206 protein-coding genes, 1 tRNA gene, 1 pseudogene and 3 riboswitches (1 of these 211 cut by a window edge) are annotated in these 230686 nt (G+C 73.7%); of the genes and pseudogenes, 61 read left to right on the forward strand and 147 right to left on the reverse strand.

Annotated elements, in window-relative coordinates; translation table 11 throughout:
- Positions 1-54: 54 nt before the first annotated feature.
- Entirely contained in the window at positions 55-990 is a 936-nt protein-coding gene (locus JQN70_RS07300; RefSeq protein WP_204130669.1) for an MMPL family transporter, read from the reverse strand.
- A gap of 70 nt (positions 991-1060) precedes the next feature.
- On the opposite strand from JQN70_RS07300, the gene lipB reads away from it, so the two are divergent.
- Genes lipB through JQN70_RS07315 form a run of 3 tightly spaced genes read left to right on the forward strand, consistent with a single transcriptional unit; the run spans position 1061 to position 3556 of the window.
- Positions 1061-1699 carry a lipoyl(octanoyl) transferase LipB gene (gene lipB / locus JQN70_RS07305; protein ID WP_204130670.1) on the forward strand — a complete coding sequence of 213 codons (639 nt, stop codon included), beginning with the start codon at positions 1061-1063 and terminating at the stop codon, positions 1697-1699.
- 46 nt (positions 1700-1745) lie between these two features.
- Entirely contained in the window at positions 1746-2771 is a 1026-nt protein-coding gene (lipA, locus tag JQN70_RS07310; RefSeq protein ID WP_204130671.1) for a lipoyl synthase, read from the forward strand.
- A 59-nt stretch (positions 2772-2830) separates the two neighbouring features.
- Positions 2831-3556: a DUF4191 domain-containing protein gene (locus JQN70_RS07315; RefSeq protein ID WP_204130672.1), complete on the forward strand. Its 726-nt coding sequence runs from the start codon at positions 2831-2833 to the stop codon at positions 3554-3556.
- Between the two features lie 11 nt (positions 3557-3567).
- Here the strand turns inward: JQN70_RS07315 and JQN70_RS07320 are convergent, their stop codons facing one another.
- The gene (locus tag JQN70_RS07320) at positions 3568-4017 is read right to left on the reverse strand and encodes an RDD family protein (RefSeq protein ID WP_204130673.1); all 450 of its coding nucleotides are present in this window, start codon (positions 4015-4017) and stop codon (positions 3568-3570) included.
- Positions 4018-4290: 273 nt separating this feature from the next.
- On the opposite strand from JQN70_RS07320, the gene glnA reads away from it, so the two are divergent.
- Entirely contained in the window at positions 4291-5715 is a 1425-nt protein-coding gene (gene glnA / locus JQN70_RS07325) for a type I glutamate--ammonia ligase (RefSeq protein ID WP_204130674.1), read from the forward strand.
- Between the two features lie 302 nt (positions 5716-6017).
- On the opposite strand, the gene JQN70_RS07330 is transcribed toward glnA, so the two are convergent.
- The 3 genes from JQN70_RS07330 to JQN70_RS07340 all read right to left on the reverse strand — a co-directional run bounded on the left by JQN70_RS07330 (position 6018) and on the right by JQN70_RS07340 (position 7786).
- Positions 6018-6632: a hypothetical protein gene (locus tag JQN70_RS07330; protein ID WP_204130675.1), complete on the reverse strand. Its 615-nt coding sequence runs from the start codon at positions 6630-6632 to the stop codon at positions 6018-6020.
- A 94-nt stretch (positions 6633-6726) separates the two neighbouring features.
- Positions 6727-6933 carry a hypothetical protein gene (locus tag JQN70_RS07335; protein ID WP_204130676.1) on the reverse strand — a complete coding sequence of 69 codons (207 nt, stop codon included), beginning with the start codon at positions 6931-6933 and terminating at the stop codon, positions 6727-6729.
- A gap of 76 nt (positions 6934-7009) precedes the next feature.
- The gene (locus JQN70_RS07340) at positions 7010-7786 is read right to left on the reverse strand and encodes a thioesterase family protein (protein ID WP_239111239.1); all 777 of its coding nucleotides are present in this window, start codon (positions 7784-7786) and stop codon (positions 7010-7012) included.
- A gap of 126 nt (positions 7787-7912) precedes the next feature.
- Between JQN70_RS07340 and JQN70_RS07345 the strand changes: the two genes are divergently transcribed.
- Positions 7913-8479: a dihydrofolate reductase family protein gene (locus tag JQN70_RS07345; protein WP_204130678.1), complete on the forward strand. Its 567-nt coding sequence runs from the start codon at positions 7913-7915 to the stop codon at positions 8477-8479.
- Positions 8480-8487: 8 nt separating this feature from the next.
- On the opposite strand, the gene JQN70_RS07350 is transcribed toward JQN70_RS07345, so the two are convergent.
- Positions 8488-9192 (reverse strand): hypothetical protein, encoded by a 705-nt coding sequence (locus tag JQN70_RS07350; RefSeq protein WP_204130679.1) that lies wholly within the window; start codon positions 9190-9192, stop codon positions 8488-8490.
- A gap of 131 nt (positions 9193-9323) precedes the next feature.
- On the opposite strand from JQN70_RS07350, the gene JQN70_RS07355 reads away from it, so the two are divergent.
- A complete protein-coding gene (locus tag JQN70_RS07355; protein ID WP_204130680.1) occupies positions 9324-9953 on the forward strand; it encodes a class II aldolase/adducin family protein in 630 nt (209 codons plus the stop codon).
- 18 nt (positions 9954-9971) lie between these two features.
- Here the strand turns inward: JQN70_RS07355 and JQN70_RS07360 are convergent, their stop codons facing one another.
- The 3 genes from JQN70_RS07360 to mtnA are packed head-to-tail and all read right to left on the reverse strand — an operon-like array spanning position 9972 to position 12479.
- The gene (locus tag JQN70_RS07360) at positions 9972-10739 is read right to left on the reverse strand and encodes a hypothetical protein (protein ID WP_204130681.1); all 768 of its coding nucleotides are present in this window, start codon (positions 10737-10739) and stop codon (positions 9972-9974) included.
- Positions 10736-11389 carry a SatD family protein gene (locus JQN70_RS07365; RefSeq protein ID WP_239111240.1) on the reverse strand — a complete coding sequence of 218 codons (654 nt, stop codon included), beginning with the start codon at positions 11387-11389 and terminating at the stop codon, positions 10736-10738. Before JQN70_RS07365 ends, JQN70_RS07360 begins: the two co-directional genes overlap by 4 nt.
- A 43-nt stretch (positions 11390-11432) precedes the next feature.
- Positions 11433-12479, reverse strand: coding sequence for an S-methyl-5-thioribose-1-phosphate isomerase (mtnA, locus tag JQN70_RS07370; protein ID WP_204130682.1), 1047 nt, complete (start codon positions 12477-12479; stop codon positions 11433-11435).
- 74 nt (positions 12480-12553) lie between these two features.
- Here mtnA and JQN70_RS07375 point away from each other — a divergent pair, with 74 nt between their 5' ends.
- Positions 12554-14398: a cyanophycinase gene (locus tag JQN70_RS07375; protein ID WP_204130683.1), complete on the forward strand. Its 1845-nt coding sequence runs from the start codon at positions 12554-12556 to the stop codon at positions 14396-14398.
- 85 nt (positions 14399-14483) lie between these two features.
- Positions 14484-15344: a universal stress protein gene (locus tag JQN70_RS07380; protein ID WP_204130684.1), complete on the forward strand. Its 861-nt coding sequence runs from the start codon at positions 14484-14486 to the stop codon at positions 15342-15344.
- On the opposite strand, the gene JQN70_RS07385 is transcribed toward JQN70_RS07380, so the two are convergent.
- The 24 genes from JQN70_RS07385 to mraZ form a co-directional block, all read right to left on the reverse strand.
- On the reverse strand, positions 15334-17481 hold the full coding sequence (locus JQN70_RS07385; protein WP_204130685.1) for a S9 family peptidase: 2148 nt from the start codon (positions 17479-17481) through the stop codon (positions 15334-15336). The genes JQN70_RS07380 and JQN70_RS07385 overlap by 11 nt on opposite strands.
- A gap of 86 nt (positions 17482-17567) precedes the next feature.
- Positions 17568-19352, reverse strand: coding sequence for a bifunctional metallophosphatase/5'-nucleotidase (locus tag JQN70_RS07390; protein WP_204130686.1), 1785 nt, complete (start codon positions 19350-19352; stop codon positions 17568-17570).
- A gap of 153 nt (positions 19353-19505) precedes the next feature.
- Positions 19506-23126 (reverse strand): DNA polymerase III subunit alpha, encoded by a 3621-nt coding sequence (gene dnaE / locus JQN70_RS07395; protein WP_204130687.1) that lies wholly within the window; start codon positions 23124-23126, stop codon positions 19506-19508.
- A gap of 79 nt (positions 23127-23205) precedes the next feature.
- Positions 23206-24129: an RluA family pseudouridine synthase gene (locus tag JQN70_RS07400; protein WP_204130688.1), complete on the reverse strand. Its 924-nt coding sequence runs from the start codon at positions 24127-24129 to the stop codon at positions 23206-23208.
- Positions 24122-24709: a signal peptidase II gene (gene lspA / locus JQN70_RS07405; protein WP_204130689.1), complete on the reverse strand. Its 588-nt coding sequence runs from the start codon at positions 24707-24709 to the stop codon at positions 24122-24124. Before lspA ends, JQN70_RS07400 begins: the two co-directional genes overlap by 8 nt.
- The gene (locus JQN70_RS07410; RefSeq protein WP_204130690.1) at positions 24682-25716 is read right to left on the reverse strand and encodes a TraR/DksA family transcriptional regulator; all 1035 of its coding nucleotides are present in this window, start codon (positions 25714-25716) and stop codon (positions 24682-24684) included. The genes lspA and JQN70_RS07410 overlap by 28 nt, the downstream gene beginning before the upstream one ends.
- Positions 25717-25884: 168 nt before the next feature.
- Positions 25885-27339, reverse strand: a complete 1455-nt coding sequence (locus JQN70_RS07415) for a DivIVA domain-containing protein (RefSeq protein ID WP_204130691.1) — start codon at positions 27337-27339, stop codon at positions 25885-25887.
- Between the two features lie 140 nt (positions 27340-27479).
- Positions 27480-27770 (reverse strand): YggT family protein, encoded by a 291-nt coding sequence (locus tag JQN70_RS07420; protein WP_204130692.1) that lies wholly within the window; start codon positions 27768-27770, stop codon positions 27480-27482.
- A 58-nt stretch (positions 27771-27828) separates the two neighbouring features.
- Entirely contained in the window at positions 27829-28305 is a 477-nt protein-coding gene (locus tag JQN70_RS07425) for a cell division protein SepF (protein WP_204130693.1), read from the reverse strand.
- 56 nt (positions 28306-28361) lie between these two features.
- Positions 28362-29057 (reverse strand): YggS family pyridoxal phosphate-dependent enzyme, encoded by a 696-nt coding sequence (locus JQN70_RS07430; RefSeq protein WP_204130694.1) that lies wholly within the window; start codon positions 29055-29057, stop codon positions 28362-28364.
- Positions 29054-29758, reverse strand: coding sequence for a peptidoglycan editing factor PgeF (pgeF, locus tag JQN70_RS07435; RefSeq protein ID WP_204130695.1), 705 nt, complete (start codon positions 29756-29758; stop codon positions 29054-29056). Before pgeF ends, JQN70_RS07430 begins: the two co-directional genes overlap by 4 nt.
- 75 nt (positions 29759-29833) lie before the next feature.
- The gene (ftsZ, locus tag JQN70_RS07440; protein WP_204130696.1) at positions 29834-31132 is read right to left on the reverse strand and encodes a cell division protein FtsZ; all 1299 of its coding nucleotides are present in this window, start codon (positions 31130-31132) and stop codon (positions 29834-29836) included.
- Positions 31133-31359: 227 nt separating this feature from the next.
- Positions 31360-32115 carry a cell division protein FtsQ/DivIB gene (locus JQN70_RS07445; RefSeq protein WP_204130697.1) on the reverse strand — a complete coding sequence of 252 codons (756 nt, stop codon included), beginning with the start codon at positions 32113-32115 and terminating at the stop codon, positions 31360-31362.
- Positions 32112-33563 (reverse strand): UDP-N-acetylmuramate--L-alanine ligase, encoded by a 1452-nt coding sequence (gene murC, locus JQN70_RS07450; RefSeq protein ID WP_307835854.1) that lies wholly within the window; start codon positions 33561-33563, stop codon positions 32112-32114. Before murC ends, JQN70_RS07445 begins: the two co-directional genes overlap by 4 nt.
- Positions 33564-33565: 2 nt before the next feature.
- Positions 33566-34660, reverse strand: a complete 1095-nt coding sequence (gene murG / locus JQN70_RS07455) for an undecaprenyldiphospho-muramoylpentapeptide beta-N-acetylglucosaminyltransferase (protein WP_204130698.1) — start codon at positions 34658-34660, stop codon at positions 33566-33568.
- The gene (ftsW, locus tag JQN70_RS07460; protein WP_204130699.1) at positions 34657-35919 is read right to left on the reverse strand and encodes a putative lipid II flippase FtsW; all 1263 of its coding nucleotides are present in this window, start codon (positions 35917-35919) and stop codon (positions 34657-34659) included. The genes murG and ftsW overlap by 4 nt, the downstream gene beginning before the upstream one ends.
- A 3-nt stretch (positions 35920-35922) precedes the next feature.
- Positions 35923-37413 carry a UDP-N-acetylmuramoyl-L-alanine--D-glutamate ligase gene (murD, locus tag JQN70_RS07465; protein ID WP_204130700.1) on the reverse strand — a complete coding sequence of 497 codons (1491 nt, stop codon included), beginning with the start codon at positions 37411-37413 and terminating at the stop codon, positions 35923-35925.
- Entirely contained in the window at positions 37410-38492 is a 1083-nt protein-coding gene (mraY, locus tag JQN70_RS07470; protein ID WP_204130701.1) for a phospho-N-acetylmuramoyl-pentapeptide-transferase, read from the reverse strand. The genes murD and mraY overlap by 4 nt, the downstream gene beginning before the upstream one ends.
- The gene (locus JQN70_RS07475; protein WP_204130702.1) at positions 38489-39886 is read right to left on the reverse strand and encodes a UDP-N-acetylmuramoyl-tripeptide--D-alanyl-D-alanine ligase; all 1398 of its coding nucleotides are present in this window, start codon (positions 39884-39886) and stop codon (positions 38489-38491) included. The genes mraY and JQN70_RS07475 overlap by 4 nt, the downstream gene beginning before the upstream one ends.
- Complete coding sequence (locus JQN70_RS07480; RefSeq protein WP_204130703.1) at positions 39883-41430, reverse strand: UDP-N-acetylmuramoyl-L-alanyl-D-glutamate--2,6-diaminopimelate ligase; 1548 nt, start codon at positions 41428-41430, stop codon at positions 39883-39885. The genes JQN70_RS07475 and JQN70_RS07480 overlap by 4 nt, the downstream gene beginning before the upstream one ends.
- A 10-nt stretch (positions 41431-41440) precedes the next feature.
- Positions 41441-43573 (reverse strand): penicillin-binding transpeptidase domain-containing protein, encoded by a 2133-nt coding sequence (locus JQN70_RS07485; protein ID WP_307835855.1) that lies wholly within the window; start codon positions 43571-43573, stop codon positions 41441-41443.
- Positions 43574-43596: 23 nt separating this feature from the next.
- Entirely contained in the window at positions 43597-44082 is a 486-nt protein-coding gene (gene ftsL / locus JQN70_RS07490) for a cell division protein FtsL (protein ID WP_204130704.1), read from the reverse strand.
- Positions 44079-45059, reverse strand: a complete 981-nt coding sequence (rsmH, locus tag JQN70_RS07495) for a 16S rRNA (cytosine(1402)-N(4))-methyltransferase RsmH (protein ID WP_204130705.1) — start codon at positions 45057-45059, stop codon at positions 44079-44081. The genes ftsL and rsmH overlap by 4 nt, the downstream gene beginning before the upstream one ends.
- Positions 45060-45243: 184 nt before the next feature.
- The gene (gene mraZ, locus JQN70_RS07500) at positions 45244-45687 is read right to left on the reverse strand and encodes a division/cell wall cluster transcriptional repressor MraZ (RefSeq protein WP_204130706.1); all 444 of its coding nucleotides are present in this window, start codon (positions 45685-45687) and stop codon (positions 45244-45246) included.
- 387 nt (positions 45688-46074) lie between these two features.
- Here mraZ and JQN70_RS07505 point away from each other — a divergent pair, with 387 nt between their 5' ends.
- From JQN70_RS07505 to JQN70_RS20850, 3 genes are read left to right on the forward strand one after another with little or no spacing between them, the layout of a single operon-like run.
- Positions 46075-47079, forward strand: coding sequence for an AAA family ATPase (locus JQN70_RS07505; protein WP_307835856.1), 1005 nt, complete (start codon positions 46075-46077; stop codon positions 47077-47079).
- A 7-nt stretch (positions 47080-47086) separates the two neighbouring features.
- The gene (locus JQN70_RS07510; protein ID WP_204130708.1) at positions 47087-48355 is read left to right on the forward strand and encodes a DUF58 domain-containing protein; all 1269 of its coding nucleotides are present in this window, start codon (positions 47087-47089) and stop codon (positions 48353-48355) included.
- Complete coding sequence (locus JQN70_RS20850) at positions 48352-50661, forward strand: transglutaminase TgpA family protein (RefSeq protein WP_204130709.1); 2310 nt, start codon at positions 48352-48354, stop codon at positions 50659-50661. The genes JQN70_RS07510 and JQN70_RS20850 overlap by 4 nt, the downstream gene beginning before the upstream one ends.
- Before the next feature lie 86 nt (positions 50662-50747).
- On the opposite strand, the gene JQN70_RS07520 is transcribed toward JQN70_RS20850, so the two are convergent.
- The 6 genes from JQN70_RS07520 to JQN70_RS07545 all read right to left on the reverse strand — a co-directional run bounded on the left by JQN70_RS07520 (position 50748) and on the right by JQN70_RS07545 (position 56779).
- Positions 50748-52292: an RNA polymerase sigma factor gene (locus JQN70_RS07520; protein ID WP_204130710.1), complete on the reverse strand. Its 1545-nt coding sequence runs from the start codon at positions 52290-52292 to the stop codon at positions 50748-50750.
- A 247-nt stretch (positions 52293-52539) separates the two neighbouring features.
- The gene (locus JQN70_RS07525) at positions 52540-52929 is read right to left on the reverse strand and encodes a universal stress protein (RefSeq protein ID WP_204130711.1); all 390 of its coding nucleotides are present in this window, start codon (positions 52927-52929) and stop codon (positions 52540-52542) included.
- Positions 52930-53061: 132 nt separating this feature from the next.
- Positions 53062-54195, reverse strand: a complete 1134-nt coding sequence (gene metX, locus JQN70_RS07530) for a homoserine O-acetyltransferase MetX (protein ID WP_204130712.1) — start codon at positions 54193-54195, stop codon at positions 53062-53064.
- Positions 54196-54213: 18 nt separating this feature from the next.
- A riboswitch (SAM riboswitch) is annotated at positions 54214-54323 on the reverse strand.
- Positions 54324-54390: 67 nt separating this feature from the next.
- The gene (locus JQN70_RS07535) at positions 54391-55476 is read right to left on the reverse strand and encodes a DUF4192 family protein (protein ID WP_204130713.1); all 1086 of its coding nucleotides are present in this window, start codon (positions 55474-55476) and stop codon (positions 54391-54393) included.
- 105 nt (positions 55477-55581) lie between these two features.
- Positions 55582-55962 carry a YkvA family protein gene (locus JQN70_RS07540; RefSeq protein WP_307835858.1) on the reverse strand — a complete coding sequence of 127 codons (381 nt, stop codon included), beginning with the start codon at positions 55960-55962 and terminating at the stop codon, positions 55582-55584.
- Between the two features lie 76 nt (positions 55963-56038).
- On the reverse strand, positions 56039-56779 hold the full coding sequence (locus tag JQN70_RS07545; protein ID WP_307835859.1) for an EcsC family protein: 741 nt from the start codon (positions 56777-56779) through the stop codon (positions 56039-56041).
- 138 nt (positions 56780-56917) lie between these two features.
- On the opposite strand from JQN70_RS07545, the gene JQN70_RS07550 reads away from it, so the two are divergent.
- Positions 56918-58609 (forward strand): DNA polymerase, encoded by a 1692-nt coding sequence (locus JQN70_RS07550; protein WP_204130714.1) that lies wholly within the window; start codon positions 56918-56920, stop codon positions 58607-58609.
- 13 nt (positions 58610-58622) lie between these two features.
- Here JQN70_RS07550 and JQN70_RS07555 read toward each other — a convergent pair whose 3' ends face one another.
- The 5 genes from JQN70_RS07555 to JQN70_RS07575 all read right to left on the reverse strand — a co-directional run bounded on the left by JQN70_RS07555 (position 58623) and on the right by JQN70_RS07575 (position 66471).
- Positions 58623-59543, reverse strand: coding sequence for a proteasome assembly chaperone family protein (locus JQN70_RS07555; RefSeq protein WP_204130715.1), 921 nt, complete (start codon positions 59541-59543; stop codon positions 58623-58625).
- 93 nt (positions 59544-59636) lie between these two features.
- Positions 59637-63482: an ATP-dependent RNA helicase HrpA gene (gene hrpA / locus JQN70_RS07560; RefSeq protein ID WP_204130716.1), complete on the reverse strand. Its 3846-nt coding sequence runs from the start codon at positions 63480-63482 to the stop codon at positions 59637-59639.
- 21 nt (positions 63483-63503) lie between these two features.
- Complete coding sequence (locus JQN70_RS07565) at positions 63504-64715, reverse strand: hypothetical protein (RefSeq protein WP_204130717.1); 1212 nt, start codon at positions 64713-64715, stop codon at positions 63504-63506.
- On the reverse strand, positions 64712-65002 hold the full coding sequence (locus JQN70_RS07570) for a hypothetical protein (RefSeq protein ID WP_204130718.1): 291 nt from the start codon (positions 65000-65002) through the stop codon (positions 64712-64714). The genes JQN70_RS07565 and JQN70_RS07570 overlap by 4 nt, the downstream gene beginning before the upstream one ends.
- Positions 65003-65103: 101 nt before the next feature.
- The gene (locus JQN70_RS07575; protein ID WP_204130719.1) at positions 65104-66471 is read right to left on the reverse strand and encodes a bifunctional o-acetylhomoserine/o-acetylserine sulfhydrylase; all 1368 of its coding nucleotides are present in this window, start codon (positions 66469-66471) and stop codon (positions 65104-65106) included.
- Positions 66472-66551: 80 nt separating this feature from the next.
- A riboswitch (SAM riboswitch) is annotated at positions 66552-66664 on the reverse strand.
- A gap of 85 nt (positions 66665-66749) precedes the next feature.
- Here JQN70_RS07575 and mgrA point away from each other — a divergent pair.
- Both mgrA and JQN70_RS07585 read left to right on the forward strand, forming a co-directional pair.
- Positions 66750-67799: an L-glyceraldehyde 3-phosphate reductase gene (gene mgrA, locus JQN70_RS07580; protein WP_204130720.1), complete on the forward strand. Its 1050-nt coding sequence runs from the start codon at positions 66750-66752 to the stop codon at positions 67797-67799.
- Between the two features lie 13 nt (positions 67800-67812).
- Positions 67813-68247, forward strand: a complete 435-nt coding sequence (locus JQN70_RS07585; protein ID WP_204130721.1) for a nitroreductase family deazaflavin-dependent oxidoreductase — start codon at positions 67813-67815, stop codon at positions 68245-68247.
- Positions 68248-68260: 13 nt separating this feature from the next.
- Here the strand turns inward: JQN70_RS07585 and JQN70_RS07590 are convergent, their stop codons facing one another.
- Together JQN70_RS07590 and JQN70_RS07595 are read right to left on the reverse strand one after the other, a co-directional pair.
- The gene (locus tag JQN70_RS07590) at positions 68261-68725 is read right to left on the reverse strand and encodes a hypothetical protein (protein ID WP_204130722.1); all 465 of its coding nucleotides are present in this window, start codon (positions 68723-68725) and stop codon (positions 68261-68263) included.
- Positions 68718-69080 carry a hypothetical protein gene (locus JQN70_RS07595; RefSeq protein ID WP_204130723.1) on the reverse strand — a complete coding sequence of 121 codons (363 nt, stop codon included), beginning with the start codon at positions 69078-69080 and terminating at the stop codon, positions 68718-68720. The genes JQN70_RS07590 and JQN70_RS07595 overlap by 8 nt, the downstream gene beginning before the upstream one ends.
- A 79-nt stretch (positions 69081-69159) precedes the next feature.
- On the opposite strand from JQN70_RS07595, the gene JQN70_RS07600 reads away from it, so the two are divergent.
- Positions 69160-70065, forward strand: coding sequence for an alpha/beta fold hydrolase (locus JQN70_RS07600; RefSeq protein WP_204130724.1), 906 nt, complete (start codon positions 69160-69162; stop codon positions 70063-70065).
- Positions 70066-70075: 10 nt separating this feature from the next.
- On the opposite strand, the gene rocD is transcribed toward JQN70_RS07600, so the two are convergent.
- The 5 genes from rocD to JQN70_RS07625 form a co-directional block, all read right to left on the reverse strand.
- A complete protein-coding gene (gene rocD, locus JQN70_RS07605; protein ID WP_204130725.1) occupies positions 70076-71290 on the reverse strand; it encodes an ornithine--oxo-acid transaminase in 1215 nt (404 codons plus the stop codon).
- Positions 71291-71355: 65 nt separating this feature from the next.
- Positions 71356-71739: a hypothetical protein gene (locus JQN70_RS07610; protein ID WP_204130726.1), complete on the reverse strand. Its 384-nt coding sequence runs from the start codon at positions 71737-71739 to the stop codon at positions 71356-71358.
- Positions 71740-71831: 92 nt separating this feature from the next.
- Positions 71832-72758, reverse strand: coding sequence for a patatin-like phospholipase family protein (locus tag JQN70_RS07615; RefSeq protein ID WP_204130727.1), 927 nt, complete (start codon positions 72756-72758; stop codon positions 71832-71834).
- A gap of 79 nt (positions 72759-72837) precedes the next feature.
- The gene (locus JQN70_RS07620) at positions 72838-73623 is read right to left on the reverse strand and encodes a glycerophosphodiester phosphodiesterase (RefSeq protein WP_204130982.1); all 786 of its coding nucleotides are present in this window, start codon (positions 73621-73623) and stop codon (positions 72838-72840) included.
- Positions 73620-74360 (reverse strand): SprT-like domain-containing protein, encoded by a 741-nt coding sequence (locus JQN70_RS07625; RefSeq protein WP_204130728.1) that lies wholly within the window; start codon positions 74358-74360, stop codon positions 73620-73622. The genes JQN70_RS07620 and JQN70_RS07625 overlap by 4 nt, the downstream gene beginning before the upstream one ends.
- A 294-nt stretch (positions 74361-74654) precedes the next feature.
- On the opposite strand from JQN70_RS07625, the gene JQN70_RS07630 reads away from it, so the two are divergent.
- Positions 74655-76226, forward strand: coding sequence for an OFA family MFS transporter (locus tag JQN70_RS07630; RefSeq protein ID WP_239111242.1), 1572 nt, complete (start codon positions 74655-74657; stop codon positions 76224-76226).
- A gap of 185 nt (positions 76227-76411) precedes the next feature.
- On the opposite strand, the gene JQN70_RS07635 is transcribed toward JQN70_RS07630, so the two are convergent.
- From JQN70_RS07635 to JQN70_RS07645, 3 genes are all read right to left on the reverse strand, one after another.
- Entirely contained in the window at positions 76412-76870 is a 459-nt protein-coding gene (locus tag JQN70_RS07635; RefSeq protein WP_204130729.1) for a hypothetical protein, read from the reverse strand.
- A gap of 434 nt (positions 76871-77304) precedes the next feature.
- On the reverse strand, positions 77305-77889 hold the full coding sequence (locus tag JQN70_RS07640) for a DUF6318 family protein (protein WP_204130730.1): 585 nt from the start codon (positions 77887-77889) through the stop codon (positions 77305-77307).
- 146 nt (positions 77890-78035) lie between these two features.
- Positions 78036-78413 (reverse strand): winged helix-turn-helix transcriptional regulator, encoded by a 378-nt coding sequence (locus JQN70_RS07645; RefSeq protein ID WP_204130731.1) that lies wholly within the window; start codon positions 78411-78413, stop codon positions 78036-78038.
- Between the two features lie 112 nt (positions 78414-78525).
- Between JQN70_RS07645 and JQN70_RS07650 the strand changes: the two genes are divergently transcribed.
- Positions 78526-79401, forward strand: coding sequence for an SDR family oxidoreductase (locus JQN70_RS07650; protein ID WP_204130732.1), 876 nt, complete (start codon positions 78526-78528; stop codon positions 79399-79401).
- Positions 79402-79426: 25 nt separating this feature from the next.
- Positions 79427-80275, forward strand: a complete 849-nt coding sequence (locus JQN70_RS07655; protein WP_204130733.1) for an SDR family oxidoreductase — start codon at positions 79427-79429, stop codon at positions 80273-80275.
- A gap of 2 nt (positions 80276-80277) precedes the next feature.
- On the opposite strand, the gene JQN70_RS07660 is transcribed toward JQN70_RS07655, so the two are convergent.
- The 3 genes from JQN70_RS07660 to JQN70_RS07670 are packed head-to-tail and all read right to left on the reverse strand — an operon-like array spanning position 80278 to position 82740.
- On the reverse strand, positions 80278-81288 hold the full coding sequence (locus tag JQN70_RS07660; RefSeq protein ID WP_204130734.1) for an aldo/keto reductase family protein: 1011 nt from the start codon (positions 81286-81288) through the stop codon (positions 80278-80280).
- 58 nt (positions 81289-81346) lie between these two features.
- Positions 81347-81679, reverse strand: a complete 333-nt coding sequence (locus tag JQN70_RS07665) for a hypothetical protein (protein WP_204130735.1) — start codon at positions 81677-81679, stop codon at positions 81347-81349.
- A gap of 38 nt (positions 81680-81717) precedes the next feature.
- The gene (locus JQN70_RS07670; RefSeq protein ID WP_204130736.1) at positions 81718-82740 is read right to left on the reverse strand and encodes a hypothetical protein; all 1023 of its coding nucleotides are present in this window, start codon (positions 82738-82740) and stop codon (positions 81718-81720) included.
- Positions 82741-82978: 238 nt separating this feature from the next.
- On the opposite strand from JQN70_RS07670, the gene JQN70_RS07675 reads away from it, so the two are divergent.
- On the forward strand, positions 82979-84715 hold the full coding sequence (locus JQN70_RS07675; protein WP_204130737.1) for a SulP family inorganic anion transporter: 1737 nt from the start codon (positions 82979-82981) through the stop codon (positions 84713-84715).
- A gap of 15 nt (positions 84716-84730) precedes the next feature.
- Here JQN70_RS07675 and JQN70_RS07680 read toward each other — a convergent pair whose 3' ends face one another.
- On the reverse strand, positions 84731-85675 hold the full coding sequence (locus JQN70_RS07680; protein WP_204130738.1) for a nuclease-related domain-containing protein: 945 nt from the start codon (positions 85673-85675) through the stop codon (positions 84731-84733).
- Between the two features lie 395 nt (positions 85676-86070).
- Here JQN70_RS07680 and JQN70_RS07685 point away from each other — a divergent pair, with 395 nt between their 5' ends.
- The 5 genes from JQN70_RS07685 to JQN70_RS07705 all read left to right on the forward strand — a co-directional run bounded on the left by JQN70_RS07685 (position 86071) and on the right by JQN70_RS07705 (position 98329).
- Entirely contained in the window at positions 86071-89985 is a 3915-nt protein-coding gene (locus JQN70_RS07685) for a hypothetical protein (protein WP_204130739.1), read from the forward strand.
- A complete protein-coding gene (locus tag JQN70_RS07690; RefSeq protein ID WP_204130740.1) occupies positions 89982-94946 on the forward strand; it encodes a hypothetical protein in 4965 nt (1654 codons plus the stop codon). Before JQN70_RS07685 ends, JQN70_RS07690 begins: the two co-directional genes overlap by 4 nt.
- 205 nt (positions 94947-95151) lie before the next feature.
- Positions 95152-96135: a glycosyl hydrolase gene (locus tag JQN70_RS07695; RefSeq protein ID WP_204130741.1), complete on the forward strand. Its 984-nt coding sequence runs from the start codon at positions 95152-95154 to the stop codon at positions 96133-96135.
- Positions 96136-96339: 204 nt separating this feature from the next.
- Complete coding sequence (locus JQN70_RS07700) at positions 96340-96927, forward strand: hypothetical protein (RefSeq protein WP_204130742.1); 588 nt, start codon at positions 96340-96342, stop codon at positions 96925-96927.
- A 319-nt stretch (positions 96928-97246) separates the two neighbouring features.
- Positions 97247-98329: a hypothetical protein gene (locus JQN70_RS07705; RefSeq protein ID WP_204130743.1), complete on the forward strand. Its 1083-nt coding sequence runs from the start codon at positions 97247-97249 to the stop codon at positions 98327-98329.
- Between the two features lie 99 nt (positions 98330-98428).
- On the opposite strand, the gene JQN70_RS07710 is transcribed toward JQN70_RS07705, so the two are convergent.
- A complete protein-coding gene (locus JQN70_RS07710) occupies positions 98429-99133 on the reverse strand; it encodes an Ltp family lipoprotein (protein WP_204130744.1) in 705 nt (234 codons plus the stop codon).
- Between the two features lie 276 nt (positions 99134-99409).
- On the opposite strand from JQN70_RS07710, the gene JQN70_RS07715 reads away from it, so the two are divergent.
- The 4 genes from JQN70_RS07715 (at position 99410) to JQN70_RS07725 (ending at position 103553) form a co-directional block, all read left to right on the forward strand.
- Positions 99410-100783 (forward strand): HNH endonuclease, encoded by a 1374-nt coding sequence (locus JQN70_RS07715; RefSeq protein WP_204130745.1) that lies wholly within the window; start codon positions 99410-99412, stop codon positions 100781-100783.
- A 103-nt stretch (positions 100784-100886) separates the two neighbouring features.
- The gene (locus tag JQN70_RS07720) at positions 100887-101474 is read left to right on the forward strand and encodes an RNA polymerase sigma factor (RefSeq protein WP_204130746.1); all 588 of its coding nucleotides are present in this window, start codon (positions 100887-100889) and stop codon (positions 101472-101474) included.
- Positions 101471-102469: a hypothetical protein gene (locus tag JQN70_RS19920; RefSeq protein ID WP_239111243.1), complete on the forward strand. Its 999-nt coding sequence runs from the start codon at positions 101471-101473 to the stop codon at positions 102467-102469. Before JQN70_RS07720 ends, JQN70_RS19920 begins: the two co-directional genes overlap by 4 nt.
- A gap of 40 nt (positions 102470-102509) precedes the next feature.
- The gene (locus tag JQN70_RS07725) at positions 102510-103553 is read left to right on the forward strand and encodes a LacI family DNA-binding transcriptional regulator (protein WP_307835860.1); all 1044 of its coding nucleotides are present in this window, start codon (positions 102510-102512) and stop codon (positions 103551-103553) included.
- A gap of 55 nt (positions 103554-103608) precedes the next feature.
- Here the strand turns inward: JQN70_RS07725 and JQN70_RS07730 are convergent, their stop codons facing one another.
- Positions 103609-105519 carry a pectate lyase-like domain-containing protein gene (locus JQN70_RS07730; protein WP_204130748.1) on the reverse strand — a complete coding sequence of 637 codons (1911 nt, stop codon included), beginning with the start codon at positions 105517-105519 and terminating at the stop codon, positions 103609-103611.
- Between the two features lie 225 nt (positions 105520-105744).
- On the opposite strand from JQN70_RS07730, the pseudogene JQN70_RS19925 reads away from it, so the two are divergent.
- A pseudogene (locus JQN70_RS19925) lies at positions 105745-106880 on the forward strand (YibE/F family protein).
- Between the two features lie 12 nt (positions 106881-106892).
- Here JQN70_RS19925 and JQN70_RS07745 read toward each other — a convergent pair.
- Entirely contained in the window at positions 106893-107291 is a 399-nt protein-coding gene (locus JQN70_RS07745) for a type II toxin-antitoxin system VapC family toxin (RefSeq protein ID WP_204130751.1), read from the reverse strand.
- Entirely contained in the window at positions 107288-107545 is a 258-nt protein-coding gene (locus JQN70_RS07750) for a type II toxin-antitoxin system VapB family antitoxin (RefSeq protein WP_204130752.1), read from the reverse strand. Before JQN70_RS07750 ends, JQN70_RS07745 begins: the two co-directional genes overlap by 4 nt.
- 104 nt (positions 107546-107649) lie before the next feature.
- On the opposite strand from JQN70_RS07750, the gene JQN70_RS07755 reads away from it, so the two are divergent.
- Entirely contained in the window at positions 107650-108627 is a 978-nt protein-coding gene (locus JQN70_RS07755) for a hypothetical protein (RefSeq protein WP_204130753.1), read from the forward strand.
- A gap of 16 nt (positions 108628-108643) precedes the next feature.
- Here the strand turns inward: JQN70_RS07755 and JQN70_RS07760 are convergent, their stop codons facing one another.
- The 15 genes from JQN70_RS07760 to JQN70_RS07830 all read right to left on the reverse strand — a co-directional run bounded on the left by JQN70_RS07760 (position 108644) and on the right by JQN70_RS07830 (position 125564).
- Positions 108644-109120, reverse strand: coding sequence for a hypothetical protein (locus tag JQN70_RS07760; protein WP_204130754.1), 477 nt, complete (start codon positions 109118-109120; stop codon positions 108644-108646).
- Between the two features lie 560 nt (positions 109121-109680).
- The gene (locus JQN70_RS07765) at positions 109681-110007 is read right to left on the reverse strand and encodes a hypothetical protein (RefSeq protein ID WP_204130755.1); all 327 of its coding nucleotides are present in this window, start codon (positions 110005-110007) and stop codon (positions 109681-109683) included.
- A 483-nt stretch (positions 110008-110490) separates the two neighbouring features.
- Positions 110491-111372, reverse strand: coding sequence for an HNH endonuclease (locus JQN70_RS07770; protein WP_204130756.1), 882 nt, complete (start codon positions 111370-111372; stop codon positions 110491-110493).
- Entirely contained in the window at positions 111362-113020 is a 1659-nt protein-coding gene (locus JQN70_RS07775; RefSeq protein ID WP_204130757.1) for an ATP-binding protein, read from the reverse strand. The genes JQN70_RS07770 and JQN70_RS07775 overlap by 11 nt, the downstream gene beginning before the upstream one ends.
- Positions 113021-113038: 18 nt before the next feature.
- A complete protein-coding gene (locus JQN70_RS21145; protein WP_204130758.1) occupies positions 113039-113482 on the reverse strand; it encodes an EcoRII N-terminal effector-binding domain-containing protein in 444 nt (147 codons plus the stop codon).
- Positions 113482-115086 (reverse strand): DEAD/DEAH box helicase, encoded by a 1605-nt coding sequence (locus JQN70_RS07785; RefSeq protein WP_204130759.1) that lies wholly within the window; start codon positions 115084-115086, stop codon positions 113482-113484. Before JQN70_RS07785 ends, JQN70_RS21145 begins: the two co-directional genes overlap by 1 nt.
- Positions 115087-115247: 161 nt before the next feature.
- Positions 115248-115721, reverse strand: a complete 474-nt coding sequence (locus JQN70_RS07790; RefSeq protein WP_204130760.1) for a very short patch repair endonuclease — start codon at positions 115719-115721, stop codon at positions 115248-115250.
- 9 nt (positions 115722-115730) lie between these two features.
- On the reverse strand, positions 115731-116786 hold the full coding sequence (gene dcm, locus JQN70_RS07795) for a DNA (cytosine-5-)-methyltransferase (protein ID WP_307835861.1): 1056 nt from the start codon (positions 116784-116786) through the stop codon (positions 115731-115733).
- Between the two features lie 183 nt (positions 116787-116969).
- Positions 116970-119936 carry a vitamin B12-dependent ribonucleotide reductase gene (locus tag JQN70_RS07800; protein ID WP_204130761.1) on the reverse strand — a complete coding sequence of 989 codons (2967 nt, stop codon included), beginning with the start codon at positions 119934-119936 and terminating at the stop codon, positions 116970-116972.
- Positions 119937-119993: 57 nt separating this feature from the next.
- On the reverse strand, positions 119994-120491 hold the full coding sequence (gene nrdR / locus JQN70_RS07805) for a transcriptional regulator NrdR (RefSeq protein ID WP_204130762.1): 498 nt from the start codon (positions 120489-120491) through the stop codon (positions 119994-119996).
- A gap of 391 nt (positions 120492-120882) precedes the next feature.
- Positions 120883-121068: a hypothetical protein gene (locus tag JQN70_RS07810; protein ID WP_204130763.1), complete on the reverse strand. Its 186-nt coding sequence runs from the start codon at positions 121066-121068 to the stop codon at positions 120883-120885.
- A 324-nt stretch (positions 121069-121392) separates the two neighbouring features.
- On the reverse strand, positions 121393-122370 hold the full coding sequence (locus JQN70_RS07815; protein WP_204130764.1) for a cobalamin-binding protein: 978 nt from the start codon (positions 122368-122370) through the stop codon (positions 121393-121395).
- 34 nt (positions 122371-122404) lie between these two features.
- Entirely contained in the window at positions 122405-123976 is a 1572-nt protein-coding gene (locus JQN70_RS07820; RefSeq protein ID WP_204130765.1) for an ABC transporter permease, read from the reverse strand.
- On the reverse strand, positions 123973-124890 hold the full coding sequence (locus tag JQN70_RS07825; RefSeq protein ID WP_204130766.1) for an ABC transporter ATP-binding protein: 918 nt from the start codon (positions 124888-124890) through the stop codon (positions 123973-123975). Before JQN70_RS07825 ends, JQN70_RS07820 begins: the two co-directional genes overlap by 4 nt.
- Positions 124887-125564, reverse strand: coding sequence for a TetR/AcrR family transcriptional regulator (locus JQN70_RS07830; protein ID WP_204130767.1), 678 nt, complete (start codon positions 125562-125564; stop codon positions 124887-124889). The genes JQN70_RS07825 and JQN70_RS07830 overlap by 4 nt, the downstream gene beginning before the upstream one ends.
- Before the next feature lie 71 nt (positions 125565-125635).
- On the opposite strand from JQN70_RS07830, the gene JQN70_RS07835 reads away from it, so the two are divergent.
- The gene (locus tag JQN70_RS07835) at positions 125636-126223 is read left to right on the forward strand and encodes a GNAT family N-acetyltransferase (protein WP_204130768.1); all 588 of its coding nucleotides are present in this window, start codon (positions 125636-125638) and stop codon (positions 126221-126223) included.
- 25 nt (positions 126224-126248) lie between these two features.
- On the opposite strand, the gene JQN70_RS07840 is transcribed toward JQN70_RS07835, so the two are convergent.
- The 3 genes from JQN70_RS07840 to JQN70_RS07850 all read right to left on the reverse strand — a co-directional run bounded on the left by JQN70_RS07840 (position 126249) and on the right by JQN70_RS07850 (position 129272).
- On the reverse strand, positions 126249-127220 hold the full coding sequence (locus JQN70_RS07840; protein WP_204130769.1) for a quinone oxidoreductase family protein: 972 nt from the start codon (positions 127218-127220) through the stop codon (positions 126249-126251).
- Between the two features lie 62 nt (positions 127221-127282).
- Complete coding sequence (gene abmR / locus JQN70_RS07845) at positions 127283-127948, reverse strand: ATP-binding transcription factor AbmR (protein ID WP_304622399.1); 666 nt, start codon at positions 127946-127948, stop codon at positions 127283-127285.
- 943 nt (positions 127949-128891) lie between these two features.
- The gene (locus tag JQN70_RS07850) at positions 128892-129272 is read right to left on the reverse strand and encodes a LysM peptidoglycan-binding domain-containing protein (RefSeq protein WP_204130770.1); all 381 of its coding nucleotides are present in this window, start codon (positions 129270-129272) and stop codon (positions 128892-128894) included.
- A 249-nt stretch (positions 129273-129521) separates the two neighbouring features.
- On the opposite strand from JQN70_RS07850, the gene lexA reads away from it, so the two are divergent.
- Positions 129522-130235 (forward strand): transcriptional repressor LexA, encoded by a 714-nt coding sequence (lexA, locus tag JQN70_RS07855; RefSeq protein ID WP_239111244.1) that lies wholly within the window; start codon positions 129522-129524, stop codon positions 130233-130235.
- Between the two features lie 12 nt (positions 130236-130247).
- On the opposite strand, the gene JQN70_RS07860 is transcribed toward lexA, so the two are convergent.
- On the reverse strand, positions 130248-131210 hold the full coding sequence (locus JQN70_RS07860) for a succinylglutamate desuccinylase/aspartoacylase family protein (RefSeq protein WP_204130771.1): 963 nt from the start codon (positions 131208-131210) through the stop codon (positions 130248-130250).
- Positions 131210-131686, reverse strand: coding sequence for an ATP-dependent zinc protease family protein (locus JQN70_RS07865; protein WP_204130772.1), 477 nt, complete (start codon positions 131684-131686; stop codon positions 131210-131212). Before JQN70_RS07865 ends, JQN70_RS07860 begins: the two co-directional genes overlap by 1 nt.
- Before the next feature lie 26 nt (positions 131687-131712).
- Here JQN70_RS07865 and JQN70_RS07870 point away from each other — a divergent pair, with 26 nt between their 5' ends.
- Positions 131713-132912 (forward strand): RimK family alpha-L-glutamate ligase, encoded by a 1200-nt coding sequence (locus tag JQN70_RS07870; protein ID WP_204130773.1) that lies wholly within the window; start codon positions 131713-131715, stop codon positions 132910-132912.
- 3 nt (positions 132913-132915) lie between these two features.
- Here JQN70_RS07870 and JQN70_RS07875 read toward each other — a convergent pair whose 3' ends face one another.
- Both JQN70_RS07875 and JQN70_RS07880 read right to left on the reverse strand, forming a co-directional pair.
- On the reverse strand, positions 132916-133422 hold the full coding sequence (locus JQN70_RS07875; protein WP_204130774.1) for a GNAT family N-acetyltransferase: 507 nt from the start codon (positions 133420-133422) through the stop codon (positions 132916-132918).
- Positions 133419-134381: an NAD-dependent protein deacetylase gene (locus JQN70_RS07880; protein WP_204130775.1), complete on the reverse strand. Its 963-nt coding sequence runs from the start codon at positions 134379-134381 to the stop codon at positions 133419-133421. Before JQN70_RS07880 ends, JQN70_RS07875 begins: the two co-directional genes overlap by 4 nt.
- Before the next feature lie 82 nt (positions 134382-134463).
- Between JQN70_RS07880 and JQN70_RS07885 the strand changes: the two genes are divergently transcribed.
- The gene (locus tag JQN70_RS07885; protein ID WP_204130776.1) at positions 134464-135417 is read left to right on the forward strand and encodes a LysR family transcriptional regulator; all 954 of its coding nucleotides are present in this window, start codon (positions 134464-134466) and stop codon (positions 135415-135417) included.
- 10 nt (positions 135418-135427) lie between these two features.
- Here JQN70_RS07885 and JQN70_RS07890 read toward each other — a convergent pair whose 3' ends face one another.
- From JQN70_RS07890 to JQN70_RS07910, 5 genes are all read right to left on the reverse strand, one after another.
- Positions 135428-137818, reverse strand: coding sequence for a ComEC/Rec2 family competence protein (locus tag JQN70_RS07890; RefSeq protein ID WP_204130777.1), 2391 nt, complete (start codon positions 137816-137818; stop codon positions 135428-135430).
- The gene (locus JQN70_RS07895; RefSeq protein ID WP_204130778.1) at positions 137815-138729 is read right to left on the reverse strand and encodes a ComEA family DNA-binding protein; all 915 of its coding nucleotides are present in this window, start codon (positions 138727-138729) and stop codon (positions 137815-137817) included. Before JQN70_RS07895 ends, JQN70_RS07890 begins: the two co-directional genes overlap by 4 nt.
- Positions 138730-138846: 117 nt before the next feature.
- A complete protein-coding gene (locus tag JQN70_RS07900; RefSeq protein ID WP_204130779.1) occupies positions 138847-139449 on the reverse strand; it encodes a glycerol-3-phosphate acyltransferase in 603 nt (200 codons plus the stop codon).
- A gap of 4 nt (positions 139450-139453) precedes the next feature.
- Entirely contained in the window at positions 139454-140317 is an 864-nt protein-coding gene (locus tag JQN70_RS07905) for a DegV family protein (protein ID WP_204130780.1), read from the reverse strand.
- 38 nt (positions 140318-140355) lie between these two features.
- Positions 140356-140985, reverse strand: a complete 630-nt coding sequence (locus tag JQN70_RS07910) for a superantigen-like protein SSL4 (RefSeq protein WP_204130781.1) — start codon at positions 140983-140985, stop codon at positions 140356-140358.
- Between the two features lie 35 nt (positions 140986-141020).
- Between JQN70_RS07910 and JQN70_RS20855 the strand changes: the two genes are divergently transcribed.
- Positions 141021-141728: a response regulator transcription factor gene (locus JQN70_RS20855; RefSeq protein ID WP_204130782.1), complete on the forward strand. Its 708-nt coding sequence runs from the start codon at positions 141021-141023 to the stop codon at positions 141726-141728.
- On the forward strand, positions 141725-143014 hold the full coding sequence (locus tag JQN70_RS07920; protein WP_204130783.1) for a sensor histidine kinase: 1290 nt from the start codon (positions 141725-141727) through the stop codon (positions 143012-143014). The genes JQN70_RS20855 and JQN70_RS07920 overlap by 4 nt, the downstream gene beginning before the upstream one ends.
- A gap of 31 nt (positions 143015-143045) precedes the next feature.
- Here the strand turns inward: JQN70_RS07920 and JQN70_RS07925 are convergent, their stop codons facing one another.
- Positions 143046-143474: a hypothetical protein gene (locus tag JQN70_RS07925; RefSeq protein ID WP_204130784.1), complete on the reverse strand. Its 429-nt coding sequence runs from the start codon at positions 143472-143474 to the stop codon at positions 143046-143048.
- A gap of 217 nt (positions 143475-143691) precedes the next feature.
- On the opposite strand from JQN70_RS07925, the gene JQN70_RS07930 reads away from it, so the two are divergent.
- Genes JQN70_RS07930 through JQN70_RS07950 form a run of 5 tightly spaced genes read left to right on the forward strand, consistent with a single transcriptional unit; the run spans position 143692 to position 147206 of the window.
- On the forward strand, positions 143692-144156 hold the full coding sequence (locus tag JQN70_RS07930) for a hypothetical protein (RefSeq protein WP_204130785.1): 465 nt from the start codon (positions 143692-143694) through the stop codon (positions 144154-144156).
- Positions 144153-145124 carry an FAD:protein FMN transferase gene (locus tag JQN70_RS07935; protein WP_204130786.1) on the forward strand — a complete coding sequence of 324 codons (972 nt, stop codon included), beginning with the start codon at positions 144153-144155 and terminating at the stop codon, positions 145122-145124. Before JQN70_RS07930 ends, JQN70_RS07935 begins: the two co-directional genes overlap by 4 nt.
- Entirely contained in the window at positions 145121-145729 is a 609-nt protein-coding gene (locus JQN70_RS07940; RefSeq protein WP_204130787.1) for a DUF8596 domain-containing protein, read from the forward strand. Before JQN70_RS07935 ends, JQN70_RS07940 begins: the two co-directional genes overlap by 4 nt.
- Positions 145726-146988, forward strand: a complete 1263-nt coding sequence (locus tag JQN70_RS07945) for an NADH-ubiquinone oxidoreductase-F iron-sulfur binding region domain-containing protein (RefSeq protein WP_204130788.1) — start codon at positions 145726-145728, stop codon at positions 146986-146988. The genes JQN70_RS07940 and JQN70_RS07945 overlap by 4 nt, the downstream gene beginning before the upstream one ends.
- Entirely contained in the window at positions 146985-147206 is a 222-nt protein-coding gene (locus tag JQN70_RS07950; protein WP_204130789.1) for a ferredoxin, read from the forward strand. The genes JQN70_RS07945 and JQN70_RS07950 overlap by 4 nt, the downstream gene beginning before the upstream one ends.
- A gap of 19 nt (positions 147207-147225) precedes the next feature.
- On the opposite strand, the gene JQN70_RS07955 is transcribed toward JQN70_RS07950, so the two are convergent.
- The 9 genes from JQN70_RS07955 to JQN70_RS07995 form a co-directional block, all read right to left on the reverse strand.
- Positions 147226-148578: an aminotransferase class V-fold PLP-dependent enzyme gene (locus JQN70_RS07955; protein ID WP_204130790.1), complete on the reverse strand. Its 1353-nt coding sequence runs from the start codon at positions 148576-148578 to the stop codon at positions 147226-147228.
- Between the two features lie 41 nt (positions 148579-148619).
- Positions 148620-148733: riboswitch (SAM riboswitch) on the reverse strand.
- 70 nt (positions 148734-148803) lie between these two features.
- Positions 148804-150456: an amidohydrolase gene (locus JQN70_RS07960; RefSeq protein WP_204130791.1), complete on the reverse strand. Its 1653-nt coding sequence runs from the start codon at positions 150454-150456 to the stop codon at positions 148804-148806.
- Positions 150456-151367, reverse strand: a complete 912-nt coding sequence (locus JQN70_RS07965) for an ABC transporter permease (RefSeq protein WP_307835862.1) — start codon at positions 151365-151367, stop codon at positions 150456-150458. Before JQN70_RS07965 ends, JQN70_RS07960 begins: the two co-directional genes overlap by 1 nt.
- Positions 151364-152284, reverse strand: a complete 921-nt coding sequence (locus JQN70_RS07970) for an ABC transporter permease (protein ID WP_307835863.1) — start codon at positions 152282-152284, stop codon at positions 151364-151366. The genes JQN70_RS07965 and JQN70_RS07970 overlap by 4 nt, the downstream gene beginning before the upstream one ends.
- Positions 152277-153497 carry a polyamine ABC transporter substrate-binding protein gene (locus tag JQN70_RS07975; protein ID WP_204130792.1) on the reverse strand — a complete coding sequence of 407 codons (1221 nt, stop codon included), beginning with the start codon at positions 153495-153497 and terminating at the stop codon, positions 152277-152279. Before JQN70_RS07975 ends, JQN70_RS07970 begins: the two co-directional genes overlap by 8 nt.
- A gap of 22 nt (positions 153498-153519) precedes the next feature.
- Positions 153520-154677 (reverse strand): ABC transporter ATP-binding protein, encoded by a 1158-nt coding sequence (locus JQN70_RS07980; protein ID WP_204130793.1) that lies wholly within the window; start codon positions 154675-154677, stop codon positions 153520-153522.
- Between the two features lie 140 nt (positions 154678-154817).
- Positions 154818-157745 (reverse strand): leucine--tRNA ligase, encoded by a 2928-nt coding sequence (leuS, locus tag JQN70_RS07985; RefSeq protein WP_204130989.1) that lies wholly within the window; start codon positions 157743-157745, stop codon positions 154818-154820.
- Between the two features lie 160 nt (positions 157746-157905).
- Positions 157906-158370, reverse strand: a complete 465-nt coding sequence (locus JQN70_RS07990) for a DUF4396 domain-containing protein (protein ID WP_204130794.1) — start codon at positions 158368-158370, stop codon at positions 157906-157908.
- 43 nt (positions 158371-158413) lie between these two features.
- Entirely contained in the window at positions 158414-159055 is a 642-nt protein-coding gene (locus JQN70_RS07995; protein WP_204130795.1) for a lysoplasmalogenase, read from the reverse strand.
- 335 nt (positions 159056-159390) lie between these two features.
- Between JQN70_RS07995 and JQN70_RS08000 the strand changes: the two genes are divergently transcribed.
- Positions 159391-160125, forward strand: a complete 735-nt coding sequence (locus JQN70_RS08000; protein WP_204130796.1) for a MarR family winged helix-turn-helix transcriptional regulator — start codon at positions 159391-159393, stop codon at positions 160123-160125.
- On the opposite strand, the gene JQN70_RS08005 is transcribed toward JQN70_RS08000, so the two are convergent.
- Positions 160030-161502, reverse strand: a complete 1473-nt coding sequence (locus JQN70_RS08005; protein ID WP_307835864.1) for a flavin-containing monooxygenase — start codon at positions 161500-161502, stop codon at positions 160030-160032. The genes JQN70_RS08000 and JQN70_RS08005 overlap by 96 nt on opposite strands.
- A 78-nt stretch (positions 161503-161580) precedes the next feature.
- Here JQN70_RS08005 and JQN70_RS08010 point away from each other — a divergent pair, with 78 nt between their 5' ends.
- From JQN70_RS08010 to JQN70_RS08020, 3 genes are read left to right on the forward strand one after another with little or no spacing between them, the layout of a single operon-like run.
- Positions 161581-162081 (forward strand): glutathione peroxidase, encoded by a 501-nt coding sequence (locus tag JQN70_RS08010; protein WP_204130797.1) that lies wholly within the window; start codon positions 161581-161583, stop codon positions 162079-162081.
- Positions 162078-163223: a metallophosphoesterase gene (locus JQN70_RS08015; RefSeq protein ID WP_204130798.1), complete on the forward strand. Its 1146-nt coding sequence runs from the start codon at positions 162078-162080 to the stop codon at positions 163221-163223. Before JQN70_RS08010 ends, JQN70_RS08015 begins: the two co-directional genes overlap by 4 nt.
- A gap of 7 nt (positions 163224-163230) precedes the next feature.
- Entirely contained in the window at positions 163231-163836 is a 606-nt protein-coding gene (locus JQN70_RS08020) for a DNA-3-methyladenine glycosylase I (protein WP_307835865.1), read from the forward strand.
- 73 nt (positions 163837-163909) lie between these two features.
- On the opposite strand, the gene katG is transcribed toward JQN70_RS08020, so the two are convergent.
- From katG to JQN70_RS08055, 7 genes are all read right to left on the reverse strand, one after another.
- Entirely contained in the window at positions 163910-166108 is a 2199-nt protein-coding gene (gene katG / locus JQN70_RS08025; protein ID WP_204130799.1) for a catalase/peroxidase HPI, read from the reverse strand.
- A gap of 50 nt (positions 166109-166158) precedes the next feature.
- On the reverse strand, positions 166159-166590 hold the full coding sequence (locus JQN70_RS08030; protein WP_204130800.1) for a Fur family transcriptional regulator: 432 nt from the start codon (positions 166588-166590) through the stop codon (positions 166159-166161).
- A 215-nt stretch (positions 166591-166805) separates the two neighbouring features.
- A tRNA-Ala gene (locus tag JQN70_RS08035) sits at positions 166806-166878 on the reverse strand.
- Between the two features lie 66 nt (positions 166879-166944).
- Positions 166945-167601 (reverse strand): histidine phosphatase family protein, encoded by a 657-nt coding sequence (locus tag JQN70_RS08040; RefSeq protein WP_204130801.1) that lies wholly within the window; start codon positions 167599-167601, stop codon positions 166945-166947.
- The gene (rsfS, locus tag JQN70_RS08045) at positions 167598-167978 is read right to left on the reverse strand and encodes a ribosome silencing factor (protein WP_204130802.1); all 381 of its coding nucleotides are present in this window, start codon (positions 167976-167978) and stop codon (positions 167598-167600) included. Before rsfS ends, JQN70_RS08040 begins: the two co-directional genes overlap by 4 nt.
- Entirely contained in the window at positions 167975-168544 is a 570-nt protein-coding gene (nadD, locus tag JQN70_RS08050) for a nicotinate-nucleotide adenylyltransferase (RefSeq protein ID WP_239111245.1), read from the reverse strand. Before nadD ends, rsfS begins: the two co-directional genes overlap by 4 nt.
- 26 nt (positions 168545-168570) lie before the next feature.
- Positions 168571-168795: a hypothetical protein gene (locus JQN70_RS08055; RefSeq protein ID WP_204130804.1), complete on the reverse strand. Its 225-nt coding sequence runs from the start codon at positions 168793-168795 to the stop codon at positions 168571-168573.
- Positions 168796-169367: 572 nt separating this feature from the next.
- On the opposite strand from JQN70_RS08055, the gene JQN70_RS08060 reads away from it, so the two are divergent.
- Complete coding sequence (locus tag JQN70_RS08060; protein WP_204130805.1) at positions 169368-170381, forward strand: glycosyltransferase family 2 protein; 1014 nt, start codon at positions 169368-169370, stop codon at positions 170379-170381.
- Here the strand turns inward: JQN70_RS08060 and JQN70_RS08065 are convergent.
- Positions 170366-171658, reverse strand: a complete 1293-nt coding sequence (locus JQN70_RS08065; RefSeq protein WP_204130806.1) for a glutamate-5-semialdehyde dehydrogenase — start codon at positions 171656-171658, stop codon at positions 170366-170368. The two genes, JQN70_RS08060 and JQN70_RS08065, sit on opposite strands and share 16 nt — an antisense overlap.
- A 74-nt stretch (positions 171659-171732) precedes the next feature.
- Between JQN70_RS08065 and pdxY the strand changes: the two genes are divergently transcribed.
- Positions 171733-172587, forward strand: coding sequence for a pyridoxal kinase PdxY (gene pdxY, locus JQN70_RS08070; protein WP_204130807.1), 855 nt, complete (start codon positions 171733-171735; stop codon positions 172585-172587).
- A 125-nt stretch (positions 172588-172712) separates the two neighbouring features.
- Here the strand turns inward: pdxY and proB are convergent, their stop codons facing one another.
- The 8 genes from proB to JQN70_RS08110 all read right to left on the reverse strand — a co-directional run bounded on the left by proB (position 172713) and on the right by JQN70_RS08110 (position 181876).
- The gene (gene proB / locus JQN70_RS08075) at positions 172713-173855 is read right to left on the reverse strand and encodes a glutamate 5-kinase (protein ID WP_204130808.1); all 1143 of its coding nucleotides are present in this window, start codon (positions 173853-173855) and stop codon (positions 172713-172715) included.
- A 5-nt stretch (positions 173856-173860) separates the two neighbouring features.
- Positions 173861-175384 carry a GTPase ObgE gene (gene obgE, locus JQN70_RS08080; RefSeq protein WP_204130809.1) on the reverse strand — a complete coding sequence of 508 codons (1524 nt, stop codon included), beginning with the start codon at positions 175382-175384 and terminating at the stop codon, positions 173861-173863.
- A 106-nt stretch (positions 175385-175490) separates the two neighbouring features.
- Complete coding sequence (gene rpmA, locus JQN70_RS08085; protein WP_204130810.1) at positions 175491-175757, reverse strand: 50S ribosomal protein L27; 267 nt, start codon at positions 175755-175757, stop codon at positions 175491-175493.
- A gap of 33 nt (positions 175758-175790) precedes the next feature.
- Complete coding sequence (gene rplU, locus JQN70_RS08090; protein ID WP_204130811.1) at positions 175791-176099, reverse strand: 50S ribosomal protein L21; 309 nt, start codon at positions 176097-176099, stop codon at positions 175791-175793.
- Between the two features lie 157 nt (positions 176100-176256).
- The gene (locus JQN70_RS08095) at positions 176257-179094 is read right to left on the reverse strand and encodes an Rne/Rng family ribonuclease (protein WP_204130812.1); all 2838 of its coding nucleotides are present in this window, start codon (positions 179092-179094) and stop codon (positions 176257-176259) included.
- A gap of 154 nt (positions 179095-179248) precedes the next feature.
- Positions 179249-180007: a TIGR03936 family radical SAM-associated protein gene (locus tag JQN70_RS08100; RefSeq protein ID WP_204130813.1), complete on the reverse strand. Its 759-nt coding sequence runs from the start codon at positions 180005-180007 to the stop codon at positions 179249-179251.
- Between the two features lie 76 nt (positions 180008-180083).
- Positions 180084-180947 carry a hypothetical protein gene (locus JQN70_RS08105; RefSeq protein ID WP_204130814.1) on the reverse strand — a complete coding sequence of 288 codons (864 nt, stop codon included), beginning with the start codon at positions 180945-180947 and terminating at the stop codon, positions 180084-180086.
- The gene (locus JQN70_RS08110) at positions 180944-181876 is read right to left on the reverse strand and encodes a hypothetical protein (RefSeq protein ID WP_204130815.1); all 933 of its coding nucleotides are present in this window, start codon (positions 181874-181876) and stop codon (positions 180944-180946) included. Before JQN70_RS08110 ends, JQN70_RS08105 begins: the two co-directional genes overlap by 4 nt.
- Before the next feature lie 196 nt (positions 181877-182072).
- Between JQN70_RS08110 and JQN70_RS08115 the strand changes: the two genes are divergently transcribed.
- Positions 182073-183440 (forward strand): transaminase, encoded by a 1368-nt coding sequence (locus JQN70_RS08115; protein WP_204130816.1) that lies wholly within the window; start codon positions 182073-182075, stop codon positions 183438-183440.
- Positions 183441-183514: 74 nt separating this feature from the next.
- Here the strand turns inward: JQN70_RS08115 and JQN70_RS08120 are convergent, their stop codons facing one another.
- The 7 genes from JQN70_RS08120 to JQN70_RS08150 all read right to left on the reverse strand — a co-directional run bounded on the left by JQN70_RS08120 (position 183515) and on the right by JQN70_RS08150 (position 191748).
- The gene (locus tag JQN70_RS08120; RefSeq protein ID WP_204130817.1) at positions 183515-185506 is read right to left on the reverse strand and encodes a S53 family peptidase; all 1992 of its coding nucleotides are present in this window, start codon (positions 185504-185506) and stop codon (positions 183515-183517) included.
- Positions 185507-185659: 153 nt separating this feature from the next.
- Entirely contained in the window at positions 185660-186622 is a 963-nt protein-coding gene (locus tag JQN70_RS08125) for a permease prefix domain 1-containing protein (protein WP_204130818.1), read from the reverse strand.
- A gap of 22 nt (positions 186623-186644) precedes the next feature.
- Entirely contained in the window at positions 186645-186974 is a 330-nt protein-coding gene (locus tag JQN70_RS08130; protein WP_204130819.1) for a PadR family transcriptional regulator, read from the reverse strand.
- Between the two features lie 82 nt (positions 186975-187056).
- Complete coding sequence (locus JQN70_RS08135; protein ID WP_204130820.1) at positions 187057-188016, reverse strand: acyl-CoA thioesterase; 960 nt, start codon at positions 188014-188016, stop codon at positions 187057-187059.
- Between the two features lie 24 nt (positions 188017-188040).
- Positions 188041-188598: a VOC family protein gene (locus JQN70_RS08140; RefSeq protein ID WP_204130821.1), complete on the reverse strand. Its 558-nt coding sequence runs from the start codon at positions 188596-188598 to the stop codon at positions 188041-188043.
- Entirely contained in the window at positions 188595-189683 is a 1089-nt protein-coding gene (locus JQN70_RS08145) for a potassium channel family protein (RefSeq protein ID WP_204130822.1), read from the reverse strand. Before JQN70_RS08145 ends, JQN70_RS08140 begins: the two co-directional genes overlap by 4 nt.
- Positions 189684-189774: 91 nt before the next feature.
- Entirely contained in the window at positions 189775-191748 is a 1974-nt protein-coding gene (locus JQN70_RS08150; RefSeq protein ID WP_204130823.1) for a TIGR03960 family B12-binding radical SAM protein, read from the reverse strand.
- A gap of 174 nt (positions 191749-191922) precedes the next feature.
- On the opposite strand from JQN70_RS08150, the gene JQN70_RS08155 reads away from it, so the two are divergent.
- Positions 191923-193302, forward strand: a complete 1380-nt coding sequence (locus tag JQN70_RS08155) for a dihydrolipoyl dehydrogenase family protein (RefSeq protein WP_204130824.1) — start codon at positions 191923-191925, stop codon at positions 193300-193302.
- A gap of 2 nt (positions 193303-193304) precedes the next feature.
- Positions 193305-193883, forward strand: a complete 579-nt coding sequence (locus JQN70_RS08160; RefSeq protein ID WP_204130825.1) for a protein-L-isoaspartate O-methyltransferase family protein — start codon at positions 193305-193307, stop codon at positions 193881-193883.
- A gap of 19 nt (positions 193884-193902) precedes the next feature.
- Here the strand turns inward: JQN70_RS08160 and JQN70_RS08165 are convergent, their stop codons facing one another.
- The 5 genes from JQN70_RS08165 to rbfA all read right to left on the reverse strand — a co-directional run bounded on the left by JQN70_RS08165 (position 193903) and on the right by rbfA (position 199328).
- Positions 193903-195774 (reverse strand): AMP-dependent synthetase/ligase, encoded by a 1872-nt coding sequence (locus tag JQN70_RS08165; protein ID WP_204130826.1) that lies wholly within the window; start codon positions 195772-195774, stop codon positions 193903-193905.
- A gap of 97 nt (positions 195775-195871) precedes the next feature.
- Positions 195872-197002 carry a rod shape-determining protein RodA gene (gene rodA / locus JQN70_RS08170; RefSeq protein WP_204130827.1) on the reverse strand — a complete coding sequence of 377 codons (1131 nt, stop codon included), beginning with the start codon at positions 197000-197002 and terminating at the stop codon, positions 195872-195874.
- On the reverse strand, positions 196966-197928 hold the full coding sequence (locus JQN70_RS08175) for a bifunctional riboflavin kinase/FAD synthetase (protein WP_204130828.1): 963 nt from the start codon (positions 197926-197928) through the stop codon (positions 196966-196968). The genes rodA and JQN70_RS08175 overlap by 37 nt, the downstream gene beginning before the upstream one ends.
- Before the next feature lie 10 nt (positions 197929-197938).
- Positions 197939-198874 carry a tRNA pseudouridine(55) synthase TruB gene (truB, locus tag JQN70_RS08180; protein WP_204130829.1) on the reverse strand — a complete coding sequence of 312 codons (936 nt, stop codon included), beginning with the start codon at positions 198872-198874 and terminating at the stop codon, positions 197939-197941.
- Entirely contained in the window at positions 198858-199328 is a 471-nt protein-coding gene (rbfA, locus tag JQN70_RS08185; RefSeq protein WP_204130830.1) for a 30S ribosome-binding factor RbfA, read from the reverse strand. The genes truB and rbfA overlap by 17 nt, the downstream gene beginning before the upstream one ends.
- Positions 199329-199437: 109 nt before the next feature.
- On the opposite strand from rbfA, the gene JQN70_RS08190 reads away from it, so the two are divergent.
- The 3 genes from JQN70_RS08190 to JQN70_RS08200 all read left to right on the forward strand — a co-directional run bounded on the left by JQN70_RS08190 (position 199438) and on the right by JQN70_RS08200 (position 202000).
- Positions 199438-200028, forward strand: a complete 591-nt coding sequence (locus tag JQN70_RS08190; protein WP_204130831.1) for a hypothetical protein — start codon at positions 199438-199440, stop codon at positions 200026-200028.
- A 125-nt stretch (positions 200029-200153) separates the two neighbouring features.
- Positions 200154-200777, forward strand: coding sequence for a copper chaperone PCu(A)C (locus JQN70_RS08195; RefSeq protein ID WP_204130832.1), 624 nt, complete (start codon positions 200154-200156; stop codon positions 200775-200777).
- Positions 200774-202000 carry a Dyp-type peroxidase gene (locus JQN70_RS08200; protein WP_204130833.1) on the forward strand — a complete coding sequence of 409 codons (1227 nt, stop codon included), beginning with the start codon at positions 200774-200776 and terminating at the stop codon, positions 201998-202000. Before JQN70_RS08195 ends, JQN70_RS08200 begins: the two co-directional genes overlap by 4 nt.
- On the opposite strand, the gene JQN70_RS08205 is transcribed toward JQN70_RS08200, so the two are convergent.
- The 5 genes from JQN70_RS08205 to rimP form a co-directional block, all read right to left on the reverse strand.
- The gene (locus JQN70_RS08205) at positions 202001-202900 is read right to left on the reverse strand and encodes a DUF4262 domain-containing protein (protein WP_204130834.1); all 900 of its coding nucleotides are present in this window, start codon (positions 202898-202900) and stop codon (positions 202001-202003) included.
- A 163-nt stretch (positions 202901-203063) separates the two neighbouring features.
- Entirely contained in the window at positions 203064-205844 is a 2781-nt protein-coding gene (gene infB / locus JQN70_RS08210; protein WP_204130835.1) for a translation initiation factor IF-2, read from the reverse strand.
- Positions 205845-205903: 59 nt separating this feature from the next.
- The gene (locus tag JQN70_RS08215) at positions 205904-206272 is read right to left on the reverse strand and encodes a YlxR family protein (RefSeq protein ID WP_307835866.1); all 369 of its coding nucleotides are present in this window, start codon (positions 206270-206272) and stop codon (positions 205904-205906) included.
- 11 nt (positions 206273-206283) lie between these two features.
- Positions 206284-207348, reverse strand: coding sequence for a transcription termination factor NusA (gene nusA, locus JQN70_RS08220; protein ID WP_204130836.1), 1065 nt, complete (start codon positions 207346-207348; stop codon positions 206284-206286).
- A gap of 5 nt (positions 207349-207353) precedes the next feature.
- Positions 207354-207872, reverse strand: coding sequence for a ribosome maturation factor RimP (gene rimP / locus JQN70_RS08225; RefSeq protein WP_204130837.1), 519 nt, complete (start codon positions 207870-207872; stop codon positions 207354-207356).
- Positions 207873-207965: 93 nt separating this feature from the next.
- Between rimP and JQN70_RS08230 the strand changes: the two genes are divergently transcribed.
- Together JQN70_RS08230 and JQN70_RS08235 are read left to right on the forward strand one after the other, a co-directional pair.
- Positions 207966-208928 carry a ferritin family protein gene (locus JQN70_RS08230; RefSeq protein ID WP_204130838.1) on the forward strand — a complete coding sequence of 321 codons (963 nt, stop codon included), beginning with the start codon at positions 207966-207968 and terminating at the stop codon, positions 208926-208928.
- Positions 208925-209824 carry an aminoglycoside phosphotransferase family protein gene (locus JQN70_RS08235; protein WP_204130839.1) on the forward strand — a complete coding sequence of 300 codons (900 nt, stop codon included), beginning with the start codon at positions 208925-208927 and terminating at the stop codon, positions 209822-209824. Before JQN70_RS08230 ends, JQN70_RS08235 begins: the two co-directional genes overlap by 4 nt.
- Before the next feature lies 1 nt (position 209825).
- Here the strand turns inward: JQN70_RS08235 and JQN70_RS08240 are convergent, their stop codons facing one another.
- Both JQN70_RS08240 and JQN70_RS08245 read right to left on the reverse strand, forming a co-directional pair.
- Positions 209826-210302 (reverse strand): (2Fe-2S)-binding protein, encoded by a 477-nt coding sequence (locus tag JQN70_RS08240; protein ID WP_204130840.1) that lies wholly within the window; start codon positions 210300-210302, stop codon positions 209826-209828.
- 10 nt (positions 210303-210312) lie between these two features.
- Positions 210313-212661, reverse strand: a complete 2349-nt coding sequence (locus JQN70_RS08245) for a molybdopterin cofactor-binding domain-containing protein (protein ID WP_204130841.1) — start codon at positions 212659-212661, stop codon at positions 210313-210315.
- Positions 212662-212911: 250 nt separating this feature from the next.
- On the opposite strand from JQN70_RS08245, the gene JQN70_RS08250 reads away from it, so the two are divergent.
- From JQN70_RS08250 to JQN70_RS08260, 3 genes are read left to right on the forward strand one after another with little or no spacing between them, the layout of a single operon-like run.
- Positions 212912-213406, forward strand: coding sequence for a SigE family RNA polymerase sigma factor (locus JQN70_RS08250; protein WP_204130842.1), 495 nt, complete (start codon positions 212912-212914; stop codon positions 213404-213406).
- Positions 213396-214175: a hypothetical protein gene (locus JQN70_RS08255; protein WP_204130843.1), complete on the forward strand. Its 780-nt coding sequence runs from the start codon at positions 213396-213398 to the stop codon at positions 214173-214175. Before JQN70_RS08250 ends, JQN70_RS08255 begins: the two co-directional genes overlap by 11 nt.
- A gap of 34 nt (positions 214176-214209) precedes the next feature.
- Entirely contained in the window at positions 214210-216201 is a 1992-nt protein-coding gene (locus JQN70_RS08260) for a thioredoxin domain-containing protein (RefSeq protein WP_204130844.1), read from the forward strand.
- Positions 216202-216668: 467 nt separating this feature from the next.
- Here the strand turns inward: JQN70_RS08260 and JQN70_RS08265 are convergent, their stop codons facing one another.
- The 3 genes from JQN70_RS08265 to JQN70_RS08275 are packed head-to-tail and all read right to left on the reverse strand — an operon-like array spanning position 216669 to position 219490.
- Positions 216669-217448, reverse strand: coding sequence for an FAD:protein FMN transferase (locus JQN70_RS08265; RefSeq protein ID WP_307835867.1), 780 nt, complete (start codon positions 217446-217448; stop codon positions 216669-216671).
- Complete coding sequence (locus JQN70_RS08270) at positions 217445-218035, reverse strand: FMN-binding protein (RefSeq protein ID WP_204130845.1); 591 nt, start codon at positions 218033-218035, stop codon at positions 217445-217447. Before JQN70_RS08270 ends, JQN70_RS08265 begins: the two co-directional genes overlap by 4 nt.
- 24 nt (positions 218036-218059) lie before the next feature.
- Entirely contained in the window at positions 218060-219490 is a 1431-nt protein-coding gene (locus JQN70_RS08275; RefSeq protein WP_204130846.1) for a ferredoxin reductase family protein, read from the reverse strand.
- A gap of 124 nt (positions 219491-219614) precedes the next feature.
- On the opposite strand from JQN70_RS08275, the gene JQN70_RS08280 reads away from it, so the two are divergent.
- Positions 219615-221534: an alpha-amylase family protein gene (locus JQN70_RS08280; protein WP_307835868.1), complete on the forward strand. Its 1920-nt coding sequence runs from the start codon at positions 219615-219617 to the stop codon at positions 221532-221534.
- Between the two features lie 114 nt (positions 221535-221648).
- On the opposite strand, the gene JQN70_RS08285 is transcribed toward JQN70_RS08280, so the two are convergent.
- The 7 genes from JQN70_RS08285 to JQN70_RS08315 all read right to left on the reverse strand — a co-directional run bounded on the left by JQN70_RS08285 (position 221649) and on the right by JQN70_RS08315 (position 227813).
- The gene (locus JQN70_RS08285) at positions 221649-222428 is read right to left on the reverse strand and encodes a TSUP family transporter (RefSeq protein WP_204130848.1); all 780 of its coding nucleotides are present in this window, start codon (positions 222426-222428) and stop codon (positions 221649-221651) included.
- The gene (locus tag JQN70_RS08290; RefSeq protein WP_204130849.1) at positions 222421-223185 is read right to left on the reverse strand and encodes an HAD family hydrolase; all 765 of its coding nucleotides are present in this window, start codon (positions 223183-223185) and stop codon (positions 222421-222423) included. The genes JQN70_RS08285 and JQN70_RS08290 overlap by 8 nt, the downstream gene beginning before the upstream one ends.
- Entirely contained in the window at positions 223182-224951 is a 1770-nt protein-coding gene (locus JQN70_RS08295) for a proline--tRNA ligase (protein ID WP_204130850.1), read from the reverse strand. The genes JQN70_RS08290 and JQN70_RS08295 overlap by 4 nt, the downstream gene beginning before the upstream one ends.
- Positions 224952-225055: 104 nt before the next feature.
- Entirely contained in the window at positions 225056-225919 is an 864-nt protein-coding gene (locus tag JQN70_RS20860) for a GNAT family N-acetyltransferase (RefSeq protein WP_204130851.1), read from the reverse strand.
- A gap of 18 nt (positions 225920-225937) precedes the next feature.
- Positions 225938-226783 (reverse strand): GNAT family N-acetyltransferase, encoded by an 846-nt coding sequence (locus tag JQN70_RS08305; RefSeq protein WP_204130852.1) that lies wholly within the window; start codon positions 226781-226783, stop codon positions 225938-225940.
- Between the two features lie 80 nt (positions 226784-226863).
- Positions 226864-227424, reverse strand: a complete 561-nt coding sequence (locus tag JQN70_RS08310) for a hypothetical protein (protein ID WP_204130853.1) — start codon at positions 227422-227424, stop codon at positions 226864-226866.
- A complete protein-coding gene (locus JQN70_RS08315) occupies positions 227424-227813 on the reverse strand; it encodes a hypothetical protein (protein WP_204130854.1) in 390 nt (129 codons plus the stop codon). The genes JQN70_RS08310 and JQN70_RS08315 overlap by 1 nt, the downstream gene beginning before the upstream one ends.
- Positions 227814-227988: 175 nt before the next feature.
- Between JQN70_RS08315 and JQN70_RS08320 the strand changes: the two genes are divergently transcribed.
- Both JQN70_RS08320 and JQN70_RS08325 read left to right on the forward strand, forming a co-directional pair.
- Positions 227989-228516, forward strand: coding sequence for an RNA polymerase sigma factor (locus JQN70_RS08320; RefSeq protein ID WP_307835869.1), 528 nt, complete (start codon positions 227989-227991; stop codon positions 228514-228516).
- Positions 228513-229142 (forward strand): hypothetical protein, encoded by a 630-nt coding sequence (locus tag JQN70_RS08325; RefSeq protein WP_204130856.1) that lies wholly within the window; start codon positions 228513-228515, stop codon positions 229140-229142. Before JQN70_RS08320 ends, JQN70_RS08325 begins: the two co-directional genes overlap by 4 nt.
- Here JQN70_RS08325 and JQN70_RS08330 read toward each other — a convergent pair.
- Both JQN70_RS08330 and ispG read right to left on the reverse strand, forming a co-directional pair.
- Complete coding sequence (locus JQN70_RS08330; RefSeq protein WP_204130857.1) at positions 229093-229824, reverse strand: nucleoside/nucleotide kinase family protein; 732 nt, start codon at positions 229822-229824, stop codon at positions 229093-229095. The two genes, JQN70_RS08325 and JQN70_RS08330, sit on opposite strands and share 50 nt — an antisense overlap.
- 4 nt (positions 229825-229828) lie before the next feature.
- Positions 229829-230686: the 3' portion of a flavodoxin-dependent (E)-4-hydroxy-3-methylbut-2-enyl-diphosphate synthase gene (ispG, locus tag JQN70_RS08335; protein WP_204130858.1), read on the reverse strand. It continues 303 nt past the right edge of the window; the window shows 858 of its 1161 coding nt (coding positions 304-1161); the start codon falls outside the window, past its right edge; it ends in the stop codon at positions 229829-229831.

Raw genomic sequence — 230686 nt, forward strand, 5'->3', positions numbered from 1 at the left:
ACGCCGCACCACCCAGGGAAGAACCCCCCGCGAGATCCGCCGCTGCCTCAAGCGCTACATCGCCCGCGACCTGTACCGACTCCTCGAACACGGCCCCACGCGGGCTTGACGAACCATAGGAGCGTCGAGGAGCAGGGCGTAGTCGGTGGCGGCCCCGACGACGAGGATGAAGAGGATGCCCTGGCTCTGGCCCGACAGCGTGATGACGTCGTTCGTCGCGAGCCGGTAGACGACGAGCGAGGCGGCCGAGAGCCCGAGCACCGCGCTGACGAGCACCGCGAACGGGAGGATCGGGCTGCGGTAGACGACGAGGAGGATGACGAGGACGACGACGAGCGCGACCCCGAGGAGGATCCCGTCGATGCCGCCAAAGGCCTCGGCGAAGTCGGCGATGAGGCCTCCCGGACCGCCGACCCAGGCCTGCAGGCCGGCGTCGGGGAACGTCGCCGCGATCTCGTCGCGCAACGCGGTCGCCCCCTCGGCGAGGGCGGTGGTGTCACCGCTCGCGGCGGTGCCGGTCGTGCCGTCGAGCGGCACCGACAGCAGCACCGCCTTCCCGTCCTGGGCGGGGATCGGGGTGATGGGTGTGCCGGCGACGAGGTAGTCGCCGAGGGTCTTCCCGGACCCCATCCCGGGCAGCGCCAGGTCGGGCACCTCCTGCGCGAGGGCGGTGACGGCCGCCAGGTCGTCGGCGTCGAGGGTGCCGCTGTCGCGGCGCTCGACGACGACGAGGTAGGGCAGCTCGGTGCTCTCGCTGAACCGCGCGACGGCGTCGGTGACGAGGGTCGACTCCGCCTTCTCGGGCAGGAACGTCGAGTTGTCGTTGGACTGCACGCCCGACAGCTGGCCCTGTGCCTGCCCCCCGACCGCCCCTACGCCGAGCCACAGGAGGATGACGACGACGGCGCCGAGGAGGGCCCACCGGGGGCGGCGGGCCGCGGCCCGGGCGTCCGTGGGGTCGGGTCCGGGGTCCTGCGGGGCCGCGCTCATGCGTCCAGCCTATTGAGGGGCGTGCGGGCGGCGCACCACCCTCGACACCGCCGGGGTTACCGTGGGGTCCATGCGCTTCGTCCACCTCGGCTTCGCCCCGGACCTCGTCGACTACGAGGAGGGCTGGGCCACCCAGCGCGAGGTGCACGCCCAGGTCGTCGACGGCACCCTCGAGGACACCACGCTGCTCCTCGAGCACGCGGCGGTCTACACGGCCGGCAAGCGCACCGAACCGCACGAGCGCCCCACCGACGGCACGCCGGTCGTCGACGTCGACCGCGGCGGGAAGATCACCTGGCACGGCCCGGGCCAGCTCGTCGGCTACCCGATCGTCCGGCTGCCCGAGGTGCCCATCGACGTCGTCGCGCACGTCCGTCGCCTCGAGGAGGTGATGATCCGGGTCTGCACCGACTTCGGGGTGTCCACGGTCCGGGTCGAGGGCCGCAGCGGCGTCTGGGTGCCGGCCGACTGGCGCGGCCCGGAGCGCAAGCTCGGCGCCATCGGGGTGCGCGTCAGCCGGCGGGTGACGATGCACGGCTTCGCCCTCAACTGCGACGCCGACCTCGGCTGGGCCGACGCGATCATCCCCTGCGGCATCGCCGACGCCGGGGTCTCCTCGCTGACGCAGGAGGCCGGCCGGGTCATCACCGTCCAGGACGTCCTGCCCTACGCCGAGAAGCACCTGGCCGACGTCCTCGGCCGATCCTGACGCCCGAGGTCCGGAAGCGTCGGACCCGGAGCGTAGGCTGGAACGCGTGACTGTCGCACCCGAGGGACGCCGCCTGCTGCGGGTCGAGGCACGCAACGCCGAGACCCCCATCGAGCGCAAGCCGGAGTGGATCCGCACCACCGCGAAGATGGGTCCGGAGTACACCCAGATCCACTCGATGGTGAAGGGCCAGGGCCTGCACACCGTGTGCCAGGAGGCCGGCTGTCCCAACATCTTCGAGTGCTGGGAGGACCGCGAGGCCACCTTCCTCATCGGCGGTGACACCTGCACCCGCCGCTGCGACTTCTGCGACATCGCCACCGGTCGCCCGATGCCGCTCGACCCCGACGAGCCGCGCAAGGTCGCCGAGTCGGTGCGCACCATGGGGCTGCGCTACGCCACCGTCACCGGCGTCGCCCGCGACGACCGCCCCGACGGCGCCGCCGGCCTCTACGCCGAGACGATCCGCCAGATCCACGCGCTCAACCCGAACACCGGCGTCGAGATCCTGCCCCCCGACTTCGGCGCCCGGCCCGAGCTCGTCGGCCAGGTCTTCGACGCCCGCCCCGAGGTCTTCGCCCACAACCTCGAGACCGTCCCGCGCATCTTCAAGCGGATCCGCCCCGCCTTCACGTACGAGAAGTCGCTCAAGGTCCTGTCGATGGCGCGCGAGGCCGGGCTGGTCACCAAGTCCAACCTCATCCTCGGGATGGGCGAGGAGGACCACGAGGTCGACGAGGCGATCCGCGACCTGCACGAGGCCGGCTGCGACATCCTCACCATCACCCAGTACCTGCGGCCCTCCCCGATGCACCACCCCATCGACCGGTGGGTCAAGCCCGAGGAGTTCGTCCACTGGTCCGAGGTCGCCACCGACGTCGGGTTCAAGGGCGTCATGGCCGGCCCCCTCGTGCGCTCGTCCTACCGGGCGGGCCGCCTGTGGGCGACCGCGATGCGCCGCTGGGGCCGGGAGGTCCCGGCCCACCTCGCCCACCTCGCCGAGGCCGCGAACGACCCCGCCCGCCAGGAGGCGGCGGCGTTGGTCGCCCGGGCGCAGCGCCCCGTATCCTGAGGGACGCGCCCGCGCACCCGCGGGCCGCAGCACACTTCCCGACGAGGAGCTCCTCCCCCGTGTCCGACGCACCCGAGAAGAAGCAGGGCCGCATCGCCGAGATCCGGCAGGCCTACCGCGCCATCAAGTCCCTCGACCCGAGGCTCGGGTGGTGGATGCTCGGGGGCGCGCTGCTCGTCGCCGCGGTCGTCATCGGCATCGGTGCGGTGTTCGGCGGCGGCTGGCTCATCTACTCGGTGATCATCGCGATCCCCGCGGCCTTCCTCGCCGCGGTCGTCGTCATGAACCGGCGGGGCAACACCGCGATGTACAAGGCCCTCGACGGCCAGGTCGGCGCAGCCGGTGCCGCGCTCACCGGCCTCGGCCGCCGGGGCTGGTACGCCGCCCAGGAGCCGGTGGCCCTCGAGGGGGCGCGCGGCACGCGTGCGCAGGACATGGCCGGTGCGGCGATGGTCTTCCGGGCCCTCGGCCGTCCGGGCGTCGTCCTCATCGGCGAGGGGCCCGCGGGCCGGGTCGCCAAGCTGCTCAAGCAGGAGGAGAAGAAGGTCGCCCGCGTCGCGCCCGGCGTGCCGATCCACCTGTGGACCGTCGGTGACGGCGAGGACCAGGTCCCCGTCAAGAAGATCTCCGGCAAGCTGACCCGGATGCGTCCGGTGCTCACCAAGGCCGAGGTGTCGGTCGTCAACAAGCGGCTGAGGTCCCTCGGCGGGCTGCGGCCGCCGGTGCCCAAGGGCGTCGACCCGACGAAGGCCCGGATGGACCGCCGCGCGATGCGCGGCAAGTAGCCCCGGGCGTTTCAGGAGCCGGCGGCCCCCGGTGCGTCCGCAGCGCCCGGGCGCACGATGCGGGTGCCCGCGGCGAGGTCGTGCAGCCCCCGGCCCCGCACGGTGACCGCCGCGGGGAGCACGAGCGCGGCGAGGGCTGAGCGCACGAGCACCTGCAGCGGGAACGGCCCGGGCCTGACCTGCCAGACCTGGAGCCCGAGCAGCCGGTGCCCCACCGTCGAGCCGGTGAGCGAGACGAGCACCGCGTTGAGCAGGAAGAACACCCCGAGCACCGCCCACGAGCTCTCGGGGACACCGAGGAGGAGCGGCGGCTGCTCGCCGGGGGCGGCGAGGTCGTAGGGCAGGAGCAGGAACGTCACGAGCGCGCTGAGCACCCAGTCGACGACGAAGCCCGCGAGGCGCCGCAGGAGCGAGGCGTCGCCCGCGGTGGGCGCGTCGGGGCGGGTCGGGGTGGGCGGCACGGCACCAGCCTAGGTGGCCGCCCTCGTGGTTGATCAGCCGGGGAAACCGGTGCGGGGACACCGGTTTCCCCGGTCGTCGGCCCCGGTCCAGCGCCGGCGTCTCAGCGCGGTCCACGACTCGGGCGCATCGTCCCACCCCTTGATACGGTGGCTGGCGTTACGTCGGCGAAACATCCGGGTCACCGGTGGGAAACCGCCCCGCCCTAGCGTCGTCGGCAACGCCATCAGGGCTGGCTCCCATAGCCCCTGCACCGAACCAGGAGGTTCAACACAGTGTTCAGCTCCGCTGACGAGGTCCTCGCCTACATCAAGGACGAGGACGTCAAGTTCGTCGACATCCGGTTCTGCGACCTTCCCGGCATCATGCAGCACTTCAACGTGCCCGCCGAGACCGTCGACGAGGACTTCTTCACCAACGGCCAGATGTTCGACGGGTCCTCGATCCGCGGCTTCCAGGCCATCCACGAGTCCGACATGAAGCTCATCCCGGACCCCACGACCGCCTTCGTCGACCCGTTCCGGGTGGAGAAGACGCTCGTCATGAACTTCAGCATCGTCGACCCGTTCACGGGTGAGGCCTACGCCCGCGACCCGCGCAACATCGCGGCCAAGGCCGAGGCGTACCTCAAGTCCACCGGCATCGCCGACACGGCGTTCTTCGGCGCCGAGGCCGAGTTCTACGTCTTCGACGACGTCCGGTTCGAGACCAAGCAGAGCGCGAGCTACTACTTCATCGACTCGGTCGAGGCGGCCTGGAACACCGGCCGCGCCGAGGAGGGCGGCAACCGCGGCTACAAGACCCGCTACAAGGGTGGCTACTTCCCCGTTCCCCCGGTCGACCACTTCGCCGACACCCGCGACAAGATCTGCCTCAACCTCGCCAAGGTCGGCATCGCCGTCGAGCGCAGCCACCACGAGGTCGGCACCGCGGGCCAGCAGGAGATCAACTACCGGTTCAACACCCTGCTCCAGTCCGGCGACGACATGATGAAGTTCAAGTACGTCGTCAAGAACACCGTCTGGGAGCTCGGCAAGACCGCCACGTTCATGCCGAAGCCGATCTTCGGCGACAACGGCTCGGGCATGCACACCCACCAGTCGCTCTGGAAGGACGGCGAGCCGCTCTTCTACGACGAGCGCGGCTACGGCGGCCTCTCCGACATCGCCCGCTGGTACATCGGCGGCCTGCTCAAGCACGCCCCGGCGCTGCTCGCCTTCACGAACCCGACGGTCAACAGCTACCACCGCCTCGTGCCCGGCTACGAGGCCCCCGTCAACCTCGTGTACTCGGCCCGCAACCGCTCGGCGTGCGTGCGCATCCCGATCACCGGTGACAGCCCGAAGGCCAAGCGCATCGAGTTCCGCGTGCCCGACCCGTCGTCCAACCCGTACCTGTGCTTCGCGGCGCAGCTGATGGCCGGCCTCGACGGCATCAAGAACCGCATCGAGCCGCCGGAGCCGGTCGACAAGGACCTCTACGAGCTGCCGCCGGAGGAGCACGAGTCCATCGCGCAGGTGCCGGGTTCGCTGCCGGCCGTCCTCGACTCCCTCGAGGCCGACCACGAGTTCCTCCTCGAGGGCGACGTCTTCACCGAGGACCTCATCGCGGCCTGGATCGACTACAAGCGCAAGAACGAGGTCGACCCGATCCGCTTCCGTCCGCACCCGCACGAGTTCGAGATGTACTTCGACATCTGAGCCACGGCCCGATCCACGGCTCACGTACGGCTTCGCGACGCCCTCGCCGGCGGACTCCCCCAGGAGTCCTCGGCGGGGGCGTCGTGGCGTCCGTGGCCGACCGCGCACCCGGGGCCGCCCCTGCAGCGGCATCCATCCTCCACGGATTCGATCGCCCGCTTAGCGGCCCATTGACTGAGGTGTCGTCTGGTCGGGTCAGCGCAACCCATGACGCGGTTCATGGCTAGAACCTGGCCCACCTGCCCATCCCGGTGGGGTCGTCCCAGATGGACTGTCACCATCCCTGCCCACTCACGCACGGCTCAGGGCGCCGACCGAGCCTCCGGGAAGGCCTTCAGGTACTCCTTGGCCTGGCTGGGCTTCAACTTCCCTGACACGCGCAACAGGAGATTCCCGCGCACGTAGTCGTACTCCGCTCCGAGGCCGTACTCCTTCAGCTTCTTCTGAATGTCGGCGGCGCGGGCCGTGGCGTCGTCCTCCGACGCCCACCGTTCGATCTTGGCGCCGCAGTCGATGCCGAGCTCATCGAACTGGTCGGTCTTGGAGCAACCGAGACGCTTGTCGGCCATGAAGGTCGCGGCGTCGTACTGGCCGGGGCGGCCGATGAGGTTGTTGGTGTCGTTGTCCTCGGTGAGCTGGATGACCGCGACAACTGCAGAGACCTCCGACTCGATGTCCTTGGCCGCCTCCGACGGGCTTGTCGGCAGTTCCGGAGACGGTGTGGAGGTGGGGGTCGGAGTGGCGGAAGGGGCACTGGGTGAAGCGGTGGGCACGGCGGACGTCGCCGCCGTCGCTGACGTGGTGGGCTGCGCCTCGGCGCCGCACCCCGCGAGGAGGACAGCGGCGGTGGCGGACAGCAGGCATGCGGCCGTGAACATGGACCCTCGGGTCCCCCCGGCCTTGAGAATCAAGGTCATGCGTGCATCCTGCCCCAACGGGGCGCACCGGCGTGCCTCTTGCCGCGAGCCCCCTCCCCGCCACGGCGGGGCGCCCTCCGGCGTATGGAGGCGCCTAGCGACGGGTCCCGGAGTTGATCCCGTTGATGAACTGGGCCCCGGTGCGGAACGGGTTCTCGTCCGGGTCGTGCTCGTCGGCCCAGCGCTCCTCGGGCGTGCGCTTGTCACGAACCGTGTGGACGATCGCGACGGTGATCCCGACGACGGCCGCGAGCACCCCCACCCCGAACACGGCCCACAGCATGACGGCGAAGACGTTCATCACCCCACCTCCTCGGTCAGGACCAGCGTAGCCGCGGGCGGGGTCCGTGACGAGGAGTTCCGGTGTCCACGAGAGGTCAGCGCGGGCGGACGGTGAGGCTCTGCGCGAGCGACCCGAGGGGCCCGGACGTGTCGTGCAGCACGCTCGACGTGACACCGACGCCGGTGTCGCCGAACGAGATCGACACGTCGACACCGAGCCACTCCCCCACGGGTTCGCGGAGCAGGTGGGCCGTGAGGTCGACGTTCGGGAAGTGCACCAGCGCCGGGTCGGCGCGCACCGTCATCCCGTTGGCCAGGTCGAGCAGGCCGGCGAACCGGGCCGTCGGTCCGACCGGCTCGTCGGCCAGCAGCGGCACGCCGGTGCGCACCCAGAACCAGCCGCGCCCGGGCTCCTCGAGGTGGCGGCGCAGCTCGACGGACCCGATGAAGCCGCCGGGCCAGGTGTCGCTGGGCGTCCACGGCTCGAGCTCGTCGGGCCCCGGGATGGCGCGCAGGGCCGTGCCGGCCACCGCCCGGGTGTCGCGCGGCTCGAGGAGCCAGGCCCGCAGCACGAGGACGACCCGTCCGGCGTGCGCCATCGTCGCCTCGACGAGCTCGATGGTGCGCCCCGGCCGCACGACCCGCACGTCGGTCGTGACGTCGTCGACGGGCACCGTGCCGAGGATGTCGTAGGACAGGCGCGCGAGGACCAGGTCGTCGTCGCGACGCGCAGCGCGGTCGCGCTCGACGAGGTGCGCGAGGAGGCCGATCGCCGGCGAGATGTGCTGCTCGTCCTCGCGCCAGGCCCCGCTCGTGTGCGCGGTGGCCCGGAAGCGGGTGGCGTCGAGGCGCTCGAAGTAGGCCACGGACATCCTCTCGGTCGACGACGGACCCCACGACCCTATGCCGGTACCCGTGGCCCCGGACACCCGTGCACGCCGGGCTCGGGGGGGTCACGTACGGTGTGCGGCACCGCAGTCCACCGACCCGGGAGCACCGTGCGCCGCCTCGTCTACTACGTCGCCACCTCGATCGACGGCTTCATCGCCGCCGAGGGCGGCGACGCCTCCGTCTTCCCCACCGACCCCACGACCCTGACGGCGTTGTTCGCCGAGTACCCGGAGACCTGCCCGACGCACGTCCGGGCCGCTCTGGGGGTCGACGCCCCGCCGCGGCACTTCGACACCGTGGTCATGGGACGCACCACCCACCAGCCGGCGCTCGACGCGGGCCTGACCAGCGCGTACCCCCACCTGCGCCAGTACGTCGTCACCCACCGCGACGACCTGCCCGAGGACCCGACGGTCACCGTCGTCACCGACCCGGTGGCCGTGGTCCGCGACCTCAAGGCCGAGGACGGGCTCGACGTGTGGCTGTGCGGCGGGGGCCACCTCGCGGCCCAGCTCGCCGACGAGGTCGACGAGCTGCACCTCAAGGTCAACCCCGTGGTGCTCGGTACGGGCGTCCCGCTCTTCCGCGGACTCGACGCGCCGCGGTCGTGGGCGCTCGGCGAGGTCACCCCGCTGCCGGGCGGCGTGCTGCTCCAGCGGTGGACCCGGGCCTGACGCCCGCGTCAGAACCCGCCGAAGTCGCCACCCCCGAAGTCGCCCCCGCCGCCGAAGTCACCGCCGCCACCGGCGTCCCAGGCGCTCCCGGCGTCCCAGCCCCCGGCGTCACCGGCGCCGAGGTCGCCGCCGCCGTCGGCCGCACCGGCGTCCCCGGCGTCGGTCCCGGCGGTGTCACCGGTCTCACCACCGGCGACCTCCCGGGCCTCGGGGCTGTCCCCGAACCCGCCGAGCAGGGCGTCCGCCACCACCGAGGCGACGACGAAGCCGGCGACGGTCCCCATCATCGAGCCCACGAACATCCCGCCCGCGCCACCGGCGAACGAACCGCGCGAGAAGGTGTTCTGCAGCGTGCCCGGCGCACGCATCTCGGCGCGGGTCGCGGCCCGGGCCAGGTCGGCCGGCTCCGCGGAGGCCGGCTGCTCACCCGCCGGCGCGGACCGGCCGAGCTCGGCGAGGAGCTGCTGTCGCTGCTCGGGCGTGAGCGCCGCGAAGGCCTCGGCGTGCATGGCCTCGAGCTGCTCCGGCGGGGCGGTGCGCAGGAGGTAGCGGTACCGGGCGACGGCTCGCTCGTCCTCGGAGGCCCCGGGGCGAGGTGGCGCCGGCGGGGCGCCGCGGGTCGGGGCGCCACCTCCCGACCATCCGCCGGTGGACGCCCCCTGGCGCTGCTGCTCGCTCGGCACCCGGCCGAGGATGCGGTCGAGAAGTCCCATGCCCGTTCCCTCCGTCACGACGACCCGTCCGGGCCGCTCACCGGACGAACGCCCGGCCCCGCGACCGGGGTTCCCCGCCCACGCACCGGCGTCGCGTCCGCAGGCCCGAGCCGATGCGCGATGATCGGGCCATGACCGACGCCCGCGCCGAGACCATCGCCTCCCTGATCGACGCCGGGCGGCACGTCGTCGAGCGCGGTCTGGTGCAGGCGAGCGGGGGCAACCTCTCGGCCCGCGTCCCCGGCACCGACCACGTCGTCGTCACCGCCACGGGGACCTGGCTGGACCGGCTCAGCCCCGACGACTTCACCGAGCTGACGCCGGACGGCGAGCGCGTCGGCGGGGCCGCGCGACCCTCGGTGGAGTGGAGGCTGCACCAGCGCACCTACGCGGTGCGCCCCGACGTCGCGGCGATCGTGCACCTGCACCCACAGCACGTGCTCCTCGTCGACCTGCTCGGCGAGCCGATCCGCTTCACGACCCTCGACCACCAGTACTACCTCGGGAGCGCCGGGCGCGTCCCGTTCATCCCGTCCGGGAGCACCGAGCTGGCCGACGCGGCGGCCGAGGCGGCCCGCGACCACGACGCGGTCGTCCTCGCCCACCACGGGTGCTCGGCCCTCGGCGACACGGTCGCGATGGCCCTGCGCCGGGCGCTGAACCTCGAGGAGGCCGCGACGATGACCTACCGGCTGCTCGTGGCCGGCGACACGACCGCCGACTTCCCCCCGGAGTGGCGCGGACGGATCATCGACGTCTGAGGCGGGGCCGCCACCGGCTCAGCGGGCGAGGAACAGGCTCCCGAGCGCGAGCAGCCACGAGACGAACGAGCCGACGAGGAAGTACTCGGTGACCTCGTCGATGCCGGCGCCCTCGACCGACTCGCGGTCCGAGCGCTTGCTCTGCAGCTCGGGGAAGCGGATGAGCCCCTTGGCCGCGATGACCAGCCCGGCGGCCGTCAGCTGACCGGCGAGGCCGAGCCCGACGATGACGACGCGCTCCATCGGCCCGAGGAGGCGACCGCCGCGCAGCTGCTCGGCGGGCTCGGCGCCGGGGTCGCTCGTGCGGTCGACCGGGCGCAGCGCCCCGACGCTGACGAGGACGAGGCGCACGATGATGTTGCCGGTGGCAAGGTTGGCGAGCAGCAGACCGGCGACGAGCAGCACCCGGCCCACCCCCGCGTCGGCACCGAGCATCGGCAGGTCGGCCCAGGCGAGCCAGCGCCCGAGCAGGCCGCCGGGGTCCGAGGCCCAGCCGGAGAGCGCGACGAGCCACACCGCCCCGCCGGCGAGCGCGGCGAGCGCCGGCGCGTGCCCGGTGCCGGTGAGCAGGGCCTGGGTCGACCAGCGCACCCAGAGCACGAGGGCGAGCGCCGCCCCGAGGCCGACGACGAGGTCGGTGGGGCCGAGCAGGCCGCCGAGCGCGCCGAGCCCGGCCGTCGCGGCCAGCCCGACCCACGGGGCCCAGCGGGTGACCCCCGGGCGCGGGCCGGAGCGCACGAGGTCGCAGAGGCCCACGCCGACGAGCCACACCCCGAGCCAGGTCACGGCAGGGCCCGGAGCAGCTCGTGGGCGGCGAGCACCGCACCGATGCCGTCGGCCCGCACCCGCTGCGAGACGGCGGACGCGCTGACGCCCTCGCGCTCGGCGAGCTCGGCCTGGGTGGTGTCGGGGTGCATGAGTCCTTCCAGCAGTCGCAGCGACCGGTCCGAGAGGGAGCCAACCAGATGGTCCCGACAGAGCAGCGCCGCGTTGACCGCGTCGACGCGCGGGTCGTCGGGGTCCTCGGCGCGGTGGCCGGTGCGCAGGGTGCGGGTCGGTGACCGCTCCGCGGCGGCCTCGACGTGCTCGACGGCCGCCCGGGCCGCCCACCACCCCGGACCGTCCTCGATCCCCCGCGCGGGGTCGAGCACCGTCACGGCCCCCCGGCCGACGCCGATGCGCACGTCGACGTCGGGCAGGAGCGCGAGCCGCACCCGGAGCGCGGCGTCGAGGGCCGCGCCGAGGGTGGCGTAGGCCCCCTGGAACTCGTCGCCGACCGTGATCCGCAGCCCGCGGAGCGAGGGCACCACGGTCTCGGTGGTCTCGAGCGCACCGACGACGGCGTCGTGCACCACCTGGCGGTCGTGCGAGACCCGGGAGGCGACGATGTCCCCGATGAGGACACACGGTGAAGACGTGGACTTCATCTCAGCCATCTGAAGATCATACCTTCAGATGGTACGAATGAAGCCATCGTCTTCAGATCTGGTCGACGAGCCGGTCGGGGCCTGCGCCCGCGGCCGGCTCGACCACTCCCCGCTCGGTGGCCACGGCCGCGACGAACCGGGCCGGCGTGACGTCGAAGGCGGGGTTGAGGCCCCGGCTGCCCATCGGCGCGGTGCGCCGGCCGGCCAGCTCGGTGACCTCCTCGCCGGGCCGCTCCTCGATCTCGATGCCCGTGCCGTCGGGCATCGACAGGTCGACCGTCGACCAGGGTGCGGCGACGAGCAGCGGGATGCCCGCCTCGCGGCAGGCCAGACCGACGCCGAGCGTGCCGACCTTGTTCGCGACGTCCCCGTTCGCGGCGATGCGGTCGGCCCCGACGACGGCGCAGTCGACGAGCCCGCGCAGGATCGTCGAGGCGGCCGCGCTGTCGACCTGGACGACGTGCGGGATCCCCTCCTCGGCCAGCTCGTAGGCGGTGAGCCGCGACCCCTGGAGCAGCGGCCGCGTCTCGTCGGCGACGACGAGCTCGAGGGCGTCCCGGGCGTGCAGCTCGCGGACCACCCCGAGCGCGGTCCCCCAGGCCGAGGTGGCCAGCGCGCCGGCGTTGCAGTGGGTGAGCACCCGCAGGCGCGGCCGTCCGACCCGGGCGAGCAGCCAGTCGGCACCGAGCCGCGACAGCTCGTGGTTGGCCGCCTCGTCCTCGGCGGCGACCTCGCGGGCGGCCGCGAGCACCGCGTCCCTCCCCCGTGCCACGAGCGGCCGGACCCGGTCGACGCCCCACGCGAGGTTGACCGCCGTCGGGCGGGCGTGCCGCACCCGGTCGACCTCGGCCTCGAGGCGCGCGGCGTCCCAGCCCTCCCGCTCGGCCTGGTCCATCGCGACGACGACCCCCATCGCCCCGGCGACGCCGAGGGCCGGGGCTCCCCGCACCGCGAGCGCGACGATGGCGTCGACGAGCTCGTCGACGGTGCGCACGACGAGGTGCTCGGTGCGCTCGGGGAGGACGGTCTGGTCGAGGAGGGTGAGGGCGCCGTGGCCGTCGGCGGCCGCGTCGTCCCACTCGACGGCGAGGAGGCTCATGCCGGCCACCCTAGGCGGCGACCGGTGCGGCACGAACGCCCGACACGGGGCGCCGGCTCGCTAGCGTGCCCGCCATGGCCCTCGACGACACCCGACGCACCGCCCGCCGGCTCGGCTCCTGCCTCGCGACCACCGCCCTCCTCGCCGCACCGTTCGCCGCCGCCCCCGCGGCGGCCTCCGGCAGCGGTGGCGGGCACGGGTCGCGGAGCCCGGAAGTGCTCGTCCCGGTCGGCGGTGGCTACGAGACCGACACCCTCGAGGCGTTCGCCCGCACCGCCGCCGCCCACGCCTCCGGACCGACCGTCGACCTCGTCGTCGTGCCCTCGGCCTACGGCGACGCCCCCGAGGACCGCGCCGAGAACCTCGAGCTGGCGGGCGAGCGCGCCGAGCAGCTGCGGCTCGCCTGCGAGGACGCGGCGCCGACCCGCTTCACGGGGTGCACGGCCCGGCTGGCCGTACTCCTCGACCGCTCCGACGCCCTCGACCCCGCGAACGCCGCAGCCCTCGCCGACCCCGCCACCGACGGCGTCTTCGTGCTCGGCGGCGACCAGGGGCTCGCGATGCAGGTGCTCGCCGACAGCCCGGCGGAACGGGCGATGACCCGCGCCGCCGCACGAGGGGTCGTCGTCGGCGGCACGAGCGCCGGAGCGGCCGTCGAGTCGCGCTCGATGATCAACGGCTACGTCGGCGACCTCGGCCCGGCCGACGGCCTGCGCCGCGACTCCACGCTCGTGTGGTGGGGCGACGACGCCGACCTCGAGCGCGGCCTGGCCTTCGGCTCGACCCGCGCGATCTACGACCAGCACTTCCACCAGCGAGGCCGGCTCGGCCGCACCCTCTCGACGCTCGCCACCGCCGACGAGCACCTCGGCGGCCGCAGCCCGGTCGGGGTCGGCGTCGACTACGGCACGGGCGTGCGGGCCACGGGCGACCGGACGCTCTCCGGCGTGTTCGGCCAGGGCTCGGTGTCGCTCGTCGACCTCGAGACCCTCCGCTCCCCCCACTCCTGGCGCGGTGCGCCGCAGACCCTCTCGGCCCGACGCGTCCTCACCCACCTGATGACCGAGGACCAGCGCTACGACCTGCGCACCCGCACCCTGACCCGCGGGTCGAGCACCCTCGCGCCCCCGAAGGGCACCCCGTGGCGCGTGCCGACCGCCCCGGGCCGCGGCACCCTCGTCCTCGGTGGCGGGGTGCTCGGCTCCCCCGTCCTCGACGACGTCGTCGACCGCGCGCGGGCCGTCGACGGCTCGTCCCGCGGCCGGCTCGTCGTCCTCGCCCTCGGTGGGGACGCCACGGCCGTCGGCGCCCGGTACGCCGACGCCGCCCGCGCCGCGGGGTGGACCGGCTCGGTCCGCGTCGTCACCGGCGACGCGGTCCGCGAGGACGCCCTGCGCGGTGCCACGGCGGCCTTCGTCGTCGGCGACGACCCCACGACCCTCGCCCCGGCCCTCGCCGACCGCCGGGTCCGGGCCGCCCTCGCCGCGGCCGTGTGCCACACCCCGGTCGTCCTCGCCGACGGCGCCGCCGTGTCCGTCCTCGGCGAGCGCTGGTCGCCGGTGGCCCGGCCCACCGAGGACGACCTCGAGGACGCCGGCATCGCCGCGTTCCGGGCCGACGACGCCCGGTGGCTGCCCGGTCTCGGGCTGGTCCGCGCGACCCTCGTGCCGTACCTCGCCTCCGAGAACCGGTGGGGTCGGCTGTACGGGTCGGTGGCCGTCGACCGCCGCACGCCGGCCATCGGGCTCCTCGACCGCTCGGCCGTCGTCCTCGACCGGGCCGGGGCGCGGACGACGGGCGAGTCGGTCGTCGTCGCCGACGGCGACGAGGCCCGGACGTGGACCTCGGCGAACGGCTCGATCGGTGCCGCGAACGTGCTCCTCGACGTCTTCGCCGACGGGGAGCGCCTGCGCCGCTGATCCGTGACATCCGTCCTTGCGCCCACGCACGGGCGGTGGGACGGTCGTCCTGAGGGCGCCCCATCCCTCGGAAGGACGGACGATCATGAGCCAGCCCCGCGTCGTCGTGGGAGTCGACGGGTCACCGCTGTCCCGGGCCGCCGTGGTCCAGGCCGCGCACGTCGCGAGCACCCGCGGGATGACGCTCCACGTGCTCCACGCCTTCGCCCCCGACCTGCCGATGCTCGGCTTCGGCGAGCTCGCGGACCGCGGGGCCGTCACCCGGCACGGCGAGCAGCTGCTGCGCGACGCCGTGGCCGCGGCGCACGCCGCGCACCCGGACCTCACCGTGACCAGCGCCCTGCACGACGGCTACGCCAGCCGGTCGCTCATCGCCTCCTCGCACACCGCGGCGCTCGTCGTCGTCGGGGTGGCGGGCTTCGGCGTGCTCAGCCGGACGAGCCTCGGGGCGGTGGCGATGCAGGTGCTCACGCACGCCCGCTGCCCGGTGCTCGTCGTCGGGCACACGTCCTCGGGGGCGCCGCAGCCGGGTGGGCGCGTCGTCGTCGGTGTCGACGGCTCGACGGCCTCCCTCGAGGCGCTGCGGGCGGCCGTGCGCGAGGCGGGCGTCCTCGGCGGGTCGGTCGACGCCGTGCACGCCTGGCAGGCCACCGGCGCCACCGACCCGACGCTCGCCGCGGCCTCGAGCTGGGAGGAGTACGTGGCCGGGGTCGAGCGGGTGGTCGACGACGTCGTCGCCGCGCTGCGCCCCGAGCACCCGGACGCCAAGGTCGAGGTGCACGTCGTGCGCGACGACCCCCTCCACGCCCTCGTCGAGGCGGCCGAGGGCGCCGCGCTCGTGGTGGTCGGCAGCCGCGGGGTCGGCGGGTTCGAGGGCCTGCACGTCGGGGCGACGGCCCTGCGCCTCGTCGGCCGCAGCGCCTGCCCCGTGCTCGTCACCCGCTGACGGTCGCGCCGTCGACCCGCTCGGTGGCCCCGAGCCGGTCGAGGACGAAGGCCCACTCCCACGCGACCTGCTCCCAGGCCGCGTAGCGCCCGCTGCGCCCGCCGTGGCCGGCGGACATCTCGGTGCGCATCAGCACCGGCCGGGTGTGCGGGTCGTTCGTCACCGTCTCGCGCAGCCGGGCCACCCACTTCGCGGGCTCGGTGACGTAGACGCGGGTGTCCTGCAGGCTGCTCGTCGCGAGGACCGCCGGGTACTCCGTGGCCCGGACGTTCTCGTACGGGGTGTAGGCGCGCATCGCGGCGTAGACCTCGCGGTCCTCGAGCGGGTTGCCCCACTCCTCCCACTCGCCCACGGTCAGCGGCAGCTCGGGCTGGAGGATGGTGTTGAGGGCGTCGACGAACGGCACGGCGGCGTGCGCCACGCGGAACCGCCCGGGAGCCAGGTTGAGCACCGCCCCGACGAGCAGCCCGCCCGCCGAGCCGCCCTCGAGCCCGAGCCGGTCGGGCGCGACCCACCCGGTGGCCACGAGGTGGTCGGCGGCGGCGACGGTGTCGGAGAACGTGGTCGGCTTGGCCAGCAGCTTGCCGTCGTCGTACCAGCGACGGCCCATCTCGCCACCACCACGGACGTGGGCGATGGCGAAGACGACCCCGCGGTCGAGCAGCCCGAGGCGCGCGACCGAGAAGTACGGGTCCGAGGAGATCTCGTAGGCACCGTACGCGGTGAGCAGCCCGGGGTTCGTGCCGTCGGGCTCGACCCCGCGCCGGCGGACGACCGAGAGGGGTACCGACGCACCGTCGGACGCCGTGACCCACTCGCGCGACTCGACGTAGTCGGCGGGGTCGAAGCCGCCGAGCACGGGCTGGCGCTTGAGCTCGGTGCGGGCCCCGGTGGCGAGGTCGACGTCGAGCACCGTGCGCGGCGTGGTCCACGACTCGACGACCACCTGCACCGCGACCTGGTCGGGTTCCGGGTTGTCCCCCAACCCGATCGAGTGCACCGGCTGGTCGACCGACACGTCCCACGGGGTGCCGTGCCCGGACACCGAGCTGACGTCGCGGGGCAGCACCCGCAGGGCCGTGAGGCCCCCCGTGCGCAGCGACAGCACGGTGGCCGAGTCGAAGGCGTCGACCCCGACGAACCGCTCGCCCTCGCCCGACGCGAGCAGCGGCACCCACTGCTCGTGGCTCGTGGCCTCGAGGGGTGCCCACGCGAGGTCGGAGTCCGGGGTGTCGGTGTTGTGCACGACGAGCAGCCGGTCGCCGGCCGGCTCGACGTCGTACTCGATGCCGTCGCGGCGCGGGGCGACGACGCGCCACTCCCCCTCCGGCTCGTCGGACGGGAGCATCCACACCTCGGAGGTCGTCTTCGACCCGAGGCCGAGGAGCAGCCAGCGCTCGTCGCGGCTGGCGCTGACCCCCATCCAGAAGCGCTCGTCGTCCTCCTGGTGGACGAGCACGTCGTCCGCCGGGTCGCCCCCGACGCGGTGCCGCCACAGCTGGTGGGGTCGCCAGGCGTCGTCGACGCGGGTGTAGAACACGAACGACCCGTCCCGGCTCAGCTCGCAGCCGTAGCCGATGCCGGTGAGCGAGGTGTCGAGGACCTCGCCGGAGTCGATGTCGCGCACGGTGAGGTCGAAGCGCTCGTCGCCGGCGGTGTCGACGGCGAAGGCGACGAGCCGGTGGTCGGCGCCGACGGTCAGCGCCCCGAGCGAGAAGAACTCGGAGTCACCGGCCTCGACGTTGCCGTCGAGGACGACCTGCTCCCCCGGTGCCGCGTCCGCGTCGGGGTCCGGACGGGGGTCGCCCTCGGCCCGGGGGACGCGCACGTGCGTGGCGTACTGCTTCCCCTCCGCGGTGCGGCTGAGGTACCACCAGGGCCCGCTGGCCACGGGCACCGAGAGGTCGTCCTCCTTGACCCGGGCCTTGATCTCCCCGAAGAGGGTCGCCCGCAGCCCGGTGAGGTGCTCGGTGCGGGCCTCGGCATACGCGTTCTCGGCCTCGAGGTGGGCGAGCAGCTCGGGGTCCTCGAGGTCGCGCATCCACCAGTAGGGGTCCTCGACCGCCTCACCGTGCTGCTCGCGCACGTGCGGGCGCCGGGGCGCGGTGGGTGGGGTCGGGAGGGACGGGCTCGGCACGGGCCCACCCTATGCGCGGGCGCCGTCCGGACGGCGGCGAGGGCCGCCCCCCGGGTGGGGGACGGCCCTCGTCGGTGCCCTGCGGGTCAGAGACCCGCGACGCGGTCGGCCGGGGCCCGCAGGCCCGGGTTGGCGCCGAAGTAGGCGACCATGTTGGCCAGGTCCTCGTTGCCGCCGAGGACGTTGCGCCCGGCGGAGAAGGCGGTGAACGAGTCACCACCGTTGGCGAGGAAGTTGATCGTGCCGACGCGGTACGTGGCGTTCATGTCCATGACCGTGCCGCCGAGCTTCATCGACCCCGCCACGACCCGGCTGCCGGCCGGCTGCGTGGCGTCCCAGGTGTAGGTGAACCCGTCGGAGACACCGAGGCCGAGTGCGTCACGGCCACCGGCACGACCCGGCACGTACTGCTGCTCGAGCACGGCCTTGAGCTCGGCGCCGGTGAGGTCGAGCGTCGTGAGGATGTTGCCGAACGGGGCGACGTCGTAGGTCTCGGCGTAGGTGATCTCGCCGGGTCCCTCCGCGTACTTCGGCGCGACCCGCAGGCTGGCCCGCACGCCGCCGACGTTCATCAGGGCGAGCTGGGCGCCGCCGTTCTCGGGGGCCCTGGTGCCCCAGAGGATGCTGTCGGCGACGAGGTCGGCCATCGGGGTCTCGATGCCGCGGTTGCCGCCGGAGTCACCGGTGATGTCCTCGGCGACCGAGCCGACGACCCGGGCCGCGAGCGGTGCCGAGATGGTCTTCCACTTGTCGATGATCGCCGTCTGCTCCGGGTCCTTGGCGAACTCGGCGCGGCTCACGAGGTGGTTGACCGAGGTGGAGCGGCCACGGTCGACCTCGCCGGTGCGACGGTCGATGACGAGGTCGGTCTCGGAGACCACCTGGCCGTAGGACGCCGCGCTCGTCACGAGGCGGGGGTTGCCCTTCGGGTCCGGGATCGAGCAGGTGTACGGCTGGTGCGTGTGCCCGGTGATGATCGCGTCGACGTCGGCGGTCATCGTCTTCGCGATCGTCGCGATCGGGTCGGAGATGCCGACGCACTCCTCGTAGGTGCCCGACTGCACGCCGCCCTCGTGGAGCAGGACGACGATGGCGTTGACGCCCTTGCGCCGCAGCTGGACGGCCTGCTGGTTCGCGGTCTCGACCTCGTCCTTGAACTCGACGTTCGCGACGCCGGCCGGGTCGACGAGGCTGGGCGTGCCCTCGAGGGTCATCCCGATGAAGCCGATCTTGACGCCGTTGACCTTCTTGATCGAGGTCGCCGGCAGGAGCGTGCGCTCCTTGCCGTGGTCGTGGCCGCGGGAGGTCGTGGAGGTCTTCGGCTTGACGACGACGTTGGCCGCCAGCCACTGGAAGTCGGCGCCGGCGTACGGGTCGTCCGGGAAGTAGCAGCCGTCCTTCGGGTGGCAGCCGCCCTTCTGCATGCGCAGCAGCTCGGTGGTGCCCTCGTCGAACTCGTGGTTGCCGACGCTGCTGACGTCGAGGTCCATCGCGTTGAGGGTCTCGACCGACGGCTCGTCGTGGAAGAGGCCGGAGAGGAAGGTCGAGCCGCCGATGAGGTCGCCCGCGGCGACCGTGAGCGACGTGCCGCGCGGGGCCTGGGCGCGCAGCGTCTTCAGGGCCGTCGCGAGGTGCTCGGCGCCGCCGGCCGCGGTCTGGCTCGGGTCGAGGGCCTTGCTGAGCGGCGGGTCGGTGGCCTCGAGGTGGCCGTGGTAGTCGTTGAAGGACAGCAGCTGCACCGTCTGGGCGTACGGCCTCGGGTGGTGGCGGTCCCGGTCGTGCGCGGTCGCCGAGGGCGTACCGGCGACGAAGGCCGCCAGGCCGACGGCGGCGACACCGGCGCCGAGGGCGCGTCGTCGAGTGGTTCTCATCGTGGAGGATCTCCTGGGTTCTCCGAGCGCCGCCCCCTGTCCGGGCGTGCGCGTGCCTAGACCCTAGGGGGAAGTCCGGCCGGTGGCACCCCCTGGCGACCGGCGGATCGCCGGTGTCGCCGACCGTTCACCGCAGGGTCGCCCGCCGGCGGGTCAGGAGAGGCAGCGGGGACCGAGGAGGACCTTGAGGTCACCGAAGAGCGCCGCGTCGGCGTTGACCCGGTAGGCGGGGTCGAGCCGGATCTCGACCGACCGCCCCGGCTTGAGCAGCTTGAGGTGCACCTCGGTGGTGCCCGGGTGGTTGGTGAGGACGCCCTTGAGCTCCTCGATGCGCTGCGCCGTGGCCCGGGCGGTCTCCATCGTCACGACGACCGGACCGCGCGGGCCCTCGCTGACGTCGGGGAGGGTGAGCTCCTGGGCGTAGATCGAGACCGAGTCGTCGCGCCGGTTGAGCTTGCCGCGCACGACGGCGATCTGGTCCTGCTGGAGCATCGAGGAGACCGTCATGTAGGTGCTCGGGAAGAAGAGGCACTCGATCGAGCCGGCGAGGTCCTCGACGGTGGCGATGGCCCAGAGGTCGCCCTTCTTGGTCCGCTTGATCTGCAGGCCGGTGATGAGGCCGGCGACGGTGACCATCGCGCCCTCGGGGCGGCCGCCCTCGTCGGCGGTCAGCGAGGCGATCTGGGTGTCGGCGTGGGCGCTGAGCACGTGCTCGACGCCGAAGAGCGGGTGGTCGGAGACGTAGAGCCCGAGCATCTCGCGCTCGAAGGAGAGCAGCGTCTGCTTGTCCCACTCGACGCCCGGCACCGGGGCGAGCCCCATGAGGTCGCCGCCCCCGCCGCCGGAACCGCCGTCGTCGCCGAAGGCCCCGAAGAGGCTGTCCTGCCCGATCGCCTCCTGGCGCTTGACCGCGACGAAGGCGTCGACGTACTCCTCGTGGATGCGGACCAGGCCCATCCGGGTCTCGGCGAGGCCGTCGAAGGCGCCGCCCTTGATGAGCGACTCGATGGTGCGCTTGTTGCACACGACCGCGGGCACCTTGGACATGAAGTCGCGGAACGAGGTGAACCGGCCCTTCTCCTCGCGCGCCTGGATGATCGCCTCGACGACGTTGTGGCCGACGTTGCGGATGGCGTGCAGGCCGAAGCGGATGTCGGTGCCGACGGCGGCGAACTGGCCGACCGAGTCGTTGACGTCCGGCGGGAGCACCTTGATGCCCATCCGGCGGCACTCGCCGAGGTAGAGGGCCGACTTGTCCTTGTCGTCGCCGACGCTCGTGAGCAGCGCGGCCATGTACTCGGCCGGGTAGTTGGCCTTGAGGTAGCCGGTCCAGTACGAGACGAGGCCGTAGGCGGCGGTGTGCGCCTTGTTGAACGCGTAGTCGGAGAACGGGACGAGGACGCCCCACAGCGCCGCGACCGAGGCCTCGGTGTAGCCGTTCTTCTTCATGCCGTCGGAGAACGGCACGTACTCCTTGTCGAGGACCTCCTTCTTCTTCTTGCCCATCGCGCGCCGGAGGAGGTCGGCGTTGCCGAGCGTGTACCCGGCGAGCTTCTGGGCGATCTCCATGACCTGCTCCTGGTAGATCACCAGGCCGTAGGTGGTGCCGAGGATGGGCTCGAGGGCCTGCACCATCTCCGGCTGGAGCTTGCCCTTCAGCTGCGGGTCGAGCGGGATGAGCTCCTGCTTGCCGTTCTTGCGCAGCGCGAAGTTCGTGTGAGCGTTGACGCCCATCGGGCCCGGCCGGTAGAGCGCGAGGGCCGCGGAGATGTCCTCGAAGTTGTCCGGCTGCATGAGCTTGAGCAGGGTGCGCATGCCGCCACCGTCGAGCTGGAAGACCCCGAGGGTGTCGCCGCGGGCCAGCAGGTCGTAGGTGGGCTTGTCGGTCATGTCCTTGGACAGGGCGTCGAGGTCGATCTCCTCGCCCCGGTTGGCGCGCACGTTGGCGATGGCGTCGTCGAGGATGGTGAGGTTGCGCAGCCCGAGGAAGTCCATCTTGACCAGGCCGAGGTTCTCGCAGCTCGGGTAGTCGAACTGGGTGATGACCTGCCCGTCCTGGAGGCGCCGCATGATCGGGATGACGTCGATGAGCGGCTCGCTGGACATGATGACGCCGGCGGCGTGCACGCCCCACTGGCGCTTCAGGCCCTCGAGGCCCTTGGCGGTCTCGACGACCTCCTGGAGGTGCTGCTCGGTCTGGACGAGCTCGCGGAACTCCTTGCCCTCGCCGTAGCGCGGGTGCTCGGGGTCGTAGATGCCCGAGAGCGGCACGCCCTTGCCCATGACGTCCGGCGGCATCGCCTTGGTCAGCTGCTCGCCGACCGCGAACGGGTGGCCCATGACCCGGGCGGAGTCCTTGACCGCCTGCTTGGCCTTGATCGTGCCGTAGGTGACGATCTGCGCGACCCGCTCGGCCCCGTACTTCTCGGTGACGTACTTGATGACCTCGCCCCGCCGGCGCTCGTCGAAGTCGACGTCGAAGTCGGGCATCGAGGCGCGCTCGGGGTTGAGGAAGCGCTCGAAGATCAGGCCGTGGGGGATGGGGTCGAGGTCGGTGATCTTCATCGCGTACGCGCACATCGACCCCGCACCCGAGCCACGGCCCGGGCCCACCCGGATGCCGTTCTCCTTGGCCCAGGTGATGAAGTCGGCGACGACGAGGAAGTACCCCGGGTAGCCCTTGGAGATGATGACGTCGGCCTCGTACTCGGCCTGCTTGCGCGCGTACTCGGGGACGCCCTCGGGGAAGCGCTCGCGCAACCCCTTCTCGACCTCCTTGACGAACCAGCTCTGCTCGTTCTCGCCCGGGGGGCACGGGAAGCGCGGCATGTACCGCCCCTCGCCCTCGGTGAAGGAGATGTCGCACATCTCGGCGATGAGGAGGGTGTTGTCGCAGGCCTCGGGGAGCTCGCGCCAGGTGTGGCGCATCTCGGCGGGGCTCTTGAGGTAGAAGTCGTCGGCGTCGAACTTGAACCGGCCCGGGTCCATCATCGTCGAGCCGGACTGGACGCACAGGAGCGCGCCGTGCGCCTTGGCGTCCTCGGGGCTCGTGTAGTGCAGGTCGTTGGTGGCCACGAGCGGCAGGCCGAGCTCGCGGGCCAGGCGCAGGAGGTCCTGCTGGACACGGCGCTCGATGTCGAGGCCGTGGTCCATCAGCTCGCAGAAGAAGTTCTCGGCGCCGAAGATGTCGCGGAAGTCGGAGGCCGCCTGCTTCGCGAGGTCGTACTGGCCGAGGCGGATGCGGGTCTGGATCTCGCCGGACGGGCAGCCGGTGGTGGCGATGATGCCCTTGCCGTAGCGGTCGAGGAGCTCGCGGTCGACGCGCGGCCACTTGGCGTAGACCTGGTCGAGGGAGGCCTGGCTGTCCATCCGGAAGAGGTTGTGCAGGCCGGTGTTGTCGCGGGCCAGCAGCGTCATGTGCGTGTAGGCGCCCGACCCGGAGACGTCGTCACCGGGACGGGTGCGCTCGTCGCCCCACTTGACGCGGGTCTTGTCGGTGCGGTGGGTACCGGGCGTGACGTAGGCCTCGACGCCGATGATCGGCTTGACGCCGGTGCCCTGGGCCTTCTTCCAGAACTCGTAGGCCCCGAAGACGTAGCCGTGGTCGGTGGTGGCCAGGGCCGGCATGCCCATCTCGGCGGCCCGGGTGAAGAGGTCGCCGATGCGCGCCGCGCCGTCGAGCATCGAGTACTCGGTGTGGACGTGCAGGTGCACGAACGAGTCGCCCGTCGAGGACGACGTGGGGCTCGGGGTCGGGGCGGCGGGGGTGGACATCGCGGACCATCCTAGGTCGCCCCGGGGACACCCTCGGCGTGTCGTCGGCCGTGTCGCGGGACCGCCCGCGATCGGCCGCTCAGAGTCGGTCGAGGGCGTCCTGGAGGTCCTGCGGGTAGCCGCTCTCGAAGGTGACCCACTCCCCCGACCCGGGGTGCTCGAACCCGAGCCCGACGGCGTGCAGCCACTGCCGCTCCAGGCCGAGCCGCTTCGCGAGCGTCGGGTCCGCGCCGTAGGTCTGGTCGCCGACGCAGGGGTGGCGCACGGCGGCCATGTGCACGCGGATCTGGTGGGTGCGACCGGTCTCGAGGTGGATCTCGAGCAGGCTCGCGTGCCGGAACGCCTCGAGCAGCTCGTAGTGGGTCACGGCGTGCTTGCCGGAGTCCATGACCGCGAACCGGTAGTCGTGGCCCGGGTGGCGGCCGATCGGGGCGTCGATGGTGCCGACGAGCGGGTCCGGGAGGCCCTGGACGAGCGTGTGGTAGGTCTTGTCGACCCGGCGCTCCTTGAAGGCCCGCTTGAGGACGCTGTAGCCGCGCTCGCTCTTGCAGACGACCATGAGGCCGCTGGTGCCGACGTCGAGGCGCGAGACGATGCCCTGGCGCTCGCTCGCCCCGCTCGTCGAGATGCGGTAGCCGGCGGCCTTGAGGCCGGCGAGCACGTTGGGCCCGGTCCAGCCGACGCTCGGGTGCGCGGCGACACCCACGGGCTTGTCGACGACGACGATGTCGTCGTCGTCGTGGACGACCCGCATCCCGGGCACCGGCTCGGCGACGACCTCGAGGGTCGGGCTCGTGGGACCGCTCGGGATCGAGACCTCGAGCATGTCGCCGGCGCTGACCCGGTGGCTCTTCCCGACGCTCGTCGCGTTGACGCTCACCTCGCCGGCGGCCGCGAGGTCGGCGGCCCGGGTGCGCGAGAGGCCGAAGAGCCGGGCGATGGCGGCGTCGACCCGCTCGCCCTCGAGCCCGTCCGGCACGAGGACGGTGCGCTGGTCAGCCATCCGCGGGCTCCGCCCCGTGCTCGGCGTCGCGCCGCGACCCCAGGGGGACCCCGCGGTAGGCGAGGACCATGACCACCCCGGCCGCGACGACGATGGCGATGTCCGCGACGTTGCCGACGAACCAGCCGAAGTAGTCGATGAAGTCGACGACGTGGCCCCGCCCCGGCCCGGGCTCGCGGACCAGCCGGTCGACGAGGTTGCCGACGGCACCACCGAGCAGGAGCCCGAGCGGGATGGCCCAGCCCCGGTTGTCGACCCGGCGGACGGCGACGAGCACCCACCCGAGGATGACGAGCGAGACGAGGGTGAGCACCCACGTCGAGCCGTCGCCGAGGGAGAACGCGGCCCCGGGGTTGCGGATGAGGTTGAGGCGGATCGCCGATCCCACGAGGTCGACCGGCTCGCCCGGGGTCAGGCGCGCGAGGGCCCACGCCTTGGTGCCCTGGTCGAGCACGAGGACGACCGCGGCGATCGTCAGGAGGAGCGCGCGCAGCCGGCTTCGTCCCTCGGGCGAGGGGTCGGGTGCGGGGCTCGGGGTGGGGTCGGCGCCCGTCAGCGGCGCTCCTGCTTCGTCTTGCATGGCATGCACAGGGTCGCACGAGGTGCGGCCTGGAGCCGCATCTTGCCGATCGGGTTGCCGCAGGACTCGCAGGTGCCGTAGGTGCCGTCGTCGAGGCGGGCGAGGGCGTGCTCGGTCTGCTCGAGCATCTCGCGGGCGTTGTTGGCCAGCGAGATCTCCTGCTCGCGCTCGTAGGTCTTCGCCCCGGCGTCGGCCTGGTCGTCACCCGCGCCGTCGCCGGAGTCGCGCATGAGGTCGACGAGGTCGGACTGGGCGTGGGCGAGCTCGTCACGCAGCTGGGCGACGTCGGCCTCGAGCTCGGCACGGACCTCGCGCAGCTCGGCCGCGGTCCACGGCGACTCGTCCTCCCGGACCGGCAGCGAGCCGGGCGTGACCCGACGCGCCGTCTTCTTCGCCGGCGCAGCCTTCGTCGCCGCCGTCTTGGCGGGCGCGGCCTTCTTCGCCGGCGCAGCCTTCTTCGCCGGCGCGGCCTTGGTCACCGCCTTCTTGGCGGGCGCGGCCTTGGTCACCGCCTTCTTGGCGGGCGCGGCCTTGGTCACCGCCTTCTTGGCGGGCGCGGCCTTGGTCACCGCCTTCTTGGCGGGCGCGGCCTTGGTGGCCGCCTTCTTGGCGGGCGCAGCCTTCTTGGCGGGCGCGGCCTTCTTGGCGGGCGCGGCCTTCGTCGCCGCCTTCTTCGCCGGCGCAGCCTTCTTCGCGGGCGCGGCCTTGGTGGCCGCCTTCTTCGCCGGCGCAGCCTTCTTCGCGGGCGCGGCCTTCGTCGCCGCCTTCTTGGCAGGCGCGGCCTTCTTCGCCGGCGCCGCCTTCTTCGCCGGCGCAGCCTTCTTCGCCGGCGCAGCCTTCTTCGCGGGCGCGGCCTTCGTCGCCGCCTTCTTCGCCGGCGTCGCCTTCGTGGCCGGCGCGGCCTTCCCGTTCCCGCCGCCCGAGGCCCCCCGGACCGCCGAGCGCGCGCGCGCCGCAGCGGTGGAGGTGGTCTTCTTCGCGGCCGACAGCGCCCGCTTCACAACCATGACACGAACCTCTTCAGGGTGAGGACGGGCCCGTGCGGCCCGCCCGGTGCTCGGAGGATACGGCGTGTCGCGGGTGTCTCGCTCGCGCGAAACGCCGCGACGACCAGTGCTCTTGCCCCAACGACGAAGGGCCCGGGAAGTTCCCGGGCCCTTCGTGTGTCGTGCCGGTCAGCTCTGCGGCTCGTGCTGCGGCTGCGCCGCCTCCTCGGCCGGAGCCGCCGCCTCGTCGCCGCCGACGTTCTTGAGGTCGGCGAGCTGGGCCTGGATGTAGTCGTGCAGGCGGGCGCGGTAGTCGCGCTCGAAGCCCCGCAGCTCCTCGATCTTGCGCTCGAGCAGGCTGCGCTCGCGGCCCAGCTCCTCGAGGATCGAGGCCTTCTTCTGCTGCGCCTCGGCGACCATCCCCGTCGAGCGCTCCCGGGCCTCGGTGAGCATCTCGTCGCGCTGGGTCGTCGCGGTGCCGATCATCTCGTCCCGCTGGGCCGTCGCCGTCGAGACGAGCTCGTCGTGCTGCGACTGACCCGTCGACACGAGCTCGTCGTGGCGGGCCTGGCCGGTGGTGATGAGCTCCTCGTGCTTGCGCTGGGCGGTGCCGAGCAGCTCGTCGTGCTTGCGCTGGCCCTCGGAGATCAGCTCGTCGCGCTTGCTCTCACCGGCGGCGACGTGCTCGTCGTGGAGGCGCTGCGCGAGGGCGATGACCCCCGCCGCGCTGGCGCCGCCACCGGCGCCCGCGAGGGCGGCCGCACCGAGACCGGCGTCGCCTTGAGCCGGAGCGGCCTGGGCGGCGGAGGCGCGCTGCTCGGCCTCCTGGAGCTGGGACTCGAGCTGCTGGACCCGCTGCTCGGCCGCCGCCACGCGCTCGTCGGCGTCGCGGCGCGACTCCTCGAGCCGGGTCTCGAGGAGCGAGACCTGCTCGTCGACGGCCGCACCCTGCTGCTCGCGGTGCGAGGCGAGGGCGGCGACGTGCTCGTCGCGCTCGCCGGCCGCCGCCGCGGCCTGCTGGCGCGCCTCGTCGAGCTGGGTCTCGAGCTCACCGATGCGGGTCTCGAGCCCGGCGGCGTGCCGCTCGAGCTGCGAGGCGTGGTTCTCGAACTCCCCGGCGCGACGCTCGGCGTCGGCGACGCGGGCGTCGACGTCGCCGCTGGCCCCGCGCAGGGCCTCGATCTCGGTGTCGCGCTGCTGGAGCAGCTGCTCGAGCTCGGCGGTGCGGTCGGTGAGCTGGGTGACGGTGCCCTGGAGCTGGCTCACCGTGCCCTGGAGCTCGGCCGCGCGGGCCTCGCCGTCACCGCTCTGGCCCTCGAACTCGCCGAGCTTGGCGGTGAGCTCGCTGCGGGTGCCCTCGAGCTCGGAGACGCGGGAGGCCAGCGTGGCGTTCTTGGAGCGCAGCTCCTCGAGCTCGCGGCTGCTGTCGGCGTCCGGGCGGGCGAAGGCGGTCGTCGGGGCCATCCCCTTGCCCTCGCGGCAGCTCGAGAGCTCGCCGCGGAGGTCCTCGCCCTCCTTGGACATCCGCCGCATCTCGGCGACGATGTCGTCGAGGAAGTCGTCGACCTCGCGCTCGTCGTAGCCACGACGGAACTGGGTCTGGGTGAACGTCTTGTTGAGGACGTCCTCGGGCGAGAGAGCCATGGTCAACTCCTGGTGGCCGGTGGGGTCACGGGACGGGACCTCCGGACGCGCGACGTCGCGGGACCGGGGGTCCGTGCCGACACCCTACCCGGTGACGGGGCTGGCGTGACGGATGTGGCGTGACGTGACCGTGGACGTGCTCAGCGGCCGAGGCTGGAGAGGACCGAGTAGAGGATGATCACGCCGAGGAAGAGGACCATGAACGACAGGTCGACCGACACCGCTCCGAGGCGCAGCGGCGGGATCACCTTGCGCAGCGCCCGCAGCGGGGGCTCGGTGAGCGTGTAGACCGGCTCGGCGACGAGCAGCACCGGACCGCGGGGACGCCACTCGCGGGCGAAGATGCGGATCCAGTCGAAGACCACCCGGCCGATGAGCACGACGAGGTACAGGAAGACCACGAAGGCGAGGACGGCGAAGGCGGCACGCATGGAGGCAGTGTGACCCATCGACCCGTGCGGGTCGTGGTCGGGTCCTGGGACGTCGCTGTCAGCTCTGGTTGAAGACGCCCCGGCCGGTGACGGCCACCGGGCCCTCCTCGGCGGTGACCTCGACGGTCTCCGGCGAGAGGAGGAAGACCTTGGAGGTCACCCGCTCGATCGAGCCGTGGAGGCCGAACACGAGGCCGGCCGCGAAGTCGACGAGCCGCTTGGCGTCGGAGTCGCCCATGTCCGTGAGGTTCATGATGACCGGCACGCCGTCGCGGAAGTTCTCGCCGATGGTCTTGGCCTCGTTGTACGTCCGCGGGTGGATCGTCGTGATCCGCGAGACGCTGCCGGCGTCGTGGGTGCGGACGACCTCGGCGACGGGACGGCGCGTCGGCAGCGGCGTCACCTCGGCACCGCGGTGCTCGGTGCGCTCGTCGACCTCGGGCTCGTCGTAGCCGTCGTAGTACTCGTCGTCGTAGTGGCCCTGGTCCTCGGCGAGGCCCAGGTAGACCATCGTCTTGCGCAGCGCGCCAGCCATCACGTGCTCCTCGGTCGTCGGGCCCCGTCGGTCAGGACCGTGCGTCGTGACCGAAGTTACCGGTGTGACTCACGAGATCCGAGGATTGCCGAGCCGACACGCAGGTGTGTCGCGCCCTCGGCGACGGCGTCCTCGAGGTCGGCGCTCATCCCCGCCGAGACCCAGCGAGCCCCGGGATGCTGTGCACGCAGCGTCTCCGAGAGCTCGCGCAGCCGGGCGAAGGCCGGTCGGGGCGGCTGGCCGAGCGGTGCCACGGCCATGAGCCCGCGCAGCCGCAGGTGCGCGCTCCCGGCGACGGCGTCGGCGAGGGCGGCGACCTCGTCGGGGCGCGCTCCCCCGCGCCCGGCGCCGTCGTCGAGCCCGACCTGGACGAGGACGTCGAGGGTGCGCCCGTGCCGCTCCGCGCCGCGGTCGAGGGCGCCGACGAGCTTGGCCCGGTCGAGCGAGTGCACGACGTCGGCGTAGCCCGCGACCGAGCCGGCCTTGTTGCTCTGGAGCTGGCCGACGAAGTGGACGGTGAGCCGGTCGCGGTGGGCCAGCTCGGCGACCTTGGCCGCGGCCTCCTGGTCGCGGTTCTCGCCGACGTCGGTGACGCCGAGGTCGGCGAGCAGGTCGACGTCGCTCGCCGGGAAGAACTTCGTGACGGCGACGAGGGTCGGCTCGTCGGTGCGACCGGCGGCGGCGCAGGCGGCCGCGACCCGGTCGCGGACCGCGGCGAGCCGGTCGGCGAGCTCGTCGCGCCGCGTCGTCACGACGCCCTCGCGACGACGCCGGCGAACCGGCCCGTCGTGCGGGACGCCCTGTAGGAGAACAGGTCCGGGCTCTCGCGCGTGCAGCCCGGGACCCACGTGACGCCGACCCCGAGGTCGCGCAGCTGCGACACGACCCCCGCGGCGACGTCGACGGCCGGCGTGCCGGTCCACGACACGGTCGCGCTGACGGGGGCGACCGCGGCGGCCGCGTCACGCATCTCGGCGGGCACCTCGTAGCAGCGTCCGCACACCGAGGGGCCGACGACGGCGTCGAGCTCCTGCGCCCCGAGGTCGCGCATCGCCGCGACGGCGGCGGGCACGACCCCGGCCACCATCCCTGGGCGGCCGGCGTGGACGGCCGCGACGACCCCGCCGGGACTCGCGAGGAGGACGGGCACGCAGTCGGCGACGAGCACCGCGAGGGCGAGGTCCGTGGCGGTCGTGACGAGCGCGTCGCAACGCGGGGCGACCTCGGGGACGTGGTCGACGACGGTTACGTCGGCGCCGTGGCACTGCTCCATCCAGACGACCGGGTGACCGACGGCGGCCCCGAACCGGCGACGGTTCTCGGCGACGTCGGCCGGGTCGTCCTCGACGTGGAGTCCGAGGTTGAGGCCCTGCCACGGACCGCGGCTCACTCCCCCGGGCCGGCCGGTCAGCGCGCGCCGCGCACCGTTGCTCGTCTCGTCCCAGGTGAACACGGACCCACCGTAGACGGCGGCGGGGGCGGGCCGGTGTCCCGGTCCGCCCCCGCCGAAGGTGCTGCGGTCGTGCTCCTACTTGAGGAAGTCGGGCACGTCGAGGTCGTCGTTCTCGTCGAAGGTCACCGTGCGCGGCGGCTGGCTGCGCGCCGGCTCCGGCGTGGTCGACTCGCGCTCGGTGCGCACGGCCGGCTCGTCGTCGGTGCGCGGCTCGGAGCGGGTCGGGGTCGTGTCGTGCACCGGGGTCGGGAACGGCGCGGGCGGGACCGGCGCCGGCGTCGCGGCGGGGACCGCCGGCGCGGCACCCGGGCTCGGCGGGGCCGCCGGGGTGGACGGCACGGACGGCGGCGGCACGGCCGGGGTCGCCGGCGCGGCCGGGCGGCCCTGGATGGTGCCGAGGGCCCGGTCGTCGGCCCGGCGCACCGGGGCGCCCCCGTCGAAGCCGGCCGCGATGACGGTGACGCGCACCTCGTCGCCGAGGGCGTCGTCGATGACCGCGCCGAAGATGATGTTCGCCTCGGGGTGCGCGGCCTCCTGGACGAGGCGCGCGGCCTCGTTGATCTCGAAGAGGCCGAGGTCGCTGCCGCCCTGGATGGAGAGCAGCACGCCGTGCGCGCCGTCGATGCTCGCCTCGAGGAGCGGGCTGGAGATGGCGAGCTCGGCGGCCTGCACCGCGCGGTCCTCGCCGCGCGCCGAGCCGATGCCCATGAGGGCCGAGCCGGCGCCCTGCATCACCGACTTGACGTCGGCGAAGTCGAGGTTGATCAGGCCCGGCGTCGTGATGAGGTCGGTGATGCCCTGGACACCGGAGAGGAGCACCTGGTCGGCGGAGCGGAACGCGTCGAGCATCGAGACGCCGCGGTCGCTGATCGAGAGCAGCCGGTCGTTCGGGATGACGATGAGGGTGTCGACCTCCTCGCGCAGCGCGGCGATGCCGGTCTCGGCCTGGTTCGCGCGACGCCGGCCCTCGAAGGTGAACGGGCGCGTGACGACGCCGATGGTCAGCGCGCCGAGGCCCTTGGCGATGCGCGCGACGACCGGTGCGCCACCGGTGCCCGTGCCACCGCCCTCGCCGGCGGTGACGAAGACCATGTCGGCCCCCTTGAGGACCTCCTCGATCTCCTCGGCGTGGTCCTCGGCGGCCTTCTTGCCGACCTCGGGGTCGGCGCCGGCGCCGAGGCCGCGCGTCAGCTCGCGACCGACGTCGAGCTTGACGTCGGCGTCGCTCATGAGGAGGGCCTGCGCATCGGTGTTGACCGCGATGAACTCGACGCCCTTGAGGCCGACCTCGATCATCCGGTTGATGGCGTTGACACCGCCGCCGCCGATGCCGACGACCTTGATGACGGCGAGGTAGTTCTGGGGTGATGCCACGGGTACGGCCTTCCACTGTCGGTCACGGCGTGCAGGAGACCGGGGTAACCCTCAACCTCTGGTGGAGGGTTACGGTTCGGTCACGGTTCTCGATGGGGTGACGCTACGTCCCACCGGGGGCTCCTGCACCCTCCCGCGTGGCGTGTCGCGACATCCCGCGCGGCAAATCCTGTCACGCCTCTCAGGCCGGGTCACACCCGCCCCACCAGCCCCATCGGGCGCAGGGGTCAGCGGGTCACCGGGGTGTCGGGGGCACTGACGTCGATGACCTTGGCCTTGGTCGTCAGCAGGGCGCGCAGGACGCGGATCTTCAGGGCGCTCTCGTCCTCGCCACCCCAGACGACGGTGTGCCCGCGGGCCGTGAACGTCACGAGGTTCGCGCTGCTCACCGTGACCGCCGAGACGTCGGCGGCGAGGTCGTCCGGGAGGTCGCGCAGCAGGGCGAGCGCCGCCTGCAGTGCCTCCGTGGTCATCGCCCGGCTGCCCGTGGCGGTGACGACCGGCACGCCCTTCGGCGCCTTCTTCACCCGGCCGAACGAGACACCGGTGGCGTCGACGACGTCGAGGGTCCCCGAGGGGCCCTTGACGACGAGCGACGGCACCCGGGGCACGACGTCGACGACGAGGGTGCGCGGCCAGGACCGGTGCACCGACGCCTCGGCGACGGTGACCCGGCCGCGGACCGAGCGCTCGACGGCGGCGGTGTCGACGCGGACGAGCGGCGTGCCCTCCGGCACCCGGACGAGCTCCTCGACCGCCGCGGCCTCGGCCCCGGACACGCCGACGACGTCGACGTCGTGGACCCCGAGCAGCCCGGTCCAGCCGACGACCCACCCCGCTCCCCCGAGCAGGGCGAGGACGAGGAGGGCCGAGAGCGCGCGACGCCACGGCCGGCGGCGACGGGCGATGGCCCGCTCGCGGAAGCGGGTGGCGGAGGACTCCAGGCCGCGGGGGCGTGGCCCTCGGGTCGCGTTGTGGCTCACCGGGACTCCTCCTCACGGGTTGCGAGGGCCGCGAGGAGCGGCGCACCGAGCGCGGTGACGTCGCCGGCGCCGACCGTGAGGACGAGATCGCCGGGGCGCGCGGCGGCGACGAGGGTCGCGACGGCGGCGTCGCGACCGGTGCCGACGTCGACCCGGCGGCGGCCGGGCAGCTCGACGAGGGGGTCGCCGATGAGTGCGGAGGTGACCCCCGGTACCGGTGCCTCACGGGCGCCGTAGACGTCGAGGAGGACGACGTGGTCGGCCGGGGCGAGGGCGGCCGCGAACTCCTCGGCGAAGTCGCGGGTGCGGCTGTAGAGGTGCGGCTGGAAGACGACGAGGACGCGCCCGCGCCCGGCCCGGGCGACCACCCCGGCCGCGGTGCCGACGACGGCGGCGACCTTGGCGGGGTTGTGCGCGTAGTCGTCGACGACGGTGACGCCCCCGACCTCGCCGCGGACCTCGAAGCGGCGGCGGGCGCCGGTGAAGCCGGCCAGCCCGCGCAGGACGGCGTGCGGGTCGGCACCGAGCCCGTCGACGGCGGCGAGGAACGCGGCCGCGGCGTTGGCGACGTTGTGCGCTCCCGGGACGGCGAGGACGAACTCGTGGGAGGTGCCGCGGTGCAGCACGGGCGTGCGCGTGCCGAGGCCGTCGGCGACGGTCTCCCCCAGCCGCAGGTCGCTGCCCCCGGCCGCCCCGAAGGTGACGACCCGCCGGCCCCGCGCCCGCTCGGCCTCGGCGAGGGCCCGCGCGCCGGGGTCGTCGGCGCTCACGACGAGCAGCCCGCCGACGGTCGCCGCGAACTCGGTGTAGGCGTCGGCGACGGCCTCGGCGGTGCCGTAGAAGTCGAGGTGGTCCGGCTGCACCGTCGTGACGACCCCGACCTCGGGGCGGTAGACGACGAAGGTGCCGTCGCTCTCGTCGGCCTCGACGACGAACGCCTCCCCGCCCCCGAGCGTGGCGTTCGTCCCGAGCTGCGCGACCTCTCCCCCGCAGGCGAACGACGGGTCGGCCCCGGCCTCGGTGAGCGCGACGACGAGCATCGCCGTGGTCGAGGTCTTGCCGTTGGCCCCGGCGACGGCCACGGCCCGCGAGCCGGCGAGCAGGGCCGCGAGGGCCTGGGACCGGTGCAGCACCCGCAGGCCGGCGTCGCGCGCGGCGGCGAGCTCGGGGTTGTCCTCGCGCACGGCCGACGAGACGACGACGGTGTCGACGCCCTCGAGGTGGCCCGCGTCGTGCCCGACCCACACGGTGGCACCGGCCTCGCGCAGGGCCCCGAGGACCGGTCCGTCGGCGGCGTCGGACCCACTGACCCGCACCCCGCGGGCCAGGAGCAGGCGGGCGACCGCGGACATCCCGGCGCCGCCGATGGCGACGAGGTGCACGGCACCGAGCTCGTCCCACGCGGGGACCGGTGCTGCGAGGTCGAACCGGGGGTTGGTGACGGCCACGGTCAGCGCCCCCCGCCTGCGCGGGCGACGAGGTCGGCGAGCTGCTCGTCGCCGTCGCGCTGCCCCACCGACGCGGCCGCGGCGGCCATCGACCCGAGCCGAGCGGCGTCGAGGGCGAGCGGGACGACGGTGTCGCGCACCCAGGCCGCGTCGACGGCGGCGTCGTCGACGAGGAGCCCGCCGCCGGCCTCGACGACGTGCGCCGCGTTGAGCCGCTGCTCCCCGTTGCCGACCGGGAGGGGGACGTAGACGGCCGGCAGCCCGACGGCCGACAGCTCGCAGACGGTGCCCGCTCCGGAGCGGCACACGACGAGGTCGGCCGCGGCGTAGGCGAGGTCCATCCTGTCGCAGTACGGGAGCACCACGTACGGCGCCCCGGGGACCTCGCCGGGGTCGAACTCCTTGCCCGCGCCGGTGACGTGCAGGACCTGCACCCCGGCGGCCGAGAGCGCCGCAACCGAGGACGCGAAGGCGGCGTTGAGCCGGGCCGCGCCGAGCGAGCCGCCGGTGACGAGCAGGGTGGGGGCGTCGGTGAGCCCGAACCGTTCCCGCGCCTCGGCGCGGTGGGCGGAGCGGTCGAGGGTGGCGATCTCGCGGCGCAGCGGCATGCCGGTGACCGTGGCCCCGCGCAGCGGCGTGCCCGGGAAGGTCACCGCGACCTCGGCCGCGATGCGGGCCCCGAGCCGGTTGGCCAGGCCCGGCCGCGCGTTCTGCTCGTGGACGACGACGGGCACCCGGCGCCGACGGGCCGCGAGGTAGGCCGGCGACGCGACGAAGCCGCCGAAGCCGACGACGACCTCGGCCCCGCTGGTCTCGAGGGCCGCCTCGGCCGCGACCACGGCTCGCCGGAGGTTGCCCGGCAGCCGGAGCGCCGCGGCGTCCGGCCGCCGCGGGAACGGCACGCGCGGCACCTCGAGGAGCGGGTAGCCGCGCTCGGGGACGAGGCGCGACTCCAGACCCTCGGCCGTCCCGAGGGCGGTGACGCGCACCGACGGGTCGCGGCGGCGCAGGCAGTCGGCGAGCGCCAGGAGCGGCGAGACGTGCCCGGCGGTGCCTCCGCCGGCGAGCAGCACGGACGACGGGACGGCTGCGCTCACGAGCTGCTCCGGCGGCTGCGGACCGCCCCGGAGACGACCGCCAGCGACCGCCGCAGGGATGACGGACGCGCGGACAGGGCCTCGCGGCAGCCGGGTTCGCTGCGGGCGAAGGACAGGAGGATCCCGAGCGCGCCCATCGTCGTGATGAGCGAGGAACCGCCGGAGGACACGAGCGGCAGGGGCACGCCGATGACGGGCAGCAGCCCGATGACCGCGCCGATGTTGATGAGGGCCTGGACGACGACCCACGTCATCACCCCGGCCGTGACGACGCGGACGAAGAAGTCGTCGGAGCGGCTGACGAGCCGGTAGCAGGCGAAGGCGAAGGCACCGAAGAGGGCGAGGATGGCGAGCGTGCCGGGCAGCCCGAGCTCCTCGCCGATGATCGCGAAGATGAAGTCGTTGTGCGGCTCGGAGAGCAGCCCCCACTTCTCGCGGCTCTGCCCGAGGCCGAGGCCGAGCCAGCCGCCGTCGGCGAGGGCGTACCGGCCGTGGATGGGCTGGCGCGCGGCACCGTGCGGATCGACGTCGCGGCCGAGCCAGACGTCGAAGCGGCCGAGCCGGTTGGGGCTGGTGACGACGAAGGCGACGACGGCGCCGAGGAACGGCACCCCGGCGATCGCGAACCAGCGCAACGGGATCCCGGCGGCGAAGAGCACCCCGGCGACGACCGCCCCGAGGACCATGACCGTGCCGAGGTCGTGGCCGAGGGCGACCGACGCCACGGCCACCGCCACGAGGGGCACGAGGTAGGGCACGACGACGTGGCCCAGCCGGTCGAGGTGCTTGCGCTTCCGGGCGAGCACCGCACCGCCGGCGAGCGCCAGGCCCACCTTGATGGCCTCGGAGGGCTGGACGCTGACCGGGCCGAGGAAGATCCAGTTGCGGTTGCCCTGGAACCCGTTGCCACCGAGGGGGGTGAAGACGAGCATCTGCAGCGCGGTGCCGGCCACGAGCACGGGCACGGCCAGCCGCTTCCACGCGCCCGGCCGGATCCGCGAGGTGACGGCCAGCGCCACCGCGCCGATCGCCGCGAAGACCGCCTGCGTCGTGAAGATCGTGTACGCCGACCGGGTCTCGTCGAGCGAGGTGATGGCGCTCGCCGAGAGGACCATGATCAGCCCGAAGACGACGAGCGCGACGGTGAGGAACAGGAGCAGGTAGTAGGTGGTCACCGGGGAGTCGAAGCGCTCGGCCCACGACCGCACCCTCGAGGACCCGCGGCCGGTCTCCCGGGCCGGGGCGGTGGCGCTCGTCACGGGCTACCCCTGACCGGTGAGCCGCCGCACCGCCGCAGAGAAGGCGTCGCCGCGCGCACCGTAGTTCGCGAACATGTCCATCGACGCGGCGGCGGGGGCGAGCAGCACGACGTCGCCCTCGTGGGCGAGGTCGAGGGCGTGCGCCACCACAGCGTCCATGGCCCCAGTGTCCGTTTGCGCGACGTCGACGACCGGGACATCCGGCGCGTGTCGGGCGAGCGCCTCGGAAATGGCCGAACGGTCACGCCCGAGGAGGACGACGCCGCGCAGCCGCGGCGCCGCGGCGGCGACGAGGTCGTCCACGTCGGCCCCCTTGAGCAGCCCGCCCGCGACCCAGACGACGTGCTCGAACGCGAGGAGGCTGGCCTGCGCGGCGTGCGGGTTGGTGGCCTTGGAGTCGTCGACCCAGCGCACGCCGCGCACGGTGCCGAGGTCGGTGATGCGGTGCGGCTCGGGGACGAAGTCGCGCATCCCCTGGCGCACCGCGGCCGGCGGCACGCCGTGGGCCCGGGCGAGCGCCGCCGCGGCGAGGGCGTTGGCGACGAGGTGCGGCGCGGGCGGCGGGGCGTCGGGACCGGCACGCAGGTCGTCGAGCGTGCCGAGCTCGGCGGCCGAGGTGCGGCGCTCGGCGACGAAGGCGCGGTCGGCGAGGACGTCGTCGACGAGGCCCAGCTCGGAGAGGCCCGGGGTGCCGAGGGTGAACCCGACCGCGCGGCACCCCTCCTGCACGTCGGCCTCCTCGACGAGGTGGAGCGTCCGCTCGTCCTGGGCGTTGTAGACGCAGGCGACCTGGGTGTTCTCGTAGACCCTTCCCTTGGCGCGGGCGTACTCCTCGAGCGACCCGTGCCAGTCGACGTGGTCGGGAGCGACGTTGAGGCACACCGACGCCCGCGGGGCGATGGAGTGCGACCAGTGCAGCTGGAAGCTCGAGAGCTCGACGGCGATGACGTCGTAGGGCTGCGGGTCCATGACCGCCTCGAGGATGGGCCGGCCGACGTTGCCGGCGCTGCACGCGCGCAGGCCGGCCGCCTGCAGCATCGCCGTGAGCAGCTGCACGGTCGTCGTCTTGCCGTTGGTGCCGGTGACGGTGAGCCAGGGGGCCGCGCCCTCGAGCGGGCGCATCCGCCAGGCGAGCTCGACCTCGCCCCAGACCGGCAGCCCGGCGGCGGCCGCCGCGGCGAGCAGCGGCTGGTCGGGGCGCCAGCCCGGCGAGGTGACGACGAGGTCGAGCGGCTCCTCGGGCAGGGTGCCGACCGCGTCGCCGCCGTACCGCAGGGCCGCGCCGAGGATGTCGAGGATGCGCGCCCGCTCGGACATCGCCGAGCCGTCGTCGGGCTCGTGGGCGTCGACGACGGTGACGACCGCTCCGCGCTCGAGGAGGGCGTCGGCGGCGGCGAACCCGCTGACCCCGAGGCCGGCGACGAGCACGCGCAGGCCCGACCAGTCGGCGTCGCGGTGGGTCAGCGCGCCGGTGCGGGCGGACCCGGCGCTCATCCGGCGCCCACCACCCACTCGGCGTAGAACAGCCCGAGGCCGAGCGCGACGAAGAGGCCGGCGACGATCCAGAACCGGATGACGATCGTGACCTCCTGCCAGCCGAGGAGCTCGAAGTGGTGCTGCAGCGGCGCCATCTTGAACACCCGTTTCCCGGTGGTCTTGAACGACGCGACCTGGATGATCACCGAGAGGGTGATCGTGACGAAGAGGCCGCCGAGGACGACGACGAGCAGCTCGGTGCGGGTGAGGATGGCCAGCCCCGCGAGCCCGCCGCCGAGGGCGAGCGAGCCGGTGTCGCCCATGAAGATCTTGGCCGGCGAGGCGTTCCACCAGAGGAAGCCGAAGCAGGCGCCCATCCCGCAGGCGGCGACGATGGCGAGGTCGTGCGGGTCGCGGACCTCGTAGCACTTGGTGCCGGGGTTCCACTGGCAGTTCTGGTTGAACTGCCAGATGCCGATGAGCACGTACGACGCGAAGACCATCACCGAGGCGCCGGTGGCCAGGCCGTCGAGGCCGTCGGTGAGGTTCACGCCGTTCGAGGTGCCGGCGACGATGACGTTGGCCCAGATGACGAAGAGGATGACGCCGACGACGGTGCCGGCGAAGGCGAGGTTGACCGGGGTGTCGCGGACGAACGAGACGGCGGTCGAGGCCGGCGTGCGGAAGGACTCGTTGGGGAACTGCAGCGCCGCGATGGCGAAGAGCACGGCGACGAGGGTCTGCCCGGCGAGCTTCTGGCCCGAGCGCAGGCCGAGGCTGCGCTGCTTGCTGATCTTGATGTAGTCGTCGAGGAAGCCGACGAGGCCCATCCCGGCCATGAGGAAGAGGACGAGCACGCCGCTGACCGAGGGCAGCTGCCCGGTGACGAGGTGCGCGACGGCGTAGGCGGCGAGCGAGGACAGGACGATGACCGCCCCGCCCATCGTGGGGGTGCCGCGCTTGGTGTGGTGCGAGGTGGGCCCGTCGTCCCGGATGAACTGGCCGTAGCCCTTCTTCACGAGGAAGCGGATGAAGGTGGGGGTGCCGAAGAGCGCGAGGACGAGCGACACGACGGCGGCGATGAGCACGGCCTTCACGTCTGCTGCTCCTCGGGGGTCGTCGCCAGTCGGTCTCCGAGCAACCGTAGTCCGGCGTCGCGGCTGGACTTGAACAGGGCCACGTCGCCGCGCCGGAGCTCCGCGCGCAGCAGCGCCTCGGCGGCGTCGGCGTCCGGGACCTCGCGCACGCGGGTGCCGCCGGCGGCCGCCCGGGCCCCCTCGGCGAGCGGTGCGGCGGCCGCGCCGACGACGACGAGCTCGTCGACGGCGTGGGCGACGGCGTCGGCCCCGACCCCGGCGTGCAGCGCGTCGGACTCCGCCCCGAGCTCGAGCATCGTGCCGAGGACGGCCCAGGTGCGCCGGCCCTCCCCCATCCGGGCCAGCGCCTCGAGGGCCGCGTGCATCGAGTCGGGGTTGGCGTTGTAGGCGTCGTTGACGAGGGTCACGCCGTCGGGGCGCTCGGTAACCTCCATCCGCCAGCGGCTCAGTGCGCGGGCGGCCTCGAGGGCGTCGCAGGCGGCGTCGAGGGTGAGGCCGAGCTCGAGGGCCACCGCGAGGACGGCGAGGGCGTTGCCGACGTGATGGCGCCCGACGAGCCCGAGGGCGACGGCGCGCGTGCCGGCCGACGTGTGCACGGTGAAGGACGGCCGGCCCGCGGCGTCGAGCGCGACGTCGGTGGCCCGCACCCCGGCGTCCGGGGCCTCGCCGACGAGGACGACCCGCGCGCGGGTGACCTCGGCCATGGCCCGGACGGCGGGGTCGTCGGCGTTGAGCACCGCGAGCCCGTGCTCGGGCAGGGCGGCCGGCAGCTCGGACTTCGCGCGGGCGATGGCCTCGCGCGACCCGAACTCCCCGACGTGGGCGGTGCCGACGTTGAGCACCACCCCGACCCGCGGCGGCGCCATCCGCGCGAGGTAGGCGATGTGGCCGACGCCGCGCGCCCCCATCTCGACGACGAGGAACCGGGTGTCGGGCTCGGTGCGGCAGACGGTGAGCGGCACCCCGACCTCAGAGTTGTACGAGCCGACGGGCGCCACGGTGGGGCCGGCCGCCCCGAGCACCGACCCGAGGACGTCCTTGGTGCTCGTCTTGCCGGAGGAGCCGGTGATGCCCACGACGGCCAGGTCGGGCAGCGCGTCCACGACCGCGCGGGCCAGCCGGGCGAACCCCTCCTGGGTGTCGTCGACGACGACGCACGGCACGCCGGCCAGCGCCCGGGTCGTCAGGGCGGCGACGCAGCCGGCGGCGAGGGCCCCGGCGGCGAAGTCGTGGCCGTCGGCGTGCTCGCCGACCCGGGCGACGTACAGCCCGCCGGGCCCGGCCTCGCGCGAGTCGGTGACGACGGGTCCGTCGACGACCGCGGAGGCGTCGTCGACCCCCTCGAGCCGCCCGCCGGTGGCCGCGGCCACCTCGGCGAGGGTCATCGGGATCACGGGGCCACCACCCCGAGGGCGAGGGCCAGCGCCTCGCGCAGCTCGTCGCGGTCGTCGAAGGGGTGCACGACGCCGGCGACGTCCTGGCCGCGCTCGTGGCCCTTGCCGACGACCGCCACGGTGGCCGACGAGCCCTCGGCGGCGACCGCCGAGACCGCTTCCCGGACGGCCTCCCGGCGGTCCCCCACCTCGACGACGCGCACCGCGCGCCCGCCGGACCGCACCGACTCGACGCCCTCGAGGACCGCGGCGCGGATGACCGCGGGGTCCTCGGAGCGCGGGTTGTCGTCGGTGACGACGACGAGGTCGGCGACCTCGGCGGCCGCGGCGCCCATGGCCGCGCGCTTGTCACGGTCGCGGTCGCCGCCGGCCCCGGTGACGCAGACGAGCGTGCCGGGCGTGCTCGGGCGCAGGGCGTGGAGGGCGGCCGCGATGGCGTCCGGGGTGTGCGCGTAGTCGACGACGGCCAGCGGCTGGTCGCCCGCCGGGACGCCGTCCAGGACGACCCGCTCCATCCGCCCCGGGACGTGCGGGTCGGCGAGCACCGCGTCGCCGGCCCGGGCCGGGTCCTCGCCGGCGAGGACGAGCGCGGCGGCGGCCATCGCGGTGTTCGTGACGTTGAAGTCGCCGGGCAGGCTCGACCTCAGGTGGAGGTCGACCCCGTCCGGGCCGGTGAGCCGGAAGGCCGCCGGGTCGGCTCCGTCGACCGCGACCCGCCAGTCGACGCCCTCGGTGTGACCGATGGTCCGGACGGGGACGCCGGCCTCCCGGGCGAGCCGCCCGCCCCAGTCGTCGTCGGTGCAGACGAGGCCGAGGCGCGCGCGCTCGGGCGTGAAGAGCGAGGCCTTGGCCGCGAAGTAGTCGTCCATGTCGGCGTGGAAGTCGAGGTGGTCGCGGCTGAGGTTCGTGAAGAGCGCGACGTCGTAGACGACGCCGTCGACCCGATGCTGGGCCAGGGCGTGGCTCGAGACCTCCATGACGCAGGTGTCGAGGCCCCGCTCGGCCATGACGGCGAGCAGCGCATGGAGCTCGGGGGCCTCGGGGGTGGTGCGGACGCTCCCGACCCGCTCGTCACCGATGCGCGTCTCGACGGTGCCGATGAGCCCGACGGAGTGCCCGAGGGCGGTCAGCGCCGAGTGCACGAGGTAGGCGGTGGTCGTCTTGCCGTTGGTCCCGGTGATGCCGACCATCCGCACCGGCAGGTCCTCGGTGCCGTAGACGCGCGCGGCGACCGCCCCGAGCACTGCGCGCGGAGCCTCGACGACGACGACCGGCAGGTCGACACCGGCGGCGGTGAGCCGCTCGGCGCCGGCCGGGTCGGTGAGCACGGCCGCGGCCCCGGCCTCGGCCACCTGGGCCCCGAAGTCGGCACCGTGGGCGCGGGCGCCGGGCAGGGCCGCGTAGAGGTCGCCCGGACGCACCGCGCGCGAGTCGAGCGTGACGCCGGTGACGGCGACGTCGGAGGCGGGGCCGGGGGCACCGAGGAGCGTCGAGACCTCGCGGAGCGGGGTGGGGCGCAGCGAGGTCGGCCGGGGGGAAGCCATCCGGACGACCCTACCGCTTGGGCTGCTTCTTGCCGTCACGCAGCACGTCGGGGTCGGCCAGCGCCTCCTTCGGGTCGACCTCGAGGGTGAGGTGCTGCGCCTTCTTCCCCGTCGGCGGGATCTTCAGCTCCTGGAGGGCGTAGGTCATGACGTCCTTGAAGACCGGTCCGGCGACGTAGCCGCCGAAGAACGGGTAGGTCGGCTTCTGGACGATGACGGCGACGACGATCTGCGGGTCGTCGGCCGGCGCGTACCCGATGAAGCTGGCCGTCTTGCCGCTGTACTTCTTGACCCGGTCGTCGTAGAACTCGGCGGTGCCGGTCTTGCCCGCGATCCGGTAGCCCGGGATCTGGGCCTCCTCGGCCGTGCCGTCGGGGCTGACGACGCCCTCGAGCATCTTGCCGACGTCGGCCGCCGTCTTCTCCGAGACCACCCGGGTGCCCTTGGCCTCCGGCATCTCGGTGCGCGTGCCGTCGGCCGCGGTGACGCTGTCGACGAGGCGGGGCGAGACCCGCACGCCGCCGTTGGCGATGGTCTGGAACACCGACGCGGCCTGGATGGCGGTGACCGAGATGCCCTGCCCGAAGGCGACGGTGGCGCGCTGGGTGCCGCTCCACGTCGACGACTTCGGGAGCAGGCCGCCGGACTCGCCGGGGTAGCCGACCCCCGAGCGCGCGCCCAGCCCGAACTTGTGGAAGTAGCGCTCGAGCGTCGCGGGCTTGAGGGTCTCGGAGACGAGGATCGTCCCGATGTTGCTGGACTCGGCGAGGGTGCCCGCGACCGTGCGGTACTGGGTGGGGTGCTCGTGGGAGTCCTTGAACCGCTGGTCGTACCGGGGCAGGCGGTTGGGGATGACGACCGGGGTCGACGGCGTGACCGTCTTCTCCTCGAGCGCCGCGGCCATCGTCATGATCTTCGCCGTGGAGCCGGGTTCGAAGACGTCGGAGAAGGCCTTGTTGTCGAGCTGGGCCCCCTTCTTGCCGACGTCGGTGTCGGGGTCGAAGGTCGGGTACGAGGCGACGCTCAGCAGGTCACCCTTCTTGGCGTCCATGATGACGACCGTGCCGGCCGTCGCCTTGGTCTCCTTGATCCGCTGCGCGAGGGCGTTCTGGGCGTACCACTGGAGGCTGGAGTTGACGGTGAGCCGCACGTCGCGCCCGTCGACCGCCGGCGTCGTGCTGCTCTGCCCGGCGGGGATGGCGGTGCCGTCCTGGCCGCGCTCGTAGGTCATCGTGCCGGGCGTGCCCTGGAGCTCGTCGTCGACCATCAGCTCGACGCCCCCGCCGGGCTTGCCGTCGTCGGTGACGTACCCGACGAGGGCGGCGCTGGTCGTGCCCTGCGGGTAGGTGCGCTCCGAGCGGGTCTCCCGGCGGTCGCGCGCGATGCCCGGGATGCCGAGCGCGGCGATCTTGTTCCACGTCAGCGGCGTGACGTCCTTGCTGAGGATGCGGTACCTCGAGGTGCCGGTCAGCTCGGTGACGAGCTCGCTCACCGGGGTGCCGAGCAGCGGCGAGAGCTTCTCGGCGGCCTGCTGCACGGCGGCCGGTGCGGTCTCCGGGGCGCAGGTCGACTTCTTCGTCCGGAAGGTGCACACGGCCGTCTGGTCGGCGACGACGACCTCGCGCACGACGCTCGAGGCGAGGACGGTGCCGTCGGCCGAGAGGATCTGGCCGCGCATGGCGGGGATGATCTGCGCGGTCACGCGCTGGCTCTCGGCCTCGGCGGCGACGGCGCTGGCGTCGAGCCCCTGGATGCGGACCAGCTGGGCGCCGAAGATGCTGAGGACGAAGATCGTCGCGACCGTGAGGGCGCGCATCCGGCGCCGCGGGCTCGGGCCCGGGCCGCGGGTGGCGCTGCGCGCGGTGCGACGTCCGCCGCCCGAGCCGGCACGCGAGGTCGAGGCGGTGGCGGGGCGCCGACGCGGCGTGGGCCGGCCCTTGCCCGCGGCCGGCCGGCTCGAGGTCGACGCCCGCCCCGACGCGGCTGCGGTGGCGGGACGCCGGGGGGACGCCGGGCGGGCGCTCCCCCGGGCGGGCGCGGTACGCGGGGTCGTCGTGCCCGGGCGGCGGCCGCGCTCGGTCACCGGACGACCCGACGGCTGGCCCGCGCGGCTGCGCTGCGGCGGCTTCTTCGGTGGGGTCACGGGTGCGGCGTCCTCGCGGGTCGTCAGCGGCTGGGTGCGGTCGAGGCGGGGGCCTTCGCCGTGGGGCGCGCCCCGGACGAGGACTCGGTGACCACGCTAAACGTGTCGTCCTTGCGCGCCTTCTTCGCCACGCCGATGACCTTGCCGTCGGCGAGCCGGAGGAAGGCCGGGGTCTCGGCGGGGACCATCCCGAGGTCGCGCGCCTCCTGCGCGAGCGGCCCCGGGCCGGAGACGGCGTCGAGGGCGTGGCGCAGGTCGTCCTGGGTGTCGGTCAGCTCGTCGGAGCGGTGCTGCAGGTCGCGCATCGTGAACGAGCCCTTGGCCATCGCGGTGTTGAGCACGAGCACGCCGACGAAGCCGGCGAGCACGAGCGCCACGCAGAGCGCGAGGAAGAACCCGTTGCCCTCGGCAGCGGGCGGGGCGACGACGCGCAGGCGGCGCGGCGTCGGGGTCGTGGCGCGGCGCGCCGACGGGCGGACCTGCGGCCGTGCCGTCGCGTGCTGGCTCATGCGGGGGCTCCGTTCGGCGAGAGACGTTCCGCGGCCCGGAGGCGGGCCGAGGCGGACCTGGGGTTGGCGTGCTGCTCGGACTCGGAGGGGACCTCCGCGCCGCGGGTGAGCAGCCGCAGGTAGGGCGCGTGCTCGGGCAGCTCGACGGGCATGCCCGCCGGGGTCCGGCTGCGCGCCCCGCGCGCGAGGGCCTGCTTGGTGATGCGGTCCTCGAGCGAGTGGTAGGAGAGGACGACGAGCCGCCCGCCGGGCGCGAGGGCGCCGACGGCGGCGTCGACGGCGCGCTCCCACACGGCGAGCTCGGCGTTGACCTCGATGCGCAGCGCCTGGAAGGTGCGCTTCGCCGGGTGGCCGCCGGTGCGCTGCGACGCGGCGGGGACCGCGGCGCGCAGCACCTCGACGAGCCGGGCCGAGGTGGTGAAGGGCTCCTTCTCGCGCTCGCGGAGGACCGCGGAGGCGATCCGGCCGGCGAATCGCTCCTCCCCGTAGGCCTTGAGGACGTGGGCGAGCTCGCCGTGCGAGTAGGTGTTGAGGACGTCGGCGGCGGTCATCCCCCGCGACTGGTCCATCCGCATGTCGAGCGGGGCGTCGTGGCGGTAGGCGAAGCCGCGGTCCTCCTCGTCGAGCTGGAGCGAGGAGACGCCGAGGTCGAAGAAGATGCCGTTCGCGGTGCCGGGGGCCTCACGGGCGAGGACGTCGGCCACCTCGTCGTAGACGGCGTGGACGGCGGTGAAGCGCTCGCCGAACGGGGCGAGCCGCTCGCTCGCGAGGGCGATCGCCTCCGGGTCGCGGTCGAGGCCGATGACGCGGGCCTGCGGGCACCGGGTGAGGATCGCCTCGGTGTGCCCGCCCATGCCGAGGGTGGCGTCGACGCAGACGCTGCCCGGGGCCTGCAGAGCCGGGGCGAGGAGGTCGACGCAGCGCTCGAGGAGCACGGGGACGTGGCGGTCGCCGGCGTCGCCTCGGGTGCTGGTCATCTCACTCCTTCACGGTCGTCGGTGGGGCGGTGTGGTGCGGGTGCGGGTCGACCCGGCGGCTGGTCCCCATCCGATCCGCGCCCGGCGCGGGGGAAGACGCGTCGGGTGTCGGGTCGGCTGGAGGCCGGCGGTCGGGTCGGTCGGTCGTGCGGGGTGGGGTCCGGGATGTTGGGGTGCTCGGGGCTCAGAGGCCGGGGACCACCTCCTCGGTCCCGGCCGAGTAGGCCGAGTACGCCGGCATGACGGCGTCGAGGTACTCGCTCCAGCGGGCGGTGTCCCAGACCTCGAGGCGGGAGCCGTTGCCGATGACCGTGCACTCCTTGTCGAGCCCGGCGTAGGCGCGCAGCGCGGCGGGGACGGTGACCCGCCCCTGCTTGTCCGGGGTGTCGGGGTGGGCGCTGGCGCGGAAGACGCGGATGAAGTCGCGGACCCCCTTCGTCGAGCCCGACACCGACTGCATCTCCTGGGAGATCCGGTGGAACTCCGAGGTCGGGAAGACGTAGAGGCAGCCCTCCTGGCCGCGGGTGACGACGAGGCCTTCGGCGAGCGCGCCGCGGAACCGGGCCGGGAGGAAGAGCCGCCCCTTGTCGTCGAGCCGGGGCGTGTGGGTGCCGAGGAACTCGTCCACGACGCCACCTCCTCGACCCGTCCGGGGTTCCCTCGACCTCCGGTGCGCTCCACTTTACTCCACCTATGCTCCCCCGAACCACGATTTCGGGAGAATCGTCGTCTGTTTTCCCCTGTTGCTGCAGGTCAGCGCCCGTGGAGCGAAGTGGGGAGAATTGCGCGGTGGGACACTCGCCCGGGAGCTCAGGCCGTCCCCCTCCCGCCGGCGGGGTCACGAGTCCGCGCGGGTGGGGCGCGGTGGGGGCCGGGTGGAGCGACGGCCCCGGGGTGGACGGCGGCGCGATCGTCTCGGCCGTACCCCTCCCCGCGGGCCCCGACGTGATGCACGATGAGGGCACCACTCCGCCCCGCCGCGCGTTGGGGGGGACGAGCCGACGAAGGGACCCCCGTGAGCGACCTCGAGCACGACCCCCGCACGACGACCGACCCGAGCGCGCGCGGAGCCGGCCTCGACCAGGTGCTCCAGGTGTCGAGCCGGCTGGCGACCGCGATGAACTCGGTCATCGAGGGCAAGCAGCCGGTCGTGCGGACGGCCATCACCGTCCTCCTCGCCGAGGGGCACCTGCTCCTCGAGGACGTGCCGGGGGTCGGCAAGACGCTGCTCGCCAAGACCCTGGCCCGCTGCATCGACGCCTCGGTCCGGCGGGTGCAGTTCACCCCCGACCTGCTGCCGAGCGACATCACCGGCGTCTCGGTGTTCAACCAGGACGTCCGCGACTTCGAGTTCCGGCCGGGTGCGATCTTCGCCAACGTCGTCGTCGGCGACGAGATCAACCGCGCCTCGCCGAAGACCCAGTCCGCGCTCCTCGAGTCGATGGAGGAGGGTCAGGTCACGGTCGACGGCACCACGTACGTCCTCCCGCGCCCCTTCCTCGTCATGGCGACGCAGAACCCCATCGAGATGGAGGGCACCTACCCCCTCCCCGAGGCGCAGCGCGACCGCTTCATGGCCCGCATCTCGATGGGCTACCCCTCCGCGCGCTCCGAGCTCGACATGCTCGAGCTGCACGGTGGCGCCTCACCGCTGGAGTCGCTGCAGCCGGTCACCGACGCGGCCACCGTCCAGCAGATGATCGAGGCCGTGCGCACGGTCCACGCCTCCCCCGCGGTGCGCCAGTACATCGTCGACCTCGTCGGCTCGACCCGCTCGAGCTCGGCGCTCCGGCTCGGGGCCTCACCGCGGGCCACGCTGCACCTCCTGCGCGCCAGCCGGGCGCACGCCGCCCTCTCGGGCCGCGACCACGTCCTCCCCGACGACGTGCAGCAGGTCGCGGTCGCCGTCCTCGCCCACCGGCTCATCCCCACGGGCGAGACGCAGATGGCCCGGCGCAGCACGGCCGACGTCCTCGCCGACCTCCTCCAGCGGGTCCGCGTTCCCGCGCCCACCCGCTGAGCCGCTCGTGCAGGTCCTGCGCCGCACGCTGACCACCCGGGGAGCCTCGTTCGCCGGCAGCGGTGTCGTGCTCGTCCTCGCCGGGGTGCTCCTCGGGCAGCACGACGTCACCCGCGTCGGGGTGCTGCTCCTCGCCCTCACCGCGGTCTCGCTCGTCGTCGTCCGCCGGCACGGCCTGCACCTCGAGGTGAGCCGCTCGGTGCTGCCCGGCCGGGTGGCCATCGACCAGCGCTCGGTCGTCACCGTGCGCGTCCGCAACGCCGAGGCGGCGCCGACCCCCGTGCTCATGGCCGAGGAGTCGATCGACTACGCCCTCGGCGACCGCCCCCGCTTCGTCCTGCCCTCGTTGCGCGGCGGGGTGAGCCAGGAGGTGCAGTACACCGTCCGCTCGCACACCCGCGGGGTGCACCACATCGGCCCGCTCCACGTGCGGGTCCGCGACCCGTTCGGGCTCACGCTGCGCACCGCGGCCGTCAGCGGGCACGCCGAGGTGGTCGTCCTCCCCCGTGTCGTGCCGCTCACCGCCGGGCGCTCGCTCGGCAGCGGCATCGGCAGCGAGGGGTCGATCCCGCACATGGTCGCCCTGCACGGCGAGGACGACCAGACGGTGCGCGAGTACCGCGACGGTGACGACCTGCGCCGCATCCACTGGCCCGCCACCGCCCGCACCGGCGACCTCATGGTCCGCCAGGAGGACCGACCGGCCAAGCGCCGGGCCGTCGTCCTCCTCGACACGCGCGCGGAGGGGCACGGCGGGTCCGGCCGCTCGAGCTCGCTCGAGTGGTGCGTCACGACCGCCGCCTCGGTGACGGCGCACCTCGTCGAGGGGGCGCACGCGGTCCACCTGCTCACCGCCGACCCCGCCACCGACACCGGCACCCGTCACGACTCGACGGTCGAGCGGGCCCTCGACACCCTCGCCCGCGTGCGCCTCGGCAGCACCGACGACATGCGCTCGGTGCTCCACGACGCCAGCGCCCTCACCGGTCAGGGCGGCCTCGTCGTCTACGTCGGCGGCCCGCTCGGCGACGACGACGCGCACACGCTCGCGGCGCTGCGCCAGCCGGGGTCGAGCGGGGTGGCGCTCGTCGTCGAGCCGGGGACCTTCGGCGGGTCCCGTTCGAGGCGCCGCGACCCGGGCGCGTCCGACGCCGCCGAGGCCACCACCGCGACCCTGCGGGCCTCCGGGTGGCTCACCACCGTCGTCGACGCCGCCACCGGTCCCGCCGAGGCGTGGAGCGCCGTGGTCTCGAGCGCGCTCGTGGGGGCCCGGTGACCGGCACCCGCCCCGCCGACGCCGCGCTCGCCGCGGTGGCGACCCTCGCCGTCACCCTGCCGCTCACCGAGCTCTTCACCCCCGCCGGGGCCTGGTTCCGGCCCAGCGTGTTCTTCGTCGCCCTCATCGCGGTCTCCGGGGCCGTGCTGCGGACCATGACGACGACGCGCCCCCTCGTCGTCCTCGGGCAGGCCGTCGTCGCGTTCGAGGGCGTCTGCCTCGTCCACGGCTGGGGCCACCTGTGGAAGGGGTTCGTGCCGACCGTCGACACCGTGCACACCCTCGGCATCCTCCTCACCGACGCCTACCGCACGACCACGACCTACACGGCGCCCGCGCCCGCCGACCGCGGCACGACGCTCGCGGTCAGCCTGCTCATCGCGATCACGGCCCTGGCCGTCGACGCCCTCGCCGTCACCTACCGCAGCCCGGCCGTCGCCGGCCTCCCGCTGCTCGCGGCCTTCCTCGCGTCGGCGACGAACACGAGCACGGGCCTCGCGGCCTGGCTCGTCGTCCCGCCCGCGCTCGCCTGGCTGGCGATGGTCGGTCGGCAGGGGGTCGGCTCGCTGCGCACGTGGGGCGGGACGGCGGCCCCCGGCGGGCGCACCGACACCGACCCCGCCGGCTCCTTCGCCACCGTCGGGCGCGTGGTCGGCGTGCTCGCGCTCGCCGCGGCCGTCGTCGTCCCGGGTCTGGTCCCCCACTTCCCGACCACCTTCATCGCCGACGGGCTGGCCCGCAGCGACGACGCGCGCGGCAACGGTGGCACGGTCCGGCTCTCGACGAGCATCGACATCGCCCGCGACCTCTCCGACCGCTCCAGCGACCCCGTCCTCGTCTACCGGACGACCTCCGAGGACCCCGAGCCGCTGCGCGTCGGACTGCTCGACACCTACCGGCGCGGGCGGTGGCAGGCCTCCTCCGACGTCACGTTCGTCCCGCTCGACGGCCGGCTGCCCGGGTCGTCGGCGAGCCCGGACGTCGAGCGGACCACCGAGAAGATCACGGTGTCGTCCTCGTCGGTCGGCCTGCCGCAGGTGGCGATGCCCGCCAACCCGGTCGGCTCACCGTTCCCCACGGGGTCGTGGCGGGTCACCGGGGACGGCCTCGTCGAGCTGACCTCCCGGGTCCCCGAGTACACGGTCGAGTACGAGCAGCTCGCCCCGACGGCGGACCAGTTCGGCCCCACCCCGGGTGGTGCGGCGCCCGACTCGGAGGACCTCGCGCTCGAACCCCGCTCCGAGGAGCGGGTCCGCTCGCTGCTCGACGAGGTCACGGCCGGCGACGACTCGCCGCTCGAGGTCGCCCGCAAGATCCAGGACTACCTGCGCGGGCCGACCTTCACGTACTCGGAGGACCTCGCCGACCAGACCGCCGGCGGCCAGCGCGCCGAGGAACCGCTCGTGCGCTTCCTCGACACCAAGCGGGGCTACTGCGTCCAGTTCGCGAGCGCGATGATCATGCTCTCCCGGGCGGCCGGCATCCCGGCCCGCATGGCCGTGGGCTTCCTGCCCGGCGCCATCGACGGCGACGACCGGGTCGTGCGGGTCAGCGACGCGCACGCCTGGCCAGAGCTGTGGTTCCCCGACCTCGGCTGGATGCGCTTCGAGCCGACCCCGGGCGTCCGCAGCGGCATCGCCCCGGGCTGGACGCGGGAGACCAGCGCCCCCGAGAACAGCGCGGTGCCCGCACCGTCCTCCTCGGCCTCCCCGTCGGCCTCGGCCTCGACCCGCCCCGAGCGCGACGTCACCGCCGACCCGCAGCAGGACGCCGGGGGCGGCAGCACCGGGAGCGGGCTCGTCGACCTCGTCCGCGCGCACGCGGCGACCATCGGCGGCGTCCTCGCCGTGCTGCTGCTCGCGGCGGTCACGCCGTTCGGGGCCTGGCTCGCACGCCGGCGGGCGCGCCGGCGCGCGCGCGACGACGCCGAGCGCATCGAGGCCGAGTGGCAGTCGCTGCTGCTGCGGCTCGGGGACATCGGGATCGTGCCGGGTGACGGGTCCACGCCGCGGCAGGCGTCCCACGAGCTGGGCCGGGCGGCCTACCTCACCCCGGACGAGGACGCCGCGCTCGGGAGGGTCGTCGCGACCCTCGAGCGGGCCCGGTACGCCCGGCCCGGCGCCGACCTGCCCGACGTCGAGGGCGACGCACGCACGGTCTGGCGCGCCGCGCTCGGCCGGCGGCAGCGCCTCGACCGGGTGCGCGCCCTGCTCCTCCCCGAGGAGGGCCGCCGGCACTGGCGCTCGCTCCTGCGGCTGCCGGGTCGCGGTGCGGCGGAGCGCCGCTCCCCCGACGACGAGGACTGACCGGACCAGGTGCTCGGGCACCGGAGACCGACGAGGGGCCCCGGGCGGTGTGCCCGGGGCCCCTCGTCGGTGGTGCGGCGTCGACCTCAGTCGAGGTAGTCGCGCAGCGCCTGGCTGCGGCTCGGGTGGCGCAGCTTGGACATCGTCTTGGACTCGATCTGGCGGATCCGCTCGCGGGTGACGCCGTAGACCTTGCCGATCTCGTCGAGGGTCTTCGGCTGACCGTCGGTGAGGCCGAAGCGCATCGAGACGACACCGGCCTCGCGCTCGGAGAGCGTGTCGAGGACGCTGTGCAGCTGCTCCTGGAGGAGCGTGAAGCTCACGGCGTCGGCCGGGACGACGGCCTCGGAGTCCTCGATGAGGTCACCGAACTCGCTGTCGCCGTCCTCGCCGAGCGGGGTGTGCAGCGAGATCGGCTCGCGGCCGTACTTCTGGACCTCGACGACCTTCTCGGGCGTCATGTCGAGCTCCTTGGCCAGCTCCTCCGGCGTGGGCTCGCGGCCCAGGTCCTGGAGCATCTGGCGCTGGACGCGGGCCAGCTTGTTGATGACCTCGACCATGTGCACCGGGATGCGGATGGTGCGGGCCTGGTCGGCCATCGCGCGGGTGATCGCCTGGCGGATCCACCACGTGGCGTACGTCGAGAACTTGTAGCCCTTGGTGTAGTCGAACTTCTCGACCGCGCGGATGAGGCCGAGGTTGCCCTCCTGGATGAGGTCGAGGAAGAGCATGCCGCGGCCGGTGTAGCGCTTGGCGAGCGAGACGACGAGGCGCAGGTTGGCCTCGAGGAGGTGGTTCTTGGCCTTCTTGCCGTCCTGGGCGATCCACCACAGCTCGCGCTTGAGCTTCATGTCGAGCTTGTCACCGGAGTTGAGCTTCTCCTCGGCGAACAGGCCGGCCTCGATGCGCTTGGCGAGCTCGACCTCCTGCTCGGCGTTGAGGAGGGCGACCTTGCCGATCTGCTTGAGGTAGTCCTTGACCGGGTCCGCGGTGGCGCCGGCGGTGACGACCTGCTGGGCGGGGGCGTCCTCGTCGTCGTTGCTCATGACGAAGCCGCTGTCCTCGCCCTCGCCCTCCTTGGCGGGCGTGGTGCCGGCGGCGTCGTCGGCGACGTCCTCGAGCTCCTCGAGGTCGACGACCTCGGCCGACTCCTCGTCGGACCCGGCGCCGGCGGCCGTCTTCTTCGCCGCGGTCTTGGTCGCGGTCTTGGCGGGCGCGGCCTTCTTCGGGGCGGGCGCGGCCGCCGCGGAGGCGGTCTTGCGGGTGGTGCCACCGGCAGCGGCCTTCTTCGCGGCGGGCGCCGCCGCCTTCTTCGTCGCCGACGTGCTCTTGGTGGCCGCCTTCTTGGCGGGGGCCTTCGTCGCGGTGGCGGTCGCCGACCCCTTCTTGGCCGTGCGCGTGGCGGCCGCGGCGACACCGGTGGTCTCGTCGTGGCGGACCTCGATCCCCTGCTCGCCGAGGGCGCGGAGCACGATGCGACCCCGGCTCGGGCGCACGTCGGCAGCGCGCAGCGCCTCGGCGACCTGCTCGCCGGTGACCGAGCCTCCGGTCCGTCCCTGCCGCACGAGGGTCTGCAGGGCCTGGTGGGAGAACTCGGGGGGCAGAGCGCTCGGTTCGGGGGTCTTGGACACAGGCGACACCGACTACCTTTCGTCGCGGATGACCGCCGGCCGGGGACACGGAAGGTCCGTCGGCTTGCGGTGGTGAGGGTCCGGGGTGGCGTCCCGGCTGATCGGTTCGACCCCGTCCGGCCAGGTGCGCCCTACCATTATAACTTTTCCCAGCGCGATCGAGCACATCAGGAGGCCCGGGGGCCTCCCCACCGGTGCGTCGGTGAGCCGCTCACCGCGGTGCGGGGAGAGCGGAACCGGCTGTGGCTCAGCCCTTGACGGCGAGCACGGCGCACGGCGCGTCGAGGAGGATCCGCTGGGCGTTGGAGCCCAGGATCAGCTTCCCGACGGGGGTGCGACGCCGCAGCCCGATGACGATGAGGTCGGCCGAGGTCTCGTTGGCGACGGCGATGAGGTCCTCGGCGGGCTCGTTGCCGCGGACCAGCTGACGGACCTCGACCTCGGTGCCGTTGGCCTGCATCTCGTCGGTGACGCGCTGGAGCTCCTGCTCGGCGGCCCGGGCCTGCTCGTCGTCGAGGCTGCCGCGGTGCGAGTTGATCACGACGAGCCGACTCTGCCGGCCCTTCGCCTCCTCGACGGCGCGGGCGAGGGCCGCGCGGCCCTCCTTCGTCGGGACGAAGCCAACGACGATCGTCACGGTGTCCTCCTCGGCGGTGCTCGGTCTCGCTCGACCGTACCGCAGTCGGGCCCCCGTTCCGGGGCGAGCACCTCGCGGATCACACGGGGCGTGGCGCGTCCGCGGCCCGCGGGCGACCGGGGCCGGCGGAGCTCACGGTGTCGCCGCGAGGACCTGCTCGACGACCCGTCCCACCCGGTCGGTCTCGACGAGGAAGCCGTCGTGCCCGTGCGGCGAGTCGAGCACCGTGAGACCGGTTCCCGGCCGGACCCGCGCGATCTCCTCGGACAGCCGCAGCGGGTAGAGCCGGTCGGTCGTCACGCCGACGACGTGCAGGAGACCGGGATAGGCCCGCAGCGCCGCGGCCACCCCGCCGCGGTCGCGCCCGACGTCGTGGCTGTTCATCGCCTCGGACAGGACGAGGTAGCTGTTGGGGTCGAAGCGCCGGGCCAGCTTCGTCGCGTGGTGGTCGAGGTAGCTCTCGACGTCGTAGCGGCCGCCACCGCCGAGCGGGTCCTCCCCGTCGCGCGGTCGGCGCCCGAACCGGTCGTCGAGCTCGCCCTCGTGCCGGTAGGTGGTGTGCGCGATCCGGCGGGCGATGCCGAGCCCGGTGAGCGGCGCACGCCCGGTGTCGTAGTAGTCGCCGTCCCGGAAGTCGGGGTCGTGCCGGATGGCGAGGAGCTGAGGCTGGCACCACGCGACCTGGTCGGCCGTCGCCGCCGCGGTGGACGCGAGGACGAGGGCCCGCTCGACCCGGGCCGGGTGGGCCACCGCCCACTCGAGGGCGCGCATCCCCCCCATCGAGCCGCCGAGCACGAGGGCCCAGCGGTCGATGCCGAGGGCGTCCGCGAGCGCGGCCTCCGCGGCGACCTGGTCGCGGATCGTCACGAACGGGAAGCGCCCACCCCAGGGCCGACCGTCGGGGCCCGCGGACGACGGGCCGGTGCTGCCCTGGCAGCCGCCGAGGACGTTCGCGGCGACGACGAACCACCGGTCGGTGTCGAGCGGCGCGCCGGGGCCGACCAGCCCCGGCCACCAGCCGGACGTCGGGTGTCCCGGACCCGCCTCGCCGACGACGTGGCTGTCACCGGTCAGCGCGTGCTCGACGAGGACGGCGTTGTCGCCGGACGGCGAGAGGGTTCCCCACGTCTCGTAGGCGAGCGTGACGTCGGGCAGCACCCCGCCCCGCTCGAGGGGCAGCGGCCCCAGCGTGGCGAACCGGCGGTCACCGACGGGGTCGCCCGGGCGCCACACGGCACCGGTCGACCGGGTCGGGGTGGCAGTCATCGCAGATGGCTCCTCGGGAACTCGCGCTTGCCGGGGCGGGTGCCGCGGCCGGGTCATCACCCGGGGCACCCCACCGCGAGGAGGGTTGCCGCCCAGCAAACCGGGGTTTGGCGCTGGGACTCATGACCTGCCCCGATGGTACCCGCCACCTCGTCGGCGCGGAGGTGCTCGTCCGGTCCTCGAACGCCCCACGGCCTACCCGGCCCGCCGGTCGAGGTCGCCCGCACCGTCGGCCGCCCGCACCGGCCGGACACCGCGCTCGACGAGGGCGGCGAGGAGACGGGCCAGCCGGTACCCGGGTTCGACCCGGAGCGCCCGGTCGAGGGCGGCCCGGGCGAGGGCGCCGTCGCCGTGCGCCCACGCCACCTGGGCGGCGGCGGTGCACACGGCCGCCGCGTCGTCCGGACACGAGTCGGGGACGTCGCGGCAGAGCGCGAGGAGCCGGGCGAGGACCGCGTCCGGGTCGCCCGCACCCGCGCCGCCCGGCTCCCAGGCACCGAGGCCACCCCACCGCGGGAGCCACCGCTCGAGGCGGGCGAGGACGATCGGGTCGAGGACCTCCCGGGGGATGACCCCCGGCGCGAGCCACCCGATGAGGGCGTCGCGGACGTGGACGTCGCGCAGGGCGGCCACCGCCGCGGCGACCGCGGGCGCCGGCACGGGGGCACCCCGGTCGACCGCGTCCCGCCCGAGCACCTGCGCCCAGGCCCGGAGCCCGTCTCGACCGCGGCGACGCGACGCGCCCGGCCCGTCGGCGGCGAGCAGGGCCCCGACGACGGCCGACCGCGCCGGGTCGGGGTGGACCGCCCGGTCGACCGCCGCCCGGTCGGCGAGCGGCGCACGGCCGAGGGCGACGAGGGCCGCGACGGCCGGCACGGCCTCGGGAGAGGGCAGCGGCACCCCGCCCTCCGGGCAGCACGGGCCCGAGCAGGTGGGTGAGTACCGGCGGCCGTCGCGCACGACGAGCACCTCGACCACCTCGACGCCGTCGGACTCGACGTCCTCGAGGAGCGCGAGCAGGAGGGCGGTGGACTCGCCCTCGACGTCCTCGTAGCCGACGAGGTGGACCGGCCCGCGGACCTCGCGCCGCAGCGGACCGGCGAGGGCGGCGACCGTGTCGGGGACGTGCCGCTCGGGCGGGATGTCGACGCGCGCCACGAAGTGGACGCGCCGACCGTCGAGGGCGACCGCGACGACGCTGCGCCGCGGGTGGTAGCCCAGCTGGTAGGGCAGGACCGCGAGGAGCTCCTCGGGGCCGTGGACGCTGACTGTCTCGCTCATCCCCCCACGGTGCGGGCGCCGGGCGACGAGGACCAGTGCCGGCCCGGGCCCTGTGGACGACGGCGCGGACGGGCCCGCCTGTGGACGACGGGGCCGCGCGCCGGGTCAGCGCACGACGTCGGAGGGCACGGTGGGCGGGGCCTGCGGGCCGCGCCCCTGCGCGGTCTCCCACTCGAGGAACTTCTCGGTCTCCTCGACGAGGGTGGTCGCGACCCAGCCGAGGACCATCGCGTCGTCGGCGAGACCGAAGACGCCGAGGGCCGCCTCCGGGAGGAGGTCGACGGGCGAGACGACGTAGGCCGTGCCCGCGGCGATGAGCGCGAGCTTGCCGACCGAGATGCCGGTGTACTCCCCCGAGCGCACCGCCTTGACCATCCGGGGCACGGCGACGGCGCGGTCGCCGAGCGACGGGCCGCCGGCCCGGGTGGCGAGGCGCACGGCCCGGCCGAGCGCTCCGACGTAGGCGAGGGTGCGGGCTCTGGCCACGGTTCTTCCTCCTGGCTCGCGGGGGACTCCCGCTGACTCGACGGACGGGGCGCACGGGAGGTTCCCGCGCCGGGGGTCAGGCGGGGCCGATCTCCCCCGAGACGGCGGGGAACTCGCGCTTGGCGTCGACGGCCACCCGGCGGAGCAGCACGGCGTCGACACCCGCGCCGACGACACCGCCGACGACCGGCACGCCGCGCCCGAAGCGCGACAGCACGCCCTTGCCGGTGCTCGCGACGAGCTTGAAGAAGACGCCCTTCTTGACGACCATCGAGGCGGGTCCGGGCAGGCGCTGCGCGGCGAGGTTGGTCAGCCGGCCGCCCATCGGCGCCGCCAGCTTGGCCTTCTCGAGGAGGTCGTCGGCGTCGGCACCGACGAGGGTGAGCAGGACCGCCGCGCGGATCTGCGGCTGGTCGATGTCGTGGCCGCGGACCCGGGCGATGGCCGCGGTCATCCGGGTGGCGAGCGCGTAGAACGCGACGACGTTGGCGGGCAGCGCGATCGGGAGGGTGACGAACCCGCCGAGGCCGGTGACGAAACCCTCGGCGCCGGCGAGCCGGGTGTGCGAGGCGACGATCGCGGCGACGGCCTTCTCACGGTCACCACCGCTCGCCCGCAGCGCCTTGTCGGCGACCTCGGCGGCCGGGTCGAAGGGACCCTTGCCGTCGATGCCGATGTCGAGGATCTGGTCGACGACCCGCACGGCCTGGCGCCCGAGGACGCCGTCGTCCTCCGGGGCGTCGCCGGCCCGCTCGAGCGCGGTCCGGGTGTCCTGCACGGCGTCCTTGCTGGCGCGGCCTCGGTCGAGCAGTCCCACGGTGTCCTCCCGGTCGGCCGGGGCGGCGCAGGTCGCGACGCTCGTGCTCCGGCTCGAACCATCCTGCCACGCACGGCGGCTGACCTGCGGCGGGGTGCCCGACCACCGCGTGACGGGGGGCGGCCGTACGCTGCGGCCATGCTGTCGGGCGAGGTGGCGGTGCTCGTCGCGGGCACCGGGGGCGTGCGTTCCGCGCTCCTGCACCGCGGCCGCCTCGTCCAGGGGCACGCCGCCGAGGTGGCCGAGCAGGTGGCGGCGGTCGAGGCGGAGCACCGGCCGCGCTGGGTGTGGTGGTCGGCCGGGGACGCCGCCCGGCCGCTGGTCGAGGCCCGCGTCCACCTGGCCCGGGCCTGGGACGTCGCCGAGGCGCACCGGCTCCTGCACGGCGGGTTCGAGGCCTCCCCCGCGCTCTGCTGGGCCGCGGTCCACGGGCTCGCCCGCGACTCGGTCCCCGCACCGCCCGGTGACGACCTCTTCGACCTCGTGGGCGCCGAGGACCTGCCGCCGGACGACGTGCTCGTCGACGCGCGCGGTCACCTCCGGGCCGACCACCTCCGCTGGCTCGAGGACCCCGCCCACCTCGGGGCGTGGGCCGAGGCCGCCCTCACCGTCGCCCACCGTCAGCTGGCGCAGGCCGAGGCGGTCTCGCCCCGGCTCGCGAGCACCGTGACGTCCGAGTCGGCAGCCGCGCTGCTCTGCCTCGAGCTCGAGCGCGACGGCCTGCCTCTCGACCGCGCCCGCACCGAGCAGCTCGTGGCCGAGGCCGCCGGGCCGCGAACCGTCGGCGACGTCGAGACCACCGCCGCCCGACGCGCCCGCGACGAGACCGTCCTGCGCCACGTGCCGGGCCGCGAGTCGACCGACCTGCGGAACCCCGCCCAGGTCAAGGAGATGCTCGCCGCCGTCGGGGTCGACGTGCCGACCACCCGCAAGTGGGTCCTCGAGGCGTACCGCGAGGTGCATCCGGTCGTCGACGCCCTCCTGGCCTGGCGCCGGGACGAGCGGATCGCCACGACCTACGGGTACCGCTGGCTCGACGCCCACGTCGGACCCGACGACCGGTTGCGCGGCCGGTGGACGGCCTGCGACGGGGCGGCCGGACGGATGACCGCCGAGAACGGCCTGCACAACCTCCCGGCGGCCCTGCGCCCCGGCGTGGCCGCCCATCCGGGCCACGTCCTCGTCCGGGCCGACCTCGGGCAGGTCGAGCCGCGGGTCCTCGCGGTCGTCAGCGGCGACACCGCGTTCGCCGCCGCCACCCGCGCCGACGACCTCTACGCGCCGGTCGCGCAGCGGCTGGGCTCGGACCGCGCGGTCGCGAAGATCGCCGTCCTCGCGGCGATGTACGGCCAGCGCAGCGGGGCGGCCGGCGAGGCGCTCAAGGGGCTCGAGGCGGCCTACCCCGTCGCGATGGGCCTGCTCGAGCGCGCGGCCGCGTCGGGGCGGCGCGGCGAGCCGCTGCGCACGTACGGCGGGCGGCTCGTGCCGACGGGGCGCTTCCTCGCCGCGCGGCCGCCCGGCACCGACCCGCAGCTCGACGCGGCCCGAGGACGGTTCGCGCGCAACGCGGTCATCCAGGGCTCGGCCGCCGAGCTGTTCAAGGCCTGGGCGGCCACGGTTCGGGCGTCGGTGCGCGAGCTCGGCGCCTCCGTCGTCCTGTGCTTGCACGACGAGCTGCTGGTCCACGTGCCGGAGGAGGCGGCCGCCGAGGCGGTCCGGCGGGTCGACGGCTCGCTCGAGGCGGCGGCGCGCCGCTGGTCCGGCGGGGCGCCGGTGCGGTTCGTCGCCGACACGTCGGTGGTGCGGCGCTGGTCCGAGGCCAAGGACTGACCCCGCGGGGGGTTCAGGCCTGCGGGTCGTCCTCGTCGTCGGACACCGAGCGCAGGAAGGTCTCGAACTCGGCCCCGAGCTCGTCGGCCGACGGGATCTGCGAGGTCTCGGTGGCGAGCAGGCTCGGCCGCTCCTGACCCTCGACGAAGGCGTCGTACTGCTGCTCGAGGGCGGTGATGACCTGGCGCGCCTCGTCGCTGTTCGCGACCTCGGCGGCGATCGCCTGCTGGTTGACCCGGGCCCGCTCGACGAGCTCGTCGTTCGGCAGGTTGAGGCCGGTGGCGTCGGTGACCGCGTTGAGCGCGGCGAGCGACCCCTCGGCCCACTCGGCGGTGGCGAGGTAGTGGGGAACGTGGACGGCGAAGCCGAGGGCCTGCCGGCCGAGCTCGCCGAGCCGCAGCTCGAGGAGTGCGCCGATCGAGGCCGGGACCTGCACGCGCCCGAACGGCGAGCGGGCCTCGCCGATGAGGGTGTCGTCGGTGGCGTGCGCCGTCATGCCCACGGGACGGGTGTGCGGGACGCCCATCGGGATGCCGTGCGCCGAGACGACGAGCGTGACGCCCAGCCGGTCGGCGAGCTCGCGGACCGCCTCGACGGTGCGCTCCCACTGGTAGTCGGGCTCGGGACCGGTGAGCAGGTAGTACGTCTGCCCGTCGCGGTCGGTGAGCCGGTGCAGGAGCATCGCCGGGTCGTCGTACTCGACCCAGCGGCTGGTGTCGAAGACCATCGCCGGACGACGGCCGCGGTAGTCGAGGAGCTGGTCGACGTCGAAGGACGCGACGACCTCGGGGTCGCCGGTCTCGAGGAGGTGGCTGCCGAGGGTCTCCTGGATCTGCCCGGCGTCGACGAAACCCCCGAGCAGCACGAGGAGCACGCCGGGACGCGAGGCGTCGACGTCGGTCTCGAGGCGGTAGAGGTCTGAGGGGTTCTGCACGGGACAAGCCTTTCACGCTGGTGCTCGTAGGGGGTGAACGTCCCGGCCGCACCCCGGATTCCCGGGCGGACCCGCTCGTCCGTCCCGGCTCCGTCAGGCCCTGGCGACCTCGGCGATGGCCCGGCGCACGCGCTTCTCCGACACCGACCCCTTGGTCCCGAGGGTCTGGGCGAAGAGGCTGACGCGCAGCTCCTCGACCATCCAGCCGATGTCGGTGACCTCGGGCGCGGCCCGCCGCGTGGGGGGCAGCGCCTCGAGGAGGTCGGCGTAGGCGGTCTCGACGGCGTCGACCTGCTCCTGGAGCACGGGCTCGCGGGCGTTGGTCGCGGCCCGCTCGAGGCGGTGCTGCATGGCGCGCAGGTAGCGCTCGAGGTCGGCGAGGCGCGGGACCCCGGTGGCGGCGACGAACCCCGGCCGCACGAGCCCGTCGAGCTGCGCGCGCACGTCGGCGCGGGCGGCGGAGGTCGCGCGGGCGGCCGCACCGCCGGCGAGCGTGTCGAGGGTCCGCCGGACCCCGGCCGCCAGCACGAGCACCCGCTCGACCGCCTCGACGACGCGCAGGACCCGGGCAGCGGCGTGCGCCCGGACGGCGGCGAGGGCGGCCTCGAACGCCTCGGGCGTCCGGACCGGGCCACGCACGTGCTCGCCGACGAGGTCGTCGACGGCGGCGTCGAGGCAGTCCTGGAGCAGCGCGGGCACCGACCCGTGCGGGTTGTCGGCGAGCGCCAGCTTCTGGGTGTTGGTGAGCCGGGCCAGCACCCGCTTCCACGGCGCGGTGGTGTTGAGCAGCAGGAGGCGTCGCACGCCGGCCCGGTGGGCCGCCGCGGCGGACCCGGCGTCCGGGAGCACGCGCAGCGCCACGGTGGTGCCCTCGTCGACGAGGGCGGGGTACCCGAGGACCATCTGCCCGCCGGCGCGACCCTCGAAGGTCTCGGGCACCGTGCCGACCGTCCACGCCGTGAGCCCGGAGCGCTCGAGCGAGGCCCCGGCGCGCGACACGCCCTCGCGCACCGCTCCCCCGGCCCGCTCGCGCAGCGCCTCGAGGTCCTTCCCCGCCGCGACGACCTGCGGGCCCCGCCGCCCCGGCCGCTCGACGGAGAAGGTGACGCGCAGGTGGTCGGGCACCCGTGACCAGTCGAACTCCGACGGCTCGACACGGACACCGGTGCGGGCGAACAGGACCCGGGCGAGCTCGGCCGTGATGGGACCGCGGCCGGGGTCGGCCTCGCGCAGGGCCGCGACGGCGTGGTCGGGCGCCGGGACGAAGTGGCGCCGGGTGGCCTTGGGCAGCGAGCGCAGCAGGGCGACGGCGAGCTCCTCGCGCAGACCCGGCACCTGCCAGTCGAAGCCGTCGGGAGTGAGCCGGTTGAGGACGGCGACGGGGACGTGCACCGTGACGCCGTCGGCGGCCTGACCCGGGGCGAACTGGTACGTCACGTCGAGGTCGAGGTCGCCCTGGTGCCACGAGCGCGGGTAGTCGTCGGCCGAGACCGCCTCGCCGCTCGCGGTCGTGAGGTCGTCCTCGGTGAGGGTGAGCAGGTCGGGCGTGCGCCGTCGCTCACCGCGCCACCAGCGGTCGAAGTGCCGCTCGGTGAGGACGTCGGCCGGGATCCGCTTGTCGTAGAACGCGAACAGCACGTCGTCGTCGACGACGATGTCGCGCCGCCGGGCCCGCTCCTCGAGCTCGGCGACCCGTTCGAGCGTGCGCAGGTTGTCCTTCCAGAACCGGTGCTGCGGGTCCCAGTCGCCCTCGACGAGCGCCGACCGGACGAAGATCTCGCGGGCCGCATCGGGGTCGGTGCGGGCGTACTGGACGGTGCGGTCGGTGACGAGCGGCACCCCGTAGAGGGTGACCCGCTCGGTCGCCACGGCGGCCCCCGCGCTGCGGCTCCACCGCGGCTCGCTGAGGGTCCGGGCGACGACGTGCGCCCCGGCCGCCTCGGCCCACTCGGGCTCGATGGTCGCGACCGTCCGGGCCCAGAGCCGGGAGGTCTCGACGAGCTCGGCGGCCATGACGAACTCCGGCCGCCGGCGGAAGAGGGTCGACCCGGGGGCGATGCCGAACCGTGCCCCGCGGGCGCCGAGGTACTCCCGCTTCACCTCGTCGCGGACCCCGACGTGGGACAGGAGGCCGGCGAGCAGGGCCCGGTGGATCGTGTCCCAGTCGGGGTCGGCGTCGCGCGCGGCCGTCGCCGTGTCGGGGTCGAGGCGGGCCTGCTTCGCGGCCCGGCGCAGCTGGGCGTGCAGGTCCTGCCACTCGCGGATGCGCAGGTAGTGCAGGTACTCGTTCTTGCACATCCGTCGGAACGCGCTGTGCGACAGCTCCTTCTGCTGCCTCTTGAGGTACGTCCAGAGGTTGAGGAGGGCGGCGAAGTCGGAACGCTCGTCCGTGAAGCGGGCGTGCTGCTGGTCGGCCTGGGCCTCCTTGTCGACGGGTCGCTCTCGGGGGTCCTGGATGGACAGTGCCGCGACGAGCACGAGCACCTCGCGCATGCACCCGAGCCGGCCGGCCTCCACGACCATCCGGCCGAGCCGCGGGTCGAGCGGCATCCGGGCGAGCGTGCGCCCGGTGCGGGTCAGCCGGCGCTCCCGCCCCCGGTGCCGACCCGGTCCGCGCTCGTCGGTGGAGAAGGCCCCGAGCTCCTCGAGGAGCCGCACGCCGTCGGCCACCTGGCGGGCGTCCGGCGGGTCGACGAACGGGAAGCGGGTGACGTCGCCGAGCCCGAGCGAGGTCATCTGGAGGATGACCGAGGCGAGCGAGGTGCGCTGGATCTCGGGCTCGGTGAACTCGTCGCGGGCCTCGTGGTCCTCCTCCGAGTACAGCCGGATGCAGACGCCGGGTGCGACGCGGCCGCAGCGGCCGGCACGCTGGGCCGCGCTGGCCCGGCTGACCGGCTCGATGGGCAGCCGCTGGACCTTGGTGCGCTGGCTGTACCGAGAGATGCGCGCGGTGCCGGTGTCGACGACGTAGCCGATGCCGGGCACGGTGAGCGAGGTCTCGGCGACGTTGGTCGCGAGGACGATGCGCCGGCCGCCGGAGCGGCGGAAGACCCGGTGCTGCTCCGCGGCCGAGAGCCGCGCGAAGAGCGGCAGGACCTCGGTACCGGGCAGCTTGCGGGCCGTGAGCGCCTCGGCGGCGTCGCGGATCTCCCGCTCGCCGGAGAAGAAGACGAGGATGTCGGTGGCGTCCGGGCTCGGCGGGGCCTCGGTCCAGAGCTCCTCGACCGCCTCGACGACGCCGGTGACCTGGTCGCGCTCCCCGACGACGTGCTTGCCGTCGGGGTCGAGCTCGACGAGCGGCCGGTAGCGGACCTCGACGGGGAAGGTGCGCCCCGACACCTCGAGCACCGGCACCTCGCGCACCACCTCGCCGCGCTCGTCGGTGGCGAAGTGTCGGGCGAAGCGGTCGGGGTCGATGGTCGCCGAGGTGATGACGACCTTGAGGTCCGGGCGGCGGGGCACGAGCTGCTTGAGGTAGCCGAGGATGAAGTCGATGTTCAGCGACCGCTCGTGCGCCTCGTCGATGATGATCGTGTCGTAGCGCCGCAGCTCGCGGTCGCGCTGCATCTCGTTAAGCAGGATGCCGTCGGTCATCACCTTGACCCGGGTGCGGTCGCTGCTGTGGTCGGAGAAGCGCACCTGGTAGCCGACGAGCCCGCCGAGCTCGTCCTGCACCTCCTCGGCGATCCGCTCGGCGACCGACCGCGCCGCGATGCGCCGGGGCTGGGTGTGCCCGACCTGGCCGGCCACCCCGCGCCCCAGCTCGAGGCACATCTTGGGCAGCTGGGTGGTCTTCCCCGACCCGGTCTCCCCCGCGATGACGACGACCTGGTGGTCGCGGATCGCGGCGAGGATGTCGTCACGCCGCTCGACGACCGGCAGGTGCTCCGGGTAGTGCAGCTCCGCCGCGTCGATCGCGTCGAGGGGGCGGACGGGCATGTCCGACAGGATAGGTCGCGCTCACCACGAGCTCCTCCGAGTTCCCGGCCCGTCGCCGCCCGGCAGGCTGACCGGTGACGCGGGCTCGGGACGCGGGGCCTCGGGGACCACCCGCGGCAGCACCTTCGAGGCGGCCTCGAGCGCGACCCCTCCGGCGTACATCCGCTCGGTGGTCCGCCCTCCGGCCGTCACCAGCTGGAGCTCGGTGTCCACCCGGTGCAGCCGGTGGCGCACCGCCCGCCGGACGGCGTTCCGGACCCCCGTGCCCTGCACCGGGGCCGCCCAGCGGCTCGCGGCCAGCCGCTCGGGGGCGTGCGCGACCGGCCGCCCGAAGCGCTCGGCGGCCGCCGCCACCCGGGCGCGGGCCATCGCGACGACCCCCTGCCGCAACCGTTCCTCGACGGTGAGCGAGCGCGCCACGACCGCGCCGTTCGGGAGGACCGTCGCACCGGACTTCGACGCGAGCCTGAGGCTCTCCCCACTCGCACCGAGCGCCGTGGTCGCGGCGCCGATGCCGACGTCGGTCCAGCTGCCCTCCCCGTAGCCCACGAGGAGCACGCCATCGGCCACGGTGCCCACGCCCTCGCCGACCGTCCCCGCGACCGCGAGCGGACGACAGACCTTGACGGGGGTCATCGCGAGGTACCCGGCGCCGTGACCCACCTCGCTCGCCAGCCGCAGGCCCCGGTAGACCACCGGGTCGCCGATGCCGTCGCGGGCGAGGGCCTCGAGGACCGCGGCGCACCGCGCGTCGGACGCCCGGAGGGCCTCGAGCGCCCCGGCGTGCGCGGCCTCGGCCCGGCCGGCCGACGCGACCTCCTCCTGCTGGGCCTGCCGCACGACGAGCAGCGCCTGCGCCGACTCGTCGAGCCCGGAGTCGAGGAGGGTGACGGCCCGGGTCTCGAGGTGGTCGTACACCTCCCAGGCCTCGCGGTGCACGAGCACGGCCCGCTGCGCCACGGCCTGCTGCTCCTCGAGGACCCCGGCGTGGGCGCGGAGGGGCGCCACCGCCCCGAGGAAGCGCCGGGCGGCGGCGTCGAGGACCCCGGGTGCGGCCCCGATGCGGGCACCGAACGCCTCGCCGGCCGGGCCGTCCCACACCGCGCCGTCGCGCATCCGACCGAGGGTCGCGGCCGTCGCCGCGAGCCGGCGACCGGTGGAGCCGACCGCGTCGGCCACCGCGAGGACGCCGGCCGCCGACCCCGGGACCGGCTCGAGGAGCATCCGGGTCACCACGACGACCCCCCGTCGAGGGCCCGCGAGACCCCGGCCTCGGTGTCGAGGTAGGCCCCACCGGCCTCCGCCGCCGCCACCCCGAGCTCGGCGAGCGACGCGGCCAGCTGCAGCCGGGCGTGCCGCCACCCGCCGAGCAGCTCCTCGACGGCCGGGCCGCTGCGCCCGGGCCCGAGCGCCCACCGGTCGGCCTGCGGGTCACCCATCGCCGCGAGGCCGTCGGCGAGGTCGACGAGGGCCGCCCCCACCTCGAGGACGGTCCGCGCATCGACCCGGAACGACGTCATCCGGCCACGCTAGGCCGATCCGCCGGAGCGCCCTGCGGGTTATCCACAGGGAGCCCGGCGGAGGTCAGCCGGGCCCGGCGAGGGCGTCCCGGTCGGTCCTCTCAGGCCGACGAGCCGACGAGCTCGGGCGAGGTGTCGCCCGCCCCACCGGGCCCCTGCGCCGCGGCGAACCCGGCGTCGAGGTCGGCGAGGATGTCCTCGACGGTCTCGATGCCGACGGCGAGGCGCACGAGCCCCGGCGTGACACCGGCCGCGGCGCGGTCCTCGTCGCCACCCTGGCTGTGGGTGGTCGACGCCGGGTGGATGGCCAGCGAGCGCACGTCGCCGATGTTGGCGACGTGGCTGTGCAGCGACAGCCCCTCGACGAACCGCCGCCCGGCCTCGATGCCCCCGGCGATCTCGAAGGCCAGCACCGCCCCGGCCCCACCGGGCGCGTACTTGTCGGCGAGCGCCTTGCCCGGGCTGCCGTCGAGCGAGGCCCAGCGCACCGACTCGACCTGCGGGTGCGCCTCCAGGTACGCCGCGACCGCGCGGGCGTTGGCCACGTGCCGCTCGACGCGCAGGCTGAGCGTCTCGAGGCCCTGCGCGATGAGGAAGGCGTTGAACGGGCTGATCGCGGCCCCGATGTCGCGGAGCAGCTGGACGCGCGCCTTGAGGACGTAGGACAGGTTGGCGCCGAACGGGCTGCCGACGCCGAGGTCCGGGCCGTAGCGCAGCCCGTGGTAGCTCTCGTCGGGGGTGTTGTAGTTCGGCCACCGCTCCGGGTCGGCCGCGAAGTCGAAGCGCCCGCCGTCGACGATGACGCCGGCGATCGACGTCCCGTGCCCGCCGAGGTACTTCGTCGCCGAGTGGATGACGACGTCGGCGCCCCACTCCAGGGGCCGGATGAGGTACGGCGTCGCGATGGTGTTGTCGACGACGAGCGGCACCCCCACCTCGTGGGCCACCGAGGCGACCCCCTCGATGTCGAGCACCTCGGCCTTCGGGTTGGCGATCGTCTCGCCGAAGAAGGCCTTGGTGTTCGGGCGCACCGCGGCCCGCCAGGCGTCGAGGTCGGTGTGGTCCTCGACGAAGGTGACGTCGACCCCGAGCTTCCTGAAGGTGAACTTCAGCAGGTTCACCGTGCCGCCGTAGAGCGCGGCGCTGGAGACGATGTGGTCGCCGGCCTCGGCGAGGTTGAGCAGCCCGAGCGTCGTCGCGGCCTGCCCGGACGAGACGAGCAGCGCCCCGACGCCGCCCTCGAGCGCCGCGATGCGCTGCTCGACCGCGTCCTGCGTCGGGTTCATGATGCGCGTGTAGATGTTGCCGAACTCCCTGAGCGCGAACAGGTTCTCGGCGTGCGCGGTGTCGTTGAAGACGTAGGACGTCGTCTGGTAGATCGGCAGGGCCCGGGCGCCGGTGGCGCTGTCGGGCGTCTGGCCGGCGTGCACCTGGCGGGTCTCGAAGCCCCACTGGGACGGGTCGGACATGGTCGCTCCTCGCGTGTGGTGCGTCCGACGCAGAGGCCGGGCGCACGCGGACGTGTGCTCGGCGGGGGTACCGGTGGGGTCTCCCGCGCTTGCGCACGGCGGGTGCCGTGCGCCAGGTCCTCACCCGGGGCACCCCACCGCGGAGGAGGGTTGCCGGCCAGCGAGCCGGGGCTTGGCGCTGGCACTCATGACCTGCGCTCAGGATACGCACCCGCCCCCGGCGAGGTCAGCCCCCACCCCGGACCCGTCTCAGCCCGCGAACGCGGCAGGATGGCGCCATGACCTTCCACGCCGACGAGTACAAGGCCGCCGCGAACCGCTACCGCGCCGGGATGCCCTACCGCCGGGTCGGCCGCTCCGGCCTCGACCTGCCCGCCATCTCGCTGGGCCTCTGGCACAACTTCGGCGACGACGTGCCGCTGGAGCGCCAGCAGGCCATCCTCCGCCGCGCCTTCGACCGCGGTGTCACGCACTTCGACCTCGCGAACAACTACGGCCCGCCCTACGGCTCGGCCGAGCGGAACTTCGGCACGCTCTTCGCCCGCGACTTCCGCCCCTACCGCGACGAGCTCGTCATCAGCTCCAAGGCCGGCTACGACATGTGGCCCGGCCCCTACGGGCAGGGCGGCGGCTCGCGGAAGTACGTCACCGCCTCGGCCGACCAGTCGCTGCAGCGCACCGGGCTCGACTACTTCGACATCTTCTACAGCCACCGCTTCGACGAGACGACCCCGCTGGAGGAGACCTGCGGGGCCCTCGACTCCCTCGTGCGCGCCGGCAAGGCGCTGTACGTCGGCATCTCGTCGTACTCCTCGCAGCGCACCCGCGAGGCCGTCGACATCCTCCGCTCGATGGGCACACCGCTGCTCATCCACCAGCCGTCCTACTCGATGCTCAACCGGTGGATCGAGGAGGAGGGGCTGCTCGACGCGCTCGGCGAGACCGGCGTCGGGTGCATCGCCTTCTCACCGCTCGCCCAGGGCATGCTGACCAACAAGTACCTCAAGGGCATTCCCGAGGGTTCGCGTGCGGCACAGGGGAAGTCGCTGGACCCGGCGCTCCTCACCGACTCCGCGCTCAAGCACGTGCGCGCCCTCGACCGGATGGCCAAGCAGCGCAACCAGTCCCTCGCGCAGATGGCCCTCGCCTGGGCGCTGCGCGACCCGCGCGTCACCTCGGTGCTCATCGGCGCGAGCTCGGTCGCGCAGCTCGACGACAGCCTCGACGCGGTGAAGAAGCTGCGCTTCACCAAGGACGAGCTGGCCACGATCGACAAGCACGCGCGCGACGCCGGCATCAACCTGTGGAAGACCTCGAGCGACAAGTGAGTTGGACCGTGGCATGAGCGAGAACTACATCCCCTCCCCCACCGGCTGGGTCCGCGACCAGGTCGAGAAGATCGAGGCCACCGGCGACACCCGCTCGGTGCAGGTCATGGACCGACCGGTCGTCATGCTGACGATGCGCGGCCGGAAGACCGGCGCGACGCGCAAGGTGCCGCTGATGCGCGTCGAGCACGACGGCACCTACGCGGCGGTCGCCAGCAAGGGCGGCGCGCCCGAGCATCCGGTCTGGTACGGCAACCTGCAGGCCGACCCGACCATCACCCTCCAGGACGGCACCGAGTCGTGGACGGCCGTGGCCCGCGAGATCACCGGCGAGGAGCGGGAGCAGTGGTGGGAGCGGTGCGTCGCCGCCTACCCGCCCTACGCGGAGTACCAGGAGAAGACCGACCGGCTCATCCCGGTGCTCCTCCTCGAGCGCGCCGGGGGCTGAGCCCCGGGGTCGGTCAGTCCGCGGTCGGGGCGGTGGTCTCCACCGTCGCCCCGGCCGCGGCCCGCTCGACCCGGCGGAACCACAGGAGGCCGAGCACCGGCAGGACGAGCGGGACGAAGCCGTAGCCCTGCCCGAAGTGCGACCACACCGTCTTGTCCGGGAAGGCCGACGGCACGAGCAGCGAGGCGAGCCCGACGACGACGACCCCGACGAGCTCGACCGCGCACGCGACGATGCCGACCCGCACCCAGGGTCCGCCGCGCGCGAGGCACCACGTCGCGAGGACGTAGACGACGGCGGCGACCGCTGACAGCACGTAGGCGAGCGGTGCCCTCGAGAAGTACTCGCCGATCTGGAGGACCGAGCGACCCGTGGCGGCCAGGGCGAGGACCCCGTAGACGACGACGAGCAGGACCCCGGGGCCACCGAGGGCGCGCCGGTCCGCCGGGGACGACGGGGTGGGGCGGGGCTCAGGCATAGGACATCCAGATCTGGAGCAGGCGGGCGCTCATGACGCCGACGGCGAAGGCCCCCACCGCGATCGACCCCATGGCCCAGCGCGACTTCTCCTTGATCGCGAGGAACGCGGTGCCGGGCGGGATGACGGGCAGGCTGACGAGGTAGGCGACGAAGGTCGCGCGCTCGGCGGAGTCGGTGATGTGCCCCAGCCCGACGAGACCGGTGACGAGCAGGACCACTAGGGCGAGCTCGAGGAGGCCGGCGACGACGAGCAGGCGATCGTCGATGAGCCGGTCGCGGACCGCGTACCAGACCGCGGCGAGGCACAGGAGCACCGAGAGCCCCACGACGACGTACGTCAGCCACGCGATCACCTCGCCATGCTAGACGCGGCCGACGAGCACCTCGTGCGCGGTGGCGGCGCCGCCGAGGGAGGGGTGCCAGACTGCCTCCATGGCAACGGTGCAGCTCGGTGACGTGGAGATCGCCTACGAGGTCGACGGACCGGACGACGGCGTGCCGCTGCTCCTCGTCATGGGCCTCGGCACCCAGCTCGTCGGCTGGCCGGCCGACCTCGTCGAGGGGCTCGTCGAGCGCGGGTTCCGCGTCATCCGGCACGACAACCGCGACGTCGGGCTGTCGAGCTTCACCGACGCCCCGCCCCCGGCCCGCTCGGCCGTCGTCCGCTCCTTCCTCCGACCCGGCTCGGGGGGCGCCGACTACCTGCTCTCGGACATGGCCGAGGACGCCCGCGCCCTGCTCGACCACCTCGACGTCCCCGCGGCCCACGTCGTCGGCGCCTCGATGGGCGGGATGATCGCCCAGCAGCTGACCATCGACCACCCCGAGCGGGTCCTCAGCCTCACCTCGATCATGTCGAACACGGGGTCCCGGCGGCACGGCGGCGTCCACCCGAAGCTCCTGCCGACGATGGCCCTCTCGCTCACCCAGGCCCGCCCCACCGACGAGCAGGAGGCCGTCCGGCTCGGCGTGGAGGGCTGGCGGCTCATCGCCGGACCGCTCTTCGACGAGACCGAGATGACCGAGATGGTGCGGACCGCGGTGCGGCGCAGCGTCAGCCCCATCGGCACCGTGCGCCAGCTGCTCGCCATCCTCGACAGCCCGGACCGGACGCCGGCGCTGCGGCGCGTGGCGGTCCCCACCCTCGTCGTCCACGGCCTCGCCGACCGCCTCGTCGCGCCGAGCGGCGGCATCGCGACGGCCCGGGCCGTGCCGGGGTCGCGGCTGCTGATGTTCCCCGACATGGGGCACGACCTCCCGCGGGCCCGCCGCGGCGAGATCGTCGAGGCCATCGCGCAGAACGCGGCCCGGGCGGCGACCGCCGACATCGCCGGCTGAGCCCCCGGCGTCAGCCGATCGAGGCGGCGACGGCGTCGACGAGCCGGCCGACCTCGTCGTCGGTGACGACGAGCGGTGGGGCGAGCCGGATGGTCGAGCCGTGCGTGTCCTTGGCGAGGACGCCGCGCGCGAGAAGACGTTCGCAGAGCTCGCGACCGGTCGGGCCACCGGGCGAGACGTCGAGCCCGGCCCACAGCCCGCGGACGCGGATCGCGTCGAGCCCGGCGCCGACGAGCGGGCGCAGGCCTTCCTCGAGCACCCGGCCGAGACGCGCGGCGTCGGCCTGGAAGGTGCCCTCCTCGAGCATCGCGACGACCTCGTGGCCGATGGCGGCGGCGAGCGGGTTGCCGCCGAACGTCGAGCCGTGGGAGCCCGGGCTGATGACGCCGAGCACGGCCTGGTCGGCGGCGATCGCGGAGACCGGGTAGAGGCCACCGCCGAGCGCCTTGCCGAGGACGTAGACGTCGGGCACGACGTCCTCGTGGTCGCAGGCGAAGGTGCGCCCGGTGCGGGCGAGCCCGGACTGGATCTCGTCGGCGACCATCAGGGCACCGGCCTCGTCGCAGATGGCCCGGACCTCGCGGAGGTAGCCCTCGGGCGGGATGACGACACCGCCCTCGCCCTGGACCGGCTCGAGGAGCACGGCGACCGTCGTGTCGTCGACCGCGCGGCGCAGCGCGTCGGCGTCGCCGTAGGTGACGGTGCGGAATCCCGGTGTGTAGGGCCCGTACTCGTCGCGCGCGACCTTGTCGTCGGAGAAGCTGACGATCGTCGTGGTGCGTCCGTGGAAGTTGCCCTCCATGACGACGATGCTCGCCTCGCCCTCGGGCACGCCCTTGACCCGGTACCCCCACTTGCGGGCGACCTTGATGGCGGTCTCGACGGCCTCGGCGCCGGTGTTCATCGGCAGGACCATCTCCTTGCCGGTGAGCCGGCAGAGCGACTCGGCGAACGGGCCGAGCTGGTCGTTGAGGAAGGCCCGGCTCGTGAGGGTCAGCCGGTCGAGCTGGGCGTGGGCCCGGGCCAGCAGCCGTGGATGGCCGTGGCCGAAGTTCAGCGCCGAGTAGCCGGCGAGGCAGTCGAGGTAGCGCCGTCCCTCGACGTCGGTGACCCAGGCCCCCTCCCCGTGCTCGAGCACCACCGGCAGCGGGTGGTAGTTGTGGGCGGCGTAGCGCTCGGTGAGGGCGATGTGGGCGCCGGTGTCGAGCACGGTCGGGTCGGGCATCCTCGGGCCTCCTTCTGCCCGCGACCCTACCCAGCGGGTGGGCCGCGGCGTGGGAGGCCCGGGGGTCAGGAGCCGGACGGTCCGAGCAGGAGGTAGCCCTGGGCCGCGAGCGCGATGACGACGGCGACCAGCTTGCCGGTGGGCAGCGTCGTCTCGTAGTGCAGCCGGTCGATGAGGAGGATGCCGACCTGGAGCAGGACGATCCAGCCCATCGTCACGACGGCCAGCTCGGCGTAGCGCAGCGACGAGGCGTAGACCCAGAAGAGGACGACGAACGAGGTGACGCCGCCGGCGAGCGCGACGCCGCTCCCCCGCTCGGCCCACTCCTTGGCGGCGACGGCGCCGAGCAGGTCGAGCCCGGCGAGCGCGCCCATGGCGAGCAGGGCGACGAGCGGCAGCGGCCAGGACTCGGGGACCGACAGCAGCGGCAGCGAGCGGAAGGTGGACACGGCGGGCCTCCCGGGGTGGGCGGGGACGGCGGAGGGGAGCCGTCTCCCGAGGGGAGGCGCGAGGGGTCGGTCCTGATACGTCCGCGCGCGGGTCAGTCGCCGGTCCACACCTCCGCGACCCGCGGGGCGATGCGCCGGCCGTGGGCCCGGGCGGCCTCGAAGGTGGCCGCTCCCCGCGTCATGTCGAGCGGGTTCGCGCCCATGGCCCAGAGGTCCTTGGCGTCGGGGACGACGAGGTGGGTGCGGCTCTGCGGGCGCAGGGCGCGCAGCTGCATCCGGGGCAGGTCGCGCAGGTGCGGCCCGACCGGGTAGGGCGAGAGGACGAGGATTCGGCGGTGGCCGGCCGCGAGGTCGGCGTTGGCGATGCTCCGCAGGCCGCCGTCGACGTACCGGCGGCCGGCCACCTCGACCGCGGGGAAGACACCGGGCACCGCGCAGCTGGCCGCGACGGCCCGCTCGAGCGGGACCTCGCCGCTGCCGTCGAAGACGACGGAGGTGCCGGTCTCGGCGTCGACCGCCGTGACGAGGAGTCGGCCGTGCGGCCACTGCCGGCCGATGAGGCCGAGCCCGACGGTGTCGAGCCACTCCTCCTCGGTGGGGGTCGCGGCCGAGAGCGCGGCCCGCGAGACGAGGGCCCGTCCCTCGCGGGGGTCGCGGGTGCGGGCGACCTGGGCGCGCACGTACCGCCCGGCGTCGGCGGCGCCGAGCCGCCCGTAGCTGGCGAGCGGGGCTCCCTCGCGGATCCGGGCGAAGGCGTCGCCCTCGTCGGTGCCGAGGCGCAGGTGGGCGGCGACCATCGAGCCCGCGGACGTGCCGATCATCGTGTCGGCGTCGCGCACGTCGACGCCCTCGTCGCGCAGGCCGAGGATGATGCCCGCCTCCCACGCGATGCCCGTCGCGCCGCCGCCGGCGAGCACGAGGGCGCGCTCGAGGCCCTCGGCGGGCGGCTGCCAGTCGGCGAATCCGGTGCTCGTCGGGTCGGCGACGCGGCTGCTGCCCTCGATCTCCTGCTCGTCCACGAGCGACATTGTCGGGGGCGCGGGCCCCTCCGGTCACGTCCGGGCGGGGTGAGGGTGCTCACCGGATGGGCGGCGGAGGTCAGCCCCGGGCCGCGAGCGCCGTCCGGACTAGGCGCGGGTGGTCGGTGATGACGCCGTCGACCCCCCAGCCGAGGGCCCGCTCGACGTCGTCGGGGTCGTTGACCGTCCAGACGTTCGTGGCCAGCCCGAGGTCGTGCACGCGCGAGACGAGCTCGGGGGTGATGTTGCCGAGCGCGGGGTTGAGGGCGTCGAGCCAGGTGCTGTCGGCGGCGACCCGCTCCTCGTCGGGCACGCCGTGGTGGACGAGGGCGAGCGGGACCTCGGGCGCGAGGTCGTGGAAGGCCCTCAGCCAGTCGCGGTCGCTCGACTGGACGACGAGCCGGCCGGCGGTCAGGGCCTCGACGAGTCCGGGCAGGGCGCGCAGCGCGGCGGCGAGGTCGTGCTCGATGCCGGGGTGCAGCTGCGGGTCCTTGGCCTCGACGAGCATCCCCGTGTCTACGACCGCCTCCGCCCACTCCTCGAGGGTGGGCACCGGCTCACCCACGAACTCCGGACCGAACCACGACCCGGCGTCGAGGCGGCGGACCTCCTCGAGGGTGAGGTCTCGGACCCACCACGGCTCCCGGTCGGGGAAGTGCTCGCGGACGTCGGTGGTGCGGGCGAGCGACTCGTCGTGCAGCACGACGAGCACGCCGTCGCGCGTGCGTTTGACGTCGGTCTCGACGACGTCGGCTCCGTGCGCCCGCGCGAGCCGGACCGCGGCCAGCGTGTTCTCCGGGGCGTCACCCGCCGAGCCCCGGTGCGCGACGACCGTGACCCGGTGCGCTCGTGGTGTCGCGCTCAGGCGGCATCACCCGCCCCGGACGACACCGCGGCGCCATCCGCCGACGTCCCCACCGCGGCGGATGGCGCCGGGCGGACGGCCTCGATCGGCAGGCTGACCAGCTCGTCGTCGACCCGCACCTGGCAGCGCACCGACCCGACGAGCTCGACCTCGCCGGTCATCCCCGCCCACGGACCCATCGCCACCTCGACGAGGTCGCCGAGCCCGGGCGGCTCGACGGCGGTGACCGGGACCGCGGCCCGCCGCACCTCCGCGAGCTCGGCAGCGTACGAGGGCGGCAGGGTGGCCGGCCCTCCCCGGAAGCTCCAGGTGAACAGGTGCGCGGTGTCGAAGCGGCGCGAGCAGCGCCCGCACGACATCAGCCGGGTGGGCGCCCGGTGCCGCGTGCGCTCGTGACCGGCCGGGCAGCGTCCCACCCAGTCGCCCGGGACCCGCGGCGCGTCGGCGGGGACGCACCGCTCCCCCGTGCAGCCGATGCGGACGGCCGTGGCGCGCCACACCGCGTCGTGCCCGTGCTCGGGACCGACGAGCGCGTGCGCGATCTCGTGGAGCACGGTGTCGCGGACGTCCTCCTCGGAGTGCAGCGCCGTGAGCGGCCCGCTGATGCCGATCTGCCGACGGGCGAACCGGCACACCCCGGCCCGGGTCTTGGCACGGTCGGCGACGAGGGTCCAGCCGTCGAGGCCGTGCTCGCGCATCAGGCGCCGCCCCATCGCCAGGGCCTGCTGCACCTCCACGCCACGCACCTCCTCGCCGTGCCGCCACCGGGACGGGCGACCTGCCGGTCACCCTGTGCGACAACCCTAGGCACGGGGACCGACACGGCGTCCGCGGCACACCGTGCACGCGGCCATGCCTGTGGACGACGACGTCCCGGCCCGCGCCTGTGGACGAGGCACCGACAACCACCGAAGTCGTCCGTCGCTATCGGTCCGATCGGCGCGGAGCGTGCCTACCCTCGGTCGAGGTGCCTGCCGGGAGACGCGCACCCGAGGCGCAACGGAGCGCCGGGACGACGGAAGGGGAAGGGCATGGCCGCCACCACCGACGAGCAGAGGGCACCGGCCGGAGGCCTGCTGTCCCTCCTCGACCGCCACCACACGGTGGCCCCGCAGAGCTACAACCGGTGGCTCATCCCGCCGGCCGCGCTCGCCATCCACCTCTGCATCGGGCAGGCCTACGCGACGAGCGTCTACAAGACCTCGATGGTCGCCCACTTCGACAGCTCGCTGACGGCGGTCGGCATCGTCTTCTCGATCGCCATCGTCATGCTCGGGCTCTCGGCCGCGGTGCTCGGGACGTGGGTCGACCGGGTCGGGCCGCGCAAGGCGATGTTCACGGCGGCGTGCGCGTGGGCCCTCGGCTTCTTCGTCGGGGCGATCGGCATGGCGACGACGCAGCTGTGGCTCGTCTACCTCGGGTACGGAGTCATCGGCGGCATCGGCCTGGGCATCGGCTACATCTCGCCCGTGTCGACGCTCATCAAGTGGTTCCCGGACCGTCCGGGTCTCGCGACCGGCCTGGCCATCATGGGCTTCGGCGGTGGGGCGATGGTCGCCTCGCCCCTCTCGCGCCAGCTGCTGAAGTTCTACGACCCCGAGTACGACCCGTCGGTCGCGTCCTCGCTCGCCAACGGCCACGCCCTGACGATGCTCTTCGTCAGCCTCGGCGTCATCTACTTCCTCATCATGATGATCGGCGTGACGAACGTCCGCGTGCCGGCGCCCGGCTGGACCCCGGCCGGCTTCGACCCGTCGACGCTCTCGGACAAGAGCGAGCTGATCACGGACCGCAGCGTCTCGGCGGCCAACGCCATCAAGACGCCGCAGTTCTGGATGCTGTGGATCGTCCTCTTCTGCAACGTGACTGCGGGCATCGGCATCCTCGAGCAGGCGGCACCGATGATCCAGGACTTCTTCCGCGGCTCCGACGGCAAGTCGTCGGTGGCGGTCGCGGCGGCCGGTGGGTTCGTCGGGCTGCTGTCGCTCTTCAACATGGCCGGTCGGTTCGTGTGGTCGTCGACGTCGGACAAGATCGGGCGCAAGCCGATCTATATGGTCTACCTCGGCGTGGGCATCGTGCTCTACCTGCTTCTCGCGCTTGCCGGTTCGACGGCGACGGCGATCTTCGTGCTCGTCGCGGCGATCATCATCAGCTTCTACGGTGGCGGCTTCGCCACCGTGCCGGCCTACCTGCGCGACCTGTTCGGCACCTTCCAGGTCGGCGCCATCCACGGCCGGCTGCTCACGGCGTGGTCGGCGGCCGGGGTCGCCGGGCCGCTCATCATCAACGGCTTCCTCGACGCCGCCGGTACGCCCGGCAAGCTGACCGCGGCCGACTACCGGCCGGCGTTGTTCACGATGGTCGGGGTGCTGGCGGTGGGCTTCGTCGCGAACCTGCTCGTCAAGCCGGTGGACGCGCGCTTCCACGAGCCCGAGGGCGCGGCGGCGGCTGCGGCGGCCGACTTCGCCGAGGGCGAGTCCGAGGGGTCGGTGGCCCGCGGTGGGTCGGTGCGGGTGTACCTGTCGTGGGGGGTCGTGCTCCTGCTGCTGGCCTACGGCGTGTGGCAGACGCTCGTGACGGCGGCCAAGCTCTTCGCCTGACGCGCGGCTCGTGCGTCCGCCGCGGGCGCGGTTGTCGGTCTCGGACGGGGTTGTTGCCGCGTCCGACGCCGACAACCCCGTCCGCGTCGCGGGTGCACGCCGCCGGCGTCCGAAGAATCCGGGGTGATGGCACCGGTTTCTCCGGTCGGTGGCGGCCCCGGCCGGTCGCACTCGGCCTGACGGCGTCAGCTGGTGTAGAGCCGGGACTTCGCCTCGCGGATGGTCAGGGTGACCGGGGTGCCCTGGAGGTCGACCTCGCCGGGGATGTCGATCCAGCCGCTGCCGCCCACCCGGAACTGTCCGGTGTAGACGATGTCGACCCGCACCTGCTGCTTCCCGGGCTGCGTGTAGGTCTGCACGACGGTGCCGCTCGGGTACGGGCCGCCGAGGTCGGTGGTCGGCCCGATGGTCCGCTCGCCCAGGTGGTAGGTCACCGACTTCAGCCGTGGACGCACCTCGATGCGGTGGCCCAGCAGGCGGGCGGGGTCCGGGTGGTCGACCTCGTCGGGGCCGAAGCCGGAGTCGGGGAAGGTGACCTGGAAGAACGTCGGGAGGTTGACCAGCGTGACGTCCCCCTCGGGCTGGATGTTCACCGTCGGCACCGTGAAGTCGGTGTGGTGAAATGCATCTCGAATCATCGCCATCGTCAGCACGTTCGTTGCCCCGGGAACCAGTTCGGGAAAGCACGTCACGCCTCGGGCACGCCATTGTCCATCGGCACCATCAACGGGGGCGCCCGCCTTGGTCGTCTGCCGCGAGTAGATCGCGACAGCCGGGCCATCTCCAGGGGGCGCGATGCACATGATGGCCGCGCGCCCACAAAGCTCATCTGACCCGGCTCGACCTGGATAGCCGTTGCACGGTGAGACGCTTGCGTACTGGAACCACGGCCCGGTATCGGCACGGCTGAGTCGCTGCGTGTCCCAGGCTCGGAGTGTGCTGGCCGAGACGAAGGAGAGGTCTGTTCCGCTGTCGGTGGCTGTCGAGTCGACGTCGACGGGTGGTGGCTCGGTGGGGTCGGCGTGCGCGGCAACGGTTCCTGCCAGCCAGAGCAGAAGCACGGTCACGAGCAGCCGCTTCACGATGTCCTCTCCACCGCGAACATGAGCCACACGCCCTCTTGCCACTTCAGGCCGATGTTCCTGGGCAGCGTCTTCTCAGGGTCAGTGCGGGTGACAGCCCCGGACTCGTCGAGGATGCGCGTCTGGTTCTGACGCAGGGTCCCCGTGAGGTAGATCTGGCCCTCCGGTGCCCCGGAAATGGCCTGGATGTCAAGCAGTGTGACCGGCGCCTTGTCGTACCGCTGCTTGTTGTCGACTAACCACTTGGCCTGCGTCTCGACGGTCGCGCAGAACTTACAGTCCTTGGCGCTGAACTTTGCGACTAGTCCTGCCTCCGGCTTCGTCCATGCCACGTTGAACTGCTCCATGTAGAACTTCACGAAAGCTTCGGCGCCGGCGTCGGTCTGCTCACGCGCAGCGGCGGGGATCTGCGGACCCGACTCCGTGACCGACGGTGACGGCGACGGACTGGGCGTCGGGCTGGCCGACGAGCTCGACGCCGACGGCGTGGACGTGACGACCGGGTCGTCGGCGGAGTCGCACCCCGCCAGCACCCCGGCGGCGAGCATCGCCACCACCGCCCACCGCACCGTGCCCGCCACGCGTCCCTCTCCCGGGCCACCCCCTCGGCGACCCTGCACGCCCCAAGGTAGCCAAAACCCCCACATCCGCCACCGGGGTTGTCCACAGGCGGCCACCGACGCCCGCCGGTGACACCGACCGGCCACGCACCACCGCGTCCGGCGCGTCAGGCGCGCCCGGCCACCACCGCGTCGGCGTGACGGGCCACCCATCCCATGAGCGGCACGAGGTGGGCACCCAGCTCCTCCCCGAGCGGCGTGAGGCTGTACTCGACGCGCGGCGGGATGACCGGGAAGGCCTCGCGGTGCACGAACCCGTCGGCCTCGAGCGTCCGCAGCGTCTGCGCGAGCATCTTCTCGCTGACCCCCTCCGCCCGCCGCCGCAGCTCGCTCCACCGCTGCGGCCCGTCGGTGAGCGACAGGAGGACGAGCAAGCCCCACTTGCTCGTCACGTGGTCGATGACCACCCGACTCGGGCAGGCCGCCGGGAAGATCCCGTCGGGAAACGCCTGCCGCACCGCGCTGACCTCGTCACTCACCGTCACGTCAGTACCTTACCCAAAAGTGCGTACTACCTCTCGGGAAGCACCACCCCGCCTGCGCGGTTGCCCCGCACGGACACACCGACCACCCCGGACACCCCCGAGAGGAACCACCATGACCATCGTCGTCACCGGAGCCACCGGCCACCTCGGCCACCTCGTCGTCGAGGCGCTGCTGCGTCGCGGCGCCGACCCCGCCCAGGTCGTCGCCACCGGTCGCGACCTCGCGAAGGTCGCCGACCTCGCAGCACGTGGCGTCCGCACCGTCGCCTCCGACTACACCGACCCCGAGTCGCTGCGCGCGGCGTTCGCCGGCGCCGACCGCGTGCTCCTGGTCTCCGGCAACGAGATCGGCCAGCGCCTTCCCCAGCACACCAACGCCGTCGAGGCCGCGAAGGACGCCGGCGTCGACCTCCTCGCGTACACGAGCATCCCGCAGGCCGACACCTCCGGCATGCAGCTGGCCGCCGAGCACCTGGCGACCGAGCAGGTCATCCGCGACTCCGGCCTGCCGTGGGTCTTCCTCCGCAACTCCTGGTACCTCGAGAACTACCTCCCGCAGCTGCCGACCTGGCTCGAGCACGGTGCGATCCTCGGCGCCGCCGGGGACGGACGCGTCAGCGCCGCCACCCGCGCCGACTACGCCGACGCCGCCGCAGCCGTCCTCCTCGACCCCGCCACCACCGGCGGCACGGTCCACGAGCTGGGCGGCAGCAGCGCCTTCACGCTCGCCGAGCTGGCGGCCGCCGTCACGGAGGCCACCGGCACCGACGTCGCCTACCGCGACCTGTCCGAGGCCGACCTCACCGACGCCCTCGCCGACGCCGGCCTCCCGCGCCCGTACGCCGCCGTGCTCGCCGACTCCGACCGCGGCATCGCGCGCGGCGCGCTGGAGGTGACGAGCGGCGACCTCGAGCGCCTCATCGGCCGCCCCCCGACGACGATGGCGCACGCCCTCGCCGACGCCGTCGCGGCAACCCGCGCGGCCTGACCCGACCGAGGAGGAGGATGGCCCGATGACCACGAGCACCCCCCGCATCGCCGTCACGGGAGCGACCGGCGCGGTCGGCGGGATGGTCGCCCGCGACCTCGCCGACCGCGGTGTGCCGCAACGACTCGTCGTGCGCGACCCGTCGCGCGCCCCGCAGCTGCCCGGCGCCGAGGTGGTCGCGGCGACCTACGGCGACGCGGACGCGATGCGCGCCGCGCTCGAGGGGGTCGACGTCCTCCTCCTCGTCTCGGCCTCGGAGTCCGCCGACAGGATGGCCGAGCACCGCTCGGCCGTCGAGGCGGCCTCGGCGGCCGGAGTCGGGCACGTCGTCTACACCTCGTTCCTCGGTGCCGCGGCCGACTGCACCTTCACCCTCGGCCGCGACCACTGGGCGACGGAGGGCCTCGTCCGCGACGCCGGGCTGTCGCACACCTTCCTGCGTGACAGCCTCTACCTCGACTTCCTGCCGCTCATGGTCGGCGAGGACGGCGTCGTGCGCGGGCCCGCCGGGGACGGCCGGCTCGGCGCCGTCGCGCGCGAGGACGTCGCCCGCACGGCCGTTGCCGCGCTCCTCGACCCCGACGCCCACCGGAACCTGACCTACGACCTCACGGGCCCGGAAGCGTTGTCGTTCACCGAGATCGCGGCCACGATCGCCGAGATCACCGGACGACCCGCCACCTTCCACGACGAGACGGTCGAGGAGGCGTACGCGTCCCGCGCGGGCTACGGCGCTCCACCGTGGCAGCTCGACGCCTGGGTGTCGACGTACACGGCGGTGCGCGCCGGGGAACTCGACGTCGTCACCGGCGACGTCGAGCGGGTCACCGGCCGCGCACCGATCTCGTTGCGCGAGCTGCTCGCCCGCACCTGACGTCAGGCCACGCGACCCTTCGGGGCGTTGGCGGCGGTCTGCGCGGGGTCGCGGACGACGACGTCGCCGAGGGCCTCGTCGATGGCCGTCATCGCCGACGCCTCGAGCTTCACCCCGGCGGCCTTGACGTTGCTCTCGACCTGCTCGGGGCGCGAGGCGCCGACGAGCGCCGCCGCCACGTTGTCGTTCTGCAGGACCCAGGCGATGGCCAGCTGCGCCATCGTCAGGCCCGCCTCGTCGGCGATCGGCTGCAGCTTTTGCACCCGCGCGAGGAGGTCGTCGTCCATGAACCGCTTGATCATGTCGGCGCCCCCCTTGTCGTCGGTGGCGCGCGACCCGGCCGGGGGGGCCTCGCCCGGCTTGTACTTGCCGGTGAGGATGCCCTGCGCGATGGGGCTCCAGACGATCTGGCTGACGCCGAGCTCCTCGCACGCCGGCACGACCTCGTCCTCGATGACGCGCCAGAGCATCGAGTACTGCGGCTGGCTCGAGATCAGCTGGATGCCGAGGTCCTTCGCGAGCGCGTGCCCGGCGCGGATCTGGTCGGCGGTCCACTCGGACACCCCGATGTAGAGCGCCTTGCCCTGCCGGACGACGTCGGCGAAGGCCTGCATCGTCTCCTCGAGCGGGGTCTCGGTGTCGTAGCGGTGCGCCTGGTAGAGGTCGACGTAGTCGGTGCGCAGCCGGCCGAGCGAGCCGTGGATGGACTCCATGATGTGCTTGCGGGACAGGCCGGTGTCGTTCTTCCCGCCCGGTCCGGTGGGCCAGTAGACCTTCGTGAAGATCTCGAGGCTCTCGCGCCGCTCGCTGACGAGGGCCTCGCCGAGCACCGACTCGGCCCGGGTGTTGGCGTACACGTCCGCCGTGTCGAAGGTGCTGATGCCCGCGTCGAGCGCGGCCCGCACGCAGGCGGTGGCCGCGTCGTTCTCGACCTGCGAGCCGTGGGTCAGCCAGTTGCCGTAGGTGATCTCGGAGATCTTGAGACCGCTGTTGCCGAGGTATCGGAAGTCCATCCCGCCACCGTAGGCCGGGACCCCGCGCCGACGGTGGCCGGGGTGCGCCCCGACGCGGCTACTTCGACGACGGGGAGACGGTGGTGCCCGCCCCCGATGCCGGGTCGGTCGGCGCCGTCGCGGGCACCGACACGACGGTCCGCACGGGCACGGGGTCCTGGGCCCGCGCGTCCGCGCCCCCACCCGCGCCGACGTACAGGCCCAGGAGGCCGGTGGCGAGCGCGAGCATGATGCCGTGCCCGGTCAGCAGCTGCGGCTTGCTGCCGTAGAAGCCGGCGGGCCCGGGGACGGCCACGCCGTAGTCGTTGCGCCAGAAGCTCCATCCGCGCGGCGCGGCGGGCCAGTCCGGCTCCGGGGTCCAGCCGGGGTCGGGGAACCACCCCTCCGGCATGGGTGGCCAGGTCGGCGGCGCGGTGAACCGCATCGCGGCTACGCGGAGGCGCGGTGGCGAACGGCGCAGACCTCTTCGAGGCGCTCGGCCAGCCCGGGCACGGTGTCGAGCGCCAGCGGGATCATCACCGGGCTGTCGACGCCCTCGGCGCCGAGGCGCACCCCCCGCCCGAAGCGCTCGAGCAGCGAGACGGCGTCCATCGCGAAGTCGGCGCGCAGGATGTCGTCGCGGGTCAGCTCGGCGACCGCGAGGAGGTTGAGGTCGTCCCACGGGCCCGAGCAGGTGGCGCGCAGGGCGTGCACCTTGACCGAGTCCGCGCCGGGCGACGCGGCGAGGGCGCGGCGGGCGGTGGCGACGACGACGGCCGCGACGTGCTGGCGGTAGAGCCGGGCCCGGTGGGCGACCGACGCGCGGCGGATGGTCAGCGACCCGTCCGCGGCGAGGCGCACCTCCTCGGCCGGCAGCACGTGCTCGCCGGAGACGACGACCGCGACCTCGACGCACGCGCCGTGCGTGCCGAGCGCCGTGGCGCGCGACCCGCGGTCGGCGGCGAAGACGCCGTTGACGTACTCGGTGACCGTGCGGGGGTCGTTGGCGCACAGGGCGCTCCACCACTGGTCGATGCGGTGCTCCTCGGCCTGCACGCGCTCCTCGGCGGCCCGGCGGGCGGCGCCGATGTCGGTGAGGGCGCGGCGCTGGGCGACCTTCGCGGCGCGACGACGGTTCGCCATGTCGAACCACGGGACCCCGCGGACGGCGGCCTCGGCGTGCCGGGTGCGGATCGTCGACTCGTCGATCCGCTCGGGGGCCGGGGCGCTCGGGCGCTGGGCCGGCGCGAACCAGGAACGGTGCACGGAGGTGAGGGCGTCCTCGGCGTCGAGGATGGACTCCGCGAGCGCCGCCTTGGCCGCCGACGCGTGGTCGGAGGTCAGTCGGGGCGTCCGCTCGACCGCCGCGAGCTGGGCGCCCGACGACGCGACCCGGGGCGTGAACGTCGCCCGGAACGCGGGGCTCGAAACGCGAATGCTGACACTCGTTGCGGTGTCGACCGTGATGCTCACCTGACTCCTCCGGCTCCTCCCTGCTGCACTACGGAAGTTAGTGACGCGCAACGGCGCTCACGGGTGACTTGACCAACCCTTTACGAAGGTCGGCAACGGCCTTTACCGACACCGTTGTCCCCCTCGTCCGAACGGTCGACGGGCGGTGTCCGGACACCCGATCGCCCGCTCCCGCGGGGTGTGCCGCGACGCGGCGGACCCCTGTCGCCGGGTGCGCCCGACGCGGCACACTGGCCTCGTGCAGGTGCCGTGGGCCGTGGTGCCGGAGAACGTCCGGACGCTGCGCCACTACCCCCGCCGCCAGCTGCCCGGCGACCTGCTCGCCGGCCTGCTCGTCGCGGCCCTCGCAGTGCCCCAGGCCCTCGGGTACGCCGCGGTCGCGGGAGTGCCCGTGCAGGTCGGTCTGTACACGCTGCCGCCGGCCCTGCTCGCCTACGCGCTCTTCGGCACCTCGCGGGTGCTGTTCGTCGGACCGGTCTCGACGGTGTCGGTGCTGTCGGGGTCCATCGTGCGGGCCCTGGCCGGTGGCGACCCCGAGCTCGCCGTGCGGCTCACCTCGGCGCTGGCCCTCACCGCCGGGGTCGTGCTCGTCGTCGCAGGCCTGCTGCGGCTCGGCTGGGTGGCGCAGTTCCTCAGCCAGCCGATCGTCACCGGGTTCGTCGCGGGGCTCGTCGTGCTCATCGTCGTCGGGGAGCTGCCGGCCCTGGCCGGGTTGCCATCGCCCGCCGGCAACCTCGCCGAGCGCCTGCTCACCCTGGTCGGCGGGGTGGCGGACTTCGACGGGTTGACGCTGTCGGTCGGCGCGGGGGCGCTCGTCGTGCTCTTCGGGGGGCAGCGGCTGCTCCCCCGCGTGCCGTGGTCGCTCGTCGTGCTCGTCGCCGGCATCGTCCTGTCGTCCCGCGCCTCGCTCGCCGAGCACAGCGTCCTCGTCGTGGGCGCGGTGCCGGGCGGGCTGCCCGTGCCGTCGCTGCCGCTCGTCGACGTGCGGCTGCTCGGCGGGGTCGTCACCGGGGCGCTGGCCATCGCAGCGGTCGGCATCGCCGAGGGGCTGGCCGCGGTGCGCACCTTCTCGGCCGAGGAGGTCGATGCGCGCACCGACGACCGCGAGCTCGTCGCCCACGGCGCCGCCGACCTCGCCTCCGGGCTGTTCGGGGGGATGGGCGTCGGCGGGTCGCTGTCGAAGACGGCCGCCAACGCGAGCGCCGGCGCGCACACGCAGCTGAGCGGCATCACCTCGGCCGTCGTGACCCTCGCCGTGCTCGTCGCGGCCACCGGGGCGCTGGCCGAGCTGCCGCGCACCGTCCTGTCGGCGATCGTCGTCCACGCGGTGTGGGGCCTGGTGCGCCCGCGGGAGTTCACCCGGTACGCGCGGCTGCGGCGCAACGACGCGGTCGCGGCGCTCGTGGCGCTCGGCGGGGTGCTGGCCCTCGGGCCGCTGGGCGGGCTGCTCCTCGCGGTGGCCCAGTCGGTGCTCGGGCTCGTCTACCGGTCGGTGCAGGTCGACGTCGACGAGATGGGCCGGGTCGCGACGGAGAAGGCGGCGTGGGGGTCGCTGAGGTCGGACCCGACCCGGCGCACGTACCGCGGCGTCCTCGTCCTCCGGCCGAGCGGCCCGTTGTTCTGGGCCAACGCCTCGACCGTGCTCGCCCAGGTCGAACGGGTCGCCCTGGCCCGGGCCGCGGAGGGTGGGCTGCGCGCCGTCGTGCTCGACCTCGAGGCGACGAACCAGATGGACTCGACGACGAGCGACCGGCTCACCCACCTCGTCCACGTGCTGCGGCGGCACGGCGTCGACGTCCACCTCGTGCGGGTGTTCGGTGAGGTCCGCCGGGTGCTCCGGCGGGCCGGCCTGCTCGACGACCTCGGGCCGGGGCACCTGTGGCACTCGATCGCCGCCGGGGTGAAGGCGGCGCGCGCGGCGCCGGAGGGCGAGGACGAGCCCGAGGACGGTGCCGACCCCGACGACGGGAGCTAGCCGGGGGACGAGTCGTCAGCCCGGCGGAGCCGTCGTCGAGGAGGTTCGGGTGAGCTCCGCGGTCGGTGACGGCTGCGGTGCGACGTGCTGCCCCCACTGCGCGCCGGCGGTGCGCGCCCAGTCCTCCCAGGCGCCGGACGACACCGACAGCCATGCCGAGGCCAGCAGGACGAGGGCGGCCGCCCGACGGCGCAGGCGGCGGTGCCGACGCCTGCGTTCGGCCGCGCGACGGGCATCACCGAGCTGGCGGCGGGTGGGTGGCGGAGCGGTGGTCACGGGCCGTCGAGCGGTGGTCACGGGCCGTCGAGTCGGCGGTCGTCGGTGGGGGGCAGATCGGCTCGCGCCGAGGTCGCGACCGATGGCGGCGAGCAGAAGGGGGTCGGTCGTCGTCGACGGGAACTCTGTCCGCACCTGCACCTTGAGCGCCTGGAGCTCGGCCTCCGGGGCGCGGCGCAGGCCGGTGACCCACCGGGCGAGGTGGGGCAGCGGGACGATCCACACACCGCGGACGACGCGCGGTTCACCGAAGCGCCGCGCGTCGCGGCCGACCAGGCAGATGGCTTGGGTCACGCCGTGCCGCAGGCGACCTGCGACGACCCCGGCCATCCACTCCACCCGGGCGAGCTCGCGGGTGCGAGGGCGGTGCGTGCGCTCACCGGTCGCCGACCAGTAGTGCTGGAAGAGGGTTCCGCCGTACTCGGTGACCTGCCCGCTCCAGTTCTTGGCGTCGACGAGGAGGATGCCGGTCGGGCCGACGACGAGGTGGTCGAGGTTCGACTCGGTGACCCCTGGCATGAGCAGTCGGTCGTGGAGGACGAGGTAGTCCGCCGGCAGCGTCGCGAGGGCGGCCGCCACCCGGCGTTCGCCCTCGGCACCGGCCGCCCACGCGGCCGCGGAGTCGTCACCGCGGGCCGCGAGCAGCTGCGCCATCCGCTCGGCGCTGCCCCCCGACTCCCCCATCCGTCCCTCCCGTCGCGTCCACCCCGCGGCGTGACCGTAGCCGGATGCCGTCCTGGTGTCCGGGGAACGAGGAAGTTCGGGACAGCGCGGGGCGAGGTGGGGTGTTCGAGTGCTCTCGGTTGAGTCACATGCTGAAGCAACCGAGAGCACTCCACACACACCCCCTTCGCACCCGGCCGACCCCCTCGCGGGCACGCGCGCGGGCGCCGGCAATGGCCCGGTCGGGCCATTCCCGCCGACCGGAGCGCCGCAGTAGGTTCGGACGTCTCCACGCGCGGGCCGGGGCTCTATGGCCGGCGAATCACCCGGCGCCGTCCGGGCTCCTCGGGTACAGGTCGTCGGCTCCGCGATCCGGCCGGTGACCCCGATGCCGGATCGCGGACACGGAGCCACCGATGAGCGATCGGAGCGTCCCGGGCCTCCCCGACGCCGGCAAGCTGCACCCCTACGACCACCGCGCCGGCGAGGACGACCTCGTCGTCGACGTCATCCGCCCCGGCGACCTCGTCGCCCTCACCGTCACCGTCCGCGGCGCCACGCTCGAGCCGCCGAAGAACCCCCGGGCCAAGGGCGCCCACTCCGTGCTCGTCGCCAGACCGGCCGCCACCCTCGTCGTCGACCTCCCCTTCCAGCACGGTCACGAGGAGGCGTCCTACGAGGCGGCCTCCGCGCCCCAGGTCGACCCGATGCACCCCGACGAGACGTCGACCGAGCCCGTCCCGCAGGTCGTCCTGCCGGCCCACGAGCCGGCGCAGTACCGGCCGGCCCGCGGCAGCCGCCTCGTCTTCGCGCTCCCCGAGGGCGGACGCATCGACTGGACGAGCGCCGGCATCCTCGGCGCCCTCCCCTGGCTCGAGGCCGTCCTGCACCCCCGTGGAGCCGCGCCGGGCAAGCGCCCCCCGCCCTACCAGCTGCCCTCCGGCAAGGTCTTCCTCGACCCGTTCCTCGAGGTCCCGCTGCTCAATGGCCTCTTCGCGGTCCTCAGGGGCGACGACGTCCTCATCACCCGCCGCGGCAGCGCCGGCACCGTCGTCCCCGACGCCGGCACCGTGCGGGGCCTGGCCGCGCTCGCAGCCAACGAGCGGCTCGTCTCCGACTACGCCCGCACCCACTCCGTCCGCCTGGGGCGGGGGATCGACATCGCCGCGGTCGACGGCCGGCTCGTCGGCCTCGTCGGCCGCCGGGACCTCGGCACCGTCTTCCGACGGGGCACCTACAGCCGCCGGGCGACCGGCGACGAGACCGCCATCGAGGCGCCCTTCCGGCTGCAGGTCTCCCCGACGAGCGAGGGCCACTGGGTGCACGCCGCCGAGCCGGTGCCGGCCGAGGACGCCCCCGGCAACGTCGAGCTCTGGCACACCCGGCTCGACACCGGCCACCGCACGCCCGAGGACCTCCTGCGCCCGGGACGCCCGCAGGACAGGGAGTCCCGGGTCGTCCGCGCCGTCTGGGCCCGCGACCGCGACGACCACCCGACCTCGGTGTGGCGCGACCCGTTCGCCGACGACGCCGACACCAAGCCGCTCGGCCCCGACACCATCTCGAGCACGGTCACCCCGACCCGGCCGTTCCTCGGGTCGCTCGACCAGGCCGACCGCCACCGCCTCGTCCGCCAGACCGCGGAGGTCTGGCCGGGCGCGGGCCGCTCGCGCATCGACCCGGTCCCGGTCGGCGCGGACAAGCTGTGGCTCACCGCCCTCGGCGCGTGGCTCGACCTGCACGGCCACTGGGACACCAAGCCCTACTCGGTCGAGGGCATCGCCTCGGTCCTCGCGTGGGACCACATCGCGACGGCCGGCCGCGACCAGTACGTGCGGGTCGTCTACCCCGGCTACCTCTTCCCGCTCGGCCAGCCGACCGTGCGGGTCAAGCTGACGCAGCGCAGCATCCGGCCCCAGGACGACCCGCGCGCCGGCCTCGTCCAGCGCCAGTTCCTCGTCGTCATCGACCCCCACCGTGACCACACGCCGGTGTTCGGGTTCCCGTTCACGAGCTCGCGGCTCTCCCCCGGCGCCACGCCGGCGCTCGACCCGCCCGGCGACGACCCGGTCCCCGGTCTCACCTCCTCGCAGGCGTTCTGGCCGCGTGTCGGCGGCCAGACCTTCGTCTGGAAGGTCGACACCGTCGACCGCGACGGCCGCCCCGGCACCGTCCCCGTCCCGCTCGTCTGGGTCGCCGAGCACGTCAAGGCCTCCGCCGACCTCAAGGCCCTCGAGAAGGGCTACCGCGAGGACTCGCGCCGCGTCATCGACCTCGGTGGTCAGCACGTCGCCTTCGCCCCGGCCGGTGAGGAGGGCGACTCGCGACTCGAGACCCGCTCCCTCCGGATGCTCGGCGCGGCCCGCCAGGGTGGTAGCACGCCCCGGATGTCGACCGCCGACGTCGTCCTGCCCGCGGCGCAGGCCGTCGCCGGCACGGGCGCCACCCGCGTCACGTACTTCCCCGAGTACCGCGCCAAGGGGTTCACGCCGGGCAACGCCGGGCGGGTGTGGGCCTCGACGCTGCTGCCCGGGATGGACACCGCCGCGGAGTACGAGGACGACCTCGGCACCACCGGCGCGACGACCGCGCGCGACGTCCCCCAGGACCTGCCGCGCATCGGGTTCGGCGGGAACCCCGGGGACGTCGGGTCCGACCAGGCGGGCGGCTTCGTCCAGCCGAACCTCACCGTCGCCGGCCTCTCGCAGAGCCGCGGCCCCGTGGGCGACCTCGCGTCGGTGGCGAGCGGGTCGTTCGACCCTGCCGCCTTCCTCGGCGACGCCCTGCCGAAGCTCTTCGGGCTCGTCGAGCTGCTCGACCTGCTGCCCGACGACGGGCCGCTCGCCGAGGCACCGGCCCTGGTTACCGAGGCCCTCGACACGTTCTCGGCCATCGAGAGCGAGGTCCAGCGGGCCGTCGCCACGGCACAGGACGCCGCGAACCAGGCTGCGGCAGTGCGCGACCGAGTACAAGCGGCCGGCGGTGCGGCCCTCGCCGACGCGCAGGCGCTGCTCGACGACGCCGAGGACCTCGCGACCGCCTTCGCCGACCTCCTGGCCTTCGTCGGTGGGCTGCCCGCGGCCCTCGCCGGTCTCGGGTCCGGTGACGTCGACGCCGCCCTCGCGGCCCCGAACGGCCTGAAGGACCGGCTGACCACCGCCTCAGGCGCGGCCCGCGCCCTCGTCCGCGCGCCGCTGCCGCTCTTCGCCCGCAACCGGCTCACCCAGGCCGCCGACGCCCTCGACCGCCTCGCCGCGTCGGCCGACCTGCTCGGCGACGTCCTCGCCGTGCTCCAGGGCATCGACCCCGAGCGCAAGGAGATCAGCTTCCGCTACGAGTGGGGTCCGAAGCTGTCGTCGTGGCCGAAGGGCAGCGCCCCGCTCGTCAAGCTCGAGGAGGACTCGCTCGTCATCGCCCTCGCCGGCACGCTGCGGGCCTCCGGGCCGCCGAGCGTCGAGGTGCTCGCCGAGCTGCGGAACTTCTCGCTCATCCTCTTCGCGTCCGAGCCGCTCGTGACGATCCCGTTCGAGCGGTTGGCCTTCCACGGCGGGACGTCGGGCAAGGCCGAGGTCGACGTCGTCATGGGCGACATCGTCTTCGGCGGCTTCCTGTCCTTCGTCGAGACCATCAAGGACCTCATCCCGCTCGACGGCTTCTCCGACCCGCCGAGCGTCGAGGTCACGCCGGCCGGGCTGACCGCGGGCTTCTCACTGACCCTCCCGAACCTCGCCGTCGGCGTCTTCAACCTGTCGAACATGTCGCTCGGGGCCGACGTCAAGGTGCCGTTCCTCGGCGAGACGATCAGCTTCGGGTTCAACTTCTGCACCCGCGAGCGTCCGTTCGTGCTGTCCGTCGTCTTCCTCGGCGGGGGTGGATGGTTCCTCATCCGCCTCTCCCCCAAGGGTCTCGAGGTGCTCGAGCTCGGGCTGGAGGCCGGCGCCTACCTCGCCGTCGACTTCGGCGTGGCGTCCGGGTCGATCTCCGCGGCCATCGGCATCTACATCCGGCTCGAGGGCGAGAAGGGTTCTCTCACAGGCTACTTCCGGCTGCGGGGCGAGGTCGACGTGCTCGGTCTGATCTCCGCGTCGATCGAGCTCTACATGGAGCTCGTCTACAGCTTCGACACGGGGAAGATGATCGGCCGCGCGCGGATCACCGTCGAGGTCGAGGTCCTCTGCTTCTCGGCGAGCGTGAGCATCGAGGCCGAACGCCAGCTGGCCGGCTCCAACGGCGACCCGAGCCTAAGGGAGGTCGTCATGGAGGACGACGGCAGTGCGCCCGCCTGGGACGACTACCTGCTCGCCTTCGCCACCGAGGAGGTCCCGGCATGAACGCCGAGTGGTTCACCGCCGTCGCGCTGCCGGTGTCCGTCGCCGACGACGCCCCAGCCCACGTTACCGTCTTCGTCGCACCCACCCTGCGACCCGACCACGCGGACGCCGTCCTCGGCGAGTTCGACCTGTTCCGCGACTGGGCCGGGGTCCTCGCGGCAGGCGTCGAGGTCACCCTCGTCGACCAGTCCGGCGAGTTCGCGGCTTCCGTCGACCTCTCCGGCGTCGACCTCACGCTGTGGGAGAGGGCGTTCGGCGACGACGTCCCGGTGCGGGCCAACCACGTGCCCGAGTGGCAGGCTCGCGACTGGCGCACCTTCGCCGCGAAGGACTGCGCCGACATCGCCAAGGCCGTCCACCTGTCGACGCTCGCCGCCGACCCCGTGACGCCGGTCCCCCCGAGCGCCCACCCGCTGCTCCAGGGCGTCGTGGGGATGGCCAACGAGGCGCACGCCATCACCTACGGCGGCCGCGGGACGCACGGCGACCGCGGCAGGCGCTGGCCGACCTACGACGAGTCGAAGCTCACCGACTACCTCGACGAGCGGATGCGGCGTGGGCCACGCGGGGCGTGGACGACCCCGGCCGCCGGCTCGATGCCCACCGACCCCGCCGACTCGGTCGGCACGGTCCTCGAGGCGCTGCACTACGCGCGCCGGTTCTACGAGCGCCCCGAGAGCCAGGCCGAGCACCAGGTGCTGGCCGACCCGCCCGCCAAGGTCGAGCCGCTGGAGCCGCCGACGCCCGAGTTCCACGAGCGCGTGGGCTCGGCCGGCGACCACCCGGCGTTCCTCCGCCGGCTCGGGCTGCTGCTGCCGGTGCGCTCGGATCCTGTGCGCCTCCGTCGCAGCCGGTGGCTCGCGGCGGTCGCCCGGACGCGTGGAGGCGAGGAAGCCTGCCGCTCACCCCGGCTCGCCGTGCGGGCCCTGCGCGACGGCTCCTTCGTGTCGCAGCCCAACCCCGACGACCCGGCCATCTGGTCCGACGGTGCGCTGGTCCTCGGCGACACCGACGTCTTCGACGTGGTCGACGTCGACCCGGACGGCTCCGCCATCAAGGCCGAGCGTTTCCTCACGACCATCCCGCGGCTGGCGCTCACCCAGCTGCAGGAGATGCCGGTGGATGCCGCGTCGCCGGCGCTGCGGGCCACCGGCTTCACGCTGACCCGGCGCCAGCAGGCCGGGCGCAGCCAGGACCAGCTCGATCGGCAGGAGGGCTACCAGTCCGCGCTCGAGGCTCCGACGCCGCCGCAGGACATGCCGCTGCTGCACACCCAGGACGTCACGCGTGGCATGCGGGTCGAGGTGTGGGACAGCGTCTCCCGGGTGTGGCACTCGTTGCACTCCCGACGCTCGACGCTCCTCGTGTCGGGCGAGGAGGTGTACCGCGACGACCCCGGGGAGGGGTTCATCCAGGGGACGAGCGCGACCGAGACTCGCGGCGTCGAGGGCGGGGCCGTGCACGTCCACGAGGCGATGTTCGGCTGGGAGGGCTGGAGCCTGTCGGTGCCCCGGCCCGGCAAGCGGGTCACGCCCGTGTACTCGGACGCGCCCGGCGGCGGCACCCACATCGAGGAGACGGCCGAGCCGACCTCCACCGACCCCACCGGGAAGGAGCCGCACCCCTTCGCCTTCACCCACGAGTACGCACCGGGCACCCTTCCCCGGCTGCGGTACGGCCGCGACTACGCCTTCCGCGCGTGGGGCGTCGACCTCGGCGGCAACGTGCGCCCGCACCACGTCGGCCCGCGGCCGCCGGCCCTCGTCGAGGTGGCCGACGCCGTGGCCCGCATGTCGCCGCTCTCCGACACCGCCCTGTCGCGCCGCCTCAAGGCCGCCGGGGGTGCCGACCTCCCGCGGCTGACCGCGACGCTGGCCACCGCGGTCGAGCCCGCCTCCGCCACAGGGCTGGCCGACCTGCGGGCGCTGCTCCCGGAGGACCCCGAGGCCTCGGTCGTCGGGGAGGTCGTGGCCGGTGGCGCCACGCGCGCACCGGCGGCCGACGAGCTGCTCCTCGACGCCGCCTCCCCCACGCTGCTGCGGACCGTCGTGGCGGGCGCCGCGCTGGGACGTCCGGCGGCCGAGGCCGTCGCCGCGGCCGAGGCCGTCGCCGCGGCCGAGTCCGACGCAGCCCCGCTGCGGGACATCGGCATCCGCGGTGTGGCGACCCGTCGGCTGCTCGCCGAGCCTCCCCCGCCCCCGGCCGGGATGGTCTCCCGGACCGCCGCGGTGGGGGCCGCCTTCCGGCAGGCCGCGGCCGCCGGTGCGGTGGCGCGCAGCACCGTCAGCGACGACCTGCTCGTCAACCGCGACCTGTTCGCCGGCCACCTCGCGGACGTCCTCGGCGTCGGGGCGCCGGGGCTCACCGTCCCCGGTGTGCGCCTGGGCGTCTCGACCGCCACGGCGGCCCGCCCGTTCCTCCGGTGGGACCCCGTCCCGCCGCCGGTCGTCGTGCCCCTCGCGCAGTTCACCGAGGGCGAGTCGCTGCGGGTCGTCGTCGTGCGCTCCGGCGTCGGCCAGGACCCCGACACCCTCGAGGTGACCGTGCAGCCTCCGGATGAGTACGCCGCGTCCGTGGCCGGCACCGCCCCGCTGTACGCCGGGAGCGCGCGGCGGCACCTCGCCCCGCCGAAGACCAGCCAGGTGCAGGCCGAGCTGCACGGCGCCTTCGACGCCGGCATCGACGAGGGGACGCCCGCGGCCCGGCGCCGGATGCTCGCCTGGGCGCTGCGCGAGGGCGGCACCTGGTACGACCGCGAGGTCCCGCACCCCACCGACCCCACCGGAGCCCCGTCGACCCAGGAGGGCGTGCACCTGCTGCCCGAGCCGGTCGGCACCGACCACTACAACCCGCACGACCCGCAGCGCCCGCTCAAGGTGCTGCCCCCGGCCGCGCCCACGGTCCCGGACGAGCTGGTGCTCCAGCCCGGCGACGCCCCCGCACCGGGCCAGTACGTCGTGCACGCCACCGAGGACCTCGACCTGCCGTACCTGCCGGACCCGCTGGCCTCCGGTGTCTCGCTGGCCTTCACGCAGGCCGGGTCCGGGCGGCACGTGGTGTTCCCGTGGGGCGCCGAGCAGGTCACCGCCGGGTACCCCGGCGAGTGGCCCGAGCGCGAGCCGTTCCTGCTCACCCTGTCCGGCGCCCCGCAGCTCGGGGCCTCCATCGACGGGCGGGCGCTCGACGTGCAGCTGCCGGCCGGCGACGTGCAGACCTTCCGGCTCGCGAGCACCCTCCCGGCCGACCGCCTGCCGTGGATGGGCGTCTGGCGCAGCCTCGACGACGCACTGACCGGCAACCCGGACGTGCGCGAGGCGGCATCCGACGGCCTGCTCTGGGCGCTGACGCCCGGCGAGGACGTGCGGCTCGTGCACGCGGTGCCGCGTCCGGTCACCGCACCGCGCCCCACCGTCGTCGCGCCGTTCCGGGCGGCTGGGTCCGTGCTGGCCTCGCTCGTCGGCGGGGTCGAGGTGCACGGCCCGAGCACCGAGAAGCTGACGACCTCCCTCGCCTGGACCGACCTCGTCGACGACGTCACACTCGACGCGCCGGTCGAACGTTCCTCCACCGCAGCGGGTTTCGAGGTCGCTGTCCGGCCGGAGGACCGCATCGTGCCGCTCTGGCTGGCCGACCAGACGCTCCCGTTCCCGGGGTTCGAGGGCGTCGTGCTGCGCAGCACCGTCCATCCGCTGCCGGACACCAGGCACCACGTCGTGCGGTACCGGTTCCGGGCCTCGACCCGGTTCCGCGAGTACTTCCCGGCGGCCCTCCTCGCCGGCGACCCGGCCGACCCGCTCGACGACGGTCAGAGCACGGTGAGCGCCGAGCTCGTCGTGTCCATGCCGTCGACGGTGCGCCCCGACCCGCCGGCCGTGCACTCGGTCCTGCCGCTGTTCCGGTGGGAGGAGACCGAGGAGCCGGAGCAGCCGTTCGGTCGTCGCCGGGTGCGGCGGCCGGGCGTGCGCATCTACCTCGAGCGGCCCTGGAACTCCAGCGGCGACGACGAGCTGCTCGCGGTGCTGCTGGCGGTCGGCGGTGACGACGAGAAGGCGCCGTACCCCCTCCCGGCCCCGAGCGACCCCGAGGCCGACCCGGCCGGCGGCTTCCCGTTCGTGAGCCAGTGGGGGGCGGACCCGATCTGGACGGCGCCCGGGGTGCCGAAGCGACCGGTGACGCTGGCCGAGCTCGACGACGCGCTGTCGGTGCTCGGGTGGGACGACCGGGTCGAGGCCGCCCGACCGGTGCACGCGCCGGTCACCCTGCCGCTCCCGTTGGAGCCCAAGGGTTTTGCGAGCCCGCCGGCCACGGTGCCCGTGGTCGTCGCGGCGTACCGTCCGCAGTACTCGCACGACCGGCACCAGTGGTACGTCGACGTCGCGTTCGACGCGCGGGCGACGTTCTGGCCGTTCGTGCGACTGGCCGTCTCGCGCTACCAGCCGGACTCGGTGGCCGGCGCCCACCTGTCGACGCCGGTGCGGCTCGACCAGGTGCAGCTGGCGCCGGAGCGCACGGTGTCGGTGGCCCGCACCGACTCCACGCACGCCCGGGTCGTCGTCTCCGGTCTGGCTGGGCACCGCGAGTCGGCGTCACGCCAGTACGCGGTCTCGGTGTCGCGCAACCGGACCCTCGTCGCTCGCCTGCAGCGGTACGTGCCGAAGGTCGGCGGCGACCTCGCGTGGTCGAGCGTCGACACGGTCGAGCTCGTCCCCCGTGGGTACGCGAGCCGGGTCGAGGACCTCGTGTGGGTCGGCGAGCTCGAGGCGGACGCGGTGATGGACGTCCGCACACCGGTCGGTGGCGTGAGCGCCGACGGGGCACCGGCCGGCTCGCGGTGGCGCGTCCGGGTCGAGGAGTGGGAGCGCTTCCCCGGCGACCCGCCGCCCCGCGCGGAGATGGCGCGCTTCGGCGAGGGACCGGTGTGGGAGAAGCGGCTCGTCTACGCCGACGACGTCTACCTCTGAGGTCGTTCGCGCCGCTTCTGGTACAGGTGGTGGACGTCACCTCGGCCGAACGGCCAGTTGATCCGGATTCGGTCGTGCGCACCGGAGCCCGCGCGTAACTTCGGAATCGGATCGCGCCCCCCTGCAACCGTGGCGCCGTGCGCGATCACCGTGACTGGCGTGCTGGGGAGTCGTAGGCGCGGTGGCGCCGTGAAAGAAGTCAGCCATGGGCATCTCCATGTCCCCGTGCCGCCGTGCGACCCAGTCCCTCGGCGTGCTCGCTCTCGTCACCTCGCTCGGTCTCGCGACGGCCGGAAGCGCCGCCGCCCGACCCGTGCCCGACCCCTCCTCCTCCATCCGCGTCACCTCGGTGACCGGCACCGTGGTGCGCAAGGCGGTGTCGACGCGGAACACCATCTACTTCGGGGCGGCCGGCGACGTCGACGCCCTCTCCGCCGTGTCCGGGGAGACCGTCAGCCGACACAGCTACGGCAACTTCCAGGGCTCGGTGCCCACCGGCCGGATGATCACGGTCAACGCCTCCGGCATCCCGTGGACCAGCGTCACCGACGCCGTGCCCGGAACCCCGATGTACACCAACATCGTGCGCTGGGCGCAGACCATCAAGGCCCGTCCGGACCGCATCCTCCTCTCGTTCGGGCACGAGCCCGAGGTCGTCAAGAAGGCCGGCCTCGGCACCGCGGCCGAGTACCGCGCCGCCTACCAGCACGTGGTGAGCATCTTCCGCCAGCAGGGCGTCACCAACGTCACGTGGGTCTTCCAGGCGACGGCCTGGGCCTTCCGGGTCGACCCGGCGTCCGCGGGCTCGGCGGCGACGTGGTACCCCGGCGACGCCTACGTCGACGTCGTCGGCGGAGACGCGTACAACTGGAACACCTGCGGGCTCCCGGGCCAGGGCAAGGACGTGCCGCTGAGCACGATCGCGGGCGGCATCCTCGCCTTCGCCAAGGCACACGGCAAGAAGGCATCCCTGCCGGAGTTCGCCGCCACCTCCTCGCCCGGTCGGGCCGCCTGGCTCACCAACGGGTACGCGTGGCTGAAGTCGAACAGCTCGTACTTCGTCGCGTCGTACTACTTCAACCGTCCCCCGACCAACCCGGACAACGCCGACTGCGTGTGGTGGCTCAACACCCCCGCGGAGTACGCGTCGTACACGGCGATCGTCAAGGACACCTGGACCGTGCAGTAGCCGGCTCGGTCAGCGCACCGGCCCACGAGGACCTCGTCGTCCTCGTGGGCCGGTCCGTCGTCGGGGGTTGTGGTGCAGGTCATACGTCGTTGAGCGTTCTACTACTACCAGTCGTACTACGCGTCGTAGTAGTTTGTCCTCGTCAGACCACCACGCCAGCAACCGGGCCGACCACCTCCCGGCCCGCGGAAGGACACGAGACCAATGCGCAGCTCATTCGACAAGCTCATCTCCTGGACCGGCCTCATCGTCGCCGCCGTCCTCCTCGTCGCCGGTGCCCTGCTCACCTGGGCCTCGACGTTCGCCACCTCCACCGTCCACGACCAGCTCGCGGCGCAGCAGATCACGATGCCGGCGGCCGCGGCGCTCACCACGCCCGACATGAAGGCCCACCTCACGCAGTACGCCGGCCAGCCGATGACCACGGGCGACCAGGCCAAGGCCTACGCCGACTACTACATCCAGGCCCACATGGACGAGTCGGCCGAGGGCAAGACCTACTCGCAGGTCTCCGGCGAGTACATGGCCGCCCTCAAGACCGACCCCACCGCGCAGGCCACGCAGGACCTCGGCCAGCTCCGCCAGACGCTGTTCATGGGCACCACGCTGCGCGGCATGCTGCTCAACGCCTACGCCTTCGGCACCATCGGCGCGATCGCGATGTGGGCGGCGATCGCGGCCTTCGTCGGCTCCGCCGTGATGTTCGTCCTCGGCGCCCTCGGCCTGGCCCACGCCCGGCGCGTCACCCCGGTCGAGGCCCCGGCCCTCGAGAAGATCCCCGCGACTGCCTGACCCCTGCGAACCCCTGCACGCAGGATCTCAGGACAGAGGCCCCGGTCGGCACCCGCCGACCGGGGCTCCTTCGTGCCGGTGCCGGCGGGTTGTCCACAGGGCGAGGATGCCGGGGCGCGCCGGCCGCCCCGGTCGGGCAGGCTGGTGCTCCGGGCGAGGGGCGCCCGGACGGGGAGGGGTGGACATGCGAGGTCACGGGTCATTCGCGGCGCTGATGTCGGTGCTGGTCGCGGCTGGATGCGCGAGCGGAGGGGACGGCGCTGCCGGACGGGACGGCTCGGCGTCCCCGACCCCGACCCCCACGCGTGCACCGGTCGTCATGTCGCACGCCGACGCGTTCCAGACGGCCCTGGCCGCGGTGCCTGCCCTCCGCAAGGACTGGACGGGCGCCTCCACCGGCACGGTCAACCGCGTGACGATCTGCGGCGACGACGAGCTGGAGGTACCGGGACTCACCGACGGCATCTACGTCGTCGCCGGCGACGAGCGGACCGAGGACTCCCCCATCACCCGCGACGTCGAACGCCTGCGCTCCGTCGTGGCTGCGATCCCGAAGGGCGCACGCGAGAGGGCGGTTGCCGCGGTCCACGGGCTGGCGTCGTGCACGGACGCAGCCGACGACGAGGTGCCGTCACCCGCCACGATCCTTGACGAGGACGGCGTCGAGGTGGTCGTGCTGCCCATGACCCACCAGCAGGAGAAGAAGCCGCGCACCGTTCACCGGGTGTACGTGGCCGAGGTGGTCGACGGCCTCGCGGTGCTCTGCGTGGCGGAGGGTACGTCGGTCGCGAAGTCGTCGGAGGTGGCCACCGGATGCACCACCCGGGCTCGCGAGTCGGTCGCCGTCATCCGCGGCGACGCCACCGACCGGGGGTCGATCGCCTCGGCGGCTGCCCTGGCGGCTCGCCTCCGACCGGCCAAGGACCAACCAGTGCAGGCGAACTGGTTGCCCGTCGTGACCCCGTGCGTCGGCCTCGAACCCGAGCCGCCGAGGTTCGGCGTCGTCGCGACCAAGCTCGAGACCGGCGAGATGGGGTCGGTGCCGGCGCAGGTACTCGTGCAACCGTTCGAGGACGCCGCGGCAGCGCAGCGCGAGCTGGCTCGCTACCGCGCCCTCGTCGCCACGTGCACCGGCGAGTACGTCTTGTACGAGGCGACGGTGAACACCCCCGAGTACCGCGTCACCCGCCTGCCCCCGGAGGTCACCTCGACGGGCGATGGCGGCGTGCGGTTCCCGAGCTTCTTCGGCGCGGCGAAGAAGCGGACCGGGACCTCCCAGGTCACCGAGGTCTTCGCCGTCGGGCCACACCTCGTCTTCGCCGGCGGTGAGGCCGATGACCTCGAAGCCGCTGCGGACCTCGTGGACAAGGCCGTCGCCGACGTCATCGACCCACGACGTTGACCCGCGTCCTCACCCTCGTCGGTCGCGGCTGACCGGCGACTCGGGAGGAAGCGAGGCCCCGGTCGGCAACCGCCGACCGGGGCTCCTCCATGAGGTCGGTCAGAGCCCAACCTTCTGTGCCGCGTACGTCGCCTGCTTGACCGTGAACTGGTCGCCGTACTCGCTGCTGAGCTGCTCGATGAGACCGTTTCGCGAGAAGCCCTTGAGCTCGAGATAGCTCTGCGCCGCTCGGACGGCCTGCTCGTTCCAGTTGACGTCGAGGTGCTCGACCGCCCAGGTGGCGTCGGCCTTCTTGAAGCCGTCCCCGTACTCCGACGAGAGCTGCTGGATCAGGCCCTTCTTGCTGAAGCCCTTGAGGTCGATGTAGTTCTCAGCACTCCGGAGCGCGTTCGCCTGGCCTGCCGTGGCCTTCGGCTTGGCAGGGGCCGGCTTGACCGTCGCGGTCGCCGAGGGAGCAACCGTCTCGGCCGCCGGTGACGCCTTGGTGGCGGGAGTCGGCTGCGCACTGCTCGTCGTGGCGCTCTTGAGCGCGGACTCCTGGCTCGGTGTCTGGTCGCCACCCGCAGTCAGCGCGGACCCGAGGATGACGAAGCCCGCCAGGCCCGCGGGGATGAGGACCCGCTTCTTCCTGAACCAGGGGCGGGTGGTGCTGACGGCGCCGGCCGCCACGGCAGCGCTTGCGGGCGCGGTGGCCTGCGGCTGCTGGCCCGCGCCGGGAGCGAAGTGCTCCGTCCACGTCTGGCCGTCCCAGTAGCGCTGCTGGCCGTCGGGCTGCGGGTACCAACCGGCGGGGGTGTTCGACATCGATCGTGCTCCTTGGGTGAGAGGTCCCGGAAGCACAGAGGGCACCCCCGGACGCCCGCGACGTGATCCCCCACACGCGAGCAGCCCGACCGTAAGCGCCTGGTCAAGGCGGGCCAAGGTCCGGGACCGAAGGAGGGCCGAACGACCGATGCCCTTCGGTCGAAGGTGCTGGTGGTAGAGGCACTGCCGATGAGTGTGGCTGACGCGCAATGCCTTCCGGCGCAGGCCTGTCAGTGGTCGGCTCTACAGTGGGGTCAGCAGAGGGAGGCAGTGGCGATGTCCACGACGACGGTGCGGGAGCGGGTCGACGCAGGCGCGCCCTGCTCGCCCGCCGCTCGGGTCACGGGCTTCCGGTCCTCGCTGGCCGAGGTCGACGTGGCGGGCCTCACCGACTCCGAGCGGGTCGATCTGATCAGCGAGCTCGAGCGACTCAAGGGTGCTGCGACCGCGGCGCAGGCGCGGGCCACCGAGGCCTTCCGGGTCTCCCGGGAGGAGACCGCACCGCAGGACGCCGCCCGCTCGGTCGGGTCGCAGGTCGCCCTGGCCCGGCGCGAGTCCCCAACCCTGGGTGACCGGTTCGTGGGGCTGTCCCGCGCGCTGGTCCACGAGCTGCCCGCCACCATGGCCGCCCTCACCGACGGCGCGATCGGTGAGCGCCACGCCGTCGAGGTCGCCCGCGAGAGCGCCACCCTCACCCTCGAGCACCGCGCCGAGGTCGACCGGCGCGTCGGCGCCGTCATCGGCCGCCTCTCCCCCAAGGCCGCCGGGCGCGCCGCACGCCGGGTCGCCGCCGAGCTCGACGCCGCCTCCGTCGTGCGCCGGATGGAGACAGCGGTCGCCTCCCGCCGCGTCACCGTCCGTCCGGCCCCGGACGGGATGGCCTGGCTCACCGTGCTGGGGCCGCTGCGCGACGTCGTCGGCGCCTACGCCGCGCTGCGCACTCGCGCCCAGAGCGTCGTCGGCGGGCAGTGTGACGACGAACCGGCCGACGGTCGCGGCCTCGGTGCCGTCGCCGCCGACACCGCGCTGCGGTCGATGGCCGGCCTGGCCCCCGGGCAGGTCCAGCCCGTCGAGGTCCAGCTCGTCATCACCGACCGCGCGCTCCTCGGCACCGGCGACCCCGCCGCCTCGCTCCTGGCACCCGCGCGCATCCCCGGCCACGGGCCGGTCCCGGCACCGGTGGCCCGCGCCTGGGTCCGCGGCGCCGGCGAGGCATCGGTCTGGCTCCGACGGCTCTACACCAGCCCCGACGGGCGCGACCTCGTGGCGATGGACGCCCGCCGCCGCCTCTTCACCGGCCTGCTGCGCCGGATGCTCGTGCTGCGCGACGACACCTGCACCACCCCGTGGTGCGACGCCCCCATCGTCCACGCCGACCACGCCCACCCGGCCCGCGACGGCGGCCCCACCAGCTACCTCAACGGCTCAGGCACCTGCGCCCGCTGCAACCACGCCAAGGAGTCACCCGGCTGGGCCGCCACCGTCGTGCGCGGCTCACCCCGCCAGGTCGAGCTCCACACACCCACCGGCCACACCTACCGGTCGCTCGCCCCACCCCTGCTCGGCTGGGGCACCGACCCGCCACCCGACGACCTCACCCCCGCCTCACCCCTCGAACGACACCTCGCGGCGCTGCTCCACGCCGCCTGACCATCGCCGGGCCCTCGACACACCCGCTCAAGAACCCTGTAACGCTCGGTCCCGGTCCGGACATGGGGGTGGTGTCAGACTCACCCGCGTGGAGGGGGATCCATTGAGCACGCCCGAGGACCGGTTCTCGGCGCTCTTCGACACCACGCACGTCGCCCTGCTCGGGTACGCCGTGCGCCGGGTCGCCGATCCCGCGGACGCCGCGGACGTCGTCGCCGAGACCTACCTCGTCGCATGGCGCCGGCTCGACGACGTGCCCGTTGGCGCCGAGGCCCGGCCGTGGCTGTTCGGCGTCGCCCGACGGGTTCTGGCCAACCACTACCGCGGCGAGCGGCGCCGGATGGCCCTCGCCGACCGGCTGCGCGACTCGCTCCACCAGGTCGTGCCGCCGCCCGAGGTCCGCGAGCCGAGCGTCGTCGAGCGGGCCGTCGAGCGGCTCGGCGCCGACGACCGCGAGCTGCTGCGCCTCCTCGCCTGGGAGGAGCTCGCCCGCGAGGAGATCGCCCTCGCAATGGGACTGTCGCGCGCCACCGTCCGGGTCCGGCTGCACCGGGCTCGTGCACGCCTTCGCCAGGCCATGGTCGAGATCGAGTCCGAGACGGATGCACCTGCCCTGCAACGCATCCCGACATCCGGACATGACTCCCCCAGATGGGCGACCGCCCGTCCCGGCACCGAGGAGAACTCGTGAACGACCTGGAGCTGATGGACGCCCTGCGCACCACGCGCCGGGTCGACGACCCGACGATCGCCACGGTGACCGACCGGCACGCGCTCAGCGCGCTGCGAGAGGGGATCACCATGACCGACCGCCACGCTCCCCCGACCGTCGAGACGCCGCGGAGGGGCCGGCGTCTCGGCCGTCGGGGGCTCACCGCCGGCGCGCTGGGGCTGGTCCTCGCCGGCACCGGGACCGCCTGGGCCGTCACCCACTGGGACCGCGGCCCGACCCTCGACGGGCTCACCTGCGCCCAGTCCGTCACCGTCACCGGAGGATGGGTCGAGGTGTCGGGGTCGGCCACAGGGCGGCCGGTCAGCGGGGACGACGTCGCCGACTGCGCAGCCATCCGGCGCGATGCCGGGCTGCCGGCGCTCGTCGACCCGGTGGGCTTCCAGCTCCTGGGCAGCCGGTTCGTCGTCTCGCGCACCGGGGTACCGGCCGACGTGATGGCCTCGGCGAGCGCGTCCGGGCCGAATGCCGACCGCGCCGCCCGGCTCGCGCTCGACGCGGCCCTGGGTGACTGGGTGGATGGCCCGCGCGGCGGCTGCTTCTCCGCCGCCGACGCCGAGCAATACGCCGACGCGTCGCTGGCCCGGGCCGGGCTGTCGGAGTGGCCGGTCCGGGTCGTCCAGACGCCGAGTGGCGGGGGCGACTCAGGACCGTGCGCCCTGGCCGAGGTCGCGGCGGACGGTCGGTCGGTCGAGGTGACCCCGGATGCCCGCCCGCCGCTGGGGCGCGGCCCGGCCGAGGTCGACGACTCGGTCTTCGACGTCGCCGATGCCCTGCGGACGGGGCTGGACGGCCGGTGCCTCTCGCTCACCGAGGCCGAGGACCTGGCCCGGTCGAGCGTCGGGACGAACGGCCGGGTATCGACCGTGCCCGACGAGCTGCTCGACTGCGCGGACGTCGACCTGGTCGTCGGCGGGTCCATCGAGGTCACCGTCCGCGGCCCGCGGAGCCGCTGACCTGCGGGCCGCGAGGGCACGGCCTCGCTACGGTGAGGCCGTGCCCCCCGCCCGCCGTCGCCCGACCCTCGAGCAGGTCGCCGAGCGCGCCGGCGTGTCGCGGGCCACCGTGTCCCGCGTGGTCAACGGAGCCGCCACGGTGGAGCCGGGGCTGGCCGACCGGGTCCGGCAGGCCGTCGACGAGCTGGGGTACGCCCCCAACCTCGCCGCCCGCTCGCTGATGACCCGCCGCACCGACGCGGTCGCCCTCGTGGCCGTCGAGTCGCCGAACCGGGTCTTCGGCGACCCGTTCTTCGCGGCCGTCACCCGGGGCGCCAGCCAGGAGCTCGGCCGCTCGGGCGTGCACATGGTGCTGTCGATGGTGCAGACCGACGCCGACCTCGAGCGGTTCGCCGGCTTCCTGCGCGGCGGGCACGTCGACGGTGCCCTCGTCATCTCCGAGCACGGCGACCACGACGTCGTCGGGCTCGTCGAGCGGTGCGGCATCGCCGTGGTCGCCGGCGGCCGACCGGTGGCCACTCACCCCGATGCGGCCCACGTCGACCACGACAACCGCGAGGGCGGCCGGCTGGCGGCGCGTCACCTGCTGGCCCGAGGGTGCCGGCACATCGGCACGGTCGCCGGTCCGCAGGACATGACGGCCGGGGTGGACCGGCTCGTGGGGTTCCGCGAGGAGCTGGGATCGGCGTTCGACGGCTCGCTCGTCGAGGTCGGCGACTTCACGACGACCGGTGGCGCGCGGGCGACATCCGCTCTGCTGCAACGTCGCCCAAACCTCGACGGCCTCTTCGTCGCGAACGACCTGATGGCCCTCGGCGCCCTGACCGCGCTGCGCGAGGCCGGACGCCAGGTGCCCGAGGACGTCGCGGTCATCGGGTTCGACGACGCCGACGTCGCGGCGGTGGCCGCTCCCCCGCTGACGACCGTCCGCCAGCGCACCGAGACCCAGGGCCGGCTGATGGCCCAGCTGCTGCTGCACCGGCTCGGCCGGCGGTCGGCCGACCCGCTGCCCGAGCTCGACGCCGCGGAGGCGTCCGGCGCGGTGGTGCTCGGCGTCCAGCTGGTCGTCCGCGACAGCGCCTGAGCGGGAGCCGTGCTCGGCGCTGCCGCGGACCGGTGCAGAGGTCAGGCGCCGTGCGTCACGGGTACTCGCTGACGTAGGCCGGCGTGCCGGTGTTGCTGTTGTCGACCTGGCTGCCGACGTCGTTGACGACGTGTCGGGTCGTGCCGGCGCCGAGGTTGACGGTCAGCAGGTGGTGCAGCCGCACCCCCGGCCGGGTCGGCACCTGGAAGCCGTGCTCGGTGACGATCGACGGGTCGTTCCGGTTGTAGACGTACGACCCGCCGCCCCAGAGCTCGTGGGTGCGCACCTTCGGGGAGACGACGTAGCCGGCGTAGCCGAGGGTGCCGTCGGGCTGGGTCCAGTCGGCCTGCGTGGGCGGGTCGTAGGGAAGCTCGTTCTGGTAGAGGACCGTTCGTCCCCGCTCGCCGTTCCAGATCGTGTTGTGCTGCTGGAAGTGCTCGACGAACAGGCCGGTGGCGGTGACGTCGTCACCGTTGACGACCAGGCCGTTGGTGCCGGTGTTGACGGCCCAGCGCTCGTCGTCGCCGAGGACGCCGCCGGTGAAGTCCTCGACGCCGTGGTCGGCGCGCCAGACCCAGGTGTGGTCGATGAGGACGTGGTCGGCGTCGATCTGCATCGCGACCTTGACCTTGCCGATGTGCGGGCCGCCGACGCGGAAGTAGACGTCGCTGAGGGTCAGCGGGTCCTTCGCGCTCGAGCCGCGACCCGAATGGTGGCCGCCCTTGCCCTTGTCGTGGTCATCGACGTGGAGCAGGTTGCGCGACAGCTTCGTTCCCGCATCGATGGTGACGCCGGCGATGATCGTGCCTGCACCGTCGGCCACCTCGAGCGGCGTCGCACCGCGCACGGCGGTGAGGGTCGCCTGCCCCATCCCGAGGACGACGGTGCCGGGGCGCTTGACCTCGATGCTGCGGTCGACGTCGTAGACGCCCGGCGTCAGGAGGAGATGCTGGCCCTTGGCCAAGGCCTTGTTGATGTCCTTGACCGACTCACCGGGCTTGGCGATGTGGAAGGCGCTGAGCGGCAGCGTCTTCCCGGCGGTCATGCCGTTGGCCCAGCTGCGGCCGCGGGTGTTCGTCTGCGCCGAGGGAACGCGCACGGCCCAGCGGTTGCCGTCCATGAACAAGAATGGCTTCTCGCGGCTGACCGGAGTCGTCTCGAGCGTCGTGTACGGCGGGTGGGGGAAGGTGCTGTCGTCGGGGGCTCCCTCGACACCGGCGAACACCTGGTTCCAGACGCCGTTGCTCCAGCTGCCGACCGTGCTGTTGCGGGTCAGCCACTGCTGCTGCGAGCCGTTGACGACCGTCTCGGCGGAGGTGTCGGCGATGAACCCGCCGCTGGCGTACTGCGGCCCGGCGGTGCAGTAGTCCATCAGGCTGAGCGTGCCGCCCTTGACGGCGACGCGGCGCATCGAGACGGCCTGGCTGACCGCCCAGAAGTTGGCGCTCTGGCGGCAGCCGTCCTGGCCGGTGCCGTTGACGTCGATCGTCAGGTTGCTCAGGGTGCGCCAGAAGTTGTTGAGCGCGATGCAGTTGCTCGTCCCACCGTCCTCGAGGCAGCGGTTGTAGACCTCGATCTTGCCGACGACGTGCACGTCGTCCGGGCTCGCGCCGAGGCCGGCGACCTCGGTGTTGTAGCCGACCTTGATCTGCAGCGGCTCGGTCGCCGTGCCGTAGGTGCCCGGCTTGAAGAGGATGCTCCAGCGGTCGGTGCCCATCTCGGCGTCGGTCTGGGCGCTGCTGATCCGGTCGACGGCGGCCTTGATGTCGGCGGTCGGCATGCTCGGGTCGAGGACGAGGACCCTGCTGCCGAGGTCGATGCCGGCCGGCGGCTTCGGGTGCGCCGGTGCCGCGGCGGCCGGTGCCAGCTGGGCGGCCATCCCGGTGAGGGCGAGCAGCGCGGTCACGGCGCCGGCGACGGCGCGTCGGGTGGCTCGGGTGAGTGTCGCGGTCGGGGGTGAGGTCATGTCGCAGTCCAATCGCGCCGGGGCTCGCTCGCCGGTGAGAGAGCGCTCTCTGCGACGACCCAACCACGGCCCCGCCGCCCCGGCAACCGGAGCCGCGCGGCCTCCGACCGGGGCACCTGCCCGGACCGGCCCGGCCGCGGGCGTGCGAGGCTTTCTCCTCACCATCGAGCGAGAGCGAGGAGCACCGTGGGCGCGCACGGACACCCCGAGGGGCCGACCCTGCCGATGAACCGGATCGCCTGGGCGGTGCTCGTCCCGCTCGCCGTGGCCACCCTCGTCGGCCTCGTCCTGCTGTGGCCGTCGGCCACCCCGCCCACGGCGCAGCCTCCGGCGCCCGAGTTCAAGGGCGTCGTCCTCGCGCTGCAGGGCGAGGAGTGCACCGGCGAGCAGACCGGACCGCCGTCCAGCTGCGGCACCGTCACGGCCCGCATCACGACGCCCGAGGGCGACCGCGAGATCGAGGCGCCACTGTCGAGGAGCCCGTCGGCGCCGGACCTGTCGGTCGGTGACGAGGTGGTCGTCGCGGCATCGGAGAGCCCGGACGGCCCGATCTACGGGGTGGTCGACCACCAGCGCGGGTCCGAGCTCGTCGTCGTGCTCGTGGCCCTCGCGCTCGCCCTCGTGGCCTTCGGGCGCTGGCGCGGGTTCACAGCGCTCGTCGGGCTGGCCATCACGTTCGGCGTGCTGTTCGCGTTCATCGTGCCCGCCGTCATCGCGGGCAGCAGCCCCGTCCTCGTCGCGCTCGTCGGCGCCTCGCTCATCACCCTTACCGTGCTCTACCTGACCCACGGGGTGTCCCTGCCGACGACCGTCGCCGTGCTCGGGACGATGACCGCGCTGGCCTCACGGCGGGCCTGTCCGAGCTGACGGTGGGCCTGTTGCGGCTCACCGGGACCACCGACGACGTCTCGACCGCCGTGGCGACCACCTACGGCATCGACACCCGCGGGCTGCTCGTCGCGAGCATCATCATCGGCTCGGTCGGCGTGCTCGACGACGTCACCGTCACCCAGGCCGCCACCGTCACCGAGATCAGCCGCGCCAACCCGTCATACGGCGTCGGGCAGCTGTTCGGCGGCGCCGCCCGCGTCGGCCGCTCGCACATCGCGTCTGTCGTGAACACGGTCGTCCTCGCTTACGCGGGATCGTCGCTGCCGCTGCTCGTCCTGGTGGTCGCGAACAACGACTCCGTCGTCCAGGTGGCCACGACGCAGCTCATCGCGCAGGAGGTCGTCCGCAGCGCGGTGGCCACCCTCGGCCTCATCGCGGCGGTCCCCCTCACGACGGCGCTGGCCGCCCTCGCGACCCGCCGGGCGGAGTCGGGTGAGAGCCGCCAGCACGCGCCGGCTCCGGCCGCCTGAGCGGTTCCTCCGTCAGCCGATGACGGCGGGGCGCAGGTCCGTGTGGATGAAGTCATCGCCCTTGAAGAGCAGCGTGTCGTCGCTCTCTCGCGCCAGGGCGTAGGCGAAGCAGTCGCCGAAGTTCAGCCGCGCCGGGTGCCCGCTCCCCCTGCCGTAGTCGCGGTAGGTCGCGCGCGCGATGGCGCACTGCTCGGCAGTGACCGGCTCGACGACCAGCCCGAGGCGGGCGACCAGGTCATCCATCCTGCGGGTCGCGACGGGTGACCGGCGGCTGTCGATGACGATGCACGTCTCCAGGAGCGTGGCCGCGGAGATGCGCGGGTGCGCATCTCCGACGAGAGCCGCGACGAAGGCGTCGCGCTCCGGCTCGTCCGTGACGATGGCCACGAGCGCCGAGGTGTCGACGATCACGCGGGCAGCCCGCGCTCGTCGTAGAGATCGAGGTTCCGGATGGCCTCGCGGTCCTCGTCCGTCAACGACCGGTCGATGTCCGCGAGGATCGCGTCGATCCGCCCGCGCCGCGCCGCGTCATCGTCCGGACTCGTCAACATCTCGAGGTAGTGCTCGAGCGCTGCCTCGATGACGCTCGTCTGGGACAGGCCCGTGCGGGATGCCGCCTCGCGCGCGAGCTCGTGCACCCGCGGCTTCTTGATGTTCAGGCTCATGAACCCATTCTACCGTCGGTGGGTAGATGTCTACCCACCTGTGGATAACCTCGCTGGCCGAGCCGGCCGTCCGTGCACTGTGACGAGCGACGAAAGGACTCCTCATGACCGAACCGGTCGAGCTCAACCCCACCGACGACGACCTCGAGAGCACCGCCCTGCTCGCTCTGGCCGACGGCCCGTTGTCGGCCGGCGCCCTGGCCACCCGGATGCGACGTCGCTTCCGCAGCCGCACCATGGATGCCCGTCTCGTCGAGATGCTCGTCCAGCGCAGCCTCCTCCTCGTCGGCCGTCCGGACGGCTCGGTCATCCGGCTCATCGACCTGCTCGAGGGCTCGACGTTCACGGTGCGCGTGGCGCAGGCCGACGGGACACGGCGCGACCTGTGGGTCTCCCTGGCCCTGGCGCCCCTCATCACTTGGATGGACCGCGAGGGCCTCTGCCTCACCTCGGGCGACCCGCTCTCGAGGGGCGCGTTCGGGCACAACACGATCGTCGGGCCCGACGGGTGGCTGCCCTCGATGGCCCCGGGGTCGCTCGTCTCGCTCACCGTGACGCGCGGGCGCATCGAGGTGGCGCCGGTGGAGGACGACGCGCTGCTGCGCTCCGAGGAGGAAGGAGCGGTCCGCCGTGCCCCGAGCCACCACTACCGGACGACGACGTGGTGGACGGAGGACGACCTCGCCGAGCGGCCGTACGACCTGACGGCAGCAGTCGCGAACGCGCTCGTCGAGGATCCCCTCCTGCTCCGGCGACCCACCCGGCCGCTCGACGAGCTCCTGTACATCGCCGTGCGCCAGTGCGAGCAGGACCACCACCTGCGGGACGCCTCCGCGTGGGGTGCCGGCGACTGCGTCAGCTTCGAGATCTCCGGGATGCCCGAGGCGCTGGCCGGCGAGATCGCTCGGCGCGCCCGGCACTACGGGATGTCTGACGACCAGTATCTGATCCTCGCCTTGGGTCACCTCTGCTGGCGCACCCCCTTCGCGGAAGACCTCGGCGACAACGGGTTCGGGTGGGAGCCGGCACCCCATCCTGGCGAGGACGGGCCGGACGAGCCCCGCCGCCTCCGCCCGGTCTGAGCGGGCCGGCCGGCCCTCAGCTGAGGATGCCGTGCCGCGCGTTCCAGGCCTGGGCGCTGGAGTAGGCGTCGACCATCGACCAGATCCACACCACGGGGATGACGACGATCCCGACGAGCACGAACAGCAGGAGGAACCCCACGAAGTAGCTGAGCAGGAACGCCACGCCCTTGCCCGCCTGCCCGTTGATGAACTGACCGAGTCCGGGGAGGAAGAACGACGCGATGACGGCGATGCCGGCGCTCTTGGGCGCCACGCGCGTCGCCGGGGCGTAGCCGTAGGTGCCGGCCACGAGGGGTGCGGGCTGCCCGGGTGGCAGTGGGTAGCTGGTCGGGACCTGCTGCGGCGGTGGGGTCGGCTGGGCCCGCACCACCTCGCCGTGCACGACGGCGCCGCTGCTCGGAGCGGCCGGCTCGGCCCACGCCGCTCCCGTCCACCAACGCTGGGTACCGTCGGGCTGCGGGTACCACCCCGCAGGTGCGCTCTGGCTCATGGCGCTGTCTCCCTCTCCCGGGTCGCGACCCACTGGTCGTGACGCTCGACCCAGGGGGCACGCACCGCGGGATGGACCAGAGCGTGCCCCTCTAGCTCTCGTCCGTCGATGACGACCCCCCGCGAGCGTCCACTTCATCCACCTCAGTCATCCGTTTGGCTGTCGCCACGCGGGCGATTCTTCGTACGCACGGTCCACTCGCAGTGCATCGACCCCTGCCGCGAAGACAACGCCAGATTCCGGGTCTCCTTTCGTGTAGTCAGGCCGCCGTACGAGCAGGCGATTTGGTCGACGAGCGCCCGCGCCGAGGAGGAGCGCGGAGCGCCGACGCCCTCGCTTTGAGCCCGTCGGCAAACGTGGCCGGTGTCACGGACCGCCCGTGAGCGGTCATCCACATCGGTGCGGTCGGGCGGCCCACATCGCCGACGCAGTAATCCGCCGGCTTGCCCGGGTTGCGCTCGCACCCGCGCCCCGGACGCACCCGAATTTCCGCCTGCCCCCACCCGTGAACCACGTGAACTCACCACCGAGAATCGGTCACTGAGCGGGCCGTCCGGGCACTAATAGAGGTCGCGCTGCACAGGATCCCCGAGCGATCGCACTTCAGGGCGGACCGAAATCATTTGCTCACGCAGCGCTAGGAGTTCGTCGGTGCCGATTGTGCCCCGGATTTCAACAACGTTCGTCGACGCGACGCGCGGCCACACCAACACGAACTTGGAAGGGCGCATTTGAGAATCCACCACATGCTGGGTGCAATCGATCAAGCCAACATGCATCTCGAACACAAGACCCCCGATAATCGTCAGAGCGAAGAACGCGCAGCCCCGGGGGCGAGGCAACGCAATGCTACTCGGCGACATCAGGGCTGGATCGAACTTGGCCACGCGCATCATCGTATTAGGTGGCACATACCGTGGAAACTGGGCCAGTCTCGAAATCATTCGCACGGCTAGCTCATCTCCCCACGTGCCCGAATTGTCCGCCAAGGATGAGAAGATAACAACCTTCGCGAACCACCTAGTCAGCGCCAGAAGCGATTCCCCGCAGGGGTCCAAGGTTCCGCTTCTTAGAAGTTCAGTCACGACCGGCCGAGCTGGCTCTTCGATCGCTCTACCCAACCTCGAGTTGCAGACGTGACAAATGCGCATTCTGAATCGGGGCGCCGGGTCCGACAGATGAGGCTTCAGCTCCGACAGAAGCCGGCGGAGCCACATGGGAGTGATGTCTTCAAACGTAAGGTCCTGGGGCAGGCCGCACAATCGACATGGCTTCCGCTCAGTCACAGGGCATCTCCCGCCGCCGCCGTCATACGCACGTCCCTACTAAGCCAGCGAGAAGCAGGTCGGGCCGAACTCGCGCTACGTTACTCACTGCGGAGGACTGACCGCCGGGAGGGGCGGCTTGCTCGGGAGACCCAAGATTCCCCTAAGCGCTGCGGGCTCGAGTGGGGGGTTTCGACGGTGGATCATCATATGGCAGTTCGGGCAGAGCGGAACGAGGTCTCGGATAGGGTCAACTACATACGATGCGCCGGCGAAGCTCGACACCAAGACTCTGTGATGCACATGAATGTAGCCATCCCCAATCTCACCATACTTAGCGAAAGAAACGTCGCACACCCAGCAGCTGCTGCCATAGTGGGCAATGCATTGCATCCGAGCGACAGGGTTTCTTTCGTATTTATTGACAGCAACCCGAACGGACGCTCCTTCAGTGAGAATCTCGCCGCTGTCCTGCGCCTGAAGGTCAAGTCCGACGAGAAATAGAGACAAGGCCGCTCGGGAAGCGATCAGAGTCGCCAGCTTCCGCTCTAGTACCGAGGTACCCGAAGACTTGGCCACACATTCGATCTCGACCGTACGAAACTCAATAGAAGGCAACCTCTCAGGCGCCAAGATCATTTCATCATCCGCATATACCGTGGCGGAAATCGATCCTTGCATGGCGAGTGCCCATTGCTGCTTCCACGCTTGAGGATCGGCACTCACTCCGGTGGCAAAGGAACGCACCAAACGCCCGCTAAAGCGCCCTGGGCGAAGCGTCGCCTCGGACGATCGGTAACCCACCGCCAACAACAAGTCGAACGCATAACCGTCCTCGACTTGGGCGCTGTACCCGATTGCCCAGCCGTGGAAGCCATCGGCGTCCATCATAGCGGGGTTGAGTTCCAGACCGGTTTCGAGTGCGAGATCCCGCGCTACTTCCGCGGCAATCCACGCACTGTCCTCTTGGGCAGGGTCAGTCGTCATCAGGCTCTGCCAAGTCCTTCACCAACTTCTTGAGGTTCCTGCTAACTTCGATCCGAAACTCTTCGAAAGTCTCGTGCGCCTTGACATCCGTGTTATTCATTTCCGCCTGCGCTAGCGCATAGAACAGGTACTCGATCGCCTGAACCATATTGTTGTCGCCGGCATAAGGAAGATAGGCCTTGCGGTACCACTGATGGCCAGTGTTAATGGCCACTTGAATATTCGAACGAGCGAGCCGAGCTTCCCACAGGGCGCCATCGTCGAGACTCGCGTCACGAACCACGTTCAAACCGAGGTCGTCGGCATCCACGGCGATGGCCACGATCCCCGACGCCTTACCCGTGCCGTCGCGCAGGACAACTTGACCTGAATTGTTGACCAGGCTAACCGCGCCATTTGAGTCTGATTCAACCTTCGGCACCGTCAGGTTGCCTTTGAGACGAGCAATCGTCCTTTCTGTTGGCCTCGATGAGTTGGGGGACACGGACGACTCTGCGGTCGTGGCCCTCCCCTTCCTCGACAGACGATCGGCCTCTCGCCGAACAGGGGCGAGCAAATCCTTCAGCAGCGCAATCAGCTGGGGGTCAATGTGCACCCCTGACTTCTTGATTCCAACCCCCATCACTTCGTCGAGCTGCGCGGGGAACGACAGTTCCACCCGGAGGGTGTTCAAGTGCGTCTCTGTGGCCCCTGTTCCGAGCCAGTCGGGCCCCTCAATCATTCGCTCCTCGCGGTACAGGTATATGCCCTGTCGGTCCAAGCCAATGTTTGCGTAATCGCGGGTCTCGTCTGAGGAGTACTCGTCCTTTCGAGGGAGGATGAAGGCCCTAAGCGAGATGTTGTACTCCTCCATCTCCGCACCTGAGTAGGCGGGGCGCATCTTCAGCGTCTTCTCCAACACGCAGTTCCCGCCGCGACCCTCCAAGAATGGGTCCCACGCTTCAAGGACAACCCCATTAACTGCGATGGACACGTTCCGCGCGCGCTTGTCGTTGGGGTTGAGGTACCTTTGGAACACGAGGCGCAGGTGGTCGCGCAGCTTATCCTCCGTCTTGGAAAGAGCTAGGTCCAAGTTCTTGGCAGGTGCACCCGATGCCGTCTTGAGAAGCTTGTCTACCTTTTGCCATAGCACGACAGTTCCAGCACCGACCTCCTCGTCGGCGATTGCGTGCAACTCTGCCACCGAGTCCTCCCATAGGGCCTCCTCGCCCTCGTCCGCCGGACCCAGGTCAAGGTTCCACTCGCCGGCGCGCACGAGGTCATCCAGATCCCATACGGCAGCGCTCAAGGGTGACGACCCGGCGTTCCGAGACATCACGGTTAGTCGGCGACAGAACCCAGTCGAAGCTGTCTTCAGACCAAGACCGAAGCGCCCAAGGCTCGACCTCGAGGGTCGTTCTGGGGCGCCGTAGCGCATCGCGTCCTTTAGACCGTTCGTAGTCATACCGTGGCCGTCGTCTGCGACTGTCAGGATGATGTCGCGGTCCGTGGTCCAGCCGAGGTAGACGCTGACCCGTGTCGCGTCTGCCGCGATCGAATTGTCAATGAGATCGGCGAGAGCCGCATTGAATGTGTATCCCGTGTCGCGGAGCCCTTCAACCATTCGTCGTGTGTCCGGCGCCACGACGACGTGCTGACGAGAACTCATTTGATAACCTCCACGGCGTTAGTCGACGGCAATGGTCCAGCCACCTCTCAGTACGAGTTTGTCCACGTCGGGAACCACTATCGAGGCATCTTCGGCCCCAACGTCAAGACTTAGATCGCCCGCGTTGTCGCGGGAGAGCTTGAGCTGATCGCCCGGCACCGCTCCCAGTTCTCGCAAGAGACGCGCGATCTGTGTGAGCCGATACTCGGACCTTGTCCCTATCCCCAAGTCCTTGGTGTTATAGAACACAAACCTCGCTGGTCGGAACACCCCGAGCCGCGGCACGCGGATATGCATGTTCGCATCGGGATTGACGGCAGTTGGATTCAGACGAGGAAAGAGTCGGAGAATTCGCGCGTCCTTGGGAATCAGGATCCCCGACTGATGAGTTCGAGAGTGCCCAGTGTCCGTAGCACTCAGCGTCTTGAAGGCACTGACTGATCTGTTCTCTCTGTTCTCCATCAATTCTCCTTTGTTGCCTCTGCAGCAGCGTCCTCAACTGCCCCCGCCACCTCCCGTTTCTCCGAAGAGACTTCCAAAGCCCCCTCCTCGACACTATCTGCATACAAGAGATGCGTCACGAAGACAGTTTGTCGCTGCCCCGTTCGATGCGCCCGCGCCGTGGCTTGGTCGGTTGCCGCCGGGTTCCATTCGGGATTAAAGTGATAGACGTAATTGGCTGCGGTGATATTCAACCCGACTCCCGCAGCGCGCGGATTCATGACCAGCACCGCCGATCCGACAACTGACTCAAAGTGATCAATGACAGCTTGCCGCTCAACCGGGCCCGTCCTTCCGTCCACAGGGGCACACAATTGCACGTGTGGCAGGCCGGCAATCCGCTCGACAAGGCGATCAACCGTCCTTGTGAACGAAGTGAAAATGAGAATCTTCTTTCCCTGTTCTGCGAGACCCCTCACGGTGGACAGGATGTATTCCATTTTGGATGAGGCGTCCACAAGTTCCGGTGCGCGGCTCTCATCACCAACGGCGCAGAATTGTCGCCTCGCCTGTATCGCTGCCAAGCCACCTCCGACGGAGCTAATGGATTCATACATTGCACGCTCCGCTTCGCTCATGTCGAGCGCGACGTGCTCCTCTACCTTGGGTGGCAACTGAGATCCCACGTCAACCACCCTGCGTCGCAACATGACGGGGGCCACCGCCCGGCCCGTGATCACTGCCTCTTGAAGGTCTCGATCCCTCCCTACTACGGCTTCCTGATGCTGTTTCGCAAGTTCTGGGACTACGAACTCGACGATTGACCAGATGTCCGAGAGACCGTTCTCAACCGGCGTACCGGTAATAGCTATGCCGACCCTCTTCGGCAAGGATTTGAGGATCCTCGCCCGACGGCTTTCCGGATTCTTTATTGCCTGAGCCTCGTCAACTATTACCAGGTTCCAGTGGACGTCGACCATGAATATCGAATCGTTGGCCACCACATCGTAGGAGGCGACAACGACATCAAAGTTCTCAAGCGTCCCGCTAACGCCGGCCCTAAGCGGGCCCGCATGCACAAGGACCTTCAATTGTGGCGCAAACCTCGTGAGTTCGCGAAACCAGTTTGTTGTCAGACTAGATGGGCAGACAACCAGAGAAGTCCCATCGCCTTGGCAATCGGCGATCAGGGTAATTGCTTGCAGGGTCTTGCCAAGGCCCATCTCGTCGGCCAGCAGACTGCCTACGCCCATCCTCGCGAGGGTTCGAAGGAAGCCGGATCCCTGTTCTTGGTAGGGAAATAGGGTCGCATTCGCGATCTTCGGGGGGCCAATCTTGGACGCAGCTCGCTCCGCCTCCCGCTGAACATCGATCCTCACCAGATCAACAAAGGCGGGATCGTGGTTAAAGGCGATTGCGGCCCTCTGATACGTCGCGAGGTTCACCGCCCCCAAGGTGACGCCGACTTGTTCGGTCATTTCGAAGAGGCGAGTCACCTCGAGGCCAGGCAGCTCGTGCCAAGCGCTGGCAAGCACGACATGGCTTTGCCCATCCTTGATGGGGGTCGCGCGGCCGCCGAAACTCGCTACAACCTCGAGGGTAAGCGCATCCAGAGAGTCACCCATGGCCCTAATTCGAGGCAGGGCGAGTTTGGCTGAGAGACGTCGTATGGGCGAGGCCGCAAGCTCGTCCGCCGCGAAGGCGGTTCGTACGACGTCAGCAGGCACGCGGTCCACCCGTCGTCCGTCGACGGCAACAAGCTCCGAGCCGGATATGGCCCACCCCATCAGGATCCCATCTGGTCCACTACTAGGTCTGTCTCACCCACAATGAGCTCATCCGCCCTTGGAGTGAGCAGAAACTGCTCCACCGCGACGCAGGTCGCCGCAGTATCCCGCCGAACAGCACACTCCCAGATCGTGACGACTCTCCAGCCGGCGAGCTTCAGGCTAGCAACCTGGCGTACGTCTCGCTCTCGATTGGCAGCAATCTTTCTCTCCCAGAACACGGCTCGCGTCTGGGGCAATCGAAAGAACCTGCAGCCGTCGTGGCCGTGCCAAAAGCATCCATGGACGAATACAACTGCTCGCCACTTGGGCAGCACGATGTCGGGCCGCCCGGGCAGGCTGCTGACGTGAACCCGAAACCGATAGCCGCGCCGATGGAGTGCGCTCCTGACAGCGAGCTCGGGTCTCGTGTCCGTCGACCTGATGCTCGCCATCATTCGACTTCGAGTCGCCGAGTCGACCACATCTGCCATCTGGACAGACTACGGGCGCACGGCCAGCGCCTCGCTAGCTGGCGCGACCCAAGGGGCCATCGCTCTTGCTACCGATTCGATAACCGGCACGACCACACTGTTTCCGAACTGCTTATAGGCACGAGTGTCGCTCACCGGAATTCGGAACGAGTCAGGGAAACCCATGATGCGCGCACATTCCCGCGGGGTCAGCCTTCTGGGGTTGAGACCCGCTCCACGATTCACGAGGATCTCAGAACCATCCTTATAGTACCTTGCCGAGAGCGTTCTAGACACATCATTCGGACCAACGATCCCGTATCCGAACCCGTTGCCTGCGCCCCTGTGTTTCGCGCGATAGTCCTGCAAGTAGGTCCAGAGCCTATCGCTAAGAACATACTTCTCGGCGGCGTTGCCGCGACTATCCGTATATGGCAATTCGACGCCGTCAGTTACCGCGCCGTGTAGGACCTCTCCCATTCGGGGGTATTTCCCATCTAAGTCAACGGCGTTGAGGTCAAAGCGTGTACCTTGCGGAAACGTGTCCTTGTCGAAGCCGACCATCACAATCCGCTTCCGCCCTTGCGGCACGACTTCGCGGGAGTCAAAGACGCGGCTGTGGAACTCGTATCCTAGCTCGCTCTCCAGCCGCTCGCGGATGACCTCGAACGTCCTTCCCTTATCGTGCGACATCAGGTTGCGCACATTCTCGAGCAGGAACGCTCGGGGCCGCTTCTTGTCAATGATGCGGGCAACGTCGAAGAAGAGGGTGCCTTGAGTTGGATCATTAAAGCCGTGGGGTCGACCAAGTGCGTTCTTCTTGGAAACGCCCGCAATACTGAACGGCTGGCAGGGAAAACCTGCCACAAGGACGTCGTGGTCGGGAATATCCGCGGCATCAACCTGGGTGATGTCACCATCAAAGGGATGCTGATCCTGTAGGTCAAAATTCGCTTCATACGTCTTGCGAGCGTACGCATCCCACTCAGATGTGTACAGACACTCCCCACCTGCGCGCTCAAAACCGAGTCGGCACCCGCCGATTCCGGCGAAGAGGTCGATGAAGGTGAACCTTGCGGCCTTCACAATTGGTCCTCAGATCGTTGCAGCGTGGTTGCGGAGCGGATGGGTCGCGTCATAGCGAGCGCAATCAGCGCCCTCTCAGAGAGACACTTCTAAAACACGGGGGCAGTCGCCTTCGTGCCGGCCAAAGCCGAGCCCTAGACACAGTCGACGGTGGGTTAACCGCCCCCCACAGCCTCGATGACGTCAGCTGCAGCCGCTGGTGGAGCCGCAGCCCTCGCAGACGTAGCAGGAGCCGGCAGGACGCATCTTGGTCCCGCAGGTCATGCACATCGGGGCGTCGGCGGCCTTGGAGTTGCCGAACGCCGCCAGGAGGTCGGCCGAGCTGTGGATCTCCGAGGAGACCTCACGAGCCGAGGCCGCACCCGAGCCGGAGGCGACGGTCGCCGCGGAGTCCGCGTCGGCCGAGTGCGTCTCCGCCGCGGCCGGAGCAGAAGCAGCAGCCGGCTCCTCGTGCTTCTTGGACGAGGCGCCGATGCCGACCGAGAGCGACTCGATCTCCTCCTCGAGCTCCTCGTCGGACTCCGCGGACTCCGGCGCGTACGAGCCGGTCTCGAGCTGGCGCGCCCGCTCCTCCGCGGTGTGGATGCCCATGTAGGAGCGCGTGTCGAAGTCGAGGTGGTCCAGGGCCAGCCGGCGGAACACGTAGTCCATGAGCGACTGCGCCATCCGCACGTCCGGGTCGTCGGTCATGCCGGCCGGCTCGAAGCGCATGTTCGTGAACTTCTCGACGAACGTCTCGAGCGGCACGCCGTACTGCAGCGCGACCGAGGTGACGATCGAGAAGGCGTCCATGACGCCGGCGAGCGTGGAGCCCTGCTTGCCGAACTTGAGGAAGACCTCGCCGAGGCGGCCATCGTCGTAGGTGCCGGCCGTGAGGTAGCCCTCGGCCCCGCCCACGGCGAACGACGTGGTCTGGCTCGTACGGCGCTTCGGGAGACGCTCGCGGGTCGGCCGGTAGACGACCTTCTCGACGATCTCCGTCGTGGCAGCAGCCACCGCGGCAGAGGCCTTGTCCGCCGCAGCGTCCTTGGCGGTCGAGCCGCCGTCGGAGAGCGGCTGCCCGACCTTGCAGTTGTCGCGGTAGACCGCGAGCGCCTTGAGGCCGAGCTTCCAGCCCTGGACGTAGACGTCCTGGATCTCCTCGACGGTCGCCGTCTCCGGCAGGTTCACCGTCTTCGAGATGGCACCGGAGAGGAACGGCTGCGTCGCGGCCATCATCCGGACGTGGCCCATCGGGGAGATGGCGCGCGCACCCATCGCGGTGTCGAAGACCTCGTAGTGCTCGGTCTTCAGGCCCGGCGCGTCGATGACGTGGCCCTTGTCGGCGATGTACTCGACGATCGCCTCGACGGTCTCCTCGGTGTAGCCGAGCTTGCGCAGGGCCCGCGGGATCGTGAGGTTGACGATCTGCATCGAGCCGCCACCGACGAGCTTCTTGAACTTCACGAGCGAGAAGTCGGGCTCGATGCCGGTGGTGTCGCAGTCCATCATGAAGCCGATGGTCCCGGTGGGGGCGAGCACCGACGCCTGGGCGTTGCGGTAGCCGTTCTTCTCCCCCAGCTTGACGACGTCGTCCCACGCCTTGGTGGCGACGCGGTGGATGTCCTTGTCCATCGTGCCGAGCGTGCGGACGTCGTCGTTGGCGGCGGCGTGCTTGCGCATGACCCGCTTGTGGGCGTCGGCGTTGCGGGCGTACCCGGCGTACGGGCCGACGACGGCAGCCATCTCGGCGGAGCGCTTGTAGGCGGCACCGGTGAGCAGCGAGGTGATCGACGCGGCCAGCGCCCGGCCACCCTCGGAGTCGTACCCGTGGCCGGTGGCCATGAGCAGCGCGCCGAGGTTGGCGTAGCCGATGCCGAGCTGGCGGTAGTCGCGGGTGGTGATGCCGATCGACTCGGTCGGGAAGTCGGCGAAGCAGATCGAGATGTCCATCGCCGTGATGACGAGCTCGACGACCTTCTGGAAGGTGACGGCGTCGAAGGTGTCGTCGTCCTTGAGGAACTTCAGGAGGTTGAGCGAGGCCAGGTTGCACGAGGAGTTGTCGAGCGACATGTACTCCGAGCACGGGTTGGACGCGGTGATGCGGCCGCTCTCGGGGTTGGTGTGCCAGTCGTTGATCGTGCCGTCGTACTGGATGCCCGGGTCGGCGCACTCCCACGCGGCCTTGGCGATCTTGCCCATGAGCTCGCGGGCGTCGACGGTCTCGATGACCGAGCCGTCCTTGCGCGAGGTGAGCCCGAACTCGGTGCCTTCCTCGACGGCGCGCATGAACGCGTCGTTGACGCGGACCGAGTTGTTGGCGTTCTGGTACTGGACGGAGGTGATGTCCTTGCCGCCGAGGTCCATGTCGAAGCCGGCGTCGCGCAGCGCGCGGATCTTGTCCTCCTCGCGCGCCTTGGTCTCGACGAACTCCTCGATGTCCGGGTGGTCGACGTCGAGGACGACCATCTTCGCCGCGCGGCGGGTGGCGCCACCGGACTTGATGGTGCCCGCGGAGGCGTCGGCGCCGCGCATGAACGAGACCGGGCCGGAGGCGGTGCCGCCGGAGGACAGCAGCTCCTTGGAGGAGCGGATGCGCGAGAGGTTGAGGCCCGCGCCCGAGCCGCCCTTGAAGATGAAGCCCTCCTCCTTGTACCAGTTGAGGATGGAGTCCATGGAGTCGTCGACCGAGAGGATGAAGCAGGCGCTGACCTGCTGCGGGCTCGCGGTGCCGACGTTGAACCAGACCGGCGAGTTGAAGCTGAACACCTGGTGCAGCAGGGCGTAGCTCAGCTCGTGCTCGAAGATCTCGGCGTCCTCGGGGCTGCCGAAGTACCCGTGGTCCTTGCCGGCCTTGACGTAGGTGAGGACGACGCGGTCGATGAGCTGCTTGAGCCCGGTCTCGCGCGCCTCGGTGCCGACGGCCCCGCGGAAGTACTTCGTCGTGACGATGGTGGAGGCGTTGACGCTCCAGAAGTCGGGGAACTCGACCCCGCGCTGCTCGAAGATCGTCTCGCCCGTCTTCCAGTTCTGCTGGACGACGTCGCGCTTCTCCCAGGTCACCTCGTCGTACGGGTGGACGCCCGGCGTGGTGTAGATCCGCTCGATCTTCACCCCCTTGCCCTTGGCGGCCTTGCGGGCACCTGCACGTGCTCCGGCGACATCGGTCATGCCTATCCCTTCCTTCTGCCCCGCTCGTGGGGGCCGTGGTGACCTGGTGGTGCTGTTCTACTGCTGGGGTCCGACAGGCGCTCCGGCCTGCGGTTCCTCCGCGGTCGCCTCTCGTTCGGCGCGCAGGAGGGTGATGGCCGACTCGAAGTCCTCGAGGGAGTCGAAGGCCTGGTAGACCGACGCGAACCGCAGGTACGCGACCTCGTCGAGCTCGCGCAGCGGCTCGAGGACGGCCAGGCCGACCTCGTGGGCGTCGATCTCTGCGGAACCCGCACTGCGGATGGTCTCCTCGACCTTCTGGGCGAGGAGGGCGAGGTCGTCCTCGGTGACCGGGCGGCCCTGGCAGGCCTTGCGGACGCCGACGAGGACCTTGGGCCGGCTGAACGGCTCGGTGGCGCCGGAGCGCTTGACGACGCTCAGGCTCGCGGTCTCGACGGTGGTGAACCGGCGGCCGCACTCCGGGCACTGGCGGCGGCGGCGGATGGCCGCGCCGTCGTCGGTGGTGCGGGAGTCCATGACCCGGGAGTCGGTGTGCCGGCAGAACGGGCAGTGCATGTCCTCGGCACCCTCTCCTGTGGACGAACTGGTGGACTCTCGTGTGAACAACCTGTGGATGACGCTGATTTCGTGTGCACAAGATGTGGACGAACTACAGCGGTGTAACCACTAGATGTTGTGCCCATCATGCATCGCGTGTGACCTGCGACGCAAGAAGGCGCGGCCAAAGATCGTCCGTTCGGCTGTTTGCGCAGGTCAGAGGGGGTGCGGGCGGCCGTGGGTCGGGGCGGCTCGGCGTGTCGCAACACCATTGGTGGGACTCGTGTGACGGGTGAGGCACCAGATCTGGGGGTCGCGGCCGGTCCGTCGTCCCCAGCTGTGGGGACGGGTCGCTCGACGAGCTCGACCCGGCGCCGGGGGGATGCTCCGCTCCCGGCGCCGGGGACGCTCACTCCCCCGGGCAGGCGCTCTGGTGGACCAGGGCGGCGGTGACCATCCAGTGCCAGTCGGTGGCACCCGAGCCGCCGCGCGCGCCGGCCCCGCAGCCGCACTCCCAGTGCCACCGGCCGAGGACGTCGCACGTGACGGCCGGGTGGTGGGTGCGGCGGGCGGTCCGCCGGCGGTTGGTCCTCATGGGCGTCAAGAGGGCCGAACGCGCCTGCTGATACCGAAGGACCTGCGGCCGGATGTCCAAGGTCCCGGATGGGAGCGCTTTCCACGCCTGTGGACTGCACGGATGCCCGCATCGGCCGTTCGGCCATCGGGGGTCCTCCGACCATCCGCACCTTCGGAATCAGTAGTGGCTTTACCGTTCCTTGGTGGCACCGTTGACAACGTCATACCGAAGCAGGGGACACGCTTCTGGGAGGACAGCGTCATGGGATACCACCTCGAGGGGCCGCTCGGCCGCTACACCGTGTGCTCGGCTTCGCCGCGCCGCGACGGCGAGCACGCCCCGTCACCCCTGGTCGACCTCATCCGCGTCGGCGTCAGCGCTCTCTCGCGCCTGCCGCACACGCAGCACACCGGCGGCTCCGGCCGTCGGCACGGCTGAGGTCACGGACGACCCACGCCGCGGGTCCCGTCGGGCGTGGGGGTGCAGGAGCCGAGCCAGCTCCTCGACCCCCTCGACCAGGCGGGGCCCCGGCCGGGCCCACTGCCCGTCGGCGTCCACCGCGTGGGTCGCCACCCTCGCCGGCAGCACCCCCTGCGCGATCAGCGCGTCCGCCTGCTCCCGGGCCCCGGCCCGGTCGAAGCCGCACGGCGCGACGACGACGACCTCCGGCCGAGCCGCCGCGACGTCGTCCCACGTGACCCGGTGCGAGCGGGCGCCGGCCGTGCCGAGCACCGCCTCTCCCCCAGCCGCCTCGACGAGCTCGGGCACCCAGTGCCCCGGCGCGTACGGCGGGTCGGTCCACTCGAGCACGACGACCCGCGGTCGAGGCCGGCCGGCCACCTGCTCGGCGACCCGGCCGAGCCGCTCGCGCAGTGACGTGACGAGCGCCTGCGCCGCCTCGGCCCGACCGACGGCCGCGCCGATGGTGCCGATGGACGCCAGCACCTCCTCGAGCGTGTGCGGGTCGACGGTGACGACCTCGGCCGTGCACCCGAGGTGGGCCAGCGCGGCGTCGACCGTCGCGACGTCGAGGGCGCAGACGGCGCAGAGGTCCTGGGTGACGACGAGGTCGGCGTCGAGGGCCGACAGGGCGCCGGCGTCGAGCCGGTAGAGGTCCTCCCCGCGCGCGACGGCCGCGGTGACGGCATCGTCGATCTCCCGGGGTGAGAGGCCCTCCGGCAGCGTGGTGTTCGAGACGACGGTGCGCATGCGGGCCTCGGCGGGGTGGTCGCACTCGAAGGTCACGCCGACGACGTCGTCGCCCGCACCGACCGCGAAGAGGATCTCGGTGGCGGACGGGACGAGGCTGACGACGCGCACGCCGCGACCCTACGTCGCCCGTCCCCGGGACGGCTCAGCCGGACGGGACGGTGCGCCGCCGGAAGCCGGCCATCCCCGCCGCGACGAGTCCCGCCGCGACGAGCGTCAGCCCGACGACCCCGCCGACGGCCACCGCCCCGACGGGTGGGTCGCCGACGTGCATCGTCGGGGAGAGGTCGAGCAGCCAGCCGGGCATCCGCAGCCCGGGCCCGAGGAGGGCGACGACGGCGACGACGCCGACCACCGCCCAGGCCGCGGGGACGGCTCGCGGGAGCAGGCCGAGCAGCGCGACGGCCACGCCGCCCACGACGAGCACCGCTGGCACGTACGCGAGCCCGCCGACGACGATGGGCCGGACCCCACCGGCGTCGCCGGTCGACCACGCCGTCGCCAGCGCGAGCACGAGCGATGAGCCGCCGAGCAGCACGACGAGCCCCGCCGTGACGACGCCGACGTGGACGCCGAGCCAGCGCAGCCGACCGACCGTGCCCACGAGCTGCGGCTCGAGGCGTCCGTCGGTCTCCTCGCGGCGCAGCGCGCCCAGCGACTGCACGACGTACCCCGTCGCGAGGACGGCGAGGTAGAGCAGGACGACCGAGAGGAAGCCGTCGGCCGGTCGGTCGCCGGGCGCGAGGAGGCGCTCGACGCCGGGGTTGCCGCGGACGGCAGCGACGACGTCGCTCGCGAGCGCGCCCATCACCGCGGCGAGGGCCACCGCCCCGGCCAGCCAGCCGACGAACGACGAGCGGTGCAGTGCGAGGGCCAGACCGACCGGGTGCCGCAGCAGCCGGGACGCCCGCGCCGGCCCGGCGCCTCCCCGCACGAGCGCCGCCCCGAGGTCGCGGCGTCCGGCGACGAGCACGGCGGCACCCGCGAGCGCGGCCGAGACGAGCAGCGGCACGGCGAGCACCCACCACCGGGGCCGGCCGAAGGGGGCGGCCCGCTCCACCCAGGTGAGCGGCGAGAGCCAGGCGAGCCACCAGCCGCGGACGTCGCCGACGCCCCGCACGACGTAGGACGCCGCGAGGACCCCCAGCGAGATGGCGGACACCGTGCGCGCGTGGAGCACCAGCTGCGCGAGCAGGCTTGCGAGGCAGGCGAACACGAGAGCCAGCGCCCCGAGGGAGGCGGCGTGGAGGGTGGCCCGGGCCGGGGGGATGCCGGCGAGCGCCATCCCGCCGGCCGACCCGAGAACGACGAGGACCACGGCGGCGGAGACGACGACGAGGGACGCCGCGACCGGCGCTCGGCGGTCGACGCGGCCGGCGAGCAGCGCCTCGAGACGGCCGCTCTCCTCCTCCCGGCGGGTCATCGCAGCGACGAGCGAGACCCCGAGCAGCGGCAGCGCGAGCGCGGCGACGAAGCCGAACTCGTCCTGGACGACGCCGCCCAGCGTGCCGATGCCCTCGACCCGGCCGTTGACGGCGACGAGCGCGTCGCCGGCGACGGCATCCGCGTACGAGCGCAGCTTCTCCGGGGTGTCGTACAGGCCGGCGACCGACACGGCCGTGCCGACGAGCGACCCGACGACCGCCACGACCCAGACGAGCGCGACCCGCCAGCGGGTGCGCAGCCGGACCCGCACGACGGCGCCGAGACCGGTCATCGCCGATCGGCCGAGTCGGCGTAGGTGCGCAGGAAGAGGGTGTCGAGGCTGGGTGGGTGGACGGTGAGGGTGTGGATGCCCGCCGCGTGCAGCCGGCCGACGACGGCGTCGAGGTGCTCGGCGTCGACGGTGAGCCGGACGTCGGTGCGCCCCTCCCCCGCCGGCTCGGCCTCGACGCCCTCGACGCCGGGCGCGTCCCGCAGGTCCTCGGCCGTGCCGTCGACGACGGCGTGGACGACGGTGCGGGTGTGCCGGCGCAGCTCGGCGAGCGTGCCGGTCGTCACGGTCCGGCCGCGGCGGACGATGCTCACCCGGTCGGCGAGCGCCTCGACCTCGCCGAGCAGGTGGCTCGAGAGCAGGACGGTCGCGCCCTCGGAGCGCCGCTCGCGCACGACGTCCTGGAAGGTCTGCTCCATCAGCGGGTCGAGCCCGGAGGTCGGCTCGTCGAGGACGAGCAGCTCGGAGTCGGCGGCCAGGGCCGCGACGAGCGCGACCTTCTGGCGGTTGCCCTTGGAGTAGTCGCGCGCCCGCTTCGTGGGGTCGAGGTCGAACCGCTCGACGAGGGCGTCGCGGCGCCGGTCGTCGAGACCGCCGCGGACGGCGCCGAGCACGTCGAGGCACTGGCCGCCGGTCAGACCCGGCCAGAGCGAGACGTCGCCGGGGAGGTAGGCGACGCGGGCGTGCAGTCGGGCGGCGTCGCGCCAGGGGTCGCCGCCGAGGAGCCGCACGCCACCGGCGTCGGCCCGGACCAGGCCGAGCAGCACGCGGATGGTCGTCGACTTCCCCGCCCCGTTCGGCCCGAGGAAGCCGTGCACCTCCCCCGGACGGACCGCGAGGTCGAGGCCGTCGAGGGCGCGGACTCCCCCGAAGTGCTTGACCAGGCCCTCGATCCGGATGACGTCGTCGGTACTCACGTCGGGTCTCCTCCCGGGCCGGCGGTGGGTGGGTCGGTGGCCTCCGGCGGTGCGAGGAACGCGCCGTGGAGGTAGACGTCGGTGGCCTCGGCCGTCCAGCGGGCCATCCCCGCGGGGGTCAGCGGGTTCTCGCCGAGGACGGCGCCGAGGTGCGGGGCGAGCAGCACGACCGCGAGGTCGCCGGCGAGGAGGAGGGCGGCGCGGGCCTCGCGGTCGCGGCTCGGGCGCCCGACCCCGGCCTCCTCGAGCCGTTCGACGAGGCCGAGGGTGAGGGTGTGCCAGCGGCGGACGAGCGCGGTCCCCGCGGGGTCGCCGGAGAGGAGCAGCCGGCGCAGGTAGAGCACGAGCGGGGAACCGGCGCGGAACTCGGCGGCGAAGGCCTCCGCGAGCGAGGCCGGCTCGCCGCCCCCGAGCACCTCGGCGAGGTCGCCGCCCTCGAGCCGCGCGAGCATCGCGTCGAAGGCCCCGGCGGCGTGGTCGTCGACCACGGCCCGCAGCCCGTCCTTGCTCCCGAAGTGGTGCAGGACCAGGGCGGGCGACACCCCAGCGGCGGCGGCGATCTCGCGGACGGTCACCGCGTCGGGACCCTTGTCGGCGAAGAGGGCGAGGGCGGTGTCGCGGATCGTCGCCCGGGCGGTGCGGTCCGGGTCCCTCGCCTCCGGTGCTGAACGCATGAACAGCATGCTAAACGCTTGTTCAGTCTGCGTCCAGCCCCCGGTGTCGGGGGCGGGTGCTTCCATGGGGCATGGCCACGCCGCAGTGGGAGACCCATCCCGTCACGCCCAGCCGGTTCGACGACTTCGCCGACGTCGTCAACCCCAACCGGCGCGCCACGCACTGCTGGTGCCTGTCGCACCGGCTGCGCGCCCAGGAGATCGAGGAGCTCGGGCAGGGCAGCCGCGAGGAGGCCGCCCGCCGGCTGTGCGCCCGCAGGAACCCGCCGGGGGTCGTCACCTACCTCGACGGCACGCCCGTCGGCTGGTGCAACGTCGGTGCGCGCTCGGACATCCCGCGGCTCGTCCACAGCACGAAGATCCACCCCGTCGACGACCTGCCGGTGTGGAGCATCATCTGCGTCGTCGTGCGCGGTGGGCACCGGAAGAAGGGGGTCACCCGGCCGCTCATCGAGGGGGCGGTCGAGTACGCCGCGTCACGAGGAGCGCCGGCCGTCGAGGCCTACCCCGTCGACCCCGGCGGGAAGCGGATGGACCTGACGATGGCCTTCGTCGGCACCCGGGCGATGTTCGAGAAGGCGGGGTTCGAGGTCGTCGGGGAGACCGACGCGGTCGCCTCGAAGATGCCGCGGCTCGTCATGCGGCGCATGCTCGGCTGAGTCGCGGGTGCGGTGTGTCGGGGGCTCAGTCGCCGCCGGCCAGCTCGAGGAGCACCGTGCCGACCTTCTGCCCCGAGCCGGCGTACCGGTACGCGTCGACGACGTCGTCGAGGACGTAGGTCCGGTCGAGCACCGGCCGGAAGGCGCCGCTCTCGAGGCGCGACCGGAGGTACTCGGTCATCTCGGCGTCCGCGAACGGCACGGGGAAGACGACGCGTCGGCCCTTCTGCGCGAGGCCGATCGCCGCGAGGGGGACGTTCTGCCCGAGCGGGCCTAGCTCGGAGGACGAGTAGACCCCGCCCGGGGCGAGCAGCGGGCGGCACTGCGCGAAGGTGCTCGTGCCGACCGTGTCGAGGACGGCGTCGAACGGGCCTCCGGCGGCGCTCAGGGGCTCGCGCTGCCAGTCGACGACGCGCTCGGGTCCCAGGCCGGCGACGAGGTCGAGGTGCGCCGTGGGGGCGGTCGCCGTGACGCGCATCCCGGCGTCGACGAGCAGCTGCACGGCCGCCGAGCCGATGGCCCCGGTGGCGCCGTGCACGAGGACGGACTGCCCGGACCGAAGCCCGCAGCGCCGGACGAAGGACCAGGCGTAGTGGCCGCCCTCGGTCGCCGCCGCGGCGCTCGCGAGGTCGACGCCGTCGGGCACCCGGGCGACCATCGCGGACGCCGCGACGAGGGCGAGCTCGGCGTGGGCCCCGAACCGCCCCTCCACGTACGCGAAGACCCGGTCGCCGGGGGCGAAGCGGCCGACGTCGGCGCCGACGGCCTCGACGACGCCGGCGAGCTCGGTGCCGCCGACCGGGTGCCGGGGCCCGCGCCAGCCGGCCACCGAGCGGATGAACCACGGGCTCGCGGTGCGGTAGGCGCAGTCGGTGCGGTTGACGGTGCTCCAGTGGACCCGGACGAGGAGGTCGGCCGGGCCCGGCACGGGGTCCGGGACCTCCTCGACCCGCACGACCTCCGGGGGTCCGTAGCGCGACGTGACGGCGGCCCTCATCCCGCTGAACTTAGTGGGACGAGGGCCGCCGTGGACAGGGCTCCCGGGTCAGGGGTCCGGCCTCAGAGCTCCGGGCCCTTGGCGCGCAGCTTGTCGACCTCGGTCATCGCCTCGCGCAGCTCCCCGAGCCAGGACTCGGCGTGGTCGCCGACGAGCCGGACGCACCAGGCGAGGGCGTCGCTGCGGGAGCGGGCCACACCGGCGTCGACGAGGGTGTCGAGGACCGTGCGCTCGGGCTGGCGCAGGCGGGTCATCACCGGGACGGCGAGGTGGGTGAACAGGGCGGTCGTGTCGCCGACCCGCGCACCCCACGAGACGGTGCGGCCGTAGCGGGCCTGGGCCTCGTCGGCGACGGCCATCCGCTGCTCGCGGGTCTCGGCACGGAAGCGGGAGATCCGGCCCTCGGCCTCGGCGGCGTCGGTGCCGGCCTCGACGCCGGCGAGGGCGCCGACGACGGTGATCTCCTCGCGGTCGACGGTGACGTCGACGTGGTCGAACCAGCCGTCGGGCAGGCGCCCGGCAAACCACTTCGCGGCGTCGTCGGCGTTCGGCAGGTCGCCCTGCTGCCAGCCGCCGGGGCGGCCGGGGCCACGGCCCCGGCGTCCGCCCGGGCCACCGCCGGGGCCGGGACGCATGCCGCGCGGGCCGCGGTGTGGGCCGAAGCCCGCGCGGGGACCGCGGCGTGGGGCGCCGGGGGTGAGGTCGGGGGTGTCGTGTCGCGTTCTCATGGTGTTCTCCTTGCAGGTATTACGTGATTACACCATTGCAGAACGCGGACGTCCAGTGCGCTGTTCCCGAGCCGTGCGGGCCGAGGTGACGGTGGGGGCGCGACGGCGGAGGCGGGGCTCGACGCCGGTCGAGAGAGCGGGGTGACGCGGGCCGGCGGAGCGGTGCTCGGACGCCGGCTGGTGACCAGAGCTGCGGCGCGGGGACCCAGGAAAGGTCGGCCGCCCTCACCCGCCGCGGTCGGAGAGCCACGGATGAGGGCCGGCCTGCGACCCGTGCGACGCGGGACCGCTACCTCCCTGCCGGCGACGGTCCCGCGCCGACTGGCCCCGTCGGGCCCGCCGAAGCGGTCCGGACGGGGAGTGCGACCCGGGGACCCTCTGTGTATCCCCGGGCCGCACGCCTACTCCCCCGGACTGAGGCTCTGGTGCACGAGCGCCGCCGTGAAGGCTCCGTGCCAGCCACCGGAGGGTGCAAACCCGCGGGCGCCGCATCCGCACGACCAGAGCCACCGACCCTGGCCGCCGCACTGGACGACCGGGTGGTGGGTGGCGCGGTAGGAGCTCCGCCGACGGTTCCGCATGCCGGGAAGTCTCGTCGTGGCGCAGGGGCTCGGGAACCTCCCACGCCGCTCCCCGGTCCGGTCAGCGGCCGATCGTGACAGGTCGGTGGATGGGTGCTCGTCCGTTCGGCCGAGGGTCGGCGACGGATGAGGTGCATGGGACGTCAAGGGTCGCCGAACCGCCCTCGGCGACCGCCAGAAACCCACGCTCGGTGGGGCGTCCGACGTGACGGCACCCGCTCCGGGAGAGCCGGGGGTGGACAGCACAGAGGGCGTCGCCTCTCCTGCACGGGAGACGACGCCCTCCGGCGTCCTGAGCCGGGTCGAGGGACTCGGACGGATGGTCCCGCGGCCGCCCTGCACGGCCGCGGGAAGCGTGGGGGTCAGCCCTGGGGGATGACGAGGTGCTGGCCGGCGCTGATGCGCGCGGTGCTCAGCTTGTTGGCGACCTGGATGGCGACGATGCCGTGGTCGACCGACATCCCCGGCAGCTCGGCGGCCGCGATCTCGGACAGCGTCTGCCCCGGCGTGACCGTGATGGTGTGCGCCGGCTCGCCGGCCCCGGCTGCACCCGTGACGCGGATCCCGAGGACGCCGGCGAGGACGGCCGCGGCGAGGACGAGGAGGACGAGCCGCCCGCGGGCGGTGAGGCGCAGGCCGGCCTCGGGCTCAACGCCCTCGCCACCGCCCTCGAGGACGACGAGACGGGGTCGCCGCGGCGCCTCGGGCCGGACGGCGGGGTGCTCCCACGCGATCGCGCTCATCATGTCCTCCATCCCGGCCGCGAGGGCGGCCGTCGAACCGGTGTTCGATAGAACGTCTGTACGAGTTGTAGCACGGATGTTCGAGCCGGACAAGACACGCGTCGAAAGAATGTTTGAATTCTCTGTTCGACGCCCGTACGCTGTCCTCATGCAGGAAAGACTGCACGGCAGCACCGACAAGCCGTCTGACCTGCACAAACACCACCAGGCGGGCCCGCACCCGGGCCTGCCGGCACCGAAGGGGTCGTGATGGCACGTCCGAGGAACGCCGACATCCACGAGATGCCCGACCGCGGCGACGGGGGCGAGCTGACGCACCGTCAGCGCAAGGTCCTCGAGGTCATCCGCAACGCCGTCGACCGGCACGGCTACCCCCCGAGCATGCGCGAGATCGGCGAGGCGGTCGGCCTCACCTCCCCCAGCTCGGTCGCCCACCAGCTCTCCGCGCTCGAGCGCAAGGGCTACCTGCGCCGCGACCCCAACCGCCCGCGCGCCATCGAGGTCGTCTCCCCCGACCGCGAGGGCAGCGGCTACCGGCGCCAGGAGCCGGACGACGTCGACGTCACGGGCATCGGCGACGAGCGCCCCGAGGCCTCCTACGTGCCGGTCCTCGGCCAGATCGCCGCCGGCGTGCCGATCACCGCCGAGGAGGTCGTCGAGGACGTCTTCCCGCTGCCGAAGCAGATCGTCGGCGAGGGCTCGCTCTTCCTCCTCAAGGTCGTCGGCGACTCGATGGTCGACGCCGCCATCTGCGACGGCGACTGGGTCGTCGTGCGCCAGCAGCCGACCGCCGACAACGGCGACATCGTCGCGGCGATGCTCGACAACGAGGCCACCGTCAAGACCTTCAAGCGCCGCGACGGCCACGTCTGGCTCATGCCGCACAACCCGGCCTTCGAGCCGATCGACGGCGACCACGCGACGATCCTCGGCAAGGTCACGGCCGTCCTGCGCCGCGTCTGACGCGGCGCGGCCTCAGTCCTCGACCTCGGCGATGTGCACCACCGCGTCGCCCGAGGTGACGACCGGCGCCTCGGTGCGTCCGACGACGATGCCCGCCCGGTTGGCGTGCACGAGCCGGACCCGCTTGCCGAAGGAGTCGAAGAGGCCGCCGAGCCGCTCCCCCTCGTGCACCCGCTGCCCCAGGGCCACCTCGAGGTGCAGCATCCCCGTGCCGCGCGCCCGCACCCACCCGCTGCGGAACGAGACCGCCGACGGCTCCGGCGGGTCCTCGGCAACCGGGTCGGTCATCCCGAGCGCGGCGAGCACCCTCCGCACCCCGAGGACGCCGGCGTCGACGGCCCAGCGATCCATCCGCCAGGCCTCCCCCGCCTCGTAGAGCAGCACGGTCGCCCCGCGCTCGCGGGCCGCGGCGCGCAGTGACCCGTCGCGCAACCGGGCGTTGAGCATCACCGGTGCGGCGAAGGCCTCGGCCAGCGACCGGGTGCGCGGGTCCTCGAGGTCGGCGCGCACCTGCGGGAGGTTGGTGCGGCGGTCCGAGCCGGTGTGCAGGTCGATGCCGACCTCGCACTGGTCGACGACCTGGGTCATGAAGAGGTGCGCGATGCGTCCGGCGAGCGAGCCGCGGGGCGCGCCGGGGAAGGAGCGGTTGAGGTCACGCCGGTCCGGAAGGTAGCGGTCGCCGTTCATGAACCCGAGGACGTTGACGATCGGCACGGCGATCACGGTGCCGCGCAACGTCTTCGGGTCCAGGCCGGCGAGCACCTGGCGCACCACCTCGACCCCCACCGCCTCGTCGCCGTGGATGGCGGCGTCGACCCAGACCGTCGGCCCCTCCTCGCGGCCGTGGACGACGCGGACCGGCAGGTCGACGTCGGCACCGGTGACGAGCCGCGTGATGGGCAGGGCCAGCGACTGCGAGCGACCCGCACGCACCCGCACGGCGCCGATCTCGAACGACGGCCGCAACCGGGCCATCAGCCGGCGCCCCGGTTGCGGCGGCGCAGGCGCAGCGGCGGACGCCCGCCGAGGTAGCTCGCCCCGGGGTCGACGGCGTAGCCCTGGCGCAGGGCCTCGCGGCCGACGAGCATCCGGAAGCCCATCTCGTCGCGCCGGGCCAGGGTCACCTCGACCGGCAGCGTGCGGCCCATGAGGGTGAGGTCGAGGGCGACGACGTGGCGCTCCTCGGCGTGGCCGGAGGACGAGCGCACCTCGCGGGTGTCGAGGACGGGGCGCTCGACCTCGACGGCGTCCTCGTCGGACCTCTGCCACGGATGGACGCTGAAGCGCACCCACCGCTCGCCGTCGCGCTCGAGCTCCTCGAGGTCGAAGGCGTGGAGGGCCGACGAGCGGGCCCCGGTGTCGAGCTTGGCCTTGACCCACGGAACCCCGATGCCCGGGAGGCTCACCCACTCCCGCCATCCTGCGAGGGTGTAGGAATGGCTGTCCGTCACCGTCCGTCCTCTCCGACCGGGAAACCATGAAGCTCGCGATCCTGTCCCGCGCGCCTCGCTCGTACAGTACGCAGCGCCTGCGCACCGCCGCCCTCGACCGGGGTCACGAGGTCAAGGTCCTCAACACGCTCCGGTTCGGCATCGACCTGTCCGGCGAGGAGCCCGACCTGCAGTTCCGTGGCCGTCCGCTGTCGACGTACGACGCCATCCTGCCGCGAATCGGCAACTCCATCACCTACTTCGGCACCGCCGTCGTGCGGCAGTTCGAGCAGATGGACGTGTACACGCCGAACACCTCGTGGGGCATCGCGAACTCCCGGGACAAGCTGCGCGCCACGCAGATCCTGTCGCGGCACAACATCGGGATGCCGCCGACGACCTTCGTGCGCGACCGGGCCGACGTCATCCCGGCCATCGAGCGGGTCGGCGGGGCGCCGGTCGTCATCAAGCTGCTCGAGGGCACGCAGGGCATCGGGGTGATCCTCGCGCCGACGATCAAGGTGGCCGAGGCAATCATCGAGACGCTGCAGTCGACGAAGCAGAACGTGCTCATCCAGCGGTTCGTCAAGGAGAGCAAGGGCCGCGACATCCGGGCGCTCGTCGTCGGCGACCGGGTGGTCGCGGCGATGCGACGGGTGGCCAAGGGCGACGAGTTCCGGTCCAACGTGCACCGTGGCGGGTCGGTCGAGCCGGTCGAGCTCGACCCGGCCTTCGAGCGCGCCGCGGTGCGCTCCGCGCAGATCATGGGGCTGCGCTTCGCCGGGGTCGACATGCTCGAGGGGATCGACGGGCCGCAGGTGATGGAGGTCAACTCCTCCCCCGGCCTCGAGGGCATCGAGACGGCGACCAAGCTCGACGTCGCGGGCGCCATCATCGACTACGTCGACAACCAGGTCGCCTTCCCCGAGATCGACGTGCGCCAGCGGCTGACGGTCTCGACCGGCTACGGCGTCGCCGAGATCGCCGTGCACGAGGCGTCCGAGCTCGTGGGGAAGTCGTTGGCCGACAGCGGTCTTCGCGAGCGAGACATCACCGCCCTGACCCTGCACCGGGGCACCACCGTCATCCCGAACCCGAACGGGAACCACCTGCTCGAGTCCGGCGACCGGCTGCTGTGCTTCGGCAAGCTCGAGGAGATGCGCTCGATGATCCCGAACCGCCGGCGCCGCTCGCGCAAGGTCAAGAGGCTGCCCAAGGAGCCGATCCACGACCCGCGTCCCGAGTGAGGCTCAGGCGTCCGGGCGCATCCGCTGCCAGAACGCGGTGTCGACCCAGTGGCCGAACTTGTGGCCGACCTCGCGCAGCGTGCCGACCGGCTCGAAGCCCGTGGCCCGGTGCAGCGCCTCGCTGGCCGCGTTCGGCTGCGCGATGACGGCCAGGCAGGTGTGCACGCCGTCGGCGTCGACCCGGGCGAGCAGCTCGTCGTAGAGCCGTCGGCCGAGGCCCTGCCCCCGCGCGTCCTCGGCGAGGTACACCGACACCTCGCGGGTGCCGTCGTAGGCGGCGCGCGGGCGGTACGTGCCGCTGAACGCGTAGCCGTGCACCGCGCCCGCCGCGTCGACGGCGACGAGCACGTGGTCGCCGGGCCGGGTGGACCCGAGCCGCTCGGCGTAGTGGTCGTCGCCGCGGCGCTCGACGTCGAAGGTGGCGACGGTGTGGTCGACGGCGTCGTTGTAGATGCGCGTCATCCCGGGTAGGTCCTGCGGTGTGGCAGAACGGATCTCGAGGTGGTTCACGCGGCGTCCTCACCGGCGAGCAGCCGCTGCAGGGTGGGGGCGAGCGGGGCGTCGACGCGCAGGGTCATGTGCTCGTCGCCCCGGGTGGGTCCGCGGGTGACGGCGACGACGGGGATGCCGCGCCGGGCCGCGTGCCGGACGAAGCGCAGGCCGGACATCACCGCGAGCGAGGAGCCGAGGACGAGCAGCGCCGGTGCGGCGTCGGTGAGGGCGAAGCAGGCCTCGACCCGCTCGCGGGGCACCGAGCCGCCGAAGAAGACGACGTCGGGCTTGAGGGTGTCGGCGCCGCAGACGAGGCAGAGCGGCAGGCGGAAGCCGGCGACGGCGTCGTCGGGCAGGACGACGTCGCCGTCGGGGCGGATCTGGCTGCTCACCCGGGACCCGTCCGGGGCCGCGCCGCGAACCCGCTCCTCGAAGCCGGGGTTGGCCTGCACCATCCGGGCCTGGAGGAGCTCGCGGTCGGTGCGGTCGCCGCAGGTGAGGCAGACGACGTCGGCGAGCGTGCCGTGCAGCTCGGTGACCGAGGGGCTCCCGGCGGCCTGGTGGAGGCCGTCGACGTTCTGGGTGACGATCGGGCCGAGGGTTCCGGTGCGCTGGAGGGCCGCGACCGCCCGGTGCCCGGCGTTGGGCTCGGCGCGGCTGAACCGCTGCCAGCCGACGAACGAGCGCGCCCAGTACGTCCGCCGGTTCTCGGTGGAGGCGCAGAACTCGCCGTGCTGCATGGGCATCACCCGGCGGGTGCCGTCGCGGCCGCGGTAGTCGGGGATGCCGGAGTCGGTGGACATCCCGGCACCGCTGAGGACGAGGGCGCCGGGGTGGTCGCGCAGGAGGGCGGCGAGCCGGCCGACGGCCGCGGGGTCGCGGGTCTCGGCGGGCAGCGTGCGGGTGGCCCACTCGGGGGTGACGCCCACCCGGTCGCGCGCGGCCGGCAGCGCGGGTGGGGTGGCGGCGTCCGGCATGGAGCCAGTATCACCCGGCGCTCGGATGACGCGGTGTTGCGAGGTCGGCGGCGTCGATAACACCGGCTTATAGGATGAGGTCATGATCGACGCCGCCGGACTGCGCGTGATGCGCGCCATCGCCGACGAGGGGAGCTTCACGGCCGCCGCCGCCTCCCTCGGCTACACCCAGCCCGCGATCTCGCAGATGGTCCGCCGGCTCGAGCAGCGCACGGGCACGGTGCTCGTCGAGCGGATCGGGCGCAACGTGCGGCTCACCGAGGCCGGTCTCGTCCTCGCCCGCCACGCCGGGCCGGTGCTCGCCGCGCTCGACGCCGCCGAGGAGGAGGTCGCGGCGATCGCCGGCCTCCGCAGCGGGCGGGTGCGGCTCATGGCCTTCCCGTCGGCGTCGGCCACGCTCGTCCCGCGGGCGCTCTCGCTCGTCAAGCAGCGCTTCCCCGACGTGAGCATCACCTTCACCGAGGCCGAGCCGCCCGAGAGCCTCGCCGCGCTCAAGGCCGGCGAGTGCGACCTGGCGATCGCCTTCGCCTACGAGGGCACCGACGTCGCCCGGGGCGAGGAGGACCTCGACGCGTTCGAGATCACCCCGCTGCTCGACGACGAGGTGCGGCTGGCGGTGCCGCGGCAGCACGCCGTCGCCGAGCAGGGCACGGTGCACCTCGGCGACCTCGCCGCCGACCCGTGGATCGCCGGCTGCCCGCGCTGCCGGGGCCACCTCGTGCAGCTCGCCGACGCTGCGGGGTTCCGGCCGGACGTCGCGTACGAGACCGAGGACTACGTCGCCGTCATGGGCCTGGTCTCCGAGGGGCTCGGCGTCGCGCTCATCCCCGACCTCATCCTGCGCACCGTGCACCACTCCGACGTCGTCGCCCTGCCGATGGAGCCCGCCTCGCGCCGCACCATCACGGCCGTGACGACGCCGGACCTCGGCCGGGTGCCGGCGGTCCGGGCCACGCTCGACGCCCTCATCGAGAGCGCGTCGTCGCAGTCGACGGCGCCGACGACCCGGCTGCCGGAGCCGACCTTCTCGATCTGAGCCCGGGTGCTCACCGGGTGGTGACGACCCGCACCGCTCCCTCGTGCTCGACGAGCGCGACGTCGCCGCGCTGGTCGGTGCGGTAGACCGCGTACCCGAGCCCGCGGAGCAGGGCGAGGTGCTTCGGGGTGGGGTGGCCGTAGTCGTTGTCGCGCCCCACGCTGACCACCCCGACCGGGGCGCGCACCGCCGCCATGAGCCCCTCGTCGAGGTTCGCGCTGCCGTGGTGCGGGGTCTTGACCAGCTCGAAGCCGCGGGCGGCCGCCGAGAGCCCGGGGTCGCGGCGGATCCGGAGCAGGAGGTCGTGGGCGGCCTCGCGCTCGACGTCGCCGAGGAGCAGCGCGTCGACGTCGCCGGTGCGCACGGCGAGGACGACGCTGGCGTTGTTGGGCACCGACCCCTCCCCGATCCGCCGCCACGGGCTCCAGACGACGGCGTCGAGCTCGCCGACCGTCAGGCGGTCGCCGGCGTGCAGCGCGGCGACGGGCACGCCGTGGGCGCGGGCCAGGCGGTCGACGGCCGCCGCGGCGACCTCCGGCTCGCGCACCGGGCAGACGAGGACCTGGCGCACCTCCCGGCCCGGGAAGGCACCGGCGAGGCCGTCGACGTGGTCGGCGTGGAAGTGGGTGAGGACGACGGCGTCGAGGACCTCGACCCCGAGCCGGTCGAGGCAGCCGTCGACGAGCGGCGGGTCGGGCCCGGTGTCGACGAGGACGGCGTGCCCCGGGCCGCTGCGCACGACGACGGCGTCGCCCTGCCCGACGTCGCAGACGACGACCCGCCAGCCGTCCGGCGGCCAGGTGAGCACCCGGGTGGGCAGGAGCAGCGCCCCGACGAGGGCCACCACCCCGAACGCGACGACCGGGTGCCGGCCGACCCCGGCGACGAGGGCCCGCCCGGTGAGGAGGACGGCCACGACGAGCCCGGCGAGCAGCAGCGCGCCGGGCGGGCCGTCGGGCCAGGGCAGCGTGCCGCCCGGCACCTCGGCGAAGACCCGGGCCACGCGCGCGATGACGGTGGTGGGCACCACGCCGACCCAGGCCACGAGCTCGGCGCCGCGCGCCCAGACGGGCGAGACGAGCGCGGCGGACACCCCGGCAACCGTCGCCACCGGCACGAGGGGTGCGGCGAGCAGGTTGGCGAGCACGCCGACGACGCTGACCGACCCCTGGAGCAGCACGACGACCGGCGCCGTCATCGCCTGCGCCGCGACGGGGACGGCGAGCGCCGGCCCGAGCGGGGCGAGCCGCGGCGGCAGCCGGGCCCCGACCGCCTCGCCCCACGGCCGGGTGAAGAGCAGCAGCCCGAGGGTGGCCAGCGTCGAGAGGGCGAAGCCGTACGAGCGGGCCAGCCAGGGGTCGAGGACGAGGACGAGCACGACGGCTCCCCCGAGCACGGGCAGGCCGGCGGACCGACGGGACCGGGAGAGGCCGAGCAGCCCGATGGCACCCATCGCCGCGGCCCGGACCACGCTCGGCTCCGGGCGGGCCAGGACGACGAACCCGGCGAGGGCGAGGCCGGCCAGCCACGGCCGGGCCCGCCGTGGAACGCCGAGCACCGCGCAGAGCCCGAGGACCATCCCGACGACCACCGCCACGTTCGAACCGCTGACGGCCGTCAGGTGGGTCATCCCGGTCGCGAGCATCGCCTCGGTGAGGTCGGGCGGGGTGCGGCTGGTGTCGCCGATGACGAAGCCCGGCAGCAGGCCGCGGGCGTCGGCGGGGGCGTGGTCGACGGCCGCCCGCAGCCCGGCGCGCAGCCGCTCGGCCCCGCGGGCCACGACCCCCGGCGGCGCGAGCACGCGGACCGGCCCGGTGACGGCGAGCGTGGCCACCCGGTCGTCGGCGGCCTCGAGCGGCCCGAGACGGCCGCGGACGACGACGGTCGAGCGCCACGACGGCCCCGCGAGGTCGGGGCCGCCGGTGAGCAGCACCGGCGCCGACGCCGCGCGCGTGCGGCCCCGACCGGTGAGGGCGTGGACGGTGCCCGTCCGCAGGACGCGGGGGTCGCCGTCGCGCGACGCGACGGCGATCGGGTCGCCGGTGAGGACGACCTCGGCGACGACGACGGCCCGACCGTCGGCGAGCTCGCGGACACCGCCGCGTTCGCGCACCATCCCGTGGGCGACGGCCGCCACCTCGAGCAGCGCGAGGAGCACGACGCACAGGGCCATCGGGCCGCGGAGCGCCGGCAACCACCGTGCGCCACGGCGTCCCGACCGCATCCCTGACCGGGCGGCGAGCCCCACCGCGAGCGTGAGCAGCGCGGCAGCGACCGTCACGAGAACCCTCGTGCCCCAACCGCACCCGAGCGTCGCCGCGGCGAACGCCCAGGCCACGACGGCCGGCGCGAGCAGCCGGAGGTCGCCGGCCTCGGCCGTCGACGGTCCGACCCCCCTCACGGCACGACGAGGGGTCGCAGCTGGGCGAGCACCTTCTCGCCGATGCCGGAGACCTCGGCGAGCTCGTCGACGCTGGTGAACCGCCCGTGCTCGGTGCGCCAGTCGACGATCCGCTGGGCGAGGACCGGCCCGATGCCGGGCAGCCCGTCGAGGGCGGTGACGTCGGCGGTGCTCAGCGACACCGCGGCACCACCCGCCGATGCACCCCCGCCCGACCCTCCTCCCCCGGCGGCGCCCGCCCCACCCGTGACCACCTCGCCGGGCTTCGGGACCCTCACCTGCTCGCCGTCGACGAGCAACCGGGCGAGGTTGAGCGCCGACAGGTCGGCGGCCTTCGTGGCGCCGCCGGCCGCGTCCACGGCGTCGGACACCCGCGAGCCCGGCGGGAGGCGCTGCAGCCCGGGACGGCGGACCTGCCCGACGACGTGGACGACGAGCACGGTCACGGACCCGGCCGGGGTACCGGTCGACGACGAGGGTGACGGCGACGCCGAGGGTCCGTCACCCGGCACCAGCGACGGCGCACCACCGGGCACCCCGACCCCCACGGCCCCCGCGGACACCCCGCTCGGACCGGCGCGTGCTCCGCCACCGGGGGCGACGACGTCGCCGTCGTCGGAGCCCGCCCACGCGACCCGCAGCCCGAGGACGAGCGCGGCGACGACCGCGACGAGCACCACGCCGAGCACCGCCGCCCGGCCGGGCTGCCACCGGGCCCCGGCCAGCGCCGACGGCAGGCGCACCCGCGGCGTCGACGTCCCGGCGTGGCGACTCGTCTCCGGGGCCTGCGGCACCCATCCGTCGGCCGCCCGCCGCGCGACCTCGGCGGGCACGTGGGCCTCGGGACGACCACCCCGCAGCCAGGCCAGGGCCCTCGGGGAGAGGGCGCCGGGGTCGGGTCGCTCGCGCATGGCCCGACGCTAGGCAGCGACCGTCCCGGCCGGACCGGCCCGCCGGCGATCTGTGGACGAGCACCCTCCGACCCCGCCCCTGTGGACGACGCCCCGCCACCGGGCGCCGCCCCGACGTCAGGTCCGGCGCCGGGCCCACCAGGCGACGACGTTGCGCCGGTGCCGCGAGAGGACGAGCAGCGCGAGGACGACGAGCCACGCACCGACGAGCGGCTCGACCCACGGCAGCACCCCGACCAGCCCGAGCACCCCGATGACGACGAGGGCCAGCGTCACGACGACCGAGGCCTCCCCGATGTACCGCACGAGCGCGACCGCCACCCCGAACACGACCACCGCCACGAGCCCGACGAGCGGCACGACGGCGAGGATGGCCCCGAGCGCGCAGGCGACCCCCTTGCCCCCGCGCCCGCGCAGGAACGGGCTGTAGACGTGCCCGAGCACGACGGCCAGCCCGGCGACGAGCGCCGCGAGGAGCCCGACCGAGCGCAGGACGAGCACCGTCGGCAGGTAGGCCTTGGCGACGTCGAGGAGCAGGACGAGGACCCCCCACCTGCGGCCCAGCACCCGGCCGGCGTTGGTCGCGCCGGGGTTGCCCGACCCGGACACCCGCAGGTCGCGGCCGAGCGCGCGGGCGACGAGGGTCGCCGGGTTCACCGCACCGACGAGGAACGAGACGACCGCGACCGCGGCGACCTCGAGGGCCAGGACGAGGACCATCGGCTCAGCCGGCCGGCCTCGGGACGACGGCGACGGCGAGGGTCCCCGGGCCGACGTGGGCACCGACGACGGCCCCGAGCTCGACGACGTCGACGCGCGACCCCGGCAGCCGGCTGCCGAGCCGTTCGGCGAGGCGGTCGGCCCGCTCGCGCGAGTCGAGGTGGTGCACCGCGACGTCGACCGCCGGCGACCCCGCGTCGAGCGCCGCCTCGGCCGCCTCGACGCCGATCTCCTCGATGCGGGCGATGGCCCGGCTCGAGGTGCGCACCCGCTCGAGGGGGACGATCTGCCCGTCCCGCAGCCCGAGGATCGGCTTGATGGCCAGCGCCGACCCGACGAGCGCCCCCGCCCGCCCGATCCGCCCGCCGCGGCGGAGGTACTCGAGGGTGTCGACGTAGAAGACGACCGTGGCGCCGGCGCAGGTCGCCCGCACGAGCTCGGCGACCTCCTCGGTCGACCCGCCGTCCCGCGCGCGCCGCGCGCCCGCGAGGACGGCGTGCCCCATGACCATCCCGAGCGCGCGGGAGTCGACGATGGTGACCGGCACCGGGGAGTCCGCGGCGGCGAGCTCGGCACCGCCGACGGTGCTCGAGAGCTCGCCGGAGATGTGCACCGACACGACCGCGTCGGCCCCCGCGCCGGCGGCCGCCCGGTACGCCTCGAGGAAGGCGGCGGGCGCCGGACGGGAGGTCGAGACGGGGGTGAACGCGTGGAGCGCCGAGGCCACCTCGTCGGCGCCGACGTCGAGTCCCTCGCGGTGCTCGCGCCCGCCGATGACGACGTGCAGCGGCACGACGTGGACCGGGAGCCCCTCGAGCGCGTCGGCCGGCAGGTAGGCGGTCGAGTCGGTGACGAGGGCGGTGCTCACCCCCGCAGGCTAGTGGCCGCGTGCCCCGTCGACCCGCTCTAGTCGTCGCCGCGGGTCGGGACCCCGCCGGAGCAGACGAGCACGATCTCGACCTCGCCCTCGTCCTCGGCGGTGGCGCCTTCGGTGGTCCCGCGCGTGACCGCCTCGTCCTCACGCTCGGAACCGCTGCGCGAGAAGTGGATCTCGACCTTGCGGGACTCGCGCTCGTCCTCGAAGCGCCAGCCGTCGCGCACGGTGATGGACTCGATGCCGATGCGCGAGCCGGTGCACGAGGCGACGACGGTGCCGCCCTCGGTCGTGAAGGACCGCGTGCGCGTCGTCGTGGCCGGAGCGGTGGTCGTCGGCGTCGTCGGACGGGAGGTGCCGCCCCCGGAGGGCGTCGACGGGTCGCTCGGGCTGGTGGGACGGCCGGTGCGCGACGGCGCGGGGTCGTCCGAGGTCGGGGTGCCGGTGGGCGAGGGGTCGTCGTCGGGCTCGGACGGCGAGGCCGACGGGGCGGGCGCCGTCGAGGACGCCCGCGGCCCCGTGGCGACGGTGCGCAGGGCCGAGGCCTGGCCGACCTCGCTGCCGGCCCGGGAGACGACCGCGAAGGTCAGCCCGCCGACGACGGCCACGACCGCGAGCCACCCCAGCACCAGGCCGAGGAGCGCGCCACGACTCCGGTTCATGCGTCCTCTCCCCTGCCTGCTCTAGCGTGACCACTGTGGCACACGTGCTCGTCATCGAGGACGACCCGGCGATCCGGTCCTCCCTCATCCGCTCCCTCGGCGACCGGGGGCACGCCGTGACGAGTGCGCGCACCGGCCTCGACGGCCTCCAGCAGGCGCTCGACGGCGGTCCCGACCTCGTCCTGCTCGACCTCGGCCTGCCCGACGTCGACGGGCACAGCGTCCTCAGCATGCTCCGGGCGGTCCGCGCGACGCCGGTCATCGTCATCACCGCGCGCGACGACGACCCGTCGGTCGTCAAGGCCCTCGACGCCGGTGCCGACGACTACGTCGTCAAGCCCTTCGGCACCGCCCAGCTCGAGGCGCGGATGCGAGCGGTGTTGCGCCGCACCGGATCCGATGGCGCCCAGGAGCCGATGACCGTCGGCGACCTGGTCGTCGACCCGGCGTCGCGCGAGGCGACGCTGCGGGGCGAGGCCCTCGACCTCTCGCGGCGTGAGTTCGACCTGCTCGCCTACCTCGTGCAGCACGTCGGCGAGGTCGTCAGCAAGCGCGACGTGCTCGCGGACGTCTGGAACCAGCCCTACGGCGGCGGCGAGCGCACGGTCGACGTGCACCTGTCCTGGCTGCGCCGCAAGCTCGGCGAGAGCGCTGCTCATCCCGTGTACCTCCACAGCGTCCGGGGGGTGGGAGTGCGGCTCGTCGCCCCGAGCGAGACCGCACCCGGAGCGGCCGACGGATGACCCGGCGCATCGCCTGGCTCGTCGCGGCGACCACCTCGGCGGTCGTCCTGGCCTTCGTCGTGCCGCTGTGCTTCCTGCTGGCCAACCTCGCCTCCGACCGGGCGACGACCCGGGCCCGCGACCAGGCGCAGAGCGTCGCCCGGTTCGCCGCGACGCTCAGCGACCACGAGGTCCTCGAGCGCACCGTCGCCGAGCTGTCGTCGCAGGGGCCGGTCGTGGCGGTCGTCGAGCCGAACGGGTCGCTGCTCGGCGACGCGGCGCCGCTCGACGCCCACACGCTCGCCGCGGTCGAGCGGGCGCGCCGCGACCAGGCGGCCTTCACCGTGCGCCGCGAGGGCGGCCTGGACGCCCTCGTGCCGGTCTCGACGCCGGAGGGCCTCGAGGTGGTCGTCGCGAGCGTCACCGACGACGAGCTGCGGGCCGGGGTGCCGATGGCGTGGCTGACGGTGGGGCTGCTCGGGCTCGGACTCGTCGGGCTGTCGGTGGCCGCCGCCTTCAACCTGGGTCGCCGGGTCAGCGTGCCCGTCACCGCGGTCGCCGCGGTCGCGCACCGGCTGCGCGAGGGCGACGCCTCGGCGCGGGCCGTCCCCGGGGGTCCGCCCGAGACCGCCGAGCTGGGGCGCGCGCTCAACGCCCTCGCCGACCGCATCCACGGGCTCGTCGAGGCCGAGCGCGAGAACGTCGCCGACCTCGGGCACCGGCTGCGCACCCCGGTGACCGCGCTCCGGCTGGACACCGACCTCGTCACCGACGCCGAGGTCGCCGACCGGCTGCGCCAGCACGTCGACCACCTCCAGCGGAGCATCGACGACGTCGTGCGCGAGGCCCGGCGCTCGGTGGCCACCGAGCTGCCCGCCCTCACGGAGCCGGCCGAGGTCGTCACCGCGCGGGTGGACTTCTGGCGACCGCTCGCCGAGGACCAGGACCGCGCCCTCGCGCTCGACGTCGACCGCTCGACGGGACCGGTGGCCCTCACCGAGGACGTGCTCGGCGAGCTGGTCGACACGGTGCTGGACAACGTGTTCGCGCACACGCCCGAGGGCGCGGACATCCGCGTGGGCCTCTCGGCGGAGGACGGCCGGGCCGTGCTCGTCGTCGAGGACGCCGGGCCGGGCATGCCGCTGCCCTGGCGGGGGCGCGGTCACAGCGGTGCGGGGTCGACGGGCCTGGGCCTGGCGATCGTGCACCGGGTCACCGAGCAGGCCGGGGGCACCGTCGAGCTGGGTCGCTCCCCCCTCGGTGGCCTGTGCGTCCGGGTGGCCCTGCCCACCACCGACGCGCGCTGACCGCCGCGGGGGTGCGGCGAACGGGACGACCTCAGTCGTCGTCGTGGTCCCCGCCGTGGTCCTCGTCCTCGTCGTGGTCGTCGTCGTCGCCGTGCTCGTCGTCGTCGCCGTGGTCGTCGTCGTCGGTCACCGGGCCGCTGGTCGGCCCCGTGGTCGGCGCGTGCGTGGAGGGCGGCGCGGTGCGAGCGTTCGAGGAGGTCGTGCGCGTCGTCGAGCCGGTCGAGGCCGGCAGCGTGACGGTCGGGCCCGGCTTGTGCGTGACGCAGATGCCGTGCTCGAGCTTGGCCGGCTTGAGGCAGTCGGCGAGCTTAGTCACGGTCGGCGTCGGCACGGGGGCGAACGTCGGCGCGACCGGGACCGTGGCGGACACCTGGTCCGAGGGAGCGGTCGCGGCGTAGACGCCGCCGGCGAGCACGGCGCCGAGCAGCGTGCCGGTCGCGATCGTCGTCGAGAGTGACACGGGAGGACCTCCGGGCGGGGAACGGGCAGGGAACCCTCATCGTCGGGTGCGGGACGTCAAGCGGGAGTCGTCGCTCCGATAAGCGTGGGTTAAGAACGGGCGCCCCGCGACGACCCATGAGGGTCCCTTAACACGCGGATGACCCCCCCTTGCGAGACCGCCGGTCAGGCTGGGACCCGCGAGTCATCCCTGCCCGCAACCCCACCTGGAGGCTTCGGTGAAACCCCTGCTCAGCCGAGGACAACGCGACCGGTCGCGCGTCCTCCTCACGGTGCTCAGCGGTGCGCTCGCGGCATCGGCGGTCGCGGCGACCGGTGCCGCGACCGCCGCCGTCGCCCGTGAGACCGCCGACGACAACGCCGCCAAGGCCCGCGACAAGGCCGCGCGCGAGGCGCAGACGGCCCGCGAGTACCACGACCAGCTCGTGGCCTGGGCCGCGGCGCACCCCGCCGTCGTCACGAAGGCCCGCAAGACCAAGACCGTCGTCGGACCCAAGGTCGTCGTGCGTGCCTCGGGCGGCGGCTCGGCGCGCGTGGGCGGTGGCTCCTCGTGGTCCTCGGGCGGTTCCTCGTCCGGCGGCTCCTCCTCCGGTGGCGGCTCCTCCTCCGGTGGTGGCGGCTCGAGCGTCCCGGCACCGGCTCCCCCGCCCCCGCCGCCGCCCCCGCCGAGCACCGGCTCATGACGACGGTGGCCGTCCCGGCCGGGGTCCGCCTCCACCCGGAGCACGGTGCCGCGTCGTGGCGAGCCATCGGCACGTACGTCGAGCTGCGGACCTCCCCGGAGGAACTCGAGCGCGCGGTCGAGCTCGTCGCGGCCGTCATCGACGAGGTCGACGAGGGCTGCAGCCGGTTCCGCCTCGACAGCGACCTCTCGCTCGTCAACGCCTCCCTGGGCCGTCCCGTCCTCGTCTCCCCCGTGCTCGTCGGCGCGGTCCGCGTGGCCCTCGAGGCAGCGCACGAGACCGACGGCCTCGTCGACCCCACCCTCGGCACCGTCCTCACCGGCGCCGGCTACGACCGCACCTTCACCCTCGTGCCGGGGGACGACCCGTCGCCCGCGGCCCTGCCGGTGCGGCGCGGGTCCTGGCGCGACGTCGCCGTCGACGACGCGACCGTCAGCGTGCCGGCCGGTGCCGCCCTCGACCTCGGCGCCACGGGCAAGGCCTTCGCCGCCGACCTCGCCGCCCTCACCGTCGTCGAGGAGCTCGGTGTCCCCGTCCTCGTGAGCATCGGCGGCGACGTGCGCGTCGCCGGTCCCGACGACGCCGCCGTGCCGCGCCGGCCGATCCGGCTGGGGCACAGCCTCGCCGACCTCGACGCCGGCGGCGACTCGCTGACGGTCAGCGTGGGGGCCGGCGGCGTCGCCACCTCGAGCGTCTCGGCGCGGCGCTGGCGCCGCGGGGGCCGCCAGTGGCACCACCTCGTCGACCCGCGCACCGGCGGACCCGCGGACGGGCCCTGGCGCACCGTGACCGCGCTGGGCCGCACCGCGGTCGCCGCGAACACGGCGTCGACGGCCGCCGTCGTCCTCGGCGCCGACGCGGAGCGCTGGCTCGCCGACCGCGGGGTCGCGGCCCGGCTCGTCGGCCACGACGGACACGTCGCGACGACCCCCGCGTGGGACGCCGCCGAGACCGAGGAGACCTTGTGACCTCCCCCCTGCTCTGGTACCTCAACCGCGGGAGCGGCATCGTCCTCGTCGTCGTCTTCACGGTGACCGTGGTGATCGGCGTCCTCGCCACCGGCCGGGCGGTCAGCCCGTGGTGGCCGCGGTTCATCACCCAGGGGCTGCACCGCGGCCTCTCGGCGGTCGCCGTCCTCATGCTCCTCGTCCACGCCGTCGTGGCCGTCGTCGACGAGTTCGTCGACATCCGGTGGTGGCAGACCGTCGTCCCCGTCGGCTCGGCGTACGAGCCGTTCTGGCTCGGCCTCGGCACGCTCTCGCTCGACCTCACCGTCGTCGTCGTCGCCACGTCGCTGGCGCGCACCCGGCTGCCGCACCGGCTGTGGTTCCTCGTGCACCTGACGACCTACGCGGCCTGGGCCCTCGGGGTGGTCCACGGGCTCGGCATCGGCACCGACGCCGACCTCGGCTGGTCGCGGCTGATCACCGTCGTGTGCGTGGCCCTCGTCGTGCTCGCCGCCCTGGCCCGGGTCACCGCGGTCCTCCTCGGCCGGCGGCGCCGCGGCTCGAGCGGGCCTCCGGTCCCGGGCCGCGCCGACCGCGACCTGCTCGCGGGCGGAGGTGCCCGGTGAGGACCATCGCCCCGCCGGCCCGCCTCGAGGTGCGCCGCGGCCCGCTCCTGCTCTCCGGCGTCGACGACGGCCCGGGACTCGCCGCCCACCGCGCCCGTTTCGGCGACCTGGCCCGCCTCGACCTCGCCGCGGTGGTCGACCGGGTCGAGGCCGCCTCGGTGCGGGGCCGCGGGGGCGCCGGCTTCCCGCTCGCCCGCAAGCTGCGCACCGTCGCCCGCGGCCGCGGGATGCGCCCCTCGAAGCGACCCGTCGTCGTCGTCAACGCCGCCGAGGGCGAGCCGGCGAGCGCCAAGGACGAGGCGCTGCTCGCCGTCGCGCCGCACCTCGTCCTCGACGGTGCGGCCGTCGCCGCGCGGGCCCTCGGCGCGCGCACGGTGCACGTCGTCACCTCGCTCGACCGCCCGCTCGTCGGGGAGTCGGTGGCGCGTGCCGTCGCCGAGCGCGACGACGGCCTGCGCTGGACCCAGCACGAGGCCGAGGGCCGGTTCGTCGCCGGGCAGGCCCGCGCGGTCCTCGAGCTGATGGCCGGGCGCCCGGGGCTGCCGGTCACCGCCTGGGCCCCCGAGGCCGTCGACGGCCACAAGGGCCGCCCGACCCTGCTCTCCAACGCCGAGTCCTGGGCGCACCTCGGCGCCCTGGCCCAGCGCGGCACCGAGCACTACGCCTCCTTCGGCACCGCGCAGGAGCCCGGGACGATGCTCCTCACCCTCACCCGCCCGCCCGGGCCGGACGGCCGCTTCGACCTCGCCCGCGTCGTCGAGGTCGAGCACGGCGACGGCGCGTGGAGCGTCCTCGACGCCGCCGCGCTCGCCGCCCCGCTGCTCGTCGGTGGCTTCCACGGCGCGTGGGTGCACCCCTCGGCGGTCGCCGGCCTCGTGTGGTCCCAGGACCACCTGCGCTCGGTCGGCGCCTCCCTCGGGGCCGGCGCCCTCGTCTCCCTCGGGGACGGGTCGTGCCCGGTCGCCCGCACCGCGGAGTGGACCGAGTACCTCGCCGCGGAGTCGGCCGGCCGCTGCGGTCCGTGCCGCAACGGCCTGCCCGCCCTCGCCGACGAGGTGCGCGCGCTCGCCCAGCGGGCCGACACCCGGCGGCGCATCGAGCAGCTGACCGGCCTGGTCACCGGGCGGGGCGCGTGCGCGCACCCCGACGGCACGTCGCGGCTGGTCCGCACCCTCCTCACCGCGCTCGGCGACCACGTCGAGGCCCACCTCGACGGCGCCTGCGGGTGCTCGACCCAGCACCGGGTGAGGGTCGCGTGAGCGCCGCACCCCGCGAGGAGACCGGCACGGTCCTGCGCGTCGACTGGCCGGAGTGCCGCGCGCGCGGCCTGTGCGCCGAGCTGCTCCCGGAGCGGATCGTCCTCGACGAGTGGGGCTACCCCGTCGTCCTCGGCCCGGTGCCGGAGGACCAGCTGGCCCTGGCCCGCGAGGCGGTGGCCGCCTGCCCGCGGCGCGCGCTGCACCTCGTCCGCGGCTGACGCCCGCCCGGGGCGCCGCTCACCAGGGCAGCGCGACCTCCGCGACGCGGGCGTCGTCCTCCGGCACCCAGCCGGCGTCGGGGTCCTGCCGGTAGGCGACCCGCGGGCCGTGCGCGGCGAGGTCGGCGACCGCGGCGACGAGCCGGTCGACGTGCTCGCCGGTCGTCGCGAGCCCGGCGCTGGCGCGGACCGCGGTGCTGTGGCGACCGTCCCCGTCCCGGGCCAGGAGGGCGTCGACGAGCGGGTGGGCGCAGAACTTCCCGGCCCGCACCCCGATGCCGTGCTCGGCGCTCAGGGCCGCGGCGACGAGGTGGCTGTCCAGCCCCTCGACCGTGAAGGCGACGACCGGCACCCGGTCGTGGTCGTCGCCGAAGGTCGAGTGGGTGCGGACGCCGGGGACGGCCCGCAGCCCCTCGAGCAGGCGCGTCGTCAGGTGCGCCTCGTGGGCCTCGATGGCGCCCCGGTGCCGGCGGACCGCGGCGCAGGCGGCCGCGAGCGCGACCGCCCCGAGGACGTTGGGGCTGCCGCCCTCGTGGCGGGCCGCACCGGTGGCCCACGTCGTCACCGCCTCCGTCACCGCAGCGCTCGCGCCACCGCCGGCGAGGTACGGGTCGGCGGCGTCGAGCCAGTCGCGGCGGCCGACGAGGGCGCCGGTGCCGAAGGGCGCGTGCAGCTTGTGCCCCGAGAAGGCGACCCAGTCGACGTCGAGCGCCGCGAGGTCGACACGCCGGTGCGCGACGAGCTGCGCCGCGTCGAGGAGCACGCGCGCCCCGTGCCGCCGGGCCACCCGGGCGACCCGCTCGACGGGCCACAGCTCGCCGGTGACGTTCGAGGCGCCGGTGACGACGACGAGGGGCGCAGGGCCGCCGGCCAGGGCGACGAGCGCCGACTCCAGCCGCCCGAGCACCTCCTCCGGCGAGGACGGGACGGGCAGCCGGTGGGTCCGCTCGGCCGGCCAGGGCAGGAGCGACGCGTGGTGCTCGGCGGCGAAGACGACGACCGGCGTCCCGGCCGGCAGGGCGCGGGCGAGGAGGTTCGTCGCGTCGGTCGTCGCGCGCGTGAACACGACGACGTCGTCCGCCCGGGCACCGACGAAGCGCGCCACCTCCTCGCGGGCGGCCTCGTAGTGGGCGCTCGTGACCCGGCTGAGCCATCCCGTGCCGCGGTGCACCGACGAGTAGGTGCGGGTCGCGGTCGCGACCGCCCGCACCACCGACTCGAGCGCCGGCGTCGAGGCGGCGTGGTCGAGCTGGGCGTACTCGACGAAACGGCCGGTGACGAGCGGGACGGGGTCGGGGCGCACGACGTCCGGCAGGCGAGGCGCCAGGGACGGCGGGGCGGGGTGCGTGGTCGTGGCGTGGTGGGTGGACATCGGGGCTCCCGAGGGCCGGAGGACCCTCGGCGTGCACCGGGATCCCGCGCTTGCCGACGTCGCTGCGACGCCGACCAGGTCGTCACCCGGGGCACCCCACCGCGGAGGAGGGTTGCCGGCCAGCGAGCCGGGGCTTGTCACTGGCACTCATGACCTACGCCGACGAGTGTGCGGGCGGCGTCGGGCGGCGCGCACCCCGGGTCCACCACCCGAGACGGCGCCCGCTCAGGCGTCGTCGGCGGCGAAGACCCGGCGGCCGTCGACGAAGGTCTGCAGCACCCGCGTCGCCCCGATCTCCTGCGTCGGCCCGGCGAACGGGTCGCGGTCGAGGACGGCCAGGTCGGCGAGCATCCCCTCGCGGATCGTGCCCGTCTCGTCGAGCCGGTTCACGTACGCCGACCCGGCCGTGTAGGCGGTGAGCGCCGTCCCGAGGTCGATCCGCTGCTCGGGGAGGAACACCGGGTGCTCCGGCTCCCCCTCGCGGTGCGCCTCGGGGATCTGCCGGTTGACGGCCACATGGATCGCCGCGACCGGGTCGGCGGTCGAGACCGCCCAGTCCGAGCCCATCGCGAGGGTCGCGCCCGAGCGGTGGAGGTCGCCGAAGGGGTACTGCCACGACGTGCGCGGCTCACCGAGGAAGGGGATGGTCAGCTCGACCATCTGCGCCTCGAGCGCGGCCCAGAAGGCCTGCATGTTGGCGACGACCCCGAGCTCGCGGAACCGGTGGACGTCGTCGGGGTGGATGACCTGGAGGTGGGCGACGTGGTGGCGCGCGTCGCGCCGGCCGTTAGCGCGCAGCGCCCCCTCGACGGCGTCGAGGCACTCGCGCACCGCCCGGTCGCCGATGGCGTGGAAGTGCAGCTGGAAGCCGGCGGCGTCGAGCTGCACGGCGGCCGGCACCAGCGTCTCGACGGGGACGAACGAGATGCCCGAGTTGTCGGTGTAGCGGCCGTGCCCGTCGCAGTAGGGGTCGAGCATCGCGGCGGTGAAGTTCTCGGGCACGCCGTCCTGCATGATCTTGACGCTCGTGGCCCGGAACCGGTTCGTGGACAGCACCTCCCGGCGCTCGACGATGTCGGGCACCTGCTCGAGGCCGGTGTTGCGGTCCCACCACAGCGCGCCGACCACCCGGGCCGTGAGCCGCCCGGACTCGTCGGCCATCCGGTAGGCCGTCGCCGGGTTCCCGCCGTCGCCGTAGTCGCCGATGATGGCGTCCTGCCAGGCCGTGATGCCGAGCGAGTGCAGGTGCGCCTGCGCGCGCAGCAGCCCCTCGAGCCGCTCCTCGTCGGTCGTCTCCGGCGCGATGGACCCCACGAGCGCCATCGCCCCCTCGTGGAGCGTGCCGGAGGGGTGGCCGTCGGCGTCGCGCTCGATCCGGCCGTCGCGCGGGTCGAGGGTGTCCCGGTCGATGCCCGCGAGCCGCAGGGCCGCGGACGACACCCAGGCGCCGTGCCCGTCGCGGTTCGGCAGGAACGCCGGCCGGTCTCCCACGACCGCGTCGATCGCCGCGGCGGTCGGGGTGCCGCCGGGGAAGGCGGCCATCGACCATCCGGCCCCGAGCACCCACTCCTCGTCGGGGTGCTCGCGCACGTACCGCGCGATCCGCTCGAGGTAGGCGTCGGCGGTCGAGAGCTCGGTGAGGTCGCAGCGCAGCATGTCGACCCCGGCCCACACCGGGTGCACGTGCGCGTCCTGGAAGCCGGGCACGAGCATCCGCCCGGCGAGGTCGACCCGCTCGGTGCGGGAGGTCGCGAGGTCGAGCACCTCGTCGTGCCCGACGGCGACGATGCGCCCGCCGTCGACCGCGACGGCGGTCGGCCGGGCCCGGACCGCCCGGGACGTGAAGACCGGTCCGCCGGAGAAGATGACGTCGACCACTAGCCGCCTCCCATGGTGCGTGCGATGTCGGTGGCCGAGTCGCCGGAGCGCCGGAGCACCCAGGCGACGAGGCCGAGGGCGAGCAGGGTGAGCACGAGCATCACGGTCGAGACGGCGGCGATCTCGGGGCGCAGGCCGGAGCGCAGCGCCGAGAGGACGTAGACCGGCCACGGCGTCGTGCCGGAGACCTGGACGAACGCCGAGACGATCGTGTTGTCGAGACTGAGGGTGAACGACAGCAGGAAGCCGGCGAGCACGGCGGGCATCGCGAGCGGCACGGTGATGCGCCGGAAGGTGCGGCCGGGCGGTGCGTAGAGGTCGCCGGAGGCCTCCTCGAGCGACTCGTCGAGCCCGACGAGCCGGGCGCGCACGATGTAGCTGACGACCGCGGTCGAGAAGAGCGAGTGCCCGACGACGAGCCGGACGATGCCGCCGTTGAACACCGACAGGCCGGCGTCGTTGCCGAGGTAGACCAGCCACGGCAGGAGCGAGACGGCGTCGACGATCTCGGGCGTCACCGACACGAGCAGCAGCAGCCCGATGAACCACCACGTCCAGCGCCCCGGGCGACGGGCCAGGGCGACCCCGGCCATCGTCCCGAGCAGGGTCGCGACGAGCGAGGACAGCACCGCCACCTGGAGCGAGACGACGACGGCGCTGCGGATGGCCGGCCGCTCGGTGAGGGCCCGGAAGGACCCGAAGCCGAAGTGGTCCCAGGCGATGAGCAGCCGGCCCTCGTTGAACGAGTAGACGATGACGACGACGATCGGCGCGAAGAGGAAGGCGAGCACCAGCACGCCGACGACGGTGAGGAGCCGGTCGGTCCACGGCCGCGGCACCCGGTTGCGCGGTGGCGGTCCGTCGGCCCGCACCGGTGCGCCGGCGGGGCGACGCTCGTCGACGGTGCTCACGGGACCTCCTCGAGGACCAGCCGGTGCCGGGCCCGCAGCGGCCGCCCGACGAGCCAGGCCAGCGCGGCGAAGACGCCCACGGTGACGGCGATGACGAGGATGAGCACGACCGCCATCGCCGACCCGAGCGCCCAGTTCTGCGCGGTCTGGAACTGGCTCGCGACGAGCTGGCCGACCATGTTGCCGCGGGCCCCGCCGAGGACCGTGGCCGTCACGTAGTCGCCCATGAGCGGGATGAAGACGAGCACGGTCCCGGCGACGATGCCCGGCCGGGCGAGCGGCAGGGTGACCCGGGTGAAGGTGCGCCAGCGGGTCGCGCCGAGGTCCTTGCTCGCCTCGCGCAGCGGCTCCCCCACCCGGTCGAAGGCGACGAAGAGCGGCAGGATCATCAGCGGCAGGTAGTTGTAGACGACGCCGATGAGCACCGCCGTGCGCGTGTAGAGGATGTCGAGCGGCCCGCTCGTGAGGTGCAGCGACTGGAGCAGCCCGGAGAGCCAGCCCTGCGGCGCGAGGATCACCTGCCAGCCGATCGTCCGCACGAGGAAGTTCGTCCAGTACGGCACCATGACGAGCGCGATGAGCAGGCCGCGCCGCCGCGCCGGGGCCTTGACCGCCATCCAGTAGGCGGCCGGCATCCCGACGAGCAGGCAGAGAGCGGTGCCGGCCACCCCCACCCACAGCGTGTTCCGGAAGGTCGCGAAGAACGTCGAGGAGAAGGTCTCGCGGTAGCGCTCGAGCGAGAGCACGTCGTTGGCGTGCGTGCCGAACAGCCCGGGCTTGTAGCCGAAGCTGAACCACACGATCGTCGCGATCGGGACGACGAAGAACACGACGAGCCACAGCCCGGCCGGCAGGGCCAGCGCGAAGCGCGGGAGGCGCAGCCGCGAGGGCGGCGCCGCGGGGGCGGCCTCAGGCACCCGCCGCCGCCTTGGCCTTGTTCCAGATGTCGACGGTGCGCTGCTGGGCGTCGTTGACCTCGCCGGTCTTCATCGTCGCGATCTGCTCGGGGGTGAAGAAGACCATGTCGAGCATGTCGAGGCCGGCCTTCTTCGCGGCGTCCTCGATGTCCTTGGCGCCGGTGTGGTAGCCGATGTAGTCGACGTTGGCCAGCTGGTTCTCGGGGGTGAGGACGTAGTCGATGAACGCGTGCGCGGCCTCGGGGTGCGGGGCGCCGGCGGCGATCGCCCAGTTGTCCATCCACAGCTCGGTCGTCGGCGAGCCGAGCACCCACTGCCACCGCTCGGGGTCCTTGCTGTTCTGGATGCCGATGCGGGCGTCGCCGTTCCACACCTGCATCAGCCAGTGCGTCCCCTGGGGGATGGCCTGCCCGCCGGGGTAGGAGTCGAAGGCGGCGACGTGCGGGGCGAGCGTCTCGACGACGAACTTCTCGGCGGCGTCGATCTGCGCGGAGTCGGTGGTGTTCCAGTCGATCCCGTTGGCCCAGTAGTAGATCCCGGTGATCTCGGCCGGGTCGTCGAGCACCGAGACCTTGCCGCTCGCCTCCTTCGTCGCGGCGTCGGCGAAGTCGCTCCAGGTCTTCAGCTCGCGGGTGATCTTGGTCTTGTCGTAGACGAACCCGGTGGTGCCCCACGCCTTGCAGATCGAGTAGTTGTTCTCCGGGTCCCACGCCTGCCCGAGGAACTGCGGGTCCATGTGCTGGAGGTTGGTGATGAGCTCCTTGTTGATCGGCGCGAGCAGCCCGTTCTGCACCATCTGCGGGATGAACGCGCCGGTGGGGACGACGATGTCGTAGCCGCCGGTGCCCTTGCCGGCGACGAGCTTGGAGATGAGCTCCTCGTTCGAGCCGAACGAGTCGGTGGTGATCTTCGGCCCCTTGTCCTTCGTGAACGCCTCGAGCACCTCCGGGGCGTCGTAGTCGCCCCACGAGTACATCGAGATCGAGCCCTCGAGCGGCCCGCCGGTCGCGACCTGGCTCGGCGGCGCACCGGTGGGCACGGCGGTGGGGTTGGACGCCCCCGACCCGCTGCCCCCACCGCCGCACGCCGAGAGCACGCCCGCCCCGCCCACGGCCGCGAGGCCGAGGAGGGAGCGGCGGGAGAGCTCGCGGCGGATGCGCGGCACGGCGGAGGTGTGGGCGAGGATGCGCAGCGGCTGCTCGGGGCTGGTCATCGGGGGTCCTCTCCGGAAGGGGTCAGCCGGCCCGCTGGTCGGGGACGGAGGTCGGTGGGGGCGCCGAGTGGGCGCCGTCGTGGGGGAAGACGTGCACGTCGTCGGCGCGCCAGCGGCACCAGCCGGTGTCGCCGACCGCGAGCCGTGGGGACGCCGGGGTGGGCCGGCGCACGAGGAGGGTGTGCCCGTGCCCGGCGTCGACGAGGAACTGCCGGGTCTCGCCCTGGTGGGCGACGCCGATGACGGTGCCGCGCACCGTGTTCTCGCTCGTCCCCGGGGGTTGCTCGGCCACGAGGTCGACGAACTCGGGGCGCACGGCGACCCGGACGCGCTGGCCGGGCCGCACGTCGCTCGGACGGGTGGAGCGCAGCGGCCCGAGGTCGGTGTCGACGGCGCCGTCGTCGCCGGCGCGTCCGTCGAGGAAGTTCTGCTGGCCGACGAAGCCGGCGACGTAGGCCGAGGCCGGGCTGGAGTAGATGGTGTCGGCGTCGCCGAGCTGCTCGACCCGTCCCTCGCGCATGATGGCGATCCGGTCGCTCATCGAGAGCGCCTCGCCCTGGTCGTGCGTGACGAAGACGAAGCTGATGCCGAGCCGGGTCTGGAGCAGCTTGAGCTCGACCTGCATCTCCTCGCGGAGCTGGCGGTCGAGGGCGCCGAGCGGCTCGTCGAGGAGCAGCACGCTCGGGCGGTTGACGAGGGCGCGGGCCAGGGCGACGCGCTGCTGCTGACCACCGGACAGCTGGGCCGGCCGGCGCCCGGCATACCCGCGCATCTGCACCATGTCGAGGGCCTCGGCCACCTTGGTGCGGATGTCGGCCTTCGGCGTGCGCTTCTGCTCGAGGCCGTACGCGACGTTCTCGGCGACCGACATGTGCGGGAAGAGGGCGTAGGCCTGGAAGACGGTGTTGACGTTGCGGCGGTGCGGCGGCACCCCGAGCACGCTCTGCCCGTCGACGAGGACGTCACCGGTGTCGGGGTGCTCGAAGCCGGCGACCATCCGCAGCGTCGTCGTCTTGCCGCAGCCGGACGGCCCGAGGAGGCTGAGGAACTCGCCGCGGCGCACCGTGAGCGTCAGGTCGTCGACGGCGGCGACGTCACCGTAGAACTTGCTGACCCGGGTCAGCACGACGGCATCGGCACCCCCGGCCTGCGGTGCGGCGGTCTCGTCCGGTGTCGTCACGCGTCGGCTCCTCGTGCGGGTTCCGGCGATTCAACCCGACGGAACCACCGGTTCGCAACGGTTGTCCGTGACGATCGTGTTTCGATCCGTGCCAGGGGCCGTGTCGGGCGACGGAATCCGCACCCGACACGGGCCCGTCGTCAGGCCGGGACGACGTTGACGAGCTTCGGCGCGCGGACGATGACCGTGCGCACCCCGTTCTCGAGGCTCGCCTGCACCTTGGGGCTGGCCAGCGCGAGCTCGCGCAGCGCGTCCTCGGTGATGTCGCTCGGCACCTCGAGGCGGTCCTTGACCTTGCCGCGCACCTGGACGACGCACGTGACCGTGTCGTCCACCAGCAGGGCGGGGTCGGCCACCGGGAACGCCTCGTGGGCGAGGGACTCGTTGTGCCCCAACCGCATCCAGAGCTCCTCGGCGATGTGCGGGGCCAGCGGGGCGACCATGAGGACCAGCGCCTCGGCGGCCTCGCGGGGCACGCCGCCCTCGAGCTTGGTCAGCGCGTTGTTCAGCTCGGTGATGCGGGCGATCGCGGTGTTGAAGCCCAGCGCCCCGAAGTCGGTGCGCACGGCGTCGACGGTGCGGTGCAGCACCTTGGCGACCTCGGCGTCCGGAGCGGCGTCGACGACGCGCAGCGCACCGGTCTCCTCGTCGACGACGTTGCGCCACAGCCGCTGGAGGAAGCGCTGCGGCCCGACGACGGCCCGGGTGTCCCACGGCTTGCTCTGCTCCAGCGGGCCGAGGCCCATCTCGTAGAGCCGGAAGGTGTCGGCCCCGTAGGCGGCGTACATGTCGTCCGGGCTGACCATGTTCTTCAGCGACTTGCCGATCTTGCCGAACTCGCGCGCGACCGGCTCGCCCTCGTGGCTGAACGTCGGGTGCCCGTCGTCACCGACGCCCTCGACGACCTCGGAGGCCTCGACGTACTGGCCCCGCGCGTCGGTGTACGCCGGCGCCTGGATGTAGCCCTGGGCGAAGTACGTGCGGAACGGCTCGTCGGAGCTGAGGTGCCCCAGGTCGTGGAGCACCTTGTGCCAGAACCGGGCGTAGAGCAGGTGCAGCACGGCGTGCTCGACGCCGCCGACGTAGAGGTCGACACCGCCCGGGTCGCGGGTGCCGGCGGGGGCGACGGCGACCGGCTCGTCGCGCGGGCCCATCCAGTAGCGCTCGTTGTCGGGGTCGACGACGGCGGCCTCGTTGGCCGGGTCGAGGTAGCGCAGGTAGTACCAGCAGGATCCGGCCCACTGCGGCATGACGTTGGTGTCGCGGCGGAACCGGCGCACGCCCCGGCCGTCGCCGAGGTCGGTCTCGACCTGCACCCAGTCGGCGTCGCGGGCCAGCGGCGGCTCGGGCTCGCTGTCGGCGTCGTCCGGGTCGTACACCTTCGGCGAGTAGTCCGGCACGTCCGGCAGCTCGACGGGCAGCTGGTCCTCCGGAACCCCGTACGCGATGCCGTCCTCGTCGAAGAGGACGGGGAACGGCTCGCCCCAGTAGCGCTGGCGGGCGAAGAGCCAGTCGCGCAGCTTGTAGGTGACCGTCGCCTCGCCGAGGCCCTTGGCCTCGAGCCATGCCGTGATCCGCTCCTTGGCCTCCGCGACGCCCAGACCGTCGAGGTCGACCTCGTCGTTGTGCGAGTTGACCGCCGGGCCGTCGCCGGTGAAGGCGGTCGACTCGTCGTGGTCGGCCGGCGGCTGGACGGTGCGGACGATGGGCAGCTCGAAGGCGGTGGCGAAGTCCCAGTCGCGCTCGTCCTGCGCGGGCACGGCCATGATCGCGCCGGTGCCGTAGCCCATGAGCACGTAGTCGGCGACGAAGACCGGCACGCGGGCGCCGTTGACCGGGTTCGTCGCCCAGCCGCCGGTGAACACGCCGGTCTTGTCCTTGCCCTCGCTCTGCCGCTCGAGGTCGGTCTTCGCGGCGGCCTGCGCGCGGTAGGCCTCGACCGCCTCGCGGGGGGTCTCCGCGCCACCGGTCCAGGCGTCGCGGGTGCCCTCGGGCCAGCCGCCGGCGGGGACGAGAGTGTCGACGAGCGGGTGCTCGGGGGCGAGGACCATGAAGGTCGCGCCGAAGAGGGTGTCGGGCCGGGTCGTGAAGACCTCGATGCCGGCCCCGGGGGTGGCGGCGGTGGCGGCGTCGGCCACCGGGAAGGTCACCCGGGCGCCCTGGCTGCGACCGATCCAGTTGCGCTGCATCGTCTTGACCTTCTCGGGCCAGTCGACGCGGTCGAGGTCGTCGGCCAGCCGGTCGGCGTACTCGGTGATGCGCATGACCCACTGGCGCAGGTTGCGCTTGAACACCGGGAAGTTGCCGCGGTCGGAGCGTCCCTCGTTGGTGACCTCCTCGTTGGCCAGCACCGTGCCGAGGCCCGGGCACCAGTTGACGGTGGCCTCGACGCTCTGCACGAGCCGCTGCGCGTCGAGGATCTCGGCGCGCTCGGTGTGCGACAGGTCGTCCCAGCCGCGGCCGTCGTCGGCGGGCAGGGGTCGGGTGCCGTCGCGGTACTCGGAGACGAGCTCGTCGATGGGGCGGGCGCGACCGGTGCCGCCGTCCTCGCGGGGGGCGTCGGCGTCGTACCAGGAGTTGAAGATCTGGAGGAAGATCCACTGGGTCCAGCGGTAGTACTCCGGGTCGATGGTGCGGATGGCGCGGCGGTCGTCGTGGCCGAGGCCGAGGCGGCGCAGCTGGCGCGCCATGATCGCGATGTTCTCCTCGGTCGTCTTGCGCGGGTGCTGCCCGGTCTGCACGGCGTACTGCTCCGCGGGCAGGCCGAAGGCGTCGTAGCCGAGGCAGTGCAGGACGTTCTTGCCGAGCATCCGCTGGTAGCGCGCGAAGACGTCGGTGGCGATGTAGCCGAGCGGGTGGCCGACGTGGAGGCCGGCGCCGCTCGGGTACGGGAACATGTCGAGGACGAGGAGGTGCCCGCCGGTGTAGCCGGCGACGGCGTCCGGCTCGGCCCAGGGGCCGGCGGGGTTCGGCGCGTGGAAGGTGCCACGCTCCTGCCAACGGTCCTGCCAGGCGACCTCGATCGTCCCGGCCAGCTCGGCGGTGTAGCGGTGCGGGGTCTCGCTCATCTCGTCCTCGTCGTCGTGTTGTCCTGCGGCCATGAAAAAACCCCTCGCACAGGAGGGGTCGCCGCGCGGGCCGGGTGGCCGGCGCGGCTACGCAAGGAGCAGGAGCCTCGGCACGCGCTCAGGGTACCGCAGCGGGCGTGTCGGGCGCCGGGGCGCCCGGTCAGTGCAGCGCGTGGACGACGGCGTGGCCGCGGCCCCGGCCCATCAGCCACCGGTTGACCGGGACGGTGAGGACGAAGGCGAGCGCGAGCGACCCGGCGAGCGAGACCCAGAACAGGACGGTGCCGAGGCCGGCGGTCATCGCTCCGGGGACGAGGACGATCGTCGCGTTGTCGACGACCTCCATGACGAGGATCGACACGGTGTCGGCGGCGAACGCCACGCCGAGGGCCGCCCCGAGGGCGAGGCCGGCGGCACGGACCGAACGGACGGTCAGCGCGTACCCGGTGACGAAGGCGAGCACGACCGAGAGGAGGACGACCGCGCCGATGTCGAGGCCGGCGGCGCTCCCGATGACCATGCCGGCGACCTCGCCGATCGCACAGCCGGTGAGGCAGTGCAGGGTGGCCGACGCGGCGTCGCCCCAGCTCGTCGATCCGTGGGTCCCGTGCTGGTGGGTGGTCATGTGCGGGCCAACGAGATACCCCGGGAGGGTATTCCGGCGAGTGTCAGACGAGCATCCCCGCGACGAGGAGGGCCTGCGCGAGGTGGTAGGTGACGATGACGACCGGTGCCGTCCACGCGCGCTGCTCGACGAAGCGGCCGAGGGCGAGGGCGGTGTCGCTGACCACGAAGAGGCTCGCGCCGAGCCCGACGAGGAGGTGGCCGGTCGCCCACCCGGTGACGGCCATCGCGGCGATGACGGCCATGTAGAAGGCCACCGGCACGGCGAGCGCGGTGCCTCCGTCGGCGTGCGACGCCGGGAGGATCCTCCGCCCCGCGGCGAGTGCAGCGGCGACGACGGCGACCCCGAGCCAGCCGAGCACCGGCCGGTCGAGGCCGAGGGTGACGAAGGCGGCGACCCAGGCGAGGTGCCCGACGAGGAAGGCGGCCAGGCCGCCGAGGAAGCGGGTCTGGCCGTCGTCGAGGAGGACGACGTCACCGACGAGCCCGAGTGCGAGCGAGGCGAGGACGAGCACCCCGGGGGTGGAGGCCGTGGCCCCGAGGGCGACGGCCAGCGCCGCGAGGCCGACCATGACGGCCGGTTTCGCCCACCGCTCGACCGCCGGGCGGCGGGTGACGACGGCCCACCAGTCCGCGCCGGCGATCAGCGTGGTGAGGGCGGCGGCGAGGACCACGGCGGCGGGCACGCGCGCATCCTGCCAGCCGGGCGCCCAGGCCGTCGGCCGACCCGAGGACGAGTAGTGGTGCTCCAGAACTCCATGCCACCCGCAAGCGATCCCGTGCCACCCGCAAGCGATCGCTTGCGACCGACCAGCAATCCCTTGTCGCGAGCAAGGGATTGCTTGTCACCGGCAAGGGCTCGCTTGCCGGGTGCATGGAGTTCTGGAGGACGAGGGTGTGTTGCCGGCTCTCAGGAACGGCCCGGGCACGGTGCCCTGTGGATGACGCCAGCGGAGGTCGCGCACGCCGGGGCACCATCGTCTCGACGCCGGCGGTCCGTCGGCACGCGAAGGGAGGCCCCATGCGCACCGAGAACCCGATGCCGCCGGGTCGCCGGTCGCCCACGTGGCTGCGACGGCGCGGCATCCCCGCCGACGAGGCGGCCGACCACTCCCCGTGGCTCAGGCTGCACGAGCACCTGGCCGTGCGCCACGGCATCCGGGCCGACCTCCCCCGCCGATGGGAGCGTCCGGAGGCACACGACCCGCTCAACCTGCCGGCCCTGCTCCGCCAGGCCAGCGCCCAGGTCGACCGGGACGTGGCCCGCACCGTCGCGCCGCTCGCCCCGGGGCTCACCCCCGAGGGAGTGGATGCCCTGCGCCGCCTCCGCGACAAGCCCTCGGCCGGGGTGCACCTCGCGGAGTACCTCAACCGCTCGGAACCCCAGGTCAGCCGCCTCCTCTCCCGGCTGACCGGGCTCGGGCTGGTCCAGCGTGAACCGGGCTGGCGCGACCTCCGGACGCGCCGGACCGAGCTGACGGAGACCGGCCGCCGGGTGCTCGCCACGGTCGAGGCCGCCCTCGCGGACCGCGCGGGCGAGTGGCGTGAGGGGCTGGACGTCGCCGAGGTCGACGCGCTCGGCCGGCTCCTGCACACCTTCGCCGATGCACCGTTGCGCCGACCCCGCCGCGCCCCGCGGTACGCCCCGCCTCGCCGGTGGTCACCGCAGCTCGAGCACCCCGTCGTCGAGGCGGCCGAAGCGGGTGACGGCCAGGTCGTACGCATAGCTCTGGACGACCCGCCACGGTCGGCGTGACCCTTGACGCGGCAGCAGGTGCTCACCGCGCCGCACGTACCCGGACGTCAGGTCGAGCAGCGGCCGGTCCTCCCCGCCCGAACCGTCCCAGCGCGGCGTCGCCACGGACAGCCCTCGTCGGTCCAGGTGCCGCAACAGGTGGCAGACCCACCGGGCGGTCAGGTCCGCGCGCAACGTCCAGCTGGCGTTCGTGTACCCCACCGAGAGCGCCAGATTGGGAACCCCCGAGAGCATGCACCCCTTGTAGACGTGAGTGGCGGCCAGGTCGACCAGCGACCCGTCGACGACGACCTCCGCTCCCCCGCCGACCTCCAGCCGCAGCCCGGTGGCCGTGACGACGACGTCGGCGGGCAGCACCTCGCCGCCGGACACCCGCACCCCGGACGGCTCGAACCCCTCGACCGTGGCGGTGACCACCGAGGCCGAGCCGTCGGCGAGCACGTCGAGCAGGTCGCCGTCCGGGGCGACGCAGACCCGCTGGTCCCACGGGTCGTACCGGGGGTTGAAGTGCGTGTCCACGGGATACCCCTCGGGCAGCCGCTCCGCGAGCCGTCGCCGGAGCAGGCGCCGCCCGCCCTCCGGCCACCGTCGCAGCGCCCGGTACGAGACCGTCGACAGCGCGACGTTCTTGGCCCGCACGAGCGAGTGCGCCGCCCGCCCCGGCAGCACCCGCCGCAGCCCGTCGGCCACGAGGTCCCGGTTCGGCAGCGCCGCGACGTAGCTCGGCGAGCGCTGGAGCATCGTCACGTGCGCCGCCCCCGCGTCGACCAGCGCCGGCACCAGCGTGATGGCCGTCGCCCCGCTGCCGATGACGACGAACCGCCGCCCGGCGACCTCGAGGTCCTCGGGCCAGTGCTGCGGGTGCACCACCTCGCCGTCGAACGCCTCCTGGCCGGGGAAGTCCACGACGTGACCCGACTCGTACGCGTAGTAGCCGGTCGCCACGTGGACGAAGCGGGCCCGGTGCTCGAGGACCTCCCCCGACTCCGTCCGCGCCGTCACCGTCCAGCGCCGCTCTTCCGACGACCACGCGAGCCGGGTGACCCGCTGCCCGAGGTGCGTGCGCTCGGTGACGCCGTGCTCGTCGGCGGTCTCGCGCACGTAACGCAGGATCTCCTCCGCCGGCGCGATGGAGGTCCGGCCGCGCCACGGACGGAACGGGAACCCGAGCGTGTACATGTCGGAGTCCGACCGGATGCCCGGGTAGCGGAACAGGTCCCACGTGCCTCCGGTCGCCGAGCGCGCCTCGAGGACCGCCCAGGTCAGCTCGGGGCAGTGCATCGCCAGCCGGCAGGCCAGGTCGATGCCCGAGATGCCGGCCCCGACGACGAGCACGTCGACGTCGAGCGGCGGCGGGGCCATCGGGTCGCGGGGCACCGCCACAGGCTATGCCGCGCGCGTCGAGGGTCGCCGCCGAGGGCCGGCCGCGTCAGGAGGCCGTGCGACGATGACGCCATGACCACCCTCTCCGACTTCTCCGCCACCACCCTCACCGGCCAGGAGCGCGACCTCTCCGAGTACGCCGGCGAGGTCGTGCTCGTCGTCAACACCGCGAGCAAGTGCGGCTTCACCCCGCAGCTCGAGGGCCTGGAGTCCCTCTACGAGGAGCTCAAGGACGAGGGCTTCACCGTCCTCGGCTTCCCCTGCAACCAGTTCGGCGGTCAGGAGCCCGGCACCGAGGAGGAGATCGGCGAGTTCTGCCAGATGAACTACGGCGTCACCTTCCCGATGTTCGCCAAGGTCGACGTCAACGGCGACGACGCCCACCCGCTCTTCGAGTGGCTGAAGTCCGAGAAGAAGGGCCTGCTCGGCGGGCGCATCAAGTGGAACTTCACGAAGTTCCTCGTCGGGCGCGACGGGCAGGTCATCGACCGCTACGCCCCGAACACCGAGCCCAAGGACATCACCGACGACGCCCGCGCCGCCCTGGCCGCCGGGGGCACCGACGCCGGATGAGCGCCCTCGCGGCCCTCGTGCCGATCGGCGTCTTCGCCCTCTTCCTCCTCTTCGTCTGGCACCGGCTGGCCGTCGCCCCCCGGTGGGGCCGGCGCTGGGTGCCGTGGACGCTCGCCGTCCTCCTCCTCGCGCTGCTCGCCGCCGCCCTCGAGGGCTTCGACGTCTGGGGCGGTGCGTGGTCCCCCGAGACGATGCGACCCGTCGCGTGGACCGGGCAGGCCTTCCTCGCCACCTGCCTCTACCTCTTCCTCGGGCTCGTGCCGGTGGCCGTGGTCAGCGGCCTCGTCGCCCTCGTGCGCTGGTGGCACGAGCGCGGTCGCGAGGGTCGCCGCCGGTTCAACCGGGTGGCGGCCCCGCTCGTCGCGCTGCTCGCCGTCGGGACCACCGGGTACGGCGCGTGGGAGGCCTCCCACCCGTCGGTCACCCGGTTCGAGGTCTCCTCCCCCGAGCTGCCGGCCGCCTTCGACGGCGCCCGCGTCGCGCTCGTCACCGACATCCACGCCGGCGCCGTGCGCAGCGCCGCCTTCACCCGCGGCGTGGTCGACCTCGTCAACGCCCAGCGACCCGACCTCGTCGTCATCGCCGGCGACCTCGAGGACGGCACCGCCGCCCGCTACGGCCCCGAGCTCGCCCCGCTGCGCGACCTGCGCGCCCCGCTCGGGGTCTTCGCGACGACCGGCAACCACGAGATGTTCCGCGACACCGCCAACTGGGTGCGGGCCTTCGAGGACCTCGGCATCACCGTCCTGAAGAACGAGTCGGTCCCCCTCGGGCGCGGGGGCGAGACGATCACGCTCGCCGGCGTCCACGACATCTCCGGCGACGGCGTCTTCGCCCCCGACCCGGACGCCGCCCTCGCGGGGGTCGACCCCGCCGGGTTCACGCTCTACGCGGCGCACCAGCCACGGCAGGCGCGCGACGTCGAGGGCCGCGGGGTCGACCTCCAGCTCTCCGGGCACACCCACGGCGGCCAGATGTGGCCGCTGAGGTACCTCGTCCCGCTCCAGCAGCCGGTCGTCGACGGGCTGCACGACGTCGGCGACGTCCCGGTGCTCACCTCGCGCGGCATCGGCGCGTGGGGCCCGGCGATCCGGGTGGCCGCACCCCCGGAGCTGCCCGTCGTCACGCTCCGGCGGGGCTGAGCGGGCCGTGGACGAGAGCGGACTCGTCGTCGGCGGCGACGGCCTCGCGCGCCCGGCCTGGGCGGCCACCGACCCGCTGCTGCGCGACTACTACGACACCGAGTGGGGGATGCCCGTCCGCGACGAGCGCGGGGTCTTCGAGCGGCTCTCGCTCGAGGCCTTCCAGTCCGGGCTGTCGTGGGCGACGATCCTCCGCAAGCGGCCGGCGTTCCGGGTGGCGTTCGACGGCTTCGACCCCGAGGCCGTCGCCCGCTACGGCGACACCGACGTCGCGCGCCTGCTCGCCGACGCCGGCATCGTCCGCAACCGGGCCAAGGTGCTCGCGACGGTCACGAACGCCCGCGCCACGCTCGCCCTGCGCGAGGACCCCGACGGCGACCTCGCCGCGTTCGTCTGGTCGTTCCGCCCGGCCGACACCCCGAGGCCCCGCACGCCGGCCGAGGTGCCGACGACCTCGCCTGAGTCGGTCGCCCTGTCGAAGGCGCTGAAGCGCAAGGGGTTCGCCTTCGTCGGGCCCACGACGATGCACGCGCTGATGGAGGCGCTGGGCATCGTCGACACGCACCTGCTCGGTAGCCACCGGCGGGGTACCAGCGGCATCTGGCCCCGCTGAGACCCGCCGTCACGCACGACCGCGGCCCGGTCCCCACAGGGGACCGGGCCGCGGTGCGTCGGAGGTCATGACCTCACTGGTGCAGGTCGAACCGGTCGTTCTCCATGACCTTGACCCACGCGGCGACGAAGTCGTCGACGAACCGCTGCTCACCGTCGGCGCTGCCGTACACCTCGGCGATGGCGCGCAGCTGGGCGTGCGAGCCGAGCACGAGCTCGACGGCCGTGGCCTGCCAGCCGCCCTCGCTGCTGTCGTAGACGTTCGCCGTGTCGCGCGACGTCGACCAGGTGACACCCGGCCGCAGGACGTTGGCAAGGACGTCGTTGGTCAGCTGCCCGGGACGCTCGGTGAGCACGCCGACCGAGGTGCCGCCGTGCGTCACCCCGACGGCCCGCAGGCCGCCCACGAGCGCCACGAGCTGCGGGGCGGTGACTCCCAGCATGAAGGCGCGGTCGAGGAGAAGGCCCTCGGGAGCGATCTTCTCGTCCTCGCGTAGGTAGCCGCGGAAACCATCGGCACGGGGCTCGAGGTACGAGAAGGACTCGACGTCGGTCAGCTCCTGGGTCGCGTCGGTGCGGCCCGGCGTGAAGGGGACGGTCAGCTCGCGACCCGCGGCACGGGCGGCCTGCTCAATGCCCGCCGACCCGCCGAGGACGATGAGGTCCGCGAGCGAGACGGTGCGCCCGCCCCGGCCGTCGAAGTCGGCCTTGACGCGCCCGAGCACCTCGAGGACCGAGGCCAGCTCGGCGGGCTCGTTGGCCTCCCAGGAGCGCTGGGGCTCGAGCGCGATGCGGGCGCCGTTGGCCCCGCCACGCATGTCGGTCCTCCGGAAGCTCGCCGCCGACGACCACGCCGTGCGGACGAGCTGCTGGACCGTGAGGCCGGAGTCGAGGAGCGCCTGCTTGAGCGCGGTGACGTCCTCGTCGGTGAGCTGCTCACCCGACCGCGCCGGCACGGGGTCCTGCCACGGCTGGGCCTCGGGCACCCACGGGCCGAGGAAGCGCTCGACCGGACCCATGTCGCGGTGCAGGAGCTTGTACCAGGCCTTGGCGAAGGCCAGCCGGAACTCCTCGGGGTTCTCGTGGAAGCGCCGCGAGATCTTCTCGTACTCCGGGTCCATCCGCAGCGAGAGGTCGGTCGTCAGCATCGTCGGCGGGCGGCTGAGCGAGCCGTCCTCGGGGTCGGGCACGGTGTTCGCGCCGCCGCCGTCCTTCGGCTGCCACTGGTGGGCGCCGGCCGGGCTCTTGGTCAGCTCCCACTCGAAGCCGAAGAGGTTGTCGAAGAACTTGTTCGACCACTGCGTGGGCGTCTGGGTCCAGGTGACCTCGAGGCCGGAGGTGATGGCGTCGCGGCCCTTGCCGGAGCCGAACTCGCTCTTCCAGCCCAGGCCCATCGAGTGCACCGGGCAGCCCTCGGGCTCGGTGCCGACGAGGTCGGCGTCGCCGGCCCCGTGGGTCTTGCCGAAGGTGTGGCCGCCGGCGATGAGGGCGACGGTCTCCTCGTCGTTCATCGCCATCCGCTTGAAGGTCTCGCGGATGTCGCGCGCCGCCTTGAGCGGGTCGGGCTCGCCGTTGGGGCCCTCGGGGTTGACGTAGATCAGACCCATCTGGACCGCACCGAGCGGGTTCGAGAGCTCGCGCTCGCCGCTGTAGCGCTCGTCGCCGAGCCAGGTGTCCTCGGCGCCCCAGTTGACCTCCTCCGGCTCCCAGACGTCCGGGCGGCCGAAGGCGAACCCGAAGGTCTCGAAGCCCATGTCCTCGAGCGCGACGTTGCCGGCGAGGACGAGCAGGTCGGCCCAGGAGACGGCCTGGCCGTACTTCTGCTTGACCGGCCAGAGCAGGCGGCGGGCCTTGTCGAGGTTGGCGTTGTCCGGCCAGCTGTTGAGCGGGGCGAAGCGCTGCTGCCCACGGCCGCCACCGCCGCGGCCGTCCTCGACCCGGTAGGTGCCGGCGGCGTGCCAGCTCATCCGGATGAAGAGCGGGCCGTAGTGGCCGAAGTCGGCGGGCCACCAGTCCTGGGAGGTGCGCATCACCTGGACGAGGTCGGCCTTGAGGGCGTCGACGTCGAGGCCGGCGAAGGCCTGCGCGTAGTCGAAGGAGCCGCCGAGCGGGTCGGCCTTCTCACTGTTCGTGTGCAGGACCGAGAGGTCGAGCTGGTTGGGCCACCAGTCCTGGTTGGTCCGGGGGCGCGTGCCCTTCGGGGTCGGGGAGTCGATCGCCGGGTTCTCGCTCTCGCTGCCCTCGGCGGTCACTCCGTGCTGCTGGTCGGTCACGTCGGTCCATCTCCTTGTCGGTGCTGCGGTGGGTCGGTGGGCTGGGAGGGTCAGGCGGTGGTGGCCGCGCGGCACTGCGGGCAGCGGCCCCAGTAGACGACCTCGGCCTCGTCGAGCTCGAAGTCGTGGTCGGCGGACGGGTGGAGGCAGGGGGTCTCGCCGACGGCGCAGTCGACGTCGGCCATCGTGCCGCAGCCGCGGCAGACGACGTGGTGGTGGTTGTCGCCGACGCGGGCCTCATAGCGGGTGACCGACCCCGCGGGCTGGATGGCGCGTACGAGCCCGGCGCCGGTGAGGGTGTGCAGCGAGTCGTAGACGGCCTGGTGCGAGACCGACGGCAGGTGGGCGCGGACGGCACGCAGCAGGGTGCCGGTGTCGGCGTGCGGGTGGGCGTGCACCGCCGAGAGGACCTCGAGCCGGGGCCGCGTCACGCGAAGCCCGACGGCGCGCAGCAGCTGCGCGGGGTCCTCGTCTCGAACCATGCCCCCACCCTGTCGTCTTGTCTTGAATCCGTCAAGACAACACCGTTCCGCACCGAGGAACGTCCGAACACGACAAAGGGCCCGGCGAAAAGCGTGCCGAGCGCTGAGTCGTGCGGTGGAGCTGAGGGGACCCGCTTCGCTCCCGAATCCCCTGAGCGGCGCCGGAACGACGGATGGGACCGGCTGCCGCCGGTCCCATCCGTCGTTCCACTGGGTGGAGCTGAGGGGATTCGAACCCCTGACCCCCTCCATGCCATGGAGGTGCGCTACCAACTGCGCTACAGCCCCGAGTGGGTGTCCCCCGAAGGGGCGACGGCGAGTCTACAGACGGCCTGCCGCTCCCCCAAATCGACCTCAGGGCGGCATCGTGGGGTCCGGGGCGGTCAGCCCGGCGGAGGTGTTCCACGTCCGCAGCCGCCACCCCTCGCGCCCCTCGACGAGCTCGCCCCAGCAGCAGTTGCCGAGCGCCCCGAGCACCCGCCACGCCGTCGGCTGGTCGAGCCCCAGCAGCCATCCGACGGCCGCCCGGCCCGCGGCCCCGTGCGTCGAGAGCACGAGGCACTCCCCCGCCCCGAGGTCCTCGAGGTGCTCGGCGACGGCCTCGGCGACGCGCGCGACGACGTCGGCCATCGTCTCGCCGTCACCGCCGCGCGGGACGTCCTCTCCGCGCAGGACGGCGGCCCGCTCCTCCGGCCACCCGGCGAGCACCTCGTCGTTGGTCAGCCCCTGCCATCCCCCGGCGTGGATCTCGCGCAGCCGGGCGTCCTCGACGAGCGGCACGCCCGCGGCCGAGGCCACCGCCTCGCCGGTGCGCCGCGCCCGCTGGAGGTCGGAGGTGACGACCCGCACCGGCCCGAGGGCGGCCACGGCCGGCCCGGCCGCCGCGGCCTGTCGCTCCCCGAGCGCGGAGAGCGGGCTGTCGAGCTGGCCCTGCCAGATGCCGGCGGCGTTGTGGGTGGTCTCGCCGTGGCGCAGGACGACGACGCGGCGCGGGCCGGAGCCCCCGCTCACCGCCCGCCCTGCTCGGTGCCGACGACCCCGAGGTCGACCGCGGGGCAGTCCTTCCAGAGCCGCTCGAGCTCGTAGAACTCGCGCTCCTCGTCGTGCTGGACGTGGACGACGATGTCGCCGAAGTCGATGAGCACCCAGCGCCCCTCGCGCTGGCCCTCGCGGCGCACCGGCTTGGAGCCGAGCGCGCGCAGGACGTCCTCGACCTCGTCGACGATCGAGCCCACCTGGCGCTCGGACTCGGCCGAGACGATGACGAAGACGTCGGTCAGCGCGAGCTGGTCGGAGACGTCGATGCCGCTGATGGTGGTCGCGAGCTTGTCGGACGCGGCGGTGGCCGCGGCCCGGGCGAGCTCGAGGGAACGGTCGGTCGCTGTCACGGTGCTCCTCGGTAGAGGTGGTGCTTGGAGATGTACTGGACGACGCCGTCGGGCACGAGGTACCAGACCGGTTCCCCGGCCCGGACCCGCTCGCGGCAGTCGGTGGACGAGATGGCCATCGCCGGGACCTCCTGGAGGGTGACCCGGTCGGCCGGCAGCCCGAGCTCGCTCAGCTCGTACCCGGGACGGGTGACCCCGACGAAGCGGGCGAGGCCGAACAGCTCGTCGGCGTCCTTCCACGACAGGATCTGGGCCAGGGCGTCGGCGCCGGTGATGAAGAACAGCTCGGCGCCTGGGCGCTGGGCCCGCAGGTCGCGCAGGGTGTCGACGGTGTAGGTGAGGCCCGCGCGGTCGATGTCGACGCGCGAGACGGTGAAGCGCGGGTTGGACGCGGTCGCGACGACGGTCATGAGGTACCGGTGCTCGGCCGGCGAGACCTCGCGCTCCTCCTTCTGCCACGGCTGGCCGGTGGGGACGAAGACGACCTCGTCGAGCCCGAGCAGCGCCTGGACCTCGGAGGCGGCGACGAGGTGGCCGTGGTGGACGGGGTCGAAGGTCCCGCCCATCACCCCTAGGCGCACCGGCCGGTCGCTCAGTGGTGCCCCGGGTGCTCGGGCCAGTGCGCGTCGGCGTGCGGCGCGCCGTCGTCGTGGGGGGCCGGCGGCGGGGCGTACTTGTGGTGGGTCCCGCGGAAGGACCACGTGACGCCGAGCAGGAAGGCGAAGGCCAGCAGCGCGATCACGAGGATGAGCCACGGCGGGATCGGCAGCTCGTGCGCGGCTTCCTCGGCGGCGAGCAGGGTGGCGGTCGTCGACATGTCGCCCAGCGTACCGTCCCCGTTGTCCACGGATTTCGTCCACAGGGCTGTGCACGGAGGGGGTGTCGAGCACCGGCGGCTGTGGACATCCGGGCGCCCCCGCGAGACGTCCGAGGAACTTCGCGGAACCGCTTGTGCCACGCCGTCGGGAGCACTAGAACAGACCCCACGCCCCCTCGGCGGTCGGAGTCCGAAAGGCCTTCTGACGCGGGCCGTCCCGGGGGTGGGTCGTTCGGATAACGGCACTTCGCCCCCTTCCCGGTCCGCCGGGGAGAGGCCGTTCGAACCCTCACGGGGGAGGACGCCGCGCGCGACGGCGCGGGTGCTGCGGCCGACGGCCCGAGTCGAAGCCCGTCCCCCCGGGGGCGGCGCCACCGTCGCGTGGCAGACCTCTGTGCGGCTCGCCGCAGGGACCGACCGGCTCGATCTCGACTGGTGGCCGTGCCGCCGGTGGGGGCCCCCGAATCTCATACTCGGGGGCCCTCCGTCGTTCGGCGCCCGGATCCTCGTCCTCACAGCCGGTCCACGGCCGGTTCACGGCGCAGCACAGGCGCCCGCTCTACCCTTGGGCCATGCCCGCCGCGCCCGTCGACCTCAGCGTCGTCGTCCCCATGTACAACGAGCAGGAGGTCCTCCCCCTGTTCGTCGAGCGGCTGCGCCCGGTCGCCGAGGCCTGGGGGGTCACCTACGAGGTCCTCTGCGTCGACGACGGCTCCACCGACGCCACCCCCGTGCTGCTCCAGCGGCTGCGCCGCGAGTGGGACGCCGTGCGCGTCGTGCGGCTGCGGGCCAACGCCGGGCACCAGGCGGCGATCTCGGCCGGGCTCGCGCGGGCCCGAGGCGCCTACGTCGTCACCATCGACGCCGACCTCCAGGACCCGCCGGAGACCATCGGCGAGATGCTGCACGTCGCGCGCGAGCAGCACGTCGACGTCGTCTACGGCGTCCGCGAGGACCGCTCCAGCGACACCGCCTTCAAGCGGGTCACCGCGCGCGCCTTCTACCGCTCGATCCGCGCCCTGTCCGACGTCGACGCCCACGTCGACGCCGGCGACTTCCGGATGATGTCGCGCGCCACCGTCGACGCCGTCAACTCCCTCCCCGAGTCCAACCGGGTGCTGCGCCTCGTCGTCCCCGCGCTCGGCTTCCCGAGCGCGTCGGCCGGCTACCGCCGGGCACCGCGGGCCGCGGGCGACTCCAAGTACCCGCTCGGCAAGATGCTGCGCCTGTCCATCGACGGCGTCACCGGCTTCTCCATCGCCCCGCTGCGCTTCGCGACGTGGCTCGGCCTGCTCGGTGGCGTCGCCGCCCTCGTCGTGCTCCTCTACGCCGTCGTCGCGATGCTCCTCGGCAACACCCTCCCCGGCTGGACCTCGACCGTCGTCATCGTCTCCGCCGTCGGGGCCGTCCAGCTGCTGGCGCTCGGCATCCTCGGGGAGTACGTCGGGCGCACCTACTCGGCGCTCCAGGCCCGGCCCGCGTACTTCGTGGCGCACGACAGCCTCGAGCTCGAGATGCCCACGCCCGTCACCGACGACGACGCCGACGCGGCGTTCGACCGCGTCGTCTCTCAGACCCGGACCTGACCGTCCCCCTCGACGACCCACTTGGTCGTCGTCAGCTCGGGCAGGGCCATCGGCCCGCGCGCGTGCAGCTTCTGGGTCGAGATGCCGATCTCGGCGCCGAACCCGAACTCGCCGCCGTCGGTGAAGCGCGTGCTCGCGTTGACCATGACGGCCGCCGCGTCGACCTCGGCGGTGAACCGCCGGGCCGCGGCGCGGTCCTCGGTGACGATGGCCTCGGTGTGCCCGGAGCCGAAGCGGCGGATGTGCGCGAGCGCGGCGTCGAGGTCGTCGACGACACCGACCGACATCTCGAGGCCGTGGAACTCGGTGGCGAAGTGCTCGTCGGTGGCGGTGTCGTGCCGGACGCCGGCGGCGTCGGCGCGGGTGCCCGAGGCGGCGTCGGTGTGCAGGGCGACCCCCTCGGCCGACAGGGCGGCGAGGGCCTTGGGGAGGAAGGCGTCGGCGACGTCCCGGTGCACGAGGAGGGACTCGGCGGCGTTGCAGACGCTCGGCCGGTGGGTCTTGGCGTTGACGGCGATGGCGAGGGCCTTGTCGAGGTCCGCGCGGGCGTCGACGTAGACGTGGCAGTTGCCGACGCCGGTCTCGATGACGGGGACGGTCGACCCCGTGACGACGGCCTCGATGAGGTCGGCTCCCCCGCGCGGGATGAGCAGGTCGACGAGGCCGCGGGCGGTCATCAGGGCGTGGACGGCGCCGTGGCCGCCCTCGAGCAGGCCGACGGCGTCGGCGGGAAGGCCGTGCGCCTCGAGAGCACGGCGCAGGACACCGACGAGGGCGCGGTTGGTGTCGGCGGCCGCACTCCCCCCGCGCAGCAGGACGGCGTTGCCGGACTTCAGGCCGAGCGCGGCGGCGTCGACGGTGACGTTGGGCCGGGCCTCGTAGATCATCCCGACGACGCCCATCGGCACCCGGACCTGGCGGATCTGGAGGCCGTTGGCGAGGGTCGAGCCCCGGACCACCTCGCCGACGGGGTCCGGCAGGGCGGCGATGTCGCGGACGGCCGAGGCGACGGCGGCGACGCGCGCGGCGTCGAGGCGCAGGCGGTCCTGGAGGCTCTCGGGCATCCCGTGCTCGCGGCCCCGGGCGAGGTCGCGGGCGTTGGCCTCGACGACCTCGTCCGTGGCGGCGTCGAGGGCGTCGGCGAGGGCGAGCAGGGCGGCGTCCTTCTCGGCCCGGCTGAGCAGGGCGAGCCGGCGGGAGGCGGTGCGGGCGGCCTCGGCGAGGACGCGGACCTGCTCGACGTCGGCGGCGTCGGCGGTGGTGGTGCGCTCGGACATGGGTCAAGGGTAGGCCGGGCCTGCGGGGTCGGCCGCGGGGCTCTCGGCGCGCGGGACGGTGACAGGATGGACCGGTGACGACGATCCTCTCCATCCAGTCCTCCGTCGCGTACGGCCACGTCGGCAACTCCGCGGCGGTCTTCCCGCTCCAGCGACTCGGCGTCGAGGTCTGGCCGGTGCACACCGTCCACTTCTCGAACCACACCGGGTACGGCGCGTGGCGGGGGCCGCTCATGGCGCCGGAGGACGTGCGCGAGGTGGTCACCGGCATCGAGGAGCGCGAGGCCCTCGGCGAGGTCGACGCCGTGCTGTCCGGCTACCAGGGCGGTGAGCAGATCGGCGAGGTGATCCTCGACGCGGTCGCCCGCACCAAGGCCGCGAACCCGTCGGCGATCTACGCCTGCGACCCGGTGATGGGGAACGCGAAGTCCGGATGCTTCGTGCACCCGGCCATCCCGGTCCTGTTGCGCGAGAAGGTCGTTCCGCAGGCCGACCTCATCACGCCCAATCAGTTCGAGCTGGGGTTCCTCACCGGGACCGAGCCGGGTGACCTCGACTCGACGCTGGCCTCCGTCGAGGCGGCGCGGGCGATGGGTCCGTCGACGGTGCTCGTGACGTCGGTGCTGCGCCCGGACCGGCCGGCGGACACCATCGAGATGCTCGCGGCCCACGACGACGGCGCGTGGATGGTCCGGACCCCGCAGCTGCCGCTCAAGGCCAACGGGTCGGGGGACGTGACGGCGGCGCTCTTCACGGCGCACCTGCTCGAGACCGGTGACGCCGGGGTCGCGCTCGGGCGCACGGTGTCGTCGGTGTTCGACCTGCTGCAGACCACGCTCGACTCCGGGCGGCGCGAGCTCCAGCTCGTGCAGAGCCAGACGGCCATCGCCGAGCCGCGGATGCAGTTCGAGGTCGAGCGCCTCCACTGACGCGCCCCGCGCAGCCGGACCTCACGCGTATCGGGTGACCCGATAAGGCTGCGCTGACCCCGGGAACGGTTCCGGGGCACAGCACGGTCGTATCGGGTGACCCGATACGCGTGTGACTCGTGGGGTCAGAGGATGACGAGGTCGTCGCGGTGCACGACCTCGCGCTCGTACTCCGGGCCGAGCTCGCGGGCCAGGTCGCGGGTCGAGCGGCCGAGCAGCCGGGGCAGCACGCCCGAGGAGTAGTTGACGAGCCCGCGCCCGATGACCCGCCCGTCGGCGGCGCAGACGTCGACCGGCTCGCCCGGCCCGAAGGTGCCCTCGACCTCGACGATGCCCGCCGGCAGCAGCGACTTCCGGCGCTCGGTGACGGCCGCGACCGCGCCGTCGTCGATGACCAGCCGGCCGCGCGCGGTCGTCGCGTGCGCCAGCCAGCGCTTGCGCGAGGCCCGCGTGGCCGCCGCGGGCGCGAAGACCGTGCCGACGTCCGCTCCGGCCAGCGCCGCACCGACGTCGGGCAGCCGGGTGAGCAGCGTCGGCACCCCGGCCGCTCCGGCGATGCCCGCGGCCTCGACCTTGGTGACCATCCCGCCGCTGCCGACCGCCGAGCCGGTGCCGCCGATGGTCACCGACTCGAGGTCCTCGGTCGTCGCGACGAACGGCACCCGCCGGGAGCCCGCCTGCGACGGCGGACCGTCGTGGAGCGCGTCGACGTCGGTGAGCAGGACGAGCCCGTCGGCCCCGACGAGGTCGGCGACGAGCGCCGCGAGCCGGTCGTTGTCGCCGAAGCGGATCTCGTGCGTCGCCACGGTGTCGTTCTCGTTGACGATCGGGACGATGCCGAGCTCGAGGAGCCGCTCGAGGGTGCGCCGCGCGTTCGTGTAGTGCGAGCGACGCGTCGTGTCGTCGGCGGTGAGCAGCACCTGCCCGACGGTGAGCCCGTGCCGCGAGAACGCCGCCTGATAGGCCGCGACGAGCGCTCCCTGCCCCACCGAGGCCGCGGCCTGCTGGGTGGCGAGGTCGGTGGGACGGCGCGACAGCCCGAGCGGGCCGATGCCCGCCGCGATGGCGCCCGACGAGACGAGGACGACCTGCCGGCCGGCGACCCGGCGAGCGGCCAGCGCGTCGACGAGCGCGCCCAGCGCACCGACGTCGAGGTGGCCGCCGTCCGCGCTCGTCAGCGACGACGACCCGACCTTGACGACGAGGCGGCGGGCCTCCCCCACGGCATGCCGCAGCGCGGCGGCGGAGGCGGTGGGAGCGGTCGTCATCGGGCTCAGTCCTCGGACTCGGTGTTCGCCCAGTGCCCGGCCCGCCGCTCGGCGGCGAGCTCGTCGCGCGCGGCGGTCTGGGCGTCCTTGCGGGCGTGGAACTCCTCGCGCTTCTCCGAGCGGGTCTTGCGCCCGGACTCCTCGAAGCGCACGTCGCTGCCCCGCGGCCCGGAGAGCAGCTCGGCGCCGGCGGCCATCGTCGGCTCCCAGTCGAAGACGACGGCGTTGTCCTCGGGCCCGATGAGCACGGTCGACCCGGCGACCGCCCCGGCCTTGAGCAGCTCGTCCTCGACCCCGAGGCGGTTGAGCCGGTCGGCGAGGTAGCCGACGGCCTCGTCGTTCGAGAAGTCGGTCTGGCGGACCCAGCGGGTGGGCCGCTCGCCGAGGACGCGGAACAGCTCGCCGTCGGAGGTCCGCTCGCGGCGCACGTGGAAACCGCTGTCGTCGACGGCCTTCGGGCGGATGACGACGCGCGGGCGCTCGACGACCGCGGCCTCGAGCTCGGCCCGGGCCTCGGCGACGTGGCGCGCGAGGGCGAAGGTCAGCTCCTTGAGCCCGAGGTGCGCCACGGCGGAGACCGTGAAGACCTCGAGCCCGCGCTCCTGCAGCATCGGGGTGACCATCTCGGCGAGCTCGCGGGCCTCGGGCACGTCGGCCTTGTTGAGGACGACGATGCGCGTGCGCTCGGACAGCGGGCGGCCGCCGAGGCTGTCGTCGGTGACGTAGGCGGCGAGCTCGGCCTCGATGACGTCGAGGTCGGTCAGCGGGTCGCGGCCGGGCTCGAGGGTGGCGCAGTCGACGACGTGGACGAGCACCGAGCAGCGCTCGACGTGCCGGAGGAACTCCAGGCCCAGGCCCTTGCCCTCGCTGGCACCGGGGATGAGCCCGGGCACGTCGGCGATCGTGAAGCGCGCGCTGCCGGCCGTCACGACCCCGAGGTTCGGGACGAGGGTGGTGAACGGGTAGTCGGCGATCTTCGGCTTGGCCGCCGAGAGCACCGAGACGAGCGAGGACTTGCCGGCCGACGGGAACCCGATGAGCGCGACGTCGGCGAGCGACTTCAGCTCGAGGACGACGTCGAGGTCCTCCCCCGGCTCGCCGAGCAGGGCGAACCCGGGTGCCTTGCGCCGCGCGCTCGCCAGGGCCTTGTTGCCGAGACCGCCGCGGCCGCCGCGGGCGAGCACGACGGAGGCGTCGTGCCCGACGAGGTCGGCGACGACCTCGCCGGTGCCGTCCTTGACGACCGTGCCCTCGGGGACGGGCAGGACGAGGTCGGCACCGTCGGCGCCGTTGCGCTCGTCACCGGCGCCCGGGCGGCCGTTCTCGGCGCGCCGGTGCGGCGTGTGGTGGTAGTCGAGGAGCGTCGTGGCCTGCGGGTCGACGGCGAGGACGACCGAGCCGCCCCGGCCGCCGTTGCCGCCGTCCGGCCCGCCCAGCGGCTTGAACTTCTCGCGCTTGACCGACGCCACGCCGTGCCCGCCGTTGCCGGCGGAGACGTGGAGGACGACGCGGTCGACGAAGGTCGCCATCGAGGGGGGTGCTCCTGACTGGGAGGGGGAACGCGTGAGGGGCGGGCCGGCCGGCCCGCCCCTCACGACGTGGTGCGTGGTGCCGGGCGCGGGCCCGGCGACGTCGTCACTCGGCGGCGACGGCCACCGGGAGGACGTTGACGGTCTTGCGACCGCGCTTGGTGCCGAAGGTCACCGCACCGGGGACGAGCGCGAACAGCGTGTCGTCGCCGCCGCGGCCGACGCCGTCACCGGGGTGGAAGTGGGTACCGCGCTGGCGGACGATGATCTCGCCGGCCTTGACGACCTGGCCGCCGTAGCGCTTGACGCCGAGGTACTGGGCGTTGCTGTCACGACCGTTGCGGGTCGAGGACGCACCCTTCTTGTGTGCCATGTCTGTAGTCCTTAGTCCGTGAGGATCGCGCGGTCAGGCGTCGATCGCGGTGATCTTGACCTGGGTGAGCGGCTGGCGGTGGCCCTGGCGCTTCCGGTAGCCGGTCTTGTTCTTGTACTTGAGGATCGTGATCTTCGGACCCTTGGCGGCCTTGACGACCTCGGCCGTGACCGTGACCTTCGCGAGCTTGCCGGCGTCGCTGGTGACGGTGGCGCCGTCGACGACGAGGAGGGGCTGCAGCTGGATCTTGTCGCCGGCCTCGCCGGACGTCTTGTCGATGAGCAGGACGTCGCCGACGGAGACCTTCTCCTGGCGACCACCCGCGCGCACAATCGCGTACACGTTCGATCTCACTTCCTGTTCGGGCGCGCTCTCTGTGACCGGCCGGTCGCGACCCCGTGGACGACACGGGACACCGACGCGGTGGGCGCACCGACTCACCAGAGTACCGGCGGGCGGGGCGGCCCTCCAAATCCTGGAGGCCGCCCCGCCCCGGCGCTCACTCGCCCGTGGTCGGCTCGGCCGGGGCGCTGCTCGTGGCGGTGGACGACGGCGGTCCGGCCGGGGCGACGACGCGGCCGCGCTTGCGGCGCGAGCGGCGGGCCGGGGCCGGCTCCTCGGCGGGCTCGGGCTCGGCGGCGACGGGCGGGGCGGCCACGGGCTCCTCGACGGGCTCGGGGACGGTCGGCGCGACCGCGACGGGCTCGACCGGCTCGACCGGCTCGCCGGGCGCCACCTCGGCGACGACCTCGGCGGCCACCTCCTCGGCGACCTCCGGGCTCTCGCTGTGCTTGAGCGCGGCGGCGTGCGCGGCCGCGGCGATCTGGGCGGCGCTCGGACCGTTGCCCCCGCCCTTGGGGGCCTCGTCGGCCGCGGCGGACGAACCGCCCGAGCCTGCGGACCCGCCGGACGACCCGCGCCCGCGGCCCCGACCGGAGCGGGAGGAGCCGCCGCCGTCACCGGACCCGGAGCCGCCGCCCCGCTCGACCGGCTCGGACTGGACGACGATGCCGCGCCCGCCGCAGTGCTCGCACGGCTCGGAGAAGACCTCGATGAGGCCGGAGCCGACCCGCTTGCGGGTCATCTGCACGAGGCCGAGCGAGGTGACCTCGGCAACCTGGTGCTTCGTGCGGTCGCGCCCGAGGCACTCGAGCAGCCGGCGCACGACGAGGTCGCGGTTGGATTCCAGGACCATGTCGATGAAGTCGATGACGATGATGCCGCCGATGTCGCGCAGCCGGAGCTGGCGGACGATCTCCTCGGCGGCCTCGAGGTTGTTCTTGGTGACCGTCTCCTCGAGGTTGCCCCCGGAGCCGACGAACTTGCCGGTGTTGACGTCGACGACGGTCATCGCCTCGGTGCGGTCGATGACGAGCGAGCCGCCCGAGGGCAGCCAGACCTTGCGGTCCATCGCCTTGCTGATCTGCTCGTCGATGCGGTGGGCCGCGAAGACGTCGTCCTCGGAAGTCCACTTCGTGACGCGGGCGGCGAGGTCGGGGGCGACGTCCTCGACGTACTCGCTGACCTCGCCCCAGGCCTTCTCGCCGGAGACGACGAGCGAGGCGAAGTCCTCGGTGAAGACGTCGCGGATGACGCGGATGGTGAGGTCGGGCTCGCCGTGGAGCAGCGCCGGGGCGCCCCCGCTGCCGGACTTCTTGGCCTTCGCGGAGTCGGCCTTCTTGACGATCCGCTCCCACTGCTTCGTGAGGCGCTCGACGTCGGCCTTGAGCTCGGCCTCCGAGGCCCCCTCGGCGGCGGTGCGCACGATGACGCCGGCGCCGTCGGGCACGACCTCCTTGAGGATGGCCTTGAGGCGGGCGCGCTCGGTGTCGGGGAGCTTGCGCGAGATGCCGGTCATCGAGCCCTCGGGCACGTAGACGACGTACCGGCCGGGCAGGCTGATCTGCGAGGTGAGCCGGGCGCCCTTGTGGCCGATCGGGTCCTTGGTGACCTGGACGAGGACGGTGTCGCCGGACTTCAGCGCGTTCTCGATGCGCTTGGCCTGGTTGACCTCGAGGCCGGCGGCGTCCCAGTTGACCTCGCCGGCGTAGAGCACGGCGTTGCGGCCCTTGCCGATGTCGACGAACGCGGCCTCCATCGAGGGCAGGACGTTCTGGACCCGGCCGAGGTAGACGTTGCCGGCCATCGAGGCGGTGGTCTCGCGCGAGACGTAGTGCTCGACGAGGACGCCGTCCTCGAGGACGCCGATCTGGGTGCGGCCGTCGCGGCCGCGAACGACCATGCTGCGCTCGACGCTCTCGCGGCGGGCGAGGAACTCGGCCTCGGTGATGATCGTGCGGCGCCGGCCGGCCTCGCGGCCCTCGCGGCGGCGCTGCTTCTTGGCCTCGAGGCGGGTCGAGCCCTTGACCGCGGTCGGCTCGTCGCGCTCCGAGCGCGGCTCGCGGACCTTCGTGACGGTGCCGGGCGGGTCGTCGCCCTCGGCGGCACCGGACCCGCTGCGCCGGCGGCGGCGACGGCGGCGGCTCGAGGCCGACTCGCCGTCGGAGTCCTCGTCGTTCTCGGCCGCGCGACCACCGCGGCGACCGCCCGTGGGCTGCTGGTCGCCGGAGTCGTCGGCGGCGTCGCCGTCGGAGCCCTCGGCGCCGCCCTGCTCGTCCTCGCCCTTGCCGCGGCCGCGGCGTCCGCGACCGCCCCGGCGGCGACGGCGGGAGCCGCCGTCGCCCTCGGCGGGCTCGGCCTCGGGGGCGTCGGGGACGGTGGCCTCGGCGGGCGCGTCCTCTGCGGTCTCCTCGACGGCGGGCTCGGCGGCCGGCTCCGGGGTGGCCGGCACCTCGGCGGGGGCCTGGGCCGGCGAGGTCGCGCGCCGGCGGCGCGGGGCGACGGTGGTCTCGGGGGCCTGGAAGAGCAGTCCGAAGGCGGGGCCGGACGCCGGCTGCTCGGCCGTCTCCTCGGACTCCTCCTCCTCGGGGGTCTCGTCCTCGGCGGGCGCGGGGGCCTCCTCGGCGGGGGCCGGGGCGACCGCGGCCTTGGCGGTCTTGCGGCCACCCTTCTTCGCCGGGCGGCGAGGGGCGACCGGCGGCGCGTCGTCGTCGGTGTCGGTGGTGGCCTCGGCCGCGGCGGGCGCCTCGACCGGGGCGTCGGCCTTCTTCTTCGCCGCGCGCTTGCGGGGGGTCTTCGCCGCGGGCGTCGCGTCGTCGGCGGCGCCCTCCTCGGCGGAGGCGGCCACGGCCTTCTTCTTCGTGGCGCGCTTGCGGGTGGACTTCTTCGTGGCGCCGCCCGCGCTCGAGGCGTCGTCACCGGCGGAGGGCGCGGTGTCGACCGGCAGGGTCGGGGCCTCGGCGGCCTGGGGGGTGGTCGGGTCGTTCTCGGAAGCCATGACGGCCCCTTTCGTCACCCGGTGGTCGACGACCACACCGGCGACGCCCGGAGGCGGCTCCTCGCCGACCGCACGGTGTGCGATCGCATCGTGCGGGCGGGTGGCCCACACGGAAGTCAGCTGCTGCCCCGGTGCGGCTCGCGCGGACGGCGCGTCACCGAGCGGGGCCGACGGCCTCCCGGTCGGCGGCCAGTGGATCGGCCACCCCGGCACCTGCCTCGAGCAGCGGGCCCTGCGCGAGCCGGGTCACCAGTGGTGGCTCCGGCGCCGCGAACCCCGTGACTGCGTGGAGGGCGGTCAGGATGTCGTCGGGGCGTACGGCCGGTGTGGTGTGCCGTACGACCATCCGCAGTATCGCACACCCCTCCTGCGGGTCCTCCTCGACGCGCATGGCGAGCACCGGCTCCCGCGTGTCGAAGGTGCGCGGCCCGGACTTGAAGGTGCGGGTGGCCTCGGCCCGCTCGACCGCGAGGAAGGCGGCGACGACCGGCTCGACCTCGGCCGGGGCGCTCCGGCGCAGCCGCAGCTCCCAGTCGCTGCCCTCGAGGCGGTCGGCGAGCGAGCCGGGCCCGGCCTCGACGACCTCGACGACGTCGAGGTCGGTGGGCAGCGCCTCGTCGAGGGCCTCGCGCAGCGCGTCGGGGTCGACCCGCTCGGTGACCCGGATCTCGAAGTACTCGGCCTCGCTCGCCGTGCCCGTGGGAGCGGCGTTCGCGTAGGAGATCAGGGGGTGCGGGTGGAAGCCGGCCGAGAAGGCCATCGGCACGCCGGCCCGGCGCAGCGCCCGCTCGAGCGCGCGCGAGAAGTCCCGGGTCGAGGAGAAGCGCAGCCGGCCGCGCTTGGCGTACCGGATGCGCAGCTTCTGGACCGCGGGGGGCGGCGGGGGTCCCTCGGGGGTGCGCTGGCGGGCCATGACGCACCAGCCTAGGAGGCACCGCGGCCGCGACCGAATCGCGGCGGCGGAGCCGGCCGGCCTCCCGCCGGCCGGGTCAGGCGACGGTGCCGGGCACCGGCCAGGTCCCGAAGCGCTGGGCGATCGTGATCCGGCCGTAGTCGCCGTCGAGCTGGGGTCCCGGGCGGCGGGGGGCGGGCTCGCTGAAGGCGTTCGTCACCGCGGTGCGCAGCGTGTCGTCGGCCGTCGTGAGCGCCGTCTCGGCGGTCTCGCGGGGGGTGACGAACCGCGACTCGACCTCGGTGGCCGACACGTGGAGGGTTCCCAGGACGCACTGGGTCCCGGTCACCTCCGACTCCTGGACGGGCGACTCGGGACCCATGACCGGCGGCGGCGTGAGGAGGGAGTACTGGCTCCCCGGGCCGGTGGAGAGGAAGCCGGGGCTGGTGTGGAACTGGTACGTCAGGTGCTGGGTCAGGGTCGTCGCCAGGGTGCTGACGGACTCGAAGTGCGCCTCACCGGCGGTCTCGAGGGAGGTGCACCCGCGCTTCATGTCGAGGCAGGCCTCGTGCACCGTCGACAGGGCGGTGCGCTGGGGCGGCGCGGCGGCCCGGTACCGCGGCGAGGCGCCGCGGCGCCACGACCCGATGGCGCGCAGGGCCGGCTCGGCCACCGCCGCCTGGGCGTCCGACACGTGGCTCGCCGCCTGGTTCCACTCGCGGGTGCGGTCGCCGACCGTGCCCACCCACCCGCTGTCGTCGAGTCGCCGCTCGATGGTCGTCGCCAGCCCGCGCACGGCGTCGCGCGCCGCGACCACCTCCGAGCGCAGGTCGACGAAGCCGTCGCACCCGTGGTGGTCACCGGCGTACACGTCCCAGTTCGTCACGACGTGGTCGGCCCACAGCCGCAGGTAGGCCACCCGGTCCCTGGCCACCGACACGCTCGCCTGCACCCCGGTCATGCCCACTCCTCCGCGTCCACCCGGCGCGCGGCCGGCTCCCACTCGGCGCCCGTCGGCACGCCCTCGCCCGAGCCGGCAGCCGGGACGGGCCCGGGGACCTCCTCCTCCTGGAGCAGGTCGGGGACGCCGTCCTCGTCCTCGTCCTCGGCGAGGTCGACGACGCCGTCGCCGTCGGTGTCCTCCCAGAGGTCCGGCACGCCGTCCCGGTCGGCGTCCGGCACGGTGGCCGGCGCGCCCTCGACGTCCTGCCAGACGTCGTAGCGGCCGTCGCCGTCGCGGTCCTCGAGCAGGTCGGGGGTGCCGTTGCCGTCGGCGTCCTGGAGGATGTCGGGCGCGCCGTCACCGTCGCGGTCCGCGAAGAGGTCGGGGACGCCGTCGTAGTCACGGTCGCGCCAGATCCGGGGCGTGCCGTCGCGCCCGGTCTCCCAGACGTCGAGCACGCCGTCGCCGTCCTCGTCCTCGAGGACGTCGGGTCGGCCGTCGCCGTCGCGGTCCCGCAGGTAGAGCGGGTCCCGGTCGGGTGCCGGAACGGGCTCGCCGACGAACGTCGGGTTCCCGGCACCGCCTCCTCCTCCGCCACCGCCCGCGGGCTGTTCGGACCCCCCGCCGCCCCCGCTGCCGGCGGAGGTGACCCGGCCGCCGGCGTCGACGTCGGTGCGCGTCGTCCGCACCGTGTTCGCGTCGATGAGGTCGGCGACCGTCCCCGTGGCCGCCGCCGCGTCGCGCAGGAAGTCGCGGACGGCCTCGGCCTGCGTCACGTAGACCGGCTTGACGATCTCCGCGTACACGCCGAAGACCGGGTGCCCGCTGACCTCCCCCGCCGCCAGCGTCCGGGCCTCGCCGAGCCGGGTCTGCGCGCTGCGCCACTGCGCCGCGTCGTGCTCCATGTCCGCGAAGACGATCTCCACGCCGTCCGGCCCACCGCCCACGGTCCCCCGCCCTTCCCTCGATGTCCCGCGCCGACGGTAACCAGCCGGCCGCGGGCGCGACAATGGGGAGCACTGCCCGCACCGTCGCACGAGGGACCCCGTCCCGACCGATCCGACGGCGAGAACGCCGTCCGGAGACGGATCGAGCGGCGAACGGGACTGTCGGCCACGTCATCCGCAGCACTATCGTGCAGCCATGCCTGCGACCGACCGCGCCCGACTCGCCCGACTCCTCGCCGCCGAGCAGGAGCGGTACACCGCCGACCACCCCCGCAGCCGCGAGCTGTTCGAGGCCGGCGGCAACCTCTTCGGCCGGGTCCCGATGACGTGGATGAACAAGTGGAGCGGGGGCTTCCCGCTCTACCTCGACCACGCCCGCGGCAACCGGATCACCGACGTCGACGGCCACACCTACGTCGACTTCGCCCTCGGCGACACCGGCGCGATGGCCGGGCACTCCCCCGTGCCGACGACGACCGCGGTCGCCCGGCGGATGGGCGAGCTCGGCGGTATCACGACGATGCTCCCGAGCGAGGACGCGCAGTGGGTCGGCGAGGAGCTGACCCGGCGCTTCGGGATGCCGCTGTGGAGCTTCACCCTCTCGGCCACCGACGCCAACCGGTGGGCGGTGCGCCTGGCCCGGCTCGCGACCGGCCGCTCGAAGATCCTCGTCTTCGCGTACTGCTATCACGGCTCGGTCGACGAGACCTTCGCGATCCCCGGACCCGACGGCACCACGGTCTCGCGCCCCGGCAACGTCGCGCCGCCGGTGCCCCTCGACCTCACGACCCGCGCCGCGACGTGGAACGACCTGGCCTCGGTCGAGCGCGAGCTGGCGCACGGCGACGTCGCGGCGATCCTCACCGAGCCGGCCCTGACCAACATCGGCATCGTCCTGCCCGAGCCCGGGTTCCTGGAGGGCCTGCGCGAGCTCGCGACCCGCTACGGCGCCCTCCTGATGATCGACGAGACGCACACCTTCTCGGCCGGCTGGGGCGGGGCCACGCGCGAGTGGGCCCTGCAGCCCGACATCTTCGTCATCGGCAAGTCGATCGGCGGCGGCATCCCCTGCGGCGCGTACGGCATCTCGGCCGACGTGGCGGCGGCGGTCACCCGCCACACCGACGCCGGTGACGCCGACATCGTCGACGTCGGCGGGGTCGGCGGCACGCTCGCCGGCAACGCGCTCTCGACCGCGGCGATGCGCGCCACCCTCGACGAGGTGCTCACCGAGGACGCGTTCGCGCACATGACCTCGCTCGCCGAGGCCTTCACCGACGGCGTCCGGGAGACCCTCGAGGCGTTCGACGTGCCGTGGTCGGTCAGCCGGCTCGGGGCGCGCTCGGAGTACCGCTTCGCCCGGCCGGCGCCGCGCACCGGTGAGGAGTCGGCGGCTGCGCACGACGACGACATCGACGCCTGGATGCACCTGGCGATGGTCAACCGCGGCATCCTCATGACGCCGTTCCACAACATGGCGCTCATGTGCCCCGAGACGACCCGCGAGGACGTCGACCGGCACACCGAGGCCTTCCGCGAGGTCGTCGGCGAGCTGTACGGCTGACCCGCGCGCGACGCACGAGGGCCCGGCCGCGGGTGCGGCCGGGCCCTCGCTCTGCCCGGAGGACAGGCCGGACGTCAGTGCCGCCCGGAGGCGGTCGTCAGGTAGCGCGCGGTGGGCGCGCCGACGCCGGTGACGTCGTCCCAGCCACGACCGGTGGTCAGGCTCGAGTCGTCGTCGAAGGTGCGGACGCTGGAGACGAGCCCGTCGTCGGCGTTGAGGCCGTTGACGTAGTCGACCCGGACGTTGCCCCGGTCACCCTCGGGGCGGACGTCGTGGAAGACGCCGCTCGTCCGGCCGAGGCGGTACAGCAGCGGGTTGGCGAACCCGATGCGGCCGCGCGTCTGCTGCACGTCGGCCTGCAGGCCGGCCATGAGCGGCGCCGCGAGGCTCGTCCCGCCGATGCGGTACTCGCCGTAGCGGACTCCCTGACCGAAGCGGGTCGGCGCGTCGAAGACCTGCGTCTCACCGACGAGCATGCCGGTCGTGGGGTCGGCGTCCATCCCGACGTCGGGGACCCCGCGCATCGCACAGCCCGTCCGGGTGCCCTGCTGGTAGAAGGGCTTGGTGAACAGGTCGCTGCACCCGCCGCCGGCCCCGTAGAGGTAGCCGACCGAGGTCCACCGGCCCTTGTCGAGCGTGTACTTGTCCGTGCCCCAGCCGGTCTCGAACGTCCGGCGTCCCGCCTTGTCGATCGCGAGCGCGGTGCCGCCGACGGCGGTCACGTACGGGTCGGCTGCCGGCCAGTCGGGCGAGACGACACCCGTGTTCGCGCCCTCGTCGCCGTCGTCACCCGAGGAGAAGTAGGTGCCGATGCCCTGCACGGCACCCTGGAGGATGACCGACTCGTAGGCCTGGACGAGCGCGTCGTCGATGGTCGGGGTCTTCACGCCGTCGACCACGACGTAGGTGGGCTCGCCCCAGGAGTTGGAGATGACCGAGGCCTTGTTGTCGTGCACGACGCGGGCGATCGAGTTGAGCAGGTCGTCGTCGTAGCAGGAGGCGGCGCCGTAGTAGGCGACCGTGGCGTCGGGAGCCATGCCGTGCACGGCCTCGACGTCGAGGGTCTCCTCACCGAACCAGCCGTTGCCGCCGCACTCCTCGACCTTGGCCGGGTCGTAGGTCGTGTCGTTGGCCTGGGTCAGCTGGCCGCGGCGGAACGCCTTGTCCCCGTGCCGCTTCGCGTAGGTGTTCGCGTCCTCCTGGATGGTCGGGGCGGCGAAGGCGTCGGTGATGGCGACCGTCTCACCCTTGCCCGTGCGGTGCGTGGCGGTGACGCCGTACGCCGAGCGCAGCTGCTTCGGCACGTACCCGCACACCGAGTACGGCAGGTGCTTGCCCTGGAAGGCCGGGTCGGTGCGGTCGACCTTCTGCCCGTAGTAGGCGCCGCAGGTCGTCGAGTTGACGAAGCCGGGCGGCGGGCCGAGGTCGCTCGGCGCGGACGTCGTCGTCGCGGTGGTCCCCCGGTCGCCCTCCTGCTGCGGCCGGGTCCAGTGCGTCACGGTGTCGAGGCCGGTGACGGCCAGCACGTCGGAGGCGAGGGCGTCGGGGACGGTGACGGGGGTCGTCGGCGCCGTGCCGGTGTGGCCGTCGAGGGTGAAGGTCTGCAGCCCGGCGGTGAAGGCCGAGGACAGCGCGGCCGGGCTGCCGGACAGCTGGACAAAGTGGCGGTCGGTCCCCACGGCGTCGACGTGCAGGCCGGCCCCGCGGGCCCAGCTGCCGACGGCCGAGACGGTGGCCGAGGTCGGCGCGAACCGCGCGGCGTACTGCGCGGTGTCGAGGTAGTGCCCGTAGGCGGAGGAGCCGGGGTCCGAGACGGACCGCGCGAGCCGCTCGAGCGCGGCGCCGTCGCGGGGTGCGAGCCACACCTTGACGTGGGCCGTCGCGGTGGCGGCGGCGGAGCGCTGGGACCGGACCTTGGTGGTCCAGGCCGGGGCCCGGCTCACCTCGTGCCGTCCGGTGCCGTGGGGTGCTGCGGCGGCCGCACCGGCGCCGACGGCTCCGGCTCCGGTCGCCGCGAGGACGGCTGCGCCGATGAGCGCCACCGTTCCGCGAGTGGTTCCTGTCACGGGGTACCTCCTGGGGAGACCTGTCGCGGAGCGGTGGCTCCGCGTGCGCAGCCTCACCCCGGGACGGGGCTTCGCACCCTGACGGATGTCACGGGTCGCCCTCCGGCGCAGCGTCGTCCGGCACTTGGTCCTCAGGAGGCCCTCAGCCGGCGGTCACCGGGCGCGCAGCCGACGGGCCGTCTCGACCTGGTCCCACACGGTGACGACGACGACGCCGACCGTCATCGAGACGCGCAGGTCGCGGGCGGCCGTGGTCCAGCCCCCCTCGACGAGGGCCCGCAGGAACCCGTCGTCGAAGAGCCGGTCGGTCTGCAGCAGCCAGAGGAGCAGGCCGCCGACCGCGAGGTCGAGGACCACGCCGACCGCCGCCGTGCGCCACGTCCACCGCCGGGCCCGGTAGGCCACGACGACGAGGACGGCCTGGGCGGCGAAGAGCGCGAGGAGCGTCGGCAGCCACCCCGACCAGAGGTCCGGGTCGAGGACGGGGACGGCCTCCCCGTCGAGGCGCACCGGCGAGCTCGTCTGCTGCCAGACGATCGCCAGCGCGAAGACGACGAGGCTGACGAGCGAGAACACCGTCTCCCCGCGGGAGACCGCGTGGCGCCCACCGGGCGACTCCGGCAGCTGGTCCGGCGTCCAGCCGAGGACGCCCCGCCCCGGCTGGGTGCGCTCGAGGACGGCGAAGACGAGCGTCGTCCAGAAGACGACGTGGACGGCGGTCGTCAGCGCGGCGAGGGCGGAGCCACCGAACGCCGGGCCGACCCCGCTCGTCGCGATGTCGTCGGTGAAGAGGCGCACGACGAGGGTGACGACCCAGACGAGCGGGACGACGACGGCGACGAGCACGGTGACGAGCCGGCGCCACTCGGGGTAGAGCGCCGGGCCGACGAGGTGCAGCGGTCGCCCCGTGTAGCCGGCCGCGAGGCGGATGGGGTCGCCGAGCTCGACGAGCACCTCGCGCTCGGCGTCCTCGCGGCTGGCGGTGGCCCCGGCGTCGAGGCGGGCCTCCACCATGTCCTCGATGGTGCCGCGCAGCTCTCGGTCGACGTCCTCGCGCTGGTCGTCCGCGAGTTCACGGACGGTGGCGGCGACATAGCGGTCGGTGAGGGAGGTCATGGTGTCGTCCTCTCGGTCGTGGTCAGGCGAGGTCGGTGATGGAGGCGTCGAGGGCGCGCCAGTCGGCGCGCAGCGCGGCGAGCACGTCCTCGCCGGCGGTGCTCGTCCGGTAGAACTTGCGCGGGCGCGACTCCTCGGTGTTCCACTCGGCGGTGAGCAGGCCCTGCTTCTCGAGGCGGCGCAGCAGCGGGTAGAGCGTGTTGGCGTCGACCTCGAACCCGGTGCGCGCCAACGACTCCAGCAGTGCGTAGCCGTACCCGGGCGTCCGCAGGCTGGCGAGCGCCGCGACGACGACGGTCCCCCGCCGCAGCTCCTGGAGGTGACCGGCCAGCACGCCGTCGTCGTCCGTCATGACTGACACGATAGTGTGCGTCACACACTATCGTCAACCACACAGGCTCCGGCCGGTGCGACCGGGGACGGGAGGTGGGCGGTCAGTCGCCGTGGCGGGCGCGGATGGCGACGAGCTCGAGGGCGTGGGCGTCGAGGGCGAGGTCCTCGTCGCTCACCGGGGTCCAGGGCGGGGTGGGCACGGCCCGCCGCCGGTCGTCGAGGCCGACGAACACGGTGCGGCAGTAGGTGGTCAGCTCGAGGGCGTCCTCGGCCGAGGTCGGGTCGCCGGAGCGGACGTGCACGCCGACGTGCATCGAGGTGCGGCCGGTGTGCAGCAGCCGGGCCTCGACCTCGACGAGGTGCCCGATGCGCAGCGGCCGGTAGAACCGCACTCCCCCGGTGAAGATCGCGACGTTGCCCGCGCTGCCGGTCCACTGCGTCGCGAGGACGTGGGCGGCCTCGTCGATCCAGCGCATGACGATGCCGCCGTGCACCTTGCCGCCCCAGTTGACGTCGGTGGGCGCGGCGAGGAAGCGCAGCGTGACCCGGGGCGCCGTGCCGGCGTCGGAGTACACCTGCCCGGCCATCGCCGCCTCGACCTCGGCGCGCACGTCGGCCCGGCGCAGCGCCCAGGCCCGGGCGAGCTCATCGGCGGTCGTGCGCGGCACCAGCTCGGGCACGGGGGTGGAGCGGCCCGCGTCGTCGACGGCGACGAAGACGATGAGGCAGCGGGTGGCCGGTTCGAGGGTGCGGGTGCGCGGGCCCCCTGACGCGACGTCGACGCTGATGTGCATCGAGCTCCGGCCGGTGTGGACGACCCGGGCGGTGACCTCGACGAGGTCGCCCACCTCGACCGGACGGGTGAACCGGACGTTGCCGACGTAGGCGGTGACGCAGTACGTGCCGCTCCACCCGGCGGCGGCCGCGTAACCGGCCTTGTCGATCCACTCGAGCACCCGGCCCGCGGACACCGAGCCCGAGTGCCCCGCGTCGGTGGGCGCGGCGAGGAAGCGCAGGGTGATCTCGGCCGGAGGGTGCGCGCGCTCGTCCACGGGCGACATCCTGACAGCCGTGCCCCGTGCGCGTCAGCCGTCGACGACGGGCGGACCGAGGTGCGTCATCGCCTCGTCGACGGTGCGGAAGACCTCGCTCGGTGGCGCGTCGGGGTCCGGGCGCCACTGCGGCAGCTCGTCGGGACCCTCGCTGGGGGCCGTGCTCCCCGGCCCGTACTCGAAGAGCCACCAGAGGCCGTGCCACGGGTCGAGGAAGCGAGCCAGCCGCTGGCCGCCGTGGAACGCGGTGGGCGCCGTGACCACCTCGGCGCCGCGCGCGACCGCCCGCCGGACGACCTCCTCGACGTCGGCGACGTAGACCTGGAGCAGCGCGGGCGTGAAGGCCCACTGCGGCTTGGCGTCGGCGCACATGATCGTGGAGTCGCCGACCCGCACCTCGGCGTGGATGAGCAGGCCGTCGGCGTCGACGCTGTGCGCGGCGAGCGTCTCGCGCCCGTCGAACACCTCCTCGACGAAGGCGATGAACGCGGCGCAGCCCCCGGGGCCGCGGACCGCCGCGAACGGGTTGACGGTGCCGTACCCGGGCGGCAGGTCGGAACCGGTGAGGACGGACGAGGGGTCGATGCTCATCCCCCCAGCGTGCCCTCGACCGCCGACACCGGGCGCCCGGAGGCCGCGAGCGCCCGCAGCCGGCCGACCTGCTCCGGCGTGCCGAAGACGATGAGCGTGGCGCCCGCCTCGAGGACCCGGTCCGCGGGTGGGGACGGCGTGAACGCACCCTTGCGGGGCGCCCGGACCGCGAGCAGCTGGCAGCCGCACGTGCCGGGCACGTCGACCTCGCCGAGGGTGCGACCGACGACGGCGTCGGACTCCCCCAGCCGCACCTGCTCGATGCGCACGTCGAGGTCGTCGTCGTGCATCACCTCGTCGAGGAACTCGGCGACGTCGGCGTGGAGGGCGAACGAGGCCATCCGCCGGCCACCGATGAGCTGCGGGTTGACCGCCCGGGTCGCACCGGCGAGGACGAGCTTGTCCTTGCTGCCGAGCGTGCGGGCCCGGCTGATGATCACGAGGTCCGGGCGCAGGGCCCGCGCCGAGAGCGTGGCGTAGGTCGTCGCGGCGTCGGTGTCGAGGGCGCAGACGAGGGCCCGGGCCCGCTCGATGCCGGCGGCCCGCAGCACGTCGTCGTTCGCGGCGTCACCGTGGACGAAGGGCTCGGTGAGCCCGTCGAGGCGCGTCTCGTCGGTGTCGACGACGACGACCCGGTGGCCGCGGTCGTGGAGGTAGCGCGTCGCCGAGCGACCGACCCGGCCGAAGCCGCAGACGATGACGTGGTCGCGCAGCCGTGCGATGTCGCGTTCCATGCGGCGCCTCCCGAGGTGCTCGCGCAGGTGGCCCTCGGTGACGGCCTCGACGAGGACCCCGAGGTTGTAGAGGACCGTCCCCACCCCGAGGAGGATGAGGACGATCGTGAAGAGCTGGCCGCCCGGGCCGAGGGGACGCACCTCGCGGAAGCCGACCGTAGCCACGGTCGTCACGGTCTGGTACAGCGCGTCGAGGAGCGGGAACCCGAGGGCGGTGTAGCCCACCGTGCCGACGACCGTCACGGCGGCGAGGGCGCTGAGCGCCACCGCGATCCGGCGCAGCGCGTCACGACCCGAGTCGGTGCCGGCGAGGAGGGCCCGGCGCCGGCTGCTCGAGCTCGGCCTGCCCACGACCCCATCGTGGCACCCGGCGCGATGGCCCGTCAGGGGCCGAGCACCGGCGGCGACGTCTCGTCCGTCACGCCTGCTCCCGCCCGCCGGGTCAGTGCGTGTGGGCGGCCTCGGCCATCCGCTCGCGACCGGAACCGAGGACGGTGAGCGGCAGGAGCGTCTTGCCCGTGGGGCCGATCTCGATCTCGGTGTTCATCTGCGGGCACACGCCGCAGTCGAAGCAGGGGGTCCAGCGGCAGTCGTCGACCTCGGTCTCGTCGAGGGCGTCGAGCCAGTCCTGCCAGAGCCACTCCTTGTCGAGCCCGGAGTCGATGTGGTCCCAGGGCAGGACCTCGGACTCCTCGCGCTCACGGGTCGTGTACCAGGCGACGTCGACGCCCTGCGGCGGCAGCTCGCGCTCGGCGGCGGCCATCCACCGCTCGTAGGAGAAGTGCTCCGACCACCCGTCGAAGCGGCCGCCGTCGCGCCACACGGCCTCGATGACCCGGCCGACCCGGCGGTCGCCGCGCGAGAGCAGTCCCTCGACGATGCCGGGCTTGCCGTCGTGGTACCGGAACCCGATGGAGGACCCGTAGCGGCGGTCGGACCGGATGGCCTGCCGCAGCTTGTCGAGCCGGGCGTCGGTCTCCTCGGCACCGAGCTGCGCGGCCCACTGGAACGGAGTGTGCGGCTTGGGCACGAACCCGCCGATCGACACGGTGCAGCGGATGTCGCGGCGCCCGCTGACCTCGCGGCCGGTCTCGATGACCCGCTTGGCGAGCTCGGCGATCTGGAGGACGTCCTCGTCGGTCTCGGTCGGGAGTCCGCACATGAAGTAGAGCTTGACCTGCCGCCAGCCGGCGCCGTACGCGGCCGCGACGGTACGGATGAGGTCGTCCTCGCTGACCATCTTGTTGATGACCTTGCGGATGCGCTCGGAGCCACCCTCGGGGGCGAAGGTGAGCCCGGAGCGGCGGCCGTTGCGGGTCAGCTCGTTGGCGAGGTCGATGTTGAACGCGTCGACGCGCGTGGAGGGCAGCGACAGACCGGTGTTCGTGCCCTCGTACCGATCGGCGAGGCCCTTGGTGACGTCGGCGATCTCCGAGTGGTCGGCGCTGCTCAGCGAGAGCAGGCCCACCTCCTCGAAACCCGTTGCGGCGAGACCGCGCTCGACCATCTCGCCGATGCCGGTGATGGAGCGCTCGCGCACCGGGCGGGTGATCATCCCGGCCTGGCAGAACCGGCAGCCGCGCGTGCAGCCACGGAAGATCTCGACCGACATCCGCTCGTGCACCGACTCGGCGAGCGGCACGAGCGGCTGCTTCGGGTACGGCCAGGCGTCGAGGTCCATGACGGTGTGCTTCGAAACGCGCCACGGCACGCCGGGGGCGTTCGGGGCGACCCGCTGGATGCGACCGTCGGGCAGGTAGGTGACGTCGAAGAACGCCGGCACGTAGACGCCGCCGGTCCGGGCCAGGCGCAGCAGCAGCTCGTGGCGGCCGCCGGGGCGGGCCTCGCGCTTCCAGTCGCCGACGATGTCGGTGATGGCGAGGACGGCCTCCTCGCCGTCGCCCACGACGGCGCAGTCGACGAAGTCGGCGATGGTCTCGGGGTTGAAGGCCGCGTGTCCGCCGGCGACGACCAGCGGATGGCTCTCGTCGCGGTCGCGCGCGTGCAGCGGGATGCCGGCGAGGTCGAGCGCGGTGAGCATGTTCGTGTAGCCGAGCTCGGTGGAGAACGAGAGGCCGAGCAGGTCGAAGTCGCCGACCGGCCGGTGGGCGTCGACGGTGAACTGCGGGACGCCGTGCTCGCGCATCAGCGCCTCGAGGTCGGGCCACACCGCGTAGGTGCGCTCGGCGAGGGCGTCGGGCCGCTCGTTGAGCACTTCGTAGAGGATCATGACGCCCTGGTTCGGCACGCCGACCTCGTAGGCGTCGGGGTACATCAGCGACCAGCGCACCGTCTCGTCGCCGGCGACGTCCCAGGGCTTGACCGTCGAGTTCAGCTCGCCGCCCACGTACTGGATGGGCTTGCTCACCTGCTCGAGCAGCGGCTCGAGGGCGGGGAAGACGGACTGTCCGGGCATCCGTCAAGGGTAGGTGTCGTCCGGCGGGGGCCCAAACCGGCGGTGCCGCGCCCGCCGGGTGGAGTCACGCGACTGCTCTCGGTTGCTCCACCATCGGGAGCAACCGAGAGCACTCGACAACACCCACGTCACCGCCCCTGTCCAGGTCCCCGCAGACGTGCTTGGCTGACGTCCATGAGCGATGACCAGCACGTCGACCTCGTCGTCGTCGGCCTCGGGCCCGGCGGCGAGCACCTCGCGACGGAGGCCGCGCGCGCCGGGATGCGCGTCGTCGGCGTCGACGAGCGCCTCGTCGGCGGCGAGTGCCCGTACTACGGCTGCATCCCGAGCAAGATGATGATCCGGGCGGCCAACTCGCTCGCCGAGGCGCACCGGGTCGGCACCCTCGCCGGCAGCGCCACCGCCACCCCGGACTTCTCGCTCGTCGCCGCGCGCATCCGCGACGAGGCGACCGACGACTGGGACGACGCCGTCGCCGTGAAGCGGCTCGAGGACGCCGGTGTGACCTTCGTCCGCGGCCACGCGCGGCTCGCGGGGCCCGGCGTCGTCGAGGTCGGCGAGCAGCGCTTCGTCGCCGGGACGGGCGTCGTGCTCAACACCGGCACCGCCCCGGCCACTCCCCCGGTCGACGGCCTCGCCGACACCCCGTTCTGGACCAACCGCGAGGCTCTGCGCGCCACCGAGGCGCCGGCCTCGCTCGTCGTCGTCGGCGGGGGCGCCATCGGCGCGGAGCTGGCGCAGGCGTTCTCGCGCTTCGGCACCCGCGTCTCGCTCGTCGAGGTCGCGCCGCGGATCCTCGCCCTCGAGGAGCCCGAGGCCTCCGACGTCGTGGCCCGCGCCTTCGCCGACGACGGCATCCAGGTGCTCGCCGGTGCCTCCATCCGCTCGGTCGCCCACGCCGACGGCCGGTTCAGCGTCGCCGTCACCGACGCCGGGGGCACCGACCTCGACCTCGACGCCGACCGCCTCCTCGTCGCCGCCGGCCGCCGACCCAACCTCGGCGACCTCGGCCTCGAGACCGTCGGCCTCGACCCCTCCACCCGCTCCCTCGACACCGACGAGCGGATGCGCGCCGGCGAGAAGCTCTGGGCGGTCGGCGACATCACCGGCCAGGGCGCCTTCACCCACATGTCGATGTACCAGGCCGGCATCGCCCTGCGCGACCTCACCGGCACCGACGGCCCGTGGGCGAGCTACCACGCGGTCCCGCGCGTCACCTACACCGACCCCGAGGTCGGGTCGGTGGGGATGAGCGAGCAGCAGGCGCGCGACGCCGGCCTCGACGTGCGCACCGGCACCACCGACCTCGCCGCCTCCACCCGCGGCTGGATCCACGGCCCGGGCGGCGCGGGGCTCGTCAAGGTCGTCGAGGACCGCGCCGCCGGGCACCTCGTCGGGGCCACGTCGGTGGGACCCACCGGCGGCGAGGTGCTCTCGATGCTCGCCACCGCCGTCCACGCCCGGGTGCCCACCGCCGTGCTCCGCGAGCAGGTCCTCGCCTACCCGACCTTCCACCGGGCGGTCTCGAGCGCGCTGGCCGACCTCGACGGGTGACCGTGACGCCGGCGGCGGCCCTCGACGCGGCGTTCGCCGCGCAGCCCCGTGAGCGCTTCCTGCCCCCGGAGCGGCGCGCCGCCGCCGGCACCGACGCGCCGCTGGACATCGGCCACGGCCAGACCAGCAGCCAGCCCCGCACGGTCCGCGCGATGCTCGGGCTCCTCGACGTCCGCCCGGGCCACCGGGTCCTCGACGTCGGGTCGGGGTCGGCGTGGACCACCGCCCTGCTCGCCGAGCTGGTCGGCCCGGGCGGCTCGGTCCTCGGCGTGGAGCGCGTGCCCGAGCTCGTCGCCGTCGGCGCACAGCGGCTCGAGGCGTCCGGGGTCCTCCGGGCGACCATCCGGCCGGCGGACCCCGACGTGCTCGGCGCCGCGGCGGACGGCCCGTTCGACCGGATCCTCGTCTCCGCGATGGCGACCCGGATCCCGCGAGAGCTCGTCGACCAGCTCGCGCCCGGTGGCGTGCTCGTCGTCCCCGTGGCCGGCGTGATGACCCGCGTCGAGCGCCCCGGGCGCGCGGGCGCACCCACGGTCACCGAGCACGGCCGGTACCGCTTCGTGCCCCTCGTCGGCGGCTGACGACGTCGCGGGGCGACCCTCAGCCGGCGTAGTGGGCGTCGAGCAGGTCCTTGTACTTGTCGGCGACGACCTTGCGCTTGAGCTTGAGGCTCGGGGTCAGCTCGCCGTCCTCGACCGTGAGGTCGTGCTCGAGGATCGTGAACCTCTTGATCGTCTCCCAGCGGTTCAGCCCGGCGTTCAGCTCGTCGACGTAGCCCTGGACCATCTGGCGGCAGGCGTCGGACGACACGACCTCGGCGTAGGGGCGCCCCTCCATCCCGTTCTGCGCGGCCCAGCCGGCCATCGCGTCGGGGTCGAGGGTGATGAGCGCGGAGACGAAGTTGCGGTCGGCGCCGTGGACGACGAGCTGCGAGGCGTACGGGCACAGGCCCTTGAAGGTCGACTCGATGATCGAGGGGGCCACGTACTTGCCGCCGCTCGTCTTGAAGAGGTCCTTCTTGCGGTCGGTGATCTTCAGGAAGCCACGGTCGTCGAGCTCGCCGATGTCGCCGGTGTGCAGCCACCCCTCGCCGTCGATGGTCTCGGCCGTGGCGTCGGGGTTGTTGTGGTAGCCCTGCATGACGCCGGGACCGCGCAGGAGGATCTCGCCGTCCTCGGCGACCTGCACCTCGGTGCCGGGCAGCGGCCAGCCGACCGTGCCGTAGCGGTAGGCCTTGGTCCGGTTGACGAACGACGCGGCGCTCGTCTCGGTCATCCCGTAGCCCTCGGCGATGAGCATGCCCATGCCGTCGAACCAGCGGGCGACGTCCTGGTTGAGGGCGGCGGAGCCGGAGATGAAGAAGCGGATGTTGCCGCCGAAGCGCTCGCGGATCTTGCTCGCGACGAGCTTGTCGAGGAGGGCGTGCTTGCGCGCCAGCAGCCCGGAGGGGTTCTTGCCCTGCTCGCGCAGGATGCTCACCTCGCGCCCGGTGGCGCTCGCCGCCTTGAAGAGCGTCAGCTTGAGGCCGCCCTCGCCCTCCATCATCATCTGGATCCGCGCGAAGGCCTTCTCGAAGATGCGGGGGGCGGCGCCCATGAAGGTCGGCTTGACGACGGCGAGGTTGTCGACGATCTTGTCGATCCGCCCGTCGATGGCCGTGGCGAACCCGATCTGCAGGGGCAGGGTCAGCAGGTTCTTGCCGAAGACGTGCGCGAGCGGGAGCCACAGGTACTGCACGTCGTCCTCGGTGAGGATGTTGATGGCGTCGGTGGCCGCGCCCTCGTAGGTCCACGCGCTGTGCAGGAGCCGGACGCCCTTGGGACGGCCGGTCGTGCCGGAGGTGTAGATGATCGTCGCCAGCCGGTCGGGGCGGATGGCGTCGATGCGCACGTCGACGGCCTGGGGGTCGCCGGCGAGGTACTCGCGCCCGAGCTGGCGCAGCTGGTCGAAGGTCAGCGTCCAGTCGTCGCCGTCCGGGATCCCCTCCATGAGCACGACGCGGCCGACACCCGGGATGCGGTCGCGGATGCCGCGCAGCTTCTCGAGCTGCTCGGCGTTCTCGGCGAAGACGACCCGCGTGCCGGAGTCGGAGAGGATGAACGCGACGTCGTCGGCGATCGTCGTCGGGTAGATCGTCGTCGTCGCGGCGCCGGCGAGCATGTTCGCGAGGTCCGCGAGGGCCCACTCGTAGCGCGTGCCGGAGGCGATGGCCACCCGGTCCTCGGGCTCGACCCCGAGGGCGACGAGGCCGGCCGCGACCTCGCGGACGACGGCGTCGAGCTCGCGCCAGGTGACGGTGACCCACTCGTCGCCCGACTCGTGGACGACGGCGTGGAGGAAGGCGGGGCGCTCGCCCGAGGCCGCGACGCGGTCGCGGAACAGGTGGGCCACGCTCTGCGCCGGTTCCTCGAGGACGGCGTGGTCGACGGGCTCGTCGGCGGGGGTGTTGATCTGCGGGGTCACCCGGTGCATGGTGCATCGTCCTCGGCATCGGTGGCGTGGTGCCGGAATCCTGTCACACGCCGTGCCCCGAGGGAACGGATCCGGTTACCCGCGGGTCACTTTTCGGTCACCGCCGCGCGGGGCCGGCCCGGGCGGCGTCGACCAGCCCCACCGCCAGCCACGAGGCCAGCATCGAGGAGCCGCCGTAGGAGACGAACGGCAGCGGCAGGCCGGTGACCGGCAGCAGGCCCAGGGTCATCCCGACGTTCTGGACGACCTGCACCGCCAGCCACGTCGCGACCCCGACCCCGACGAGCCGCCCGAAGGCGTCCTCGGCCCGGGCCGCGACGACGAGCACGCGCACGACGAGGACCCCGAGGAGCACGACGAGCCCGGCGGCGCCGACGAAGCCGAGCTCCTCCCCCGCGACCGAGAAGACGAAGTCGTTCAGCTGGTACGGCACGAACCCGCCCTGGGTCCGCGAGCCGTCCATGAAGCCCTGCCCCCACAACCCGCCACCGGCGACGGCCAGCCGCACCTGGCGCACCTGGTACCCGGCCCCCTGGGGATCGGCCGAGGGGTCGGCGAAGGAGGTGAGGCGGGCGCGCTGGTAGTCGCTGAGCAGCGGTGTCGTCAGCGCGAGGACCACCCCGGCGACGACGAGCGCCACCCCGGCCGCCACCCACCGGCGCGGCAGCCCGCCGACGACGACCACCACCGTGCCGGTCGCGGCGAGGACGAGGGCGGTCCCGAGGTCGGGCTGGAGGAGGACGAGCGCCGTCGGCACCCCGAGCACGACGGTCGCGGCGAGCACCTCGCGGCCGCCGGGGTCGCTCCCCCGCTCGAGCCGACCCGCGAGCAGGGCGGCGAGGGCGAGGACGACGCCGGCCTTGGCGAGCTCGGCCGGCTGGAGCGTGAAGCCGGCGACGAGCGGGATCCACGAGCGCGAGCCGTTGACGGTCGTGCCGAGCGGCGTCGGGACGAGGAGCAGGAGGACGACCGCCCCGAGCCAGGCCCACGGGGCGGCGGCCCGCACCCGGCCGCGGCCGGCCCGCGAGACGAGCACAGCGACGGCCAGGCCGACGCCGGCGGTCAGGAGGTGGCGGACGAGGTAGGCCGAGCCCGTCGTGCGCACCGTCGCCGACCACACGAGGAGCGCCCCGACGACCGAGGCCCCGGCCGCCGCGACGAAGAGCCCGACGTCGTGCCGGGCCCAGCCGCTCAGGCGGGAACGATCTTGGTGAGCAGCTCGCGGCACCGCTCGACGTCCCCGGCCATCGCCTCGGTCAGCTGCTCGACGCTCTCGAAGCGCAGCGTCGGGCGGATGTGGTCGACGAACTCGACCATCACGGTCTCGTCGTAGAGGTCGAGGTCGTCGCGGTCGAGGACGTAGGCCTCGACGGTGCGGCGGTCCTCGGTGTCGAAGGTCGGGTTGGTGCCGACGCTCACCGCGGCCGGCATCGTGCGGTCGGGCTCGCCCTCGGCGACGTCGAGGCGGGTCAGCCAGCCGGCGTAGACCCCCTCGGCGGGCACGAGGCCCATCGAGTCGGCGGCGAGGTTGGCCGTGGGGTAGCCCAGGCCGCGCCCGCGGTGGTTGCCGTGGACGACCGTGCCGACGACCCGGTGCGGCCGGCCGAGGATGCGCGCCGCCTCGGCGACCTCGCCGGCCCGCAGCTCGCGGCGCACGACCGTCGAGCTGTACCGCTCTCCGTCGCCGACGTCGTCGAGGGCGATGACCTCGAAGCCGAACTGCTCACCGAGGTCGACGAGCGTGCCGACGTCGCCCGCGTTGCGGTACCCGAAGCGGGTGTCCATCCCGACGACGACGCAGCGGGCGTCGAGGCCGCGGACGAACACCGAGCGGACGAAGTCCTCGGGGGTCTGCTGGGCGAACTCGGTGGTGAAGTCGAGGACGAGCAGGCCGTCGATGCCGGTCTCGGCGATCAGCTCGTCGCGCACGCGGGCCGGGGCGATGAGCTCGGGGGCCCGGTCGGGGTGCAGCACGGCGACGGGGTGCGGGTCGAAGGTGATGGCGACCGCCGGCAGCCCGAGCCGCGCGCCGGCCTCGACGAGGGCGCCGAGCACCGCCTTGTGGCCGCGGTGGACGCCGTCGAAGTTGCCGAGCGTGAGCACGCAGGGGCGCAGGGCCTCGGGCGTGCGGGCAGGGTCGGACCATCGGTGCACGGGGACCACTCTACGAACTCGCGGGGGCGAAGACGACGAGGGACCGCGCGCGCTCGTTCTGCTCGTCGAGGACCGCGACGAGGGAGCCGTCGGGCGCGAACGCGGCGACCGGCGCGGTGCGCCCCGGCGACGCCGACGGGATGCGCTGTCCGTAGCCGAGCGCCCGGGCCTCGTCGGCGGCCAGCGCGCGGGCCGGGAAGGCCGCCCGCGCGGCGTCGGCGAGCGGCAGGGTCGGCATCGGTTCGCCCTGCCGGGCCTCGAGCTCGGCCAGCGGGTGGGCGAGCTCGAGGGTGAAGCCGCCGACCCGGGTGCGCCGCAGGGCGGTGAGGTGCGCGGCGCTGCCGAGGGCGGCTCCGAGGTCGCGGGCCAGGGCGCGCACGTAGGTGCCGGAGGAGACGCTGACCTCGACGTCGACGTCGAGCACCGGGGTGCCCCCGGCGTCCACCGGTCGGAGGGCACCGACCGCGAAGCGGGACACCGTGACCGGGCGCGCGGGCAGCTCGACGTCCTCGCCGGCCCGCACCCGGTGGTAGGCGCGCTCGCCCTTGACCTTGATCGCGCTCACCGCGCTCGGGACCTGCTCGATCTCGCCGGTGAGGGTCGCGACGGCGGCCTCGACGGCTGCCCGGTCGAGCCCTCCTGCGCCGGGCGCCGCGGTGACCTCGCCCTCGGCGTCGTCGGTGACCGTGCCCTGCCCGATGCGGATCGTCGCGGTGTAGTCCTTCCCGGCGCCGACGAGGAAGGTGAGCAGCCTCGTCGCGCGGCCGACCCCGAGGACCAGCACGCCGGTGGCCATCGGGTCGAGCGTGCCGGCGTGGCCGACCTTGCGGGTGGCGCAGAGCCGCCGCGCCCGGGCGACGACGTCGTGGCTGGTCCAGCCGCCGGGCTTGTCGACGACGAGCAGGCCGTCCGGGGTGGGCGCGGCGGGCTCAGCGCTCGCCGGCACCCGGGGCGTCCTCGGCGTCGGCGGCCTCCTCGGCCTCGCGCTCCTTGCGGTAGGGGTCGGCCTCGCCGGCGTAGCGGGCCTCGGCCGCGCTGCGGGCCACCTCGGCGTCGCGCTCGCGCGCCTCCTTGAGCAGGTCCTCGAGGTGGGCGGCGTTCTCGGGGATGGCGTCGGCGATCCACTCGAGCGTCGGGGTGAGCCGGATGCCCAGCTGCTTGCCGACGAACGAGCGCAGCCGACCCTTGTTCGCCTCGAGGAGGCGGGCGGTGGTGGCGCGCTGGTCCTCGTCGCCGAAGACGGTGTAGAAGAGCGAGGCGTGCTGGAGGTCGCCGGTGACGCGGACGTCGGTCACGGTGACGAACCCGAGGTCGGGGTCCTTGACGATGGCCTCGAGGTTCTCGGCGGTCACCGTGCGGATCCGGTCGGCGACCTTGCGGGCACGGGCTTCGTCGGCCACGGCTCCTCCTGGGCTGCGCTGGGCGAGGGCCCCACGGCGGTGGGGCCGTCCAACCCTAGGTCACCGGATGGTGCGACGCGCACGGCACCGGCTGGCTACCATCGACGGCATGAGGACCGCAGGGGTCGGGGTGGTGCGTGGTGCACGCACCCTGCTCGCCCTGCTCGCCGTCCTCGGGGTCTCGGCCGCGGCCCACGAGCTCGGGGGCGGTCACGTGCCCGGGGCGCTGGCCCTCGTCGTCCTCGGTGTCGTCCTCGCGCCCGCCACCTGGCTGGCCCTCGCCCGTCCCCGCGGCCCGCTCGCCCTCCTCACGCTGCTCGCCGGCGCGCAGGTCGTCGTGCACGTCGGCCTGGCGTCGATGGCACCGGGCGTCGGCGCGCGCGCCCCGATGCCCGGGCACGACCACCTGCCCGCCGGCCTCTCCCCCGGCTCCGCGGCGGTCATGCCGGAGATGGGCCACGCCGGTCCCTCGATGCTCCTCCTCCACGTCGTCGCCACCCTCGCCCTCGCCCTCCTGCTGTCGCGGGTCGAGGACGTGCTGTGGCGCGTGGTCTGCGCCCTCCTCCCGCGGGTCGCCGCCGTCGTGCACCGACCCGCCCTCGTGCGCCTCGCCGTGGCCGCCACGGCACCCCGTCCCGCCGGCCGGGCCCCTCGGCCAGTCGGGGGACGGGCGCCACCCGTGGCCCTCGCCCGAGCCTGACCCGTTCACATCCCCCGGGTCGGCTCCGAGCCGGCCCGCGCCGTGTCACGGGCCGGCTCGCCCTCCCGTCAGCGCTGTGAACCCCGGTGGCCCCGAGCCACCCCCAGAACCGTTGGAGACCTCCGATGCACCACACCCTCCCCGCGACTCGCCGGGTCGCCCTCGTCGCGGCCGTCGCCGCCCTCACCCTCGCCGCCGGCGCGTGTGGCTCCTCCGAGTCACCCGCTGCGGACGCCTCGCCGACCGGTGCCGCCCTCGTCGTCGACGACGGCTGGGTCAAGGCCGTCGACGAGACGGCCTCACCGTCGGCCTCCTCCTCCCTGGAGATGGACATGTCCTCCCCCAGCCCGTCCGCGAGCGGGATGGACGGCATGGACGGCATGGACATGTCGATGCCGATGAGCGCGATGTTCGGCACCCTGCGCAACACGACCGACGAGGACATCACCATCGAGGGCGGCAGCACGCCGGCCGCCGAGATGGTCGAGCTGCACGAGACCGTCAAGAACGCCTCCGGCGAGATGCAGATGCAGCCCAAGCAGGGCGGCTTCGTCGTGCCCGCGGGCGGCACCTACGTGCTCAAGCCCGGCGGTGACCACGTGATGCTCATGGGCCTCACCGGTGCCCTGCGCAACGGCGCCGAGGTGAGCGTCACGCTGCGCACCTCCGCGGGTGAGTTCGCCCTCACCGTGCCGGTGCGGGCCTTCTCCGGCGCCGAGGAGACGTACGAGCCCTCGCCGTCCTCGTGACGGACGCCGAGAACGCCCCGGACCGCGCGGCGGCGGGTCCCCGCCGCCGCGCCGTCCTGCTCACCGGGCTCGTCGGCGCCGGGGCCGGAGTGGCCACCGGCGCCGGCGCCGCCCTGGCGCGCGGGCGGGAGGCCCCGCCGGCCGACGACCGGCTCCAGCGGGCCCGGGCGAGCGCCCGGGCGTTCCGCGGCGAGCACCAGGCCGGGATCCTCGAGGCCCCGCCGCCGCACGCCTCCTTCGTCGCCCTCGACCTGCGCGAGGACGCCGACCGCGACGCCGTGCGCCGGCTCCTCACCGTGTGGACCGACGACGTCGAGCGGCTGATGGCCGGGCGCGGGCCGCTCACCGACCTCGAGCCCGAGCTGGCCGCCGTCCCCGCGTCCCTCACCGTCACGGTGGGGGTCGGGCCCCGGGTCGTCGCCCTCGCCGGGGCCGAGAAGCCGTCGTGGCTGGCCCCGCTGCCCGCGTTCCCCGAGATCGATCGGCTCGAGGACGCCTGGTCCGGCGGCGACCTGCTCCTCCAGGTCTGCGCGGACAGCCCGACGACGGTGTCGCACGCCCAGCGCCGGCTCACCGCGGCGGTCGCGGACCTCGCGACCGTGCGGTGGGTGCAGCGCGGGTTCCGGGAGCCGTTCGAGGGACCGGGCCTGCCGATGCGCAACCTGCTCGGGCAGGTCGACGGCACCGTGCAGCCCGACGTCACGGGCCTGGACGCCGGGCTGCTCTGGGTCGGTGACGACGGACCCGCGTGGCTGCGCGGCGGGTCGTCGGTCGTCGTCCGGCGGATCGGGATGAGGCTCGACGCCTGGGATCGCGCCGACCGCCTGTCCCGCGAGAACGCCATCGGACGGCGGCTCGACACCGGGGCGCCGGTCACGGGTGGACGGGTCGACACGGCGGCCGACCTCGAGGCGAAGGACGAGCTCGGCTTCCACGTCGTCGACGACGCGGCCCACCTGCGCCGGGCCCACGCGACCGCGCCCCACGAGCGCTTCCTCCGGCGGCCGTACTCCTACGACGACGGCACCGGCGCCGAGACCCGCGCCGGCCTCGTCTTCGTGGCCTTCCAGGCCGACCCGGTGCGCCAGCTCGTGCCGGTGCAGCGCCGGCTCGCCGAGCTGGACCTGCTCAACCTCTGGACCGTGCCGGTCGGGTCGGCGGTCTTCGCGGTGCTGCCCGGGGCGCGGCCCGGCGAGGTGCTCGGCGAGGCCATGTTCGCCTGATCAGCCCAGCCGGGAGCTGACCCACTCGGCGTCGGTGGTCGCTCGCTCGGCCTCGCAGTCGAGGCCGAGGTCGGCGATCTCGCGCAGGCTCGGTGCCGCGCGGACCAGGTGGGCGAGGTGCACGAGGCGCATCTCGCCCGTGTCATGGCCGGACGCACCGCAGTGCAGGCTCCAGTCCTCCCCGCGCTCCGGGTCAGCCTGCCGAGCCATCCAGAGGATGGCGCTCCCGTCGTCGACGACGTGCGTGCAGGAGAATGCCTTCCGGTCCGGCGGGACGGGGAAGGGCCATGGTGGGTCCTGCTCCAGCCCGGCCGGCAGCGTCATGGGCTCACGCCACGCCGGCGGCTGGAGCTCATCGAGGTCGGCCGGCGCCCCGGGCTGCCAGGCGAACAGCCCCGTGCGCGTGGGCCACACCAGCTGCAGGGCCTCCGGGGCCCGCCGGTGGAACCAGCCCGACCACAGCACAGTCTCCTCCAGCGCCTCGTCGGTGACCTCCGTGAGCACCACGGGCGCCCCGGCCAGGACGTCCTCCAGCACGTCACCGGGACGCAGCCGCCGTCCACGCATCACCCGCTGCGCGACGTCGTTGAGCATCCTGTGCATGAGGCCCGGGTCGAGCCCGGACACGAGCAGCTCGGGGTGCCCGCAGCGGTGTCCGAGCCCGACGGTGTAGGCGAACGGCGGGCCCGCGTCCTCACCGTCGTCCGTGTGGTCGTCGTGATGGGGGTCGTCGCAGCCCACGGCGTCGGACACGAGCAGCACCTGCCATCCGTGCCTGAGCACGGTGTCGATGGTGTGTCGGTCCTGCGCTTCGTAGGCGTCGTCCGGGCGGCAGACATGGCAGTCGCAGCCCGGCGCCGCAGGCAGCGGCCCCATCCAGTGGTCCTCAGGTCCCGGCACGGCCCCTCCTCCGGCGGGTTGTCCCGCGTCGCGGCCAACCTAGCCGGATCGCCCACCGGCCCTGCGCAGTTGTGCACAGGCTCCGCCGTCCCTACCGGTCGAGAGACGAGAACATGCCGTGCACCCGGTCGGGTGCACGGCATGTTCTCGTCGTTCGTCGGGATCAGGCGCGCGGCTTCTCACGCATCTCGTAGGTGGTGATGAGGTCCTCGAGCTGGAGGTCGTTGTAGGACCCGAGGTTGATGCCGCACTCGAAGCCCTCGCGGACCTCGGTGACGTCGTCCTTGAACCGGCGCAGACCGGCCACCTCGACGTTCTCGGCGACGACGACACCCTGACGGGTGATGCGCGCCTTGGTCCCACGCTTGATCTCGCCGCTGCGGACGATGGAGCCGGCGATGTTGCCGAACTTGCTCGAGCGGAAGATCTCGCGGATCTCCGCCGAGCCGAGCTCGACCTCCTCGAACTCCGGCTTGAGCATGCCCTTGAGCGCCTGCTCGATCTCCTCGATCGCCTGGTAGATGACCGGGTAGTACCGGATCTCGACGCCCTCGCGCTCGGCGACCTCGGCGTTCTGGCCCTCGGCCCGCACGTTGAAGCCGATGATGATCGCGTTGGACGCCATCGCCAGGTTGATGTTGTTCAGCGTGATCGCGCCGACGCCGCGGTCGATGATCCGCAGGTCGACCTCGTCGCCCACGTCGATCTGCAGCAGGGCGTCCTCGAGCGCCTCGACCGAACCCGACACGTCACCCTTGAGGATGAGGTTGAGGGTGTCGACCTTGCCCGCCGCGAGGGCCTCGTTGAGGTCCTCGAGCGAGATGCGCTTGCGGGCCTTGGCCAGGCTGGCCTGGCGGTCGGCGGCCTCGCGCTTCTCGGCGATCTGGCGCGCGGTGCGGTCGTCGGGGGCGACGACGAAGGTGTCGCCGGCCCGCGGGACCGAGGACAGACCCAGCACCTGGACCGGACGCGACGGGGTCGCCTCCGCCACGTTCTGGCCGTGCTCGTCGAGCATGGCGCGGACGCGGCCGTGGGCCGAGCCGGCGACGATGGCGTCACCGACGGTCAGCGTGCCGGACTGGATGAGGACGGTGGCCGTCGCACCGCGACCCTTGTCGAGGTTGGCCTCGATCGCGACACCACGGGCGTCACGGTCGGGGTTGGCCCGCAGGTCGAGCGCGGCGTCCGCGGTGAGCAGGACCGCCTCGAGCAGGGAGTCGATGTTCTGCCCCTGCTTCGCGGAGACGTCGACGAACATCGTCTCGCCGCCGTACTCCTCGGCGACGAGGTTGTACTCGGTCAGCTGCTGGCGGATCTTGCTGGGGTTCGCACCCTCGACGTCGATCTTGTTGACCGCGACGACGATCGGCACGTCGGCCGCCTGCATGTGGTTGAGCGCCTCGATGGTCTGCGGCATCACGCCGTCGTCCGCCGCCACCACGAGGATCGCGATGTCGGTGACCTTCGCACCACGGGCCCGCATGGCGGTGAACGCCTCGTGACCCGGGGTGTCGATGAAGGTGATCGGACGGTCGACGCCCTCGTGCTCGCGGTGGATCTGGTACGCACCGATGTGCTGCGTGATGCCACCGGCCTCGCCGCCCGCGACGTCCTCGTTGCGGATGGCGTCGAGCAGACGCGTCTTTCCGTGGTCGACGTGGCCGACGACGGTGACGACCGGAGGACGGGCCTCGAGGTCGTCGTCGTCCTCGGAGTCGACACCGAACTCGAGGTCGATGTCGAAGGAGTCGTAGAGCTCGCGCTCCTCCTCCTCCGGCGAGACCATCCGGATGTCGTAGCCGAGCTCGGTGCCCAGGACCTTGAAGGTGTCCTCGTCCAGGCTCTGGGTCGCCGTGGCCATCTCACCGAGGTGGAACAGCACGGTGACGAGCGACGCCGGGTTGGCGTTGATCTTGTCCGCGAAGTCCGTGAGGGACGCGCCCTGGCGGATCTGGACGACGGTCGAGCCGTCGCCGCGGGGGACGCTGACGCCGCCGATCGACGGAGCCTGCATCTCCTCGAACTCGAGGCGCTTGGCGCGCTTGGACTTGCGGGCCCGGCCCGGACGACCGCCACCGCGGCCGAACGCACCCTGGGTGCTGCCACGACCACCGCGGCCACCGGGACCACCCGGACGACCGCCGAAGCCGCCGCCACCACCGGGGCCACGACCGGCGCCGCCACCGGCACCGGGACGACCGCCACCGCGGGCCGGACGCTCGCCCGGACGCGCGACCGCGCTGCGGTCGGGCATCATGCCCGGGCTCGGGCGCGGACCGCCCGGACGCGGGCCGGCGGCGCCACCGGGGCCACCCGGGCGCGGACCGCCCGGACGGCTCTGCGGACGCGGCATGCCCTGGCTCGGGGCGAAGGGGTTGTTGCCGGGGCGCGGGGCACCCTCGCGGGCGCGACCCATCCCCTGGCTCGAGGCGTACGGGTTGTTGCCCGGACGCGGACCCGCGGGACGCGGGGCCGGTCGGGGCCCACCCGGCGTGGCGCCACCCTCACGCGCGGCCGGAGCCGGTGCGGCCTCGGCGGCCGGCGCCTGGGGCGCCGGGGCGGCGGGAGCCGGAGCGGCGGGGGCGGGCGCCTGCGGAGCGGGGGCGGACGGCGTGGCGGCCGCCGGTGCGGCGGGCGCCTGCGGGGCCGGGGTGGCCGGAGCCGGGGACGCCGGAGCCGGAGCAGCCGGCGCGGCGGCCGGGGCCTGCGCGGCCGGCGCAGCCGGGGCCGGGGCGGCCGGAGCCGCCTTCTTCGCCGGGGCCTTCTTCGCGGGGGCGGGGGCCGCCTCCGCGGGGAACTTCTCGTTGTAGCGCCGGACGACCGGGGCCTCGATCGTCGAGCTGGCGCTCTTGACGTACTCGCCCATCGCGTTGAGGCGCTCGAGGACGACCTTGCTGGTCTCCCCGCGTTCCTTCGCGAGTGCGCTCACACGGACTTTAGACACATCTCTCCTGTCCAGGTCCGTGCCGGGCGGCGCGGACCGTCGTTACAGCTGGGGGGTGCTCATCGCTGAGTACTCATCGGGTGCTCATCGCGTAAAACCCGCTTCCGGTCTTCGTGCTGATCTGTCGGTTCCCCCTGCGCGAGGTCCGCGACCCACCGGACCACCTCGGAGACGTCCGGGCCGGTGCTGGCTCGCAGCGCGCGGCCGAACGCCTTGCGGCGGACGGCGAGGTCGAGGCACGAGACGCTCGGGTGCAGCCAGGCGCCGCGCCCCGGGCGACGGCGCTCGGGGTCGGGGACGACGGCGAGGCCGTGCTCCCCCTGCCCGAGAACCACTCGCAGGAGTGCCGACCGGCTATCCGTCCCACGACACCCGATGCACGTGCGCCCGGGTCCCGCTGGCCGGAGTCCAGTCCGGTCGGTCGCCACCAGTCTACCGCCTATGCGGGCCCGGGCGTGTCGCCGGCACCCTCGGGGGCGGCCTGCGCGGCCTCGGTGTCGGCCCGGATGTCGATGCGCCAGCCGGTGAGCTTGGCGGCGAGCCGGGCGTTCTGGCCTTCGCGGCCGATGGCCAGCGACAGCTGGTAGTCGGGGACGACGACGCGCGCGGCCCGCAGCTGCGGGTCGACGACCTGGACGGCCGTGACGCGGGCCGGCGACAGGGCCGCGGCGATGAACTCGGCCGGGTCCTTGCTCCAGTCGACGATGTCGATCTTCTCGCCCTGGAGCTCGGCCATCACCGCGCGGACGCGGCTGCCCATCGGGCCGATGCACGCGCCCTTGGCGTTGAGCCCCGGCACGGTGGAGTGCACCGCGATCTTCGTCCGGTGGCCGGCCTCGCGGGCCAGGGCGGCGATCTCGACGCTGCCGTCGGCGATCTCGGGCACCTCGAGGGCGAAGAGCTTCTTCACGAGGTTCGGGTGGGTGCGCGACAGCCCGATCTGCGGTCCGCGCAGGCCGCGCTTGACGGACACGACGAAGGTGCGCAGCCGCTGGCCGTGCGGGTAGCTCTCGCCGGGCACCTGCTCGGCGGCGGGGAGGATGCCCTCGACGGTGCCGAAGTCGACGAGGACGTGCTGCGGGTTCGCGCTCTGCTGGACGATGCCGGCGACGATGTCGCCCTCGCGGCCCTTGAAGTCGCCGAGGATGGCGTCGTCCTCGATGTCGCGCATCCGCTGGACGATGACCTGCCGGGCGGTGGCCGCGGCGACGCGCCCGAAGCCGGTGGGCGTGTCGTCGAACTCCGGGCCGACCTCGCGGCGCGGGCGCGCCGGCTCCCCGTCCTCGTCGACCTCGCCCTCGGCGGCCGGCACCTCGACCTCCTCGCGGGCCCAGATGACGACGTGGCCCGACGAGCGGTCGAGCTCGGCGCGGGCGTGCCGGTAGTGGCCGTCGGTGCGCTGGTAGGCGAGGAGCAGGGCCTGCTCGATCGCGGGGACGATGACGTCGAGGGAGATGCCACGCTCCCGCTCCAGCGCGTGCAGGGCGGCGAGGTCGATGTCCACGGGGGTCAGCTCTCCTTCGGGTCGTCGTGCCGCGCGAACTCGACCTGCACGGTGGCGCGGTCGACCTCGGCGTACGGCACGGTGGCGGTGCGGGCGGACGTCTTCTTCGTCGCGGCGACCTCGAGGGTGAGGCCGGCGCGGTCGGCCGCGACGAGGCGGCCGGTGGTCTCGCCGTCGGCGGTACGGACCTCGAGGAGCCGACCGACGTTGCGCTGGAAGTGGCGCGGGAGGGTCAGCGGGCGGCCGACCCCGGGCGAGGACACCTCGAGGGTGTACGGCAGCTCGCCGAGGACGTCGGAGGCGTCGAGGGCCTCGCCGACCGCGCGGGTGGCGTCGGCGACCTCGTCGAGGGAGAGGGGGGCGGTGGGCTCGGTGACGGCGTCGACGTCGCCCAGGTCGCGGTCGAGGAGGACGCGCACGACGCGGCGCTTGCCGGCGGGTGACACGGTGACCTCGTCGAGGACGAGCGCGCTGCCGTCGAGGGCCTCCTCGAGGACGGGGCGCACGCTGTCGGCGGTGGCCATGACCGGTGTCTCCTCTCCCTGTGCAGTTCTCGTCCGGCGCGTGCCGGGCAACCCACTCTAGGCCCCGCGGCGGCTCGCCCGCACCGTGGGATGATGGCGCCCGTGCCGGACCTCGACGCCCGGCGTCCCGGGCGGCGCCTCCTCCTCGCCGGGGTGGGGGCGGCGCTCCTCACCCCGGTCGCCGGCTGTGGCGTGCGGCTCGAGAACGACGCCCCGCGGGTGCCGCTCGTCCCGACGCGCGAACCCCTCCCCGGCGAGGCCGCGCTCCTCGCCCTGACCCTCGACAGCGAGCGGCTCGCCGACCTCGCCGACGCCCTCGGCACCCCGCTGGGCACCGACCTCGCGACGCTGCACCGGCGCCAGCACACCGTGCTCCGGACGACCCTGCTCCGGCGCGGGGTGCCGGCCGCGTCCCTCGGCCCGACGCCGACCCCGTCGCCGACCCGCTCCGGCTCCCCCACACCCTCGCCCTCCCCCTCGACCGGCGCCGCGACCCTCGGCGCGACAGAGGCCGACGCCGCCGCCGGCGCCGCCCGGTTCTCGACGGCGGCCGCCGACCTGCTGCCATCCCTCGCGGCCCTGCACGCCCAGCGCTGGGCGGCCGGCGCCCTCCTCACCGGCTCCGCTCCCCCGCGTCCCGTGGTCTCCGGGCCGCCGGACGGGCTCGAGGTCGGGGACCTCGCCGAGGCCGTCGACGCGGCGGCCTACCTCGCCGAGGTCGGCACCGCCCGCTCGACGGGTGCGCGGCGCGAGCGGGGCGCCGCCACCGTCACCGCCCTGCGGGCCCTGCGCTCGGCCCTCCGCTCCGGCGAGGACGCTCCCCCGGCCGGGCTCGGCCGCCCGCTGCCCTTCCCCGTCCGCAGCGCCGCCGACGTCGACCGGCTGCTCTGGGAGTCGCTCACCGCGCTGCGGGCCGCCCTCGGCGCGGGGCTCGCCGACCTCGTCGCGGCCGACCCCGTGGCCGGGCTCGACGCGGCGACGCGCTGGCTCGGCGGCGTCGAGGTCGAGGCGCACCGCTGGGGCGTGCCGCTCGTGCCGTTCCCCGGGCTGACGTGATCCCGGTCGACCTGCCCGCGGCGTGGGTCGAGCGGGTCTCGGCGTACCCCGCGGACGGCGGCCCGACCGGCGCCGACTGGCTGCGCTCCGTGCCCCGGTTGCTCGAAGAGGCGCTGGCGCGCTGGGACCTCGTCGTCGACGGGCCGCCGCGCACCGGCTGGACCGCCGTCGTCGTGCCGGTCCGTCGCGGTGACGAGCCGCTCGCCCTCAAGGTCACCTGGCCGCACCCCGAGGGCGTGCACGAGGCGCTGGCCCTGCGCACCTGGGACGGCGTCGGCGCGGTCCGGCTCGTCGCGGCCCTGCCGTCCGACGGGCTCCTGCTCCTCGAGCGCCTCGACCCCGACACCGACCTGTCGGAGGTCTGGGTCGACGAGGCCTGCGAGGTCGTCGGCGGGCTGCTGCGACGCCTGCAGGTGCCCGCACCGCCGCCGGTCCCGCGCCTCGCGCCGTACCTCGCGCCGCACCTCGAGCGGATGGAGCGCCGGCCGGCGGTCCCCCGGCGCGTCGTCACGCGCACCCTCGGGCTGGCCCGCGAGCTGCTGTCGGACGACACGCCGGAGGTGCTGCTGCACACCGACCTGCACTACGAGAACGTGCTGCACTCACCGGCGCGCGGGTGGACGGCCATCGACCCCAAGCCCGTTGCCGGCCATCCGGGTTTCGACGTCTGGCCGGTGCTCCGCAACCGGTTCGACGAGCTCGGCTCCGGCGCCGCACTGCGCTGGTCGGTGCGGCACCGGCTCTCCCTCGTGGCCGAGGCGGCCGGTGTGGACGTCGAGGAGGCCCGGGCCTGGACCCTGCTCCGGGCCGGTATCGAGGTCAGCTGGGCCAGCGTCCTCGAGGGCGAGGAGGCGGTGACGGCGTGCATCGCCCTCCACAAGGCCCTCGACGAGTAGCTCACATCCGGGCGGCTCCGTCGCGGATCGCCTCCCGGATGCGGGTGTAGGTCCCGCAGCGGCAGATGTTGCGGATGCCGTCGAGGTCGGCGTCGGTGATCGAACGCCCCTCGGCGCGAACCTTCTTCACCAGGGCGACGGCGGCCATGATCTGGCCCGGCTGGCAGTACCCGCACTGGGCGACGTCGCGCTCGAGCCAGGCCTCCTGCATCGGGTGGAGGTCGGCGTCGACCGTGTCGGGGAGGCCCTCGATGGTCGTCACCTCGTCCTCGGGGCCGAGGTCGGACACCGGCACCGAGCAGGGGTTGAACGCCTTGCCGTTGACGTGCGACGTGCAGGCCTTGCAGACGTTGATGCCGCACCCGTACTTCGGGCCGGTGATCTTCAGGACGTCGCGCAGGACCCAGAGGAGGCGGACGTCGTCCTCGACGTCGACCGTGACGCTCTCGCCGTTGACGCGGAAGGTGTGCTGGGGCATGTCCGGCTCCTCAGGAGGTGTACGACAGGCCGTCGACCGGGGACTCCGGGACGGGCGGGACGAAGGACTTCGGCGTGAACGAGAGCGTCCCGTGGTTGACCGGGAAGCGGGTCGGGACCTTCCCGGTCGCGCGGGCGTAGGCGCAGGCCACGGCCGCGACGGACGCCGCCACCCCGGCCTCGCCGGCCCCGCCGGGCAGCTCCTCGTCGGACGGCATGACGATGCACCGGAACTCCGGGGGGACGTTCCACTGCCGCGTGTAGAAGTAGTTGTCCCAGCTCGCCTCGAGGAAGTGGCCGTCCTCCAGGTGGCTGCTGCTCGTCAGGGCCAGCGCGATGCCGTCGGCGACGCCGCCCATCATCTGGGCCTCGAGACCGCGCGGGTTGACGACGAGCCCGGCGTCGACGGCGATGACCGCCTTCGTGACGCGCGGGCCGGTGACGGCGTCGCGGACCTTCCGGTTCACGGTCTCGGGGCGGGTGTCGAGCTCGACGAGCACGGCCGTCGCGCCTTTGTACTCGGTGTGCACGGCGATGCCCTGCGTCACGCCCTGGGGCAGCGAGCGACCCCAGCCGCCGGCCTTGGCCACCGCCTCGAGGCACCGCTTGGCCTTGGCGTTCTTGAGGAACGACATCCGGAAGGCGTACGGGTCCTTGCCGAGCCGCTTGGCGATCTGGTCGACGGCCAGCTCGTTGGCGCACGCGACGTCCGGGCTGTAGATGTTGCGCATGCTGCCGGTGTTGAACCGGGTGTCGACCTCGTTGAGCAGCTGGGTGACGACGCCGAAGTCGTACGGAAGCTCCTGGGTGAGGGTGAAGATCGACTGCGAGAGACCGAGACCGCCGAGGTTGGCGGGCAGCTCGGCGGCCATCGCGGTCAGCCTCTCCCCCAGCCCGTGCCCGAAGTCGGTGACGACGCTCGTGTGCCGCTGCTCGAAGGTCAGCACCTGGCCGGCGAGCATCGTGGCCCGCACGCGCGAGGTGGCCATCGGGTGCACGCGACCCTGGCGCGGCTCGTCGGCACGGTGCCACATCAGCTTGACCGGCTTGCCCATCGCCTTCGAGATGACCGCCGCCTCGATGGCGGCGTCACCGAACAGCTTGTGCCCGAACGACCCTCCGCCGGTGACGACGTTCACCTCGACCTTCGCGATCGGCAGGCCGACCGCCTTGGCGACGTCGCGCTGGGCGACGAGCGGCGCCTTGAGGCCCGCCCAGACGGTGGCCCGGTCGGAGCGGACGTCGGCGATGGCGCAGTTCGGTTCCAGCGCAGCGCTGCTGCGGAACATGAACTCGACGCGCAGGTCGAGGGTGCCCGCGAGGATCGGCACCTTCGGCACGACCATCGGCAGCTCGGCGCGCCGCAGCTCGGCGAGCACCGACTCGTCGTCCTCGCCGTCGACGGGTCCGCCGGCCCACACGACGTCGAGGGCGCGCACCGCGTCGATGCACTGGCCGAAGGTCTCGGCCCGGACGGCCACACCGGTGTCGACGACGGCGACGTCGGTGACGCCCGGCATGGCTCGCACGGCGGACTCGTTGCGCACGGAGCGTGGCGAGCCGTTGAGCGTCGGCGGCCGGCAGACCATCGTCGGCAGCGCACCCTCGACCTCGAGGTCCATCGTGAACTGCTTGCGCCCGGTCACCGCCGCGAGCGCGTCGTCGCGGTTGCGCGCGGTCCCGATGACCGCGAACTCGCGGCGCGGGGTCAGGGAGACCTCGACCGCGACGTCCTCGGCGCTCGCCGCGAGGGTCGCGAGCTGCCCGTAGGTGAGGCTCGTCCCGGTCGGGCCGGTGACGACCCCGGACTTCGCGCTGAGGGCCGAGACCTGGGCACCGAGCTCGGTCGCGGCCGCCCGCAGGAGTGCACCCTTCGCGGTGGCCGCGGCGACCCGGATCGGCGTGAACATCGACTGCATGGTGTTCGACCCCCCGGTCAGCTGGTTGAACACCAGCTCGGGACGCGCCTTGGCCAGGGTGACCCGCACCTTCTCGACCGGCATCTCCAGCTCCTCGGCGATGAGCATCGCCGCCGCCGTCGTGATGCCCTGCCCGACCTCCATGCGGGGGATCGCGAAGTGCGCGAACCCTTCTGCGTCGAGGTCGATGCGGATGAGCTGCGAGGTCGGCAGGGCCGACTGGGTCTGCAGGTCACCGAGGTCGTACAGCTCCGGGACCTGCGGCGGGCTGGGGACGGCGGCCGCGGCCGGCTCGGCACCGAGCGAGAGGTCGGCGGCGACGGAGAGCGTCCCGCCGGCGAGGACCCACCCGATGAGGCTGCGCCGTCGGACACCGGGCCGACCGGGCGGAGGGGCGTCCTCGTCGAGCGCGAGGGGGCTGGAGTCGCGGGCAGTCGTCATCGGCCTGTCCTTCCCGCGGTCCCGAGCCGGCACGTCGTCGTGCCGCAGGGGGGAATCGGAACCGCGCAGGTACCACGCGTTCGGAGCGACCCGGCCGGGCGGATGGGTCCGGGGCCGGGTCCGGTCCGGACGGCCGACGACCCGCAGGTCAGCAGCGTCCCGGGACCGGCCCGACCAGCACTCAACCTTCAGCGGCCCTCGACCGTTCAAGAAGGTGGGAACATCGTCAGCACGTCAGGAGGGGGAGGGTATGACCCGGGGGGCCGATGAGGAGTTCGCCGACTTCGTTGACGCGACCTCCCCGAGGCTGCTGCGCACGGCCTGGCTGCTGTGCGGCGACCCCGCCCACGCCGAGGACCTCGTCCAAGCCGCCCTCGAACGGGTCTACCTGCGCTGGTCGCGCCTGCGCGACGGCACACCCGAGGCGTACGCCCACCGCACCCTGGTCAACCTGCACATCGATCACGTCCGCAAGCGCCGGCGAGAGCACCTCACCGACACCCTGCCCGACCATGCCGCGCCATCCGCGCCCGGCCCCGAGGACGGCGACTACCTCAGCGCACTCCTGGCCCACCTGCCACAACGCGAACGCCAGGTCGTGGTGCTGCGCCACTACGTCGGCCAGTCCGAGGCCGAGACCGCCCACACCCTCGGGGTCAGCGTGGGCACGGTGAAGTCCTCGGCCTCGCGCGGCCTCGCCCGCCTCCGAGACCTGCACACCCAGGAGAGCTCCCATGCCCGATGACGTCCTGGACCTGCTCGTGCACGCCCCGGAGCCCCCCATGTCCGTCGACGCAGACCGCGTCGTCGCGGGCGCCCGCCGCAGCCGCCGCGGCCGGCGCGTCCTCGTGGGCGCCGCCGCCCTCACCAGCGCAGCGCTCGTCGCCGCCGGGGCCACCCTGCTGCCCGACCTCAGGCCCGGCACCGCCCTGACACCGGCAGGTCCCACGCCACCCCGAGTCGGGCCAGCACCCGTCAGCCCCACCACGACCGAGCCCGCGACCTCCCCGCCCGACGGGGAGCAGGTCTGGGGCACCGCGCAGGTCATGTCCCAGCAGAGAGATCGCAAGGGCAACCGGCCAGTGCTCTACCTGACCCCGGACCGGTGGCTGTGCGTCGGGACGATCGAGGACTCCGGCCAGGTCCACCCGTCCTCGTGCAGGCCGGCGCAGGCCCCCGTCGACGACGCGTTCAGCACCGGACAGGCGTGGAGCCTTCTGGGCAACCTGCCCGCCGGCGTCGAGGCGCGCGAGTACGCGGTCGGCCTCGTCCCCGCCGACATCACCCGCGTCGAGGTCCGCACCGAGGACGGCCCCGCCACCGCCCACCTCGTCCCGGCGCCCGACCCCGACCTCGGCCAGCTGTACTGGGCCGACACCCCCGCCGTCACGGACACCACGGACCCCGCCGGCCGCTCCCGGGTCGCCTACCGCGGCGCTGCCGAGGTCTTCTCCTGCGACTACGACGCGTGCGTCATCGAGCAGGGCACCCCCGCCACCGACGAGCCCGGCTAGACCCGAGGACCCAGCCGTGGAAGGGTCCCCCCTGATGCCGAACCGCCTCGCGGGGTCACAGAGCCCCTACCTCCTCCAGCACGCGGACAACCCCGTCGACTGGTGGGAGTGGGGCGACGAGGCCTTCGCCGAGGCTGCCCGCCGCGACGTGCCGGTCTTCCTCTCGGTCGGCTACGCCGCCTGCCACTGGTGTCACGTCATGGCGCACGAGTCGTTCGAGGACGACGAGGTCGCCCGGGTGCTGGCGCAGGGGTACGTCGCCGTCAAGGTCGACCGCGAGGAGCGGCCGGACGTCGACGCCGTGTACATGGCGGCGACGACCGCACTGACCGGCCAGGGCGGCTGGCCGATGACCTGCCTGCTCACCCCGGGCGGCGACCCGTTCTTCGCCGGCACCTACCTCCCCCGCCAGCACCTGCTCGGCCTGCTCGACAAAGCCTCCCGCGTGTGGCGCGAGCAGCGCGACCAGGTGCTCGCGTCCGGGGCCCACGTGGCCGGCCGGCTCCGCGAGGTCACCGGTCCTCCGGCCCCGGCGGCGGTGCCAGACGAGGTCCTCGACCGCGCCGCCACCCGGCTGCGCACCGACCACGACGACTCCCGCGGCGGCTTCGGGGGCGCCCCGAAGTTCCCGCCGTCGATGGTGCTCGAGTTCCTCCTGCGCCACCACGCCCGCACGGGGTCCGCCGACGCGCTGGCGATGGTCCGCCGCACCTGCACCGCGATGGCGCGCGGCGGGATGTACGACCAGCTCGCGGGCGGCTTCGCCCGCTACTCCGTCGACGCGGCGTGGGTCGTGCCCCACTTCGAGAAGATGCTCTACGACAACGCACTGCTCGTGCGGGTGTACGCCCACCTGTGGCGCGACACCGGCGACCCGTTGGCCCGGCGGGTGGCCGAGGAGAGCGCCGACTTCCTCGTCCGGGACCTCGGGACCCCGGAGGGCGCGTTCGCCTCCGCCCTCGACGCCGACACCGTCGTCGACGGCCACTCGCACGAGGGGCTCACCTACGCCTGGACGCCGGCCCAGCTGGCCGAGGCGCTCGGGCCGCAGGACGGCGCCGCCGCGGCCGCGCTCCTCGGGGTGACGCCCGAGGGGACCTTCGAGCACGGGACCTCGACGCTGCGCCTCCTCGAGGACCCAGACGACCCCGCGTGGTGGGCCGACGTCCGTGGCCGACTCCTGGCCGCCCGGGCGCAGCGCCCGCAGCCCGCCCGCGACGACAAGGTGGTCACGGCGTGGAACGGCCTGGCCGTCGCCGGGCTCGCCGACGCGGGGTCGCTGCTCGGGCGTCCCGACCTCGTCGAGGCGGCGGCCACCGCCGCCGAGCACGTCCTCGCGACCCACGACGTCGAGGGCGTCCTGCGGCGCACCTCGCGCGGCGGGGTGCCCTCGGCCGCCCCGGGCGTGCTCGACGACCACGCCGACCTCGCCGAGGGTCTCCTCGCCCTGCACCGCGCGACCGGCGAGGCGCGCTGGCTCGCCGCGGCCGGCGACCTGCTCGAGCGCGCCCTGGCCCGCTTCGTCGACACCGAGGGCCTCGTCCACGACACGGCCCACGACGCGCCGGCCCTGTTCACGCGCCCCGCCTCCCGCAGCGACAACGCGGAGCCGACGGGCGCCTCGGCGCTCGCGGGCGCGCTGCTCACGTACGCCGCGCTGACGGGGTCGGCGCGCCACCGCGAGGCGGCGGACCGGGCGCTCGCCGCGTGCGGGTCGGTGGCCGCGAGCGAGCCGCGCTTCGCGGGGTGGGCGCTGGCGGTGGCCGAGGCGGCCGTCGCCGGGCCGCTGCAGGTGGCCGTCGTCGGGTCGGGGCCCGGGGCCGAGGAACTGCTGGCCGAGGTGCTCGCCGCGTCGTCGCCGGGGCTGGTCCACGTGGCGGGCGAGCCGGACTCCGCGGGCGTCCCCCTCCTCGCCGACCGCCCGCTCGTCGACGGGTCGCCCGCGGCCTACGTCTGCCGGGGCTTCGTCTGCGACCGGCCGGTGACGACCCCGGAGGACCTCGCGGCGGCCCTGCACCGGGCCTGAGCGGGTCGCGGAGCCGCCCCACGGCGGGGTCTCGGCCACACCGTGGGGCGACGCCCGCGGACGTCGGGAGGCACAGAGGGAAGGCGGCCCACGCTCTCGCGCCGGCCGCCGCCATCCCGGCGTCCGCCGACCCGCCGGCCCCCAGTGGAGGGCGGTCCGGGCCGAGCGGGTGCGCGCCGCGGCGCACGCCCGCCTGGGTCAGGACGACACGTCGCACCCCGGCGGCGGGCCGTGGCACGGCGCGAGGAGGACGCACCGAAGTCGGAGGTGACGGGCAGCCGGCTCGTGGCGGGTCGCGCCCCCGGGTCGGATCCCGTGCGATCGAGTCATGGCACAGCTCTGGTCTACGTGCCGAGTTCCCCTGCTGAAGCCCGGCGGAACGACAGGAGACTAGCAGCGGGGACGGTCCGCGGACAGGGCCCGATCGAGCCCCGCCGCGCGCTGTCGAAGCCGCTGGTCAGCGGCCCTCAGAGGACGACGAGCCGGTACTCCGGGTCACGCTCGGAGAGCATCGCGGCGACCCGCTCGGGGTCCACCCACGCGGCGGTCGCCCACACGTCGGCCCACTGGAGGTCGGGGCCGACGACCGTGGTCGATCCCGGCCGGGTGACGGGGCGGCCGGTGCGGGGGTCGAGGACGTGCCCGCCGCGCGCGGCCGCGCCCGAGGTCGCGACGGCTCCGCGCCGGAGCGTGACGACGTCGGCGACCCTCCCGGACCGGGTGGGGTCCTCGAGCCCGATCCGCCAGACGGGGGCCGTGGCCGAGGGCCCTCGGCCGGCGCCGACGACGACGTCGCCGCCCGCGCCGATGCTGTAGGCCACCTCGGGCACGATGTCGAGGTGCGCGGCCGCCCCGGCGACCGCCCAGCCCTTGACGAGCCCGGTGGGGTCGAAGACGAGCCGCCCGCCCTCCCGCGAGCGCCAGGCCCGGAAGAGTCCGTCGGTGCGCTCCTCGGCCTCCAGGGCGAGCTCGGTGACGTCCGCGACCCAGGCGTGGACCTCCTCGGTCTCGTGGTGCTGGAGTCGGAGCAGGTCGCTGTCGGCGCGCCATGTCGAGAGCACGGCGTCGACGGTGCGCAGGTGCGCGAACACCCTCGCCACGGCGGCCTCGACGTCGGGCCGGGTGGGCTCGACGGCGCGCACGTGGACGCTGACCGCGGTCCCCATCACGTGCTCGACCCAGGCGCGGCGGGCCAGCACCGGCGGCGGCGGGGCGGCCGGTGTCACGGGGATCTCGGCGGTGATCACAGGTTGGCCTGGTCGATGGCGGACTGGAGGGACTGGATGTAGCCGTCGGAGGTGAACGTGGCGCCGGAGACCATGTCGATGTCCGCGCTCTGGGCCCGGACCGCCTCGTCGTTGAGGATCGGCACGGCGTAGGAGTTGATCTCCTGGTCGCGGTGGTCGTTCCACGGCACCTGGGTGACGACGGACTTGGTGATCTTCCCACCGGCGACGGTGATCTCGACCTGGACCGGGCCGTAGCGGGTCTGCACGGCGTCCCCGGTGAAGGTGCCCGAGGACGAGCCGCTGCTCCCGTCGGAGCCGGTGGAGCCGGAGTCGGTGGACGGCGTCGGCGTCGGGGTCGCGGTCGCGCCGGAGTCGTCGGAGCCGTCGGTGCCGGAGTCGGTCGACCCCTGGTCCGTGGCCCCCTGGTCCGACGTTCCCGTGCCGTCGGACCCGGTCGTCCCGGTGTCACCGGTGCCGTTCGCGGCGGCGTCGGCGGTCCCGGTCGCCACGGCCGACGCGCTCCCGCTGTTCGTCGACGTGTGGTAGCTGAAGAGGAGGACCAGGGCCGAGATCGTGCTCAGCAGCCAGGTCGTGATGCGGCGCATGACGGGTGTCCTTCGGGTGGTGGGTCAGTAGGCGAAGCGCTCGAGGTGGACCGCGTCGGGGGCCACGCCGGCCTCGAGCGCGGCGGCGCGCACGGCATCCATCCAGCCGTCGCTGCCGCAGACGTAGACGTCGTGCCGCGCGAGGTCGGGGAGCACCTGGAGGAGGGCCTCGGCGTCGGTGAGGTGGGCGGCCTGCCGAGGCAGCCAGCTCGCGCGGCCGGGGATCCGGTGGCCCTCGACGAGGAGGTAGCGCGCCCCCCGGGCCGCCGCGAGCGAGCGGATCTCGTCGGCGAGCACGGCCTCCTCGGCGGACCGGACGCGGTGGACGACCGTGACGTCGCCGGGTCGCTGCGGCAGCTCCTCGAGGAGGGCCCGCATCGGGGTGATGCCGATGCCGGAGCCCATGAGCAGCACCTTGCGGTGGCCGCGCACGCCGCCGTGCATCCGTCCGTAGGGCCCCTCGACGAGGACCCGGGTGCCGGGGCGCAGGGTCGCGAGGCGGGCCGAGCCGTCGCCGACGTGCGCGGCGGTGAAGCGCAGGGTGAAGCCGTCGGGGGCGGCGGAGACCGAGTACGGGTTGGCGCGCGTCCACCCCGGTCCGTCGAGGAAGCGCCACTGGAGGAACTGGCCGGCCCGCACCGGCAGATGGCGGACGCCGTCGCCACCGACGGTCACGCTCGTGACGCCGGGGCCCTCGGCGCGGACCTCGAGGACGCGGATCGGCGAGCGCAGCGAGCGCACGAGCGGGAGCCCGAGGCGGAAGACGAGGACGGCGGCCACCGTGGTCCCCCACAGGCCCCACCAGAAGACCGTCGCGGCCGTGGAGTCGAGGAAGTCGGCCCCGGTCCACAGCTGGTGCGGCAGGACGAGGCCCGCGCCGAGGTACCCGTAGAGGTGGATGAGGTGCCAGGACTCGTAGCGCAACCGGCGCCGGGCGCGCTTCACGGACGTGACGACGACCATGACGAGCGCGAGCGTGCCGGCCCACGCGAGCAGCATCCCCGGGTAGCTGACGACGAAGTCCCACGTCGTGCCCCAGATGCCGAGCGGGCTCGCCGCCGCGTAGCCGAGGGTGATGAGCAGGACGTGCACCCAGAGCAAGGTGAACGAGGTGAACCCGACGAGGCGGTGGGTGCGGGCCAGCTCGTCCTGCCCCCAGGCCTGCTCGACCCAGGGCACGCGGGCCATGAGGACGACCTGGAGCAGGAGCAGCGCGGACGCGACGAGTCCGGTGAGCCGGCCGGTCGAGGTGAGCAGCCCGGACCACGTCGCGAGCTCCTGGACGCCGCCGTCCTGCACCCAGAGGGCCACGACACCGAGGAGGACGGCCCAACCGGCCGTCCCCGTCGCGTCGCGCCACCAGCGCGGGACCGGCACGAGGGCGCGTCGGGGGCGCCGGCGCCGCCGGTCGGTGCTCGCGAGGACCTCGTCGGGCCGCGCCGTGCTCGTCGTCATGGCTGAACTGTCGGCCCGGACCCTATGCGTCACCTGTGAACGAGGTCGGCGTGGACCGTGAAGCTCCGGGCTCGTCGGCGGGATGTCGTGGAAACGGTTGCGCACTTCCGGCAGGATGCGCCTCGTGAGCGCACCGGTGCCCCCGCCCCCCGCCGTGCCGACGGCGGACCTCGGCGCCGAGCGCGCCGAGATGCTCCGGGCCCGGGTCGAGCGCTGGTGGCCCGACCTGCACGGCGCGCTGTCGGCCCTCTACGGCGCCGAGCGCGCCGACCGCACCGGCGCCGAGCTCGTCGGCCTGGCGGCCCGCGCCTTCGCCCGCCGTCCCGACCGGCTGCACCGCCGCGACCTCGACCGGATGCTGCGCCCCGACTGGCTCCAGGAGCCGGCGATGGTCGGCTACGCCGCCTACACCGAGCGCTTCGCCGAGGACCTCCACGGCGTCGGGCAGCGCCTCGACTACCTCGAGGAGCTCGGGGTCACCTACCTCCACCTCATGCCCCTGCTCCGGCCGCGCGACGGCGACAACGACGGGGGCTACGCGGTCGCCGACTACCGGCAGGTGCGCCCCGACCTCGGGACGATGGCCGACCTCACCGCCCTCGCCGACTCCCTCCACGAGCGAGGGATGAGCCTCGTCCTCGACCTCGTGCTCAACCACGTCGCGCGCGAGCACGAGTGGGCGCGGCGGGCGCGCGAGGGCACGCTCCGGTACCGGTCGTACTTCCACATCTTCCCCGACCGGCGGCTGCCGGACGCCTACGAGCGGACCCTGCCCGAGGTCTTCCCCGACTTCGCGCCCGGCAACTTCACGTGGGACGAGGACCTGCGGGGCTGGGTCTGGACGACCTTCAACGAGTGGCAGTGGGACGTCAACTGGGGCAACCCCGACGTGCTCACCGAGTACGCGCAGATCGTCCTCGACCTCGCGAACAGGGGCGTCGACGTGCTGCGGCTCGACGCCATCGCGTTCATGTGGAAGCGTCTCGGCACCGACTGCCAGGGCCAACCCGAGGTGCACGCCATCACCCAGGCGCTGCGAGCCGTCACCCGGATGGCTTGTCCCGCAGTGGCGTTCAAGGCCGAGGCCATCGTCGCCCCCACCAAGCTCCTCGCCTACCTCGGGCAGGGCGAGCACACCGGCAAGGTCAGCGACCTCGCGTACCACAACAGCCTCATGGTGCAGGTCTGGTCGATGCTCGCCGCCCGCGACGTCCGGCTCGCGGCGCACGCGCTCGGGTCGCTGCCGCCGAAGCCGGCGTCGGCCACCTGGCTCACCTACCTGCGCTGCCACGACGACATCGGGTGGGCGGTCATGGACGAGGACGCCGCGGCGGTCGGGGTCACCGGCCCGGGGCACCGGCACTTCCTCGCCGACTGGTACTCGGGCGACTTCTGGGGCTCGTCGGCGCGCGGGCTGGTCTTCCAGTTCAACCCCGACACCGGCGACCGTCGCACCTCGGGCACGGCGGCCTCGCTCGTCGGGCTCGAGGCCGCCGAGACGCCGGAGGAGGTCGACGAGGCGGCGGCGGCGCTGCGGCTCGCGCACGCGGTGGTCCTCGGCTGGGGCGGCATCCCGGTGCTGTGGAGCGGCGACGAGCTCGGCCAGCCGAACGACCCGGCGTGGGCGGAGGAGCCCGGGCACGAGGACGACAACCGCTGGGCCCACCGGCCCCGGCTCGACTGGTCGCGCGCGGCCGCGCGGCACGACCCCTCGACCGTGGCCGGCCGGGTCTTCGGTGACCTCGTGGCCCTCGTGCGGGCCCGGGCGTCGTTGCCGCACCTCCACGCGTCGGTCGAGACCCGCATCGGGCCGGTCGACGACCCCGGCGTGCTCGTGACGCTGCGCGACCACCCCCTGGGCCGGATGGCGGGCGTCTACAACGTCACGCCCGAGCCGCGGGTCTGGCCCGGGTGGCGGGTGCACGAGCTCGGGCTCGCCGACGCGGTCGACGCCGTCACCGGGTCGCCGCTGCCGTGGGGTCCGGACGGCGACGTCCACCTCCCCCCGTACGCCGCCCTCTGGCTCACGACCCCCACCCGCTGACCCCCGCCCGCCACCACTTTCCCTCCGGCTGCCGGAACCTTCGGCGACCGGTCGGTTGCAACCGGCCGGTCGGCGAAGGTTCCGGCAGGACGGCAGGTGCTCGCGGCGTCGCAGTCACCAGAGGCCGAGGACGTCGCCCCCGATCCGGACCGTGAAGGCACCGACGACGACGACGAACACCGCCCGCACGAACCGGCTCCCCCGCGCCACGGCCGTCCGGGCCCCGACGTACCCGCCGAGCAGGTTCGTCACCGCCATGACCGCCCCGACCGCCCAGACGACGTGCCCACCGGGCGCGAAGACCGTCAGCGCCCCGAGGTTCGTCGCGAGGTTCGTGATCTTCGCCTTCGCGCTCGCCTCGAGGAACGCGTACCCGAGCAGCCCGACGAGCGCGAAGACGAGGAACGACCCCGTCCCCGGCCCGAGCGCCCCGTCGTACACCCCGATGACGAACCCCGTGAGCACCGCGGCCGTCGTGTGCTTCCCGCCCGACCAGCGCAGCCGGGTCAGCTCCCCCACCGACGGCTTGAGCAGCGTGTACGCCCCGACGACGACGAGCATGACGAGGATGACCGGGTTGAACAACGCCTTCGGGATGTGCAGCCCGACGAGCGCTCCCCCGATGGCCCCGACGTAGGCGACGGCCGCCATCGGCAGCGCCGTCCGCAGGTCCGGCCGCACCCGCCGGTAGTAGGTGACCGATGCCGTCGCGGTCCCCCACACCGAGCCGAACTTGTTCGTCGCGAGCACCTGGGCCGGGGTCGCGCCCGGCAGGCCCAGCAGCAGCGCGGGCAGCTGCACGAGCCCTCCCCCGCCGACGACCGCGTCGACCCACCCCGCGACGAACCCGGCCAGCCCGAGGAGGAGGACCACCTCGGTCGAGACGTCAGCCACGGGCGTCGGCCAGCCACCCGTCGACGATGGCGAGGACGTCGAGCAGCTCGTGCGCCCGGGCGTCCGGCACCGCGGTGACCTCGACCTTCTGGTTCTCCGGCAGCACCGAGTGCGGCACCCACACCGCCCTCATGCCGACCTGCTGCGGCCCGTGCACGTCCTCGAACATCCGGTCGCCGACGTACACGGCCGCCTCCGGGGCGACCCCCAGCGCGGCGCAGATGGCCCGGAAGGCCTCCGGGTGCGGCTTCACGTGGTCGATCTCGCTCGAGTAGAGGTCGGCGTCGATGAGGTCGAGGACACCGTCGCGCGCGAAGATCTCACGGTGGTAGTCGCGCGACCAGATGGTGTTCGACAGGACGCCGATGCGAAGACCCCTCTCGCGCAGCCCTTCCCACAGCGGACGCACCTGCGGGTCGGTGTGCGTGTGCGGCTCCCAGAAGCGCCGGTACGCCGCCAGCGCCAGGTGGTGCCGGTCGTGCTCGGCGTCGACGCCGGCCGCGTCGAGGATGTCGCCGAGGGCCGCCGACGAGTGCTCGTCCCGCCCGCGCCGCCACGCCGCCGCCTCGACCGCGAGGATGCGGTCGGCGAGCCGGTGCGCCTCGTCGAGGTCGGCCTGCGACACCTCCGGCGAGCCGACCGGCACCCCGTGCACCTCACGGGCGAACACCCGCCACTGCTCGGGCAGGTCGACGTCGTGCCAGGGCGTCAGCGTGCCGCCCCAGTCGAAGACGACCGCCTCCAGCGGCCGGCTCACGCGCGACCGATCTCGGCGAGCACCTCGCGCACCGCGTCGGCGGTGGCGACCTCGCGCCGCTCGCCGGAGCGACGGTCCTTGACCTCGATGGTGCCGTCGGCCAGCCCGCGCCCGACGACGACGATCGTCGGGACCCCGACGAGCTCGGCGTCCTTGAACTTGACTCCGGGAGAAGCCTGTCGGCGGTCGTCGAAGAGCACCTCGACACCCTCGGCCTCGAGCGAGCGGGTCAGCTCCTCGGCGAAGGTGAACACGGCGTCGTCCTTGCCGGTGGCGACGACGTGCACGTCGGCCGGAGCCAGCGCGCGCGGCCAGACGAGCCCCAGCTCGTCGTGGTTGCCCTCGGCGACGCACGCGACGGCGCGCGAGACCCCGACGCCGTAGGAGCCCATCGTCACGGTGCGCAGCTTGCCGTTCTCGTCGAGCACCTTGAGGTCGAGCGCCTCCGCGAACCGCGTGCCGAGCTGGAAGATGTGCCCCATCTCGATGCCGCGCGCCGACTCCAGGCCGTGCCCGCACGAGGGGCAGGCGTCGCCGTCACGGACCTCGGCGGCCTCGATGGTGCCGTCGGCGGTGAAGTCGCGACCGACGACGAGGTCGAGGACGTGGCGTCCGCTCTCGTCGGCGCCGGTGACCCACGCCGTGCCCTCGGAGACCCGCGGGTCGAGGAGGTAGCGGATGCCCGTGCTCTGCTCGAGACCCAGCGCGCCCGGACCGATGTAGCCCTTGGCCAGCGTCGGGTACCGCGCGAAGTCCTTCTCCTCGAACGCCTCGACGGTCGCCGGCTCGACGTTGGCTCCGAGCCGCTTCTCGTCGACCTCGCGGTCACCGGGCAGGCCGATGGCCAGCGGCTCGCGGGTGCCGTCGGGGTGCACGAGCATGACGACGACGTTCTTCAGGGTGTCGGCAGCGGTCCACGAGCGGCCGTCCGAGCGCGGGAACGCCGACTCGAGGTGGGCGACGAGGGTGTCGATGGTCGGGGTGTCGGGGGTGTCCTCGACGTGCGCCGCGGGCAGCCCGGAGGCGTCGACGGCGTCCGGCACCGGCACGCGCACCGCCTCGACGTTCGCCGCGTACCCGCAGTTCGGGCACCGGACGTAGGTGTCCTCCCCGTTCTCGGCGGTCGCGAGGAACTCCTCGGACTTCGAGCCGCCCATCGCCCCGGCCATCGCCTGGACGATGACGTAGTGGAAGCCGAGCCGCTCGAAGATGCGGACGTAGGCGTCTCGGTGCAGCTGGTAGCTCTTGTCGAGCCCGGCCTCGTCGAGGTCGAAGGAGTAGCTGTCCTTCATGACGAACTCGCGACCGCGCAGGATGCCGGCCCGCGGCCGGGACTCGTCGCGGTACTTCGTCTGGATCTGGTAGATCGACAGCGGGAGGTCCTTGTACGACGAGTACAGGTCCTTGACGGCGAGGGTGAACATCTCCTCGTGCGTGGGGCCGAGGAGGTAGTCATCGCCCTTGCGGTCCTGCAGCCGGAAGATGTTCTCGCCGTACTCGGTCCAGCGGCCGGACGCCTCGTAGGGCTCGCGCGGCAGCAGCGCCGGGAAGAGCAGCTCCTGGGAGCCGATCGCGTCCATCTCCTCGCGGACGATCGCCTCGACGCGGCGCAGCACCCTGAGCCCGAGCGGCAGCCAGGTGTAGATGCCCGGGCTCACCCGGCGGATGTACCCGGCCCGCACGAGGAGCTGGTGGCTCGGGACCTCCGCGTCCGCCGGGTTCTCGCGAAGGGTTCGCAGGAACAGGGACGACATGCGCATGGCCACGGGAGGGCTCCTGGGGTCGGTGGTCGGGTGGATCGGCCCGGCAAGGATATCCGCGCGCCCCGGGCCCCCGTCGCCCGGATTCCCGGGCACCGCGGCCTCCCCCCTCAGACGACCTGCTCGTAGCGCGCGCGCAACCCCGCGTCGGCGAACCCGAGGCGGAGGTACAGCCCGTGGGCCGGGTTGTCGACGTTGACGGCCAACCAGGCGGCCTCGCAGCCGGCCTTGCGCAGCGCCCGCAGCGAGCGCGCGACCAGGTGGGCGCCGAGCGCGCGCCCCCGCCACGCCGGCACGACGCCGACCTGGTCGACCCAGCAGTCGGTGAGCGTCACGAAGCCCGCCGGCGCGCCGTCCCCGTCGACCACGACGCGCGAGCGCTCGGGACGGAACCCCGGCTCGTCGGCGACGTCGTGCACCCACTCCTCGAGCGGGGTGTCCGGGAACCCCGGTCGCTCGGCGAAGGACTCGCGGTAGGCCCGGTGGAACAGCGGGGCGGTCTCGTCGTCCCACGGCAGGGACCGCAGCACCACCGGGCGCCGGATGCGGGGGACGTCGAGGAGGTCGTGGCGCATGACGTGCTCGGCGAAGGTGCGCACCAGACCGAGGCGGTGGAGGAAGGGCTCGGTCTCGGGCGACGTGGTCTCGACCGAGACCCGGAGCAGCCGCCCCCCGGAGTGCTCGGCGCACCACGCGGCGAGCTCGGCGCCGAGCCCGCTGCGCCGCGCCGAGGGTCGGACCAGCCCGGCCGCCCCGGGGCGGCCGGTGCGGTCCCGGGTGACGCCGGCCGCGGCGACGAGGTCGCCGGTCTCGTCGCGTCCCCCGATGCCGACCCCGGCGAGGAAGTACCGGCGCAGCATCGGCTCGTCGGCGAGGAGCGGGAGGCCCCCGTCGGCGTGCAGGCAGGCCAGGGCGAGCTCGCGCAGCGCGGGGAGGTCGTCCTCGGAGAGGGGCGCCCAGGCGACCTGGGACACGTCAGCGGCCGCCGGCCATCAGAGCAGCACCGTCGCGAAGGCCCCGACCTCGCGGAAGCCGAGCCGCTCGTAGGTGGCGCGGGCGGCGGTGTTGAAGTCGTTGACGTACAGGGAGACGAGGGGGGCGGGACCGAGCATCACCTGCTCGACGACGGCGGCGAGCATCGGCACGGCGAGGCCCTGCCCGCGCAGCCGCGGGGCGACCCACACGCCCTGCAGCTGGGCGCAGCCGAGGGCCAGGCTGCCGATGTCGGTCTTGAAGACGACCTCGCCGTCCTCGACGACGACGTAGGTGTGCCCGCGCGAGACGAGGGCGGCGAGCGAGGCGCGGTAGCCGCGGTTGGACCCGGTGTAGGGCCGGTAGCCGATCTCGGCGGTGAACATGTGCTCGGCGGCCGGGAGGACGAGGTCGACCTCGTCCGGGCGCGCGGGACGCACCCGCGGGTCGAGCGGGATGCCGAGCGCGGACGGCGGCTCGTGCGCGACGAGCAGGGGCTGGTGGCTGCGGACGGCCCGGGCCGAGCCCCACGTCGGCTCGAGGTGCGACCACAACCCCTCGACCTCGTCGCGGGGGCCGAAGACCGAGGCGGCCCGGCCGCGCCAGCGCCGCAGCCGCTCGGCGAAGTGCGGCTGGTCGGCCGCTGACGTGCCGACCGGGACGACGTTCGCACTGGCCCAGCACAGCGAGCGCAGGGCTCCGTCCTCGCGGGCGCCGAGCACCGAGCCGAGCGAGCCGGTCCGGGCCCCCTCGAGGATGCGCGCGGCGACGAAGACGCCCCGCGGCAGGTCGCGGGCGCACACCTCGAGGGCGGCGTCACGGTCGGCGAGCGACAGTGGCCGGACCGGGGAGCGTGTGCGCAGCACGGGTACAGCGTAGGGCGCGCGAGCCCGGCGCCCGGGGCCAACGCCCCGGACGCCGGGCCTCCCACCCTCCGTGGGTCCTCTCACCCCGTGCTCGCGAAGCCCTCCGTCCGCCCCGCGAGCGCCCGGACGGGGGTCGTGGCCGGCCGCGTCGCCGCAGCCCCGCGCCAACGCCTCGTCACCTCGCCGAGGGCCCAGCCCATCGGCACCGTCGCCACCGTGAGGACCACCAGCCCGGCCAGCTGCGTGGGCGTCGGGGCCGTCGGGACGGAGCCCGGGTCGGGAAGCGTCGCGAGCACGGGACTGGCCGCCGCGAGGACGGCTCCCACGACGCGGGCCCGGCGTCCCCCGCGCAGGACGAGCGCGAAGCCGACGACGGACGGCACGAGCAGGGCCCCCGGACCGGCGAAGAGCAGCAGCGCCGGCAGCAGCGCGAGCCGCCACCAGCCGGACCGACCTCCGACCCGGGCGGCGTGGACGACGCCGCTGAGGGCGCCGGCGACGGTCCCCGCCCCGAGGATGGTCAGCGTCCCCGCCCAGCTGAACTCCGGTGTCGTCGTGAGGAGCCGCATGAAGCCGCGCGCGACGACCGCCCAGACGAGGCCGCCACCGGCGCCGGCGGCCAGGGCACGCAGGAGGTCCATCACCACACCTCCGGCAGGTCGGCGAGCCGCGAGGGCACGCCCGAGGAGGCGCCGGGTCCCCGGACGAGGACCGAGCGCGTCCCGGGGACCGGTACGAGCGGCACGGAGGTCGTGGCCGCGGCCCGCCCGGCCCGCAGCGTGATGTCGAGCCACAGCGCGGGTGCGTCGCCTGCCGCGCGCCGGGGGAACACGCCGTCGGCGCCGGGGAGGACGCCGCGCACCCGCAGCACCGCGTGGCTGCGCGACCCGGTCGCGACCGGCCCGTGCGCCACCCGGGCGGTGTCCGCCGGCGCGGCCGTCCGCGGCGAGGCGGCGGCCGACGCCGTGACGGGCACCAGCAGCGGTGCCACCATGGCCAGGACGGTGAGCAGTCGACGGGAGCCGGTCATGGCCTTCCTTCCTGGTCGCGACCGCGAGGAGGCGGTCACGAGGAAGACGCCTGCCGTGGGCCCGCCGGGTGACCCGACCGGGCCGACGGGATCGCCGAAGATCCGGGGCCCGCTTCGTCAGGTCCGCGTGTCACCCGGTCGCCGGCCTCGTGCGTCCGTAGGCGTGATGGAGGTCGTGTCGGACACGAGGGAGGGCAGGTCCGCGGCGCGGGCGGCGGACCTGCCCGACCTCGCGGCGCTCTTCGACGCCGAGGCGATGTCCCTCACCCGGCTGGCGCGGTTCTACGTCGACGACCGGACGGCCGCCGAGGACCTCGTCCAGGAGGCGTTCATCCGGTTCGCCCGCACGCGGGGACGGCTGCGCGACCCCGAGCGGGCGCCGGCCTACCTGCGCTCGATCGTCGTCAACCTCGCCCGCGACCACAACCGTCGGGGCCTGGTCTCCCTCCGGCACCGGCCCCCCGCCGTTCCCGACGCGCCGTCGGCCGCCGAGACCGCCGAGGAGCGCGCCGAGCGGGCCCAGGTCATCGCCGCGCTGCGGACCCTGCCCCGCCGCCAGCGCGACTGCGTCACGCTGCGCTACTTCCACGACCTCGGGGTCGCCGAGATCGCCGCGACCCTCGGCGTCTCGGCCAACACCGTCAAGACCCACCTGCAGCGAGGGCTCGACGCCCTCGCGACCACCCTGGAGGAGCTGCGATGACCGACCTCGAGGACCGGCTGAGCCACGCGCTGCGCGACGCGCCGACGACGCCCTCCGCGGACCTCTTCGAGCGCGTCGTCGACGGCATCGACGCCGACCGGCGCCGCCGGCGGACGCTCGCGGGCGTCGCGCTCGGAACCGTCGTCCTCACCGCGGCGGTCACCACCGCCGTCCTCGCCCTCACCCCCCGACACCCGGACGGAGACCTCGCCATGCCCTGGTGGATCCTCGAAGTGGCCACGACCCTCGCCCTGCTCGCCCTCGCGGTGTGGCTCGGCCCGTTCATCAAGCGCTTCGGGAGGGCCTACGCGGCCGACGTCTTCCACGACAACCCGATGACCGGCAAGAGCTACATCGTGCTCACCGACATCGTGTACTACCTGATCTTCGCCGCGTACATCCTCTTCTCGGTGCAGGTGGCACCCCCGCCCGACTGGGGCAGCCAGGTGACGCGGACGGTGACCGCGCCCCAGGTGACCTACGAGCTCGAGCGCATCGGCGGGATCCTCCTCGTCATCGGGATCCTGCACGGCGTCAACATCGTGCTCATGCCCGTCCTCGGCCGGCTGTTCTCGCTCAACCGGTCGCTGTCGGGGTCCCCCCGCCGCGAGCTCCACGACGGGTGAGCACCGGAGCGGCGAGGTCGGCGTTGTCGAGCACCCACGTGGCCCGGGTCGCCGGGTCGGCCTCGGCGAGGTAGAGGCGCTGCCCGCCGACGTACCGCGCGTTGACGGAGGACCCGGGGTCCGAGCGCTCGGCGTCGAGCGGACCGAACCGGGCGTTCCCCCGCGGGACGGAGACCTCGAACGGGACGTCGACGAACACCGAGGCGTCCCAGAGGTCGGCCGGCCCCGGCCGGTGGAGGAAGATCCCGTCGAGGAGCAGCAGGCCCTCCGGACCCGCCGGGCCGGCCTCGACGTCGACGGCCGCGTCGGTCCCGACGTCGTGGACGGCGGGTCGGAAGGGGCGCCCGGCGCGGAACGGGTCGACCAGGTGCTCGCGCAGCGCCGTGAGGTCGTAGGAGTCGCGGTAGAACGACTCGGCCGTCCGGCCGCGGGCGTACCGCTGGTCGCGAGGCCGGTGGAACCCGTCGACGCCGGCCCGGTGCACCTCGCGCCGGGTGGCCAGCAGGAGGGCCAGCTCGCGGGCCAGCACGGTCTTGCCGGCCCCGTCCACCCCGTCGACGGCCACGACCGCCCGCTCTCCCGGCCGCACGGCGAGCAGGAGGTCGGCCAGCCGGCCGAGCACCTCCGCGCGCCGACCGGTCGGCGACGGCGGGTCGAACGCGTCGAGGCGGCCGGTGGTCACCGCCTCAGGAGACGGTGACCGTGGGAGCACCCGCCGACTCGTCGTCGACCGGCTCGCCCATCTCCTCGGCGATGCGCATGGCCTCCTCGATGAGCGTCTCGACGATCTGGCTCTCGGGGACGGTCTTGATGACCTCGCCCTTGACGAAGATCTGGCCCTTGCCGTTACCGGACGCGACCCCGAGGTCGGCCTCGCGGGCCTCGCCCGGGCCGTTGACGACGCAGCCCATGACGGCGACGCGCAACGGGACGGTCATCCCCTCGAGCCCGGCGGTCACCTCGTCGGCGAGCGTGTAGACGTCGACCTGGGCGCGGCCGCACGAGGGGCACGAGACGATCTCGAGCTTGCGCGGGCGCAGGTTGAGCGACTGGAGGATCTGGATACCGACCTTGACCTCCTCGACCGGCGGGGCCGAGAGGGAGACGCGGATGGTGTCGCCGATGCCCTGCGAGAGCAGCGCCCCGAAGGCGGTCGCCGACTTGATCGTGCCCTGGAACGCCGGCCCGGCCTCGGTGACCCCGAGGTGCAGCGGCCAGTCGCCGCGCTCGGCGAGCAGCTGGTAGGCGCGCACCATGACGACGGGGTCGTTGTGCTTCACCGAGATCTTGAAGTCGTGGAAGTCGTGCTCCTCGAAGAGGCTCGCCTCCCAGACGGCCGACTCGACGAGCGCCTCGGCGGTCGGCTTGCCGTACTTCTCGAGCAGCCGCTTGTCGAGCGAGCCGGCGTTGACCCCGATGCGGATCGAGACGCCGGCCTCCTTGGCGCGGCGGGCGATCTCACCGACCTGGTCGTCGAACTGCCGGATGTTCCCCGGGTTGACGCGCACGGCCGCGCACCCGGCGTCGATCGCCGCGTAGACGTA

Source organism: Phycicoccus sonneratiae (assembly GCF_016887965.1).
GTDB classification, from domain to species: Bacteria; Actinomycetota; Actinomycetes; order Actinomycetales; family Dermatophilaceae; genus Phycicoccus; species Phycicoccus sonneratiae.

Bases quoted from the DNA above. Each gene is read 5' to 3' on its own strand.
- JQN70_RS08100 (WP_204130813.1), bottom strand. From the start codon at position 180,007: ATGGCCCGCCAGCGCACCCCCGAGGGACCCCCGCCGCCCCCCGCGGTC.
- metX (WP_204130712.1), bottom strand. From the start codon at position 54,195: ATGACTGCCACCCCGACCCGGTCGACCGGTGCCGTGTGGCGCCCGGGC.
- JQN70_RS07350 (WP_204130679.1), bottom strand. From the start codon at position 9,192: ATGGGACTTCTCGACCGCATCCTCGGCCGGGTGCCGAGCGAGCAGCAG.
- obgE (WP_204130809.1), bottom strand. From the start codon at position 175,384: ATGGCGACCTTCGTCGACCGCGTCGTCCTCCACGTCTCCGCCGGCAAC.
- JQN70_RS07775 (WP_204130757.1), bottom strand. From the start codon at position 113,020: ATGAGTTCTCGTCAGCACGTCGTCGTGGCGCCGGACACACGACGAATG.
- JQN70_RS07885 (WP_204130776.1), top strand. From the start codon at position 134,464: ATGATCGACGCCGCCGGACTGCGCGTGATGCGCGCCATCGCCGACGAG.
- JQN70_RS07810 (WP_204130763.1), bottom strand. From the start codon at position 121,068: ATGAGGACCAACCGCCGGCGGACCGCCCGCCGCACCCACCACCCGGCC.
- murD (WP_204130700.1), bottom strand. From the start codon at position 37,413: ATGAGCGCCGGGTCCGCCCGCACCGGCGCGCTGACCCACCGCGACGCC.
- JQN70_RS08140 (WP_204130821.1), bottom strand. From the start codon at position 188,598: ATGAGCATCGACCCCTCGTCCGTCCTCACCGGTTCCGACCTGCCGCCC.
- JQN70_RS07390 (WP_204130686.1), bottom strand. From the start codon at position 19,352: ATGAGAACCACTCGACGACGCGCCCTCGGCGCCGGTGTCGCCGCCGTC.
- JQN70_RS07375 (WP_204130683.1), top strand. From the start codon at position 12,554: ATGGCCCTCGACGACACCCGACGCACCGCCCGCCGGCTCGGCTCCTGC.
- JQN70_RS08195 (WP_204130832.1), top strand. From the start codon at position 200,154: ATGCACCACACCCTCCCCGCGACTCGCCGGGTCGCCCTCGTCGCGGCC.
- JQN70_RS07680 (WP_204130738.1), bottom strand. From the start codon at position 85,675: ATGGGGGAGTCGGGGGGCAGCGCCGAGCGGATGGCGCAGCTGCTCGCG.
- JQN70_RS07935 (WP_204130786.1), top strand. From the start codon at position 144,153: ATGACGACGGTGGCCGTCCCGGCCGGGGTCCGCCTCCACCCGGAGCAC.
- JQN70_RS08230 (WP_204130838.1), top strand. From the start codon at position 207,966: ATGGCGCCCGTGCCGGACCTCGACGCCCGGCGTCCCGGGCGGCGCCTC.
- JQN70_RS07630 (WP_239111242.1), top strand. From the start codon at position 74,655: ATGGCCGCCACCACCGACGAGCAGAGGGCACCGGCCGGAGGCCTGCTG.
- JQN70_RS07585 (WP_204130721.1), top strand. From the start codon at position 67,813: ATGAGCGAGAACTACATCCCCTCCCCCACCGGCTGGGTCCGCGACCAG.
- JQN70_RS08010 (WP_204130797.1), top strand. From the start codon at position 161,581: ATGACCACCCTCTCCGACTTCTCCGCCACCACCCTCACCGGCCAGGAG.
- JQN70_RS08105 (WP_204130814.1), bottom strand. From the start codon at position 180,947: ATGACCGGGGTGCAGGCGAGCGTGTCGGTGGCCAGGGACCGGGTGGCC.
- rpmA (WP_204130810.1), bottom strand. From the start codon at position 175,757: ATGGCACACAAGAAGGGTGCGTCCTCGACCCGCAACGGTCGTGACAGC.
- JQN70_RS07850 (WP_204130770.1), bottom strand. From the start codon at position 129,272: ATGAGCGCGATCGCGTGGGAGCACCCCGCCGTCCGGCCCGAGGCGCCG.
- JQN70_RS07665 (WP_204130735.1), bottom strand. From the start codon at position 81,679: ATGCCGGAGGGGTGGTTCCCCGACCCCGGCTGGACCCCGGAGCCGGAC.
- JQN70_RS07425 (WP_204130693.1), bottom strand. From the start codon at position 28,305: ATGGCTGGCGCGCTGCGCAAGACGATGGTCTACCTGGGCCTCGCCGAG.
- JQN70_RS07410 (WP_204130690.1), bottom strand. From the start codon at position 25,716: ATGGTTGTGAAGCGGGCGCTGTCGGCCGCGAAGAAGACCACCTCCACC.
- JQN70_RS08125 (WP_204130818.1), bottom strand. From the start codon at position 186,622: ATGACCTCCCTCACCGACCGCTATGTCGCCGCCACCGTCCGTGAACTC.
- JQN70_RS08130 (WP_204130819.1), bottom strand. From the start codon at position 186,974: ATGACGGACGACGACGGCGTGCTGGCCGGTCACCTCCAGGAGCTGCGG.
- JQN70_RS07820 (WP_204130765.1), bottom strand. From the start codon at position 123,976: ATGACCGGTCTCGGCGCCGTCGTGCGGGTCCGGCTGCGCACCCGCTGG.
- JQN70_RS07380 (WP_204130684.1), top strand. From the start codon at position 14,484: ATGAGCCAGCCCCGCGTCGTCGTGGGAGTCGACGGGTCACCGCTGTCC.
- lexA (WP_239111244.1), top strand. From the start codon at position 129,522: ATGGCACGTCCGAGGAACGCCGACATCCACGAGATGCCCGACCGCGGC.
- JQN70_RS07715 (WP_204130745.1), top strand. From the start codon at position 99,410: ATGTCCACGACGACGGTGCGGGAGCGGGTCGACGCAGGCGCGCCCTGC.
- proB (WP_204130808.1), bottom strand. From the start codon at position 173,855: ATGACGACCGCTCCCACCGCCTCCGCCGCCGCGCTGCGGCATGCCGTG.
- JQN70_RS07785 (WP_204130759.1), bottom strand. From the start codon at position 115,086: ATGGGTGACTCTCTGGATGCGCTTACCCTCGAGGTTGTAGCGAGTTTC.
- JQN70_RS07955 (WP_204130790.1), bottom strand. From the start codon at position 148,578: ATGTCCACCCACCACGCCACGACCACGCACCCCGCCCCGCCGTCCCTG.
- JQN70_RS07830 (WP_204130767.1), bottom strand. From the start codon at position 125,564: ATGCGTTCAGCACCGGAGGCGAGGGACCCGGACCGCACCGCCCGGGCG.
- JQN70_RS07590 (WP_204130722.1), bottom strand. From the start codon at position 68,725: ATGCCTGAGCCCCGCCCCACCCCGTCGTCCCCGGCGGACCGGCGCGCC.
- JQN70_RS07685 (WP_204130739.1), top strand. From the start codon at position 86,071: ATGAGCGATCGGAGCGTCCCGGGCCTCCCCGACGCCGGCAAGCTGCAC.
- mtnA (WP_204130682.1), bottom strand. From the start codon at position 12,479: ATGAGCCTCCTCGCCGTCGAGTGGGACGACGCGGCCGCCGACGGCCAC.
- JQN70_RS07600 (WP_204130724.1), top strand. From the start codon at position 69,160: ATGGCAACGGTGCAGCTCGGTGACGTGGAGATCGCCTACGAGGTCGAC.
- JQN70_RS21145 (WP_204130758.1), bottom strand. From the start codon at position 113,482: ATGGAGAACAGAGAGAACAGATCAGTCAGTGCCTTCAAGACGCTGAGT.
- mgrA (WP_204130720.1), top strand. From the start codon at position 66,750: ATGACCTTCCACGCCGACGAGTACAAGGCCGCCGCGAACCGCTACCGC.
- JQN70_RS07415 (WP_204130691.1), bottom strand. From the start codon at position 27,339: ATGGCTCTCTCGCCCGAGGACGTCCTCAACAAGACGTTCACCCAGACC.
- JQN70_RS07480 (WP_204130703.1), bottom strand. From the start codon at position 41,430: ATGGCTTCCCCCCGGCCGACCTCGCTGCGCCCCACCCCGCTCCGCGAG.
- JQN70_RS07535 (WP_204130713.1), bottom strand. From the start codon at position 55,476: ATGAGCGAGACAGTCAGCGTCCACGGCCCCGAGGAGCTCCTCGCGGTC.
- JQN70_RS08165 (WP_204130826.1), bottom strand. From the start codon at position 195,774: ATGCACCGGGTGACCCCGCAGATCAACACCCCCGCCGACGAGCCCGTC.
- JQN70_RS08190 (WP_204130831.1), top strand. From the start codon at position 199,438: ATGAGGACCGCAGGGGTCGGGGTGGTGCGTGGTGCACGCACCCTGCTC.
- JQN70_RS08030 (WP_204130800.1), bottom strand. From the start codon at position 166,590: ATGGTTCGAGACGAGGACCCCGCGCAGCTGCTGCGCGCCGTCGGGCTT.
- JQN70_RS07575 (WP_204130719.1), bottom strand. From the start codon at position 66,471: ATGTCCGACCCGTCCCAGTGGGGCTTCGAGACCCGCCAGGTGCACGCC.
- JQN70_RS07770 (WP_204130756.1), bottom strand. From the start codon at position 111,372: ATGACGACTGACCCTGCCCAAGAGGACAGTGCGTGGATTGCCGCGGAA.
- JQN70_RS07870 (WP_204130773.1), top strand. From the start codon at position 131,713: ATGAAGCTCGCGATCCTGTCCCGCGCGCCTCGCTCGTACAGTACGCAG.
- ftsL (WP_204130704.1), bottom strand. From the start codon at position 44,082: ATGAGCCAGCACGCGACGGCACGGCCGCAGGTCCGCCCGTCGGCGCGC.
- JQN70_RS08150 (WP_204130823.1), bottom strand. From the start codon at position 191,748: ATGCCCGGACAGTCCGTCTTCCCCGCCCTCGAGCCGCTGCTCGAGCAG.
- JQN70_RS07895 (WP_204130778.1), bottom strand. From the start codon at position 138,729: ATGCGCGAGCGACCCGACCCCGGCGCCCTCTCCCCGAGGGCCCTGGCC.
- JQN70_RS08060 (WP_204130805.1), top strand. From the start codon at position 169,368: ATGCCCGCCGCGCCCGTCGACCTCAGCGTCGTCGTCCCCATGTACAAC.
- JQN70_RS07910 (WP_204130781.1), bottom strand. From the start codon at position 140,985: ATGAACCGGAGTCGTGGCGCGCTCCTCGGCCTGGTGCTGGGGTGGCTC.
- JQN70_RS07750 (WP_204130752.1), bottom strand. From the start codon at position 107,545: ATGAGCCTGAACATCAAGAAGCCGCGGGTGCACGAGCTCGCGCGCGAG.
- JQN70_RS08275 (WP_204130846.1), bottom strand. From the start codon at position 219,490: ATGACGACGAGCACGGCGCGGCCCGACGAGGTCCTCGCGAGCACCGAC.
- lspA (WP_204130689.1), bottom strand. From the start codon at position 24,709: ATGCAAGACGAAGCAGGAGCGCCGCTGACGGGCGCCGACCCCACCCCG.
- JQN70_RS08315 (WP_204130854.1), bottom strand. From the start codon at position 227,813: ATGACCGGCTCCCGTCGACTGCTCACCGTCCTGGCCATGGTGGCACCG.
- JQN70_RS08065 (WP_204130806.1), bottom strand. From the start codon at position 171,658: ATGTCCGAGCGCACCACCACCGCCGACGCCGCCGACGTCGAGCAGGTC.
- JQN70_RS07800 (WP_204130761.1), bottom strand. From the start codon at position 119,936: ATGACCGATGTCGCCGGAGCACGTGCAGGTGCCCGCAAGGCCGCCAAG.
- JQN70_RS07975 (WP_204130792.1), bottom strand. From the start codon at position 153,497: ATGACCAGCCCCGAGCAGCCGCTGCGCATCCTCGCCCACACCTCCGCC.
- JQN70_RS07790 (WP_204130760.1), bottom strand. From the start codon at position 115,721: ATGGCAGATGTGGTCGACTCGGCGACTCGAAGTCGAATGATGGCGAGC.
- JQN70_RS08260 (WP_204130844.1), top strand. From the start codon at position 214,210: ATGCCGAACCGCCTCGCGGGGTCACAGAGCCCCTACCTCCTCCAGCAC.
- dnaE (WP_204130687.1), bottom strand. From the start codon at position 23,126: ATGTCCACCCCCGCCGCCCCGACCCCGAGCCCCACGTCGTCCTCGACG.
- JQN70_RS08270 (WP_204130845.1), bottom strand. From the start codon at position 218,035: ATGCGCCGCATCACGACCTGGCTGCTGAGCACGATCTCGGCCCTGGTC.
- leuS (WP_204130989.1), bottom strand. From the start codon at position 157,745: ATGAGCGAGACCCCGCACCGCTACACCGCCGAGCTGGCCGGGACGATC.
- JQN70_RS07660 (WP_204130734.1), bottom strand. From the start codon at position 81,288: ATGGACTTCCGATACCTCGGCAACAGCGGTCTCAAGATCTCCGAGATC.
- nrdR (WP_204130762.1), bottom strand. From the start codon at position 120,491: ATGCACTGCCCGTTCTGCCGGCACACCGACTCCCGGGTCATGGACTCC.
- lipB (WP_204130670.1), top strand. From the start codon at position 1,061: ATGCGCTTCGTCCACCTCGGCTTCGCCCCGGACCTCGTCGACTACGAG.
- JQN70_RS07700 (WP_204130742.1), top strand. From the start codon at position 96,340: ATGCGCAGCTCATTCGACAAGCTCATCTCCTGGACCGGCCTCATCGTC.
- JQN70_RS08255 (WP_204130843.1), top strand. From the start codon at position 213,396: ATGCCCGATGACGTCCTGGACCTGCTCGTGCACGCCCCGGAGCCCCCC.
- JQN70_RS08325 (WP_204130856.1), top strand. From the start codon at position 228,513: ATGACCGACCTCGAGGACCGGCTGAGCCACGCGCTGCGCGACGCGCCG.
- JQN70_RS07760 (WP_204130754.1), bottom strand. From the start codon at position 109,120: ATGAGCCAGAGCGCACCTGCGGGGTGGTACCCGCAGCCCGACGGTACC.
- JQN70_RS08240 (WP_204130840.1), bottom strand. From the start codon at position 210,302: ATGCCCCAGCACACCTTCCGCGTCAACGGCGAGAGCGTCACGGTCGAC.
- JQN70_RS07355 (WP_204130680.1), top strand. From the start codon at position 9,324: ATGACCGACGCCCGCGCCGAGACCATCGCCTCCCTGATCGACGCCGGG.
- JQN70_RS07705 (WP_204130743.1), top strand. From the start codon at position 97,247: ATGTCGCACGCCGACGCGTTCCAGACGGCCCTGGCCGCGGTGCCTGCC.
- abmR (WP_304622399.1), bottom strand. From the start codon at position 127,948: ATGAGAACGCGACACGACACCCCCGACCTCACCCCCGGCGCCCCACGC.
- JQN70_RS07655 (WP_204130733.1), top strand. From the start codon at position 79,427: ATGACCACGAGCACCCCCCGCATCGCCGTCACGGGAGCGACCGGCGCG.
- JQN70_RS07900 (WP_204130779.1), bottom strand. From the start codon at position 139,449: ATGGTCCTCGTCCTGGCCCTCGAGGTCGCCGCGGTCGCGGTCGTCTCG.
- JQN70_RS07330 (WP_204130675.1), bottom strand. From the start codon at position 6,632: ATGACCTTGATTCTCAAGGCCGGGGGGACCCGAGGGTCCATGTTCACG.
- JQN70_RS07690 (WP_204130740.1), top strand. From the start codon at position 89,982: ATGAACGCCGAGTGGTTCACCGCCGTCGCGCTGCCGGTGTCCGTCGCC.
- JQN70_RS07860 (WP_204130771.1), bottom strand. From the start codon at position 131,210: ATGGCCCGGTTGCGGCCGTCGTTCGAGATCGGCGCCGTGCGGGTGCGT.
- JQN70_RS07340 (WP_239111239.1), bottom strand. From the start codon at position 7,786: ATGTCCGTGGCCTACTTCGAGCGCCTCGACGCCACCCGCTTCCGGGCC.
- JQN70_RS07710 (WP_204130744.1), bottom strand. From the start codon at position 99,133: ATGTCGAACACCCCCGCCGGTTGGTACCCGCAGCCCGACGGCCAGCAG.
- JQN70_RS08000 (WP_204130796.1), top strand. From the start codon at position 159,391: ATGCGCACCGAGAACCCGATGCCGCCGGGTCGCCGGTCGCCCACGTGG.
- JQN70_RS08115 (WP_204130816.1), top strand. From the start codon at position 182,073: ATGCCTGCGACCGACCGCGCCCGACTCGCCCGACTCCTCGCCGCCGAG.
- rimP (WP_204130837.1), bottom strand. From the start codon at position 207,872: ATGGCCACCGCCGACAGCGTGCGCCCCGTCCTCGAGGAGGCCCTCGAC.
- JQN70_RS07835 (WP_204130768.1), top strand. From the start codon at position 125,636: ATGGCCACGCCGCAGTGGGAGACCCATCCCGTCACGCCCAGCCGGTTC.
- JQN70_RS08095 (WP_204130812.1), bottom strand. From the start codon at position 179,094: ATGGCTTCCGAGAACGACCCGACCACCCCCCAGGCCGCCGAGGCCCCG.
- JQN70_RS07635 (WP_204130729.1), bottom strand. From the start codon at position 76,870: ATGGCGATGATTCGAGATGCATTTCACCACACCGACTTCACGGTGCCG.
- JQN70_RS08055 (WP_204130804.1), bottom strand. From the start codon at position 168,795: ATGTCGACGACCGCCACCCTGCTCGCCGCCGAGGAAGCCGCGCACGAG.
- JQN70_RS07920 (WP_204130783.1), top strand. From the start codon at position 141,725: ATGACCCGGCGCATCGCCTGGCTCGTCGCGGCGACCACCTCGGCGGTC.
- JQN70_RS07650 (WP_204130732.1), top strand. From the start codon at position 78,526: ATGACCATCGTCGTCACCGGAGCCACCGGCCACCTCGGCCACCTCGTC.
- JQN70_RS07730 (WP_204130748.1), bottom strand. From the start codon at position 105,519: ATGACCTCACCCCCGACCGCGACACTCACCCGAGCCACCCGACGCGCC.
- JQN70_RS07365 (WP_239111240.1), bottom strand. From the start codon at position 11,389: ATGGCTGAGATGAAGTCCACGTCTTCACCGTGTGTCCTCATCGGGGAC.
- JQN70_RS07695 (WP_204130741.1), top strand. From the start codon at position 95,152: ATGGGCATCTCCATGTCCCCGTGCCGCCGTGCGACCCAGTCCCTCGGC.
- JQN70_RS08310 (WP_204130853.1), bottom strand. From the start codon at position 227,424: ATGGACCTCCTGCGTGCCCTGGCCGCCGGCGCCGGTGGCGGCCTCGTC.
- JQN70_RS07420 (WP_204130692.1), bottom strand. From the start codon at position 27,770: ATGCGTGCCGCCTTCGCCGTCCTCGCCTTCGTGGTCTTCCTGTACCTC.
- JQN70_RS07990 (WP_204130794.1), bottom strand. From the start codon at position 158,370: ATGACCACCCACCAGCACGGGACCCACGGATCGACGAGCTGGGGCGAC.
- nadD (WP_239111245.1), bottom strand. From the start codon at position 168,544: ATGGGCGGGACCTTCGACCCCGTCCACCACGGCCACCTCGTCGCCGCC.
- JQN70_RS08245 (WP_204130841.1), bottom strand. From the start codon at position 212,661: ATGACGACTGCCCGCGACTCCAGCCCCCTCGCGCTCGACGAGGACGCC.
- JQN70_RS07400 (WP_204130688.1), bottom strand. From the start codon at position 24,129: ATGGCTGACCAGCGCACCGTCCTCGTGCCGGACGGGCTCGAGGGCGAG.
- JQN70_RS07880 (WP_204130775.1), bottom strand. From the start codon at position 134,381: ATGCCGGACGCCGCCACCCCACCCGCGCTGCCGGCCGCGCGCGACCGG.
- JQN70_RS07840 (WP_204130769.1), bottom strand. From the start codon at position 127,220: ATGAGGGCCGCCGTCACGTCGCGCTACGGACCCCCGGAGGTCGTGCGG.
- JQN70_RS07550 (WP_204130714.1), top strand. From the start codon at position 56,918: ATGCTGTCGGGCGAGGTGGCGGTGCTCGTCGCGGGCACCGGGGGCGTG.
- JQN70_RS08155 (WP_204130824.1), top strand. From the start codon at position 191,923: ATGAGCGATGACCAGCACGTCGACCTCGTCGTCGTCGGCCTCGGGCCC.
- rsmH (WP_204130705.1), bottom strand. From the start codon at position 45,059: ATGACCAGCACCCGAGGCGACGCCGGCGACCGCCACGTCCCCGTGCTC.
- JQN70_RS07570 (WP_204130718.1), bottom strand. From the start codon at position 65,002: ATGACGTCGTTCCGGGTCGATGCGCGGACCGTCCTCGAGGTGGGGGCG.
- JQN70_RS07335 (WP_204130676.1), bottom strand. From the start codon at position 6,933: ATGAACGTCTTCGCCGTCATGCTGTGGGCCGTGTTCGGGGTGGGGGTG.
- JQN70_RS08250 (WP_204130842.1), top strand. From the start codon at position 212,912: ATGACCCGGGGGGCCGATGAGGAGTTCGCCGACTTCGTTGACGCGACC.
- JQN70_RS08135 (WP_204130820.1), bottom strand. From the start codon at position 188,016: ATGTCGCCCGTGGACGAGCGCGCGCACCCTCCGGCCGAGATCACCCTG.
- JQN70_RS07300 (WP_204130669.1), bottom strand. From the start codon at position 990: ATGAGCGCGGCCCCGCAGGACCCCGGACCCGACCCCACGGACGCCCGG.
- hrpA (WP_204130716.1), bottom strand. From the start codon at position 63,482: ATGCCCGTCCGCCCCCTCGACGCGATCGACGCGGCGGAGCTGCACTAC.
- JQN70_RS07755 (WP_204130753.1), top strand. From the start codon at position 107,650: ATGACCGAACCGGTCGAGCTCAACCCCACCGACGACGACCTCGAGAGC.
- rocD (WP_204130725.1), bottom strand. From the start codon at position 71,290: ATGCCCGACCCGACCGTGCTCGACACCGGCGCCCACATCGCCCTCACC.
- JQN70_RS08015 (WP_204130798.1), top strand. From the start codon at position 162,078: ATGAGCGCCCTCGCGGCCCTCGTGCCGATCGGCGTCTTCGCCCTCTTC.